The organism is Glutamicibacter sp. ZJUTW (genome assembly GCF_008370855.1).
In the GTDB taxonomy this organism is placed as follows: domain Bacteria; phylum Actinomycetota; class Actinomycetes; order Actinomycetales; family Micrococcaceae; genus Glutamicibacter; species Glutamicibacter nicotianae.
Genome location: NZ_CP043624.1, coordinates 1,889,410 through 2,118,443, shown reverse-complemented (window position 1 = coordinate 2,118,443; position 229,034 = coordinate 1,889,410). Strand labels below are relative to the sequence as shown.

Genomic DNA, 229,034 nt, shown 5'->3' with positions numbered 1-229,034 from the left:
AGGGGCGCTCGGTCCCGGCTTGGCGCAGTACATGGAATTCCTCGGGAGAGAGGATCTGCTGCCACTGCACATCGCTGCGCGCGGCCACCTCATCTGGTGATGTTGCTGATTGGTTTACCGATTCATCGCTCATGCAATATAAAACGCTTGAGCAGGCTGGATGATTCCCGGGCCTGCTCATGGAAAGATGAAAACATGGCTCGGAACATCGTAGATACCTTGCAACCCCGCAGCGCAGTGCCTGCAACCCTGATTGGGGTGGGACTGGGACTGGGCGCCGGTTCCTTGGTCGCCGCCAGCGTCTCAGCGCTCGCCGGATACTTCGCCCGACGCGTAGTGACCCCGGAAGAACGCCGCACCGGCAACAGCATCATTCGTGAAGTCGTTACCGATGCCGAGGGCAAGCTCTGGCTGCATTTCACCAAGGATTCCGATACCACCGAACCCGGGCCCTGCAGTTTCCTGACAGAATTCGATTCCTGCGCCCTGCGGCTTTCCGCGCCGGAACCGGTCCCGGGCAAACCTCGGCTGGTGGCGCGCAAGATCGAGAAGGTCTACCACGGCACCCTCCAAGGGGTGCGCCGCGGCAACCTGTCCGGTGCCATCTACGAGCATCCCTCCGACCTGGGCTTCGATGCCGAAGATGTCGTGGTGCCGTTGGAAGGGGGAGACGGGCCGGCCTGGCTGGTGCGCGGCTCCGCCAACGAGGACATCTGGGTAATTGGCGTGCACGGCCGTGGGGCCCGGCGCAATGAGACCATCCGTGCGCTGCCTGCCTTGGGCGAACTCGGGGTCACCACGTTGCTGATGAGCTACCGCAATGACGGCTTGGCTCCCGGCGCGCCAGATGGACGCTATGGTCTGGGTGATACCGAATGGCATGACGTGGAAGCGGGCATCCAATTCGCACTGGATAACGGAGCGAAGCGGATCATCCTGATGGGCTGGTCCATGGGCGGCGCCATCAGCCTGCAAACCGCCGATCGAAGCGAGCTCGCCCGCCATATCGATTCACTCATTCTGGTTGGCCCGGTCATCAATTGGGTCGATGTGCTTTCGCATCAGGCTCGGGCCAACAAGATCCCGCAATCCGTGGGCCTGTTCGGCCAGTGGCTGCTGTCCAACAAGGCGGGACGCTGGGTGACCGGACAAGCGGCGCCAGTCAATTTGCGCCGGCTGAATTGGGTGGAGCGTGCGGATGAATTGAAGCTGCCAACGCTGATCATGCACAGCCGTGATGACGAATTCGTGCCCAACGGCCCGAGCCTGAAGCTGGCGGCGCTGCGACCGGACCTGGTCACGCTCAAGACATTTTCCAAAGCCGGGCACACCCGGGAACCGAATGTGGATCCGCAGGGTTTCGCGCAGGCGATTACCGGTTTCCTGGGCAAGCGCATGGCATTGCTCGAAACCATTTAGCCGCAGATAGCCAAGGGCCCTGTCCGCGAGATGCGGACGATCAACGGATCGCCGGCTCGCAGGCAGGGCCCTTGGCTTGGCTAGCAAAACATCAGCTGGTGGCGATCGGCGCCCAAATGGCACCGGTCGCCTTCGCTGCATCCTGCGGAGCGATCTCCAGGCTGAAACCGCGACGACCTCCGGAAATGAAGATCGTCTCGAACTGCTGGGCGCTGGAATCAATGACGGTATCGGTTTTCTGGCGCTGCCCGAACGGGGAAATCCCGCCCAGGACATAGCCGCTGCGCCGCTGCGCGGCAGCCTTGTCGGCCATCTGGGCTTTCTTCGTGCCCAACGCGATGCCGATCGCCTTCAGATCCAGCTTCGAATCCACGGGAATCACCGCCACGGCCAGGTCCTGGGTGGCGTTGGCTCCGGTGGAAACCATCAGGGTCTTGAAGACCCGGTCGCCGCTGGCTCCCAATTGCTCGGCCGCTTCGGCGCCGTAGCTCTCGGCCGAGTCGCTATGCGTGTAGCTGTGCGCCACATAGCTGATACTTGCGGCGTCCAGCGCGGCGGTCGCCGGGGTGGACGCGGCCTGCTTCTTCTTGCCCACGTGCCTGGGGATCCTTCTCTGTTGATATTTGGTGCTGCGCGGCGCTTGGGATTCGCCCCTAGGCAGCCAGCTGCTCTGAAATCTGGCGCTTGATGCGGCCGAGCATGGCCGTCATGCCGCGCATGCGCAACGGCGACAGCGCACGGGTCAGACCCAGCTGCTGGGGCATGTCATCCGGGACTGCGAGAATCTCTGCTGCTTTGGCGCCATCCAGGCCCGCAGCCAGCACCGAAGCGAAGCCGCGGGTGGTGGGAGCTTCCGGGGGAGCGGAGAAGAACAGGCCTACCGGGTTATCGGCTTCGGCCGAGACCTCCACGACGAGGAACAGCGGGGACTGGCACTCGACGACCTGCTCGAAAAGCTCGGGATGATCAGCAAGGCGTGCCGGCAGCTCGGGCAGCTCGCGCGAATACTCCAGCAGCAGCTCCAAGCGGTCCGCCTCGGGAACCTCGGAGAATTCCTCGACGATCTCGTTCAATGGCTCGGGCAGCTGGCTCATGCGCGGGCTCCACGCTGTGCAGGCACTTCGCCGGCAGCTTCGCCGCGGACGATTGGCACACCCACCGCGTTGCCCCACTCCGTCCAGGAGCCGTCGTAGTTGCGCACGGTTTCGAAGCCGAGCAGGTGCTTGAGCACGAACCAGGTGTGGCTGGAGCGTTCGCCGATGCGGCAGTAGGCCACAACGTCATCGCCCGGCTTCAGGCCGGCGCCATCAAGGTAGATGGCTTCCAGTTCCTCGCGCGAGCGGAAGGTGCCGTCCTCGGCCGCCGCCTTGGCCCAGGGCACCGATGCGGCGGTGGGGATATGCCCGCCGCGCAGGGCGCCCTCTTCCGGGTAATTCGGCATGTGGGTGCGTTCGCCGGTGTATTCCTCGGGCGAACGCACGTCGATCAGCGGGTTGCCCAGGTGGTTCAGGACCTCCGGGAGGAACGCACGGATTTCCGAGTCGACACGCTCGATCACCGGGTATTCGGTGGCGGTGACGGCGGGCTTCTCGGTGCTCAGCTCGCGGCCTTCAGCGATCCACTTGTCGCGGCCGCCATCCATCAGGCGCACGTCTTCGTGGCCGAACAGGGTGAAGACCCACAGCGCGTAGGCTGCCCACCAGTTCGACTTGTCGCCGTAGATGACCACGGTCGAATCGCGGGTGATGCCCTTGGCGGCCATCAACTTCGCGAATCCCTCGCCGTCGACGTAGTCGCGGGTGACCTCGTCGTTCAGCTCGGTGTGCCAGTCGATCTTCAGCGCACCTGGCACGTGGCCGGTGGAATACAGCAAGATGTCTTCATCCGATTCCAGTACTACGAGATTCTCGGCTCCGAGGTTGTCAGCCACCCATTGGGTGGAAACCAGGCGTTCAGGGTGAGCGTACGCTGCATACTTCTCGTTGGACTCGACGGGCAACGACATTCCTAATCACGATCCTTGCGGGTGTCAGTTTTTGCCACGCTGGACACAGCGGGCAACGGGCGTTGCTTCTAGCCTAGTCCCCATCTATGGCGAACACAGTGTGGGCTACGACATTTTCGGCAATGTATCGCCGCGTTCAAGGTAAACTGGCCGATGGGCAAGCCACGGCTTCCCGACCATTTCCTGAGCAATCAACTGAAGGACTCCCACAGCCAATGGCGACGATCACCCACCTGAGCGAGACCAAGCCGAATCTTTCAATCGAAGAACTGCTGGCCGGTTTCCACCCGTCCTACCGCTTTGGTGAAGTATCCTTCAATACCTATCGCCCGGATCCCAACCAGCCGTCGCAGGCCGAAGCGGTCACCAAGCTGAAGGCCTTCGCCGAGTCCGTGGGCAAGAACAACTCCGGTTCGTTCCTCTCCAAGCTGTTCGGGAAGAAGAAGGAAACCAAGAACGGCATCTACCTCGATGGCGGCTTCGGCGTGGGCAAGACCCACCTGCTCGCTTCGCTGTGGCATGCGGCTCCCGGCCGCAAGGCCTTCGGCACCTTCGTCGAGTACACCAACCTGGTCGGTGCGCTGTCCTTCCGCCAGACCGTTGAAGTGCTGAGCCAATACTCGCTGGTCTGCATCGATGAGTTCGAGCTGGACGATCCCGGGGACACCGTGCTGATGTCCCGCCTCATGCGCGAGCTGTCCGACGCCGGCGTGAAGCTCGCTGCCACCTCCAACACCCTGCCCGGCGCACTGGGCGAGGGCCGCTTCGCGGCAGTGGACTTCCAGCGCGAGATCAAGACCCTGTCCGAGCAGTTCGACGTGCACCGCGTCGAAGGCGAGGACTTCCGCCACCGAGGCCTGCCCGATGCCCCCGAGCCGCTGGAAGATGCGGAGATCGAAGCCTTCGCCCAGGACCGCTACCCGGACAAGACCCTGGCCGTTGACAACTTCGATGATCTGGTGGCCCACCTCTCGAAGGTGCACCCGTCGCGCTACCGCCAGCTGGTGGCCGAAACCGATGTGCTGGTTCTGCACAACGTGGACACCATCACCGACCAGGCCATCGCCCTGCGCTTCGTGGTTCTTGCCGACCGCCTGTACGACAAGGACGTGCCGATCGTGGCCTCGGGCAAGCCGTTCAGCGAGCTGTTCACCCCGGAAATGATGTCCGGCGGCTACCAGAAGAAGTACTTCCGTGCCGTTTCCCGCCTGACTGCCTTGGCCCGCGAGGGCCAGGTCGGGGAACCAGCCATCTAGGCTGGAAAAGCTGCTTTTGCCACTTCATCGTCGAGCGTTGCGCTCGACGATGAAGTGCGTTAAAAGCCCTGCGACCAAGGCCCAGAAAGCTCCGCCGATCCCGAAGAGCGTGAGATTTCCGGCGGCGACCAGCACCGTGGCCAGTGCACTCAGCCGCCACGCGCTATCGGCCATCGCCCCGAGCAGGGCATTGGCGAGCGTGGCCAGCAAAGCCAAGCCGGCCGCCGCCTGGAACAGTCCCTCGGGCGAGGCGCTGGCCACAGAGACGATCAGTGCGCTCAAGGCCCCGAAGACCAGGTAGAACACGCCTGAACTCGCCGCGGCCCGCCAACGCAGCCGGGGATCTGCCCCGGCTTGCTCCCCGGCAGCCAGAGCCGCGGTGATGGCCGCCAGGTTAATTGCATGTCCGCCGAAGAGCGCCCCGCCTGCCGAGCCCACGCCGGTCACCAGCATGGTGGATCGCCAAGGGGCCGTATACCCGAAGGAGCTGAGCACAGCCACTCCCGGGATGTTCTGCGACGCCATGGTCACCACGAACAGCGGAACGCTGATGCTGGCAATCGCCTGCCAGGAGAATTCGGGGCTGACCCACTGCAGCTGCGGCAACACCTCGATCGAATCCCACGCCTCGGTGCGGCCAATGTGCCAAAGGCCGAAACCCACTGCGGCCAGCATGCTCAGCGCGACGGCAAATTTTGGAAGAATCCGAAGCCCGATGAAGAACACCAGCAAAATTCCCAGCGCGGGAAACGGGATGCTGGCCACTGCAGTAAAGGGCTTCAGGCATAGCGGGATCAGGACTCCTGCAAGCATGCCTTGGGCAATCGGCACCGAAATCCGGGTGAGCAGCCGGTGCAAAGACGGCACCAACCCGGCCGACATGATGAGTATTCCGCCAACGATGAATGCCCCCACCGCCTGGTTGAACCCGAACTCCCCGGGCGCCAGCGCGGCGAGCATGGCCGCCCCGGGAGTGGACCAGGCAATGCTGATCGGCAGGCGATGGCGCCAGGACAGAGCAATGGTGCTCAATCCTACGGTGAGGGATAGGACGAGCAAGCCCGAGGCAGCTTGTTCGCGCGAGGCGCCGACCTGGAACAAACCGGCCAGAACGACTGCGAAGGATGCGACGAACCCCACCATCGTGGTAATCAATCCTGCAAGGACCGATTGGGAAAGGGCATTTCCAGTCGTGGGAGTTTGACGAGCCATACTCTTTTTCTACAGGGTGGCACCGGCCGGTCGAAAACCAGAGTGCGTTAATTCCACGATATGACACTAAAGCGAAGGTTAAAGCAAAGAAGGTACCGACCTCAGTCGGTACCTTCCATGGATGCTCGGGCAAGCCGAGGGGAGTACTGCGAGGGGATTAGCCCTCGTTGTTCTCGCCTTCGCCTCCACCAAGGCCGTTCAGGTAGTCGTTAGCGCCGTCCTGGACGCCGTCTACCTGCTCTGCGAACTTGCCTCCGGTCTTATCATCGATAAAATCGCCAGCCTGCTCGATACCCTGGGATACCTGCTCTGGGTTCTCTTTAGCGAATTCCTCTGCCTTGCCACGCAGATCATCAAATCCTGCCATGCTGCACCTCCATTCGTCTGTGGGAACCCCTTCAGCTCCACAACTACTAACCACCCTAGATGCTCTTGCCAATGCGTGGAAGCATAAAACGAAAATTTCCCCAGCTATCTAGATGTCTTGCTGGTGTCTGTCAGGCAGTGCACAGGTTGTCCGCTCACGCGGCATGCTGATGGTGGTGGCTGGAAAGGATGGTTAAAGCAAAGATGGGAATCACGAAAAGTGATTCCCATCTTTATCTTGAGCGGTCAACGAGGTTCGAACTCGCGACCTCAACCTTGGCAAGGTTGCGCTCTACCAGCTGAGCTATGACCGCATGTATTCAATTATTTGGAGCGGTCAACGAGGTTCGAACTCGCGACCTCAACCTTGGCAAGGTTGCGCTCTACCAGCTGAGCTATGACCGCATATATTCAATTATTTAGATCCATGGTCTGGTGAACCATGAGTCCGTGCGCGATACTGGGATCGAACCAGTGACCTCTTCCGTGTCAGGGAAGCGCGCTACCGCTGCGCCAATCGCGCCGAAGATCCACAAGGAATCTCGACAGAATCCAAATTCAGAATTTGAATTCACAGAGCGGTCAACGAGGTTCGAACTCGCGACCTCAACCTTGGCAAGGTTGCGCTCTACCAGCTGAGCTATGACCGCATATATTCAATTATTAGATCCATGGTCTGGTGAACCATGAGTCCGTGCGCGATACTGGGATCGAACCAGTGACCTCTTCCGTGTCAGGGAAGCGCGCTACCGCTGCGCCAATCGCGCTAAAAAGATCAAGCAATCTTCATTGCGAGGTGGGGACGGGATTCGAACCCGCGTATACGGCTTTGCAGGCCGCTGCCTCGCCTCTCGGCCACCCCACCATACTGACCGGAGTCAGAATGACTAGTTTTACCTAGTCGGTGAATCTTTTTGCGAGCGGACAACGAGGTTCGAACTCGCGACCTCAACCTTGGCAAGGTTGCGCTCTACCAGCTGAGCTATGTCCGCAAAATGTGTTGTTTACTGAACGTTTCCGTTCGCTCCAACGAGTAAAAACTCTATACGAGTTTTCGCATCCCCACAAATCGAAACGCTGAGATCTGGTTCACACGCCCGAAAATCCGCGGAACTACGCGGAAAATTCATTTTTCCGGTACGACTAGGAGCGAAGCAGGCCGAGCGCGTGCCATGATCGTGTGCATGACGTCACCAAAACTGGCTATTCAAACAGACCTGGGCCGCATGTACTGCCGACAAGTCGGAGGCGAAGCGATTGTCCCATCCATCACCACAGTCATCTCCATGGACAAGCTGGACCTGTCAGGTTGGGCCGGGTACATGGCGGCCAAGGCACTCTCGGACGATCATCGACTGGTGCACGCAGTGGGTGACCGTGGCCAGTTGCGTACCCTGATACGCGATGCCGCCGGTGCTGCCGAGGCCTATCGGGACTCCGCCGCGGCCCGCGGTGATCGAGTGCATAACTACGCTGAGCAGCGAGCACTGCGGGCGCTGGATCTGGAACATGATTTGGAAGCAGCCCAAGCCGCGCTCGAAGCGAACAACGAGTTGGGGTTCGCGCGCCACTTTGACCAATGGTGGGATGACTACAATGTCCAGCCCATTGCCGCAGAGGTGACGGTATGGAATCACAGTGTCGGCTACGCGGGCACCATTGACCTGGTCGCAAAGATCGGCGGCCGAACCTGCCTCGTGGACTACAAGACCAAAAACACCGATCGGGACGGCTTCGTCAAGCGCCCCGATGACAAAGTCATCATGCAGCTGGCGGCCGCTTGCAAGGCAGAAGAGCAAGTCGTGGATGCTGAGCGCGGCGCATGGAAAGAGTGGGGATACGGCACCGACACGATGCTGCTCGCTGTGGCCCTTGGCGAGACCGGTTCGCGGACCTTCATGGCACCGCCGCCGGCATTGCCCGACTACTGGTCGAAGTTCTATGCTTTGCGGCGGAACTGGGAAGCTGCATTCAAGATTGCCCAGTCGCGTGCTTCACTGGTCGAAATCACGCCGCCAGCTCAGTAAAGCCCTCCCTTCACCGCGTAGACTGGAACGGTTAGCTTTCGGCATTGCGAAAGCTAATACCAATATCCACGGCAGGGAAGGTACCAGCGGATTATGGCGATTTTGGGAATTCGGATCATCGGAGACCCCGTTCTACGCACCCCAGCGCAGGAGGTGACCGACTTTGGCCCGGAGCTCCAGAAGCTCGTCGAAGACATGGACCAGACGATGGAAAACGTCACAGGTGCAGGCCTCGCCGCGCCTCAAGTTGGCGTGTCCCTGCGCGTCTTCACCTACCAAATTGGCGAAGAACGCGGACATATCGTGAACCCGGTGCTGGAGCTCAGCGACGATTACCAGGACGACCAGGTAGAAGGCTGCCTGTCCATCCCGGGCATTGCAGCGCCAGTTCGACGCCGGCGCCACGTCAAGGCGACCGGCTTCGACAAGTTCGGCAATCCGGTGGAAATCGAAGGTTCCGACATGCTCGCCCGCTGCTTCCAGCACGAAACTGATCACCTGGACGGCATTCTGTTCCTGGACCGGCTGGAACCAGAAGAAAAGAAAGCGGCGTGGCGCACCTTGCGGGCCAACAACTACTCGCAGACCGCCAACGCCACGGTGAAAAAACGATCAGGGGCCCTCGGCTCCAGCTTTGGCGCAGGATTGGGGTTCTAGCTCATGCGTATTTTGTTCGCCGGCACGCCACAGGTCGCTGTCACCTCCCTGGACTACCTGCACGAAGCCGGCTTTGAAATTGCCGCAGTGCTCACCCGTCCCGATGCTCCGTTGGGTCGAAAACGCGTATTGACCCCCTCGCCGGTCGCTGCCCGAGCCGAAGAACTTGGCCTGCCGATCATCAAGGCCGCCAAGATCACCGAAGAAACTACGGCTGAACTTGGGGCGTTGGACCTTGAAGCCGCGGCCATCGTCGCCTACGGGGGACTAGTGCCAGAAGCGGCCTTGGCCGTCCCAACCCATGGTTGGATCAACCTGCACTTCTCGCTGTTGCCGCACTGGCGGGGCGCAGCTCCGGTTCAGCATTCCATTATCAACGGCGACGACATCACCGGCGCAGTCACCTTCCAGCTGGAAACCGGCCTTGATACCGGACCAGTCTTCGGGCAAGTCACCGAGAGCATCGGTGAGCTGGACACCGCAGGCATCATGCTCGAACGGCTCAGCCGTTCCGGGTCGACGCTGCTGGTGCAGACCCTGCAGGCATTGGCTTCAGGCCAGGCCGTTGCCGTTCCGCAGTCCGGATCGCACACCTACGCACCGAAGATTACCGACGTGGATGCGGAACTGGACTTCACCCGGACCGCCACCGAAATCCGCCGGCGCGCCCACGGAACCACTCCTGCCCCTGGTGCCTGGGTCAAGGTCGAGGACAAGCGTTTCAAGTTCGGCCCGCTGCGTGAGCACCGTGAGATCACCGACCTTGCACCTGGCGAAGTGCGCATCGAACCGGGAAAGCAGCCGAAGGTTTACATCGGCACCGCCACCTGGGCCTTGCAACCCACCGAAATCCAGCCTCCGGGCAAGAAAATGATGAACGCCAGCGACTGGGCACGAGGAGTGCTCACCCAGGGAACGGAAGTGAGCTTCGCATGAGCGGGCAGGAACCTCGCGGTGGACACCGCGATAACGTACGCCGCAACGAGCAGGGACGTACCCGCAACCGCGGCCAGTCCGGCCCGCGCAAGTATTCAGCAGCCGCACCCGGGCAGCGCAAGCGCGCGGCCGATCCGGCACGCCTGGTAGCTTTCAAGACCCTGCGCGAAGTATCCAGTGCGGATGCCTACGCCAACCTGGTGCTGCCGAAGATGATCCGCGAATACCAGCTCGACCGCCGCGACGCGGGCTTCGCCACCGAACTGGCCTACGGGGCCCTGCGTGGCCAGGGCTTCTACGACGCGATCCTGGCCACCTTGGTCGACCGCCCGCTGGCCGAGCTGGATCCGGCGATCCTCGATGCGCTGCGCCTGGGCGCCCACCAGCTGCTGGCTATGCGCGTGCCCAAGCACGCAGCGTTGGATGAAACCGTGTCGCTGGCCCGTGCGCAAATTGGCGCCGGCCCATCCGGCCTGATCAACGCGGTGCTGCGCCGCGTGTCCGCCCAGGAAGCCGCTGCATGGACGGAACAGCTGGGCAACGCCGCCGCATCGGATTCCGAGCGCCTGGCCATCGAGCACTCGCACCCGGACTGGATTGTCCGCGCCCTGCGTGGCGCACTGATCGCCCATGGCCGCGACGCGAGTGAACTTGAAGCCCTGCTGGAAGCGGACAACCTGGCCCCGGTGGTGAACCTCGTAGCCTTGCCCGGCCTGGGCGATCTGTCCGGAGCGCTGGAATCCGGCGCAGAGCGAGGCACCCTGCTCGCGGATTCTGCCACCTACAAGCACGGCGACGTCTCACGTGTACCTGGTGTCAAGGAAGGCACCGTGCGCGTCCAAGACGCCGGCAGCCAGGTCATGGCCCGCGCCCTGGCGGCTGTCGAATTGCCCGAAGCCGGCGAAGACCGCTACTGGCTGGATATGTGCGCAGGTCCAGGCGGCAAGGCTGCACTGCTCGCGGCGATCGCCGTGCAGCGCGACGCCCGCCTGACCGCCAATGAGCCGGCCCCGCACCGTGCCCGGCTGGTCGAGAACTCCTTGGATGCTGTGCCGCATGACTACTGGATGGTCACCGGCGACGACGGACGCATCTTTGGCGGCCAGGATTATGCGGGGGACTACGACCGCATCATGGTCGACGCGCCATGCTCTGGCCTGGGTGCACTGCGCCGCCGCCCGGAATCACGCTGGCGAAAGGCACCACGGGACATCCCTGAGCTGACCAAATTGCAAGGCGAGCTGCTCGACGCCGCCTTCAACGCGGTACGCGTCGGAGGAGTCATCGGCTTCGTCACCTGTTCGCCGCATCAGGCGGAAACCCGCCTGGTTGTGGAAGACTTCTTGAAGCGCCACGAAAATGCTGCCCTGCTGGATACCAGCGCCGCCGTTTCCGCGGTGATGCATCAGGACGCCCCGCCGGCAGGACATGCGCTGGCCGAGGGGAGCACCGTGCAATTGTGGCCCCATGTGCACGGCACCGATGCCATGTTCATGGCTATCCTGACCAAAAAAGCCTAGCCAAGCCCGAGTAATCCAAGGAGCATCCATGCCTAACGCGCGGATCAACCCGTCGATCCTGTCCGCAGATTTCGCGAACCTTGCCAGCGAGCTGGAACGCATCCACACCGCCGACGCGGTTCACGTGGATGTCATGGACAACCATTTCGTGCCCAACCTGACCCTCGGATTGCCGGTGGTTGATGCGCTGCACAAGGTCAGCAAGCTGCCCATCGACGTGCACCTGATGATCGAGAACGCGGATCGCTGGGCCCCGGAATACGCACAGCTCGGCGTGGACTCGGTAACTTTCCATGCCGAGGCGTCGGCAGCCCCGATCCGCTTGGCCCGCGAACTGAGGTCGGCCGGCGCCAAGGCTTCCATGGCCCTGCGCCCGGCAACGCCGATCGAACCCTACCTGGATATGCTCGGCGAGCTGGACATGGTTCTGCTGATGACCGTGGAACCAGGTTTCGGCGGACAGAAGTTCCTGGATCTGGTCCTTCCGAAGATCAAGCGCGCCCGCGCAGCCATTGACGGCAGCGGCAAGCCCATTGCCCTGCAGGTCGACGGCGGCATTTCGCGCGACACGATCTTACGTGCCGCCGAAGCCGGAGCGGATGTCTTCGTTGCCGGTTCCGCGGTGTACTCGGCAGAAGAGCCATCGGTGGAAATCGACGTATTACGCAATCTTGCGCTGGGTGGTCACTAGGACCACGCAAAGTGTGCCAGAATGTTTTCAGTAAACACGAATACGTGCTCCGGGGTCGGTGAAAGTCCGAACCGGCGGTCATAGTCCGCGACCCGCAACCAAAGCCACAAGCTGAGGAAACGGTTGAACTGGTGGAATTCCAGTACCGACAGTTAAAGTCTGGATGGGAGAAGCACGAATTTGATATGCCTTTTGGTACTGCCGGTAGCCCCCACAGGGGCTATCTTCTAAAGCAGAGCCACAGGCCCATCAAATGCACACCCCCGGAGCCGCCGCTTCGAGAAGGGTGGAATGATGGATTTCCTGCGGTGGCTCATTGAAGCTTTCAACTCACAAATTGCGATCGGCTCGTCGGCACTGCTGGTGCGCGAAGTCGTAGGCAATATCTTCGGCCTGGCCAGCGCCGTGGGCGGCATGCGCCGCAAAGTCTGGGCCTGGCCCATTGGCATAGTCGGCAACCTCCTGCTGCTGACGGTCTTCTTGGGCAGCATTTTCGATACCGGCTACACAGCCAATCTCTGGGGCCAAGCAGGCCGCCAAATCATGTTCATTGCCGTATCGGTCTTCGGCTGGTACCGCTGGAAGCAGGCCAAGGACGGCACCGGCAGCGCGGTGACCCCGCAATGGGCGTCCGGCAAGACCCGACTGGGCCTGATTGCCGTGCTGATCCTCGGCACCGTCGCACTGACCCCGATCTTCCGCATGCTCGGATCCTATGAGCCGGTCTGGGCGGATGCCTGGACCTTCGTAGGCTCGTTGCTCGCAACCTACGGCATGGCCAAGGGCTGGGTGGAATTCTGGCTGATCTGGGTTGCCGTCGACGCAGTGGGCGTGCCCCTGCTGTTCTCCGCCGGATACTACGCCAGCGCCTTCATGTACCTGTTCTACGGCGCATTCACTCTGGTCGGCTTCTTCGTCTGGGCCAATTCCAAGCGCGGTGCCAAACCCCAGATCGAAACCGAAATGCTCGATCCGACTATTTCGCGCAAACGCTGAAAGGAATAGCACCATGATCACGACCCAGCAGCTCGACGCGGCATTGCGCACTGCGCTGGAAACCGCCGGTCGGGGCCACCGCGGAGCGAACCCGCTGGTCGGCGCCTGCGTTTTGGATGCAGAGGGAAATATCATTGCCACCGGTTTCCATATCGGTGCCGGGCACCCGCACGCCGAGATCGACGCACTGCGCCGACTGGGCAAGATGCCTGCGGCCAAGGCCCGCGAGCTGACGATGGTAGTAACCCTCGAACCATGCAACCACACCGGCCGAACCGGTCCCTGCGCCCAGGCCATTGTGGAAGCCGGCATTGGCCACGTGTACTACGCTGTCCCCGACAACACCGCCGCCAGCGGAGGCGCCGACTACCTGCGCAGCCACGGAACCCAGGCCACCCAGCTGGCTGATTCCTCCGCCGCGAAGCAGCTGAACCACCGCTGGTTCATCGCCAAGGAAGAGGGCCGGCCGTTCATCACCGTCAAGATCGCGCAGTCGCTCGACGGCCGGATCAACGCACCGGACGGGACGAGCCAGTGGATCACGTCCACGGCGTCGCGCAGTCACGCGCACGCCCTGCGCTCGCGAGTCGATGGCATTCTCGTCGGCACCAGCACCGCGATCATCGACAACCCGCGGTTGACCGCCCGAACCCCCGATGGCCAGTTGCATGAGCACCAGCCCTTCCGGCTGGTCATGGGCGAGCGGGATCTGCCGGCTGATCTGGCGCTCGCCCAAGGTGATGACTGGGCGCAGGTCCGCAGCCACGACGTGCACGAGGTTATCGCCCGGGCCAATGAGCTGGGCCTGGCCCATTTGCTGGTTGAAGGCGGCGCCACAGTCGCCTCGGCCTTCATCGCAGCCGATCTGGCCGACGAGATCTATTGCTACCAGGCGCCGCTGCTGATCGGCGCAGGCAGCTCATCGGTCAACATGCCGAACACCACCACGCTTGCCGATGCGCGGCGCTTCCGGCTGGATTCGGCCAGCAACGAGTCTTTGACCAGGCTGGGCGACGACATTGCCCTGCACCTGGAACCGCTGCCCCGTGACTGATCGCCGGCAACCCCAAAATTTTCAAGGAGTAAACATGTTCACCGGAATTGTCACCGGCCAAGGCGTCATCGAAGGCATCGAGACCTTCACCGGCAAGGACCTGGCAGTACTGACCCTGCGCGCCCCGGGCCACACCGACAACCTGGGCCTGGGCGGCTCACTGGCCGTCAACGGGGTCTGCCTGACCGCCACCGAGCTGGAAGGCGAGAAGCTCAGCGTCGACGTCATGGGCGAAACCCTGCGCCGCACCACCATCGGCGCCCTGAAAACCGGCGACCAGGTCAACCTGGAACGCTGCACCCCAGCCGGCGGCCGGCTCGACGGACACGTGGTGCAGGGCCACGTGGACACCGTCGGCACGGTGCTGGCCCGCGAAGACCACGGCCAGTGGACCACCTTCCGCATCGGCATCGACGACGCGTACGCGCCGCTGACCGCCGAAAAGGGCTCCATTGCGCTGGACGGCATTTCGCTGACCATCACCGCGGTCTCCCCGGCAGCGGATGCCGGCAACCACTGGGTCGAGGTCGGCATCATCCCGATCACCCTGGCCGAAACCACCATGGGCACCCGCCAGGCGGGCGACAAGATCAATATCGAGGTCGACGTGCTCGCCAAGTATGTGGCACGCCTGAATGAATTCGGAGGCCAGCAGTAATGGCTACGTCAACGCTTGATTCCATCCCAACCGCGCTGGCGGCCCTTGCCGCGGGTCGTGCAGTTGTCGTTGTCGACGACGAAGACCGCGAGAACGAAGGCGACATCATCTTCGCCGCCCAGCACGCCACGGCCGAACTGATGGCCTTCACCATCCGCTACACCTCGGGGGTGATCTGCGTGCCGCTCGGCGCCCAACGTGCCGACGCGCTGCGCCTGGCTCCGATGGTCGGCATCAACCAGGACGCCAAGGGAACCGCCTTCACCGTCACCTGCGATGCCGCCGAAGGCATCACCACCGGCATTTCAGCCGCCGATCGTGCGCTGACCAGCCGCCTGCTGGCCGACCCGGACACCCAGCCGTCCCAGCTCTCCCGACCGGGCCACATCTTCCCGCTGCGCGCCGCAGCCGGGGGAGTGCTCGAACGCCGGGGCCACACCGAAGCAGCAGTGGACCTGTGCCAGGCCGCCGGGCTGGAACCGGTGGGCGTGATCGGCGAGATCACCAAGGACGACGGCGAAATGATGCGCCTGGATGACCTGCGGGTCTTCGCCGCCGAACACGACCTGCCACTGATCTCCATTGACGACCTGGCCCGCTGGCGCCGGGTCAATGACGAGATCGAGCTGACCGACCCGATCAAGCTGCCTACCGCCTTCGGGGACTTCACCGCCAGAGCAGCCACCGCAGAGAACCACGAGCACATCGTGCTCAGCCATGAAGGTCCCAATGGCGGCGCGCCGGGTAACCTGGTGCGCATCCATTCGGAATGCCTCACCGGGGACATCTTCGGCTCGTACCGTTGCGACTGCGGCGAACAGCTTCATGCATCGTTGGAAGCCATCGCCCGCGAAGGCGGCCACATCATCTACATCCGCGGGCATGAAGGCCGCGGCATCGGGCTGGCCAACAAGCTGCGCGCCTACGCGTTGCAGGAAGACGGCATGGACACCCTGGACGCCAACTTGCATCTGGGATTCCCGGCCGACGCCCGCGAATACTTCGCCGTCGCCGCAATTCTCAAGGCAATGGGCCTGGACGAGATCCGCTTGCTGAGCAACAATCCGGACAAGCAGCAACAACTGAACGACGCGGGAATCAAGGTGGCCGAGCTGGTCGGCCTGCAGATCGCGCCGCGCGAGCAGAACTCCGCCTACCTGCGGACCAAGCAGATTCGCTTCGGCCACCATCTGGACCTGCCCGATACCGACGATGACCAGCAATCCGACGCCTACCACGGCGCCTGAACACGACGAATCCAGAAGAACCAAGGAGCATCAAGATGAGCAAGCACGGCGCACCAACCGATGTCAGCGAACAGCTGAAGGCCCTGGCCAGTGACGAGAAGTTCTCCCAGCTGAAGGTGGCCATCGTGGCCGCCAGCTGGCACGAAGTGATCATGAACGGACTGATCGACGGCGCCCAGCGTGCCGCCAAGGACGCCGGCCTGGAATCCAGCACCACCCTGATTCGGGTACCGGGCACTTTCGAGTTGCCGGTCGCGGCTTCCACCCTCGCAGGGGACTACGACGCGGTCATCGCGCTGGGTGTGGTCATCCGCGGCGGAACCCCGCACTTCGACTATGTCTGCATGGCAGCGACCAATGGCTTAACCAATGTGAGTGTGGACACCAAAACCCCTATTGGTTTCGGCGTGCTCACCTGCGATAACGAAGAGCAGGCCCTGGACCGCGCTGGCTTGGAAAACTCCAGTGAGGACAAGGGCTATGAAGCCTACTCGGCTGCCGTCATGACAGTAGCCGCACTGCCTTAGCCGCGGGGCGGCCCTGTCACAAAGGGCCACCAGAATACGGCACCGGAAAAGAAAACAGCTAGGATAAGTTCCGTGAAAACTTTTGACGAGCTCTTCAGCGAACTATCGCTCAAGGCACAATCCCGCCCGGAAGGCTCACGTACCGTCACCGAACTCGACTCTGGTGTCCACGGCATCGGCAAGAAGATCGTCGAGGAAGCCGCCGAAGTTTGGATGGCTGCGGAGTACGAAACCGATGAGGCCGCGGCGGAGGAAATCTCCCAGTTGCTGTACCACCTGCAGGTTCTCATGATCGCCAAGGGCATGACCTTGGCCGACGTTTACAAGCATCTATAGCCGTCGCGCGACTGCGGCCTGATCCATTGCCGATCAGGCCGCAGTCAACGCACGGCGGCAGAAACAACGGCCAACGAATTAATCCTTGGCGCTTGTTTATGGCTAATCGCCGCAGCGCCATTCATGACGAAACGAGTCAAAAATGCTCCGCGTAGCCCTACCCAACAAGGGTGCCTTGTCCGAAATCGCTTCCACCATGTTCAAGGAAGCTGGCTACCTCCAGCGCCGCGATTCCCGCGAACTGGTCCTGGTCGACGAGGACAACCAAGTCGAATTCTTCTATCTGCGTCCCCGCGATATCGCTGTCTATGTCGGCCGCGGAATCCTGGACGTAGGCATCACCGGCCGCGACCTGTACCTCGATGCAGATGTCGACGACGCTGTCGAAGAGCAGCTCTCGCTGGGCATCGGTAAGTCGACCTTCCGCTTCGCTGCCCCGGTTGGCGCATTCAACGATGCCCAGCAGCTCAATGGCAAGCGCATTGCCACCAGCTACGACGTGCTGCTGCGCCACTACCTCGAGAAGTCCGGCATCGAAGCTTCAATCGTTCGCCTTGATGGCGCCATCGAGTCCTCGGTCCGCCTCGGCGTAGCCGATGCCATTGCCGACGTCGTTGAAACTGGCAACACCATCAAGGCCGCAGGCATGGAGATCTTCGGCGATCCGCTGCTGAACTCCGAAGCGGTCATGATTGGCCGTGTAGGGCACAAGCCATCTGGCCTGGATGTGCTGATCCGCCGCCTCAATGGCGTGCTCGTTGCTCGCCAGTACGTCATGCTCGACTACGACGTACGCCGCGAGTTGGCCGACAAGGCCTGCGCACTGACCCCAGGCCTGGAATCGCCAACCGTGTCGGACCTTGCCAACTCCGAGTGGGTCGCCGTGCGCGCCATGGTCAAGAAATCGCAGACGAACAACATCATGGACGAACTCTATGACGTTGGCGCACGTGCCATCTTGGTCAGCCAGATCCACGCCTGCCGCATCTAAGTAGACAAGGAAATTCCGCTGATGAGCGTTGCAATTCGTGTTATTCCTTGCCTCGACGTCGATGCCGGACGAGTCGTCAAGGGCGTCAACTTCGCGGGCCTTCGCGATGCTGGCGACCCAGTTGAGCTTGCCCGCCGCTACAATGACGCAGGTGCCGACGAGCTGACCTTCCTCGATGTCACCGCATCAAGTTCGGACCGTGAAACCACCTACGAAGTGGTCCGTCACACCGCAGAAGAAGTCTTCATCCCGCTGACCGTGGGCGGTGGCGTCCGCACTGCTGAAGACGTCGATCGGCTGCTACGCAACGGTGCCGACAAAGCCTCGATCAATACCGCGGCGGTGAACCGTCCCGAGGTCATCAACGAGATCACCCAGCGCTTCGGCTCCCAGGTGCTCGTGCTGTCCCTGGACGCGCGCCGCACCGATGATCCGTCGATCGCATCGGGCTACGAGGTCACTACCCATGGCGGTCGTACGGGCACCGGCATGTGCGCCGTAGCCTGGGCGAAGGAAGCTGCCGAACGAGGCGTGGGGGAGATCCTGCTGAACTCGATCGATGCTGATGGCACGAAGGATGGTTTCGATCTGGAAATGATCCGTGCGGTTCGCGCTGAGGTCTCGGTTCCGCTGATCGCTTCTGGCGGCGCGGGAAAGCCTGAGGACTTCCCTCCAGCGATCGAAGCGGGTGCCGACGCAGTATTGGCAGCCTCGATTTTCCACTTCGGACCGAAGGACATGATCGCCACGGTTAAGCAAGCGATCCGCGAAGCTGGTTACCCAGTTCGCTAGGATCCAAGCATGAGGCCCAGCACCACAAGGTGCTGGGCCTCATGCTGTACTTGGCTAATCGTTGGCAATGAGCTCCTTCTCAGTGCGCCAAACGTCGATTTCAATCGGTGTGCTTGCGACGGCTGCTTGACCGGGGATAGCTTGCCACGGACCGCCATCGAGGCTGAATTCTCCCCGGTAGAGAGTAATGGCTCCTACCTTGAACTTGCCAGTCTCACCATAAGAATGACTTGTGGGGGTCTCATCTCTCAATGTATGGTTCGGCGCTGGTTCACCAGGGAAATTTAGATTCCGAGTGGTACCGTCGCCATAGTTCCAATTCCATTGAATTGGTATCGCCTTTATACGTGCCAAACTCTGCCCTATCTCCAAGTCGAAATATTGAACTTGGCTTGTTGCCCAGATATGAGTATGACCATTTCGCAAGGAAAAGTTTGCAGGAGAACTACTGATATCCGAAGCAACAATTGGAAATGATCGGAATTGTTCGAGCGTTACCGTGACGGATTCCTTGTTAATTTCCTCTGTTCTTTGATCCTTCGGATCTTCTGGGCAAACTCGGAAAGAATCCACTATGTTGCCTTTGTTATCTCCTTCCACCACTAAAATTTGACGAATTATAGGGTAGGAACCGTCGTCGCAGACTCTTAGATCTGGGTTTGAACGGCATTCCATAAAGGAATCATTTGTAGGGCTGCATGAATCAAAATCACGGTAATCGTATTTAGGCCCCTGACGCTTTTCCTTGATCGGTTGTTTATCTCGATGGTATCCGCTGTCTTTGTCCTTCTTGGGGCAAAGTGACCATTTCACTCTTACATCCGTCTGACCGAGTGATTCTTTCTTTTGGCAAGGTATGAGATTCAACTGTTGCTCTGTTACCTGTACGGAATTAATTGAGGTAAAGAGTAAAAGTGAGGCTATGGTCAGTCGAAAATAAAACATGAAAATTATTCTTCTTCTACAAGCAAATCTTCAACTGACCAGGACGAGTCAAATGACAACTGAAAAGTCGACAGAGTTGTTTTTACTTCTGAGTACTCCGCGACTACAGAATCAGGCTCTAAATACGTTTTGAAGGGTTCTGCAGAGAATCTAGCGGTGACGATGGCCTTTCCCGGCGCAGAAATATAAGAGTCGATCACTGATGCTTTGTATTCGCCGCCAACTTGCCATTCGCCGACGGAGGCACTCTCGTCAGCCGAGTCGATAATCGCTTCGGCGCATAATTTGCAACCGCGGGAAGTCACGTTCTTAATCGGATCGGTTTTAGTTGTTTCGACCGTGTAATTGATGAGGTCGAAGTAATAATTGGTGAATGCTGCTGCGCCTTCTTCTGAGTTTATTTTGGCGGCGGACGGTAGCTTTGGAATCGGAACGTTTTCCGCTGGCCCCTTCGCTGTGGCGGGTCTGTATTTATCAGACTCGCTCGGAGGAGGGGTAGTTGTCGGTGGACTCGATGCTGAAGGTGATGTGGAATTTTTAGCCGTTGATTCGGATGCTCCTTCGGTGTTCCCTGTGCTGCAGCCTGACAGTGCGAGTGCAACTGCAGCAACCGACGCGATAACTGCAACTTTCCGAGATTCCATCCGAACTCTCCATGATCATCGGGAATGCGAGGTTGTGCGCAATCCTATGCCCGTGTTTCAAGAAAGTGGAGAGTTTTCGATGAATCTGTGGAAAACCTGCCACAGCCTATTTCAGATCCTCTGTGAACTTCCGCCACTATTGATACGGCTCATACGTGCAGAGAGCAACCTCCTGGCCATCGGCTGCCGGCATGGCGTCAGCGTAGAACTTAGCAGTGTAACTGGTTCGAATGAATCCAGGCTCAAGTGTCGCGCCGTGTTGCTGAACGTGGATTATCAAGCGAGACGTCAGAGACTTTCCACCCGGTGTCGGTATATTCAAGTCCTACGGTGATCTCACCCAGATTTTGTTCTTCGAAGAATATGACTTCCTGATCTGGTCGTAGCAGGGAGCGTGGGGACAAGGTGAGCTCTCCCATCAGGTAGGCCTGGTTTCCGTCGAACTGGACGATGTAGTCCGTGCGGAGATAGTGGTAGCCACCGATCTGGCTGTCTTCTGGCCCTTTTCTCAGTTCGTCTTGATCTTGGAACGTTTTCCAGCATTGCTCCAATTCGCATTTGCCAGTAACTATCGGCGCGAAATCGGCGGGGGAGCGATAAAGGATTTCGTAATCGAGAAATCGGAAGAAGCGCCGTGCAGCTTCGAGCGCCCCGTAATCCGATTTTTCATACAGAAGGCTTGCCGAATTTGGAGGATCCGGTTCGCTGGGTGGCGTCGCTTCTGCGGTGTAAGATCCCGTCGGCGATGAAGCCGAAGATTCGGCCTCGGCCGGTGCTACGGACATGATCAGCGCTGATGCCAGGGCAACCAGGACGAAAGCGGGGACTGCAGAGATAGCAGCACTAGAGTAACGGCGAACAATTTTCTGGGTCTTCATGTTCAAGCTCCGAAGCCGTTGGGTATCGATTGCTCGAAATCCTAGGCTGGTGCGAAGCGAACATGGACGGCCCACCCACGAATGTGGATAAACGGGAGGGAGTACTACAGCCCCGGCTTGAATCCCTTGACGATTTCCAATGCGGTTTCGCCGCCCTCGAACAAGACCAAGCTCTGATCGATGCGGCCGAACGAATACATCATCAGCTCGGTGACCGGTCCGGTAATGGACACAGCGTTCGGCGCCTTCTTGGCAACATGGCGCTGGCCATCGGGACGCGTGAGAATAATGCCGATGGGCGCGTGGCGGAACAGCAGCCGGGACATGCGGGTCAGCGACTGCCAAAGCAGTTCTGTGTACTCCTTGTCCAGCACCCGCGGAGCCCATTGGCCGCGGGCCCGGCGAACATCCTCAGTATGGATGAAGAACTCCGAGAGGTTCGCCGACTGGTTGACCTTGTCGATGGCGAACGGCGAGAAGGCGGGCGGACCCGAGCGGAAGCTGCGGACCAATTTCGCGTAGCCTTCCGGGGTCTGCGCCGCGACCACCATCTGGTTCAGTTTCGCTTCAAGCTTCTTGGAAAGCGGCTTGAAGAACGTGCCGGCGGAAAGCAGCGAGCTTTCGCGCAACACGAGGTGCGCGGCGAGATGGCGGGTTTGCCAACCGTCGCAAAGGGTGTCGGCGGTAGGTCCTGCCGCAAGCAGGGTCTCGGCCAACGCAAGTCTGGAAGCCTGAACTAAGTGCATCACTTCTGAAACTAGCACGCTCCAACTGACTAATTGTGCAAGGCGAGAGAGGTGTCGCCCAGTCGGCATGGCGCGTCGACGAGCGGTACGTCACAGGTCTCAGGATTCCGCGGAAAACCAGTATGCTAATGGGGATGCCTACTTCTAACGACGGCTCGATTCCGAGCCCTGAATCCCACAGCCTCGACCCGGAGATCGCCTCTCGCCTCAAGCGCGATGCCAATGGCCTGTTTGCCGCCATCGCGCAGCAGTACGATTCCGGTAAGGTCTTGATGCTCGGCTGGATGGACGATGAAGCGCTGCACCGCACGCTGACCACCGGCCGGGTCACCTTCTATTCGCGTTCCCGCCAGGAATACTGGCGCAAGGGCGACACCTCCGGCCACTACCAGTTCGTGAAGTCCGTGGCCCTGGACTGCGACGGCGACGCGCTGCTCGTCCAGATCGACCAGGTGGGCGCCGCTTGCCACACCGGCACCGAATCCTGCTTCACCGATCGCGAATTGCCGGCCGTGGTGGGTCACCGTCCCGAGTAGGACTGCCGACGCACCGGCACCAGCAGCAGGCGGGCGCCGCGAATTCCGCACCCAGCTGCGCGTTGCAGCACCGGCTCGAAGAACACGTAGAAGAAGAACATTGATGAAAACCCTTGGCAAGATTTCCCCGTCCCGCGAGTCCTTCCGCGCCATGGCCGCGAACCGCCGCGTCATCCCGGTCACCATCACCGTGCTGGCCGACTCGCTCACGCCGATCGGCCTGTATCGCACGCTGGCACAGGGGCGGCCCGGAACCTTCCTGATGGAGTCGGCGGCCCCGGGCGGCGTCTGGAGCCGCTACTCGTTCATCGGGGTGAACTCTCCAGCCACGCTGAGCACCCGCGGGGGAGAAGCCTACTGGCAGGGGCACGCTCCTGACGGCCTGCCCACCGGCGGGGCCGGCGTGGAGGTCCTGCGCGACACCGTGCGTGCGCTGAAAACCGAACCGGTTCCCGGCATGCCTCCGCTGACAGGCGGCATGGTCGGCTTCATCGGCTGGGAATGCGTGCGCCATTGGGAGAAGCTGCCCAACCCTCCGGCGGACGACCTGAACCTGCCCGAGCTGAGCATGAACCTGGTCGCCGACATGGCGGCCCATGATGCGGCCGAAGGCACGGTCACGCTGATCGCCAACGCCATCAACTTCGATGGCAGCGACGAGAACGTCGATGCGGCCTACGACGGCGCCGTCGCCCGCCTGCAGGCGATGCTCGACCAGCTCGCGGTGCCGGTGGATTCGGCCGCGGCGGTGCTCACCGGCACCGATGTGCCGCGCGAAACCCTGATGGACGCCGTCACCCATTCCTGGGATGAGAACGAATACCTGGCGGCGCTGGCCAAGTCCAAGACCGCGATCGTGGACGGAGAGGTCTTCCAGATCGTTGTTTCGCGCCGCTTCGAGCTGGAAACCCAGGCCGACGCGCTGGATGTCTACCGGGTGCTGCGCGCAACCAATCCGAGCCCGTACATGTACCTGTTCAACTTCGTCAACGAGGACGGCGAACGCTTCGAGATCGTCGGCTCCTCGCCAGAAGCGCTGGTCACGGTGAACGACTCGCACGTGGTCACGCACCCGATCGCTGGCTCCCGGCCGCGCGGGGCCAACTACGAGGACGACCAGCTGCATGAGAAGTCGCTGGTCAACGACGAGAAGGAACGCGCCGAGCACCTGATGCTCGTGGACCTCTCGCGCAACGACCTCTCGCGGGTGTGCAAGGCCGGCACCGTGGAAGTCACCCAGTTCATGGAGGTCGAGCGCTTCAGCCACATCATGCACCTGGTCTCCAACGTGGTCGGCAAGACCCGCGACGACGTGGACGCCTACGACGTGCTCGCCGCGACCTTCCCGGCCGGCACGCTCTCCGGGGCGCCGAAGCCCCGCGCCCTGCAGCTGCTCGACGAGTACGAGCCGTACCGCCGCGGCATCTATGGCGGCGTGGTCGGCTACCTGGACTTCGCCGGCGACATGGACATGGCCATCGCCATCCGCTCCGCCCTGCTCAAGGGGGATCGCGCCTACGTGCAGGCCGGCGGCGGCATCGTGAACGATTCGAAGTTCGCCGACGAGGCACTGGAAACCGTGAACAAGGCGGCCGCCCCGCTGCGCGCCGTCTGGGCCGCGCAGTCCATGCGTGCCGCCCACACCATCAACACCGAATCAGGTGAAGCGAAGTGAAGAAATTGACCAGCGCCCGCAGCCTTGCACTTTTCGGCCTGGCCGGCGCACTGATCGGCCTCTGGTCGGCCACCCGGACCTGGATCACCGTTGATGTGGCCTCCAGCTCCGTGCAGATCCCGCAGATTGTCGTTGACGGGGCGACCGCGGCCGCCTCGGTCACCGCGGTCTGCGTGGTGGTGCTGGCCGGTTCGCTGGCGCTGCTGATCGCCGGGAAGGTCGCCCGCTACATCATCGCGGCGATCTGCCTGCTCGCCGGCGCCACGGTGATCACCGCCGGCATTGGCGCGCTGCGCGACCCGCAGGCCGTGGCCTCCACCGCCGTGGCCGAAGCCACCGGCCTGGCCCAGAACGCCGGCGAGTACACGCTCACCGCGTGGCCGGCGGTAGCGGTGATTGCCGGCGTGCTGATCGTGCTGCAGGCGGTGCTGGTGCTGGTCTTTGCCGGACGCTGGCCCGCGAAGGCCAGCAAGTACGACCGGCAAGCGGCCAAGGCCAGCGTGGAGCCCAAGGACCAGTCCTCGCGCAATATCGCCAGCTGGGAGCAGCTCTCGCAGGGCGAAGACCCGACCGCTGGCGGGAAATAGCCCAGGGTCGAGCGTGATTCGCACCACCGGCGCGCAACGAAGGCCCCTGGAATAGGAGGTTCTCGCGCGCAGGTGGCAGAATGGAACCTGAAGACCAACGTCCTTCGGCAGCAACGCACTGCCGGGGCGCAGCATCACAACATGAGGAGACATCGAACATGTCGCAGAACACCGAGATCGATCCGGTTTACACCGAAGAGATTGGCCACGGCAACTCCATCGCAGCGTGGGCCTGCGTGCTGACCATGATTGTCGGTGCAATCGTGGCAGGCATCGCCTTCGCCTTCCTCGCCTGGTCCATCGTCTGGGTCGGTTGCGGCATCGTCGTAGTCGGCCTGTTGCTGGGCTGGATTCTGAAGGCAGCCGGTTTCGGCGTCGGTGGCGCTCGCAGTGGAGCATCGCACTAAATTGACTGTTCTTGATGACATCATCGCGGGCGTCCGGGAAGACCTGGGCGCCCGTCGCGCAATCACCAGCCTGGAAGCGATCAAGCAGGCAGCGGCGGCAGCCGCCCCTGCACGTGATGCGTTCGCCGCGCTGGGCGGCCACACCGATCAGGCCGCCCGCGACACCACGCTGCGTGTAATCTCCGAGGTAAAGCGCAAGTCCCCGTCCAAGGGCGCGTTGGCCGATATCCCGGAGCCCGCCGTCCTGGCCGCCGAGTACGAAGCCGGTGGCGCCTCGGTGATTTCCGTGCTGACCGAAGCGCGCCGCTTCGGCGGTTCGCTCCAGGATCTCGATGCGGTGCGCGCCGCCGTGCAGATCCCGGTGCTGCGCAAGGATTTCACGGTCGACGAGTACCAGATCTATGAAGCCCGCGCGCATGGTGCTGACCTCGTGTTGCTCATTGTTGCGGCGCTGAATGATGAATTGCTGGCATCTTTCCTAGAATTGACTCACCAGCTGGGAATGAACGCCCTGGTGGAAACCCACACCGAGGAAGAGATCGCCCGCGCCATCAAGGCCGGGGCGAAGATCATCGGCGTGAATGTGCGCAACCTGAAGACGCTGGACGTCGATCCGGCCACCTTCGGCAAGCTCGCACCGCTGCTGCCGTCCGAGGCGGTGATCGTCGCCGAATCCGGTGTGGAATCCACCGAGCAGGTTGCCCAGTACGGTGCGGCCGGCGCCGACGCGATCCTCGTGGGCGAGGCGCTGGTGAAGCACGCCGATCCGCGCGCTTCGGTCGCCGCGTTCATCCAGGCCGGCACCGACGCCAAGCCGCAGCGCTAGCCGCGCACGGCAGCGTCGGACCCAGAATTGCATTTCGTGCCCCGCAGGAGCTTCCGGCGGGGCACGAGACTTACCACGAATCAAGCTTCGTACGAGAAAAGAGGGAATCGATGAGCACTCCGGAGAACTCCGAGCACGGCCAGTCGATCGATGCACAGTCGCTGAGGCACGCAAGCGGCCCGTACTTCGGAGCGTATGGCGGACGATGGATGCCCGAGTCCCTCATGGCCGCCATGGATGAGCTGAACGAGACCTTCGAGGCGGCCAAGAACGACCCCGAGTTCATCGCGCAGGTCAAGGACCTGAACAAGAACTACTCCGGACGCCCCTCGCTGCTTACCGAAGCCAAGCGCTTCTCCGAGCAGTACTGCGGAGGGGTGCGGATCTTCCTCAAGCGCGAGGACCTGAACCACACCGGCAGCCACAAGATCAACAACGTGCTCGGCCAGGCGCTGCTGGCCAAGCGCATGGGCAAGACCCGCATCATCGCGGAGACCGGCGCCGGCCAGCACGGCGTCGCCTCGGCCACCGCCGCGGCCCTGATGGGCCTGGAGTGCGTGGTCTACATGGGCGCCGAGGACACCCGCCGCCAGGCGCTGAACGTGGCGCGCATGCGCCTGCTCGGCGCCACCGTGATCCCGGTGACCGTCGGCTCCCAGACGCTGAAGGACGCGATCAACGAGGCGCTGCGCGACTGGGTCGCCAACGTCGAGACCACCCACTACCTGCTGGGCACCGCCGCCGGCGGCGCGCCGTTCCCGGCGATGGTCCGCTACTTCCACGAGGTCATCGGCGACGAGGCGCGCGAGCAGATCCTGGCCCAGGCCGGGCGCCTGCCCGACGCCGTGACCGCATGCATCGGCGGCGGCTCCAATGCGATCGGCATCTTCCACGGGTTCCTCGACGACCCGTCGGTCGAGATCTACGGATTCGAGGCTGGCGGCGACGGCGTGGACACCGACCGCCACGCCGCGACCATCACCTTGGGCCGCCCGGGCGTGCTGCACGGCGCGAAGAGCTACCTGATGCAGGACGAGGACGGGCAGACCGTCGAGTCGCACTCGATCTCCGCCGGCCTGGATTACCCGGGTGTCGGCCCCGAGCACGCCTACCTGGCCGACATCGGCCGCGTCACCTACGAGCCGGTCACCGACACCGAGGCGATGGACGCGTTCAAGGCGCTGTGCCGCACCGAGGGCATCCTGCCGGCGATCGAGTCCGCGCACGCGCTGGCCGGCACCATCCGGTTGGCCGCCCGCAAGATCGCCGAGGGCGCTGTGCCGCAGGAGACGATCATCATCGCGAACCTCTCCGGTCGCGGGGACAAGGACGTGGGCACCGCCGCCGCCTGGTTCAACATGATCGACGAAAAGGACGCCGAGGCCGAAATCAGCGCGGCCAACGCGCAGAACTCCGGCTCGCAGAACTCCGAGGAGAAGTAGATGACCCGCGTCACCAGCGCCCAGAAGATCGCCGCAGCCCGCGCCGAGGGCCGTCCGGCCCTCATCGGCTACCTGCCTGCCGGCTACCCGGACGTCGCCACCAGCATCGAGGCCGCCGTGGCGCTGGCCGAGAACGGCGTGGATGTCATCGAGATCGGCATCCCGTACTCCGACCCGGTCATGGACGGCCAGGTCATCCAGGAAGCCACCGTGCAGGCGCTGGCGAACGGCTTCACGGTCCCGCAGATCTTCGAGATCGTGCGCGGGATCACCGAACGCACCGACGCGGCCGTGATGGTCATGACCTACTGGAACCCGGTGCTGCGCCTGGGCGTGGACGAATTCGCCCGGCGCTTCGCCGAGGCCGGCGGAGCCGGGCTGATCACCCCCGACCTGGTGCCCGATGAGGCCGCCGAGTGGATGGAAGCCAGCGAGAAGCACGGCCTGGAGCGCGTGTTCCTCATCGCGCCGTCCTCGACCGAAGCCCGCGTGCAGCGCACGGTCGACGCCTCTTCCGGGTTTGTCTACTGCGTGTCGCTGATGGGCGTCACCGGCGCCCGTTCCGAGGTGTCCTCCGCCGCGCAGGCAGTGGTCGACGCCGCCCACAACGCCGGCGCCGAGAACGCCTGCGTGGGCCTGGGCGTCTCGCGCCGAGAGCATGTGGAAGAAATCGGCGCCTACGCGGACGGCGTGATCGTCGGCACCGCGCTGGTCGCCGCTTTGCGCGACGGGGGAGTGCCGGCAGTCGGCGCCCTGGCCGCCGAGCTGAGCGGACGCGCCTGATGGCTTTCGCCACGCAGCTGGCCTTGGCCCTGCCGGCTTCGATCCCGTCTCCGCCGCCGGAGTTCTCGAAGATCTCGCTGGGCCCGCTGACCATCCACGCCTACGCGCTGTGCATCCTCGCGGGTATCCTGATCGCGCTGTGGCTGACCAACAAGCGGCTTTCCGCCCGCGGCGGGAACTCCGACATGCTCTGGGACATCGCGATCTGGACGATCCCCTTCGGCATCGTCGGCGGACGCCTCTACCATGTGCTGATCACCGACCCGATGTACTACTTCGGGCTCGGCGGGCAGAGTGCGCATCTGGCTGAGATCCCGCAGATCTGGCTCGGCGGGCTGGGCATCATGGGCGCGGTGTCGCTCGGCGCGCTCGGTGCCTGGATCGGCTGCCGGAGGGCCGGCATCCGGCTTTCTGCATTCGTCGACGCCGCCGTGCCCGGCCTGCTGCTGGCGCAGGCGGCCGGACGCTGGGGCAACTGGTTCAACCAGGAGCTCTTCGGTGCGCCGACCGACCTGCCGTGGGGCCTGGAGATCGACCCGGACAGCTACAACTTCCCGGCCGGGCTGCCCGCGGACACGCTTTTCCACCCGACCTTCCTGTACGAGTCGCTGTGGAACGTGCTCGGCGCCTTCGTGCTGATCGCGCTGGATCGGAAGTTCAAGCTGCGCCGTGGTGCGCTGTTCTGCTGCTACATGATCTGGTACGGGATCGGCCGCACCTTCACCGAATCGCTGCGCCTGGATGCGGCCGAGGTCATCGCCATCGGGCCGCTGGCCCTGCGCGTGCACCAGTGGCTGGCGATCGGCATGGTCATCGCCGGCATCCTCGCGCTGATCCTGGTCCTCGGCAAGCTGCGCGGCCAGCAGGCCGATCCGTTCTACCTGCCAGGAACGGCGCCCGCGCCGGCCCCAGCAGAAGGCGGCAAGCCAGCTGAAGGCACCGGTGCCCAGGACAGGTCCGAATCGGGAACCATGTCCGAATCGGAAACTGCGTCCGAAAAGGGAACCGGCGCTGATCCGCAGAACGAGAAGTAGCGGCAGCGAATCCATAGCCCCATTGCGGTGGCCGGCAAGCATTCATGCTTGCCGGCCACCGCTGGTTTAACCCGTCCCGCGGCCTCCGGGATCGGCTTCCATGACGAGCCAGGGACCCAATATGGCGAAGAAGCGCGAAAAATTTGGCGGGATGCCGACGCGTGTGCGCAACATGCTTGAAACATTGGGCGGCTTTCAAAATCGGCTGGCGAAAACGGTTTTCGGGCGTTTTCCACCAAAAAACCTGCTTTTTCCGCGGGAACTGGGACAAAAGTTTTTAACATTGCGGAAACAGAAGCACGCGCATGGGAGAAACAAAACCTGCGTAACGTGAGATCCACGCACCGAACTGGTTGATCGACCCCTGGAACGGCCTGCCGGTGCAGCACCACAACGAGGTGGGAAATGTTCGTCCCCGAAACCTCGATGCGCAAGCAGACCCCGCTTAGCACTGTCGAAAAGTTTCAGCTAGATGAAACATCGAGGCGGCCGGAAGCCCTTGCGAAGAATTAGCTCTTTACCGGGGGCTGCCGCGCGCCTATCCTGCATGAACCACAGAAAGGCACGCTCATGAGCATGACCGGAGTCCAGATGAACGCCTCGCCAGGTTTTGGCGAGGAAGTCCCCTCGCCCTACACCCGTTTCTCCGCGCTGCCCGGCGCGCAGGGGCTGTACGATCCGGCGGCCGAGAAGGACGCCTGCGGCCTGGCGATGATTGCGTCCCTGAAGAACGAAGCCAGCCACGGCATTGTCGCCCATGCGCTGACCGCCCTGCGCCGTCTGGAGCACCGAGGCGCTATCGGCGCCGACGAGGGCACCGGCGACGGCGCCGGCATCCTGCTGCACCTGCCCGATGCATTCCTGCGCAGCGTCACCGCATTCGATCTTCCCGCCGCCGGCTCCTACGCCGTGGGCATGGGCTTCCTCCCGGCCGACTCCGGCGAACGTGCCTTCGCCCAAGAAGAGCTGGAAACCATGGCCGCCGAGGAGAACCTCGCGGTGCTCGGCTGGCGCGAGGTACCGGTCAACGCCGACGTGCTCGGCGCCTCTGCCCGCAAGGTGATGCCCTGCATCACCCAATTCTTCATCGCCGCCCCTGCCGGCGCCCCGGCCGCCACCAGCCGCGAGCTGGACGCCGCCGCCTGGCGCATCCGCCGCCGCGCGCACAACAAGATGGGCGTGTACTTCGCCTCGTTCTCCTCGCAGTCCATCGTCTACAAGGGCATGGTCTCCACCGCGCAGCTTGAGCCCTTCTACCCGGACCTGTCCGATAGCCGCTTCGCCAGCCGCTGCGCGATCGTGCACTCGCGTTTCTCCACCAACACCTTCCCGTCCTGGCCGCTGGCCCAGCCGTTCCGCACCATCGCGCACAACGGCGAGATCAACACGGTCAAGGGCAACCGCAACTGGATGCGCGCCCGCCAGTCCACCCTCGCCTCGCCGCTGCTCGGCGAGGTGCCCGAGGAACTGTTCCCGATCTGCACCGCCGGCGCCTCCGACTCGGCCTCCTTCGACGAGGTCGCCGAAATGCTCATGCTCTCGGGGCGCAACGTCGCCGAGACGATCATGATGATGATCCCGCAGCCGTGGGAAAACGACGACCAGATGGACGCGGATTTGCGCGCCTTCTACCAGTACCAGTCCATGCTCATCGAGCCGTGGGACGGCCCGGCAGCTGTCTGCTTCACCGACGGCCAGATGGCCGGCGCCGTGCTTGACCGCAACGGCCTGCGCCCGGCCCGCTGGTGGGTCACCGACGACGGCCTGGTGGTGCTTGCCAGCGAGGTCGGCGTGATCGACACCGACGAAGAGCACATCGTGGCCAAGGGCCGTGTCGCCCCGGGCAAGATGTTCGCGGTGGATCTGGCCGGCCAGCGCATCGTCGAAGATGCCGAAATCAAGGCTGAAGTGGCCGCCTCCAAGCCATGGCGCGACTGGGTGGCGCAGAACCTGAAGACCCTGGACGACTTCCCGGATCTGGAGCATGTTCGCCACAATTCGGCTTCCGTGGCCCTGCGCCAGCTGACCTTCGGCTACACCACCGAGGAGCTGCGCGTGCTGCTGGCCCCGATGGCCGCCGCCGGCGCCGAGCCGCTGGCCGCCATGGGCACTGACACCCCGATCGCCGCCCTCTCGCAGCGCCCGCGGCTGCTGTTCGACTACTTCACCCAGTCCTTCGCCCAGGTCACCAACCCGCCGCTGGATGCGATCCGCGAAGAGCTGGTCACCTCTATGGGCACCGCGATCGGCCCGGACGGGAACCTGCTGTCCCTGGACCGCGTCGAGCAGACCCAGATCGCGCTGGACTACCCGGTGCTGACCAACGACCAGCTGGCCAAGATCGCGAACCTGCGCGACGAATCCGGCGCCAAGTACACGCTGAAGGTGCGCGGGCTGTACCGCCCGGCCGGCGGCGAATCCGAGCTGCGCGCCCGGCTGCAGGAAATCTGCGAGAAGGTCTCCGCGGCGGTGAACCGCGGGGTGCGCTACATCGTGCTCTCGGACCGCGACTCCTCGGCCGCCTGGGCGCCGATCCCGTCCCTGCTGCTGACTTCCGCGGTGCACCACCATCTGCTCAAGAGCTCGAACCGCACCCGCGTCTCGCTGATCATCGAGTCCGGCGACGCCCGCGAAGTGCACCACATCGCGCTGCTCATCGGCTACGGCGCCAGCGCGATCAACCCCTACCTCGCCCTGGAATCGGTCGAGCAGATGGCCGAGAACGGCGAGCTGCCCGGCGTCGACGGAAGCCAGGCCAGCGCCAACCTGATCAAGGCGCTGGGCAAGGGCGTGCTGAAGATCATGTCCAAGATGGGCATCTCCACGGTCTCCAGCTACTGCGGCGCGCAGACCTTCGAAGCCGTCGGCCTGTCCCAGCGCGTGGTCGACCAGTACTTCACCGGCACCGCCACGAAGCTCTCGGGCATCGAGCTGGACGTGGTGGCCGCCGAAGCCGCCGCCCGCCATGCGCGCGCCTACCCGGAGATCGACGGCGGCGCCCAGCCGCTGGAATTGGAGACCGGGGGAGAGTACCAGTGGCGCCGCGAAGGCCCGCCGCACCTGTTCAACCCGGAAACCGTCTTCCGCCTGCAGCATTCCACCCGCACCCGCCGCTACGACGTGTTCAAGGAGTACACGAAGGCGGTGGACGACCAGGCCGCGCAGCTGAAGACCCTGCGCGGGCTGCTGAAGTTCAAGACCGAGGGCATCACCCCGATCAGCATCGACGAGGTGGAACCGGTCTCCTCGATCGTCAAGCGGTTCTCCACCGGCGCGATGAGCTACGGCTCGATCTCCGCCGAGGCGCATGAGACCCTGGCCATCGCGATGAACCGGCTGGGCGCCAAGTCCAACACCGGCGAGGGCGGCGAGGACCCCGAGCGCCTGCTCGACCCCGAGCGGCGCAGCGCCATCAAGCAGATCGCTTCGGGGCGCTTCGGCGTGACCAGCCTGTACCTGACCAATGCGGATGACATCCAGATCAAGATGGCGCAGGGCGCCAAGCCCGGCGAGGGCGGCCAGCTGATGAGCGAGAAGCTCTACCCGTGGATCGCCAAGACCCGGCACTCCACCCCGGGCGTCGGGCTGATCTCCCCGCCGCCGCACCACGACATCTACTCGATCGAGGACCTGGCCCAGCTGATCCACGACGCGAAGTGCGCCAACCCGTCGGCCCGCGTGCACGTGAAGCTGGTCTCCGAGTCCGGCATCGGCACCGTCGCGGCCGGCGTGGCCAAGGCCAAGGCGGACGTGGTGCTGGTCTCCGGGCACGATGGCGGCACCGGCGCCTCGCCGATGAACTCGCTGAAGCATGCCGGCACCCCGTGGGAGATCGGCCTGGCCGAAGCGCAGCAGACGCTGATCCTCAACGGGCTGCGCGACCGCGTCACCGTGCAGGTCGACGGCCAGCTGAAGACCGGCCGCGACGTGCTGATCGGTGCGCTGCTCGGGGCCGAGGAGTTCGGTTTCGCCACCGCCCCGCTGGTGGTTTCCGGCTGCATCATGATGCGCGTTTGCCATCTGGACACCTGCCCGGTGGGGGTGGCCACGCAGAACCCCACGCTGCGCGAACGCTTCACCGGAAAGGCCGAATTCGTGGTGAACTTCTTCGAGTTCATCGCCCAGGAGGTGCGCGAACTGCTCGCCGCGCTGGGGGCCCGCACCCTGGACGAGGTGATCGGCAAGGTCGAGCTGCTGGACACCGATGCCGACCAGATCACCGCCCACGACAAGGTGGCAGGGCTGGCCCTGGATGCGATCACCCATGTCCCCGACGTCGAGCTGGCCGCGCGCCGCCGGCGCATCGGCCAGGACCACGGGCTGGACACGCACCTGGACCAGCAGCTGCTCGCCGCCGCCGCGCCGGCGCTGGCAGACCGCCTGCCGGTGAGCATCGACGCGAAGATCGTGAATACCGACCGCTCCACCGGCACGCTGCTGGGCCACCACGTGACCAAGACCTTCGGGGTGCAGACCCTGGAGCAGGACACCATCAAGGTGAACCTTTCCGGCCGCGCCGGCCAGTCCTTGGGCGCGTTCCTTCCCGAAGGGATCACGCTGAAGCTCTCCGGCGACGCGAACGATTACGTGGGCAAGGGCCTGTCCGGCGGCCGGATCGCGATCCACCCGCCGCACACCACCCTGTCCAAGCCCGAAGAGCAGGTCATCGCCGGCAACGTGGTCGGCTACGGCGCCACCAGCGGCCAGCTGTTCATCAACGGCATGGTCGGCGAACGCTTCGCGGTGCGCAACTCCGGGGCGAGCATCGTCACCGAGGGCATCGGCGAGCACGGCTGCGAGTACATGACCGGGGGACAGGTGCTGATCCTGGGCGCCACCGGCCGGAACTTCGGCGCCGGATTCTCCGGCGGCACCGCCTGGGTGCTGGACTTCGATCCGGCCAAGCTGAACCCGCTGGCCGCCGAGCATGGCGACCTGCTGGTCGCCCCGGTCAGCGACGCGGAAGCCGAACGCATCCGCGAGCTGCTCACCGAGCACATCGCGTTGACCGCGTCCCCGCTGGCCTCCCGCCTGCTGCTGGACTGGGAGAACACCCGCGGCCGGCTGACCAGCATCACCCCGCGCGACTTCGCCGCCGTGCAGCAGCTGCGCAGCGATGCGGTGGCCAGCGGGCAGAACCCGGACTCGCCGCAGGTATGGAACAAGATTTTGGAGGTGACCCGTGGCTGATCCACGCGGATTCCTGAAGGTGGCCGAACGCGTCACCCAGCCCAAGCGCCCGGTCCCGGTGCGCCTGATGGACTACAAGGAGGTGCTGGAGCGCCAAAAAGCCGGCACCCTGAAGGAGCAGGCCGGCCGTTGCATGGACTGCGGCGTGCCGTTCTGCCACAACGGCTGCCCGCTGGGCAACCTGATCCCGGAGTTCAACGACCTGACCTACAAGGGCCGGATGGACGACGCGGCAGCCCGGCTGCTTTCCACCAACAACTTCCCGGAGCTGACCGGCAAGCTGTGCCCGGCCCCCTGCGAGGCCTCCTGCGTGCTGGGGATCAACCAGCCCGCGGTGACCATCAAGCAGGTCGAGGCGGAGCTCGCCGGGCACCTGATGGATGCCGGCGGCTTCGAGCCGCAGCCGCCAGCCAGGCACACCGAGCACCGCGTGGCGATCGTCGGCTCGGGGCCGGCCGGCCTGGCCGCCGCCCAGCAGCTGACCCGCGCAGGGCACACCGTGGCGGTGTACGAGCGCGACGAGGCCATCGGCGGCCTGCTGCGCTTCGGCATCCCGGATTTCAAGCTGGAAAAGCAGGTCATCGACCGCCGCCTGGAGCAGATGGAAGCGGAAGGCACGATCTTCCGCACCGGCATCGAGATCGGCAAGGATATCAGTTGGAAGCAGCTGCGCCGCGACTACGACGCGGTCATCGTGGCCACCGGCGCGACCGTGCCGCGCGAGCTGCCAGTGCCGGGCAACCACCTCGACGGCGTGCACCACGCCATGGAGTTCCTCACCGATAACAACCGCGTGGTGGCGGGGCTGAAGTCCGAGCGCTCGATCGACGCCAAGGGCAAGCACGTGATCGTCCTCGGTGGCGGCGACACCGGTTCGGACTGCATCGGCACCGCGCTGCGCCAAGGCGCCGCCAGCGTCACCACGCTGGCCATCGGCAAGCAGCCGGGCACCGAACGCCGCGAGGACCAGCCGTGGCCGATGATGCCGGTGCTGTTCGAGGTGCAGACCTCCCATGAGGAAGGAGGCGAGCGGACCTACCTGGCCTCGACCGTCAACTTCATCTCCGGCGAGGGAACTGAGCAAAACAAGGTGATCGGTGTTACAGTTGCAGAGACAGAATTTGTTGCTGGCAAGCGACTCCCGAAGCCTGGAACCGAACGCGTAATCAAAGCGGATCTGGTCCTGCTTGCCCTCGGGTTCACCGGTCCGGAAGTTTCCGGGTTGGACGAACAGGTCAGTATCGAATTCGACAACCGGGGCAACGTCGCCCGAGATGGCTACTACATGACGAACACCGAGTCGGTATTCGTCGCCGGAGACGCCGGTCGGGGACAGTCGCTGATCGTGTGGGCTATCGCCGAAGGACGCGCTTGCGCGGCCGCGGTCGACAAGTTCCTCACGGGTTCGACTACTCTCCCTGCACCGGTTGCTCCAACTGATAGGGCCATCAGCATCATTTGAGTGACATAGGCTTGAATGCGGCGCACCCGGAAACCGGGTGGGCCGCATTTTGCCTATGTGAACATGAAAGGCATTTGGCTGACGGAATGAGACGCGCAAAGATTGTGGCAACCTGGGGCCCGGCCCTGGCAAGTTATGAAAACACTGTAGCGGTATTGAAGGCGGGCGTGGACGTCGCCCGCTTGAACATGAGCCATGGAGACCACTCCATGCACGCGCAATCCCTTGCGAATGTGCGCAATGCGGCCGCAGAGGTAGGCCGTGCTGTCGGCATCTTCGCCGACCTGCAGGGTCCGAAGATCCGCCTCGGCCGCTTCAAGGACAACGCCAAGTACATCCTCGAGGCCGGTGAGGAATTCACCATCACCACCGAGGACATCGAAGGCACCCGGAACCTGTGCTCGACCACCTTCAAGGGACTTCCTACCGACGTGCAGCCAGGGGACTTCCTGCTGATCAACGACGGCAAGGTCAAGCTCAAGGCCATTGCGGTCGACGAGAAGACCGTGCGCTCCGAGGTCGTCGTGGGCGGCGAAGTGTCCAACAACAAGGGCATCAACCTGCCTGGCGTGGCCGTGAACGTGCCTGCGCTGAGCGAAAAGGATGAGGACGACCTGCGCTGGGCCATCCGTGCCGGCATCGACATGGTCGCCCTGTCCTTCGTGCGCAACGCCGAAGACATCCAGCGTGTCCACGAGATCATGGATGAAGAAGGCCGCCGTGTGCCGGTCATCGCCAAGATCGAGAAGCCGCAGGCCGTGGCGGCACTGGAAGAAATCGTCAACGCCTTCGACGCGATCATGGTCGCCCGAGGCGACTTGGGCGTCGAGTTGCCATTGGAAGAAGTTCCACTGGTGCAGAAGCGTGCGGTCGAGCTGGCTCGCCGCTGGGCGAAGCCGGTCATCGTCGCCACCCAGGTGCTTGAATCGATGATCGAATCGCCAACCCCGACCCGTGCCGAGGCTTCGGACTGCGCCAACGCGGTGCTCGACGGTGCCGACGCGGTCATGCTCTCGGGAGAGACCTCCGTAGGCGAGTACGCGGTGGAAACGGTGGAGACCATGTCGCGGATCATCTCTTCGACCGAAGAGCACGGACTGGATCGCATTCCACGCCTGGGCTCCAAGCCGAAGACCCGCGGCGGTGCGATCACCCGCGCCGCAGTGGAAATCGCCGATCAGCTCGATGCGAAGTACATCGTGGCCTTCACCCAGTCCGGCGACTCGGCGCGGCGCCTGTCGCGGCTGCGCCCGAAGAAGCCGGTGCTGGCCTTCACCCCGCTGCAGCAGACCTACAACATCATGACCCTGATGTGGGGTGTGCAGGCACGCTTGGTGGCCTACGCCGATCACACCGACAAGATGACTGCCCAGGTGGACGAAGCTTTGCTCTCCGAGGGACTGGCTGACCTCAACGACCTGGTCTGCATCGCAGCCGGTTCCCCTCCAGGGCAGGCCGGCTCGACCAACTCGCTGCGCGTGCACAAGATCGGCGACCTGGCAGATGCCGGCCAGCTGGTCGATGGCAAGCCGATGCCTGCACGCGAGAAGGTTGGTCCGTGGGATCCGGAGAACGTCTCGGCTCCGAAGAACCTGTAGTCGCCGCTACCCTCTAGCCCAAGCGTATCGATCCGTCCTGTCCCAGAAGCTGGGGCAGGGCGGATTCTGCTTGGGCCGGCAAATGCGGGTTGTGAACTCGAGCACAGCCAATCGACAACCCATCGGCCGGGGGCGCGAAAAAGGCCGTTGGACCGGAAATATTTCCGGCCCAACGGCCTTGAAGCTGGTGCCCAAGGTGGGACTCGAACCCACACATCTTTCGATACCGCATTTTGAGTGCGGCGCGTCTACCGATTCCGCCACTTGGGCTGGCACTTTGACTACTTTACTAGAGGTTTTCCAGATTTCCTAATCAGGATCCTCGCGTCTTCGCCTGAACAAGAGTACATGCCAGTAGGCTTAGAAGTGAAACCGAGGCAACGTGGCTTCGCTGAACCTAAACCACCTAGATGCCGCCCGCGCAGCGGGCAGGAACTCTGACCATGGAGGAAGGCGCCAATGAGCGAACTACCTGAAATCACCCGCATCCCATCCGAGGTGCAAACCACTCCGCGTCGCGTGGTCGTTGCCGAGGACGAAACCCTGATCCGCCTGGACATCGTCGAAATCCTCCGCTCCGAGGGCTACGACGTCGTCGCCGAAGCCGACAACGGCCAGACGGCTCTGGAAAAGGCGCGCGAGCTGAAGCCCGACCTGGTGCTCATGGACGTGAAGATGCCGGTCATGGACGGCATTACCGCCGCCGAAGCCATCGTCAAGGAACGCATCGCCCCGGTGGTCCTGCTGACCGCCTTCAGCCAGAAGGAACTGGTGGAGCGCGCCCGCGAAGCCGGGGCCATGGCCTACGTGGTCAAGCCGTTCACCCCTGCAGACCTCACCCCGGCAATCGAAATCGCGATTTCCCGCAATGACGAACTGCGCGCGCTGGAAGAAGAAGTCAGCAACCTGGCCGAGCAGTTCGAAACCCGCAAGCTGGTGGACCGCGCCAAGTCGCTGCTCATCACCAAGATGGGCCTGACCGAGCCGGAAGCGTTCCGCTGGATCCAGAAAACCTCCATGGATCGCCGCTTGAGCATGCGCCAGGTCGCCGAGACGGTCGTCGACCAGGTCAAGTAGGCACCGCCAGCCACAAGAGTGTGCGCCAAACCACGTATGGTTTGGCGCACATTTTTTATGCCCTCGACCGACTGGAACGGCGTTCGACTGGGCGTTCACCGTTCCGTAACCTTTTGTTCACCCTTTTTTCCGCTGAATGGGGTTGCAATCCTGGATTGACGTACTGCGTGGTAGGCCTAAGATGGAAATTGCGCCGAGAACGAAGACCCGCACGCCATTACCCTCCGCAGGACCCTTCTTCATGGCCCGTTCACTTTTCCTTGCCGTTCGACCCCTCAGGCTGGTATTCAATGGATTTGACGCTTATCGTCGTCCTGGTCATTGCCTTGGCGTTGTTTTTCGACTTCACCAATGGTTTCCATGACACGGCCAATGCGATGGCCACTCCAATCGCAACCGGAGCAATTTCCCCTAAGAAGGCTGTTGCCCTCGCCGCAATTCTGAACCTCGTCGGCGCTTTCCTCTCCACCGAGGTAGCGAAGACCATTTCAGGTGGCATCATCAACGAAGACCCGACCACGGGCGTAGCGATCGGCCCGGCGATGATCTTCGCGGGCCTGATGGGTGCCGTGATCTGGAACCTGTTCACCTGGCTGCTGGGCCTGCCATCGAGCTCTTCCCACGCACTGTTCGGCGGCCTCGTTGGCGCCGCGATCGTCGGTGCGGGGTTCGCATCGGTGAACTACAGCGTGCTGCTATCCAAAGTGCTGCTCCCGGCCATCTGCGCGCCGCTGATCGCGGGCATCTCCGCGTACCTGTGCACCAAGCTGGCGTACGCCATCACCAAGCGTGAAAACGGCGCCTCGCCGAAGCGTGGCGGTTTCCGCTACGGCCAGATCTTCTCCTCCTCGCTCGTTGCACTCTCGCACGGCACCAACGATGCGCAGAAGACCATGGGCATCATCACCCTGACCCTGGTGGCTTCGGGCCTGCAGGATTCCGACTCCGGAGTGCAGTTCTGGGTGGTCGCCACTTGCGCCTTCGCCATCGCACTGGGCACCTACACCGGCGGCTGGCGCATCATCGCCACCATGGGATCGGGCCTGACCGACGTGAAGCCTGCGCAGGGCTTCGCCGCCGAGATGTCCACCGCTTCGGCTATCCTGACCTCCTCGCACCTGGGCTTCGCGCTGTCGACCACCCAGGTGGCTTCCGGCTCGGTGATCGGTTCGGGCATGGGCCGCAAGGGCGGCGAAGTCCGCTGGGGCACCGCCGGCCGAATCGCCCTGGGCTGGCTGTTCACCCTGCCGGCTGCCGGCATCGTCGGCGGCATCGCCGCCGCCATCACCCACCTGGGCAACATCGGCATCGTGATCGTCGCTGTCGCTGGTACCGGTGCGATGCTGGCCATCTGGTTCATCTCGCGCAAGCAGCCACATGACCACGAGTCGAACATCTCCGACATCGACAACTCCGGTGCAGCCGTGAACATCCTGTCCAAGAAGGAACGCCGTGCCAAGGCCAAGGCGGAAGCCAAGCAGGCCAAGGCCGCCGCCGCGCAGAAGGAAGCTGATAATTCATGATCGACTGGACAGCATTCCTGGTCGTTGCCGTCGTCACGTGGGTTGCCGCGTTGGCGATTGTGGCAGCCTACTCCTTCGGAGTCCGCCTGCTTGCCGTTGCCAAGGATGGCGGCCGCAGCCAGGGCGTGAGCAAGGCCGGCGCCTACGCCTGCTTCGTGGTGTGCGGACTGATCGTCGCCTTGGGCGTCGTGCTGATCGTGCCGCAGCTGAGCGAGGCCATCCTGGGCATCTCCTCAAGCCACTAGAGCCGCGCTCGGCATCCGGCGGATCCGACACGAATCCGGGCTCCCCGGCCAACTTGATATCGCCTTCGATGGAGGCACCCCTAGACTGGAGCCATGACTAGCTTCAAGTACTACGTGGGTGCCTCCATCGATGGTTTTATCGCCGATCGCAACGGCAGCGTGCAATGGTTCACGCCCTATGCCTCGCAGCCGGGAGTGAAAAAGCATTTCGACGAGTTCTTCGAGACCGTCGGCGCCGTAGTGATTGGCGGCAAGACCTATGAGAACATCGTCCGCGACGCCACAGAGGGATCCGTGCCGTGGGTGTTCGGCGACAAGCCGGTATGGGTCTTCACCCACCATGAACTGCCGACACTACCCGGAGCGGACCTGACCTTCATCCGCGGCGAGGTGGGCTTCTGGAGCCAGGACATCGCCCAAAGCGCAGGGGCTGGCGACGTGTGGGTGGTCGGCGGAGCCGACCTGGCCGGTGCCTTCGTCGAGGCCGATGCGCTCGATGAGCTGCTGCTGGTCACCGTTCCGGAAGTGCTCGGCGGCGGGGCGAATCTCTTCGGCCGCGCGATCAGCACGCAGCTCTCCTCCCTGGAGGTCACCGACCTGGGAGCGGACATCGTCCTCTCGCGCTACGCGATCGGCTAGGCGGCGCCGGAGCCCGGCCGAAAACGCGGCGGCACTCCAGGAACGCACGGCTTGCCCGGAGCGCCGCTTGCACGGATTGCTAGTCGACGGGCAGCAGCATGTTGGTGATGCGGGCGGTGGCTACCCGCTGGCCCTGCTCATCGCTGATCACGATCTCATGGCAGGTGCTGCTGCGGCCCAGATGCACCGGGGTGCATACCCCGGTGACAACCCCCGAACGGCCGGCCTTGTGGTGGGTGATGTTCAAATCAACGCCGACCGGGTTGGCGCGGCCGGCGCCATGCAACGCGGCAGCCATCGAACCTAGGGTTTCGGCCAGCGCTGCGGACGCCCCGCCATGCAGGATCCCATAGACCTGGGTATTGCCCGCCACCGGCATCGTGGCCGCCACGCGCTGGGTTTCGAACTCGGTGAAGACGATGTCCATTTTCTCCACCAGCTCGCCCACGCCATTTTGCCGCAGATGGGGCCACATGCTTTCGGGGATGCCATGGCGCGATAGCTGCGCGGCAAACGGATGTGCCGAAGATTGCGTGGTTTGAGAAGTGAAATTGTCGCTCATGGCAACTAGGCTTTCAGGTGTGAGCGAAACAACCAAACCGACTGCTTCGTCGGACAAGAGACTGCTGATCATCGACGGACACTCCATGGCATTCCGCGCGTTCTATGCGCTGCCTGCAGAGAACTTCGCAACAAGCACCGGCCAGCACACCAATGCAGTGCACGGGTTCGTGTCGATGCTGCTGACGATGATCCGCCAGCAAAAGCCCAGCCACGTTGCGGTGGCCTTCGACTTGGACACCCCGACGTTCCGCTCGCTGGAGTACACCGAGTACAAGGGCGGACGCAATAAGACCCCCGAAGAGTTCTACGGGCAGATCGACCTGATCAAAGAGGTCATGAAGGCGATGAACATCCCTTCGATCACCTTGGAAAGCTTCGAGGCCGACGACATCCTGGCCACGCTGGCCACCCAGGGCGAAGAAGCCGGGTTCAACGTGCTGGTGGTTTCCGGCGACCGCGACGCCTTCCAGCTGATCACCGACAAGACCCTGGTGCTGTACCCGAAAAAGGGCATCAGCGATATCCCGCCGATGGATGCCGCCGCGGTGGAAGCCAAGTACTTCGTGCGCCCTGAGCGCTACTCGGATTTGGCCGCGCTAGTGGGCGAAACCGCCGACAACCTGCCAGGCGTGCCGGGCGTGGGACCGAAGACCGCCGCGAAATGGATCAACCTCTACGGGGACCTCGCCGGGATCCTGGAGAACATCGAGAACATCAAGGGCAAGGTCGGCGACTCCCTGCGCGAGCATGTGGACAATGTGACCCGCAACCGCCGGTTGAACCAGCTCAAGCACGACCTGGAACTGCCGGTCACGCTCGATGAGATGGAACTCGAAGCCCCGAACCGCGAAGAGATCGAGAACCTGTTCGACGCGCTGGAATTCAACACCCTGCGCAAGCGGCTGTTCGACCTGTTCGCGGCCCAGGAAGAGGAAGCGGCGCCAGAGGTTGCCGAATTCTCCCGGGTGCTCGACGCCGATGCCGACGCGCTGCGCGGATTCATCGAGGCCGGGAAGGGCGCGGCCATCGCGATCCAGCCCGCCGTGGCTGGCGGCGAAGCCGTGGGCCTGGCCCTGTTCCGCGGCGCCGAAGCCCTCTGGCTGGAACTGGCACACCTCGATCAGGCCACCGAGGCCGTGCTGGCGCAGTTCCTCGCCGATGAGAACGCCCCGAAGCTCTTCCACGACGCCAAGGCCGCCATGCACCTGCTCATCGAGCGCGGGCTGGAGATCGCCGGCATCAGGGACGACACCCTGATCAGCGCCTACCTGATCCAGCCCGATCGCCGCAGCCACGACCTGGTCGACGTGGTGCAGTACCACCTGAAGTACACGGTGCCGGTACACCAGGCCAAGAAGGGTGAACTGGATCTGGGACTGGCCTCCGAGCTGGCCGAACCGGCCCTGGCCCAGGCGCAGGCCATCCACGACCTCTCCGCCTACCTGGCCTCCAAGCTGGCGGAGAAGCACGCAGACAAGCTGGCCGCCGAGATGGAGCTGCCGCTGATTCCGGTGCTCTTCGAGATGGAACGCGCCGGCGTCGCGGTGGACGTGGACAGGCTCAACGAGCTGCGCGCCCACTTCACCGAACAGGTGGACCAGGCGACCAATGACGCGTTTGCCGCGATCGGCCACGAGGTCAACCTCTCCAGCCCGAAGCAGCTGCAGGTGGTCCTGTTCGAGGAACTGGATTTGCCGCGCACCAAGAAAATCAAGACCGGTTTCACCACCGATGCCGAGTCGCTGCAGGATCTGCTGGTCAGGACCGGGCACCCGTTCCTGGTCGCGCTGATGGCCTACCGCGATGCGATCAAGCTGCGCCAGACCGTCGACGGCTTGCTCAAGGCCACCCACGACGATGGCCGGATCCACACCACCTATGCGCAGACCGTGGCCGCGACCGGGCGCCTGTCCAGCCTGAACCCGAACCTGCAGAACATTCCCGTGCGTTCGGAAGAAGGCCGGCGCATCCGCGACGTGTTCATGGTCGGCGGGGGCTACCAGAGCCTGCTGACCGTGGACTACTCGCAGATCGAAATGCGCATCATGGCCCACCTCTCCGAGGATGCAGGGCTGATCGAGGCCTACCAGAACGGCGAAGATCTGCACCGCTACGTCGGTTCGCGCGTGTTCAACGTCGAGCCGGAAGACGTCACCAGCGAGATGCGCTCCAAGGTGAAGGCGATGAGCTACGGCCTGGCCTACGGGCTGAGCAGCTTCGGGCTCTCAAAGCAGCTGAAGATCGGCGTGGACGAGGCCCGCAAGCTCATGAAGGACTACTTCGACCGCTTTGGCGCCGTGCGCACCTACCTGCGCTCGGTGGTCGACCAGGCCCGCAAGGACGGCTACACCGAAACCATCTTCGGCCGCCGGCGCTACCTGCCGGAGCTGAACAGCTCCGATCGCCGGCTGCGCGATATTGCCGAGCGTGCCGCGCTGAACGCCCCGATCCAGGGATCGGCCGCCGACCTGGTCAAGGTGGCCATGCTGCGCATCGCCGAAGGCCTGGAAGACGGCGGGTACAAGTCCCGGATGCTTTTGCAGGTGCATGACGAACTCATCCTGGAGATCGCCGAGGGCGAGCTGGAACCGGTGCAGGAGCTGGTGACCCGCGAAATGGGACAGGCAGCAGACCTGCTGGTGCCGCTGGATGTCCAGCCGGGCATCGGCCGGACCTGGCACGACGCCGCGCACTAGCGCGCTGCAACCAGCAGGGCAGGGGCACCGCGTCGTGCTCCTGCCCTTTGGCATGACCCAAAGGCTTGATGAAAGAGGCGGACGTGGAGCAGTACTCGCGGCGTTGGGCGCTGAAAACCGGCAGCCTGGGGCTCGGCGCGTTGGCCGCCGGGCTGATCTCCGGTTGCAGCGCAGTTGCCCCCGAACAGCGGTCCACGGCCCCGGCAGCCTCGGCAACCCCACCGCCTTCCGCCGCGGCTTCGTCCCAGCCAGCGTCCGCCTTTCCTGCGGCATACCCGAGCCGGAACCAGGTGATCGAAAAGTTCAAGGAGGTTCCGGCCGGGCAGTTCGGGCTGGATATCCCGGGCATCGAGCTGGGCTTGCCTAAGGGCAGCGAATTCGCGGCGTTGACCTTCGATGCCTGCGGGGGACCAAACGGCTCCGGCGCGGACGAAACCCTGCTGGATGCCTTGCGCGAGTTGCAGGTGCCGGCAACCCTGTTCGTGAACCAGCGCTGGGCTCGGGCCAATGCGCGGCTGCTGGCCGAACTGGCCAGCGACGAGCTGTTCGAGATCGCCAACCACGGTACCAGCCATGCCCCGCTGGCCACCGGGGGCCAGAGCGCCTACGGCATCATGGGTACTGGATCGATCGCCCAGGCCTACGACGAAGTGATGGGCAACCAGCTGTACCTGGCAGAGCGGTTCGGCATCACCGCGCAGTTCTTCCGCTCCGGCACCGCCCACATGGACGAAGCCGGCGCGGCGCTCTGCCGCGAACTGGGCGTGCTGCCGATGAACTTCACAGTCAACCTGGACGCCGGGGCGAGCTTCGACGCGACGACCGTCGCCGCGCAGGTTAGCCAGCTGCGCGCCGGGGATGTCGGCATCGGGCACTTCAACCAGCCAGCTTCGGGCACGGCGAAGGGCCTGGCACTTGGGCTGGTCCAGGCGCTGGATTCAGGCCTGCGATTCGCCAAGCTCTCCGATGCCTGGTGAGGCCTTCCCCTTGCAACAGGCCAGCAGGGGCATAGACTGTGACCAGCCGACTTCCACGCCAAGGAGCATGATGAGACCAGAGCCCCAGCCGCAGCTGGAAACCCGGACCTTCCAGGCCGATGCGCGAAGCGGGGAACTCGACGAAGCGATCAAGCTGTTCCATCGGGCCACCGGGATCGGGTTCTACGAGCAGCTGCCGGACGCGCCCAACTGGAAGAACTACCTGGACCTGACCTACGCGCAGAAAATGCGCTTCTGCCTCGTGTTCGACCCGCACGCTGAACCGCACTCGCGCCATGCAACCGAACCGGTGCACACCTACGGGGCATTTCCCGGGCTGCTCAATGCCGGAGGCAGCGAACCGGTACCGGCGCACAAGATCACTTCGGTCACCGTGGCCCCGAGCTATCGGCGGCGCGGCGTGCTGGGCAGGCAGATTACTGCCGATCTGGCCTATGCCCAGCAGGAAGGATTCCCGCTGTCCGCGTTGACCGCATCGGAAGCGACGATCTATGGGCGGTACGGTTTCGAACCGGCCACCTTCCAATGCCGTTTCACGCTCAAATGCGCCGGCGGGTTGAAGCTGCGAGTCCAGCTGCCGGGCAAGGTGGTGGACGCCGATCCTGCCCGCCTCGAAGCTGACTACTCCGCGCTGGCCGTCCGCGCGTTCGAGCGGACCTTCGGCTCCGTGGACAGCACCGAGTACGACAATGGCTACGCCCTGGGCCGCTGGGACAACTGGGAGACCTTGGACAAGCCGAAGAACCTGCGCTTTGCCGCCTACTACGACGATGCCGGCCAGCTCGGCGGGTTCGCCACCTACAAGTTCGGCGGCTGGGACGAACCAAAGGCGAAGCTCGTGGTGCACAAGCTGATCGCCACCAGCGATGCCGCCCGGATCAAGCTCTTCGAATACCTGGGCAACCATGATCTGGTGGAGGAAGTGCATGGCCAAGGTCCGGTGGCCGATCCGCTGCGCCAGGTGCTGGACAACGTGCGGGACTACCACGTGCGTTCCATCGACGATTCGCTATGGCTGCGCGTGCTAGATGTTGCCGCCGCTTTCCAGGTTCGCGGTTACCAGCATGATGCCCGGTTGCTGTTGCGCGTGAACGACCGGATGGATTTGATTTCCGGGACCTACCTCTTCGACGTGGCCGATGCCCGCGCCACGGTGACCCGAATCGACGAAGGACAGTCCGATCCCGACCTGCCGCTGGTCGCGCTCTCTGAAAGGGAGGTGGCTGGCCTCTATCTCGGGACAGTGCAACTTGATCAATTGCTGGATTCCGGCCGTGCAGAACTGGTCGGCGGGGCAGGCGCAGGGAACTGGCGGCGCGCGTTCAGCGTGGCGCGCGAGGGATTCACGCCACACGGTTTTTAGCGGGATGGGGGCGAAAACGGGATATTATGACGAAGTTCACAAAATGCTGGCGTGGATGTTAGCGGGTTACGCTTTGACCCGCGGTGTGGTAGGCGCGTAGACTTGAACAGCGTGCCATGGCTTTGCCGTGTCCGCAATCAAGTTTTACCCCCTTCGAAATTCCGGGACTTCCGGGGTTTCGACTGATCAAATCTATCCACATCGGAGTCCCTACTACATGACCATCACCTCGAACGAGAACAACAGCGCACCAGTCGTCGCAATCAACGACATTGGATCTGCTGAGGACTTCTTGGCCGCAGTCGACGCCACCATCAAGTACTTCAACGATGGTGACCTCGTCGAAGGCACCGTCGTCAAGGTTGACCACGACGAAGTTCTGCTCGATATCGGTTACAAGACCGAAGGTGTCATCCCTTCCCGCGAGCTTTCCATCAAGCACGACGTCGACCCAGGTGAAGTTGTCACCGTTGGCGACAGCGTCGAAGCCTTGGTCCTGACCAAGGAAGACAAGGAAGGCCGCCTGATCCTGTCCAAGAAGCGTGCACAGTACGAGCGCGCTTGGGGCGACATCGAAAAGATCAAGGAAGAGGACGGCGTCGTTACCGGTACCGTCATCGAGGTTGTCAAGGGTGGCCTCATCCTGGACATCGGCCTGCGTGGCTTCCTGCCAGCATCGCTCGTCGAGATGCGCCGTGTGCGCGACCTGGCTCCATACATCGGCCAGGAAATCGAAGCCAAGATCATCGAGCTGGACAAGAACCGCAACAACGTTGTGCTCTCCCGCCGTGCATGGCTCGAGCAGACCCAGTCCGAGGTCCGCTCGACCTTCCTCAACAAGCTGGAAAAGGGCCAGGTTCGTCCGGGCGTTGTTTCCTCCATCGTCAACTTCGGTGCCTTCGTGGACCTGGGCGGCGTAGACGGCCTGGTACACGTTTCCGAGCTGTCCTGGAAGCACATCGACCACCCATCCGAGGTTGTCGAGGTTGGCCAGGAAGTCACCGTCGAGGTTCTGGAAGTCGATCTGGACCGCGAGCGCGTTTCCCTGTCGCTGAAGGCTACCCAGGAAGATCCATGGCAGACCTTCGCCCGCACCCACGCACTGGGTCAGGTTGTACCGGGCAAGGTTACCAAGCTGGTTCCATTCGGTGCGTTCGTACGCGTCGAAGACGGCATCGAAGGCCTGGTTCACATCTCCGAGCTGGCAGTTCGCCACGTTGAACTGGCCGAGCAGGTTGTCTCCGTGGGCGACGAGCTGTTCGTCAAGGTCATCGACATCGACCTTGAGCGCCGCCGCATCTCGCTGTCGCTCAAGCAGGCTAACGAAGGTGTTGACCCAGAGGGCACCGAGTTCGACCCAGCACTCTACGGCATGGCTGCAGAGTACGACGAGGCCGGCAACTACAAGTACCCAGAGGGCTTCGACCCAGAGTCGAACGAATGGCTCGAGGGCTTCGACGCTCAGCGCGCTGCATGGGAAGCACAGTACGCTGCTGCCCAGGAGCGTTGGGAAGCACACAAGAAGCAGGTTGCTGCCGCAATCGCCGCCGATGCAGAAGCAGAGCCTGCTGCTGCCGGTGGTTCCGAGCCAGCTCCAGCTTCCTACTCCTCGGAGGCACCAGCCACCGACGCAGGCACCCTGGCTTCGGACGAAGCACTGGCTGCACTGCGCGAGAAGCTGACCGGCAACTAATTCCGGCTTCTGCCACGTGCAGAAATCGTGATTAGCTTTAGCTGATCTACGAAGGTCCAACCCTGCAAGGGTTGGACCTTCGTTCGTTAACCCGTGGATATGTCCGGTTTATCGCTGCGGCCAGTCTTCTTCGTAATTATTTATGCTGACGGTGGCCGGCCAGAAATAGCTCCCGAGGAGCACTGAAATTAATACCTGCTGACACTAGACTAAAAGTGTACCGATCAAGTAGATTCGCAAACGACAGGTATAAGCACATGGCAACGGCAAGGAATTCGCAGGCAGGCTACGCGGCAGGTACCGTTGCCGGGCGTCAGATCCCGATGCGCCAGGTCAGCCCCGAAGAATGGGCGTCCGTTCCACGCACCATTCCCAATTTCTGGGTGGCGGCAGCCACCTGGCTTCCACTGGTTGCTTTAGTGATCCTCGTCCGTCAAGATCTTCTGCATTCGCCGTACCTCGACCAGGGTTTCTGGCATATCGCGTCCTTTTCGATGATCGCTACCGTCCTCGCCATGATCTTCGGCGGCGGCCGGCAAGCACCGTGGATGGGATTGGGTGTAGCAGCTGGAGTTTATTTGCTGCTGGCCCCTGCCGGGGATCTGCAACGGATGCTGATGCTGTCGATGGCCTATTTCCTTCTGCTCTCCCTGACCGTAGGCATCCTCGATGCCCGGCTCAGACGCCAGCTGAAATCCTGGAAACGTGAAGCAACAGGCGGCATCGAACTGGCCGCGGGTCAGGAACGCGATTTCGGAATCACCAAGCAAATGCCGCCCACGGTCTGGAAACTGGCGTTGGGCGCCCTGGCTTATCCGATTCTCCGGCTGGGCTGGGAACTGATCAGCACAGAAGTGCATTCGTTGCATGACTTGGATGAAGGATACCGGCTTGACGTGTTGGCCGCGGTAATCCTGTTGGGCATCAGCTTGCTGATCAGCGTATTGCGCTGGATGCACCTGCAAGCAATGGGCCTTTTCGCACTTGAAGTGCCAGCGGATCACCGGATCGGCCCAACCTCTTTACGGGCCTGCGGAAACGCGATCCTCATCGACACGGATGAAACCGCGAATTGCCTGTGCCGGAACGACGACAAGAACGGATCCAAGACGGAATTCGAAGATCCGCGATTCATTTTCTGTTCCGAGGTTTGCCCCGAGCACGGGGTGCATGCGGTCAATCAGCTCTCCCACGAGGAGTTCCTGGGCATTGCGGCCCAGCCCTGGGTCTACGGGGAGAACCTGAATGGGAAACTGCTTGAAGGAACCGGCCAGCGTTTGGTCATCGCGGGATTAAGCGGATGGGGCTCGCGCCCGATTGCCGTGCGGGCATCCTGGCTCTATGGGGGAGGGAAACAGGCGAGCGCCTACTACTCTCCGGAATCCGCACGCGAACCGCTGAACCGCAGCAAACGACGCCTGGCGGTTAAGACGCCGAATGGCGACTCAGTTCTTGGCGATGACTTCGACAATAACAAGCGGACCGAGATCGACCGGATCGACCTGCATCCCATAGGTATCAACGCCCATGCAGTGCGCGTGCACGGTGGGCGCCCATTCTTGATCTAACCTGGTATGGATGCCGTAGGACCGCGAGCTAGGCGGCCGCTGCCATGTGGTAGTTGTTGCGTACCGGTTGCTGGGCAGGATCGATGAAGCTGGGCAGGATGACCTTGGGCACCCCGCCATCGGGAATGACCTTGATCAGTCCGGCATGCACGTCATGATGATGCGTGTCGCAGAGCATCGCGCTCCAATAGACCGCGGTGACACCGCCCTCGGACCAGAACCAGATGTGGTGGATGTTGCAGCGCTCGGGATCCATGGTGCACCCGGGCACAATGCAGCCGCGATCGCGCACGGCGATACCCAGCCGCATGTATCCCGGATGCTTGCGTTGGCTGCGGCCGATATCCAGCAGCTCGCCCTTGCCGCCGAGCACCATCGGGATGATGCGTGCCCTGGCGAGGGTCTGGCGCAGGTCGGTAGCGTTGAGCTTGAATCCATGCTGGGTGATGCCGTGGGTTCGTGCCCGGCCTTCCAGCTCATCCAAGGTCAGCATTACCACGATCTTCGGCGTGATGGCGGGGACCTTGACGGAGCCGTCAGCAAGATCTTCGGTGCCCTGTCCGGATTCTCTGTTCTGCACTGCGTGGAGCAGCTCCTGCAAGCGTTTCGAATTGATCTCCAGCAAATTCATCAGGCCGTTGAGACGGCGTGCCGCGGGAGAAAGTGGCTCAGGGCCAGGTTCTTCGCTGGCCGCGGCTTCTTCATCGGTGACGAAGTCCGGATGGGTTCCACTGCCTGGCTGGTAGAAAGTGCCGTCTCCAGTGTCTTGCCCTGGATCGTCTTGCAGCGGATCGGTGAAAGCTTGGCGCGCGGCCTGGCCCGGTGCAGAGCGTGGATTGTCGATCTGCGAGATGCCCGACTCGAAGAGCTCCGCACGGGTGGGGCGCAGGGCGAGATCGTAATGAACCAGCCCGTCGCGTTCACCTCGCCGGAACACCCCTTCCAGCGCTTCGGGCCGCTTCTTGCCGAGTCGTTCCTTCTGGGTCTTGAGGAAGTTGCCGACCAAGCGGCGGCGGGTGCCCGGATCAGGCTCATCCAAGTGCTCATCGACGACGGATTCAAGCAGCTCGCCGTCTTCGCTGAGCGCCGAGGCAGTGGCCGGTGCGGCGAATTCGTCCAGCGTGGGTTCCAGCGCGGCCAGGCGCCGGGCCGCGCTGAGCACTTCGGCTGGCGGCTGGTGCGGGTCATTGAAGCGCTCGGCCAGCAGCGGGAACTGTGCAGGGTACCTCTGGTGCTGGTAGTCGTATTGCGCGTAGACGTGGTGGGCGGCTTGGACGCGGCGTTTCGCTTCGAAATGCTCGGTACGCAGCCAGGAGGCCAACAGCGTCGCGGGCCCGGGGGAGCCGGGCCGTGCTCCGGTGCGCGTGGCGGGAATGCTGAAATCGCTCCGGTTCTCGCGGGCCGCGGCCAGCTCTTCCGGGGTGAGGGTGTGGGCGGCGGTGTCCTCGATGAGGTGGACCGCGTAGATCTGCAGGCGCTGTCCCTGGTGGGTTGTTGCCTCGGCGGCGGTGGCCAAGGCCAGCGCATAGCGCGGGTCGTGCAGGTAGTGCGGCACGGGGCCTGCGGACGGAACATCGGAGGGCTGGGTGGACGAAGTGTCCGGGAGCAGGGTCTGCTGCAGGCGGGGGAGGAACGCGGCCAAGGCCAGTGCGTCGTCGACGTTGAGGGCCGGCGTGTCCTCGATTGCTTGTGCCAGCCCGGCGAGGGCTTGGCTGATTGTTCCGTTCATGGACCCAGCATGCGGCTGGTCGCGCGCGGCGTGCCGGGGCGGGACGCGGGCTGTGGAAAAGCTAGTGCGCGCGGGTGGATGCGGTGACGGTGAAGGTCTTGTCGCGGGCCAGCTGCCTGGTGGGGCCGACCCGGCGAACCAGTTCGCTGCGGTAGCGCAGGTGCGAGTTGAACACGCACAGCAAGGTGCCGCCGGGGGCGAGCACGCGGGCGGCGTCGTCGATCAGCTTGAACGCGATGTCGGCAGTGACGGTGTTGCCGATGTGGAAGGGCGGGTTCAGCGTGATGAGTGTGGCGCTGGCATCGGGCAGGCGGCTCAGGGCATCATCCTGCACGGCGGTGATGCGGCCGGCCAGCTGGTTGCGCTGCGCGGCGGCCAGCGTGGAGGCGACGGCGGAAGCCGAATGGTCCGAGGCGTCCACGCGCAGCTGCGGATTGCGCAGGGCGGCGAAGATGCCGATCGAGCCGTTGCCGCAGGCCAAATCGACGAGCGTGCTGTGTTCGGACAGATCCGGCAGGTTTTCCAACAGCAGCCGGGTGCCCGGGTCCAGCCGAGCGTTGCCGAAGGTCCCGGCACCGGCATGCAGGGTGAAGCTGGTGCCGCGCACCTGGTGGGTGGCGGTGGCCGGGAAGCTACTGGCGGGCTGCTCGGCGCGCGGGCTGCTGGCGGTGAGCACCCGGGACTTCTGCCGGGCGTGCGAGACGTCCACGCGCTCGAAATGCGCCGCGAGCACCTCGTTCATGGAACGGCTCATGTGCTTGATCCGGCCGCCGGCGAACAGCCGTGCACCGGGGGCGGCCGCGGCGGCCACCGCGGCGGCCTGCTCGCCAAGCACGTCCAATCCGCGGGGCAGGGCCAGCAGGACGACGCTGGCCTGTGCAGCGACCTGCTGGAGCGGGAAGAAGTCGAGGCGCTCGGCCGCTTCGGGCATCAGCCGGGCCAGGTTGGCCTCGATGGCGCGGCGGGCGGTGAGCGAATCGGTGTGCACGCGCACGCTCGTGCTGCCAAGCGCCAGCGAGCCCAGTGCCAGCGCGCCATAGTGGTCGCCGATCACCGCGATGGATGCCGGCCAGGAGCCGGTTCCGGACGCGGCGGCGCAGGAGTCAAGGATGAGCCGGTCCGAGGCATCGGCGGCGAAGAGGTTCGGCGCTTCGACATCCGGCCAGCGGCGCAGCGCGGGAAGCAGGGTCTGCAGCGCGCTGGCGCCCTCGTCGGCGTCGTGGGAATCAGCGGCAGTGTTCAAATCAGGTCAACCCATTGCGTGTTGGCGGCGGCCAGTTCTCCGGCGCCGGAAGTGAGCGTGGCGATATGGGTGCGCAGCTGGTCGGCGGCTTCCGGGGTGTCCGGGACGCCGACCTGCACGATCGCGGCATCGGCCTGCCAGGCGGTCGGCTCGATTTGGTAGCCGGCGGCGCGCAGTTCGTTCTCGTAGCGGGCCGCGTCGGCGTGGGAGGCGGCGAAGGTGTGGATCCGCATGCGCTGGCGCAGGTGCAGCTGTGCCTGGTCCAGTGCGGAGGACACCGCCTCGGAGTAGGCGCGGACCAGCCCGCCGGCGCCGAGCTTGATCCCGCCGAAGTAGCGGACCACCACGGCCAGCACGTCCGAGAGCACGCTGCCGTCGGCGATTTCGCGCTTGGCCAGGGCATCGAGCATCGGAATGCCGGCGGTGCCCGAGGGCTCGCCGTCGTCGTTGGAGCGCTGCGCCATCCGATCGGGGCCCAGGATGAACGCGCTGCAGTGGTGGCGGGCATCGAAGTGGCTCTTGCGCAGTGCGGCAATATGCTCGCGGGCGGCCGCCTCGGTCTCGACCCGGTAGAGGTAGGTGATGAAGCGCGAACGCTTGATTTCCAGCTCGTGCACGCAATCGCTGGTCAAAGTCGTGTACCGGGTCGCGGCCGAGTCGTTGGTGTTCATCCCCCTTAGTTTATAGGGTGGAAGCATGAAGCATGTGGGACTGACCGGGGGAGTGGCCTCCGGAAAATCGGCGGTCGCGGCCAAACTGGCATCATTGGGCGCCGTCGTCATCGATGCCGACGCATTAGCCCGCCAGGTCGTGGAACCCGGCACGCCCGGGCTGGCTGCGATCAAGGACACCTTCGGCGAGGGGATTCTGCTGCCCGACGGGTCGTTGGACCGGCCCGCCTTAGGCGCGATCGTATTCTCCGATGCGGCGCAGCGGGCCAAGCTCAACGAGATCGTGCACCCGCTGGTGCGCGAGCAGGCAGAGGCCCTGCGCGAGGCCGCGGCACCCGGTGCGCTGGTGGTGGAGGACATCCCGCTGCTGGTCGAGTCCGGGCAGGCGGACCGCTTCGATGCCGTGATCGTCGTCCAGGCCCCGCATGATGAACGCATCCGCCGCATGGTCCAGGACCGCGGCTGGAGCCGCGACGACGCCGAAGCCCGGATGGCCGCTCAGGCCACGGACGAGCAGCGGGCGGCAGTAGCCGACTACCTGCTGGATAATTCCGGCAGCCTGGAAGAACTCGAGGCCCAGGTCGCCTCCCTCTACCGCCAATTGGCCCCAGCACAGGAGTAGCAATGTACAAGATCTGCAAGTGGACCACCCTGCTCGCCTTTGCCGCAGCACTGGTGCTGTGGCTGGGATTCGGCGGCCGCGAGGAATTCGTCGCCAGCGAATCCGGGCCGTATTCGCCGGTGGTCTACATTTCCGGCTGGCTGGGCCTGATCGGCCTGGCCGCCGCGACCGTCATGACCGTCGGCTTCTTCGGCAGCAGCATCCAGCGCACCGTCAAGCGCAATGCGATCCGTTACGGGATGCGCAAGTAGCACCCGGGCATTAAGCTGAAAGCTGGCTCGGGCGAGCGGCCATCGGCCGGTGCAAGTGGATATGCTGGAAGCATGAGTCTTGCACAGCCCATCAAGCGCGTGGTCGCCCCTTTCGAAGTCATCAGCGAGTACGAGCCTGCCGGCGACCAGCCGCAGGCCATCAAGGAGCTGACCGAGCGGATCAACGCCGGCGAGAAGGACATCGTGCTGCTCGGCGCGACCGGCACCGGCAAGTCCGCGACCACCGCCTGGCTGGTCGAGCAGGTGCAGCGCCCCACCCTGGTGCTGGTGCAGAACAAGACCCTGGCCGCCCAGTTGGCCAACGAATTCCGCGAGCTGCTGCCGAACAATGCGGTGGAGTACTTCGTCTCCTACTACGACTACTACCAGCCCGAGGCCTACGTCCCGCAAACCGATACCTTCATCGAGAAGGACTCCTCGATCAACGAGGAGGTCGAACGGCTGCGCCACTCGGCCACCAACTCGCTGCTCACCCGCCGCGACACGATCGTCGTCGCCACCGTCTCCTGCATCTATGGCCTGGGCACCCCCGAGGAATACGTGGCCGGAATGGTCACCGTTCGCCAGGGCGAGGAACTGGACCGCGACGCGATGCTGCGCCAATTCGTCGCCATGCAGTACACCCGCAACGACATGGACTTCCACCGCGGCACCTTCCGGGTGCGCGGCGACACCGTGGAGATCATCCCGATGTACGAGGAGCAGGCGGTGCGCATCGAGTTCTTCGGCGACGAGGTGGAGGCCATCTACACGCTGCACCCGGTCACCGGCGAGGTGATCCGCGAGGAAACCGAGATGTACATCTTCCCGGCCAGCCACTATGTGGCCGGCGCCGAGCGGATGGGCAAGGCCATCAAGTCCATCGAGGACGAGCTGGCGGTGCGGCTGAAGGAGCTGGAGTCGCAGAACAAGCTGGTCGAGGCCCAGCGGCTGCGCATGCGCACCACCTATGACCTGGAAATGATGGAGCAGATGGGATTCTGCAACGGCATCGAGAACTACTCGCGGCATATTGACGGCCGAGAGGCAGGTTCCGCACCGCACTGCCTGCTGGACTACTTCCCGGACGACTTCCTGCTGGTCATCGACGAGTCGCATGTGACCGTGCCGCAGATCGGCGCCATGTACGAGGGCGACATGTCGCGCAAACGCACCCTGGTGGAGCACGGCTTCCGCCTGCCATCGGCGATGGACAACCGCCCGCTGAAGTGGGACGAGTTCCTGGAGCGCATTGGGCAGACGGTGTACCTCTCGGCCACCCCGGGCAAGTACGAGCTGGGCAAGTCCGACGGCTTTGTCGAGCAGATCATCCGCCCGACCGGCCTGGTCGACCCGGAGATCATCGTCAAGCCGACCAAGGGGCAGATCGACGACCTGCTCGACGAGATCCGCACCCGGGTGGACCGCGACGAGCGCGTGCTGGTCACCACACTGACCAAGCGCATGGCCGAGGACCTGACCGATTACCTGACCGAGCACCAGGTCCGGGTGCAGTACCTGCACTCGGACGTGGACACCATCCGCCGCGTGGAGCTGCTGCGCGAGCTGCGCATGGGCTCCTTCGACGTGCTGGTCGGCATCAACCTGCTGCGCGAGGGCCTGGATTTGCCCGAGGTGTCGCTGGTGGCGATCCTGGATGCCGACAAGCAGGGCTTCCTGCGCTCGGCCACCTCGCTGATCCAGACCATCGGCCGTGCCGCGCGCAACGTGTCCGGCCAGGTCATCATGTATGCGGACAAGATCACCGATGCGATGGACCAGGCAATCGAGGAGACCAACCGCCGCCGGGCGATCCAGGAAGCGCACAACAAGGAGCACGGGATCGACCCGATGCCGCTGCGCAAGAAGATCGCCGACATCACCGACCAGCTGGCGCGCGAAGATGCCGATACCCAGGAGCTGCTGAACAACAACCGCTTGGCGAAGAATGCCAAGCGCAGCAAGGCCTCCCCGGCGGTGCGCAAGGATGGCCTGGCCGCGGCTCCGGCCGAGGACCTGCTGGGCCAGATCGAGGAAATGACCGAGCAGATGCACGCAGCGGCCGCCGAACTGCAGTTCGAGCTCGCTGCCCGCATTCGCGACGAAGTGTCCGAGCTGAAGAAGGAACTGCGCCAGATGCAGGCCGCCGGCCACGCGTAACCAGGGTGCTGTTCAGCGCAGTGTGGCGACATCCACTGACCCTGTGCGGTTCCTGTGCGCTACACTTGATCACTGGACGTAGGGGAGTATCCCAATGCTGTGAACGTCAACACGCGGACCAATGATGTTCCGCCGGGCGCAGCAGCCGACCAGCACTACGGGTGCCACGAGATTTCGGGCACCGTGCAGGCGGCGGAGAGACTTGCGGCGATTTTGACATACCCTCCAACGAAAGGTCGCTCGTCCGTGGGCACTTCTGGAATTAGCCTTCAATTCGAGATCATCGCACTGGTAGTCCTGTGCGTGATCTTGGCCGCTGACTTACTGTACGTAACGAAGCGTCCGCACATTCCTTCCATGAAGGAAGCTGGCATCTTCGTCAGCATCTACATCGGCTTGGCTATCGCCTTCGGCGGCTTGATCTGGTGGCAGGCCGGCCCGCAGCTCGGCCAGGAATTCTACGCCGGCTGGATCACCGAATACGCGTTGTCGGTGGACAACCTGTTCGTCTTCATCATCATCATGGCCCGCTTCTCGGTACCGCGAAAGTACCAGCAGGAAGTGCTGATGTTCGGCATCATCATCGCGCTGATCCTGCGCGCGATCTTCATCGTGCTCGGTGCCGCAATCATCGAGCAGTGGTCGTGGGTCTTCTACATCTTCGGCGCCTTCCTGCTGTGGACCGCATGGAACCAGCTCAAGGACGAGGACGAGGACGAGGAAAGCGGCCTGGTCAGCAAGCTGACCAGCAAGCTGCCGATCTCCAAGGACTTCGATGGCGCCAAGCTGCGCACCGTGGTCGACGGCAAGAAGCTGTTCACCCCGATGGTGCTGGTCTTCGTGACCATCGGCATGACCGACCTGCTGTTCGCCTTCGACTCGATTCCGGCGATCTTCGGCCTGACCAAGTCCGCGTTCATCGTCTTCACCGCGAACATCTTCGCGCTGATGGGCCTGCGCCAGCTGTACTTCCTGCTCGGCGGGCTGATGAACCGCCTGGTCTTCCTGAAGCACGCACTGAGCTTCATCCTGGCCTTCATCGGCGTGAAGCTGGTCTTCCACGCCCTGCACGAGAACCAGGTGCCGTTCATCAACGGCGGCGAACCGCTTCACTACGCGTGGCTGGACATCTCCGTTGGCCTCTCGCTGCTGGTGATCCTCGGCGCGATCGTCATCGCCACCGTGCTCTCGCTGTGGAGCCCGTGGGGCAAGCGCGCAGCCGCGAACGCCGAAGCCACCGCAGTGGCCGACGCCGCTGAGCTCGCGAAGCACGACTAACCCCGGGTAGCGCGAATAACAGCCCGCCGGGACCGGTTCATTTGAACTGGTCCTGGCGGGTTTTGCGTACCCGGATAGTGTGCCTATGCAGTTCTGCTAAGGTGATTCCCATGAGCGATCCATCAACAGAAGCCAGCGATATTGCCACCGGCGTGGCACTCGCCTCGGGCACCATGTCGCGGCTGCTTGGACGCGCGGCAGGGCAGGGCCGATCGGTCACCGCGTGGCGGGTGCTTTCCACCTTGGACCGCTTGGGTCCGCAGCGCGTGGGAGACCTTGCTGTTGAGCAACGTGTAGCGCAGCCGACCATGACCGGCCTGGTCATCCGCATGGAGAATGACGGGTTGGTGCAGCGCCAGCCGGACCCGAAGGACGGCCGAGCCAGCTTGGTCAGCCTGACTGGCGAGGGCAAGGAAGCGATCGAAGCCTACCGGCAGCGCGCGATCGCTTCGCTGGCAGGCGGCATCGATTCCTTCAGCGCCGAGGAGCGGCAGGTTATGGCGCAGGCGGTGCCGCTGCTGCAACGGCTCAATGGCCAGGTCGCCGCGCAGCTGGACACCCACGGACAGCAGGCTTAATCGGCAACGCGCTTGAATCCTCGGCGGGATTCAAGCGCGTTGCCTGTTTGCCATCTCAGCTGAGGGATCGGCTCCCTTGTCTAGTCGTCGTTGGACGCGGCCTGGGGTTCCTCGCCATTGGCCATGGCCAGCAGGCGGCGGAAGATCGCCGGGCCGTCATCGCCGATGCCGTCATGGTGGTAGTCCTCGGTCACCCACACCTGCAATCCTGCCACCTGCGAGGCCGTGCGCAGCGAAAGCTCGCGGTCCACATAGACATCGTCGTGGTAAACCGCCGCGGCCACCGGCACCTTGTTCTTGGCCAGCACGTCCAGGTCGTACAACGGGCCGAAGCCCTCGTGCTCGGCCAGGATGCGGGCCACATCCTCCAAGGGGCGCAAGGCCGGATCCTCGGAGAAATGCCAGCCGTAGACCATCTCGCCGGTCAGCAACGGGGTCGCCGCGTGGTGTGTGAAATCCGGGAACTCCGGCAAGACCTGTTCCGCGGCGAAATTGGTCGCCTCGCCTTGCGCGTAAATGGTTTCGTGCATCAGCGCATAGAGCGGGTTCGATGCGAACGAGGACTGCGCGTTCAGCGCTTCGAGGAAGGCGTCCGAGAGGCGTTCGCCGCCCGGGGTATCGCTGAAGGCCTCCTCGAAGATGTGGTGCAGCAGGTGCACCCGGGTGTTGCCGCCCAGGTACATGCCCAGCATCTGCACCAGCGGGACGGTGACGCGCTGGCCGTTGGGCAGGCGCTCATCGTCATTGGTGCGCACATGCTCGTAGATCCTGTGCAGCGTCTCATAGTCCTCGGGATACCAGGAGAAGTACTCGCGGTTGCGTTCGGCCATGCGCTGGTAGGTGGCACGGTAGACGGTCTTCGCATCGGCATCCAGCGAGGCCAGCCCACCGGTGACCAGGCAGCGGGTGAGCGACTGCGGGAAGAGCGAGAGGTAGGTCAGGGTGCAGAACCCGCCGTAGCTTTGGCCCAGGGTGCTCCATTGCGCGATGCCCAGGTGCTCGCGCAGCGCCTCGGCATCGCGCACGATCGAATCGGCCCGGAAATGCGTGAGGTAGCGTGCCTGGGCCGCCGAGTCCCCGCGCAACGGAAGGGTCTTGCGGTTGGCCGGGGTGGACAGCCCGGTGCCGCGCTGGTCCAGCAGCAGCACGCGGAAGTGCTTGGTGGCTTCGGCCAGCCACCCGGAGAGAGACCCCGGGCGTGGGGACTTGCCTCCTGGCCCGCCCTGCAGGAACAGCAGCCAGGGCTTTGATGAGTCGGTGCTGATCTCGCGGGCGAAGATCGAGATCTTCTCGCCCTGCGGGTCTGCATGGTCCAGCGGGACCTCGATGCGATGGTCGGTGACGTCCATGCCGCGGTAATGCCGCATTAGTTTGCTCCTCAAGTGCCAAGTGCGTGCAGTGCTTCGCCGTCCAGGCGGCGTGTGGTCCAGCCGTCCATGGAACCAGCGCCGATCGCGTCGTAGAACTTGATCGCCGGTTCATTCCAATCCAGCACCGACCATTCCAGGCGCTTGTAGCCGCGCTGGACGCAGATCTGCGCCAGGGTGCGCAGCAACGCGGTTCCGGTGCCCGAACCGCGTCGCGCTTCGCGCACGTAGAGGTCTTCCAGGTGGATGCCGTGCCGGCCTTCCCAGGTGGAGTAGGTCAGGAACCACAGGGCCATGCCCTTCAGCTCGCCGGATTCATCCTCGGCCACGTGGGCGAAAACCTGGGGATTGGGGCCGAAGAGATGCTCTTGCAGATCAGCTACGGTGTTGTGCACCGCATCTGGTTCCTTCTCGTAGTCGGCCAATTCCTGGATCATCTCCAAGATCTGCGGGCAGTCGCCCGGAACAGCTTCACGCACAATACTCATGTGTTCCAGCTTACCTCCGTCGCACCGCTAAAACGTCGGTGACCAGACCTAAGGTTGAATGCATGATGGGTGGACACCACGCGGTGAGCGGCGCAGCCGCATGGTTGGCAATAACGACTCCGGTCACCGTGGGATCGGTGAACCTGGGGCTGGGCACGTTCCAAATGGACCGCTGGGAAACCCTGGCCGGCGCGATCGTGTGCGCAGGTGCCGCCCTGCTGCCCGACGCCGATCATCATTCGGCCACGATCGCCCGTTCACTGCCGCCAATTTCCAGCATCTTCACCCGGATCATCGGTTCGGCTTCCGGCGGGCACCGCAATGGCACCCATTCGCTGATCGGCATCGCCTTCTTCATCTTCCTGGCCTGGCTGGCCAACGGCTGGGATGTGCAAACCGCGGCCCTGGGGACGGTTTATCCGGCGGCGGCGCTGTTCGCGATCCTGCTGATCTCCTTCGCGGTGAAGACCATGAAGTTCATGCCGCCGCTCTTGTGCTGGATTATCGCCCTGGCCGCCGGCACCTTCGTGGGGATGAACACTCCGGCGGAGAACCAGTGGTTCCTGCTGGCGGTGGCCATCGGCGTGATCGCGCACGTGGTGGGGGACATGCTGACCATCGGAGGCTGCAATCTGCTGTGGCCGATCAAGATCGGCTCCCCGCGCTGGTTCCGCCGGGTGCCGGTCATCGGCGGCTGCTGGAAGTCCAACGGCCGGTTGGCGCTGCCGATTCTGGGCGAAACCGGCTCCACCTCCGAATGGCTGCTGGCCACGGGACTGACCACCTATGTGGGCATCGCGCTAATCGTCGCCTAGCTGCCCGCAGGCACGCCAGAACATTTTTGGGAGATGGCCTAAGGCCATGGCATGATCCAAACCATGGTGATCCACTACACCCAGCGCATCAGCTGGCCAGATCTTCCTGCCGAACTGCGCGAACTGATTGAATCGCACCTGGGATCGCAAGTCATCACGGCGCATAGCCAATACGGCGGGTTCTCTGCGGGCAGCGCCGACCGGCTGCTCACCGCCGCAGGGCAGAAGGTGTTCGCCAAAGCTGTCAGCCACGGGCTGAATGGCCCGGGCGCCGCCCTGCATGCGCGAGAGGCGGAGATCGCAGCGATGCTCCCGGCTTCGATGCCGGTTCCGAAATTCCTGGGACGGATTCGCTGGGATGACTGGGAGGCGATGATTTTCGACCAAGCGCCAGGGGTTAACCCGCAGCTTCCCTGGGGTGCCGACGAGCTTATCCGGGTGCTGGACACGCTCGCGCAGCTGGCGGATCAGCAGCCAGCTGGAATCACCAGCTTGCTTCCTGCCCTCGAAGTAGATCTGCGCGAGGACGCCAGCGGTTTTGCTCGGATCATGGCTGATGAATGGATTCCTGCTGACCCTTGGTTGGCGCAAAACCTGGAAGCACTCCATGAACTGGCCATCGAAGGAATTGGGGCGCTGGCCGGAAACCAGCTGGTGCACACCGATCTGCGCTCGGACAACATCTTGCTGGGCGAAGATGGGGGCGTGCTTCTGGTCGACTGGCCGTGGGCTTCGCGTGGAGCCGCGTGGTATGACGCGTTGACGGTGCTGGTTGAGGCCAGGATTTTCGATCCGGCACTGGATGCGGACGCCATTGCATCATCCCACCGGATTTTCGCCTCGGCGAGCTCCGATGCTATGACTGGAGTGCTGGCTGGTTTGGCTGCCTACTATGTTGATGCCGCGCGCAGGCCAGAAGTTCCGGGGCTGCCCACCCTGCGCAGCTATCACGCCAAGCAGGCAACGGCCTGCGTAGCCTGGCTCAAAGCCCGATTGGGGTAATGCTAAGACCTGTTGCTAGCCGGACCCGGGCATCTCGGCGTTCTCCCCGCGGTAGATCAGGGCAAGGCCGAGGAATATCAGGCCGAGTTGGAGAACGGTCGCGACCCATGCTCCGGAAGCAAAGAGTTCCGACCATCCGCTGAGCAGCCCTATCATGACCAGCAGCAATATGCCTGCTCCAAGCAGGCGCAGCTTGAATCCATTCATGGCCACACCCTACGACAATGCCCGCAACATTGCTACCGGTTTCCGGCAGGATGTTGCGGGCATTGTGTGCGACTAGTCCAGACGTTGGGGCTGGGGCGTTTCCGTGCCGAATCCCATGGAAAGGATCGGCGGCAGGTCGGAATCCAGCCTGGAAAGTACCAGATCTTCCTGTTCAACGAGGTTATCCGGAAGGGCATCCAGCGGGAACCAACGCAGCTGCGCGGCTCGATCCGGCTCCATAAGTCTCGGTACACCATCCCACTGGCTGGTGCGGAAGAAGAAATCCACGTAGCTGCCAGCTTGCTGGTTACGATGCACCGTGCACAACGGCTGAAGCTGTGCCGGATCGATGTGGATTCCCAGCTCTTCGCCGGCTTCACGCACGGCGGCGGCCTGGGCAGCTTCGCCGGGCTCAACATGCCCGGCGGCCGCAGTGCTCCAGTGCCCGTCCATGTAGCCGGTTCCTTGGCGCAGCTGCAGCAAAACCTCATCGCGGTGTTGCAAGATGACGTAGCTGATCGCCCGCATCAGTTGTCCAGACGGCCCACGGAGGTCACGGTAACCACTGGTTCGCCTACCTCGTCCGAGTCATCCAGCGAGATGGTCGCGGAAATACCCCAGTCGTGGTGCTCGGAAGGATCAGCGAAGACCTGGCGTACTTCCCAGATGCGGTTAGGCAGTTCCTTGACGATGAACAGCTTGGAGCTGCGTCCAACCGGACCGTCATCGATGTCATCGTGCTCATCGAAGTAGCCATCCATCGCATCGGCCCAGGCATCCGCGTCGAATCCGTTGTGCTCATCGAGTTCGCCCAGCGCCTTGTCTTGCTCGTCAGCGAAGAGCTTCACGCGGCGGAACATCTCATTGCGGACCATCACCCGGAAGGCCCGGACATTGCTGGTCAGCTTTTCCGGTGCCGGAGGCGGTGCGGTTTCGGTTTCCTCGTGCAGCTCGCCCCGGGAGAGCTCTTCCCACTCGTCGAGCAGCGAGGAGTCGATCTGGCGGATCATCTCGCCGAGCCACTCGATGAGGTCTTCGAGATCCTCGCGCAGCGCATCCTGCGGTACGGTCTGGCGCAAGGCCTTGTACGCGTCGGTGAGGTAGCGCAGCAGCACGCCCTCGGAGCGGGCCAACTGGTAGTACTGGACGAAATCGGAGAAGCCCATGGCGCGTTCGTACATGTCGCGGACGACCGACTTGGGCGCCAGCTCGAAATCGGCCAGCCACGGCGCACCGGAGCGGTACTGCTCGAACGCGCTCTCCAGCTTCTCGGCCAGCGGCATCGGGTAGGTGACCTCATCCAGCGCGTTCATGCGGTCGTTGTAGTCCATTCCTTCGGCCTTCATCGCGGCAATGGCCTCGCCGCGGGCCTTCTTCTCCTGGCCGGAGAGCACCTGGCGCGGCTTTTCCAAGGTAGCCTCGATCACCGAAACCACATCCAGCGCATAGCTGGCCGAATCCGGGTCCAGCAGGTCCAAGGCGGCCAGCGCGAAGGGCGAGAGCGGCTGGTTCAGCGCGAAGTTCTGCTGCAGGTGCACGGTCAGCTCATACCAGTTGCCGTATTCGTCGGGCTGCTCCCGGCGCACCACCACCTCGGTGGCGATCAGCTCGCGCAGGATGCCGATGGCGCGCTTCTTGAGCTTGCGCTGCGCGGCCGGGGTCTCGTGGTTTTCGCTGAGCAGGCGCACAGCGGCCTCGAACGCGTTGTCTTCGCGTTCGAGCAGGTTCAGCAGCATCGAGTGCGAGACCTGGAAGGAGGACTTCAGCGTTTCGGGGGCGGCCTCGACGATCTTCTCGAAAGTCTTCTCGCCCCAGGTCACGAAGTTCTGCGGCGGCTTCTTCTTTGGGATCTGCTTGAGCTTGGACGAGCCCTCGCCATGCTTCTTCAGGGCCTTTTCCATGGCCTTGTGGTTCTCGATCGCATGCTCCGGGGCCTGCACCAGCACGGTGCCTGCAGTATCGAACCCGGCGCGTCCGGCGCGGCCGGCAATCTGGTGGAATTCGCGGGCATTGACGATGCGGGTGCGGGTGCCGTCGAATTTGGACAGGGCGGTGATCACCACGGTGCGGATCGGCACGTTGATGCCCACGCCCAGGGTGTCGGTGCCGCAGATGACCTTGAGCAGGCCTGCCTGGGCCAGTTGTTCGACCAGACGGCGGTACTTGGGCAGCATGCCGGCGTGGTGGATGCCAATGCCGTGGCGGACCAGGCGGTTCAGCGTCTTGCCGAATCCTGCGGCGAAGCGGAAGCCGCCGATCATTTCGGAGATCTTTTCCTTCTCCTCGCGCGTGGCCACATTCACGCTCATCAGCCCGGTCGCGCGGTCGATGGCATCGAGCTGGGAGAAGTGCACGATGTAGATCGGGACCTGCTTGGTCTTGATCAGTTCCTCCACGGCTTCCTGCACCGGGTCCATGGAGTAGTAGAAGTGCAATGGGATCGGACGCTCGGTGTGCGCGACCGTGACCGTGGTCTTGCCGGTGCGTTCTTCGAGTTCCTTCTCGAAACGGGTGACGTCGCCCAGGGTTGCGCTCATCAGCAGGAACTGCGCCTGCGGCAGCTCGATCAGCGGAACCTGCCAGGCCCAGCCACGCTGCGGATCGGCGTAGAAGTGGAATTCGTCCATGATCACGCAGCCCACGTCGGCCTTGGAGCCTTCGCGCAGGGCGATGTTCGCCAGGATCTCTGCGGTGCAGCAGATGATCGGGGCGTCGGCGTTCACCGAGGAGTCGCCGGTGACCATGCCGACGTTCTCCGCGCCGAAGATCTTGCACAAGTCGAAGAACTTCTCGGAGACCAGGGCCTTGATCGGCGCAGTGTAGAAGCTGATCTGGTCTCGGGCCATGGCATAGAAGTGCGCAGCGATGGCAACCATGGACTTCCCCGACCCGGTGGGGGTGGCCAGGATGACATTGTTGCCGCCGGCCAGCGCCATCGACGCTTCGTCCTGTGCGGGGTAGAGGCTGATGCCGCGCGTCGCCACCCACTGGCCGAAAGCCTCGTAGATTTCGTCGTCGGATACGTTCTTGGTGTCTGCTGGCAGATAATCGGTGAGCAACATGATGTTCCTAGCCTATCGGTTGAGAACTACGACTGGGGGCTGGATGTTGCCTGCGCCTCGGGTTTAGGCTCAGGAACATGAAATGGGATCCGACGAAATACACTGAATTCTCCGACTACCGCGGCCGCCCATACAAGGATTTGCTGGGACAGCTGGCAGGGGTCGAGGCGTCGAAGATCATCGATCTCGGCTGCGGCCCGGGAAATATGACCCGGCTGCTGGCCCGGCGCTGGCCGCAGGCGAAGGTCACCGGACTGGATTCCTCGCCAGAGATGATCGCGCGGGCTTCGCAGAGCGAGCACGAGGAGAATCTGGGCTTCGCACTGGCCGACGCCACGCAGTGGATCCCTGACGCCGATACGGACCTGCTGTTCTCCAACGCCATGCTGCAGTGGCTTCCTGGGCATCGCGAGTTGCTGGCAGGATGGCTGGTCAACCTGAGGCCCGGTGCGAACGTGGCTATCCAGGTCCCGGGCAATTTCGGTTCACCCTCGCATGCGGTAATGCGCGCAGTGGCCGACAGCCCGAAGTGGTCCGGAAAGCTGGCAGGGGTGCTGCGCCATGACGACGTGGTCGGCGAGCCGGATGAATACCAGCGGATCTTCCTGGACGCGGGGTTCCAGGCTAATGTCTGGGAGACCACGTACCACCAGCTGCTCGCAGGTGAGGACCCGATCCTGAACTGGGTTCGCGGGACGGCGTTGCTGCCCGTTCGGCACGCGCTGGGACAAGAAGACTATCTGGAGTTCGAGAACGACTACCGTGCCGAAGTCTCCACGCACTACCCGTCATTTGCTTCGCAGGACGGTACCGTCCTGACGAACTTCCCGTTCCGCAGAATTTTCATGATCGGGCACAAGCTCGGCTGATTTGCTCCAGGCTCGGCATCGTCAGAGCGCTTCGAGGGTTAGCTGGCTCAGCGATTGCTTCCCGCCAGGCACCTTTGCACGATGCCGGGCAGCACGCGGACGCAGACCAGGACAACCAGGATGCCCAACGCCACCCCGGAGAAGACATCGTGGACGAAGTGGGCGCCTACGCCCACGCGGGACAGGGCAATGAGCAAGACGGCCGGTATCGCGTACTTGGCCAGCTTCGGAAGGGCCAGCGTGCAGGCTGCGGCGACGCCGGCGGCGACGACCGAATGGTTGGAGGGCCAGGACCAGTCGCCTGCTTCCGGGCATACCACTGCGGTGAGAGCATCCAGGGCGCGGCAGGGGCGTTCCTCGGCGACCAGGATCTTGGCCAGCTCGCTCAGGCCATAGGCCGCTACCGCACCAATCGCGCCTGAATCCAGGCGCCAAAACGCAACTCGATTACGGAACTAGCACAGGACGGCGAGCGTGCAGGCCCCGGCCATCAGCATCAAGAGCAAGATCTCGGAAAAGAACACAGCCGCTGCGGAGAGCAGCGCCGACTGGGCAACAGTTCCTGAAATCCCCGGGTACAAGGTATCACGCAACGGATAGGAGGCCATCGCCAGCACGGCGAGAACCGCGACGATGATGGCTGTCCGCGAAGGGACGACGGAAATTGGTGCGGAGGACCGTGAATTCACAAGTGGTGATTATACGGATCTGATCCGGCTGCAAGCATCAGCTGGAAGGGGTCCCGCACCATTAAACGCTGCTGCCAGCGGCACGGATGCGCTGGCAATGCAGTCAAAGGGCTACCACCCGCGTTCGCGCCACTGTTCCAAATTCGGGCGTTCTGTCCCCAGTGTCGTCGAATCTCCGTGTCCCGGCAGAACCTTGGTTTCGTCCGGGAAGCGGTCGAAGATGCGTTCGGTGACGTCGGTGAGCAAAGAGAGGAACCGCTGCGGGTCCTTCCATGTGTTGCCCACGCCTCCGGGGAACAAGCTGTCGCCGCTGAGCACTACCGGCTGGCCGGAGGAATCAACCAGCGCATAGCCGAGCGAACCCGGTGTATGCCCTCGCAGGTGGATCGCCTCGATGATCACTTCGCCCAGCTTCATCTGGTCGCCGTGGTTCAGCGCATGGTCGATCTTGACCCCGCATTCTCCAGCGATGCCGGCGACATCGTCTGCACCGGCGTAGGTTGGCACCGGGTACTTCTCCACGGCTTCGGCCAACGCGCGCACGTGGTCCCAGTGCTGATGCGTCGTGGCGATGCCGATAAGGCGCGGATCGCTCGCGTCTTCACTGGCCGCCTGGATGAGCCGCTCGATGGCCGGCATGTCATCCGCCGCATCCACCAGCAGCTGTTCGCCGGTCTTCCGATTAGTTACCAGGTACACGTTGTTTGCCATGTCGGATACTGAGACCCAACGGACGGTCACATCGTTCAGCAATAGTTCGTTCATGCAACCAGACTACGGTGCAGATCCCGGCTGACGCGATAGGCTCGGATAAATGCCAAACACAGTCCAAAGGATGGAGTGCAGGATGACCGAACTGGAATTCATCAAGATCCAGCCGAACTCGGGCGTGGCGCCGTATCAGCAGGTCCGCGAGCAGATCCTCTCAGCAATTGCCAAGGGCAAACTAGCTCCGGGCACCAAATTGCCGTCGGTTCGTGCGCTCTCGGGCACCTTGAACCTCGCGGTGAATACCGTCGCCAAGGTCTACAAGGAACTTGAGCTGCAGGGTGCAGTGGTCACCCGCGGCCGCCATGGAACCGTGGTCCAAGCCGCGGAGAATCGTGCAGAGCAGGAAGTCAGCGATGCGGCCGCCGATCTGGCCCGCATCGCCCAACTGTGGTCGGTCGACGAAGCAACCGCGGTAAAGTACCTGCGCGCGGCGTTCAGCTCCCTGCCAAGGTAGACCCGACGCGGTCCTGGAGTCGGTCCCGAATCCCGGCGGGGGATGGAGGCTGGTGAATGCGAAATGGCACAGAGGTATGTTTGGCTGTTGGCAGCTCCAATATTTCCCGGGGTTGATTAGCTGCCAGCAAGGTAACGGGCGACTAGTAATAGTTGTGCCGAAGCTGCGTAAAATCCGAATGAAACAGGAAGGGCAGGCATGTCGGTTAGACATGAATCGGCTTCGGGGTTGATTTGGAACAACAAAGTGGAAAAAGTCCGGATGTCCCAGGATTCCTATGCACGGCTTCGTTTCGCCAACATCCGCCAACTACCCGAAACTGGATTGTTCGCGGACGAGGTCGGTGCCATAGCGCCGGATGTCCAAGCTGTTTCAATCGACTTGGATGATGGTGGCAACCTTGACTTGACGGGGATTGAGAACCTGCCGTTGCTCTCATCGCTAATCATTCATCAATGCGACGGCATACTGCCCTATGGCGGTTCGGGAAATGGGGTCATGGCCTTGACCCGATTGCTCATGCCGTACGCGCAAGGGGCCACCGAGCAACTCATTGCTTCCCCTCACCTGCAAGATATGGAGATCGAAGGCGGAACTCTCGATCTGCTCACGCACATGGCGGAAACAGTGCGCAATGTCCTATTGCAACGCGTGAAGCGTGCCGCAGATCCTAGGGCCTGGGACAGGCTGACCCAGCTGGACCAGATCGAAATCAATCAATCGGGGAGCATAGAGGTCGTTGCACCTGCTGGCGCTTGGCCCGAGGTCGTGAGTTTTACCATTATTGGGTCTCTCAAGGGGATAGTGCTGGCGTCAAAGGTCCGCCCCTTTCAATACCTGTATTTAGAAGGGGTTCGCCGGTTTGACCCGGGCTCGTCGTTCTGGGATCTGCAAGCTAAAAGGGTCACTGTTGGATACTCGACCAATCCGCCAAAATGGCTGGTCGAGGCGTGGCCCCACAGGCCGGATGATTGGGACGAGAGTTTCAGCATTGCCTCGCATCCGCTGCTTCCCGGATCAGAGGAGCCCTACTTCGACGAACTCTGATCTCCCGCTCTCGGTGACGTCGTGACAGCGAATACCCGCTATCGATCTCGAATTCACAGGCTGTCTGCACAACAGCTCAGTGTTCGTTAAGTCGAACCCTCTGTGGGAACGTTGCTAGTCCTCAGGTGACCCGGCCAGCTGGTCGTCGAAGCCAGACTGTAGCCAGCCCCTCCGCCATTTTTTCTTCGAAATCGAATCTGAAGCCACGCCGTTCATAGAATGCCTGGGCCGACGGGTTGCCTTTCACGAACTCGATCCTCAGATCTTGAGTGCGGCCGAAGGCATCAAGTGCTGTGTTCATTAGTTCGGTGCCGATGCCGTGGCCATGGGATTCCGGCAACACATAAATTTTCCATATGACAGGTTCGCCCTCAAACTGCCCGACCGTTAGAGTTCCAACGGCTTCGCCATTCTGCAGAGCAACGTACGTTGTATCATCGGTGATTGAAGCACTGACAGAGTCGTGTGACCACCAGGTATTGAGATTATCCATGACGAAATCCGGGCTCGTGAAACTAAGGTATGTTGCTGGCCATGTAAGAATCCCGATAGACCGGATAGCCTGAACATCATCAAGGGTGGCTTTGCGAATCGAAAGGTTATTCATGCCACAAACCTATCGGAGCTTCGGATGTTGATGGAGAATATCTTCAAGAATAAGCGCTTCTATTTGTCCTCTCGGCCCTGGGGCATGCCGAGATCGCGCACTCTGAACCGACCGTTCCGGGACCTCCTCCGGGAACGGATGCGATCGTTCCTGTATTGCTCAGACACTTGAACGCATTTCAAACGAGAGAGATATAGTGTTCGATCCATGAGAGATGACCCAAAGGTTCTGAATTACCTCGCCCTGCTGAGGGCTCGGGTTGAGGAGGTCATCATGACCTTACCGGAGGATATCAGTGGTCGAGCCTACGATCGTAAACACTCTATCCAATTAGATCTTCAGGGCCCTAGACTCGGCGTCTTCACTCTGGTGTTGGGAAGCGAGTCACCGGAACTCGTCTACGATGAGCGATATATCGGATACCAAACGATTCCTGAAGGGTTGGACGAGGTCATTGAATTCGCGGAAGAAACGATTGACGATGTAGCGTCTTTTGTCCTCAGCTCGGAACCGCTGGTGGTTCGTGAAAGCTCCATTTTTCGACGGTCTTATCTCTGCATGCCGAGTAATCACGGACGGCAGTGGAAGCTCAAGAGGTTCAGCTAGCGTATCGACGGCTGGTGTGAGTGTTCAAAGCTGACAACGCCTCTGTCTTTGCTCCTTAGTGCTGTGCCGCCCGTAAACGGAACCTTGAACGGGACAGAGTGTGATGTCAGGCGCTGAATGGAAGCTCAGGTCGCAAGTGGTGCCCGTCTTTGACGTGTGAGTAGTCTCGCGCTGTTGTTACTAAGCCTGAATCGTCGAATGAAAGCACAGTGCATCCCGAGACGGTCATTGGCTGGTCCTTGATGAACATCACGACCCAGTACTCGACGGAAGCTGAACTTCCGTTGACGATTGGTTCGCTGAACCATGTTTCTGCCGGTTGGGTTTCCTCCGCGAAGCATTCCTCTAGATAAGTGCGCAGACCGTCAGGCCCACGCAATGGTCTGAACATCGAGGCCCAGTGGTCGCCGTCATCAGCTTGCAACTGGACAATTGCATTCACGTCCTTGAGTGGCCAAGCGTTGGCCCATGTTGTCGCCCAGCGTTGCGCGGCTTCGGTAGTTTGCATGTTGATTTCCTGTTGACGTAGATGATTGGTGACTGCAGGTTGTTCGGGCTGTGCGAGTAACCCTGCATCCATAAGTATTACAACGCTACTATCGGTCGAGCAGATTCACGTTGTAGGTTCGTTCAGTGTTGCTTAGTGCTCACTTTTCTCAAAGTGTCCCGAAAGCGGGTCACAAATAGGATCGCGCCACGTGCTGACTCGCATCGCAGAAGTTTCATGGATTTACAGGAACACCGGCCGTTCCGTATGCCCTGTCCGTGTAGTGACCGGTGAGGGGGCGCGAAACGGAACGGTGTGGCGCTGCCTCATGATGTCGAATGCTTGCACAGAAAACAATTGCTGTCGGATGGCATGCACCGCGGACGATGCCATTGCGCGGAACATTTGGCCAGGTTCGCTATGTAGTTGCATTGCGGATCAGCGGTTGCGGTGCCCCTGGTTGGCGGCGTGAACCGAACGTCGAATTTTATCCGTTTTCCCGCTCGTGCAACACAGAGCATGCGCTCGCCGCTCATTGGCATCTACGAGATAGCTGCGAACTTGGGGAGGGGACGCACACGTGACAGGCACAAGCGGGAATCCAAGGGCCCGGTACCTCGAATGGGACGTCGTGGTCCGATCTGGATTCATGGGGACGCCGGCTCACCGGTCGACATTCCGGATGGATGGACGAGCACGCATTGCGCTCGCCGTGCGCAGGATCAGGGGTTTGGAGAATTAACTGTGAGTTGCATCCATTCGTACATGTATTCGAAGCAGTTTTCGATTAGTATTGCTTCGTGGCTATTACTGCAGAGAGCAAGAGAACAGATCTGACTCGCCTGGTCGTCAAGGGGGCCCGCGAGCACAACCTGAAGAACGTGGACATTGATCTGCCGCGTGACGCGATGATCGTCTTCACCGGCCTGTCCGGTTCGGGCAAGTCCTCCTTGGCCTTCGACACCATCTTCGCCGAAGGCCAGCGCCGCTACGTCGAATCGCTCTCCGCCTACGCCCGCATGTTCCTCGGCCAGGTGGACAAGCCGGATGTGGATTTCATCGAGGGCCTGTCGCCAGCGGTGTCCATCGACCAGAAGTCGACCAGCCGCAACCCGCGCTCCACCGTGGGCACGATTACCGAAGTGTACGACTACATGCGCCTGCTCTGGGCGCGTGTGGGCCGTCCGCATTGCCCGATCTGCCACGAACCGATCTCCAAGCAGACTCCGCAGCAGATCGTCGACCAGCTGATGGAGCTACCGGAGAAAACCCGTTTCCAGATCCTCGCACCGGTCGTGCGCTCGCGCAAGGGCGAATTCGTCGACCTGTTCGCCGAGCTTTCCTCCAAGGGCTTCGCCCGTGCCCGGGTGGACGGTGAAACCATCCAGCTGAACGATCCGCCAAAGCTGGCCAAGCAGGTCAAGCACACCATCGAGGTGGTGGTGGACCGCCTGGCCATCAAGGAAGACGCCCGCCAGCGCCTGACCGACTCCATCGAAACCGCCCTGGGCATTGCCGAAGGCCGCGTGCTGGCCGACTTCGTCGATCTGGACGCGGATGACCCGAAGCGCGTGCGCGCGTTCTCCGAGAACCTGGCCTGCCCTAATGAGCACCCGCTGGCCATCGACGAGATCGAACCGCGCACCTTCTCCTTCAACAACCCGTTCGGTGCCTGCTCGGCCTGCTCCGGCATCGGCACCAAGCTGGAAGTCGACGAGCACCTGATCGTCCCGGACACCGAGGTCACCCTGGCCGAGGGCGCGATCGCCCCATGGTCGCTGGGCAAGGCCACCACCGAATACTGGAACCGGCTGATCGAGGGCCTGGGCAATGAGCTCGGCTTCACCATGGACACCCGCTGGCAGGACCTGCCGGCGGCCGCCCGCGAAGCGATCCTCAACGGCAAGGACCACAAGGTGGTCGTGCAGTACAAGAACCGCTTCGGCCGCGAACGCAAGTACTCCACCGGCTTCGAGGGCGTCATCTCCTATGTGCACCGCAAGCACCAGGAGACCGAATCCGACCACGCCCGCGACCGCTACGAGCAGTACATGCGCCAGATCCCGTGCCCTACCTGCGGCGGCGCGCGCCTGAACCCGGCATCGCTCTCGGTCTTGGTGGGCGGACGTTCCATTGCCGAGGTCTCCGCCATGGACCTGCGCAGCGCCGCGGAATTCCTCTCGTCGATCGAGCTCAGTGCACGCGAGGCGCAGATCGCCGCGCAGGTGCTCAAGGAAATCGACGCGCGAATGAAGTTCCTGCTGGACGTCGGGCTGGAATACCTGACCCTGGAACGCGCCGCCGGTACCCTGTCAGGCGGCGAAGCGCAGCGCATCCGCCTGGCCACCCAGATCGGCTCCGGCCTGGTGGGCGTGCTCTACGTCCTGGACGAGCCGTCCATCGGCCTGCACCAGCGCGACAACCGCCGGCTCATCGATACCCTGCTGCACCTGCGTTCGCTGGGCAACACCCTGATCGTGGTGGAGCACGACGAGGACACCATCGCCGAAGCCGACTGGATCGTGGACATTGGCCCGGGCGCCGGCGAGCACGGTGGCGAAGTGGTGCATTCCGGTTCCCTGGAAGACCTGAAGCAGAACACCAAGTCGCTGACCGGCGACTACCTTTCGGGCCGCAAGCAGATCGACATCCCAGCCAAGCGCCGCAAGGTCGACAAGGACCGCAAGCTCAAGGTGGTCGGAGCCAGCGAGAACAACCTGCAGAACCTCTCGGTGGAGTTCCCGCTGGGTGTGCTGACCGCGGTGACCGGCGTGTCCGGCTCGGGCAAGTCCACCCTGGTCAACGACATCCTCTACAAGGTGCTGGCCAATAAGCTCAATGGCGCCAAGCAGGTGCCGGGCCGGCACACCCGCGTGCAGGGCCTGGAGCACCTGGACAAGGTGGTCCACGTGGACCAGTCGCCGATCGGTCGCACCCCGCGATCGAACCCTGCCACCTACACGGGCGTTTTCGACCACATCCGCAAGCTGTTCGCAGAGACCAATGAGGCGAAGCTGCGCGGATACCAGCCGGGCCGCTTCTCCTTCAACGTCAAGGGCGGGCGCTGCGAGGCCTGCTCGGGCGATGGCACGCTGAAGATCGAGATGAACTTCCTTCCCGACGTGTATGTGCCTTGCGAGGTCTGCCATGGTGCCCGCTACAACCGCGAGACCCTGCAGGTGCTGTACAAGGGCAAGAACATTGCCGACGTGCTGGACATGCCGATTGCCGAAGGCGCCGAATTCTTCAGCGCGTTCACCCCGATCGCCCGCCACCTGCGCACGCTCGTGGACGTGGGCCTGGGCTATGTGCGCCTGGGGCAGCCGGCCACCACGCTCTCGGGCGGCGAAGCCCAGCGCGTGAAGCTCGCTGCCGAGCTGCAGAAGCGGTCCAATGGCCGCTCGATCTACGTCCTGGATGAGCCGACCACCGGCCTTCACTTCGAAGATATCCGCAAGCTGCTCAAGGTGCTGCAGGGGCTGGTCGACAAGGGCAATACCGTGCTGACCATCGAGCACAACCTGGATGTGATCAAGTCGGCCGACTGGGTCATCGACCTCGGTCCGGAAGGTGGATCCGGCGGCGGCACGATTTTGGCCACCGGCACCCCGGAAAAGGTGGCAAAGGTCGACGAATCGCACACCGGAAAGTTCCTCGCCGAGATCCTGTAATGCCTCGCGGAGAATGTTCGACATATGCAATTTCAGTTATGGATTGCTAACCCACGTCCGCTTCATGGGAAGATGGCTAGGTGAATATGTCGGTAACAAGCGTGCTCTTCGACCTGGACGGGACCCTCGTGGACCCCGCCGGTGCCATCACTTCGGGTATCCGCCACGCGGTGACCTCCCACGGTTTGGCCGATCCGGGCGAAGCCCGGGTGGAAGCGCTGGTGGGCCCGCCCCTGCAAATCGGCCTGCGCACGCTAGACGGCGTCACCGATGAGAACATCGGTTCCATCATTGCCGCCTACCGCGCCCGGTATGCGGAAGCCGGCATGGCTGAATCCATGGTCTACCCGGGCATCGTGGCGCTGCTGGATGCATTGAGATCGGCCGGGATCTATGTTGCGGTGACCACTGCCAAGCCGATCAACATCGCGCGCCAGCTCATTGCACGCAAAGGCCTGGATGCGCATCTCGACGCGATTCACGGCAATGCGGATGAACACGGGAGCATGGGATCGAGCAAGACGCACATCGTAGCCGAGGCCCTGGAGCACGGCCAGCTGGACCCGGAGCGCAGCGTCGTGGTGGGGGACCGGCACTACGATTGGGATGCCGCCCGCGAGAATTCGGTGGCATCCATCGGTGTCGCCTGGGGCTTTGCCCAAGGCGACGAACTGCAGCAGGCGGACGCCATAGCCGTGACCGCCCGGGATCTGGCCGTGTTGCTGCTCGGCGCCGAACGGGCAAACACCATTAACTTCGACGAAGACTTCATGCAGGAAGGTGCAAAGTAGATGAGCATCTACACCATGACCCGTTCGTCGATTCGGGGCATCATCCACGGCGTCTGCCGTGCGGAAGTGACCGGGCTGGAGAACGTCCCGAAGGAAGGCGGCTTCATTGTCGCCTCCAACCACCTGTCTTTTTTCGACTCCCTGATCATCCAGGCGCTGACCCCGCGCGACGTGGCGTTCTTCGCGAAGGCTGAATACTTCACCACTCCTGGCCTGAAAGGCAAGATGATGAAGACCTTCTTCGAATCCGTGGGATCCATCCCGGTGCAGCGTGGCGAGCAGGCGGCCTCCGTGGCGGCGCTCGACTCGCTGGTGGAAATCATCGAGGGCGGCTCCGGCATCGGAATCTACCCGGAAGGCACCCGTTCGCGCGACGGCAAGCTGTACCGGGGACGCACCGGCGTGGGCTGGCTGGCGCTGACCACCGGTGTGCCAGTGGTCCCGGTCGGGCTGATCGGCACGGAGAAGCTGCAGCCTGCTGGCTCCAAGGGCTTCAAGCCCGCCAAATTCCAGATCCACTATGGCGAGCCGCTGTACTTCGACCAGTTGGGACGCAAGCACCCGTTGCCGCAGCGCCGCCAGGCCACAGACCGGATCGTGGATGCGATTGCCGAACTGTCCGGCCAGGAACGCGTCGATTCCTACAACCAGCTGCCGCCGGACGCGAAATAGGCCATGGCTGATCCGGCAAGCTACCGTCCGAAGACCTCGGACATCCCCACGAAACCTGGCGTGTACCGTTTCCGCGACGAACACGGCCGGGTCATCTACGTCGGCAAAGCCAAGGTCCTGCGCAACCGCTTGACCTCCTACTTCGCCAACCCAGATCGGCTCACGCCGAAAACCCGGGCGATGGTCTTCACTGCCGGGTCTGTGGAATGGACCGTGGTGGGGTCCGAGCTGGAAGCGCTGCAGCTGGAGTATTCCTGGATCAAGGAATACAACCCCCGGTTCAATATCGTTTTCCGCGACGACAAGACCTACCCGTACCTGGCAGTCACGCTCAATGAGAAGTACCCGCGCGCCCTGGTGATGCGCGGTGACAAGCGCAAGGGCGTGAAGTATTTCGGCCCGTTCTATCCGGCTAAGGCCATCCGCGAAACCCTCGATACGCTGCTGCGGGTCTTTCCCGTGCGCAGCTGCGCACCCGGCGTGTTCAAGCGTGCCGAAGCCTCGGGCCGTCCGTGCCTCTTGGGCTACATCGACAAGTGCTCAGCTCCCTGCGTCGGACGGATCAGCGAGGAAGACCATCGCCAACTGGCCGATGACCTCTGCACCTTCATGGGCGGCGAGGCGACCAAGTTCACCAAGGCGCTGACCGTGAAGATGCAGGAAGCCGTCGCGGAGCTCGAATACGAGAAGGCCGCCCGCTATCGCGATGACATCGCTGCCTTGAACCGGGTCTTCGAACGCAACGCAGTGGTCCTTGACGACCGGACCGAAGCCGACATCTTCGGCATCCATGGCGATGAGCTGGAGGCCGCCGTGCAGGTCTTCCATGTCCGCGACGGCCGCATCCGCTCGCAGCGCGGCTGGGTCGTTGAAAAGGTCGCAGATACCACCGACGCAGAATTCGTCGAGCAGCTGCTCACCCAGATTTACGCCGATCACGCAGACCGGATTCCCAAGGAAATCCTGGTTCCGGCGCTGCCCGAAGACATCGAGGATGTCACCACCTGGCTTACCGAGCTGCGCGGATCCAAGGTCTCCCTGCGCGTCGCCCAGCGGGGCGACAAGGCGGCTTTGGCAGCCACCGTTGTGGAGAACGCGGAACAAGCGCTGCGTCTGCACAAATCGAAGCGCGCAGGCGATATCACCACGCGATCGCTGGCCATGCAGGAACTGCAGGATGCCCTGGGAGCGGAGCAGGCGCTGCTGCGCATCGAATGCTATGACGCGTCGCATACCCAGGGAACCAACGTGGTCGCTTCCATGGTGGTCTTCGAAGACGGGTTGCCCAAGAAGAGCGAATACCGCAAGTTCTCCATCACCGGCGAGGCCGCACGCGACGATACCGCCAGCATGTACGACGTGATCTACCGCCGCTTCAGCCGCTACCTGAAGGAGAAGGTCGACCCGACGAGCTTCGCCACCGGGGAAGTGGATGAAGCCACCGGCGAGCAGGAAAAGAAGAAATTCTCCTACCCGCCTTCCCTGGTGATCGTCGATGGCGGCCCGCCGCAGGTGGCCGCCGCGCAAAAGGCCATGGACGATCTGGGAATCGATGATATTCCCGTCGTCGGCTTGGCCAAGCGCCTGGAGGAACTGTGGCTGCCGGATGATCCGTTCCCGGTGATCCTGCCGCGAGCTTCCGCCTCGCTGTATCTGGTCCAGCGGCTTCGTGACGAGGCACACCGTTTCGCGATCACCTTCCATCGGGCCAAGCGGGCCAAATCGATGATCGCTTCCGATCTGGATGCGATCCCGGGCCTGGGCAAGGCCAAGCAGGCCGCCCTGCGCAAGCACTTCGGATCGATGAAAAAGATCCGGGCCGCAAGCGTCGCCGAACTGATGGAAGTGCCCGGCGTCGGTGAAAAACTTGCTACTTCCATCAAAGAGTCCCTAGAAGACGCTTCATTAACCGGTGTGAATATGACTACCGGCGAAATTGTCGACTAGCCTTGTGATATGACCGCTGAGTATGAAGCTGTAAAACCCCCTGAGTCCGAACTCGTGATCGTGACAGGCATGTCAGGTGCCGGTCGCACCACCGTCGCGCATGCTCTGGAAGACCAGGGCTGGTACGTGGTGGAGAACCTTCCACCGGCCATGCTCGGACCCCTGACCGAGATGATGAGCCGCTCGCAGGGTTCTATCCCGAAGATGGCTGTCGTGATGGACGTGCGCTCCAAGGAAATGTTCCCGGAGATCCGCGACGCGTTGGCGAACCTGACGGCCAGCGGAGTGAAATTCCGGCTGGTCTACCTGGATGCAAGCGACGAGGTGCTGATTCGCCGCTTCGAGCAGGGACGCCGGCCGCACCCGCTGCAGGACGACGGCCGCATCGTCGACGGCATCAAGCGCGAACGCGGAATCACCGACCAATTGCGCGAAGCCGCCGAAATCATCCTGGACTCCACGACCATGTCGGTGCACGACCTGGCGCGTGCAGTCAATGAGCTGTTCAGCGAATCCGGGCCGATCATCCTGCGCATCAACGTCATGAGCTTCGGCTTCAAGTACGGCTTGCCGGCAGACGCCAACTACGTGGCAGACGTCCGCTTCATTCCCAACCCCCACTGGGTTCCTGAACTGCGCCCGCAGACGGGCAAGGACAAGGAAGTCTCGGACTATGTCCTCAGCCAAGAAGGCACCAGCGAGTTCATCACGAACTACCTGAAGGCGCTTGAACCAGTCTTCGAGGGCTACCGCCGCGAGAATAAGCATTACGCGACCATCGCCGTGGGCTGCACCGGCGGCAAGCACCGCTCGGTGGCAACCACCATCGAGCTGGGCCGGCGGCTGGCACAGTTCCCGAACGTACGGGTGAACATCAGCCACCGAGATCTGGGGCGTGAGTAGGAGCAATGGCCTTTGCCACAGGTCCGATCCCGATCCAGGGACTGACGCGAAGCGATGATTACCGCAACCCATCGGTGGTTGCCTTGGGCGGGGGACATGGCTTGTCCTCCTCGCTTTCTGCCCTGCGTCGCCTGACTACCGACCTCACCGCCATCGTTACGGTGGCCGATGACGGCGGCAGCTCCGGGCGCCTTCGGGGCTCGTTCGACGTGCTGCCCCCGGGCGACTTGCGCATGGCCTTGGCCGCGCTGTGCGATGACAACGACTGGGGTCGGACCTGGCGCGATGTCATGCAGTACCGCTTCGAATCGACCGAAAACATCGAAGAGCCCTTGAACGGCCATGCCGTTGGCAACCTGCTGATCCTTGCCCTCTGGGAGTTGCTCGACAACCCGGTAGCTGGGCTGCGCTGGGCCGGAGCGCTGCTCGGTGCCCGCGGCCAGGTCCTGCCGATGAGCACCGTTCCGCTGTCCATCCATGGCGAGGTACTCGAATCGGACCCGGTGAACGACACCTTGGTGCGCCGCCGCATCGATGGGCAGGCCAAGCTGGCCCGCGCCGGTTCTGGCGGTCTGGTCACCAATGTCTATCTGGAGCCATCCGATGCGCCGGCCTGCTCCGAAGCGCTGGAATCCATCGATCTGGCGGACTGGGTGATTCTTGGTCCCGGATCCTGGTACACCTCGGTGCTGCCGCATCTGCTGCTGCCAGATATGCGCCAGGCTCTGGCATCGACAACAGCCAAGAAGCTGCTGACCATGAATCTGGCCTTCGACACCGCCGAGACCGCCGGGATGGATGCCGCCGCGCACTTGGAGGTGCTGGTCCGCTACGCACCCGAGATCAAGTTCGATGCGATTATTGCCGACGAATCCAAGATTCGTAACAAAGAGCGATTTGAGCTGGCAGCGCAAAAACTCGGCGCGCGGGTCTTTTTTAGTACAGTAGGAGTATCTGACGGTCGTGCCGTGCACGACCCGTTGCGACTAGCGGCGGCCTATCATGAGGTGTTTACCGCGATCGGATCTTAGGAAGATCCAAGTAAGGGAGTTTGATTCATGGCATTGACGGCTTCCGTCAAAGACGAGCTGTCGCGGGTAGAGATTCGCAAGCCGTCGGTCCGCAAGGCCGAGGTTTCGACCATGCTGCGCTTCAGCGGCGGACTGCATATTGTCTCCGGGCGAATTGTCATCGAAGCAGAAGTGGATCTGGCAGCGACCGCCCGGCGGTTGAAGATCGCTATTGGCGAGCTTTACGGGCACGATGCCGAGATCGTAATGGTTTCCGGTTCTGGCATCCGCAAGGGGAGCCGCTACATCGTGCGCGTGTCCAAGGATGGAGAAGTACTGGCCCGCCAGACTGGCCTGCTTGATCAGCGCGGCCGGCCGGTACGCGGCCTGCCCTCGGTCATCGTCAACGGTTCCACCGCCGACGCTGAAGCGGTATGGCGAGGCGCATTCCTGTCCCATGGTTCGCTGACCGAACCAGGACGCAGTTCCGCATTGGAAATTACCTGCCCTGGACCGGAAGCAGCATTGGCCCTGGTCGGTGCGGCTCGCCGCCTGGGTCTAACGGTCAAGGCCCGCGAGGTGCGCGGCGTTGACCGCGTAGTGATCCGTGATGGCGATGCCATCGCCCAGCTGCTCACCCGCATGGGCGCCCACGATGCGCTGATGGTCTGGGAAGAACGCCGCATGCGCAAGGAAGTGCGCGCCACCGCCAACCGCCTGGCGAACTTCGACGACGCCAACCTGCGGCGCAGTGCCCAGGCGGCGGTCGCTGCCGGGGCGCGCGTCGAGCGTGCGCTGGGAATCTTGGGCGACGAGGTTCCAGAGCACCTGCGCTATGCGGGGCTGCTGCGCCTAGAGCACAAGCAAGCCTCCTTGGATGAGCTCGGCCGGATGGCCGAACCGCCAATGACCAAGGACGCCATCGCTGGCCGAATTCGCCGCCTCTTGGCTATGGCGGATAAAAAGGCGAGCGATCTGGGAATACCCGGTACGGAGTCCAGCGTTCCAGGAGAAGAACTGGAACACTAAAAATGTCCCCGCGGGAGCCCTCCCGTGGAGATTCAACCAATTGAGAAGATTGAGGAGAATCATGGCTGTTTATTCACTGCCAGAACTGCAGTACGACTACGCCGCACTGGAGCCGAACATCTCGGCTCGCATCATGGAACTGCACCACTCCAAGCACCACGCAACCTACGTTGCAGGCGCAAACTCGGCACTGGAGCAGTTGGCTGAAGCTCGCGAAAAGGGCGAATTCGGCAACATCCCGAAGCTGTCCAAGGACTTGGCTTTCCACCTGGGCGGCCACACCAACCACTCGATCTTCTGGAACAACCTGTCCCCAGAAGGCGGCGACAAGCCTGAGGGCGAGCTGGCAGCTGCCATTGATGACTTCTTCGGTTCGTTCGACGCATTCCGCGGCCACTTCACTGCTGCTGCCATGAGCCTCCAGGGCTCGGGCTGGGCAGTCCTGGCCTACGACGCACTGGGCGGGCAGCTGGTCATCGAGCAGCTGTACGATCAGCAGGGCAACATCCCAGTGGCAACCACCCCGCTGCTGATGCTGGACATGTGGGAGCACGCCTTCTACCTGGACTACGTCAACGTCAAGGCAGACTACGTCAAGGCCTTCTGGAACATCGTGAACTGGGCAGATGTCCAGGCGCGTTTCGAAGCCGCACGCAACGGTGCAGCATCGCTGATCGTTCCAGGCAAGTAATACTTACCTGGTAAGTTAGCTCACATTCTCCGCTGATATAGCGTAGTATGTTTCTAGTGTGTTGCGGATCCCAGCTCCGGCTGGGATCCGCAAGCACGGCACAACGGAGTGTCCTCTTAAAGAAGGCCACCTCCGCTAGTGCGCGGTCGTGGCATCATCATCCCATTTAGAGGAGATAGTCACGTGACAACTCGTGTTGGAATCAATGGTTTCGGTCGCATCGGACGCAACTTCCTGCGTGCAGTACTGGCCCATAAGGCAGATATTGAAATCGTCGCCGTCAATGACCTTGGTTCAATCGATTCGCTTGCTCACCTGGTGAAGTTCGATTCCGTGCTCGGCCCAGTGGGCGAGCCGGTATCCGTAGACGGCGATACTATCGTCGTGGGAGAACGCCGCATCAAGGTTCTGTCCGAGCGCGAGCCGGCCAACCTGCCCTGGGGCGAATTGAAGGTTGATGTCGTAATTGAGTCGACCGGATTCTTCACCAACGCAGAAGACGCCAAGAAGCACGTAGCTGCTGGCGCGAAGAAGGTCATCATCTCGGCTCCAGCCAAGAATGAAGACATCACCATTGTGATGGGCGTCAACCAGGACAAGTACGATCCTGCAAACCACGCCATCATCTCGAACGCATCCTGCACCACCAACTGCCTGGCTCCAGTGGCCAAGGTGCTGAACGACGAATTCGGCATTGTTGACGGCCTGATGACCACCATCCACGCCTACACCGCCGATCAGCGCCTGCAGGACGCGCCGCACAGCGATCCGCGCCGTGCCCGCGCCGCAGCGCTGAACGTCATCCCTACCTCCACCGGTGCCGCCAAGGCCATCGGCGTGGTGCTCCCAGAACTGAAGGGCAAGCTGCACGGTTACGCTATGCGCGTACCAGTTCCCACCGGCTCGGCCACCGACCTGACCGTGAACCTGGCCCGCACCGCAACTGTGGAAGAAATCAACGCGGCCTTCGAGAAGGCTGCCGCCGAAGGCGCATTGAGCGAATACCTTGAGTACTCAACCGATCCGCTGGTTTCCTCGGACATCGTGACCAATTCCCACTCGGCAATTTTCGACTCCGGCCTGACCACCGTAATGGGCAACAGTGTCAAGGTCGTCGCGTGGTACGACAACGAGTGGGGTTACTCATCTCGGCTCGTCGATCTCGTTGAATTCGTGGGATCCAGCCTCTAGTCGATAACCTAGAGACATGTCTTCTCACACCATTGACGAATTGATCGCTGACAACGGCGTCCGCGGACGGTACGTTCTGGTCCGCAGTGACCTGAACGTGCCGCTCGACGGTGCAACTGTGACCGATGATGGCCGCGTCCGCGCGTCGCTGCCAGTCATCAGCAAGCTGGCCGAGGCCGGTGCAAAGGTCATCGTGATGGCCCACCTGGGACGCCCCAAGGGCCAGGTCGATGCCAAGTACTCCATCGCTCCAGCAGCGAACCGCCTGAACGAACTGGCTGACTTCGACGTAATTGTCGCCGAAGACGTGGTGGGCGACTCTGCCCGCCAGGCTGCGGCAAACCTCGAAGAAGGCTCCGTTCTGGTTCTGGAGAACGTCCGCTTCGATGCCCGTGAAACGTCCAAGGACGATGCGCAGCGCGCAGAGTTCGCCAAGGAGCTGGCTGCGCTGACCGGCGAGAACGGCGCCTACGTGAACGACGCTTTCGGCGCCGTGCATCGCAAGCACGCTTCGGTCTACGACATTGCCAGCCTGCTGCCGAGCTACCAGGGCGACCTGGTGGCTACCGAGGTCAAGGTCCTCAAGACCCTGACCGAGGCGCCGAAGCGCCCCTACGTGGTGGTGCTTGGCGGGTCGAAGGTCTCGGACAAGCTCGCTGTCATCGACAACCTGCTGGGCAAGGCTGATCAGCTGCTGATCGGCGGCGGCATGGCGTTCACCTTCCTCAAGGCGCAGGGCCATGCCATTGGCGGCTCGCTGCTTGAAGAAGACCAGATCGCCACCTGCCAGGAGTACCTGAAGCGGGCCGAGAAGCTCGGCTGCGACATCATCGTGCCTAGCGATGTCGTTGTGGCAAGCAAGTTCGGTGCCGATGCTGAGCATGAGGTGCTGGCGGCAGACAAGATCGAGGAAGCCAGCTTCGGCTCCAACGGCCTTGGGCTGGACATCGGTCCGAAGTCCGCTGAACTGTTCGCAAGCTACATCACCAGCGCCAACACCGTGTTCTGGAACGGCCCAATGGGCGTCTTCGAGATTCCTGCTTTCGCTGAAGGTACCCGTACCGTCGCGCAGGCTCTGGCGGACTCGGAAGCGTTCAGCGTAGTAGGCGGTGGCGATTCGGCCGCGGCTGTCCGCGCGCTGGGTTTCTCGGAGGATGACTTCGGCCATATCTCCACCGGTGGCGGTGCTTCGCTGGAGTACCTCGAAGGCAAGACCCTGCCGGGTGTTGCCGCATTGGAAGGCTAAGAATGACCATTTCGCAGAACGGCGCTTTTGTGCGCCAGCCGCTGATTGCCGGCAACTGGAAGATGAACATGGACCACGTCCAGGGGATCACCCTGGTGCAGAAGCTGGCGTGGACCCTGAAGGACCACGAACACGATTACGATCGTGCCGAGGTCGCTGTGTTCCCTCCGTTCACCGACATCCGCGGCGTGCAGACACTGACCTTGGGCGACAAGCTGGACATCGTCTACGGTGCCCAGGATCTGTCGGCGCAGGATTCAGGCGCGTACACCGGTGAAATCTCGGGCCAGTTCCTCAAGAAGCTCGGTTGCACCTACGTTTTGGTAGGCCACTCCGAGCGTCGCGAGTACCACAACGAGACCAACCAGGTGATCGCCGCCAAGCTGGCAGCCGCGTACCGCCACGAGCTGACCCCGATGCTCTGCGTCGGCGAAGGCCTGGAAGTGCGCAAGGCCGGCGAGCACGTGGCTTTCACCTTGGAACAGTTGGCGCAGTCGCTGGAAGGCGTTACCGCTGAGCAGGCGGCAAACCTGGTCATCGCCTACGAGCCGGTGTGGGCCATCGGTACCGGTGAAGTTGCGGGACCGGCCGACGCGCAGGAAATGTGCGCCGCGATTCGCGGTGCGCTGGCCGAGCGCTTCGGAGCGGAGATTGCCGAGAAGACGCAACTGCTCTATGGCGGTAGTGTTAAGGCAGCAAATGCCGCATCGATCATGCGCGAACGCGATGTCGATGGCGTGTTGGTTGGCGGTGCCAGCCTGGATGCCGAGGAATTTGCTAATATTGTCAGGTTCGAGCATCATCTCGTCACCGACTGAATCTAACTAAGGAACCGTCGACTTGGATATTATCAAGATCATTCTGCAGGTATTGCTGGGCATCACTAGCGTCCTGCTCACCCTTTTGATCCTTTTGCACAAGGGACGTGGTGGCGGTATGTCCGACATGTTCGGCGGCGGCATGACCAGCTCCATGGGATCTTCAGGTGTTGCCGAGCGCAACCTGAACCGGATCACCATCGTTCTCGGTCTGATCTGGGGTGCCGTGATCATCGGCCTTGCCCTGGTGCTTCGATTCAGCGTCGAAGCCTAGGCAGCACCCTTCCGCAGCAGCCAAGAGGCGCCTTCCACATCACGTGGAGGGCGCCTCTTGCGCGTCATCAGGCCAGTTGCCCGAATTTCTCCGTATCGGCAATCGAGCCGAGCACGAGAATCTTGTCTCCGGTGCTAAGGACGGTGTTGCCGTCGGTGTTCTGCCATTCGCCGGCAGCATTGGTCGTGGCCGCGATGGTCACCCGGTACTTGTTGCGCACCGCCGCATCGCTGAGCTTCACCCCATGCAACGTGGATGGCGCGCTCATTTTGACCATGGCATAGCCTGGATCGACCTCCAGGTAGTCCATCATGGATCCGCGCACCAGGTGGGCAACACGCTTGCCCATGTCTTTCTCCGGGTAGACGATGTGATGGACCCCCAGCTGCTCCAGGATCAGTCCATGCCGATCATCTTGCGCCTTGGCCCAGATCTGCGGGATCCCCATGCTGACCAAGAGCGAGCAGCACAGGATGGATGACTGCAGGTGGCTGCCCACGGCCACCACCACACGGTCGAATTCGTGGATCGATAGCTGTTCCAGGACTTCGCGGCTTGATGCGTCGGCACGGACCACCTGGGTCAATTCGCCATTCAGCGACTGGACGTTGTTCTCGTGCACGTCGATGCCCAGAACTTGGGTGCCTGACTTCATCAGTTCCAGGGCAAGGGATTCTCCGAAGCGCCCGAGCCCGATCACCGCCACGGAGTGAGCTTTGGGCAGTCCCTTGGCATCATTGCGAAAATTCAGTAGCTTAGCCAATTGAAGGCCTTTCCTTGGGGAGTTCATAGAGCGCTTTTCGATCGCGCAGGGCAAGCGCGGAACCCAGCGAGAGGACACCGACGCGGCCGAGGTACATCAACGCGATGAGAATGCCTTTGGCGGGATCCGGCAAGTCCGGGGTAATGCCCGTGGACAGCCCGACGGTGCCGAAGGCCGAGGTGGCTTCGAAGAGACAGCGGTCCAGGGAATAGTTGGTGAGCAGCAGCAGGCCCATCGTGCCGGCGAACACCGCCGCGACGCCCAGCAGCGCCACCGTGATGGCTTGGCGGTGCACCGAGCGGGAGAGCCGCCTGCCCAGGACGTTGACTGCGGTCTCGCCGCGCAGCTCGGTCATGATGATGAACAGCAGGATCGCGGCCGTGGTGATCTTGATGCCGCCGGCGGTGCCGGCCGGTCCGCCGCCGATGAACATCAGCACATCCATGCCCAGCCAGGAGGCTGGATGCATCGCGCCGATGTCGATGGAGTTGAAGCCCGCGGTGCGCGTCTGCACAGATTGGAAGAATCCGGCCAGGATCCGCTGCGCAGGTTCGAGCTCGCCGAGCGTCTTCGGATTGGACCATTCCATAGCGGTGATGAAGATGGTGCCGCCAACGAGCAGCAATGCGGTCATCAGAAGAACCAGACGGGTGTTCATGCTCCATTTCAGCGTGTTCCGCCAGTGCTGCCTCAGCTGGACCAGGACCGGGAAGCCCAGGCCGCCAAGGATGATGGCGAGGCTGATAGGGATGCAGAGCCACGGGTCAGCGACGAAGTCCATCAGGTTATTCGAATACAGGGCGAAGCCCGCGTTATTAAAGGCCGAGACTGCATGGAATGCGCCATGCCAGATCGCACCGGCTGGATCGTCGCCGTAGGCCAGCCCGAAGCGGATGGCTAAGATGGCCGCCACGACGGATTCGATGGCCAGCGACAGCTTGATGATCATCAATGCGGCGGTGCGCACATCTTCGCCTGATACCGCGGAGCTTTCGCGTTGGGTGGATAGCCGGGTGAGGTAGCCAATGCGGCCGATGACCAGCATGCTCAGCAGCGAGGCAATCAGCATCAGGCCCAGGCCGCCGGCTTGGATCAGGATGAGGATGACGAGCTTGCCGAAGAGGGTGTAGTGGGTTGCGGTGTCCAAGACAGTCAGGCCGGTCACGCACACCGCTGACGTGGCAGTGAAGATCCCGTCGACCAAGGATGTGAAGACGCCTTGGGTATTGGCTGCCGGGGAGGACAGGAGCAATCCGCCAACGAGAATCGCACCGGCGAAGGCAAATGCTACTGCGCGTGCCGGTTTGGCCAGCACGCTGTGCTGCGCGGCCGGCCGGGGCGCGGGAAAATTCATGGAGATCGCAATCGTAGGAATAACGTCTCGCGAAACCGTGGGACGAGGAGTACGAGGGAAATACTACGCCCGGAAAAACGGGTGTCAATGGTGATTCCCGTCACCGATGGCGGTGCCGGCCAGGCCGCCGCGGGAGAGCTTGAACCGGCGGCCGCGCAGTATCTGCGCGGCTGCCGGCAAGCCGAGGGCATCGCTAGCTGCCGAGCAGTTCCACGACGCGCTGCGCGGTGCCCCAGGACAGGGTCACGCCGGCGCCTCCATGGCCGTAGGCGGCAATGACGGGCACCGCATGCCCCTCGATGCGCTCCAGGCGGATCGTCTCGCGGGCCGGACGCAACCCGACCTTGTGCTCCAGGATTTCGCAGCCGGCCAGCTCGGGGACCAGGCCGGTGGCGCGGTCGAGCATGTCGGCGGCGGTCTGCGGGTCGGCTTCGAGGTTGAAGTCGTGGTCCACGTCGGTGCCGCCAACGATGATGTCATCGCGGCGCGGAATGATGTAGCTGACGCCTTGCGGATGCTCGTCGTAGCAGAGCCAGTCGGACAGTCCTGCGGTGTTGGCCAGGCGGATCACCTGGCCGCGGATGGGGTAGACGCTCTGGTCGTCGCCGGTGAGCTCGCCGCCTCGCAGGCCGGCTGCCAGCACGACGGTGTCGGCATCGTCCTGCAGCTCGTCGAAGGATTCGACCGTGCGCCAGATGAACTGCACGCCCAAGGCCGCGGCCTGGTCCTGCAGCCAGGACAGGTAGGTGGGCATGGTGATCACCGGAACCGTGGCATGCATTCCGGCGGCCGCAATCGGCGGGATCGCTTCTGCCGGTGCTTCGGCGGCGTTGGTGACGATCTTCGCCCAGGAGCGGTCCTCGTCCGCCGAGCCCTCCAGGTTCAGTCCGTAGCGCAGATCGATGCCGGTTTCCGCGATGCCCGACAGCTGCTCGAAGCGTGCCAAGGAACGGGCGAGCAGCAGGTCGGCAGCTTCGGAGTTCTCCGAGTGGTAGGGGAACCAGATGGCGGCGGCCACCGCGGAGACCGTCTGCTGCGGCTGCTGGTCGGCGATCACGGTGACCTCGTGGCCGGCGGCGGCCAGCTCGTGGGCGGTGGACAGGCCGATGACCCCGGCACCGATCACGGTGACCTTGCGGGGCTGCGCTGCTTCGGGCAACGGTGCGGAAAGCATGGAATCCTCTCGGGCAGGTGGTGCTGGAAAAGCGAAGGCCGGTGCCGCGAGCCCGCCATCGGCAGGATCGCGGCACCGGCGATGAGGTGTTGGCTAGAGCAAGGTGGCCGCGGCGCGGTCGATGATCCAGCGGGTAGCTTCGGTGCCGTGCACGGCCGAAGCCGGGACGGCAACCTCGTTTACCTCGTGCTGCGCGGCGGCCAGTGCCGGGGCCTTCTCGGCGCCGGCCACGAGCAGCCACACCTCTTTGGCGGTGTTGATCGTGCCCATGGTGAGCGTAACGCGGTCCGCCGGCGGCTTGGGGGAGTCGTGGACTGCGATGACTCCTGGCTCATCCGACCGGGTGTGGTTGGGGAAGAGCGAGGCGACATGCGAGTCCGGGCCCATGCCGAGCATCAGCACATCGAAGGCCGGATTCAGCGCGCCTTCTTCGGCTTCCTCGGCCAGCTCCCGGGCGTAGGCTGCGGCGGCCTGCTCTGCTGTCCCGTACTGGTCGCTGGCGCCCATGGCGTGCACGGTGGCCCGGTCCAGCCCCAGGGTGTCCAGCGCCTCGAACAGGGCGGCCGCCTGGCGCACATTGCGGTCAGCCGAATCGGAGGCGACGAAGCGCTCGTCGCCCCACCAGAAGTGCACCTGCGACCAATTGACCGAGGTCTTGGCGGGGTTGGCCGCGACGGCTTCCAAAGCGGCGATGCCCAGCGAACCGCCGGTGACCACCACATGGGCGACACCGCGGGCCGCCAGCGCATCGGCGATCGTGGTGATCAGCCGGGCGGCGATGGCGTGGGCGGTAGCCTGTGCATCCTCGTGGATGAGAATCTGCCTAGCGATCACTGGATCTGATGCTCCTCAGGTTGGTCAGGGCCAGGCCCTTCGTGATGACCTCGCCGAAGACGTCGTCGGCGTCCAGGCGGCGCATCTCCTCGGCCAGGCATTCTGCCACCGAACGCCGCGGCAGCGAGATGCGCTGCGGCGCGCTGCCGGGCAGATACAGGTGGGCAACCGCGCCGGAGGGGCGCGAGAGCTCCACGTCGCCGTCTTCGCGGGCGAGCCGGACGCTGGAGAGCCCGCCGTTGGACTTGTCCGCGGCGATGGTCACCGGGACGTCCAGGCACAGGGTCAGCCAGGCCGCCAGCAGGGTGGTGGACGGCGAATTGTCCGAGCCCTTCACGGTGATGGCGGTCAGCCCGTCGGTGCCGATCAAGTCGATGATGCTCGCCAGCTGGGCACGCCACAGGGTCAGCCGGGTCCAAGCCAGGTCGGTGTCTCCGGCCCGATAGGTGGCAATGCGGCTGAATAGCGCGGCGGTCGGGTCCTCGGTCTCCGCCGAATCCGTGATGCGGCGGTGCGCCAGCCTGCCCAGCGCGGTGCCGGCCGGATCCTGCGGCACCCCATGCGGCCACCAGGCCACGATCGGTGCATCGGGCAGCAGCAGCGCGGAGATCAGCGCCTCGTCGGCCACGACATCCGGGCCGTAGGTGCGCATCACGATCACTTCGGAGGCGCCGGCGTCCCCGCCCACGCGGATCTGCACGTCCAGGCGGTTGGCCTCGGACTTGTTGCCGCGCACCACCACGATGATCCGGCAGGGGTGCTCGCGGCTGGCCAGGTTGGCCGCCTCGATCGCGTTCTCGGCGAAGCCCTCGCGGGTGATGACCACCAGGGTCAGCACGCGGGACAGCGCCACCACGCCGTGGGTGCGGCGCGAGGAGATCAGCTTCTTGGCCACCTTGGAGGTGGTGGTGTTGGGAAGATCGATCATCATGGTCGTCGCCACGTCCTTCCATCCTTGGCCATCAGCTCGTCGCTGCTTTCAGGTCCCCAGGAGCCCGGAGCGTAGGGATCCGGCTGGGTGGGCAGGGCGGCCCAGTACTCCTCGAAAGGATCCAGGATGCGCCAGGACTGCTCGACTTCCTCGTGGCGCGGGAACAACGGAGGTTCGCCGAGCAGCACGTCGAGGATCAGCCGTTCATAGGCTTCGGGGGAGGACTCGGTGAAGGCGTTGCCGTAGCCGAAGTCCATGGTCACGTCGCGGATCTCCATTTGGGTGCCGGGCACCTTGGAGGAGAAGCGGATGGTCGCGCCCTCATCGGGCTGCACGCGGATCACGAAGGCGTTCTGGCCGAACTCGTCGTCCTCATGGTCGGTGAACAGCAGGTTCGGGGCCTTCTTGAACACCACCGCGATCTCGGTGACGCGCCGGCCCAGGCGCTTGCCGGCACGCAGGTAGAACGGTACGCCGGACCAGCGGCGGGTGTTGATCTCCAGCTTGACCGCGGCATAGGTCTCGGTCTTGGACTTCGGGTTGAAGCCCTCCTCGTCGAGGAAGCCGACGACCTCTTCGGCGCCCTGCCAGCCGGAGGTGTACTGGCCGCGGGCGCTGGCCGCCCCCAGGTCCTCGGGCAGCTTCACCGCGGTGAGCACCTTTTCCTTCTCGCTGCGCAGGTGGTCGGCGTCGAAGGAGATGGGCTCCTCCATTGCAGTCAGCGCCAGCAGCTGGAGCAGGTGGTTCTGGATGACGTCGCGGGCGGCGCCCACACCGTCGTAGTAGCTGGCCCGGCCGCCGATGCCGATGTCCTCGGCCATGGTGATCTGCACGTGGTCCACGTACTTGTTGTTCCACAGCGGCTCGAACATCTGGTTGCCGAAGCGCAGCGCCAGCAGGTTCTGCACCGTTTCCTTGCCCAGGTAGTGGTCGATGCGGAACACCGCATCCGGCGGGAACACCGACTCGACGATGGAGTTCAGCTCGCGCGCGCTGGCCAGGTCGTGGCCGAAGGGCTTCTCGATGACCACGCGTTCCCAGCCGGGGTTCTTGTCCTGGGCCAGCTTGTGCTCCGAGAGCTTCTGGCAGACGACCTCGAACCAGCTTGGCGGGATCGAGAGGTAGAAGGCGTGGTTGCGGCCGGTGGAGCGCGATTCGGCCAGCTCGTCCAGGGTGGCGGCAAGCTGCTCGTAGGCGCCGTCATCGTCGAAGGCGCCGGAGATGAATCGCATGCCGGCCGCCAGCTGGGCGAAGACTGTTTCGTTGAAGGGGGTGCGGGCGCTGGCCAGGATCCATTCGCGGGCCTGGTCGGCGAAGTCCTGCGCCGTCCAGTCGCGGCGGCCGAAGCCGACGATCGCGAAGTTCGGGGGCAGCAGGCCGCGGTTGGCCAGGTCGTAGACCGCTGGCATGAGCTTCTTGCGGGCAAGGTCGCCGGTGATTCCGAAGAACACCAGCGCGCCCGGACCGGCAATGCGGTTAAGCCGCCGGTCGCGGGCGTCGCGTAGTGGATTGCTCATTCGTGCCTTACTTCGCTGCCTCTAGCAGGGCGGCGATTCCCGCCGCGCGGTCCGTGAGGTTCACGCGCAGCACCGGACGGTTGTGCTCGGCGTCGGCCAGCACCGCGCCGTCGCCGATCGCCTGGGCGGTGATCAGCCCGCCGAAGGTGTACGGACGGCCAGGAATCTCAAGGTCTTCCTGGTGATCCGCGGTGACCTGCAGGAACACGCCCTGTGCCGGGCCGCCCTTGTGGTACTGGCCGGTGGAGTGCAAGAAGCGCGGGCCCCAGCCGAAGGTGACCGGACGGCCGGTCTTCTCAGCCAGAGCATCGCGCAGCGCTTCGAGCTGCTGGTCGGCGGTGCGATCCAGGTAGGCCTGGATGGCGAGGTAGCCATCGTCCGGCAGCTGCGCGGTGAGCGCATCCAGGGCTGCTTCCAGGTTCGCGGCCTCGGTGCCGTAGAGCTCGACCGGGCCGTCCACGGCATCCGGTGCGCTCTGCGCCGGCGCTTCGAGCATGGAACGCGCGGCCACCTTCGCGGCCTCGACATCCGGCTGGTCGAACGGGCTGATGCCCAGCAGGTAGCCGGCCACGGCGGTGGCGTACTCGAAGATCATGAACGCGGTGCCCAGCGGCGCGCTGAAGTGCACGGCGGTGGAGTCCTCGTCGATTTCCTCCGGCAGCTGCTCGTAGATGAACAGCGGCAGCACATCCTGCGCAGGGTTCTGCAGCTCGGGCGCATCCACATGGGCGGCAACCGGCAGCACGCCCTTGCCGTCCTTGCCGGTGGATTCGGCGATCAGCTGCTCGGCCCAGTCGCCGAAGCCCGGCAGGGCATCGCCCACGCAGGCGATGAGCAGCTTGTCGCGGCCGGCGGTGGCCATGGCCGCCCCCAGGTGCAGCGCGAGGTTGTCCTCGTCGTCCATTGCCAGCACGTCGTTGATCAGTCCGGATTCTTCCACCAGCGCTTCGATGTCGGCGCCGGCCAGGCCCGAGGGAACCAGGCCGAAGGCGGTCAGCGCCGAGTAGCGGCCGCCCACATTCGGGTCGGCGTTGAAGACCGCGCGCACTCCATCCGGGTTGTCCATCGGCGAACCCGGGTCGGTCACCAGCACCAGGCGGGTGGCCGGGTCGATGCCGGCCGCCTCGAAGGCTGCGGTGAACGCACGGCGCTGCGAATCGGTCTCCACCGTGGAGCCGGACTTGGAGGCGACCACCACGACGGTGTGCTCCAGATCGGTTTCCACGATGCCCTTGACCATCGACGGATCGGTGGTGTCGCAGATGACCAGGTCCACCTCGTCGTGCGCGGTGATGACCTCAGGGGCCAGCGAGGATCCGCCCATGCCGCACAGCACGATGCGGGTCAGTCCCTCCTCCTGCAGCTCGTCGCGCAGATCCAGGATCTGCGGGATCAGCTTGCCGGCCGCCTCGAAGGGGTTGACCCAACCCAGGCGGATGGAGGATTCGGCCTCGGCCGCCGGACCCCAGATGGTGGGATCCTGCGCGGCAATGCGGCTGCCGATTTTCGCGTCGATCAGCTGCGGCAGCAGCGCATCGACGGAGGCCAGAGCCTGTCCGGAAGTTACCAGGCCAAGTTCCATCTATTTGGCTCCCTTCAGGGCCTCGGCCATGTCCTGGAGCAGCTCGTTCCAGGCGACGTCGAACTTCTGCACGCCCTCGACCTCAAGCAGGTTCACGACCTCGTTGTAGTCGATGCCCAGGGCGGCGAGCTTGTCCAGCACGCGGTTGGCGGCATCGTAGCCGCCGGCGATTGCGTTGCCGCGGATCTCGGCTTCGGCCGCGGTGGCGTCCAGGGTCTTCTCCGGCATGGTGTTCACCGTCTGCGGGGCGACCAGTTCGGTCACGTACAGGGTCGATGGGTAGGCGGGGTCCTTCACGCCGGTCGAAGCCCACAGCGGACGCTGGACGTTGGCGCCGGCGGCGCTAAGCACCTCGTAGCGGGCCGAAGCGAAGGACTCCTCGAAGACCTGGTAGGCCAGGCGGGCGTTGGCCACGCCGGCCTGCCCGCGCACGGCGGCCGCGGCTTCTGTGCCGATGGCATCCAGGCGCTTGTCGATCTCGGTGTCCACGCGGGAGACGAAGAAGGACGCGACCGAGTGGATCTTGGACAGGTCCAGGCCGGCGGCATGGGCCTTCTCCAGACCCAGCAGGTAGGCGTTGATGACCTCGCGGTAGCGTTCCAGCGAGAAGATCAGGGTCACGTTCACCGAAATGCCGGCGGCAATGGTTTCGGTGATGGCTTCCAGGCCTTCGATGGTGGCAGGGATCTTGATCAGCACGTTTTCACGGTTCACGCGCTCGTACAAGGCCTTCGCCTGGGCGATGGTCGGTGCGGTCTCGTGCGCCAGGCGGGGGTCCACCTCGATGGACACGCGGCCGTCGAAGCCGTTGGAGGACTCGTAGATGCCCTTGAACAGGTCGCAAGCCGCTGCCACGTCGTCGCTGGTGATTTCCGTGATCGCGTCCTCGACGGAGCGGTGCTTCTGCTCGGCGATCGCCTCGCCGTACACCTCTGCCTTGGACAGCGACGCGGCGAAGATTGCCGGGTTGGTGGTGACGCCGACGACGTTCTTCTCTTCGATCAGCTTGGCCAGGGAGCCGCTGGTCAGGCGCTCGCGCGAAAGGTCGTCCAGCCAGATGGAGACGCCGGCGTCGGACAGGGCCTGAGTATTCGGGTTGCTCATGATATGTACTTCAGTTCCTTAATTGGCAGCGTTGTTGATGGAGGTTTCGGCGGCAGCGATCACTGCCTCGGTGGTGATGCCGAATTCCGAGTACAGCTTCTTGTAGTCGGCGGACGCGCCGAAGTGGTCCAGCGAGATGATTTCGCCGTGGGCGCCAACCAGTTCGCGCCAGCCCTGGGCCACGCCGGCCTCCACCGAAACGCGGGCGGTGATCGCTGCCGGAAGGACCTCTTCGCGGTAGGCGGCATCCTGCTTGGCGAACCATTCCAGCGACGGCAGCGAGACGACGCGCGCCGCGATGTCCTTGGCCGCCAGCGCTTCGCGGGCCTCGACGGCGAGCTCGACCTCGGAGCCGGTGGCCAGCAGGATGACATCCGGCGTGGTCTCGGCGCCGTCGCGCACGGCCTCGGCCAGGATGTAGCCGCCCTTCAGCGTGCCTTCGGCGCCGCGGAAGCCGGTGGCCGAACGGTCGTAGATCGGCAGGTTCTGGCGCGAGAGCACGATGCCCGATGGGGTGGTGGACAGTTCCAGCATTCCGCGCCAGGCGTAGGCGACCTCGTTGGCATCCGCCGGGCGGACAACGTCGAAGTTCGGGATGATGCGCAGCGAGGCAAGCTGCTCCACCGGCTGGTGGGTCGGGCCGTCTTCGCCCAGGCCGATGGAGTCGTGGGTCCAGACGAAGATCGACGGGACGCCCATCAGCGCGGCCAGGCGGATGGCCGGACGCTGGTAGTCGGAGAAGATCAGGAAGGTGCCGGAGAACGCGCGGGTCGGGCTGGAGAGCACGATGCCGTTGACGATCGACGCGGCGGCGTGCTCGCGGATGCCGAAGTGCAGCACACGGCCGTACGGGCTGGCCGACCAGGAATCGGTGGAGCGGCGCTCGGGAGCGAAGGACTTCGCGGTCTCGATGGTGGTGTTGTTCGAACCGGCCAGGTCGGCGGAGCCGCCCCAGAGTTCTGGCAGCTCATCGGCGATCGCGTTGATGACCTTGCCCGACGCGGCGCGGGTGGCCATGGTGGAACCAGGCTCGAAGGTAGGAAGCTTCTCGGTCCAGCCTTCTGGCAGCTCGCCAGCCTGCAGGCGTTCCAGCAGGGCGGCCTCTTCCGGGTTTGCAGATTTCCAGGCGTTGAAGGTCTCGTTCCACGAGGCGTGCAGCTGCGCTCCGCGGGTTGCGACTTCGCGGGCGTGGGCCAGCACGTCATCCTCGATCTGGAAGTTCTTCTCCGGGTCGAAGCCCAGCACCTTCTTCAGGCCGGCAACTTCCTCGGCACCCAGCTTCGAGCCGTGGATGCCGCCGGTGTTCTGCTTGGTTGGCGATGGCCAGCCGATGATGGTGCGCAGCGAGATGATCGACGGGCGCGAGGTCTCGGCCTTGGCGGCGCGGATGGCGGCGTCCAGTGCGGCCATGTCCTCGACGTATTCGCCGGTGGCGGTCCAGTCAACGCGCTGGGTGTGCCAGCCGTAGGACTCGTAGCGGCCCAGCACGTCCTCGGTGAAGGCGATGTCGGTGTCGTTCTCGATGGAGATCTTGTTGTCATCGTAGATCACCACGAGGTTGCCCAGTTCCTGGTGGCCGGCCAGCGAGGAAGCTTCGGAGGTGACGCCTTCCTGCAGGTCGCCATCGGAAGCGATGACGTAGACAGTGTGGTCGAAGGGGCTGGTTCCGGCTTCGGAGGCTGGATCCAGCAGGCCGCGCATGCGGCGCTGGGCGTAGGCGAAGCCAACGGCGGAGGCCAGGCCCTGGCCCAGTGGGCCGGTGGTGATCTCGACGCCGGCGGTGTGGCCGTACTCAGGGTGGCCAGGGGTCTTCGCGCCCCAGGTGCGCAGCGCTTCGATGTCTTGCATTTCCAAGCCGTAGCCGGAGAGGAACAGCTGCAGGTACAGGGTCAGCGAGGTGTGGCCTGGGGAAAGCACGAAACGGTCGCGGCCGATCCAGTTCGGATCCTTCGGGTCGTGGCGCAGGTGCTTCTGGAAAATCAAGTAGGCGGCAGGAGCCAAGCTCATTGCGGTACCGGGGTGGCCATTGCCAACCCTTTCGACGGCGTCGGCTGCCAGGACACGGGTGGTGTCGATGGCCTTACGGTCCAACTCGGTCAGTGAGAATTCTTCAACTAAGGATTCAGTCGCCACAGCGGCGTTCCTTCCATTCAGGCTTGGACGGGAGATGCCTCCCGCTGACACGCAATACGCCGTCGCCTCCCCATGCCTCCGATATTGCTTAAGTTAGAGGAATGCAGGTCGCGACGGCGCAATCTGAGTCAACTCTATCGCGAAACGGCGCCTTCGGGCGCTGGATTTAGCAAGATGACACATAATTATTCGGTTTGCGCAGGGGTGCGACCCGATGTGACCTTTCATGCCTTGGCCTGAGCCAAGCGCTCAGTCATTCTGCGCAATGGTGCCCAGGTCGTTGCAGGTGTGTCCCGGATGGCTGTGTACCCGGAGTTGCTGACGCGTTGCCCTGGGGAGGTATACAAAAAATGAATCTTGTTTCCAGGTTGCTTACCGCTTGTGGAATTTGTCCTGGTGCTGCGGGTGCCAAGAATATCTGACGTCTATTAAAGGCCGAGGTCCTGTGGCCGCTGCCTCGGAGGCTGCCGCCTGTGCAAGTGGCCGGTGCGTGAACGGGCGGGGCTCTTGGCCCCCGCCTGCTGAACTGGAGGTAATCGCAGTTTTGAGTGAAGGACCGGCCCGGATAGCCGATTCGAACGCCGGAGATCGATCTGAGCACCCATCGGGTGCGGCGCTTGGTATGTAGCCGGTTTGGGCATTGCAACTATTTAAATTGAGCCAAATCACCCTTTTTGAATGTGATCCTCTCCGTGGGGAGTTTCAATCAATTTCTATCCAGCGTAGAATGAATGTGTCTGTCTTGTACCCGTGAAGAACTGAGTGCGTTTAATTGAAGACTCAAAGTGTCGCCGCAGCATCAGTGCCACGCGCATCGCGTCAGCCTGATGAAACTGCCGGCGACTTTCTGAAGCGCAAGGCCAATGCGTATGTGGCGTTGACGAAGCCTCGCGTTATCGAGTTGCTGCTAGTGAGCACCCTTCCGACCATGATCTTTGCCGAGCGGGGCTTTCCTTCCGTCTGGCTGATGATTTCCACCCTCGTTGGTGGAGCTATGGCCGCAGGCGCATCCGGAGCATTCAACTGCTATATCGATCGCGATATGGACAAGTTGATGAAGCGTACCAAGGGGCGCCCTTTGGTGACTGGTGACCTGACCCCGAAGGAAGCCTTGGTCTTCTCTTGGGCCCTGGCAATCGCATCCTTGGTGATTCTCTGGGTTGGCACGAATCCGCTGACGACCGCGTTGGGCCTGGCGGCCATTCTGCTCTACGTGGTGTTCTACACTTTGATCCTCAAGCGCCGGACGGCTCAGAATATTGTGTGGGGTGGCATCGCCGGCTGCATGCCAGTACTGATCGCTTGGGCTGCGGTGACCAACACAATTGAGTGGCCAGCGATCATCCTGTTCCTGGTGATCTTCCTCTGGACACCGCCGCATTACTGGCCGCTGTCCATGAAGTACGCGGATGACTACAACGCGGCTTCGGTGCCAATGCTTGGCGCGATCGCCAACGCCCGCCGCGTTTCGGTGCAGGTCGTGCTTTATGCCTGGGCCACCGTCGTTTGCTCGATGCTGTTGGTTCCACTGGGTGGCGCCGGCATCGTGTATACCGCAATCGCGGGCGGCGCAGGTTTGTGGTTCGTCTACGAGTCTCACGTGCTTTACCGCGAGGCGCAGAACGACCACAAGCCGGCTGAGATCAACCGCAAGGCCATGAAGGTCTTCCACATCTCCATCACCTACTTGTCGATCGTGTTCTTGGCATTGGCCATTGATCCGTTCGTGGGCAGCCCGCTGTTCGGCTGAGTTCAACTCCGCAACGAAGCTTCACAAGCGCCTTGCTTGGAACCCAAATTCGTTTGGATTCCAAGCAAGGCGCTTTTCTTTAGCTTATGCACGCCGGTCTCTAGAGCATTGGATGCATCTGGGCCATTCATTCAACCGGAGCAGAAACTGGGTCCTTTGATAATTCTGGCTTAGGCAACGCAACTCCCGGTTGTGCCTGTCCAGCACCAAAGAAGTCATTACCCGCCATTCACTGGCGGGCTGCCGATCTCTATGCGCTCGGTTCCAAAACGGACAGTGATGAATGCGGCACGGAACTTGCTGCAACCTTTGATCTCCTGGAGGGTAACTCCGTTGCGGGAGCTCGTATTCTCTGTTTGCGGCGATGATCAACAGCGGATTGCTGGATACCCGTCGCTCGATGAACTCACCGCCAGAGGCACGTGATTTCTCTGAAGTCCATCAAGCTATCAGGCGAGAAATGTGGCAACGTCATGGTAGCGGTATAGGTTATCGAAGACGGCGAGGCTTTGGCAGCAGAGCGCTGTGAAAAAGAAGGACGGGAGCGGCAAGTCGAGGATGGCGTGCCGTTGCCGGTTTGATGAAGCGAGAATGCAGTTGCAAGCTGATTCGAATTGCCAGGGGCACCAGCTTGCTTTCGATGGCGGAGATCTTGGGTGCGGGTCGTTTGCTGAGCGGAGCTGCCTACCTATAGGACTCACTGGATTGATGGGGTCGTAGACCTCGGAACAACAAGAAGATAGTTAAAGCGATTCGGGGGTTGCCGTGCACTTTGAGTGCAGGGCAACCCCCGAAACGTTTAAGCAGAATGCTATGAAGCGATGACCCTGTATCCCGGAAGGATAGCGGCCCGGTCCCAGACGTTTGCAGAAGCTGAGAGCAACAAGCTGGCGCCGAGCATGTGAGAGAGAACCAGGGCAACCGGCAGGCCATTGAAGTGCTGGATGTATCCGATCGCTGCCTGAATCGCGATAGCGGCCACGAGCCACCAAATGGCGTTGCGAAGCTGGCTGTTTCCGCCCTGCTTGTAGGCCAGGATGAGAACAACAACGGTGGCGGCGACCAGCAAGTACACCGGAGCCGTGTGCAGCCGGGTCACGAATAGTGGATCGAACAGGTGACGAGGAGCATCGGCATCACCAGCGTGCGGTCCGGTGCCTGTTACGACAGTTCCGAACGCGACAGCGAGCAGCGAGAAGATCCATGCGGCAAATGAAATCTGGCCGATGGACTTGGTGCTCCGCGGAATCTCCCGGCTTTTCAGTTCCTTGGCCGTACGGTTGACCTGGAACGTGGCCATGATGACCAGAGCCCCGGAAATCAGGAAATGCACCGACACAACCCAGGCATTCAGGCCAGTCCATACGGTGATGGCGCCGACAAGGGCCTGAAGTGCGATGCCGGCGAGCAAGCCGACGGCCAGTTTGTACAAGGTACGGTGCGTCGGGCGCATCTTCCAGATGGAGACCAGGAAGGCAACGGCGATAACCAGCAGGACGAAGGTCAGCAGCCGGTTGCCGAACTCGATGATGCCGTGGATACCCATTTCCGGAACAGGAGTCATCGAGCCGGGGACGCAGTTGGGCCAATGTGAGCAACCGAGTCCCGACTCGGTAAGCCTTACGGCCCCTCCGGTGACGATAATGCCAATCTGCGAGATCAAGGATGCGATCGCCAGACCATGCACGAGGCGGTTTACCTTCGTGGGCAACTTATCGGCCCAGCTCTGTTTGGCTTGGACTGAAGTCAAGGAAATCTCCCTCTTGGAATTGAGTGGTGGTTAGCTCCATTTGAACAGCTTGATGGCTGCAAAGGAGCCGGCTGCTGTCCAGAGGATCAAGAAGATCAGTCCAGCGATGCTGAACTGGCCATGGATGAGGGCATCGCGCATGGCATCGCCCAGCGCTGCCGAAGGCAGTGCATTCAGCGTCGGCTGTGCCCAATCTGGGGCCATGCTCAAGGGATACAGGACACCGCCGGCTCCGGCCAGCAGGATCCAGGCAAGGTTGGTGATGGCCAACGTCGCTTCAGGGCGAACGGTGCCAGCAATGAGCAGGCCCAGCGCGGTAAACGCCGCTGCACCCAAGAGCAGGAAGAGGATACCCGGGAGGATTCCCCAGGGGTTCGGATGCCAATCCAGGAACAGCAGCGCGACTGAGCAGATCAAGACGACCTGGATCAACAAGACGGACAGCACTGCAATGACTTTGCCGAAAATCAGTCCGGTTTTCCCCAATGGGGTCGTTGAGAACATGGTCAGCACGCTGTAGCGGCGGTCAAAACCTGTCCCGATTCCCTGTCCGGTGAAAGCCGTTGAAATGACGCACAGGGCGAGCACGCCGGGTACAGCTGCATCAATGCTTCGGTCGGCCACGTCATTGACGAGATCGGTGAGGGTAAGCACGAACAGCGCAATGAGCGGCATGACAACAGCGAGAATGAGTTGCTCGCCATTGCTGAGCATCTGGATGGATTCGTATCTGCCTTGGTTCAGGATTCTGCGCAGTGGCGAGGCAGCATTGGAGCGCGTGAGTGCTTGGCTCATGCTTTTTCCTCCTTGATCGCGATTTCGAGGAAAACGTCTTCGAGGCTTCGAGACTGGAGATTAAGCTCGATTGGCAAGATGCTTTCCTTCAGCCACCACTGCGTGAGCCAGTTCAAGTGTTCGGGGGAGTTGACCCCGTCGAGGCGGTACTGGCCGGAGGCGGTTTCTTCCAGACGCAATCCTGCCGGCGGTTCAGGCAGACGCAGGCCAGCTGGGGCCGAGAAAGAGACCGGGCGGGTGTCCGGGTCTTCGGCAGCGCGGGCAGTCAGCTCTGCAACGGTGCCCTGCGCCACGGTGCAGCCCTTGTCGATGATGTAGACATAGTCGCTGAGGCGTTGTGCGTCGTCCATGAGATGGGTCGTCAAGATGATGGCCTTGCCAGCATCGCGAAGTTCGGCAATGAGGTCGAAAACCACCTGGCGCGACTGCGGGTCCAATCCGGCGCTTGGCTCATCGAGGAAAAGCACTTCCGGATCTCCGGCCAACGCGACTGCCAATGCGACGCGCTGTTTTTGGCCGCCGGATAGACGCCGGATCGTGCGGGTGCCGAATGACTCGAGATCAAGGCGTGTGATTAACGCATCAATGTCAATGGGCTTCTGATAGAGGGAAGCGACATGCCGCAAGAGCGGAATCGGGCGCATTGACGGAGGCAAACCGCCATCCTGGAGCATGACTCCGACGCGGGAGCGCAATTCGGGGTTGTCGCCGAAGGGATTCTGGCCCAGGAGTTCGACTGTGCCGCCTTCGGGCTGAAGCAGCCCCTGGGCACAGGCCAGAGTCGTGGACTTGCCGGCTCCGTTAGCTCCTAAAAGCGTGGTGACCTGACCGGGAAAAGCTTTTAGGGACACCGACTCCAGGACTCGCAGCATGCGATTGTCCAAGGCGGGGACTGGACCTAAATCTTTGGCCAGCTCGTTGATGACGAGGCTGGGGGATACAGAAGACACTAGAACATTCTACGACATGTCGAACTGGCTGAGTTGAGTGGTTGGTCACCAAGCCTCGAGTTCCGCTTAAGGGGGCGAGACAATGGAAGTGCAAGAGGTTTGAGGCAGGCAACGCCGTAGTCGGGCTAGCTTGCCCTTAGTAAGTCCTTCCTTACTAGACCTAGAGTAAAAATTTACGCATGATTGTGTTGTGTATTCATCAAATTCAGAATCAGCTAGTGGCTCCGCTGCCGCGACGGTTGGCGCAGTTGGGGATACCGAGGAGCGCACGCGTGACCGCGTCCTATACGCAGTATTAGAGGACGGACCGGTCAGTGCCGCCGAGCTTGGAAACAAGCTGGGCTTCACGCCTGCTGCGGTCCGCCGCCACCTGGACGCGCTCTCGAAATCGGGACTCGTCGAGGTAAAACTGGTAGCCAACCAGAAGACCGGTGCTGGACGCCCGTCTCGCCGCTACGTGCTTTCGCACCGCGGTCAGACGAAGCTGGGCAACGACTACTTGGAGATCGCTTCCGATGCATTGAAGATGCTCGGGGATGCGGCTGGCGAGGACGCGATTCGCAAGTTTGCGCGTAATCGATTCGCATCCATGGAGGAGCGGTACGCCAAAGCACTGGTCGGCGTTGAAGGTTTGGAAGCACGAGCCGAAGTGTTGGGCAACCTGCTCAGTGCCGATGGATTCGTCGGATACACCCGAAAAGTGGATACCAAAGTGGCATCTGCTCTGATGCATAGCGTGCAGCTATGCCAGGGGCACTGCCCGATACAAGACTTGGCACGAGAGTTTCCGGTGTTTTGCGACATGGAAACTGAAATGTTCGCCCGCTTGCTGGGCGTCGACGTTCGACGACTGTCGACACTGGCCGGCGGAGGACACGTGTGCACGACCCACATCCCTGTGGGGCGTGAAAAGGCGCCAATGCGCGCCGAGAAGAGAACTCGAATTCAGTTCACGAAGCAGGAGAGGCCGCGATGACGGATCAGATTGCACAGGAGTCTGCCGACCCGGGTGTAATTTCCGAGATTCTGGAGAAGAACCCCGAACTCCACGGAATCGGCAATTACGAGTACGGCTGGTCAGATAAGAACGACGCGGGTGCAAATGCGCGCCGTGGAGTTGACAAGGACGTAGTGGCGAATATTTCTGCCCTGAAGTCCGAGCCAGAATGGATGCTGGAGCGTCGCCAGAAGGCGCTGAAGTACTTCGATCGCAAGCCAATGCCTACCTGGGGTCCAGACCTCTCGGGTATTGATTTCGACAACATCAAGTACTTCGTGCGTTCCACCGAGAAGCAGGCAACGTCGTGGGAAGATCTTCCAGAAGACATCAAGAACACCTACGACAAACTGGGCATCCCCGAGGCTGAAAAGCAGCGCCTGGTTTCCGGTGTTGCCGCCCAGTACGAGTCCGAGGTCGTCTACCACCAGCTGCGTGAGGACCTTGAAGCACAGGGCGTCATCTTCCTTGACACCGATACCGGTCTGAAGGAACACCCGGAGATCTTCCAGGAGTACTTCGGCTCGGTCATTCCAGCAGGCGACAACAAGTTCGCTTCGCTGAACACCGCCGTATGGTCCGGCGGCTCGTTCGTGTACGTCCCGAAGGGCGTCCACGTGGAAATCCCGCTGCAGGCTTACTTCCGTATCAACACGGAAAACATGGGCCAGTTCGAACGTACCCTGATCATCGCCGATGAGGGCTCGTACGTGCACTACATCGAGGGTTGCACCGCGCCGATCTACCAGTCGGACTCGCTGCACTCGGCTGTTGTGGAAATCATCGTGAAGAAGAACGCCCGCGTTCGCTACACGACGATCCAGAACTGGTCCAACAACGTGTACAACCTGGTGACCAAGCGTGCTATCTGTGAAGAAGGCGCCACCATGGAATGGGTCGATGGCAACATCGGCTCAAAGGTCACCATGAAGTACCCGGCTGTCTACCTGGTGGGCGAGCACGCCAAGGGCGAGACCCTGTCCATCGCCTTCGCCGGCGAAGGCCAGCACCAGGACACCGGATCCAAGATGGTCCACATTGCACCGAACACCTCCTCGGCAATTGTTGCCAAGTCGGTAGCCCGCAATGGCGGCCGTTCTGCCTACCGCGGCCTGGTACAGGTCCAGGAAGGCGCCAAGGGCACCAAGAACTCGGTGGTCTGCGACGCATTGCTGGTTGACCAGATCTCGCGTTCGGATACCTATCCATACATCGACGTCCGCGAGGACGACGTGACCATGGGCCACGAGGCAACGGTTTCCCGCGTGTCCGAGGAACAGCTGTTCTACCTGCAGTCCCGCGGCCTGGCCGAGGACGAGGCCATGGCAATGATCGTGCGCGGCTTCGTCGAGCCAATTGCACGCGAGCTGCCGATGGAGTACGCGCTGGAACTGAACCGCCTTATTGAACTTCAGATGGAAGGATCGGTCGGCTAAGAATGTCGGAGACCACCACCCATATCCCAGAAGAGAAGGCGCGCATCGGCGCACCATCGATTCCTGGTTTCACCGAAGAGGGCGAAGACCTTTCGCCGATCAACGACAACGGCGGCTCGCCGCTGGCTGGCGCCTCCACCAAGGCGCACAGCCATGGCGGCGGCGTTGGCGTTCCGGATTCGTCGCGTGCTGGTCGACTGACCAGCACCAACGTTGATGATTTCGCCAAGCTGACCGGCCGTGAAGAGGACTGGCGCTTCACCCCGCTCAAGCGCCTCAAGGGCCTGCATACCGATGAGCTCACCGGCGCAGCTCCGAAGATCGAGCTGACCGGCAACGACATCGCCAAGCTGTCGGTTGTTGCGGCTGACGATGCCCTGAACGGCGTTGCGCACACCCCGGATGACCGCGTGTCGGCAAACGCCTGGAAGTACGCTTCCGAGACCCACGTGGTTACCATCCCGAAGAATGCCGAGGGTGCCAAGGCAACTCTGCGCATCACCGGCGAGTCGCTGGCAGCGGCAGCCCAGCACGTGATCGTTGTCGCCGAGGAGAACTCCGAAGCTACCGTCGTGCTGGATCACGTAGGTTCGGCAGTGCTGGCCCAGAACGTCGAGTTCGACGTCCAGGCCAACGCACGCCTGACCGTGATCTCGCTGCAGGCTTGGGAAGATGACGCAGTCCACGCGTCCTCGCAGCAGGCACTGGTTGCAGCTGGCGCTTCCTTCAAGCACATCGCCGTGTCCTTCGGTGGCGACCTGGTTCGTGTGAACCCATCGGCCCGCTTCACTGGCGAACGCGCTGAGATCGAGCTCTACGGCCTGTACTTCGCTGATGCCGGCCAGCACCTGGAGCACCGCCTGTTCGTTGACCACGCTGTGGCCAACTGCAAGTCGAACGTGCTGTACAAGGGTGCATTGCAGGGCAAGGACGCGCACACCGTCTGGGTTGGCGATGTGCTGATCCAGAAGGCTGCTGTGGGCACCGACTCCTACGAAGCCAACCGCAACCTGGTTCTGACCGATGGCGCCCGCGCCGATTCGGTTCCAAACCTGGAAATCGAAACCGGCTTGATCGATGGTGCTGGCCACGCATCGACCACCGGCCGCTTCGACGACGAGCACCTCTTCTACTTGATGGCTCGCGGTATCGATGAAAAGACCGCTCGCCGCCTGGTAGTGCGCGGATTCCTGAACGAAATTGTTCAGCAGATTGGCGATGAGGCTCTGCAGGAGCGTCTGACCGAAACCATCGAAGAAGAATTGGCTGCAACTAGCAACTAGCTAGTGCCTGCTTCACCAGCTTTTTAGCCTTAGCGCTTTTTAGAAAGAAACGGAACGACGTATGTCTACTCTGGAAATCAAGGACCTGCACGTCTCGATTGACACCGAGCAGGGCGAGAAGGAAATTCTCAAGGGTGTAACCCTGACCATCAAGACCGGCGAAACCCACGCAATCATGGGCCCCAACGGCTCGGGCAAGTCGACCCTGGCATCGACCATCGCTGGCCACCCGCGCTACAACGTCACCTCCGGCTCCATCACCCTCGACGGTGAAGATGTCCTGGAGATGAGCGTTGACGAGCGTGCAAAGGCTGGACTGTTCCTGGCTATGCAGTACCCGGTAGAGGTGCCAGGCGTAACCATGACCAACTTCCTGCGTACCGCAAAAACCGCAATCGACGGCGAAGCTCCTAAGCTGCGTACCTGGACCAAGGACGTCAAGGAAGCGATGACCAAGCTGAAGATCGATGCCGACTTCGCGCAGCGCAACGTGAACGAAGGCTTCTCCGGTGGTGAGAAGAAGCGTGTCGAAATCCTGCAGCTGGAACTGTTCAAGCCTAAGTTCGCAGTGCTGGACGAGACCGACTCAGGCCTGGATGTCGACGCTCTGAAGGTTGTCTCCGAGGGCGTCAACCGCGCGCAGGCCGAGAACGAGATGGGCACCCTGCTGATCACCCACTACACCCGCATTCTGCGCTACATCAAGCCAGAGTTCGTGCACGTGTTCGTTGACGGCAAGGTAGCCGAAGAGGGCGGCCCAGAGCTGGCTGACCGTCTGGAAGAAGAAGGCTACGACCGTTACCTGAACGTCAAGGCCTAAGGGTACAGTCATGAGCGAATCGACCGAACAGAGCACGGGAGCCGCTACGACTCCTCTGGAAGACGTTGAGGAAGCGCTCAAGGACGTCATTGACCCGGAATTGGGTGTCAACATTGTCGACCTGGGCTTGCTATATGGCCTGAAGTACGCTGATGACGGTGTGCTTTTGCTGGACCTCACGTTGACCACTGCCGCCTGCCCGCTCACCGATATCATCGAAGAGCAGGTTGCCAAGGCGCTGGAGAGCGTTGTAGACGACCACCGTCTGAACTGGGTCTGGATGCCGCCTTGGGGTCCAGAACGAATCACCGATGACGGTCGCGATCAGATGCGAGCCCTGGGCTTCAACATCTAATCACGCCTGAAGAGAACAGAACCGCGTATCACCGAAAGGGTACGCGGTTTTGTTCGTTAATGCTGAGCCTCTGCTGTATTCGCCCTGAGCATCCTGCTGAAAGGGTCGAAAAATCAGAAAAACGTGCGTAAAGTTGCGTTTAATTAAATTAGGCATACCTCTAGGAGGATTGAGATGTCCAGCATGACTGGAACAGCACCAGATGCGAGTGCCCACGCAGCACGTCCGCTAGGAGAAATCGAAGAGGCGCTCAAGGACGTAATTGACCCCGAGCTGGGAGTCAATATCGTTGATTTGGGCCTGCTCTACGGGTTGCGTTTTAGCGACGACTCCGTTCTGGACATTGACCTGACATTGACAACTCCTGCGTGCCCGCTGACCGAGATTCTTGAAGCGCAGATCGATGAAGCACTGAAAGATCTCGTCGATAATCACATTATTACCTGGGTTTGGACGCCGCCGTGGGGTCCGGAGCGCATCACCGATGATGGTCGGGATCAAATGAGAGCGCTAGGGTTCAATATCTAACTTAACAGTCATTCAAATCCAGATGAAGGGTTGACTCGAATGCAAGGGCGCTTCCGGTACCACCGGCAGCAGCCATGAGGGCTATGGCTTGCTGGCCATCCACTTGGGCCTGCTGCGACTGCCAAAACAAGCGTGTAGTCAGAATTGCACCGCTGGCACCGTATGGATGGCCCAATGCCAAGGCCCCGCCATTGAGATTCACGTTTTGCTCTGGAATTCCCAATTCATCGAGGCATGCGAGCGCCTGAACGGCAAAGGCTTCATTGAATTCAATGAGGGGAGTGCCGGATGCGGTGGCAGACGGCAAGAGGCTGATCAGCTTTCGGTAAGCCGGCACTGCCGCCATTCCGAGAACCTGGGGATCGCAAGCACCGTGCGCTGAGGCCAGATATCGCAGTGCAAAGTTCGCGTTCAGTGCCCGGCGCATTTGTCCGCTGACCAAGATCACCGCGGCCGCCCCGTCATTGATCGGGCAGGAGTTTCCCGCCGTGACCGTGCCACCGGGTACGAAGGCGGGCTTGAGTGCTGCGAGCTTTCGGAGTGTCAGCCCGGACCTGGGGCAGGTGTCAGACGCGATTCGTCCGCTACTCGTGCCGACGGAAACGAGCTCATCCGCGAAGAGTCCGGCAGATTGAGCGCGCAGGGCACGTCGATGGCTGCGCAAAGCGAACTCGTCTTGACGTTCCTGGGTAATCGCCTTGGACTGGGCGATGGCTTCCGCGGCAACGCCCATGTCGGGATCTGGATCGGAAGCCGGGGTGAATCGCGCACGCGAGTATAGCCTTGGCGGATCGACAACGGATGATTGCTTTTCGACGCGCCACGGAGCCGTACTCACGGACTCCACTCCGCCTGCCACAACAACATGGGCTTCACCGCAGCGGATCATTCGGGCACCGGCTGCAATGGCGTCCAATCCACTAGCGCATTGGGCATCAATGCTCGTCGCGCCGACAGTGTTCGGCAGTACCGATGCCAACGCAGACACGCGGGCAATATTTCCTCCCGGACCAGCCGCGTTTCCGGCAAACACATGGTCGACTTGAGCAGGAGAAATTCCGGTTCGTTCCAATAGCGTATTGATCACCTGCGCAAGCAGATGATCAGCACCAACCCGGGAGAATTCTTTGCCTGCCCTGACGATCGGAGTACGTGCCGCGTCAATGATGTATGCCTTGTTCATCTGAGCCAGTCGCTCCGTTCGATGTCTAAGTCCTGGTCATTCAACGCCGCGGTATTCAATTTGCCGCTGAAGGTTTCCGGCCACGATCTCAGGTACGTAATCCGGTGAGGGATCTTGTATCGCGACAAATGTTGCCCGAGGCTGGAGAGAAGCGTGGACCGACTGCGTGGTGGCGAAACGGTGTACGCCACCATTTGGGGTTCAGGACCCGATTCATCTAGTCGTACGATGGCGTTGGGCAGTCCGACGGATTCCAGTGCTGTGCTGACTTCACCGGGGTGGATATTGTTGCCGTTGAGATTCATCATCTCGTCGTTGCGGCGAGCGAGCACGACGCGGGCTGAACCCGACGCCAGCATCGCACGATCTCCGATGCCGATCGACTTGCCGCATCGGGAAACGGACGCTTCCGAGCTGGCATCGTAGCCTTTGGCATTGAAAGGGCTATCGATATAGAGCAGGCCGAAACCGGTAGCAGAATCTTTGCCATGGATGTGTGCCCGTACTCCTGGAAACAACTGGCCTTCGAAATATGGTGATGCGGGCTGGTCGGGTTTGCGTTCGCGATAGGCGATGAGGCTGTGTTCGCTGCTTCCGAAGTATTCAACGCAACGTGCCATAGGGGCGATCTCATGAAGCAATTGCACTGTTTCCTGGTGCAGCGCCTCGCCGCCACTGACAACTACTAGCAGGTTGGACAGAAAAGTCGGCTCGGCCAGCTCAAGCACCCTCCTGAGAATTGTCGGGACACTGACGATGCGGGTGCAACTGGACTGAGAGAGCAACGACCTCACGCCGTTCAGATCCCATTTTCCGGTAGCCAAGAATGTGCCGCCAGAATGAACGGATTCGACCATCGCGTACAGTCCCAGGCCATGGGATATTGGACTCGGGCAGAGCGTGGCCTGATCGAGCGAAGCGCCCAGGATTCGGGAACCTGCACTCAAGGATTCTTCCCAGGAGCCAACCGTCCGGACTACCGGTTTGGGCCGCGATGAGCTTCCCGAAGTGCATATGACTAGCAAGTCGCGGGAACCGGATAAGTTTGCCGCGGACGCGACGTAGTCGTCGTCCGCCGGCGATTCTGGAAATGCCATGAGCCTTGATACCCCGGGCAATGTCGTCAAATTGGGAGATTCAATCATGTACTTGCAGTGAAGGCTCGCTGCCATCGTGCTTGCCAAATTCTCGGGCCAAGCGGGGTCAATGACAACCAACGTTTTGCCACTGGCCGCAATGGCGTAGAAGGCGATGGCCATTTCTATTGGGTCGCTGGTACGCGCACCAATGCGAGTGCTCTGCAATGAATCCAGCTGCCGGGCGATAGCGCTGCTTCTCCTCTTTAGCTGCCCGTAGGTCAGCTGTCTTCCAGGAGTCAGCACGGCAAGGCGATCCGGTTGTTGGTCGGCCCACCTCGCCAGCGACTGCCACAGTTCCACGGAACTAGCCCATCAACCCGCGGTAGCTGCGATGCACGGTCAATGCCACCAATGTCGTCACGACAGCCTTGAAGACGTCCCCTGGCAGGAAGCCGAGCGAGCCCAGCAGCGAAGTTCCCAGACCAAGCCCGGTAGTAGCCGCGGTCCACGGAACTCCGAACAAGTAGATGACAACGACGCCCCCGAGGAGCACCGAGATCAGTCCGGACACGAATCGGACACCCTTATTTTCATTGCGCAGGACCCAGAATTTGAAGAGTGCTCCGATAACGAGGGAGCCGAAAATCCAGCCAACGAGGTAACCTCCGGTCGGCCCGAAGAGGACGCCAAGCCCTCCGCGTCCACCAGATAACAGGGGCAATCCTGCCAATGACAGGACAACCACCACAAGTGAGGCCAATGCTCCGCGCCACGGCCCAAGCAACGCACCGGCCAGCATGACACCGAGAGTTTGCAGGGTAATCGGCACAGGGATGATTCCCAGCGTTATGGGCGGGAGGAGCCCCATAGCGGCGATCATTGCGGCAAAGACCGCTACATAGACAGTGTTGCGCGTCTGCGATGTTGAGTCGGTTTTCGTTGGCATAAGAATTCCTTGTCAGTGCGAGTGAGGTTGAAGGACAAATGGACTAGCGTCGGTATGGAGCTGAATCGTAGCCGCGGGCGTCGAGCGCCTCAGCTGTTTCGTCTGCGATTTTTAGTGACCTGATCACTAGCGGAACGCTCACGGCCAACGGGTTGTTGCCCAGGCCACGAGCATGCTGTGCCTCGCGAACTTCCAGATATACCTTTTTCAATTCCGGAATGAAGCGAATAGTCATGGATAAACCCAAGGCGATTTGCGCAGGATTCGCCCCGATGAAACGTAGGGGAGATGCAACCTGCTGGAACAGTTCCAGCATGGCGTCGAAGCTTGTGGTCAGGCTGACAGAATACGCAAACAAGCACATGGTCAGGAGCCGCAGAACCGAAACTACGGCATTGCCCCAATCTGTTTGCAATCCCAGGAGAACAAACACCACGCTGAGGATCATGGCCAACGACATCAATGGCATGCGCAGTTGCTTGAACCCAACCTTGGCCGACAACAGCAGGACAATGTTCAGTATGAATGACAGCAACAAGAGTTGCCACGAGTCAATCAAATAAAGGCTGATGCTCAGTACCAATAGGGCTCCGAATTTCCATCCGGGTTTTATGCGAGCTAGGTACGAAGAATTTTTGGAAGCGATCATGCGTGGCTCCATTGGCGGTAATTCGCGATCGCTTCATCAGGTCGACCATCGAATGCGATTCGGCCATCGGTGACAACGAGGACTCTGTCGAAATCCTCGAGGATTTCCAAATCGTGCGTCACCACTATCGCGCGTTGCTCCAATTTCGCGATCTCACGTTGGAAGGCAAGGCGGTTGCGCAGATCCAGCATCGTGGTGGGTTCATCGAACACAATGGTTCGAGGCTGCATGGCCAAGACGGAAGCGAGCGCAACCATTTGCTGCTCACCGCCCGAAAGCGTGTGGCTTTCACGGTCCGCAAGATGATCGATGTTCAGCTCTGCCAGAGTCTCGTGTACACGCTTCTGCCTTTCGGCTTTTGGAAGCTGCAGATTCTTCAGGCCGAATGCGATGTCCTCTGAAACCAGAGGCATGATGATTTGATTTGCCGGATTCTGAAAGACGAAACCCACATCGCGACGTATTTGCTTTGCATGCTTTTGCGTATCCCGGTCGCCAACATACACGGCTCCTTGCGTGGGCAGTACAAGTCCATTGATGAGCCGCGACAGCGTACTCTTTCCAGCGCCGTTTGCCCCGATAATTCCGATGCGTTGCTCGTTGAGCGTAAGGCTGACATCTTTGAGCACGTCGCGCTCTTCAAAGCTGACCGTGACGTTTTCGAATCGTATTGGCGGTAGTTCCACGAATGCTCCAGCGCGAGGATCATAGCTTGAACATCTGATTCGTTGAATGGGCAGTAGTTCATGCTTGCGTTATCGATGACCGGAGTGCCATCGATAACGAGCATACTTGATCACCGTTCAATTGTCTTGATCAGTGTTCAATATATTTCCTATGCGACGAAGAATTGCTCGTAGATCAGGCCTGCGGAAAGGAGGATCATGATGATTCCGGAACACAGTGTTACCACGCGGGCCGCCATCGGCCGTGAGTGGAGCAGTGCGCTCGCGGCCAATGCGACGAGGAAGTAGACGGGGATTGAAACCGAGAAATGCGTCAGTCCAAGCAGGCCTGTTTGCAAGGACAGCGGAAGCGGCTGGGACGAATCCAAGTACTGGGGTATGAGGGCCACATACAGCAATAGGGCCTTGGGATTGGTGCCACTGGTGAGCAGGCCTTTAATGAATTGGCTGCGAGGTGACCGTTGTTCAACTTTATCGAGCAGGGCCACAGACCCCTTGGACGGTTGAGGCAAGGATTGAGAAGAATTTCCGGTCAGCGCTTCAGGTTCTGGGAGTGAAGCCGCATCAGGATTAAAGAATCTCGCGGTCTTGCAGGAACGCAGCGTCGCGACTCCCAGCCACAGCAAATAGAGCGATCCGGCCGCGGTCAGCCACAAGAGAATGGATGGGGAACTCGCTACCAAGGCAGCAATTCCACACACCAAGAGGGCTGTATGAACCAAGTAACCTGCGAGTAATCCCCATACGGCTGGGCGAAAGCCCGCTTTACCAAGTGCCGAGGAAATGATGTATGCCCAGTCTGCGCCGGGCGTGCAGGCCAAGGTAACTGATACCAGGAGGAATCCGGCGAACTGTGCGAGGTCCAATGCTTCTCCAAAAATCCATACTTCAGTGATGTGGCAACCTTAGGCAAAAATTTGTGAAATGTGCTTGCTGAATTTCTGGGGATATCCGTCCGGAAAGCAAGAAAAATAGTACCTGAATGAGTTCTGCGCAAATTATTTGTGCAGTAATCTGAATTCATGGATGATTTAGATCGAGCGATTTTGGCCGAACTGCAGAACGACGGGCGCATGAGCGCGACTGCCGTAGCGGCGAAAGTCGGACTATCTGTGGCTCCCTGCCATCGACGGATCAGAGAACTTGAACGCAACGGGGTGATCAGCGGATACCAGGCGGTAATTGACCCCGAGCTCATAGGTCTGGGGTTCGAAGCTCTGGTTTTCGTCACCTTGAAGGACCGAGCGCAGCTGAAGCACTTTGAATCAGCCGTAGAGCGTGAGGAGCTAATAGTTGATGCTCAACGCCTTTTCGGCGAACCAGATTTCTTGCTACGTGTCTTCGCCACTGACCTGCCGCATTACCAGCGGGTATACGACGAGGTGCTTGTGGAGTTGCCTGGAGTGGAAAAGCTGACAAGCACCATCGTCATGCGGAATATCAAGGAGCGAGCCATGCTGCCGGTTTAGGAGTTCTTGTCCGCCGGCTTGCCAATGCGAGTTACCGCAGGCGTCAACAGCAGAGAAGTAATGAGCACAATCGCGCAGATCCATAGTGCCTGAGGCAGCTTCAGCGTATCGACGACGAAGCCGATAAAAGGCGGCCCACCTAGCATCGCGCCATAGCCAAAGGCGCTCACGATGCTCACAGCCTTGGGTCCAAGCCGTTCACCGCGGGAAGCGGCAATGCTCATTCCAAGGGGGAATCCCAGTGAACTGCCCAAGCCCCACATCATTGAGCCGAGGCCCACGAGGTACGGGTTTGTTCCGGTGATGAACAGGGCAACACCGAGCAGGCCGATAAGTCCCATGATCAGGAGAGTGTTCTTCGTACCGAGCCGGTCCACTAGTCGACCACCGACAAAGCGTCCCAGCGTCATTGCGGCGACGAATAGGGTGAACATGAGCGCACCGATTCCATGTTCGAAGCCGTGTCCGTCAACTGAAGTTACGGCGATCCAATCATTGGCCGCACCTTCTGTGAAGCTCAGTCCGGCAACCATTACACCCAGTAATAGCAATAGCCAGTTCTTCCTGGTGGCCTGCGCCGGACCTTGGCGGGCATCTTGGTTGCTAGGAACGAAGTTCTCGTTTTCCCAGCAGGTGACGCCCCTATGGGCAATGTAGGCGAGAATGGCAATGAGTACTGAAACTAGGGAAAAGTGCCAGACGCTAGGAATGTGCATCGAGATGGTTGCAGTTGCCAGACCGGCACCTAGTAGTGTTCCCAAGCTGAAGAAGCCGTGAAGGGAAGGCATGATGCTACGCCCCACTCGTCGCTCTACCTGCGCTCCGCTGACATTCATCATGATGTCCAGGCAGCCAAAGGTGATCCCGTATAAGAAGAGTGCAATGTAGGCAAGCGCGGCATTCGCCGTTATGGAGATAGCTATGCCGAGCATGACTAGGCATGCTGCGAGTCCAATGGGTAGGCAGCACAATAATCGTCGCGTCGGTACAAATTTGCTGATAGTTGGAATGAGAGAGATGCCGAGCAGCGTGCCGACGGTGCTGCAGATCAAGAACGCCCCAAGGCTTAGGCCAGAGAAGTCGAAAACGGTATCGATGATCGATAGGCGGCCCGCCCAAGTCGCAAAAGATAATCCTGCCAGAAGGAATATTAGGTTGATGCTGGTACGTTCCGTGATTCGCTGTCGCGCGAGGTGGGCGACCAGTTGGACCATCAGAGACTATCCCTTTCGATTTCTACAATTCCTAGAGTTTATCTCAAAATAGCGGGATAAGTTACTGTTCAGTCCGGATTCCGTTTGATTATGCGCCGTTGCACCGCTGGTGGTCATGAGATTCACAGAATCGAGGGCCAGCACAAGGCAAAGGAATTGGTTCTCGGGAAGCAATCTGCGCCAGTCAGGTGCATGGGGACGGAGCGTATAGCCATGGTGACTTTGCTCACCAGCAAGTAGGCTCTAGGTAAATAATCGTTCACTACATACCATCCGAGGTGGCAATAATCCGATGGGGTCAGAATTTGGCAGTGTACTGATAATCGGTGCGGGGCTGGCTGGATTGGTGGTTGCAGCCGAAGCACTTGATGCCGGTCTAAAAGTCCGGATCCTAGATCAGGAAAACTCGGCGAATCTTGGCGGCCAGGCCTACTGGTCTTTCGGTGGATTGTTTTTGGTTGACACCCCGGAACAACGTCGTTTAGGTGTCCGCGATTCATTTGATCTTGCGTGGTCGGATTGGCAACATAGCGCTCAATTCGACCGCCTGGGAAATGAGGATGTGTGGGCGCATCGGTGGGCGAAAGCTTATGTCGAGTTCGCGGCCACTGAAAAGCGATCTTGGATCAAGCGAAAAGGTATTGATCTGACACCAGTAGTGGGCTGGGCTGAGCGCGGCGACGGTCGTGCCGAGGGCCATGGGAATTCGGTACCGCGATTTCACATCGCGTGGGGAACCGGGACTGGCGTATCAGAACCATTCGCCGACAGGATCCGCGAAGGACTGCGCATGGGGCAAGTTCAATTGCTCAATCGCCATCGAGTCACCGAGCTGGTGACTACTGGCCGCTCGGTCACCGGTGTTCGTGGCGAGGTCCTGTCGCCAGATGACGCTCCGCGGGGACAGGGTTCCACCAGAACCGTCCTGGGCCAATTCGAATTTTCGGCTGAGGCAGTGGTCGTTGCGACTGGTGGAATTGGTGGGAACCACGACCTGGTGCGAAAATTCTGGCCGTCTAGGCTTGGCGATGCACCAGAACACATGATCACCGGGGTTCCGGAATACGTTGATGGAAGCGGTATCGAGCTAGCGCAGGCATCTGGTGCACGTTGGGCCAATCAGGATCGAATGTGGCATTACACCGAGGGAATTCAGAATTGGAACTCGATTTGGCCGTCACACGGAATACGAATCCTGCCTGGTCCCAGTTCCATGTGGTTCGACGCAGAGGGAAACCGGCTCAAAGCGCCATGTCTTCCGGGGCATGACACCCTGGGCACGCTGAAGTATCTTCGAACGGATCCAATTGCGCGAAAGTACGACTACTCATGGTTCGTGCTGAACCAGCGAATAGTTGAGAAAGAATTCGCTCTGTCCGGCTCGGAACAGAATCCGGACCTGACTAATCGGGACAAGGCCGGGGTTGTGAAAGACCGGATCTTCGGCAAAGGGGCGCCGGCGCCGGTTCGAGACTTCTTGGACAAAGGCGCTGACTTCGTTTCGGCTACTACCGTGGAAGAACTTGCTACGAAGATGAATTCCATAGCGCCAGAAGCATTTGTTGAGCCGGAGCGTCTCCGCCAGCATTTGCTTGTTCGGGATTCACAAATTGAGAACCCATTCAGCAAGGATCAGCAAATTCAGTCGATCCGCAATGCGCGCAAGTACATTGGCGACCGTCTCACCCGGGCGGTAGCTCCTCACAGGATTCTTGATCCTACTGCCGGGCCGTTAATTGCAGTGAAGTTGCATATTCTGACGCGAAAATCCCTAGGGGGATTGCAGACGGACCTTTCCGGAAGGGTTCTCAAGGAAGATGGAAGCATTTTTGACGGACTCTATGCAGCCGGTGAAGCCTCTGGGTTCGGTGGGGGTGGGATGCATGGATATAACGCGCTCGAGGGCACTTTTTTGGGAGGGTGTTTGTTCAGTGGACGTCAAGTAGGTCGAGCCCTGGTAGGAGCGCTGCAATAAGGAATGGAAACTGTGGTCAAACTATGGTCAAAAACCTGTTTCCGAGTAAACAAAAAGAAACCGCAGTTCACTTGTTTGACCAAGTGAACGGCGGTTTCTTGTCCGTGCCCCCGGCGCGACTCGAACGCGCGACCTAGAGATTAGAAGGCTCTTGCTCTATCCAGCTGAGCTACGGAGGCATAACCGAAAATAGTTTAGCTCATTGTTCCCCAAAAATACGACTTGAGGCCGTTAGGCTGGTGAGATGTACGCGCATCATCATCTGATCTGGGGTAGTTAAGTTGCCGAAATTGAGAATCGGTGGCATTTTGAGCATAGTTTGCTTCTGTGTACTCAGCATGGCGCTGGCCTGGGCGGTTGCACTTCCACTTTGGCGAGGAGATGGCATTAACGATGCCAGGTTGCCGGGCATCGCCACGGCCATGATGTTTACCCCGACAGTAGCTGCTCTAATGATCGCAATTGCAGAGCGACGGGTGAAGAGCTTCCCCGCGGATGTCGGGCTGTGGCCTATCAAGCGACCTGGAAAGTTCCTAATTGCTCTGGTGCTGTCTTACATGATTCCGCTAGCTCTCATTCTCCAGGCGCCGCTCGTCGGAACGTGGCTCGGCGTATTCCCCGGGGATCTGGAGAGCTTTACAGTTCTGCACTTCGTTTCCGGCGAGGCCGGACCAGCCAAGTACCTCCTAGGGCAAGCCGGGGTGATAGTTATCGCCAGTCTCTTCAACACGCTGTTCGCCTTAGGCGAGGAGGTCGGGTGGCGTGGTTGGCTTTGGGTTCGGTTGCAATCGTACGGACAGCTCCCTGCCATCTTGATATCCGGCGCTATCTGGGGCGCTTGGCATGCGCCGCTGGTTCTGTTGGGGTACAACTATCCGATGGCGAAGGGGCCATGGGGTGTCCTGGCCATGTGCGGCATGTGCATCGTATTTGGTGCGTTCCTTGGTTGGTTGCGAACTTACAGCGATTCCGTGTGGCCAACGGCCTTAGCACACGGCGCATTCAATGCGAGCGCCGGACTCGTCTCGCTATTCATGGTGCTGGGAGTACCACTGGATGCAACAAAGGGATCTATTTTAGGGTGGTCCGGCTGGATACTCCCAGGTCTGGTCATAGCAGTAATGATTTCGTTCGGGGCTTTCAAGCAGCAAAGAACAAAGAACTTATCCCCACTCCGCTGATTCCAATACCATCGTCACTTTTAGTGGGCCACCATCAGATTCAATGGCAGAAAAAGTTTCTGGCATTCGGGTCAAGAAGGAGACAGGTTCATGAGTGACCTTGTGACAATCCGAGGCATTGTTGGAACGGAGCCTCAACTCAGCATTACGCCGAAGGGCGTTTCAATCCTGAAATTCCGCGTAGCTACACATGAGCGTAAACGCGACCTTGAAACCGGGCAGTGGGCTGATGGGCCGACCAATTGGTATGCCGTCTCGGCCTTCCGCACGCTGGGGGAGAACTCCATGGAATCGTTGGCGCAAGGCGACCACGTTATGATTTTTGGAAAACTGCAGATCCGGGACTTTGAACGCGCCGATGGAACTCGCGGAATCAGCGCAGACATCGAAGCGTATTCAATTGGTCACGATCTTCGTTTCGGGACCAGTTCATTCAGCCGAGTGCGGGCAGACACTGGCGAAATCGATCGAGTTCAGCATCCATCACGCTCGGCGGACACCGAAGGAAGCTGGCAAAACGATGATGGGGAAGCGGCCTAAACAAGCACGCTTTGGTGGTGTTCGATGGTTTCGTGTGAATCCGGGCACCACCAACTCAAAATAGTGGTGTGTGGATTCGGAAATGACCACGGTAACCGACTAGCCTTAAAGGTATGGCGGAATTCATTTACACGATGACCAAGGCCCGCAAGGCCGTTGGTGACAAAGTCATCCTTGACAATGTCAGCATGTCGTTCTTCCCCGGTGCCAAAATTGGTGTCGTGGGCCCAAACGGCGCTGGTAAGTCAACGATCCTGAAGATCATGGCGGGACTCGATACCCCGTCGAACGGTGAAGCACGTCTTTCACCCGGCTACTCGGTAGGCATCCTCCTGCAGGAACCACCACTAAATGAAGAAAAGACCGTTCTGGGCAACGTCCAGGAAGGCGTCGGAGAAATCTACGAAAAGATCACCCGATTCAACGAGATCTCTGAAGAGATGGCTCAGGAAGGCGCCGATTTCGACGCGCTGCTGGAAGAGATGGGGAAGCTGCAGGAAGCGATCGACGCAGCCGACGCATGGGACATCGACAACCAGCTAGAGCAGGCAATGGACGCCCTGCGCTGCCCACCGGGCGACGAGAAAGTCACCCATCTCTCCGGTGGTGAACGTCGACGCGTAGCATTGTGCAAGCTTCTGCTGCAGAAGCCGGATCTGCTGCTGCTCGATGAGCCCACTAACCACTTGGATGCCGAGTCCGTCCTGTGGCTGGAACAGCACCTGGCATCGTACCCAGGTGCCGTATTGGCCGTAACCCACGACCGCTACTTCCTGGACCATGTCGCCGAATGGATCTGTGAAGTTGATCGTGGTCGCCTGCACCCATACGAGGGCAACTACTCCACTTACCTGGAGAAGAAGCGCGAACGCATGGAAGTACAGGGCAAGAAGGACCAGAAGCTTGCTAAGCGCCTGGCAGAAGAGCTTGAATGGGTTCGTTCGAATGCCAAGGGCCGTCAGACCAAGTCCAAGGCCCGTTTGGCACGATACGAAGAAATGGCAGCGGAGGCCGAGCGCACCCGCAAGCTGGACTTCGAGGAAATTCAGATCCCACCAGGCCCGCGTCTTGGCCAGGTAGTCATCGAGGCCGAGAACTTGAAGAAGGGCTTCGGCGATCGTGTGCTGATCGATGGCCTGTCGTTCTCTCTTCCTCGTAACGGCATCGTTGGTGTCATCGGTCCTAACGGTGTTGGCAAGTCGACTCTCTTCAAGACCATTGTTGGACTTGAAGAGCTTGACGGCGGAACGCTCAAGATCGGCGACACCGTCAAGATCTCCTACGTCGACCAGAACCGCGAGAATATTGACCCTGAGAAGTCGTTGTGGGAAGTAGTCTCGGATGGTCTTGACTACATCAACGTCGGACAGGTTGAGATGCCGTCGCGTGCCTACGTTTCGGCCTTCGGCTTTAAGGGTCCAGACCAGCAGAAGAAGGCAGGTGTGCTCTCCGGCGGTGAGCGCAACCGACTCAACCTGGCCTTGACCCTTAAGCAGGGCGGCAATCTGTTGCTGCTCGATGAGCCTACTAACGACTTGGATGTCGAAACTCTTTCGTCGTTGGAAAACGCATTGCTCGAGTTCCCGGGCTGCGCTGTCGTGGTCTCGCACGATCGTTGGTTCCTGGACCGAGTCGCGACCCACATCCTGGCCTACGAGGGCACTGAGGAAGATCCGGCGAACTGGTACTGGTTCGAGGGCAACTTTGACTCCTACGAGAGCAACAAGGTTGAACGACTGGGCGCCGATGCGGCCAAGCCGCACCGCGTCACCCATCGCCGCCTGACCCGTGATTAATAGCAGGGCATAAAATTAGCCGCCACGAATGTGGCGGCTAATTTTATGCCCTGTGTGGCCCGCATCTGTTAATTCGATGCGGAAGCAGCACGCAATTCGGAGAGCTTCAGATACTCTCGATCCTGGTAGACCAAGTGTTGCTGCAGCCGTTGACCGTGGAGGACTTCGTGGACTTCAGCCGCGATCAGTCGGGAACCTCCAATGCTGATCGAAGAATGAATGCTGGCCCGAAAGGCAACCGGTGCTTCAATAAAGTGCGGTTCACCGGTCGGGAGGATCCGGAAGTTTTGATCACGCGTGAATCGCGGGGCACCGGGCTGGGCAAAGTTGCCAGCCAACTCTTGCTGGTCTTCTCCAAGTAAGTGGATGACGAAGCTTTGTGCAGCAAGTACGGCGCCGGCGGCTCCTGATTCTTTGGCCAGCGAAAACGAAACGGCAACTGGATCGATTGACAGCGACGCCAGAGAAGAGATCGTTAAGCCGTAATATGCCTGGTCGATGGTTGCTGTTATTAGTGCTACTCCAGCCGGGTGGTGACGGAAGGCTGTGCGGAAGTCACTTGATAATTCGCTCACTGAGTACCTCCTTTGCCTGAAGTTAGAGTGCCAACCCCAGTAACTGATGCAAAAGCCCGAGCCTTTGCCAACAACTTTGAATACCTCTACCCTAAGACCTCAAGTAAACTTGAGGTCAAGAAAGGGGCAGGTGATGCTTCACACAGCGGAACATGGCGATTGTGCAAATGAATATCCCGGGCAAGAGCTGCTCAGTATCGGTCAAGTCAGTGACCGCACTGGCGTGGCCAGGTCCGCTCTGCACTACTACGAAGAAATTGGCCTGATCGCGGCTACACGAACGGCTGGAAATCAGCGACGCTTTCCCCGCCACCTGTTGCGGCGGATCTCTTTGATCACTGTGGGCAGCAAATTAGGTATTCCACTCAGCGACATCAAACGTGCCTTGGCGCCAGTGCCTATGGGGAAAATCCCTACAGAAAACGATTGGTTGCGGGCAACTGAAGAGTGGAAGAAAGTTCTCGAAGCGCGGCGACGTGCTATTGAGGAACTAGAAGATCGGCTTATGGGGTGCATCGGATGCGGCTGCCTATCGATGCAGGCCTGCAGCCTGCTGAATCCGGAAGACCAATTAGCGCATGAGGGCGCGGGAGCGCGGCGATTGGAAACTCCTGGAGCTGTTGCCAACGAATCGGAATAGCAGCAGGCCAGGCCTTGAAGCTGGCTCGAAATTTCCATGAATGCGGGGTTGACTTCGATGCGACCCGTTCCGAATTCTCGCAATGAACCCAGATCTAGCTAGAATGCCACCATGAGGATTGCTCAAATATTCCGTTTCCCTATTAAGGGGTTGCCGGGCGAAAAAATTGACTCGGCGGCCGTGAGAAAAGGAAGCGGTCTGGAAGGCGACCGTCGTGTTGCCTTTGGCAATGGCACCATCATGCATCGCGAAGACCAGTGGGAGAGCTGCCTTAGCTTCACGATCCTAAAGAACAACAAGAGCTTGCAAAAGTGGCGGGTCCATTCTCGGCCTCCGCTGATCACCATGACAGCCCCTGCTTCGACCGGCGCGGCGCCTCTCAGCTTTGACGTGAATAACCAAGCTGACATGGATGCCGCTCGTGCGTACCTGTCGAAATACTTGCCACCGCAGGGACCTATTCCGCGGAAATTAGTGTCGGCCCCGCAAGGAATGTTCGATTCCCGTCTGTCTGGCATTTCGATCATTAACCCGAATACGGTTGCGGAACTATCGAGAGTATCAGGTGTGCACATGGATCCGCGCCGGTACCGGGGGAACCTGTTGATTGAGGGGGTGCCGGCCTATGCCGAGTACGGGCTAATTGGAAAAGTGCTGCGCATAGGTGATGTCCGTATTGCTATCACCAAGTCGCTCGCTCGTTGCTCAGCGACATCTGTAAATCCGGTGTCGACCGAAGTGGATACGAATGGACCACGTTTGCTGGCGACTTACTTTGGCCATATCCACTGTGGCATTTACGGAACTGTCTTGGAACCAGGCGTCTTGGAGACTGGCGCTGAGATTCAAATAGAAGACGATCCATCCGGAGCTGAAGAACTCGTGCCATCCAAGGTTTCGCCACGGTTCATGACCGTATTGCGGAATCAGGAGTTGGGTGCCGGAGTGGTCGAACTTCTGCTTGAGGATCCCTTCGGATGGATTGACGGGCACTATGAAGCCGGGATGCACTTGAGGGTTCACCTGCCGGACCCTCTGTGGAGAAATTACACCATTACATCCGTGGCTGGCTCGAGGATTGGTATCGATGTACGTGTCCAGGGCGAAGCCTCAAGCAAAATCGCACAATTGGATGAGGGCGAGCAAGTTCTTGTTTCGGGGCCCTACGGGGTCTTGACCTCGACCAAGGTCCTGGGAGCCTGCACCGCGATTGTCAGCGGAGGCATTGGCATTACCCCTGCCTTGGGGTTGCTCGGCGATGCGGCCGCGGCCAATGACAGCCGCAAGTTGCGGATCATTCATGTTGAACGTGGAAGAGCCAGCGCTCTGTACTCCCGTTTGGAGCAGATGGCTTCTGAACTGAAATCGTCAATCTGCCTGAACCGAATCGACACAACTGAGGGCAGGCCCGGGCCTGCTGTGATGGCGCAGTATCTACAGGGTTGTGACAGCGTAGTGGTGTGCGGACCGGAAAAATTCACCAGTATGGTTTTTGAGGCATGCGAACGAGCGGGAATTCCGGCTTCGCAGATTCACCGTGAAGTCTTCGCCTCGCCCACTACTGATCTGGACAGGTTATTCGAGGACTATCCATCCGCGGAGGTCACTTGTCGTGACAGCCGAAGGTCATTTACTTGGAGTGCCAAAGACGGCGTATTGCTCGAAGCACTCGAAGATCAAGGCGTTGAACCTGCAAGCCTTTGCCGTTCGGGTTCGTGCGGCGAGTGCGCTGTGAAGCTTCTGAGGGGCATAGTCTCGTACCCGTTAGAGCCAAGCGCCCGCGTGGAACAAGACCAGATCCTCACCTGCATGGCTGTGCCAGCGGGCGACATTGAATTAGGAGCATGAACTGCACGGGCGCTGCGCTTCAGATAAGTAACTAGTGTCCGTCCGAGAACTCGGGCAGGCGAATCATGCCTTCTTGGGCGACGGTAGCGACCAGCTCGCCGGCTTTGTTGTAGAACTTTCCAGTTCCAAGCCCACGGGCTGAAGACGCCGATGGAGAATGAAGTACGTAGAGCAGCCATTCATCAACACGGAAATCTCGATGCCACCACATCGCGTGGTCGAGGCTGGCGATGCTCAACCCGCGATGAACCCACGGCACACCATGGGCTCTCAGGGCGGGTTCAAGCAACATGTAGTCGCTGGCATACGCCAAAGCTGCGCGGTGAAGCGACAAGTCATCTGGCATTGCCGACGTAGTGCGGAGCCAGACCGCGCTATCGGCGATCTTGCTCGAATTGCCGGGTAGATAAATCGGTTCGGAAACATGACGTACGTCGAAGGGCCGTTCGAATGCCCATTCCTTGGCTACCGGGTGGTCAAAGTGGCCCACGAGATCCGCTGTCGTCGGAAGCGACTCCGGCTCTGGGACATCGATGGGCATCGGATCATGATGCTCCAAGCCGATGGCAGGCTCTTGGAACGAGGTGATCATCGACAAGATCGGTTCGCCGTTTTGGTAAGCGTGCACTCTGCGAGCGGAGAATGAGCGGCCATCGCGCAAGCGCTGTACGCCGAAGGTAATGGTCTGGTTCGGGTCTCCCGGGCGCAAGAAGTATCCGTGCAGGGAATGGATGGCACGGGTCGGCTCGATGGTGCGCGTGGCAGCGATTATGGACTGGGCTAGAACCTGTCCTCCGAAAACGCGGGGTCGATTCTGAGCAGGGGTATGACCGATGAAGATATCCTCATCTGTGCGCGCCTGGTCTTCTCCATCCAGGTTCAATAGATCCAGCAGGATCTGGGTGGTGCCTAAGTCTTCGGTCACTGTGCGGGCTCCTCGTCATGCGCTAATGGAACTGAACCAGGGTCAATGTTACTTGAAAGTAACAATTTCTCATGGAAATTCGGTCTCATAGGAAAACTATACGTATCCTCGGTCGATATCACGCCATGAGCAAACTCGCCGCACATCGCTGTGGCTACGTGAGATTATGAATGTATGGCGAGTGATGCAGTGAACTTCGACGACAGCAATTCAGTAAGCGACTTAGCGAACTTTATTAGCCGCGCGAAAACGATTGAGGATGGCGCGGCCCAATTCGTCGCCCGAAAGACGGCTTTAGCAGTCTATGTACCGATTCTTGTCCCTGCTGATCTAGGGCAGGGTGGTTACACCATTCTCGGGATGCGCGTGCATCGCCTGGCCCAGCCTGCGGAAGTCAATGCCAGTTACTCTCTGGCTTCCATTCAAGATCGCCTTGCCCGCATGGGGGAGACGTCCGTTGAATTCTCCCTCCCGCCGGTTGAAGAGAATCCAAAATGGGCCGGGATCTCAGTTCCCGTTTCCGGTTGGGAAGACGCTGGGGCCGTAGCGAACGACACATTGTCGTCCTCAGCTCAAAGCGGCATCGACGCCGTGGCCCAGGCGTTGCCCGAAAACCCTGGATTGCCGGTGCTAGTGCAGGTGCGCCAGCGAATCTGGTCGACACAGGTGCCAGACGTGGGAATGGAAATTCCGATGGGCGCTGCATTTGCCATGCATGCGCTGGGATTCTTGATTCCTGGCGGACAGTGCCGAGTACTTCGCAACGGCAGCTGGACTCGACTGAGCAACGAACGAGGGCACGTCCTGGTGCGCAAGGCTTCACTGCTCGTCTAAGCCGAATTAGAGAAATGGGCTAGAATTCGCCGTTTGGCGGTTCTAGTCCATATTTTCTAGAGCAGGCTCTGGTGTCCGTCCGGAGTGTTCAGCAGCGAGTGGGCTGCGCGCTCAAAATAATCGCGCAAAGTATCTGCTTGCAGCATCGGCAGCTCGAGTTGGTCGATAGCCTTATTCATGTGGCCCAGCCACACGTCACGATAGTGGCTGTTCACTGGGTAGTTGGCATGGCGCATGCGCAGTCGCGGGTGACCACGATGCTCGGAGAAAGTCGTTGGACCGCCCCAGTATTGTTCCAGGAACAGCTGGAGTCGAACCTGTGCAGCATGAAGTTCCTTTTCCGGATACATCCGCCGGAAGTCTGCATCTTCGGCAACTGAACTATAAAAATTCTTCGTTAACTGCGCGAATACCTCACGGCCGCCGACTTCTGCATAAAAGGTTCCCGGGAAGTCGGCAACATCAATCGGTGCCTCTGCGGCATCCAAGAACTCTTGGCTGGAGCGGCCTAGAACCAACGGATTGCTGAAGGGATCCTTCTTGCGGTCGGAGGCCGTGGGCTGGTTTTCAGTCATTCGTAAATTTCCTCAGGAGGCGCTAGGGGCAACCGGCTCGTGGAGAACCGGGAAGTTGACAGACCGGGCGATGAAGCAAACCTTGTTTGCTTGGGCGTGGAGCGAATCGGCAAGCTCGCGCTGGGATTCATCGGCAAGATGGACTGTGGGCCGCAGCATGACCTGGGTGAACTCACCGCTGTTATCTCGGTTAAGGCGCAAAGTTCCATAGGCATCATCCGTGTAAGCGGTCACATTCACGCCATGGGTGACTGCTACATGGAGGTACGAGAGCATGTGGCATTGGCTCAGGGCAGCTAGCAAAAGCTGTTCTGGATTCCAGCGATCGCGATCCCCGTGGAAGGTTGGATCCGCGGTGCCTGGCAATTCTGGCAACCCCGATGCACGCAATACATGGTCGCGACCGTAGCTTCGGTAGCTTTCGGTTCCGGTTCCACGATTGCCGGTCCATTCGAGGCCCACCCGGTATTCATGTTGCGAGAGGTCCATGAATCCATTCTCCCACTTTTAACCACAAGGTGGTGGCTACTTCCGCATTGAGCGGAAGAAGCCACCACCTGAACGACCCTAGATTCCTGGAACCAACGCATCGGCCTTGCGTGCGGCTAGCGCGCGGACGACGTCGGCACGCGACTCCACCAGCAATCGGCGCATCGCGGCGTGCTTGGAGCCCAAGGACTCCAGGAATTCATCCGTCTGCTTCAAGGTTTCCTCCGAAACGTTGGAGCTAGGGTAGAAGCCCAGCAGGATCTGCTTGGCCATCTCGTGGGAGTAGGATTCCCAGGCATTGACGAGCAACCCGAAGTACTCCTCTGCGTAGCCGGCGATCAGCGTGTTGTCGTGCACGTTGTTGAAACCGGTAATAACTGCGCTTTGCTGATCGTTGGACAGGGTGGCTGCGGTTGCAGCCGCGAATGCCTCTGCTTTCGATTCAGCAGTGGGTCGGGAAGCCCGCGCTGTGTACCACGACGCCTTGCCCTTGGCGGTATCGTCGTTGGCCAGAACGGCGTCGAGATCGGCATCGCTCATGTAGCCGCCAGCACTCAGCGCAATGGCCAAGGACCAACGCAAATCGGTGTCCACTACGAGGCCTGCCAAACTTGCCGAGCCGTCGAACAGGCCTTTGACCTGGTCCAGCTGCGCGGTGGTGCGCGAGCGGTGGGCAAAGGCCTTTACGAACTGCAGCTGTGCGTCCGAACCGGATTCAGCCTCGGAGGCAAGTTGCCACAGACGGTCTGCAGCCTGAACCGAAAGCTCTTCGCTGTGTTCGGGCGCGACGTAGAGGTCCAGTGATGTGTTCAGCTGGCGCAGCAGCACCATGATCACGGTGGAATCTACTTCGTGGCCAATGTTGTTCAGCAGCAATTGGACGTAGGTGCTCGCAGGCGCTTCGGCATCGCGCACAGAATCCCAGGCCGCAGACCAGACCAAGGTCCGGGGCAGCGACTCTTCGAAGTCCTTCAGATGCTCGGTGGCAGTAGCCAAGGAAACTTCATCCAAGCGAATCTTGGCATACGTCAGGTCATCGTCGTTGAGCAGGACCAAATCTGGACGTTGCCGGCCTACAAGCGCTGGAACTTCGGTGAGTTCGCCATCGATATCAAGTTCCTCGCGGTGCACTCGCTGCAGCACGCCAGCCTCGTCCAGCGAGTAGAAGCCTACGGCTAGGCGATGCTGGCGCAGGGTCGGATACTCCGCCACTGCGGACTGGCGGATGGCGAAGGAAGAGATGGCGCCGTCTTCATCGATAGCCATCTCCGCCTTGAGCGTGTTCACTCCAGCAGTTTCCAGCCATTGAGCGCCCCAACCGCTCAGATCGCGGCCGCTGGCTGCTTCCAATTCCCTGAGCAGATCTGGCAGCTCGGTGTTTGACCAGGCGTGCTTGGAGAAGTACTCGCGCACGCCTGACATGAATTCTTCCTGGCCCACGAAAGCTACCAGCTGTCGCAGAACGCTAGCGCCCTTGGCGTAGGTGATGCCGTCGAAATTGACCTCGACGTCTTCCAGATCATTGATCGGGGCGACGATTGGGTGGGTGGATGGCAGCTGGTCCTGGCGGTAGGCCCAGTTCTTCTCCAAGGTGTTGAAGGTGGTCCAGGCACTGGTGAACTCGGTGTTCTGCGCTGCGGCCAGCGTGGACATGAACTCGGCGAATGATTCGTTCAGCCACAGATCGTTCCACCACTTCATGGTGACCAGGTCCCCGAACCACATGTGGGCCAGTTCGTGCAGGATGGTGATTGCGCGGCGTTCCACCATGGCGCCGGTGGGCCGGGACCGGAAGACGTATTCTTCGAGGAAGGTCACCGCTCCCGCGTTCTCCATGGCTCCGGCGTTGAACTCCGGCACGAAAAGCTGGTCGTACTTCTCAAACGGGTACGGAGTGCCGAAGTTCTTCTCATAGAACTCGAAGCCCTGTCGGGTGATGGTCACGATGTTCTCTACGTCCAGGTATTGCATCATTGATGCGCGGGCGAAGACGCCGAGCTCAATGGTGCGTCCGCTGGAGGAAACCAGGGAATCGCGGGCCACTTGGTAGGGGCCAGCAATCAGGGCGGTGATGTAGCAGGAGATGCGCTGGGTCGGCGCAAAGTCCCAGGTAGCGGAATCGCCGTTTTCGATTGGCTCGGGAGTAGGTGCGTTGGAGACTACGTTCCAGTATTTTGGTGCGGTTACCGAGAACTGGAAAGTGGCTTTCAAATCGGGTTGTTCGAAGATGGCGAACATGCGCCGGCAGTCCGCAACCTCGAACTGGGTATACAGGTATACTTCCTGGTCCACTGGGTCAACGAATCGATGCAGGCCCTCGCCGGTGTTCATGTACAGCGCGTCGGCGTCAATCACCAGCAGGTTTTCTGCAGCGAGGTTCGGCAATTGAATGCGGATGCCATCGGAATGCTCGGCAGGGTCCAGCTCTACTCCGTTGAGATTGATCGAGCGTACCGAATCGGTGACTGCATCAATGAAGGTCGACGCGCCGGCAGTGGCGGTGAAGCGAACAATAGTTTTTGAAGAAAAGACGCGCTCACCCTGAGTGAGATCCAGGCTTACCTCGTAGCTGTCAACGTTGAGCAGATTCGCGCGTTCGCTGGCCTCCGCGCGAGTGAGGTTCATTCCTGGCATGGGTTCTCCAATTCTTGGTGATGGTTATCCATCAGCGGAAGTTGTGAAACGAATATTGAATATCTGTCCATTGTGTCACCTGCGACGGGGCATTGCGCAAGTCATTGGGCCGAACAATTTACTCAATTTTCCAATAACTCCCATAAATTGCGTGCTTTGGGACGAGCGCAAGACTTATTGGGTTAATACTCCAGGGTGTGAGGCTGCGAAGTAGCGAGAGTGTGTGCTGCGGTCGCTATCCTAGATAGGACAGTAAAAGACCCCTCCCAAGTAAATGAGGCAATAGATTATGCGCGTGCATATCGCCACTGACCATGCAGGACTCGAGCTCAGCGATTACCTGGTGAAGCACCTGACGGCCAAGGGCTACGAAATGGTCAACCATGGGCCGAAGTCTTACGACCCAGAGGATGACTACCCGGCGTTCTGCATCAACGCTGCCTTAGCGGTCGTCGAAGATCAGCGTGCCGGCGTGGACGCGCTGGGCATCGTTTTGGGTGGATCGGGAAATGGCGAACAGATTGCGGCTAACAAGGTCGAGGGTATCCGTGCTGCACTGGCATGGAACTTGGACACCGCCAAGCTCGCCCGTGAACACAACAATGCAAATGTCATCGCTGTAGGCGGGCGCCAGCACTCGGTGGAAGAAGCAGCAGAACTTATCGAGGCCTTCCTTGCGGAGCCATTCAGCGAAGCTGAACGCCATGTACGCCGCATCAGCAAGATCGCAGCATACGAGACTACCGGCGAGGTCATCGAGTAGTCGTGCCGGAAGGACATTCCCTTCACCGCCTTGCCCGCCAATTCGACGATGTCTTTGGCGGGCAAACGGTTCTCGTCTCGTCCCCGCAAGGCCGTTTCAGTTCTGATGCGGAACGAATCGATGGCCACCAGCTAGAGCACGCCTTTGCCAAAGGCAAGCAACTGTTCTGCCGTTTTTCCAACGATTTGTATCTTCGCGTGCATTTAGGACTCTATGGTGCCTTCAGTTTCGGCGGCGATCAGCACTTTACTGGTGCCTCGTCGATCGGTGCGCCACGGAAGATTGGCGAAAGCGAAACAGGCACCACTTCCGACGCTGAATCGTACAACGGGCCGCCTGAGCCGGTTGGCGCAGTTCGGGTACGAATCGTTTCCGAGCATGGTTGGGCGGATTTGCGTGGGCCGACGGCGTGCGAGGTGTTGGATCATGACCGGGTTCAAGCGCACCTGAATAAGCTGGGGCCGGATCCATTGATTGGTTCTGCGGTTCGGTTTAGAGCTGCCAAGGGCCAAGCGGACATCGCGGACTCCGAAACATTGCTTGAAGCAGGGCACAAAGAATTTCGTGCCAATCTGTTGAAGACGAAGACTCCCATCGGCGTCGCGCTAATGAATCAGTCCGTCATCTCCGGCGTTGGGAACATTTACCGTGCCGAAGCATTATTCCGGAATCGTATTTCTCCGGCGCTGCCAGCGAATGAGCTAAGTGCTCAGAAAACCAAGAAACTTTGGTGGGACATCGTCTCCGTCATGGAAGACGGTGTTCGCGATGGCAAGATCATTACGACCTTGCCCGAGGACCGGGACCCTCAGGGCGTGATTTGGCCGGACAACGCGTATTACGTTTACCAACGGCAAGGCATGCAGTGCCGTAAATGCTCGGCCCGGATTTCCCTGGCTGAAGTCGCGGCTCGGAAGTTGTATTGGTGCCCACGCTGTCAGAAGAGGCCTCGTCAACGACACTCGACTTAGTCGGTAAGTGCCACGATGAGACGGATGGAATTCTTTTCGTTCCGACTTATCGGCGTGTTTTGCCGGCCAGTCCTTCGTACGGGTGCTAGGGGAGAGGACCCAAGTGAGACGTGGAATCCTCGATTTGCAAAGCAAGAGTTTTATGGTCTAGACTGAATCTTGTTCGAAGCGCAGGTGCTTCGAAATGGGGATGTAGCTTAATGGTAAAGCCTTAGTCTTCCAAACTAATGACGCGGGTTCGATTCCCGTCATCCCCTCCGTTTGAAAAGGTTCCGCTGTGCGGGACCTTTTCGCATACCCGGCAGAAAATCAGTTCTTCCAAACTTTTTATTCTGAGGTGCCGGTTGTTTTAAACGGACTGCCCTTATCCGATCGACGTCTCCAAATGATCGGCCCTGGATGTTGCTTCGCGGCTTTTCTGGCGAGGTTATCCATCGACTGCTTGAAATACGCTTTCGATTGCTTGAGCATTTTGCCGGTTTGCCAGATTGCGAACTGGGAATCACCAGCGTGCCTCGGTGCACGGCAGTTGCCCATGGTTACTGCCGGCTTTTTTGAAGGCGCAGCGTACGTGCACAAATCTCTGGAATATCGATTTGGCTATGCCTATGGCTCTGGCAGTGGGTTTCCTTGAGGGATCTCGGCGTCCGTTGGCCCGGGAACGAGGATTCCGGAGGTTGAGAATACACTTGTAATTCAACTCACGAATATGCGATTTCTGGAACGAATCCGGCAGGTGAAACGGGGAAAACCGCGGAATTACGCGGATGTCATTGTGCTACTTGCAAAATCCTCGATTTTGCTTTTGGTTCGAACCCGTGTAACTTAGTTTCTTGTGATCAGCACGGGAAACAAAAAATTCCCGAGCCGATTACAAAGCGGTTTGTCCAGATGAAACAAGCTTTCTTCTGAACTTCACCGGGGTGTAGCTCAGCTTGGCTAGAGCGCGCGCTTTGGGAGCGTGAGGTCGCAGGTTCGAATCCTGTCACCCCGACTTTATGACTGGAGGAATCTGGTCATGGAATTGAGATTTGAGAAATCAAGTCTCGTGAGTAATGGCGATTGAGAAATCTTCACTATTCAAGCAACACGGTTAGTTGGAAGCAGTCATCCTAGGATGCAGCTTCCTGGCTAATCGGGGTGTAGCTCAGCTTGGCTAGAGCGCGCGCTTTGGGAGCGTGAGGTCGCAGGTTCGAATCCTGTCACCCCGACTTTGCGAGTGGATATCTTCGGATGGAGCCCGTGAAAATTGAGAGCTAAATATAATTTAGATCTTGTGATCACTAAGAACCGTAAAAGGTAACTAGTAAGCATCACAAACGATTAGTGGATACAGGATGACTCGGGTTAGACTGTTCACTGCTAATCGGGGTGTAGCTCAGCTTGGCTAGAGCGCGCGCTTTGGGAGCGTGAGGTCGCAGGTTCGAATCCTGTCACCCCGACTCTGTCGAACAACCCCGCAACGCCACCATGTTGCGGGGTTTTTGCAGATTAGACCTAATATTAGACAACTCAGGAGTACAACGCTGTGAAGAGCGCCGTCGAAAACGTCAACCCGACCCGGGTTAAGCTGACCGTTGAAGTTCCTTACGAGGAACTGAAGCCCCGCGTCGATGAGGCGTACAAGACCATCGCTCAGCAGATCCAGATCCCCGGCTTCCGCAAGGGTAAAGTTCCTGCAAAGCTGATCGACCAGCGCGTCGGCCGTGGCCACGTCATCGAGACCGCTGTTAACGAAGGTCTGAACGAGTACTACCAGAAGGCAATGGTTGAGAACGAACTCACCCCATTGTCCCGCCCAGAGGTAGACATCACCGAACTGCCATCCCTCGAAAAGGAAGGCGAAGGCCAGCTGGTCTTCACCCTTGAGGTAGACGTACGTCCGAAGGTTGAACTTCCGGACTACAAGGGCATCGAGGTTTCTGTTGAAGCCAAGGAAGTTGCTGACGAGGACATCGAGAAGGCTCTCGACGACCTGCGCGGCCGTTTCGGCACCCTGAAGGAAGTTGAAGCTCCAGCAGCTGCAGACTCCTTCGTAACCATCGACCTGACTGCTTCCGTTGAAGGCGAAGAAGTCGACTCCGCACAGGGCCTGTCCTACCAGATCGGTTCCGGCAATATGCTTGAGGGCATGGACGAAGCCGTTACCGGCCTGTCCGCTGGCGAAGACGCAACCTTCGAAACCACCCTGGCTGGCGGCGAGCACGCTGGCAAGTCCGCAACCGTCAAGGTCGTAGTCAACGCTGTGAAGCAGCGTGAACTGCCAGAAGCTAACGACGACTTCGCTCAGCTGGCTTCGGAATTCGACACCATCGCCGAACTGCGCGAGAACCTGGCAAAGGACGCCGCAGAGGGCAAGGTCGTCGAGCAGGGCGTAGAGGCTCGTGAGCTGGTTCTGGACAAGCTGGTTGAGCTGGTTGAGGTCCCTGTTCCTGCTTCGGTTATCGACGAGCAGATCGAGCAGCACTTCAACGCTCCGAACTCCGAAGAGGGCCACGACACCGAGGAGCACCGTGCAGAGGTTCGCGAGAACACCGAGCGTGCCTTCAAGAACGAAATCATCCTGGACGCAGTTGCAGATGCTGAAGAAGTTGGCGTCGAGCAGTCCGAGCTGATCGACTACATCGTCCAGACCGCAGGCCAGTACGGCATGGAGCCAAACCAGTTCGCACAGATGCTGGACGGCGCAGGCCAGGTTCCGATGCTCATGGGCGAAGTTCGCCGCCGCAAGGCACTGGCAAAGGTTCTCGAGTTCGCTACGGTCACTGATTCCAACGGTGCCGCAGTTGACCTGACCTCCTTCGTCAAGCCAGCCGGTGAAGAAGAGGCAGCTGAGGTTGAAACCGAAGAAGCCAAGTAGTCTTCACTAAACTCTGATGGCCGTCGGCCGCTTGTTCAACGCAAGCCGCCGATGGCCATTTTTGTTCGCTTCAGGCGTGCATCATGCGCCGTGAGCGAAACAGGGGCATGAAACGGCCCAAGATCGCCTTGAAGTAAGTAATCTCAAAGTAACCAGTTGCAGCTATGGGATTAGAAACAGAGATTCCAGAAACTGATCTACACGTTTGGAAGAGGTAGAGAACATGTCAAATGATTCGCGCACTCCCACTATGGCAGCCGCAGAGCCGGCCGGCCGTGATGACTACATCTACAACCGCCTGCTCAAGGAGCGCATCATCTGGCTGGGCTCCGACGTCCGCGACGACAATGCGAATGCCATTTGCTCGCAGTTGCTGCTGGTCTCGGCAGAGGATCCTGAGAAGGACATCTACCTGTACATCAACTCGCCAGGCGGCTCGATCACCGCTGGCATGGCCATCTACGACACCATGAACTTCATCCCGAATGACGTGGTGACCGTAGCTACCGGCCTGGCAGCATCGATGGGCCAGTTCCTGCTGTCCTCGGGCACCCCAGGCAAGCGTTTCGCCACTCCGAACGCGCGCATTCTGATGCACCAGCCATCGGGCGGCATCGGCGGTACCGCCTCGGACATCAAGATCCAGGCTGAACTGATCATGCACATGAAGAAGGTCATGAGCGAGCTGACTGCAGAACAGACCGGTCAGACCGTGGAGCAGATCCTCATCGACAACCAGCGTGATAAGTGGTTCACCGCAGAAGAAGGCCTGAAGTATGGCTTCTTCGATCAGATCGCAACCCACGCAGGCTCGGTCACCGGTGTTGTAGGCGACGACGACAAGTAGTCGTACCGCACCGCTTGATACCCAAAGATTTGTCCAAGGAGAAAACCATGAACTTCAATCCGGAAGCCGTTAGCGGTCAGATGCCGTCGGCCCGCTACATCCTGCCACAGTTCGAAGAGCGCACCCCATACGGTTTCAAGCGCCAGGACCCTTACGCAAAGCTGTTCGAGGATCGCATCATTTTCCTCGGCGCCCAGGTCGATGACGCATCGGCTGATGATGTCATGGCCCAGCTGCTGGTCCTGGAATCCATGGACCCAGAGCGCGACGTCACCCTTTACATCAACTCGCCAGGTGGTTCCTTCACCGCGATGACTGCAATCTATGACACGATTCAGTTCATCCGCCCAGAGGTGCAGACCGTCTGCCTCGGCCAGGCTGCATCAGCAGCAGCAGTACTGCTCGCAGCTGGCACCCCGGGCAAGCGTTTAGCACTGCCTAACGCCCGCGTGCTGATCCACCAGCCAGCAATGGGTGGCGGCGAACGCGGTACCGCGACCGACCTGCAGATCCAGGCCGAGGAAGTCATGCGCATGCGCAGCTGGCTGGAAGAGACCATTGCGTCCCACTCCGGCCAGAAAGTTGAGAAGGTCCGCGATGATGTGGAGCGCGACCTGTTCATGACGGCGAGCGAAGCGAAGGCCTACGGCATCGTCGATGAGGTATTGACTCCTCGCAAGCTGAACCGCGCCCAGCTGGGAAGCTAGCGAATACGTGGAATAATCCAGGATGAATGGCGGTTTACCTAGTTGCCGGTCTGTCCAAAGGCAGATAGGGCGCAACACAGGTAAACCGCCATATTCATCTAATTTGGGGGACAACTAGCCTAGAATTGAGTAAGTCCACAGCTACTCAAGTAAACGGGAGAATGGTGCGATGGGACGCATGGGTGAAGGCTCGGATCTGTTGAAATGCTCTTTCTGCGGAAAGAGCCAGAAGCAGGTTAAGAAGCTAATAGCAGGCCATGGTGTCTACATTTGTACTGAATGCATCGAACTCTGCAATGAAATCATCGCCGAAGAGTTTGCTGAAGAGCAGGTGCATGAGGAGTTCTCCTTGGCCAAGCCACGCGAGATCTTTGATTCGCTGCAGGAATACGTCATCGGCCAAGAGAACGCCAAGCGGGCGCTCTCGGTTGCTGTCTACAACCATTACAAACGCATCCACGGCAACCAGGACCACGGTCCCGTTGCTGCGCTGACTAACGAAGACCCACTGGATGATGTGGAAGTCTCGAAGTCCAACATCATGCTTATCGGTCCTACTGGATGCGGCAAAACCTATCTGGCTCAGTCGTTGGCGAAGAAGCTGAATGTTCCATTCGCAGTCGCCGACGCAACGAGCCTTACCGAAGCTGGCTACGTGGGAGAAGACGTGGAGAACATTCTCCTCAAGCTCCTCCAGGCCGCCGATTATGACGTCAAGAAGGCTGAAACCGGTATCATCTACATTGACGAGATCGACAAGATTTCCCGTAAGAGCGAGAACCCCTCGATCACGCGAGATGTCTCGGGCGAAGGTGTCCAGCAGGCACTGCTGAAGATTCTTGAAGGTACAGTTGCAGCCGTGCCACCTCAGGGTGGCCGCAAGCATCCGCATCAGGATTTCATTCAGCTCGACACCACCAACATTCTTTTCATTGTTGCCGGCGCCTTTGCAGGCTTGGAAGAGATCATTTCTTCTCGCGCAGGACAGAAAGGCATTGGCTTTGGGGCCCCGCTGACCGCGCTGAAGTCCGAAACTGCTTCCTATTCGGATGTTCGGCCTGAGGACCTGCTCAAGTTCGGACTGATTCCAGAATTCATTGGACGCCTCCCGGTGATCACTACGGTGGAGCACCTGGACAAGGATGCGTTGGTTCGAGTGCTGACCGAGCCGAAGAATGCACTGCTCAAGCAGTACCAGAAGATGTTCCAGATGGACGGCGTAGCATTGAGTTTCGACCAATCCGCTCTCGACGCCATCGCGGAACTGGCTATTGCACGTGAGACGGGCGCACGTGGCCTGCGTTCAATTCTTGAAGAAACTCTTGGCGGAGTGATGTTCGATTTGCCAAGCCGCGACGATGTAGCTGAAGTGGTAATCACTCGCGCCACCGTAATCGACCGCGAAGAGCCCACGCTGCTCTCGCACGCGATGGTCGCCAAGCGCGACAAGAAGTCTGCATAGACCACGTCCATAAAATTTTTTTCGGAAGAAAGTTGGTAGTTCATGGCTGAACGTCAGCAAGTTGATTTCTGGTTCGACCCAATCTGCCCATTCGCATGGGCGACGAGCCGCTGGATCAAGGAAGTAGAAAAGGTCCGCAACATCGATGTGACCTGGAATGTCATGAGCCTTTCAATGCTTAACGAAGGACGGGATCTTCCCGCTGACTACCGTGCGATGATGGACAACTCATGGGGACCGGTACGTGTGATCACCCGTGCCGCCCAGGAGCACGGAGATGACGTTAAAGACAGCCTGTACACGGCAATGGGCGAGCTGTTCCATTACGAAAAGATCGAAGACCGTGGGGAAGTGATTTCCAAGGCTCTGGCGAAGGTCGGACTCCCAGCAGAACTCGCTGAGGCGGCGGATACTGACGCCAATGACGCGGCCTTGCGTGCCAGCCACGAGGTTGGAATTGGCAAGGTGGGCCAGGATGTAGGAACTCCAATCGTCGCCGTTGATGGTGTTGCCTTCTTCGGGCCGGTTATCACTCGCATTCCAACCGGAGAAGATGCAGGAAGGATGTTTGATGCCGCGGCGCAACTCGCATCGTTCCCATACTTCTTTGAAATGAAGCGTACCCGCACCGAAAGCCCAATTTTCGACTAAGCGAAAATTCATTTCCCGAAGGACGTTGTCTCATGGAGAGACAACGTCCTTTGTGCTTAGCAGGGAACTCAGCGGCAGCGTCAGCGTGGATCTACCGACCTTCCGCGCTTCGATTGATGCAGTTATCCATCCGATGTGCTCCTTGTGCGGCGGAGAATTGGCCACACTGCCCTGAGGGGTTGCGTCGATCATTTCACCGGATCTTTGTGGAGCGCGGAAACTGGCTCACACATTGCCGGCGAAAATGATTCCAGGCAGCCATTCTCATTGGCCGGCGCTCGCTAACGGATGCTTCAGGTAATCGGCGCGCGAGGTTCGACGGAATCCTTGGGTCGATTTCGCCGAAAAGAACGGACGGCCGATGACTTAGGCCATGCGCACATCGTCTTGGTGGTGAGCCCGAGATGCCCCTACAGGGAACTGCGAACGCAGAACGCGGTGTCGCAGGAAGGCCACTGGTGATCCAGGCGTTGGTTCCGTGTTGTGCTCAGACGCGTGAATAAGTCCATTTTCGACATCTAATTAACTCATATTTTTCCTTCTGCCCAGCCATCGTACTGCCGAAAAGTACCTGTTACCGAAGTTTCCGTTTCATATATTCGCGGTTGCTGGCCCGCCGTTGAAAGATGAATTCTGGAGATCCAATAGTGATTTGATTCACAAGTAATTTTGGGGTCGAGCCGAAACCGGCTGATCTGGCTGGGCCATCAGCGGGGGAGCGGGCAACGTGCGCGGACGAATTAAAGTATCTGTTCCAGGGTAATTTCGCTTCACAAATTGAGTGCCGCAGGCGAATCACGACACGGTCGACGGAGGGAAAGATTCCTGTAGAAAATGCTTGAAGTGTGTGTTTGACTATTTCCCACGAGTGCAACCGCACCCCCATCGATAGTGGCAAAGAAGCCACTGGACAAGGAGTTAAATCGTGCAGATTCGTTCTCTAATTACGGATTCATCCAAGGGCAGAGGGCGCCGCAAGCTGGCAGGCGCCGCAGTCCTTGCGAGCGCACTGATGCTTAGCGCGGCCCCAATGGCCTCGGCAACGCCGACGACAACGGGCGGAGAGATCGAGTCGATCACGATCTCTCAGCAGAAGGCTGAAGCTGCGGTGGACTACTGGACCGCAGACCGGATGAAGGCCGCAAAGAACGCAGATTCACTCGTTGCTGGAAAGTCGGGCTCGGCCGCCAAGGTCGAAATCGGCCAGCCTGCCAAGGTGGCTGGCCATGGAGCTGACGTTGCCGCGGGCAAGCAGACGCAGAAGAAGGGTGGCAAGACCCGCGCAACCCAGGAAACTCCGGTCTCGCACATCGGCAAGGTCTTCTTCACCCTTGGTGGATCAGACTATGTCTGCTCCGGCAATGCTGTGGTCTCCGCCAATGAGTCGACCGTCTCCACTGCAGGGCACTGCTTGAACGAAGGACCGGGCGCATTCGCCACCCGTTGGGTATTCGTCCCGGCCTATGAGAATGGCAACGCACCGTACGGCTCCTTCGCAGCGACCGAGCTGGTGGCGCCAACCGAATGGTCCAACGGCGGTGACATCTCCTATGACACCGGCTTCGCAGTCGTCAGCACGAGCGGTGGTTCGACCCTGACAGATGCCGTCGGCGCATCCGGCGTTGCATTCAACCAGGCACGCGGCGAGCAGTACACCGCGTACGGCTACCCAGCTGCCTCGCCATTCAACGGCGAGACCCTGCAGTCATGCACCGGCTACGCGAGCGACGATCCCTTTGGCCAGTCGCAGTCCCAGGGCATTCCATGCAACATGACCGGCGGCTCCTCGGGCGGACCATGGTTCCTGGGCAGCGGTTCGGACGGCTACCAGAACTCGGTGAACAGCTTCGGATACAGCTCCGTGCGCGACACCATGTTCGGGCCATACTGGGGTTCGGTGATCCAGCAGGCTTACCAGAACGCGCAGAACTAAACGCTCACTCGCCGGCGGCTGGACATTGATGGGGATCCAGCCGTTGGCATGGAGCAGAAGGGAAAGATGATGGCCAATGGAGATTCGCCAGCTGACCGGTCCAAGACTCCGGTCCAGAGGCATCGTCTTGAGAACAGCGCCGAAGACCAGCTGAAATACTTCACCGACCAACGTCGACGCGCAGCTCGTCCCATAGAAAAAACCCTTGAATCTCCACTGCAGAAGGATCGTCCAGATCCGGGGGAGAAAGAGGAATAGAAACGGAAAAACCGGTTGCCATCCCGTTGAGGGGATGGCAACCGGTCCTGTTTATTGGCGCTTATGCCTCTTCGGCCGGAGCCAATTCGACGTTGGCGACAGTCAGTTCGCCTTCGGCTTCAACCAAGGACAACTCGCGGGCATTGGCTGCGGACTTCAAGTCCTCGAAGCCTGCCTTGAGCTGGGCAACCTGGGCTGCAGGCGCGTGGATCTCGCCCGAGAGCACCTCGGTGCGCTGCTTGACCTTTGCATCGGACTTGGCCTTGCGGATTCCCGAAAGGGCTACGCCAACCAGCGGCAGTACTGCAGGGTCGGCGCCCTCGACTGCTGCCGACAGGTGCTCGGTGCTTGGCCACTGGGTCAGGTGCACCGACCCGTTGCGCCACCAGCCCCAGACCTCTTCGGTGGCGAACGGCAGGAACGGAGCGAACAAACGCAGCACCGAATCCAAGGTGGTGGCCAAGGCACCCAGAACCGAAGCCTGCTCGGCTTCTCCATGGCCACCGTATGCGCGGTCCTTGACCAGTTCCACGTAGTCGTCGGTGAACGACCAGAAGAACGACTCGGTGATATCCAGAGCTCGAGCATAGTCGTAGTTGTCGAAAGCGCGCTTGGCATCTTCGATAACGGTCGACAGGCGGGCGAGCAACGAGCGGTCAAGGCCGTTGGTGACTACCGAAGCATCATCGGTCAGCACATTGGCCTCGGTGGCACCCAAGTTCAGCACGAACTTCGAAGCGTTCAGGATCTTGATGGCCAAGCGTCGGCCGATCTTCATCTGGTTCACTTCATAGGCGGTGTCGGCACCGAGCTTGGCACTAGCGGCCCAGTAGCGGACGGCGTCCGCACCGAACTTGTCCAGAACTTCGTTCGGAACCACCACGTTGCCCTTTGACTTGGACATCTTCTTGCGGTCCGGGTCCAGGATCCAGCCCGAAATGGCGGCGTGCTTCCACGGAGCGTTGCCATGCAGGGAATCTGCACGCACCGCGGTGGAGAACAACCAGGTGCGGATGATGTCGTGGCCCTGGGGGCGCAGGTCGAACGGGTAGACCTTCGCGAAGAACTCGTCGTCGCGGCCCCAACGGCCCACGATCTGCGGGGTCAGCGAGCTGGTTGCCCAGGTGTCCAGCACGTCGGCATCGCCAATGAAGCCGTTGGCTGCCCCACGCTGGTCCTCGGTGTAGCCGGTAGGCGCGTCGGCCGCCGGATCAACCGGAAGCTGGTCGATGGTCGGCAGCAGCGGTGCATCGTAGTTCGGTTCGCCGTGCTCATCGACTTGGTACCACACCGGTACCGGTACGCCGAAGAACCGCTGGCGGGATACCAGCCAGTCCCCATTCAGGCCCGACACCCAATTCTCGTAGCGCGAACGCATGAACGACGGGTGGAAATCAATTTCCTGGCCGCGGGCGATCATCTGGTTGCGGCGCTCTTCGTCGCGGCCGCCGTTGCGGATGTACCACTGGCGCGAGGTCACGATCTCCAGCGGCTTGTCGCCCTTTTCGAAGAAGTTCACCGGACGGGAGATCTTCTTCGGCTCGCCATCGAGCAGGCCGGCTTCGGAAAGCATCTCAACGACGGTTTCCTTGGCGGAGAACACGGTCTTTGCCGAAATCTGGGCGTAGGCTTCCTTGCCGGCCTCGGTGGTGATCCACTCCGGAGTCTCGGCCAGGATGCGGCCGTCGCGTCCGATGATCGGACGGGTTGGCAGCTGCAGTTCGCGCCACCAGGTCACGTCGGTCAGGTCGCCGAAGGTGCAGACCATGGCAATGCCCGAACCCTTGTCGGCCTGGGCCAACGGGTGCGGGTGCACGGTGACTGGAACGCCGAAGATCGGCGAGGTCACGGTCTTGCCGAACAGGTGCTGGTAGCGTTCGTCATCCGGGTGCGCCACCAGGGCGGCGCATGCTGCCAGCAGTTCCGGGCGGGTCGTCTCGATGAAGACCTGCTCGCCGTTGTCCGCAGAGAATGCGTAGCGGTAGTAGGCGCCCGGCATTTCACGGTCTTCGAGTTCGGCCTGGGCCACGGCGGTACGGAAGGTCACGTCCCACAGGGTTGGGGCCTCGGCCATGTAGGCGTCGCCCTTGGCCAGATTCTCCAGGAATGCACGCTGCGAGGCCGCACGCGAGTTGTCGTCGATGGTGCGGTAGGTCATGCGCCAGTCAACCGAAAGGCCCAGGGTGGTGAACAGCTGCTCGAAGACCTTCTCGTCCTCGACCGCGAGCTCTTCGCAGATCTCGATGAAGTTCTTGCGGCTGATGACGTCCCAGTCGCGCTGGTTCTTCGCCGGCTTTTCTGGTGGACGGTAGCCCTCGATGTAAGGCTTGGTCGGGTCGCAACGGACACCGAAGTAGTTCTGCACGCGGCGCTCGGTCGGCAGCCCGTTATCATCCCAACCCAGTGGGTAGAAAACGTTCTTGCCGTTCATGCGCTGGTAGCGGGCCAGTACGTCGGTCTGCGTGTAGGAGAACATGTGTCCTACGTGCAGCGAACCCGAAGCAGTTGGCGGGGGAGTGTCGATGGAGTACACGGCTTCGCGAGTCGTATCCTCATTGAAGTGATAGGTGCCCTCGGTGCGCCACCGGGACGAAAGACGTTCCTCCAAGCCTTCCAATGCTGGCTTGTCAGGAACGGAAACCGTTGCGGGCGTGTCTGTGCCCAAGTTTTCTTCTGCCATGCCTCTATTCTTTCATGTTTTGCCCGGTGCCAAGACATTGTTGCCCATGGCTTGCACCACGCGGCGCCCGTGGCGAGTACCATCTTGTGCATGGAGCGACGAAGAGCACCTCGAATGCCGCCACCGGCCATTGCAGCAGCCGCGATGGCTGCACAACGGCTGCTGGTTCCCGAGGTGCGTTCATCAACCTGGTTAAAACTCATGGCCGGGCTCTTGGCCATTGGCGGTGCTGGCCTTGCCCTAGGCGCAGGACTCTCTTTCCATGCCGCCAAGACCACCGCGAACCCGCGGCGTCCGGAGAACAGCACCGCTTTGGTCACGACGGGACTCTTTGCCCGCACCCGCAATCCGATGTACCTGGGAATGGTTGCCGTATCCACTAGTTATGCCATGTGGCGGGGCTCGCTACTGGGGCTTGTTCCCAGCGTCGCGCTCGCCTGCTGGCTCGACCAGTTCCAGATACCCGCTGAAGAAGATGCCCTGGCGCAGAAATACGGACAGGCGTATTGGCAGTACCAGCGGGCGGTGCCGCGCTGGATTCCTTCCACTGAGCGCGGCAAAACCCATGCCAGATGAAACGTAAGAGAAATTCATGCCTTACCAACTGGTAATCATCTAGTTCTACAGTTGTTGCATGACTACTACTAATAGCACTTCATCCCGTTCGGCCGTCGTGACCGGAGCTTCCAGCGGAATCGGGCAGGCAACCGTACGCGCTCTGCGCGCTCAAGGGTGGACCGTCTTCGCGGTGGCCCGTCGTGCAGAACGCTTGGAAAGCCTCGCTGCCGAATGCGGCGCGATCGCCGTTCCAGCAGATGTCAGCGTGCAGGCTGATGTCGACTCGTTGGCGGAAACCGTGCTCGCCCAGGGCGGCGTCGACACGCTGGTCAACTGCGCTGGCGGTGCCCGGGGAACGGAGACCTGGGCGGATGCGATTGACGAGAACTGGGAATTCATGTGGCAGGCCAATGTCATGGGAACCATGCGCCTGACCCGTGCCCTGCTGCCGCAGCTGCGCGAGGTGCGCGGCACCGTCCTGAACGTCACGTCCACGGCGGCACTGGCCAGCTACGAAGGCGGCAGCGGCTACAACGCAGCGAAAGCTGCAGAACGGGCCATGACCCAGGCTCTGCGCCTGGAAGAAGTCGAGAACGGCTTGCGCGTTATCGAGATCCTGCCTGGCCTCGTGCAGACAGAAGAGTTCTCCCTGCGCCGGTTGGGCAGCCAGAGCGCTGCCGATAACGTCTATGCTGGCGTGGATCATCCGCTGTCCGCCGAAGACGTTGCCGAGGTGATCCGCTATGCGGTGAGCGCCCCGGCCCATGTGAATCTCGATGAGATTGTCATCCGCCCGCAGGCGCAAGCCGCAAACCACAAGCTAATCCGCAATGCCAAATAGGCGCCCAACTTCATCCATGAGGACCAAATCATGAGTCAAAAGACCCAGCAGACGATCCATATCGTGGCCACATCCCATGGCACGGACAACCCCCGCGGGCAGCAGCTGATCCACGACCTGCGTGGCGATCTTGAACGCATGAGCGCACAGCAATTTCCGGGGCAGCTTCTCTGGCACGAAGCCTATGTGGATGTCCAGGAACCCCGGCTCGAATCGGTCATCGCGGCACTGCCCGAAGGCGAGCCGGCAGTGGTCCTGCCATTGCTGGTCTCAGACGGGGTGCATACGACCGACGATATTGCGCAGGCTGTCGCTTCACGTCCGGGCACCTTAGCCGCACCGCCATTGGGCCCGCTGCCAGAACTGGCCCAAGTTCTGGCGCAGCGTGCCGCCGGGCACCTGGAGAAAGACACGCTGGTCATCGTGGCCGCCGCGGGCACACGATTGGAAGTCGGCCAAAACCAGGTCGAGAACCTGGCCGAGCAGGTCGCGGGCCTGCTGGAGCGCGAAGTGCTGGTGGGATATTGCGCGGGCGCGCAACCGCGGATCGTTGAGCTCGTGGGCGGCGCGGCCGGTCGTCCGGTGCTGGTGCTCAGCGCGTTGCTCGCCGACGGATACTTCCAGCAGAAGCTCTCTAGCACAGGCGCCGACGTGGTGACAAGCCCACTGCTGCCTGACGTCATGATCACTCAATGTTTCCTTGTGCGACTGCAAAAGGCCCTTCAAGAAGGGCTTTTCATGTCTCCAGATGACGAACTCCTAACCCGTTAGTCAACGCGTAGCCATGTGACATCAGCAGGTTGCTGACCCCCTGGGGGCAGTTCCTAGGCTGATGGGCATGACGCAGACAACCACACCAGTTCGCCCCAAAAGAGCGGCCAAGCCCAACGGCCAATGGAAGGTCGATGGCACTACGCCGCTGAACGCCAACGAGGAAATGAAGGCCGCCGACAACGGCCTGAACGTGCGCCAGCGGATCGAAGAGATCTACTCCGTGCAGGGCTTCGACTCCATCGACCCGGATGACCTGCACGGGCGTTTTCGCTGGTGGGGCCTGTACACCCAGCGTGCCCAGGGCATTCCCGGCGGCAAGACCGCCACGCTGAGCCCTGAAGAGCTCGAGGACCGCTACTTCATGCTTCGCGTGCGCATCGACGGCGGGGCGCTGACCACCGAGCAGCTGCGCGTCATCGGCCAGATCTCCAAGGACTTCGCCCGCGGCACGGCAGACCTCACCGACCGCCAGAACGTGCAGCTGCACTGGGTGGACGTCGTCGATGTTCCAGAAATCTGGCGCCGCCTCGAAAGCGTGGGGCTGCACACCACCGAAGCCTGCGGCGATGTCCCGCGCGTCATCCTCGGTTCCCCGGTAGCTGGGATCGCCAAGGACGAGATCATCGATCCCACCCCGGTGATTGCCGAGATTTCCCGCCGCTACATTGGCAATCCGGAGTTCTCCAATCTTCCGCGCAAGTACAAGACCGCGATCACCGGCCACCCCAGCCAGGACGTAGTCCACGAGATCAACGACTTCGCCCTGATCGCGGCCATCCACCCGGAACTCGGCCCCGGCTACGACCTGTGGGTCGGCGGGGGACTGTCGGCCAACCCGCGGCTCGGCGAGCGCCTTGGCGCCTTCGTCTCCCAGGAACAGGCCGCCGACGTATGGGAGGGCGTCACCTCGATCTTCCGCGATTACGGGTACCGCCGGCTGCGCAACCGCGCCCGCCTGAAGTTCCTGCTGGCCGACTGGGGCACCGAGAAGTTCCGCCAGGTGCTGCAGGACGAGTACCTGGGCTACGCGCTGCCTGATTGCGAACTGCCGGCCCAGCCCACCTCGGCAGGTGACCACAGCGGCGTGCACGAGCAGAAAGACGGCCGTTTCTACGTCGGCCTGACCGCCCCGGCAGGACGCGTCTCGGGCAGCACGCTCGTGGCCCTGGCCGACCTGGTCGAGGCGCACGGCTCCACCAGGCTGCGGACCACGCCGCACCAGAAGATCCTTGCGCTGGATATCGCCGAGGACCAGGTCAAGGAATTTGTCGGCGCAGCGCGCGCCCTCGGACTGGAAGCTTACCCCGGACTGCTCAAGCGGTCGGCTATTGCCTGCACCGGCATCGAATTCTGCAAGCTGGCCATCGTGGATACCAAGGACACCATGATCGACGCGGTAGCGAAGATCGAGGAACGCCTGGCCGATCACCAGGGCAAGCTGCCCCGGGCGTTGGCGCTGCACGTCAACGGCTGCCCGAACTCCTGCGCCCGCATCCAGACCGCAGACCTCGGGTTCAAGGGCCAGCTGATCACCAATGAGGCCGGCGAGCAGGTGCCAGGTTTCCAGGTTCACCTGGGCGGCACCCTGGCCGGCCGGGAAAACGGCGAAGCGACCATGGGCCGTACCGTGCGCGGCTTGAAGGTGGCTGCCGATGAATTGCCCGACTACGTTGAGCGGGTTGTGAAGAACTATTCGGCCTCCGCGGACGACGGTGAATCCTTCGCGGCCTGGGCCCACCGAGCTGAAGAGGACGAACTGAAATGAGCGAGCAGAACCCCGTGCGAACCCGCAGCGAAGCCGAACTGCGGCGGATCGCCAAGCTCGGCGCCGATGAGCTGGGCTGGGAGGCCACGGCAGAGCAGGTCGTCGCCTTCGCCGCCGAGCACCTGGGCGCCGATGAGGTGGCGGTGGCCTGCTCGATGGCCGACGCAGTGCTGCCGCACCTGGTCGCCGCGCAGCTGCCGAAGGTCGACGTGCTGTTCCTGGAGACCGGATACCACTTTGCCGAAACCCATGTCACGCGCGACGAGGTAGCCCGCACCCTGGACGTGAACGTCGTGGATGTGCTGCCTGAGCTGAGCGTTGCCGAACAGGATGAGAAGTTCGGCAAGGACCTGTTTTCCCGGGATCCGGCCGCCTGCTGCCAGCTGCGCAAGATGGACCCGCTGGCTCGTTCGCTGTCCGGATACAGCGCATGGTTCACCGGGGTGCGCCGCGACGAGGCGCCGACCCGCAGCAACACCCCGCTGGTCGTTTTCGATGAGAAGCACGGACTGGTCAAGTTCAATCCGGTCGCCCCCTGGAATTTCGAGCAGCTGATCGGCTACGCCACCGAGCACCAGGTGCCGGTGAACCTGCTGCTGTCCAACGGCTACCCATCCATCGGCTGCCAGCCGTGCACCCGCCCGGTGGCCGAGGGCGAAGACCCCCGGGCCGGCCGCTGGGCCGGCTTGAGCAAGACCGAATGCGGAATCCACGTCTAAAGGAGCGAATCATGACCATTACCGCTAACGCCCCCACCGGCACCCAGCGCAGCGTCCTGGACGCCCTGGAAGCCGAATCCATCCACATCATCCGCGAAGTGCTCGCAGAGTTCGACAAGCCCGGGCTGCTGTTCTCCGGCGGCAAGGACTCCGTCGTAGTGCTGCACCTGCTGGCCAAGGCCGTGTACCCCAGCCGCGTCCCCATCCCCGTGGTGCACATCGACACCGGCCACAACTTCGCCGAAGTCCTGAACTTCCGGGACGCAGTGGTGGAAAAGTACGGCCTGAACCTGGTGGTCGGCTCCGTGCAGGACTACATCGACCGCGGGGAGCTTGCCGAGCTGCCCGACGGCACCCGCAACCGGCTGCAGACCCGGGTGCTGCTGGACACCATTGAGGCCAACGGCTTCGACGCGGTGTTCGGCGGGGCCCGCCGCGATGAGGACAAGGCCCGCGCCAAGGAGCGCATCCTGTCGCTGCGCGACGAGTTCGGCGTCTGGGATCCGCGCAATCAGCGCCCGGAAATCTGGAACCTGTACAACGGGCGCCACGAGCCGGGATGGCACGTGCGCGCCTTCCCGATCTCCAACTGGACCGAACGGGACATCTGGGCCTACATCCAGCGCGAGAACATCGAGCTGCCGCCGATCTACTTCGCGCACTGCCGCCAGGTGTTCGAGCGCGACGGCATGTGGCGGGCGCTGACCCCCGTCAGCCAGCCCACCGCAGAGGAGCCGGTGGTGATCAAGCAGGTGCGCTACCGCACCGTGGGCGATGCCAGCTGCACCGGCGCGGTGCTCTCCGCCGCCGACACCGTGGCGAAGGTGCTGGACGAGCTGGCCGTCGCCACCATCACCGAACGCGGCGCCACCCGTGCCGATGACCGAATTTCCGCCGCGGGCATGGAAGACCGCAAAACCGAAGGGTACTTCTAAGATGACCACCACACTTTTGCGCATCGCCACCGCCGGCTCGGTGGATGACGGGAAATCCACCCTTGTCGGCCGCCTGCTCCACGACGCCAAGGCCATCCTCGCCGACTCGCTGGACGACCTGGCGCGCACCAGCGCCGAACGCGGCTTCGGCGGGGCGGCCGGAAGCCTGGACCTGGCGCTGGTCACCGACGGGCTGCGCGCCGAACGCGAGCAGGGCATCACCATCGATGTGGCCTACCGCTACTTCTCCACCGGCAAGCGTTCCTTCATCCTGGCCGATTGCCCCGGGCACGTGCAGTACACCCGCAACACTGTCACCGGCGCCTCCACCGCCGATGCGGCCATCGTGCTGGTCGACGCGCGGCACGGGGTGCTGGAGCAGACCCGCCGCCACCTGGGCGTGCTCGCGCTGCTGCGGGTGCCCCAGCTGGTCATTGCGGTGAACAAGATGGACCTGATCGACTGGGACGAGGAGGCCTTCAGCAAGATCGAGGCAGAAGTGCTGGCGCTCGCCGAGCAGCTGGGTGTGCAAGCCACCACCGTCATCCCGGTCTCCGCCCTGCAGGGGGACAATGTCGTCGAGCCTTCGGCCAGCGCCGACTGGTACGCCGGCCCGACCTTGCTCGGACTGCTCGAAGACCTGGAGCCGGCGTTGCCGAAGGGCACCGCCCGCCTGGATGTGCAGTACGTGCTGCGCCCGCAAGGGGCGCTGGCACCTGGGCTGGACCCGGAAGCGTTCCGCGACTACCGCGGCTACGCCGGAACCCTGGTGGATGGGCCCCTGAGCGTGGGAGACCAGGTGCAGGTGCTGTCCAACGGTCAACCGCTGGGTACCCGCATCAAGGCCATCAGCACGCCGGCCGGCAGCACCGCCCAGGCGCGGCCCGGCGACGCGATTGCCGTGGAACTGGAGGACGAGTTGGACATTGCGCGCGGCGACACGCTGGTCGCCGGAGAGCTGCCCGAAGCCCAACGGGAGTTCCAGGCAAATATCTGCGTGCTGGATCCAGTGCAGCTGGGCAAGGGCCAGCGGGTGCTGGTCAAGCACGGCACCAAGATCGCCGCCGCGAAGCTCGCCGACATCAACTACGTCATTGATATTGCCGACTACTCGCAGCTGCCAGCCGACAGCCTCGGGCTCAACGATCTGGGACGGATCACCTTGCGCAGCTCGGCCGCGGTAGCCATCGAGCAGTACAGCACCTCGCGCACCGGCGGCAGCTTCCTGCTGATCGACCCCGCCACCGGCCGCACGTTGGCGGCCGGGATCATCGAGGCCGAGCATGCAGCGGCCTGATCCTGGCACCCGGATCAGCCACGGGGCACGAATCCGCCTGGCAGCAGCCAGTCCGGCGACCGGGTTCCGCGGGAGGATCGCCGGTCTGGCCGGGGTTGCTGCACTTGCCGCGCTGGCGGTGCTCACCACCGTGGTGCCCGGACCAGGCCAGGCCCCGGCGCATGCGGCGGACCTCGGCCCGGCGGCAGAGCTCAAGCTGGGCTATTTCGCCAACCTGACCCACGCCCCGGCCCTGATTTCCACCAGCCAGGACTTGCTTGCAGACCAGCTTGAGGCTGATGGCACCAGCCTGGAAACCCAGTTGTTCAATGCCGGTCCGGCAGCGATCGAGGCCCTGAACTCCGGTGCCATCGATGCGGCCTACCTGGGCCCCAGCCCGGCGCTGAACAGCTACCTGGCCAGCGGGGGAACGTCCCTGAAAATCGTCGCCGGCGCCTCATCCGGCGGTGCAAGCCTGGTCGTGTCCCCGGATATTTCCGAGCCCGGCGAATTGGCTGGCACCGAGCTGGCCACCCCGCAATTCGGCGGAACCCAAGACGTGGCGCTGCGCCATTATCTGGCCGAGCACGGGCTGGATCAGCAAGCCACGGTGACGCCCAGCTCCAATGCCACCCTCACCCAGCTGTTCGGGCGGGGCGCCATTGACGGGGCGTGGGTTCCCGAGCCCTACGCCTCCTTGCTGGTGGAGAACTACGGGGGTCATCGATTAGTGGACGAATCCACGTTGTGGGAGAACGGGAAATTCCCTACGACCGTTCTGGTCGTCTCCCAGGACTACCTCACCGAGCATCCGCGAACCGTGGAAAAGCTCGTGGCCGCGAACTCCGAAGCCATTGGATGGCTGAACTCGGCAGATCAGCAGCACAAGGCCGCGGCAGTCCAGGAGGCCCTGGCCGCAGCGAACGGCAGCTCCTTCGATGAGACGGTCATTGCCGCTGCACTGGAAGAAGTTTCCTTCGACGAGGACCCGCTGGCCGATACCTACCAGACGCTGATCGACCATGCGGCGCAGGTTGGCATCGGGCAGACCGGTTCGGTTGACGGCTTGGTGGACACCCGTTTCCTTGCAACGCAGGAGCACTGATGGGCGTATTGATCAATGAAGTCTCGCTGAGCTATCCGGGCACCGGGCTGGTGATCGACCGGCTGAGTACTGAGATCGACGACGGCGAATTCATCGCGGTGCTGGGTGCCTCGGGATGCGGGAAGTCATCGTTGCTGAACATGATCGCCGGGCTGCTGGCCCCAAGCTCCGGCTGGTTGGAAGTCCCGCACGACGGGGCGGCATTCATGTTCCAGGATTCCAATCTGCTTCCGTGGCTGACCGCCGGGCAGAACGTGGATTTGGCGCTCAAGCTCGCCGGCTATCCGGCGGCCCAGCGGACCGCGCGCACCACCGAACTGCTGCAGCTGGTTCAGCTGGGGCACGCCATCGGGAAGAAGCCTCATGAGCTCTCCGGCGGCATGCGGCAGCGAGTCGCCTTGGCCAGGGCTCTGGCGCAGGACCGCCAAGTCTTGCTGATGGATGAGCCTTTTGCCGCGTTGGACGCGATCACCCGGGACATGCTCCATGAGCAGCTGCGCGCCCTGTGGGAGCAAACCGGCAAGACGATCATCTTCGTCACCCACAACGTCCGCGAGGCGATCCGGCTTGCCGGCAGGATCCTGGTGCTTTCCTCGCACCCCGGCAGGATCCTGGAAACCCGTCAGATCACCGATCACCTGCGCAACGATCCGGCGCAATCAGCCGCACTGGCCAACGAACTGACCGCGATACTGCGAAAGGAGCAGCGAAAGCATGAGCTCACTGACCCAAGCGCCGGCTAAGGCCGCAACGCCGGCACAGGCGAAGAAGCGCACCCGCAGCAAGCTTGATGCCGTCGTCGCTCCGATTCTTACCGTCCTGGTGCTGCTCAGCCTGTGGCAAATTGCCTCGTGGGCCAGCCCCTTGCGCGAAGACCTGTTCCCCGGACCGGTCGCCGTGGCCGGCAGGCTGCCTCAGCTGCTGGCCGACGGTTCACTGGTCCAGGCCGTAGGCACCTCGCTGTTCCGCGCCGTGAGCGGATTCGCGATCGCGGTGCTGATTGCGACTCCGCTGGCGCTCTTGCTGGCCCACCAGCCGCTCTTGCGCCAAGGGGTCGGACCACTGGTTTCCGCCATGCAGGTCCTGCCGTCCATTGCCTGGGTGCCAGCGGCGATCATCCTCTTCGGGCTCTCCGACGCGACGATTTATACCGTTCTGCTCCTGGGCGCGATCCCGTCGATCATCAACGGCCTGCTCTCGGGAATCGACATGATCCCGACACAGTACAAGGCGCTGTCCAAGGTGCTCGGCGCCTCCCGGCGCGAGCACATCCTGTACATCGAACTGCCCGCGGCTTTGCCCGGTTACGTGGCCGGCCTGCGCCAAGGCTGGGCTTTCGCCTGGCGCTCCTTGATGGCGGCCGAACTGATTGCTGTCGGCGGCTCGCTGGCCTTGGGCGTAGGCTCGCTGCTCCAGCGAGGCCGGGACCTCGCCGATCTGCCGCTGGTGATGTTGGTCATATTGACCATCTTGCTGGTTGGCGTACTTATCGAACTTCTATTCTTCGCCCCGATCGAACGCAAGCTGATGGCCGATCGAGGAATGACCCGGACTGGAGAGAACAATGGCTGATGGCCGCATCACACTGATTGGCGGTGGGCCGGGGGATCCCGAGCTGATCACCGTCGCCGGATACAAGGCCTTGATGGCCGCAGACGTCGTCCTGGCCGACAAGCTGGGCCCCACCGCGCTGCTGGCCGAGCTGCCTGAGGACGTGCTGGTTATCGATGTGGGCAAGTCGCCTGGATGCCACGTCAAAACCCAGGATGAAACCAATGAATTACTGGTCAAATACGCTTTGGAAGGCAAGCGGGTGGCCCGCCTGAAGGGCGGCGATCCGTTCGTGCTGGGCCGCGGCGGCGAGGAAATGCTCTACGCCGCGGAATATGGCATTCCTGTACGCGTGATTCCAGGCATTACCAGTGCCGTCTCGGTGCCCATGGCTGCCGGCATTCCCGTCACCCATCGGGGCATTGCTGCCGGGTTCACCGTGGTCAGCGGGCACGGGGAACTTGCTGATGTGCCGATCCGGTCCGATCACACCTTGGCGGTGCTGATGGGAGTATCGAATTTGCCGCAAATTGTTGAGACATTGCTTACCCGTGGTTTACCGTCAAGTACCCCAATTGCGATAGTTGAGCGAGGTTACTCACAGACGCAGCGCACAACTATCGGTACGCTAGAAGGGATTGTAAAGCGCGCCCGCAAGGCCGCAGTGGCGAATCCGGCCGTTATCGTTATAGGTGACGTCGTTCGGCTAGCCCCGGAAGCCTCCGACCAACTGGTAGACCTCCTGCCGCTAGCGAATGCCGAAGCCACCGCGCCGGCCTCATTCGTTGACTAAGAAAGAGAAGTTGTTTGATGAGTGAAATTACCGTCCCTGAGCACCTCACTTCCCGGGCGCTGCGTGTTGCCATCGTTGGTGCCGGTCCAGCTGGCATCTACGCCGCCGACCTGCTGAACAAGAGCCAGCCAGTCGCCTCCGGCGAACTTAAGCTGCACGTTGACCTCTTCGACGAGCTGCCGACTCCCTTCGGATTGATCCGCTACGGCGTTTCGCCTGACCACCCACGCATCAAGGGCATCATCAATGCCCTGCACAAGGTGCTCGACAACGACTGGATCGACTTCTACGGCAACGTCGGCCTGGGTCGGGACATCTCGCTGGAGGACCTGCGCACCCGCTACGATGCAGTGATCATCTCGACCGGCGCCCAGAAGGACGCCGACCTGAATATTCCGGGGATCGATCTTGACGGCTCCTTCGGCGGCGCCGACTTCGTTTCCTGGTACGACGCGCACCCGGATGCCGACAAGAACTGGGACCTCTCGGCCAAGGAAGTTGCCGTCATCGGCAACGGCAACGTCGCCTTGGACGTCGCCCGCATTCTCTCAAAGCACGCTGACCAGCTGCTGGAAACCGAAATCCCGGAGCACATCTACGAGCAGCTGAACGACTCGGCCGTCACCGACGTGCACGTCTTCGGCCGCCGCGGTCCGGCACAGGTCAAGTTCACCCCGCTGGAACTGCGCGAACTCTCGCACTCCAAGGACGTGGACATCGTGCTGTACCCGGAGGACTTCGAATTCGACAAGGCCTCGGACGAAGCCATGAAGACCAATAACCAGACCAAGACCATGGTCTCCACGCTGACCAACTGGCTGATCGAGCAGGAAGAACGCGAAGAAGCTCCAAGCGCCTCGCGTCGCCTGCACCTGCACTTCCTGCAGTCCCCGGTCGAGGTTCTGGGTGAGGATGGCAAGGTTTCCGGTCTGAAGGTCGAGCGCAACGAGCTTGACGGCAATGGTGGCGCACGCGGTACCGGTGAATTCATCGAGTACCCGCTGCAGGCCATCTACCGTGCAGTCGGCTACTTCGGCTCAGCGGTCAATGACATTGAATACGACGGTGCCAAGGGCGTGCTGCCAAACGCCGAAGGCCGTGTGCTGGATGCTTCGGGCAATCACGTTCCTGGCCTGTACGCCACCGGCTGGATCAAGCGCGGCCCTATCGGCCTGATTGGCCACACCAAGGGCGACGCCTTGGAGACGATCACCCACCTGCTTGAAGATCTCACCAAGCTGGCACAGCCGGATTCTTCCCAGAAGATCGCCGAGCTGCTGGAAAGCCGCGGCGTGAACTTCTCCAACTGGGAGGGCTGGAAGAACCTGGATGCCCACGAGAAGGAGCTGGGTGCTGCGGCCGGCACCGTTTCGACCCGTTTCGGCGAGATCACCCGCGACCGCATCAAGGTTGTTGAGCGCGAAGCGATGATGGAATTCTCTTCGGCAAAAAAATTGGTTGAGAGCCTGTAAGTTTCACCCCGGGCTCTAGCACGCAATGGGCAGGGTCCCTCGGCAAATCTGCTGAGGGACCCTGCCCATTGGTGTTTTCAGCCCGCAACTTCTTCGGCTTGCTACCGGCCGAATAAGTATCAGCTGCCATGAGCAACGCTGCTGCCAGGGCTACGGCGCGATGCTCAGGCCCGCCCAGCCAGCCAGTTCACCGGCCAGCCGGGAACGGCAAATCGACGACGGGCCGATTGCCTAGCCCTCGACTGCCCGCTTCCGTGGGGCCTTCTGTTGATCACCGGCGCCGACACTGCGGCGGAGCATGATGAACAGCAGGATCATGCCTGCAGTGATCGACATGTGTCCAAGGCCCGCGATGCCGGAGACCATCTTGGAGGACTCGATGCCCAGCACGGTCATGATGCCGTGGGTGAGCTGCATGCCCGCAGTGAGGAGCACACCCGCGTTGTAGGTTCCCATGAACCATGCGAAGAGCTTGCGATGCTGGCTCAGGACGAAGGCCTTCTCCAGCAGGAGCACCAGCAGCAGGATGATGAAGCCGAGGACGAGCAGATGGGTATGGACTACCGATAGCTGGGTCCACGCTCCCTCCGGGAAACCGTTCATCTTGGTGAATTCCCGGTAGAAGAGACCAGAGGCGACTCCGAGGATCATGTAGGTGAAGGAGAAATTGACGAGCTTACGCATTGATGTTGCTTTCTTTCTGAGTGGTTGGTTCTGCAGATGCTTCCGCAGGGGAGGAAACGTGGCCGAAGACCGGGCGCTTGGCCGAACCCAGGACCGCGAACAGCGCGGGCAGCAGCAAGGTCCGAACAACGAATGTGTCCAGCAGGACGCCGAGTCCGACGATCAGGCCGAGCTGGCCCAGGACGGTCAGAGGCAAGGTCGCCAGGGCGGCGAATACTCCGGCGAGCACGAGCCCGGCACTGGTGATGACTGATCCGGTGCGGCTTGCTGCCAGGGCAACTGCTTCATGCAGTTCCAGCGCCTGTGCATCCTGGCGCACGCGCTGGGTCAGGAAGATCGTGTAGTCCACGCCGAGCGCTACCAGGAAGACGAAGGCCAACAGCGGCACTCGGACATCCAGCGCGTCAGCCTCGAAGACGACTGAGGAAACCAGCGAACCCAATCCGACAGCAGCTGCAGCACTGAGCAGGTTCACCACTCCCAGAGCCAGGGCAGTGCGCCATGAACGGGTGAGCCAGCCGAGCATCACGAAGCAGATCATCATGATCAGCGGCGCAATCACGTAGAGGTCTCGCAGGTGCATTTGATGTGAATCCAGTTGTTCTGCGCTCTGTCCGCCAATCAGCACCTGGCCGTCGCCTCCACGGGCTGCGACATCACGCAGCTGCTGCACAAGATCCTGGGCCTTCGCCGAGTTGGGATCAACGTCGGGAATCACCGAGAACTCCTGCCACGCGGTAGTGCCAAGCTGGCTTGCCTCGCCGACGCGTTTCACGTTCTCAAGGCGAGCGAATTCATCTCGCAATGGGCAAGTCCCTGAACCCTGCGCCAAGACGGTGACCGGTTGGGTTTCCCCGGCGGGGAAATGCTCTGCCAGCAGGTCCATGGCGCTGGAGGATTCGGTTGCGGTTCGGAATTGCTGGGTTTGATCCAGGCCAATACGCGTACCGGTGAGTGCTCCGGCAAGCACCAGAAGCAATAGTGCCATCGCGGTGAGGTTCAGTCCCGGACGGTTCATCACGGAGCGAGCTGCACGGCCGAAGAAATTCTCCGTCTTGGCTTCCTGTCCTGGATGGGGAATCAATGGCCAGAAGGCGTTGCGGCCGCACATGGCCAGGAGCGGGGGTAAGAGGAACAGCGCGAAGATCGCCGCGATCAGCAAGCCAACGGCGCAAACGATACCCAATCCGCGCGTATCGTCCATGACTGCCAGGCCCAGGGTGAGCAGAGCCAGGACCACGGTCAGGTTTGAAGTGAGAATGGCCTCGAAGCTGGATGCCCAGGCTTTGGCCAGCGCCTGGCGGTGATCAGCATGCTTATGCAACTCATCGCGGTACCTGGAGATCAGCAGCAGGGCGTAGTTGGTGCCTGCGCCGAAGACCAGGACGCTGAGCACGCCGGAATCGAAGTGCAGGTCGAAGGCATTGCCCAGCAGGTTGGCCACCAGAGAGGCGCTGCGGTCGGCGATGGCAACGACCGCCAACGGGATCAGCCAGAGCACCGGCGATCGGTAGGTCAAGATCAGCAAGACAGCCACGATTGCCACCGTGACTGCCAAGAGGGTGAAGTCGGCACCGGCAAATGCATTGGTGACATCAACTGCAAAGGCGGTAGGCCCGGTGACCTGAAGCTGCAAATCTGCTGATGGATGATCCTGGATCCAGCTTCGAATCGACTTGAGCGTTTCCCGGTCGGCCGCATCGGACACGGTATTCCAGGAGAGCGGAACCATGGCTGCCTGCTGATCCTCGCTGGCCATGGTGCGGCCAGCGGTGACGTTCGCTGCGTGACCCAAGGCCTCTGCCTGGCGATCAATCATTGCGCGGTCGTTGTCGCTGAGCGTGTTGCCGTCGCCACGGCTGGCCACCAGCAGGGCCGTGGTTTCGGACTCGTTGGAGTTCGCATCGATGAGCTGGGCGACCTTGGTTGAATCCGAATCGCCAACCAGCGAGCTCGCAGACCGGGCCGGAGCCTGGACGCTGCTCAGCGCGCCAAAGAGGACGAGAATTGCTGCGACGATGCCGACGGCCCACAGGCGAGCGCCGCGCCGGCTGGTCAGCGAATCGCCGACCCGGGAAATAACTGGAACTTTCATAGTTCCAGTTAATGATTTTTTGCAGGTCAATCCATCGTGGAAAAGGGCGAATAAAAGTTCAACCGAAAGGTTGAGGCGGTTACCGGCGGGTCTTCCGAATGCCGGAAGAACTTAGAGCAAACCGTGCTCTGTCGCCTTGTTGATGGCATCTGTGCGGCTGGATGCTTGAAGCTTGTCGAAGATATGCACCAGATGGGTCTTCACCGTTGCCTCAGACACGAACAATGCCTTGGCGATCTGCTTGTTTCCGGCACCGGTAGCCAGTTGGACCAGCACGTCGTTCTCGCGTGCCGTCAGCTCGATCTTCGGCCGCCGCATGCCCTCGACAACCCGCTGGGCCATCTCCGGGGCCAGCACCATGTGGCCGGCTGCGGCTTGGCGAATGGAATCCACGATGGTTTGCGCACTGACGTCCTTGAGCAGATAGCCGGCGGCTCCGGCTTCGATGCAGGCCAAGATTTCCGAGTCCTTGTCGAACGTGGTCAGGATCAACACGTGGGGAGGCTTGGATAGCTTGCGGATGGCTACCGTGGTCTGCGCGCCGTTCATCCCGGCACCGAGGCGCAGATCGCACAGCACGACATCAACCGGGTTGTCCTTGACGAACGCTAGCGCTTCCTCGCCGCTGGAGGCCTCGCCGATCACTGCGATGTCTCCGAAGTTCTCAAAAAGCGCCCGCAACCCGGTGCGAACGATGGGATGGTCATCGACTAAGAGGATGCGGATCACGATTTGTCCTTTGCGACGTTGATCGGAAGATGCGCGCACAGTGCTGTGCCTTCGCCTGGGGAGCTTTCGATGTCCAGTCCGCCGCCGAGCTCCCGCAGCCGCTGGTTCATGGCTTTCAGGCCGAACCCGCCAGCCTCGGTGCTGGTTTGCGCGGGACCGGAATTCGGCGTGAACCCAACACCGTCATCCACGATATCCAGGCGGACTTCGTCGCCACTGCTGCTCAAGCTGATAGCAACGATTGAAGCGTGGGCATGGCGAAGGACGTTAGAGAGCGCCGACTGCGCGGTGCGCAGCAAGGCAATCTGCACGCTGGGCTCCAGGGCGGGCAAACCCGGCTCGATGTCCAGCCGGGTGCCGACGTTCGAATCAGCTTCGAAATTCTCCAGTATCCGGTTCAATGCGCCGGCCAGTGCCTGCGAATCCAGTTCAGCGGGTGCGAGCGCGGCGATAATGCGGCGCAAATCGGTCAGCGCCTGTCCGGAAAGCTCATCAATGCGAACCAGTGCTTTCTCGGCTGCGTCCGGTTCCTTGGAGGCCTCTGCCGCCTTGGCATGCAGGCCGATGGAGGACAGCTGCTGTGCGACAGTGTCATGGATTTCGCGGGCCAGGCGCGTGCGTTCCGTGGCGATGCCCGCCTCGTGCTGCGACCTCGCAAGTTCCTCTTGGAGGTCGGCCATTTCATGCTGGGCGCGGACCAGGGAATTCACGAGCGAAGTGCGCACTTGGGCATCGCGTTCCATCTGCAGGTAACCGCGGGAAATGCCCCAAGCGAACAAGCCGCCGACTAATGGACCGGCTATGGCCGCAATGCTCAGTCGCCCATGGTGCAGATACGGAGCAAGCAGCGTAAAGGCGTAGACGACCACCGACCACAAGATTGAGGGTAGGAACGGCAGCTGGTGGCCCAAGAGCAGCCACAGACTGAAGGCGAGCCACATGAATTCGGCCGAAACGAAAAGGCTTGCTACCCAGATCCCGAGCAGGAGCGCCAGCCACCATGCGCGCACCGCGAAGGCGCCAGCCTTGGAATGGGCAATGAAGCCTGCGCTGTACCAGCCAGCGAAAAGCACTGAGACGAGGATGGCAGGCAACGCGGCATCCTGAGTTGCTAGCTGTCGCAGCAGCGCAATGGCAAGGAGAATCGCCGTGACCAGATGCTGGCCCCAACGCAGCACGCTTGGTGAGGCGAAGGCGTGCTGTTGATTCCGGGTTTCCAACCGTTGCGGTTCGGCAGTGCTCATGGAAGCCAGCCTACTAAAGGCTGCCCGATGGTCATTGCTCGGCCAATATGACCAATTGAGCTGTCGCTCGGGTCATGGCCACGTACCGGCGTACTGCGCCGCGCCGGGTCTGGCCGAAGTTCTCAGGTTGGCAGACGAGCACCAGATCGAATTCCAGTCCCTTGGCGTGTTCAGGAGTCAGCACGCTGACTCGTTCGGAGGCGGGGAAACCCGGAAGCCCAATCACCGCAGCGGTGCCTTCATTATTTTCGGCCAGCCATTGGTCGAGAATCTTCTTGAGGTGTGAAGGATGGGCGTAGCGTACCGGTGCACCGTTTGCTCGCAGCGATTGCGGTACGTTGGCCTCAGGCATCTCCGGCAGGATCTGCGCTGCTGCGGCTTCCATGATCTGTGCGGTGCTGCGGTAGTTGACCCGCAACCGGGAGATGGAGATGTCGTGAATGCCAATGCTTGCTAGCCGCTGTTCCCATGACGTGCTGAAACCGTCAACGGCCTGGGCCCTGTCGCCGACAATCGTCAGGCTGCCCGACGGGCAACGGCGTTGGATCATTGCCCATTGGGCATCGGTCAGGTCCTGGGCTTCATCGACGACGACATGCGAGAAGGGCCCGTCGAAACTTTCCTTCGCCAACGGGGTCTCCAAGCTATGGCTGAGCAGACGCTCCTGGAGATCGTGGTGCATGAGCTGAGATGCCAGGTCTTCCTTGTCATCAGCCGAGGCCATCAGATCGTCTATGACGTTCGTCCATCGGTTTCGCTCTGCATGGATTCGAGACTGCTCGTCACGATGGCTGGTCTCGCTGTCCTGGTCTCCGATCAGATAGCGGGAATAATCGATCAACGGAATATCTGATGTCGTACATGCGACTGGACGTGGGGCGGACAGCAACTTCTCGATCTGGTCGTCAGTGAGTTCCGAGCCGCTGTACCGAAGCAATGCGGGCGTCGAATACAAAGCCTTCAGGAGATTCAGCGGATCCAGGATGGGCCAGTATTCATTGAGCAGCGCTCCGAGTGCAGAACTTCGTGCCGCATCGGCGCGAAGTTGCGGTTCAGCGGCATTGCTGCCTGCTAGCTGGGGGAGCAGCAGGTCAACCAGAGCTTCGCGCAATTGGATGCGCGCTTCGTTGTGCGGGGTCTCGGAGTCGATCATGCCCACCGCGTCGCGCCATAGTTGCGCAGTGGCCGTGGCTTGGAATTCACCGATATCGAGCACCACCTCGGTGGCGGGCGGCTCTTCAAAGACCTCGACTGCTTTCTTCAGCGCACTCAGCATGGCGGCACTGGATTTAATGCGCTGGACTTCGGGATCTTGTTCGGCAGGGAGATCTTGCCCTATCGAAACTATGTTCGAAAGAGTGGAAATGAGAACATCATCCTCTCCCAAATTCGGCAGGATATCAGAGACATAGGAGGAGTAGGCTTCATGCGGACTCACGACCAGCACCTTGCCTCCTTGGCTGCGCAGGCGCTGATCCGCGTAGAGCAAGTACGCGGCGCGGTGCAGGGCGACGACCGTCTTGCCGGTGCCTGGCCCGCCGTCAACCACCAGTGCGCCGCGCGAGCTGCTGCGGATGATCGCGTCCTGATCGGACTGGATCGTCGAGAGCACGTCCCGCATTTTCGGTGTGCGCTTGCTGCCAAGTGACGCGAGAAAAGATGAGTGGTCATCCAGGCGGGTATGGGATTGCAGCTGGGAGGAATCGAATACTTCGTCCCAGTAGTCGGAAATGCGCTGCCGGCGCCAGCGGTAGCGGCGACGCATCGACAGCCCGTAGCTCTCTTCATGCGTGGCAGCGAAGAATGGTTCGGCCGCCGGGGTGCGCCAGTCCACCATCAGCTGCTTGCCTTGGGCATCGCTCAAGCCGGCTCGTCCGATGTAGAGGCGCTCGCCGGTCTGGGCGAATTGCATGTACCCCAGGCAGGCGTATGGTCCCATGAGGTCCAGCTGGCGCAGGCGCTTAGCCAGTTCGTTGAGCTCGACATCGCGCTGCAGGGATTGCTGGAGGGTGCCGGCCCGGTCCTTGCCGCGTGCAGCGATGCGCTCAACCGCTTCGGAGCGGAGCTGCTTGATGCGCGCGGCGATCTAGTCCAGCCGTTGCTGGTCCTGCGCGATGTCTTTCGCGAGTTCGGGTGTGGCATGTTCGTGGATGGAATCGAAGTAGCTGGTGTTTGAAGTTGCAGCAGGCACGCAGGCTCCCTGGTCTGGATGGTTCTCGTGGGGAAGGTATCGATTATGGGCCATGGGTGGGGCCTTGCGGCAAGGCCCCCTCAACGCGCTAGCCTGAAAATGCAGGCAACGGAGATTCCCCTGCATCAGCCCCTTTCCTCGGTGCTTGGGCCACAAGGCTGTGAGCCTGAACTCATTGCCATCTTGGGTGATCTGGGAATTTTCACCACGCGCATCACGCGGTACGATATAAGGACTGCGACTTCGATCCGGCTATCACCGGTGAGTCTTCGGAAGAACCGCGAACCTCGGGTTTGCCAAGTAGAACCGAACGGGACCAGCCCGTCACAGCTGATGATAAGTGGTTCTCCGCGATTTAGGTGGGGGATAAGCGGGGTGGTACCGCGGCATTATCGCCGTCCTCGTAGGCAAGGATTTATCGACCCTACGCTTGAAGGACGGCCCATTCGATGAGCTTCTACCCGAAGGTCACTACAGACCCAACCGGTTCGACCCCGGCTTCACCGCGATTCCCAGAACTTGAGAAGCGCGTCCTCGAATACTGGAAGAACGACAACACGTTCCAGGCCTCCATCGACCAGCGCGAAGGCGAAGAGTTCGTCTTCTACGATGGCCCTCCCTTCGCCAACGGCCTGCCGCACTACGGCCACCTGCTCACCGGCTATGTCAAGGACCTCGTCGCTCGCTACCAGACCCAGCGCGGCAAGCGCGTCGAGCGCCGCTTCGGCTGGGACACCCACGGCCTGCCAGCCGAGCTGGAAGCCATGAAGCAGCTGGGCATGACCGACAAGAAGCAGATCGAAGCCATGGGCATCGACAAGTTCAACGACGCCTGCCGCACCTCGGTGATGAAGTACGCCGATGAGTGGAAAGAGTACGTGAACCGCCAGGCTCGCTGGGTCGACTTCGAAAACGACTACAAGACCCTGAACGTCGAGTTCATGGAATCGGTCATCTGGGCCTTCAAGCAGCTGTCCGACAAGGGGCTGACCTACCAGGGCTTCCGTGTGCTCCCGTATTGCTGGAAGGACGAGACGCCGCTGTCCAACCACGAGCTGCGCATGGACGACGACGTCTACAAGAACCGCCAGGACCAGACCGTTACCGTCGGCTTCACCATCCTTGCCGGCGAAACCGAGGCCTCCAAGGCCCTGGCCGGCGTGCAGGCCCTGGCCTGGACCACCACCCCGTGGACCCTGCCGACCAACGAGGCGCTGGCCGTGCACCCGGACATCGAGTACGTCGTTCTCCCAGCCGGCGAAGCTGGCGTGAAGGCCTCTGCCGCCGCCGGCCCATTCCTGCTGGCCCGCGACCTGCTCGGCTCCTATGCCAAGGACCTGGGCTACAAGGACGCCAAGGAAGCCGCCGCCGCGGTCACCGCCAGCTACACCGGCGCCGACCTGGCCGGCGTGCGCTACGCCCCGCTGTGGGACACCTACACCGACACCGAGAAGTACGGCACCGAAAACGCCTGGCAGATTCTCACCGCCGACTATGTCACCGTGGCCGACGGCACCGGCATCGTGCACCAGGCTCCGGCCTACGGCGAGGATGACCAGAAGGTCTGCGAAGAGCACGGCATCCCGGTGATCCTCTCGGTGGACGAGGGCGCCAAGTTCCTGCCGGTCTTCGCCGGCGGGCCGCTGGCCGACATCGTCGGCGTGCAGGTCTTCGATGCGAACAAGACCATCACCAATGTGCTCAAGGACGAGGCCAAGCTGGTCAAGCAGGCTTCCTACGAGCACTCCTACCCGCATTGCTGGCGCTGCCGCACCCCGCTGATCTACCGCGCGATCTCCTCGTGGTACGTCGAGGTTTCCAAGTTCAAGGACCGCATGGTCGAGCTGAACGAGCAGATCAACTGGATCCCGGGCAACGTGAAGCACGGCCAGTTCGGCAAGTGGCTGGAAAACGCCCGCGACTGGTCGATCTCGCGCAACCGCTACTGGGGTTCGCCGATCCCGGTCTGGGAATGCTCGGGCGCCGAGTGCACCCACCGCGAGGTCTTCGGGTCGCTGGCCGAGCTGAAGGACTTCTTCGGCCGCCTGCCGGTGAACCACGAAGGCCAGCCGGATCTGCATCGCCCGTTCATCGACGAGCTGACCCGCGCCCACGAAGGCTGTGCCGAAGGCGGCACGCTGACCCGCGTGGAAGACGTGCTCGACGTCTGGTTCGACTCCGGCTCGATGCCCTACGCCCAGGTGCACTACCCGTTCGACAACCAGGAATGGTTCGATTCCGGCCACCACCCGGCGGACTTCATCGTCGAGTACATCGGCCAGACCCGTGGCTGGTTCTACACCATGCACGTGCTGTCCACCGCGCTGTTCGACCGCCCGGCCTACACCAACGTGATCTCCCACGGCATCGTGCTCGGCTCGGACGGGCAGAAGATGTCCAAGTCTCTGCGCAACTACCCGGATGTCACCGAGGTCCTGGACCGCGACGGCTCGGATGCGATGCGCTGGTTCCTGATGGCTAGCCCGATCCTGCGCGGCGGCAATCTGGTGGTCACCGAGCAGGGCATCCGCGATGGCGTGCGCCAGGTGCTGCTGCCGCTGTGGAACGTCTGGCACTTCTTCAACCTGTACACCAACTCCGCCAACAACGGGGCCGGCTACGAGGCCAAGTTCACCACCGCTTCCACCGACCCGCTGGATGCGTACATGCTGGCCGCCACCGGACAGCTGGTGCGCGAGGTCACCGAGGCACTGGATTCCTACGAGGTTTCCGATGCCACCGAGGCGGTGCGCCACTACATGGACACGCTGACCAACTGGTACGTGCGCCGCTCGCGCCAGCGCTTCTTCGACGAGGACACCCAGGCCTTCGACACCCTCTACACCGCGCTGGAAACCCTGGTGAAGGTCACCGCTTCGCTGCTGCCGCTGGCCAGCGAAGAGATCTTCCGCGGGCTGACCGGGCAGCGCTCGGTGCACCTGGCCGACTGGCCGGATGCCGAGCAGTTCCCGACCGACGCCGCGTTGCTGGAAACCATGGAAACCACCCGCAAGATCTGCTCGGTGGGCTCCTCGCTGCGCAAGGCAAAGAACCTGCGCGTGCGCCTGCCACTGGCCGAGCTGAAGGTCGTGCTCACCGATGCCGCCCGCCTGGAGGGCACCTACGCATCGATCATCAAGGACGAGCTGAACCTGAAGGCAGTGACCCTGATCGACGCCGAGGGCGTGGACGCTGCCAGCTACGGCATCAGCCAGCAGCTGGTGGTCAACGCCCGTGCCGCCGGCCCGCGCCTGGGCAAGAACGTGCAGCAGGCGATCAAGGGCGCCAAGTCCGGTGACTGGTCCGTCGCCAACGGTGTTGTCACCGCCGGCGGCCTGGAACTGGCCGAGGGCGAATACACCCTGGACACCGTGGTGGATGCGGCCGGCGAGATCGCCGCGGCGGTCATCGATGGCGGCTTCCTGGTGCTGGATACCGAGGTCACCGAGGCGCTGGCCGCCGAGGGCACCGCCCGCGACATGATCCGCTCCATCCAGTCCGCCCGCAAGGACGCGGACCTGCAGGTTTCGGACCGCATCCGCACCGTGATCACCGCCAGCGCGGCCACCATCGCGGCGCTGGAAGCCAACCGCGAGCTGGTGGCCGGCGAAACCCTGAGCGCGCAGCTGGAGCTCGTCGCCGACGATTCGGCCCAGGGCGAGCAGGTTGCCGTGGCCAAGCTGGATTCCGGCAAAGTCGAGGCCAACTAGTGAGCGAACTGGACCGCGTCTACGCGCAATTGCTGTCCCGGGCCCCGGAGAACAAGATGGAGCCGCGCATGGCTCCGATGTTCCGGGCCATGGAGATCCTCGGCGAGCCCAACAAGGCCTGCCCGGTCATCCACATCACCGGCACCAACGGCAAGACCTCGACCGCACGCATGATCGAATCGCTGCTGATGGCGCACGATCTGCGCACCGGCCGCTACTCCTCGCCGCACCTGATTTCGGTCACCGAGCGCATCGCGATTGACGGTGCGCCGGTGGATGACGAGACCTTCGTGCGCGTATGGGATGAGATCAGCCCGTTCCTTGAGATCGTGGACGCCGAGCTCGTCGAGCGCGGGGAAAACAAGCTGACCTACTTCGAGGCTGTCACCATCCTCGCCTTCGCGGTCTTCGCCGAGGTCCCGGTGGATGTGGTGGTGCTCGAAGTGGGCCTGGGCGGCATCACCGATGCCACCAACGTGGCCGATGCCGATGTTTCGGTGATCACCCCGATCTCGCTGGACCACACCGACCTGCTCGGGGATACCCCGGGGGAGATCGCCGAGGAAAAGGTCGGCATCCTCAAGCCCGGAGGCTACCTGGTCTCCTCGGTGCAGCCGGTGGACGCGGCCGACGTGCTGCTGGCCCGTGCCCGGGAGCTCGACGTGCCGGCGGCCTTCGACACCCTGGACTTCAAGCTGCTGGATCGCCAGCATGGCGTGGGCGGGCAGCTGCTGTCCATCCAGGGCCAGGCTGCCCGCTACGACGAGATCTTCCTGCCGCTGTTCGGCGCCCACCAGGCGCAGAACGCCACCGTGGCCTTGGCCGCGGTGGAGGCATTCCTCGGCGGCGGACAGCGCGAGCTGAACGCCGACCTGGTCCGCGACGGCTTCGCCGCGGCGACGAGCCCGGGCCGGCTGGAACTGCTGCGTGCGGCCCCGAGCATCCTGGTGGATGCCGGGCACAACCCGGACGGCATCCGCGTCACCGCGGAAGCGATCAAGGAATCCTTCGGCTTCACGCGTCTGGTCCTGATGGTCGGCATCCTGCAGGAGAAGGACGCCGAGGCGATGCTCTACACCCTGCGCGAGGAATACGGGGACATGGTCGAGGACATCTGCATCACCCAGTCCTCCTCGCCGCGAGCAATTCCCGCCGGCGAGCTGTCCACCCTGGCCATCGATGCCGGCTGGCCGGAAGCTGACATCCACGTCACCGAAAACCTGGAAGACGCCATCGAGTGGTCCGTTGGCCGCGCGGAGGCAGGCAACGACCTGTCCGGCGGAGTGCTGGTCACCGGTTCGATTACACTGGTGGGCGAGATTTCACTATTGCTCAAGGGAGGCAAGCCCTAATGGCCAAACTCACCCGTGCCCAGCGCGAGTGGCGACCTGGGATGAAGAAGAAGCAGCGTTCCACGAAGATGATGTTCGCATCCACCGTGCTGGTCTGCGAGGCGCTGCTGGCGGTGTTCGTCACCCTCGCGGCCTTCGGGCTCAAGCGCGGCGAACCCGCAGTGGTGCTCAGCCTCGGCGCTGCCGTGGCGCTGCTGTGCATCTTCAACTGCGCCCTGCTGGGCAAGAAGATCGGCTACATCATCGGCTGGATCCTGCAGGTAGTGTTCTTCCTGAGCGGCTTCATCCTGGTGGACATGTTCTACCTGGCCGCGGCGTTCGCCCTGTGCTGGTGGTTTGCGCTGTCCAAGGGCGAGGAAATCGACGTGGAAAACAAGCGCCGTGCCGCCGCCCAGGAAGCCTGGGAAAAAGCCAACCCCGAGCAAGCCTAAGATTCCAAGAAGTACATCAACGATACGAAGAGGTAGTCACATGACTGAACGTACCCTGATCCTGGTCAAGCCAGATGGCGTCAAGCGCGGCCTGACCGGACAGATCCTTGCCCGCATTGAAGCCAAGGGCTACACCATTGCCAAGCTGCAGCAGCTGGAAGCTACTCGAGAGCTGCTCGCCGAGCACTATGCAGAGCACGAAGGCAAGCCGTTCTACGAGCCGCTGGTGGAGTTCATGCTCTCCGGTCCAGTGGTGGCGATCGTGGCTGAAGGCCAGAGCGTCATTGCAGGCTTCCGTTCGCTGGCCGGCACCACCGACCCGACCACCGCAGCCCCAGGCACCATTCGTGGCGACTTCGGCCGCGACTGGGGCCTGAAGGTCCAGCAGAACCTGGTCCACGGCTCGGACTCCGTTGAGTCCGCAGAGCGCGAGATCGGCATCTGGTTCGGCAAGTAAGCTGATACGCAAAAATCCCGGCAGCCATGGGCTGCCGGGATTTTTGATACCTGAAAGCGGAACCTAGAACCAGTCATCCAAACTGTCCTGGGCGAGCGCGGACGGTTGCTGTACCGAACTTCCGGACGCCTGCGCGGCCGAGTCCAGTGGCAGCTGCTCCGCGGCACCGATCCTGACCACCTGATGGCGGTCGGCGATTGGGCCGACGGTCAGCGAAAAATACTTATCTGCTCCGTCATTGCTGGATTCCAGCACGTGGATACCTCCCAGTCTTCAGTACGCGTTAGCGCATTGATTGCGGGCGAAGCATGGCGCGGGATTCTCCCTGTTGGGGAAAACGAAGACATGCTGCAAAACTTCTCAAGGTGCTTGCGCATCCCGCGTCGCTCCACTTCCATCACTTCAGTCACATTAAACACAGAAACAACACGCACGGCAACGCGGGATTAGCCATCCACGCTCTGCTCGCAGCGTGAAAACCCTGGAAATTCAGGGCTGGGAGGGCGCATGAACTCCTTGAGAATTATTTGGAAATAATTCGAACGACAGCATTAAGTGGCGTAAGAAAGGGGCGCCCCTGCAATGCAGGAGCGCTCCCACTGGCGACAATTACGCAGAATCCTGAGGGGATTCCATGTGCTGTTCCCTGTGCTTCTCCTTGGCTTCGAGCTTTTCGATAGCCGCGTCCTCTTCGCTGATTTCAACTTCGGACTTGATGTCTTCACTGGCTTCAGCCACCGCATCGGACTTGTCGCGCCCGGTCCACACCTTGATCACCGCCCACGCTGCCGCAACCAGTGGCACCGCCAGGACGGCGCCAACGATGCCAGCCAGGACGGTGCCAGCGGTCAGCGCCATCAAGACGACCAGCGCATGCAGGCTCAGGGCATTGGCCATGACGACCGGCTGGAGGAAGTTGCCCTCCAGCTGATTCACCAAGATCACCGCGGCAAGCACGATTAGCGCAATCACTGGACCGTTGGTCACCAAGGCGATCAGCGTGGCCAGGATTCCGGCAACCGTAGCACCGACCATCGGGACGAAGGATCCGAGGAAGACGATGACACCCAGCGGGATGGCCAAAGGCACCTGCACGATCAGCAATGTTGCGGTGATGCCCAAGGCATCTACCGCGGCCACGGTGGCAGTACCGCGGATGTAGCCGCCGAAGGTGCGCAGGGCCCGATCGCCGGAGAGAATCCACTTGTTGCGGTAGTGGCGTGGAGTCCACGACACGGCAAAGGCCCAGATCTTGTCTCCGTCCTTCAGGAAGAAGAACAGGATCACCAGAAGCAGGATCAAGCCAGTGACGAAGCTGCCGGCGGCGCTCAGCGTGTTCAATGCACCGGTGCCAAACTGGGAACTGGTCAAGAATCCGGTGATTGTTTCAACGACGCTATCGATCTGGCTCTGGTCGATGTTGAACGGCATCGTGCCGATGAAGCCCTGGACCATTTCATTGAGCTGGTTGAAACCCTCGACAGCTTGGTCAACGAGCTTTGGCCATTCCCTGATGACCGAGAAGACCAGGCCGGTGCCGATGCCTCCTAGGATCAAGAGCGAACCGAGGAATACGATCCATGCTGCCAGCATCGGTGAAACGATTTTGCGCAGTTTGACGACAAGTGGCCATAGCGCGCAGGAAATGATGACGGCCAGCAATGTCGGGATCACGATCATGGTCAAGCGGAGCATGCCGATGATGAGGAATGTTGCCAGAGCGCCAACGATCAATAGCTGCGCGCTGCGGATGCCCAGTCGGCCTAGCAAGTCGGTCCACAAGCTGGTGACAGTGAATTCTAGTTTGGCGTCCTTGGCCGGAACGCGGTGGTGCTCGGCAGGTGTCGGCTTGTCATCTTGAGACTGGTTCTTCGACAACGCGGCGAGCCTGACCTTACGGAAAAAAGCCATAGTCGCTCCTTGTAGCTGGTTCTGATAGCTCTAACAATAGGCTAACGACTTGACAAGGTTCCGGGGCAACACCGCAAGACTGATTATTTAGTGTTGGCTAGGCCAATAGAACCTGCTTCTGCACCATTAAGCCGAAGATTCCTGCAACTATTGGCTGATTTTACAAGCGCTCTGGAGGCAAGCTCATGCAAAGCAACGGGGCCGCGCGCTGCGCGGCCCCGTTGCTTTCAAATCTTGTTCGCTGCCTCTCCGGGCTATTTGGCGCTGAAGTATTCCTTGGCCAGCAGCCCCATGATGATCTTGTCGTGGAACGAGCCGTCGTGGAATCCGGCTTGGCGCACCCTGCCCTCTTCACGGAATCCTGCGCGGTTGAAGGTGCGTAGCGCGCGCTCGTTGTATGCCCAGACGTTCAGGCCGATGCGGTTCAACCCCATTTCGCGGAAGCCGTAATCGATGATCATCTTGATGGCCATTGTGCCGTAGCCCTGGCCAACATTGGATCCGCCGATCATGATCATCAGCTCGGCAGAACGCGCTGGAGCGTTGTATTCGTACAATGCTGTGTGACCAATCAGCGTATCGTCGGGAAGCGTGATCGACAGTCCAACGCCGTCGGTGGTGCCCCGGTTGATGCTCCGGGACTTGAAGAGTTCTGCGGCCTCGGTGACCGGGTGGGGAAGTACCAGGTTGCCTTGCAGGGCCATGAACTCCGGACTGTTCCACCATTGGGTGAGGAATGCAAGATCTTCCTCTTGCAGTTCACGCAGCCGTATGTGTTCGGAAATTAGCAGATTAATTCCGTAGTCTTGGGCATTTTCTGTGTTCCATATGTCACTTGCCATGCATCCAATCTACCGGGTCTAGCTGAGCGGTGCCCGGAAAATCGTTGTTGGCGAAGCCGTGCAGGCGCCGCCATGTGTCCAATAAGCGCTAGTCGCAGCGGGAATTGGGATTCCTTTGCGCATTGGCGCGCCGGGGGCAACGAGAAGTGGTACAAGGTCTGGACATGACCTATTTGGCCGGCGGGGTGGGGCGGAGTGCCGGGAACAGCACTGCGGGGCCGTCACCGAAGTGGCGGCCCCGCAGGTACGTGAGGAGATCTGGAGTTGTTCTAGCCGAAGAAGGCGTGCGGGAAACGCAGGACGACCGATGCGGCGAGGAGCACCCAGATGATAGCGGTGATGATCCAGCTCCACTCGCTGAAGAACTTCTTCACGCCGGGGCCTGCGGGAATCACGCCGGTGAGCACATTGCGTGCGGTAGTGAAGACGAACAATGGAATCGTCATGACCCAGACGACCATGCAGTATGGGCACAGTGCATTGATTTCGTAGAGGGCCTGGGACCAGAACCAGATCACCAACCCAATGGCCGCCGTCACGCCCAGCTGGAAGCTCAGCCAGAACCAGCGCTTCAGGTTGCTTGCGCCGGCAAGCAGGGCGAAGCCGATCGTGATTACCACTGCGAAACAGACAATCCCGAAAAAGGGGTTGGGGAAACCGAAAATGCCTGCTTGCTCGGATTTCATCACGGTGCCACAAGAGATCCAGGGATTAACATCGCAACTGGTGATGTAGTCGGGGTTCTTGTAGAGCTCCAAGCGTTCCAGAACCAGGATTCCGGCGGCGAGCCAAGAGACCAACCCGGTAACGATGATGAACAGACCGAAGCCGCGTTCCTTAGCCCACCAGGGCAACACGCCCGAGCCGCGGCTATTTTCTAGTGATGAAACCATGTTTTGACTATTCCATAAGTTCATAGGAAAGCGGGTAATTCCGCCGTGGGCTTTTTCATCCTAGGAAGCGTTTCTGTGCAACAGGTGAGAAGCAATGAACAAGGCGTGAACGAAATATGAGAGAATGTAAATGGTTGTTCGCGGATCCACAGTCTGCTTTCAACCCGACGACAGACTTTTGAAACGACAGATCGACAGGCGATGCATCGCTTCGGTTGAGTGCCCAATATGTGCGCCTCCCGAGGGAATACCGCGGATCGTAGGGCTGCAAAGGAAAGCAGCCGGTTTTCTTAGGCCACGTTGATCCGCAGGATTTGCGCATGGTTCAGAATTTTGGACCTGCGTTGAACCCGCGGAAAATAGCGAGCTTTTGTGTCCGGCCTACTGGAAGTCAGGTAGGCCAAGCGACACGTGATGATTGTAGTTTCAGCGACGGCGCCGTCTGTGGAGGATGCCGAAGCGGGACATAGTAGGAGTACGCGAATTTAAATGAGCGCAGCAAATCAACGAAAGGGTGGAGCGCAAGGTAATAAGCGGGGCAACCGTTCAACTCGAGCCCGCCGTACCAGTGTTTCAACCACGCCTGCGCGGCCACTGCGTCGCGCCATGACCTTGGCCGAACTCAATGCCGCTGCCGGTGTCGAGGAAAGCCCATACCGCTGGCGGGCCACCCGCCGCACCCAGGTTTCCACGCCTGATTCCACCAAGCGGGCCAGCCGCCAAGCAGAACGCCGTGCCCAGGCGGCACGCGATACCGCCAATGACGCGGCCGTCGAGCTTGCCGCAGCCAAGCATGAAGACGCACAGGCGCAGAACGCCGAAGCAGCTGAAGCCGCCGAGCAGGAAGCTGCCCCGGTGGAAGAGGCGAACGACGTTGACCAGACCGGCATGCTGCTGGCCGAACACGGCAGCAGCATGATCCTCAATCCGTTTGCCGTGCCGGAAACCGCCCAGGCTGTGCTGGCCGCAGCCGTCGCGAAGAAGCAGGAACCTGCCCGCCGTGCCGCTGCCTCGAATTCCGCTGAAGACGCCGATTCAGACGACGTGACCTCGCGTCGCCGTCGCCGCCGTCGCCGTGGCGACGTGGATCTGGAGCTCGAAGGCGGCTCGCAGGATGATCCGCCGAACACCGTCACCCGCGTACGTGCTCCGCGTGGAAGCATCGAGAGCCACAGCTCGGTCAACAACAAGGTCGCCTCGGTGCGCGGTTCCACCCGTCTGGAAGCCAAGCGCCAGCGCCGCCGCGAATCGCGCGAAACCGGACGCCGCCGCCAGGTGATTACCGAGGCCGAGTTCCTGGCCCGCCGCGAGTCCGTCGAGCGCAAGATGATCGTGCGCCAGCGCGAAGACCGCATCCAGATTGGCGTGCTCGAAGACGGCGTGCTCGCAGAGCACTTCGTCTCCAAGACCCAGCAGGATTCGCTGATCGGCAACGTGTACGTCGGCAAGGTGCAGAATGTGCTGCCCTCCATGGAAGCCGCTTTCGTGGATATCGGACGCGGCCGCAACGCCGTGCTGTACGCAGGCGAAGTCAACTGGGATGTGGCAGCGCTCGAAGGCGCGCCACGCCGCATCGAGAACGCATTGAAGGCCGGCGACTCGGTCCTTGTCCAGGTCACCAAGGACCCGGTAGGCCACAAGGGTGCCCGCCTGACCAGCCAGATCTCGCTGCCGGGCCGCTACCTGGTCTACGTGCCGGGCGGTTCGATGACCGGCATCTCGCGCAAGCTGCCCGATGTTGAGCGCCAGCGCCTGAAGAAGATCCTCAAGGACCACCTGCCGGAAAACGCTGGCGTCATCGTGCGCACCGCCGCCGAAGGCGCCTCCGAGGAGGAGCTGACCAACGATATCAACCGGCTGCGCGCGCAGTGGGAAGGCATCGAGGAACAGGCGAACTCCACCAAGACCCTGGCTCCGGAACTGCTGTACTCGGAACCGGACCTGACCATCAAGGTAGTCCGCGACGTCTTCAACGAGGACTTCACCAAGCTGATCGTCTCGGGCGAGCACGCCTGGGACACCATCGAGGCCTATGTCATGTACGTGGCCCCGGACCTGATGGGACGCCTGGAGAAGTGGGAAGCAGAAGAGGACATCTTCGCCAATTTCCGCGTGGACGAGCAGATCGCGAAGGCACTGGACCGCAAGGTCTTCCTGCCTTCGGGCGGCTCGCTGGTCATCGACCGCACCGAGGCGATGACTGTCATCGACGTCAACACCGGCAAGTTCACCGGTTCGGGCGGCAACCTCGAAGAGACCGTGACCAAGAACAACTTGGAAGCGGCCGAGGAAGTCGTGCGCCAGCTGCGCCTGCGCGACATCGGCGGCATTATCGTCATCGACTTCATCGACATGGTGCTTGAGTCGAACCGCGACTTGGTGCTGCGCCGCCTGGTCGAGTGCCTGGGCCGCGACCGGACCAAGCACCAGGTGGCCGAAGTGACCTCGCTGGGCCTGGTGCAGATGACCCGCAAGCGCATGGGCACCGGACTGCTCGAAGTCTTCGGCGAAGAGTGCGAGCACTGCGCTGGTGCTGGCGTCATCACCCACGACGAGCCGGTCGAATCGCGCAAGTCCTTCAACTCGCATGGCGAATCGCATGGCAAGAAGTTCAACGACAAGCCAAGCCGCAATTCCCGCCGCCGTCGCGGCGGCGAGAAGGACGAGCAGAAGCCGGTTGAGAAGCAGGACCAGGCAGCAGGGGAGAAAGACGAAGCCACGCGCAACGCCCTGGCCAGCATCGCCGCCGCCTCGCACCTTGACGGCCCTGCTGATAACGCAGTGAGCATCGAGGGCGAGCAGATTCCGGTGACGAAGTCCGTGGTCCCCGCACAGGCCACCGCGGCCCCTGCGCAGGCCGCCGAGGCTTCGGTGACCCTGGAGGCCCTGGAAGCCGCCTTGCCTGGCAAGGAAGAGTCCAGCGAAGAGCACGATGGCAGCCGCAAGCCGCGCCGCCGTTCGCGCTCCCGCGGACGCAACCGCAACCAGGCCGAGGAAAGCGCTTCGACCAACGAGGACGCACAGGCCAGCCAGGAACAGCAAGCTGCTCCTGAACCTGTTGCTGCCCCGAAGTCCGAAGAGCAGCCTCGCAAGCGTTCGCGCCGTGCATCGCGTCCGCAGGAGTCGGCGCAGCAGGACCAGCCGGTGCTTACCGGCCTGGCCATGCCAGCTGCCAGTGCTCCTGCCGCTGCAACTGCATCTGCTTCCGCTCCGGCTGCCGCCACGGCAACCCCGCAGATTTCCACGAAGCCAAAGCGCCGCAGTCGTCGGGCCACCTCGGTCCAGGGCGATGCGACGGCAGAGGTCCTCGTGGCAGAGGTATCCGCCGCTACCGGTTCGGTAGTCCAGATGGATGCCTCCGGTTCGAAGAAGGAAAAACCAGCTGAACCTGCCGGGAATCCGGTCATGCTCGGTGTGGGTGTTCCGGTACGCGAACTGAAATAGATGAACTTGATCACGCTTCCCACGCTGGGGCAGTTTGTATTTGCTCCAGCGGTGGGGACTAGCGTAATCTAGTTGATCGGTGCTAAACGCCAAGATCACGGACTTTTGGTCCGCTCGGCGTCAAGGCACAAGCGCATGAGATCCCCGGATCGCATCCACTATGTGGGTGTTCGGGTCGATATCTGCGCCGGTAAGACAATAAACGTCGAGTAGAAGTGAGTACCCACGTGGTGTACGCAATTGTCCGCGCAGGCGGCCACCAGGAGAAGGTTTCCGTAGGAGACCTCATCACCGTTGACCGTCTTCAGGCTGCCCCAGGCAGCTCCATCGAGCTTCCAGCTTTGCTGTTGGTAGATGGCGAGAAGGTAACTTCCGCAGCTGCCGATCTGGCTAATGTCAAGGTCACCGCTGAGGTTGTAGAAAACCTTCGCGGCGAGAAGATCGTTATCCAGAAGTACAAGAACAAGACCGGTTACAAGAAGCGCCAGGGCTTCCGTGCCGCTCTGACCAAGGTCAAGGTCACCTCGATCGCCTAATTCAGGCAATCGTAGAATCCATTTTTTGTAGCGAAAGAGGCTAAAAGGCATGGCACATAAGAAAGGTGCGAGTTCCACTCGCAACGGTCGCGATTCCAACGCACAGTACCTAGGCGTAAAGCGCTACGGTGGTCAGGAAGTCAAGGCAGGCGAAATCATCGTTCGCCAGCGTGGCACCCACTTCCACCCAGGCGCCGGCGTAGGCCGTGGCAAGGATGACACCCTGTTCGCATTGGCTGCTGGCGCAGTCGAGTTCGGCACCCGTCGTGGTCGCCGCGTGGTGAACATTGTGGCTGCTGCCTAATTCAGGTATCAGGCAAATTTTTTAGTACACAAGGGGTGGGCCGATTTCGGTCCGCCCCTTGCGTGCATAGTTAGACTTTTAAGCGAGTATCCCTCGCAACCCCGTACTAGGAGTAGATGGCCCCGTGGCTGCATTCGTTGATCGCGTAACCCTTCATGTCACCGCAGGTAATGGTGGCCACGGTTGTGTGTCCATCAAGCGTGAGAAGTTCAAGCCGCTTGGCGGTCCCGACGGCGGCAACGGAGGCAAGGGCGGAGACATCATCCTGCGCGTCGACCCCCAGGTCACCACGCTGCTGGACTTCCACCACCTGCCGCACCGCAAGGCCGGCAACGGAGAACCGGGCAAGGGCAGCCTGCACCCGGGCAAAAGCGGCGAGGATCTGGTCCTCGGCGTACCTGCCGGCACCGTCATCAAGACCAAGGACGGCGACATCCTCGGCGACCTGGTCAATCCGGGCGACGAATACATCGCAGCCATCGGCGGCATGGGCGGCCTGGGCAACGCAGCCATCGCCTCGGATAAGCGCAAGGCCCCGGGCTTCGCATTGCTGGGCATCCCTGGCACCAGCCAGGACATCGTCCTGGAACTGAAGTCCATGGCCGATATCGCCCTCGTGGGCTACCCCTCGGCCGGCAAGTCCTCGCTGATCGCCGCCCTGTCCGCGGCTCGCCCGAAGATCGCCGACTACCCCTTCACCACGCTGGTGCCCAACCTGGGAGTGGTCGAAGCTGGCGAAACCCGCTTCACCGTCGCCGACGTGCCTGGCCTGATCCCGGGCGCTTCCGAAGGCAAGGGGCTGGGCCACGAGTTCCTGCGCCACGTCGAGCGCTGCGCGGCGATTGTGCACGTGCTGGATTGCGCCTCGCTGGAATCGGACCGCGACCCGATCAGCGATCTGGAGATCATCGAGTCGGAGCTGGCCAATTACGAGGCCGATTCCACCTTCGCCGGCACCGATGGCACCATCGTGCCACTGATCGACCGCCCGAAACTGATCGCGCTGAACAAGGTCGACATGCCGGACGGCGCGGACATGGCCGAATTCGTTCGCCCGGAATTGGAGAAGCGCGGCTACCGCGTCTTCGAGATCTCCGCGCTCTCGCGTAATGGATTACGCGATCTGTCATTCGCTATGGCTGAATTGGTAGAGCAGGCCCGTGCCGAACAGGTGGTTGAAGCCCCTGTCGTCGAGGTGCCTGTGATCCGTCCGCGCGCAGCCAAGCGCGTCGAATTCACCATCCGCCGCGAGGAGCAGAACCTTGAGCCGATGTGGCGGGTGATTGGCGAGAAGCCGGAACGCTGGATCATGCAGACCGACTTCCGCAACGATGAAGCCGTAGGCTACCTGGCCGACCGCCTGGCCAAGCTGGGCGTCGAGACCCAGCTGTTCAAGTCCGGCGCCAAGCCGGGGGACGCGGTGATCATCGGCGCGGAGGACGACGCAGTGGTCTTCGACTGGGAGCCGACTATGGCTGCCGGTGCCGAACTGCTCGGCGGCAGCCGGCGCGGCGAGGATATCCGCCTCGAGGAGCGCGGCGATCGCAAGACCCGCGAGGAGAAGCGCGCCGAGCACGAGGAGCGCAAGGCCGCCAAGGCGGCCGCCCGCGCCGAGCTGGAAGCCGAGCGCAAGGCCGGCATCTGGACCGAATCCGTGGACGCCAAGTACGGACGCAAAACTGCTGAACCAAAGGCAAACCAGGAGGAAAATTAAAGTATGAGTGAAAGCGCCACTAAGACAATTTCAGCCATTACCTCGCCCCACCAGCTGCCGCAAGCCAAGCGGCTGGTCATCAAAGTGGGATCCAGCTCGTTGACCACGGTCAGCGGCGGGATATCGCACGAGCGGCTGAAGTTCCTGGTGGACACGCTCGCTGAAACCTTGCGCAACGGAACCGAGGTCATCCTCGTTTCCTCCGGCGCGATCGCCGCCGGCCTGGCCCCGCTCGGGTTGGCCAAGCGTCCCAAGGACCTGGCCACCCAGCAGGCCGCCGCCGCCGTCGGCCAGGGCCTGCTGCTGGCGCAGTACACCCAGCTGTTCGACGAGTACGACCAGCGAGTGGGCCAGGTGCTGCTGACCGCCGATGACCTGATGCGCCGCTCGTCCTACACCAACGCGCTGCGTTCCCTGGTCCGCCTGCTGAACCTGGGCGTGCTGCCCATCGTGAACGAAAATGACGCGGTAGCCACCCGCGAAATCCGCTTCGGCGACAACGACCGGCTCGCCTCGCTGGTAGCCCACCTGGTCAAGGCCGACGCACTGCTGCTCTTCTCCGACGTGGACTCCGTCTACGACGCGCACCCGGACGACGGCGGCAGCCGCATCACCACCATCGAGCACCCCGACGAGCTCGAAGCCGTGGACCTGGGCACCCCGGGTGCGGCCGGGGTGGGCACCGGCGGCATGATCACCAAGGTCGACGCCGCGACCCTCAGCTCCTCGGCAGGCATCCCGACGCTGGTGACCAGCACCGACAATGCGGCCAAGGCGCTGCGCGGAGAGGACGTGGGCACCTGGTTCGCCGCCCGCAACTCCCGGCGCTCGGCCCGCGACGTCTGGCTCGCCTACCTGGCCAACATCGAAGGGAAGCTGATCCTGGATGCCGGCGCGGTCAAGGCCATCGCCAGCGGCACCAACTCGCTGCTGGCCGCCGGCATCACCGCGGTGCGCGGGGAATTCGAAGCCGGCGACGCCGTCGAAATCTGCGATGCCAAGGGGACTCCTTTCGCCCGCGGGCTGGTGAATTTCGACTCCCACGAACTGCCCGACATGCTGGGTCACAGCACCACAGAGCTGGTGGAAGAACTCGGCGCAGGTTACGACAGGTCGGTAGTGCATGTCGATGATCTGGCTTTGATCGAACCCATTTTCTAGAATGAGGAGCATGAGTATGGACGCCGTAAACACCGAAGCAACGACCACCGACGTCACCACCTCGGTCCATCAGCTGGCCGATCGCGCACGCCGCGCCTCGCGGATCCTCAAGCGCGCCAACCGCGACTGGAAAGACCGCGCCCTGGCCGCCATGGCCGCGCGCATCGACGAGAACCGCTCGATGATCCTGCGCGCCAACGAGCAGGACTTGGCCTCGGGCCGCGCCAATGGCACCTCCGAAGCACTGCTTGACCGGCTGAAGCTCGATGGCCCGCGCATCGACGGCCTGATCGCCGCGCTGCATGAGCTCGCCGGGCTGCCCGACCCGGTAGGCCGCGTGGTGCGCGGCGAAACCCTGCCCAACGGCCTGCGCATGCGCCAGGTCAACGTGCCGCTGGGCGTCATCGGCACCATCTACGAAGCACGCCCCAACGTCACCGTGGACATTGCCGGACTGGCGCTGAAAAGCGGCAACGCCGTGCTGCTGCGTGGCGGTTCGGCCGCGCTGAACTCCAACCAGGCGCTGGTCGCGGTGATCCGCGACGCGCTGGAGTCCGTCTCCCTGCCGCGCGACATCGTGATCTCGGTCGACGAGTTCGGCCGTGCCGGCGCCGACGCCATGATGGGCGCGCGCGGAAAGATCGACGTGCTCATCCCGCGCGGCGGCCGCGAGCTGATCCAGCGCGTGGTCACCACCGCCAAGGTCCCGGTCATCGAAACCGGCGAGGGCAATGTGCATATCTTCCTCGACGCGAGCGCCGACGAGGAAATGGCGGTGGACATCCTGCTCAACGCGAAGACCCACCGTCCCAGCGTCTGCAACACCGTGGAAACCCTGCTGGTCCACAAGGATGCCGCCGCCGCCCCGGCAGTGCTGCAGGCCCTGTCCGCTGCCGGCGTGAGATTGCACACGGACGATCGTGCCGCCGCACTGGTTCCGCAGCTGCAGACCATCGCCGCGGGGGAGGAGGACTGGGGCAACGAGTACCTGGACCTGGACATCGCGGTGAAGGTCGTCGACGGCATGGATCAGGCCCTGGAGCACATCCGCGCCTACTCCACCGGCCACACCGAGGCAATTGTCACCTCTTCGCTGGCCGCCTCCGAGCAGTTCGTCGCGGAGATCGACTCGGCCGCCGTGATCGTCAACGCCTCCACCCGGTTCACCGACGGCGGGCAACTGGGCCTGGGCGCCGAAGTGGGCATCTCGACCCAGAAGATGCACGCCCGCGGCCCGATGGGCCTGGCCGAACTGACCACGACCAAGTGGATCGTCCAAGGCGACGGACATATCCGGAAATAGTTTCTGACCGCCCTTTTCGGTACGATGTAGAAGAAACGTACCGTTACTTTTCGAGCCGCTGCTCCATCCGCCCAGGCTGGTGGCACAGCGGGCTCGTGAAAACGACTGGAGAATTATCTTGAACGCGCTGATTTTGGCTTCCGAAGCCGCTTCCACCGGCATGGACCCTCACACTTTCGCTGTGATCATCGGTGGTGGCATCTTCGCAGCACTGATGATCCTGCTGTTGATCACCGTGTCCTACACCAACGTAGGCAACCGCCACGACGCCAAGCCTGAGCCAGAGGACACCCACCGCCAGTTCAAGACTCACGTACCGCATAGCCACTAGTCTTGGCAGAGCAAAAGCCTCAAGACCGCCCATTGCGCCTCGGCGTGATGGGCGGTACTTTTGACCCCATCCACAATGGCCACTTGGTCGCCGCCAGCGAGGTAGCTGCCGAATACGACCTGGATGAGGTTGTTTTCGTACCCACCGGCCAACCATGGCAGAAGGCCGATCGCCAAGTCACCAGCGCCGAGCACCGCTACCTGATGACGGTGATCGCCACCGCGTCGAACCCGCGCTTCACCGTAAGCCGCGTCGACATCGACCGCGAAGGCGCCACCTACACGCGGGACACCTTGCTCGATCTGCGTGCCCTGCGTCCGGACGCGGAGCTGTTCTTCATTACCGGTGCCGACGCGATGAGCCAGATCATGAGCTGGCGCGACATCGACCAGGTCTTCGATCTCGCCCACTTCGTTGGCGTGAGCCGTCCTGGTTACGTCATCGCGGATCTGGGCCGCGACAACGTCTCGCAATTGGAGATTCCCGCTCTGGCAATTTCCTCCACCGATTGCCGGGAACGTGTCGCCGCAGATAAGCCGGTTTGGTATCTGGTGCCGGACGGTGTGGTGCAGTACATTGCAAAATATGGGCTGTATACCGAGTCGTAACCTCACATAGGGTGGGGTAACACGGCATAATCTCTAGGTAAGGGTGACGGTATTTGTCTATGCGGTCGGGAGAAGTATCAGGATGAGCGATAACTCGCAGCCGGTTTCAAGCAGGCGAGCTCTGCGCGAAAAACGACGTGCTGAGATGGAAGCATTGCTGGCCAGCAGCAAGGCCGAACAGGAAGCCAAGGAACTCGCGTCAAAGGACGAGGACAAGGCCGAGGATTCGGCGAAGCCAGCGAAAAGCGACGCGGCCCCGCAAGCCAAGCCGGCACCCAAGGCAGAGCCTGCAAAATCGGCGCCGGCCAAGGAGCAGGCACCCAAGCCTGCCGCCAAGGAGTCCGGCGCCAAGCCGGAAGCGGCCAAGTCTGCCCCGCAGGCACCTGCCGCCAACGCCGTTCAGGCCAAGCCGCAAGCGGCGAAGCCTGCTCCGGCCAAGGCTCCCAGCGCCAAGCCCGCAGCCAAGCCGGCTGGTGCACCGCAGGCCGAAGAACCTCTGGGTGAGCGCGCATCGCTGCGCCGTGCCCGCGACCGTGAGGCATTGCGCGAGCGTCGCCGTCTTGAAGAAGAAGTCGGCGCGCTGACCACCAACATTCCAACCGTTGCCCCGGCCGAGGAGCCGAAGCCGCTGACCCGCCGCCAGCTGCGCCTGCAGGCGTTGGCTGATCAGGGCAAGGCCGAGCAGGAACCCGCCGCCGCGAAGAAGCCTGCGCCAAAGGACGACGCCCCGGAGACTACCGTCATGAGCGTCGAGCAGGCGTTGGCCGCACGCCGCGCCCACGCGCCCAAGGCTCCAGTTGATCCGAACCTGCTGGGGGAGGACGACTCCGAGATCGATCTCGAGGTTCTCGCCCACCAGCGTGAAATGGCCGCTCGCGCAGCCATCATTTCCCGCCGTGCCGCGGAGCGCGAACGACTGCGCGTGCAGAACGCCAACCAGGGCAAGGACGACCAGGCTTCCGACCCGTTCACCGGCGCTATGGGCAACATCCGCGAGGTCGAGGACCGTATCGCAAAGACCGGCGTGCAGGGCCCGAAGACGCAGAGCGTCTCACTGGACTTCACCGCAGGATCCAAGAAGGACGAAGCGGCACCAGCGGCCAAGAAGCCGATGGCCAAGCCGGCGGCGAAGGCTCCAGCGAAGCCTGCGGCCAAGGCCCCGGCTAAGCCGGCTCCCAAGCCAGCGCCCAAGGCCCCAGCCAAGCCCGTTGCAAAACCGGCAGCCAAGCCAGCGGCAGAGGCGCCGGCCAAGCCCAAGCCGAAGGCCGAGCAACCAGCTGCTGACGTCGACATGCCACGCATCGACGCGGTCAACGCGCAGGGTCTGCAGCCGCTTGACGTGCAGGCCCACGGTCTTCGCCGGGCCAACAACATGCTGATCGCGATGATCGTCGCCCTCAGTGTGGGCGGTGCCGCGTTGGTCGCTGGCCTGATCATGTTGCTTGGCAACTAGTTTTCGTAGGACAATTAGGTTCTCGATCTACACCTCTATAAGGAGACACTCCACTCAATGGGAGCACACGCAGAATCAATCGCCCTCGTGAAGGTCGCCGCGCATGCGGCTTCCGAAAAGCTGGCAGAAAACATGGTCGCGCTGGATGTTGCCGACCGCCTGGGCGTCACCGACGCTTTCTTGATTGTTTCTGGTGGGTCAGAACCTCAGGTGAACGCGATCGTCGACGAAATCGTTGCCGAGGTGCTCGACAAGTACAGCATGCGCCCGATCCGCCGCGAAGGCTTCGGCCTGGGTCGCTGGGTACTGCTGGACTACGGCGACGTCGTCGTCCACGTCCAGCACCAGGAAGACCGCATCTTCTACGCGCTTGAACGCCTTTGGGCCGACTGCCCAGTCATCGAGCTGCCTGCCGAAAACCCTGAAAACCAGAAGTAGCCCTCAATTTGCATCCTGATCAGGTAGTCATCTATGATTATGGAGTTGCCTGATCAGGGCAGCAATCCTTTTGGGGGTATGGCGCAGTTGGTAGCGCGTCTGCATGGCATGCAGAAGGTCAGGGGTTCGAATCCCCTTACCTCCACCAAATTAGTAGTATTCCAACAATCGACCGAGTAAACATCAGATAATGATGTTGCTCGGTCAATTGTCATTTCAGACCCGTTTTCGTCGCCAAGGTTCCCCCAAGTATGGCGGTGAGGGATTGCCCTTGCCTACGGGCGTTCCAGGCGACTTTGGGGGCTATGGGCAATAAATGGTGTCTGGCCCGGGTGTGTCACCCGGGCCAAACCCCGTTCTAGGACCAATTTCTAGCGAGTTCTTCCAGCCCAACCAGCCCTGGAATACAGTCCTTCCTCAGCCGTTGCGGTGGTCCCGTAGAGCTCCGGACCAACAGGGTCTTCCGCAGCTTTCTGCTTTACCTCTGCCTGTTCTTGTTCGTAGGCCTTGTTGGCCTTGATCAGCGCCGGCAAGGTCGGCCGTGAGCTCTTGTCCGCGTGCGTCCAGCAGAACCATTCGCACGCCCGTCTTCGGTGCTCAATCGGCATCCCGCGATGGTTGCGGATCATCTCCCGGATCCCGGAGTTGATCGCTCCTTCGATCATGTTCGTCGTCGCATTGATCCCTAATCCTTCCAAATCGTGGTCGAGGTAGGTGAACAGGTGGCCACGCCGCAGCGCCCGGTTCATGCTTTCATAGGCCTTGCGCAACTTGTCGTGCGTGTACCACCAGGTCCGGGTCTTGGGCAGCCCTTTAGGCCGTGGACCGGCCCAGTCGCGAGCGTAGGTGCGTTCAGCGAGCAGGTCCTGGTGCTCGGTGTGCCATGCAGCGAACGCGGCCATCCATGCCGTGGCTTCTTCTTGGGTGCGGATACGCGTCAGTTGCAGGCTCAACTGGCGCAACGCCTTGCCTGCGGCCAGGCGTGGGTTCAGGGTCAGGTGCGTGCGCACGTTGCGCTGGATATGTACCAGGCACCGCTGGACCTTCACCTCGGGCCAGAGGTTCTTCAAAGCTTTCATCAGTCCTGAGCCGCCGTCGGTGACGATGACTTTCGGTTCCGGAAGATGCTGCAGCAGCGCGGTCCATGCTGCTGCTTTCTCGTGGTTGCACTATTGCCAGGAGATGACTTTGCCGTTGGCGATGGCGATCAAAAGGCACCAGCCGCGGCGCAGGTAGATTCCGTCGACTTGGATCTCGTCGAAGACTTCTCCGGTGTGGTTCAGATAGGGGTGGGTGTTCCAGCACCATTGGGTTTGGTGGTGGAAGGTTCGTCCGGTGCCGCCGGCGTGTTCGGCTTGGGTGAGCTTGCCCATCAGCCAGGTGATGAAGCTTGCCAGCTGGTTCCGTGCGGTGAGGTCAGGGCGGTTGTGTGTGGTGGAGGCGTTGCAGTTGGTGCATCGCCAGCGTTGCTTGCCGTTGCGTTGCCCGTTCTTCTTTTGAGGGCTTTGGCAGATACTACATAGGTGGGTGTTTTTTCTATTAAGGGTCACGCCTATGGGAACAACATCCATAGTCGACTTGATTCTGCCCCGGGATTCCGGGGCAGGATCAGGTCGCGCGACACCACTTATTGCCTATAGGCCCTATGCGCTCTTGTTCAGGTGGCTTGAGTGAATGAATTCTGATTAGATCGAAGACCCGAAGGAGATCGACTTCGCAAGTTTTTGTACTGACTGCGATCGCTCTGTTTCTGCGTCGATGTCTTTACGAAATTGAGTTTCGGTCATGTCTTGGTGGTGCTGGAACTTCTCGCTTTGTTGGGCAAGCGCGCAGGCAATTGCAAAGGCTAACCCGTCACGGAGCTCTTCGAGAGAGGTATTTGATATCTCTAACCGTCGGTTAGCGATACTGAGTTTGATGTCAGCGTAGCCAGATGACGCAAGTTGTTCCTGAACCTCGGAACTTAGGATATTTCGAATCTCTTCTGGTTCAGGGCGGCGATTAAACACTGCTGCAACCATATATTTTTCGGGTGCATGCGCAGTAAAGAGGGTTCCAGGAAGCGAATCCACCAGTACGTCACCCACAGTTAGAGGCTCGTGATTTGTTGGGAAACGTTGTGATTGATGTTCCATAGGTCATCATCTCTCGTATTGGGAATAGGAAGCTCCAAGATCAGTTGCATTGACTGGGTACGGAGCTGAAGGTTGTGGGAGGACTAGTTCGGATTTGACTCGGGACCCAGATGAGGTTCTTGAGCGCTGTAGGCTACGCGATGCCAGCCACAGAAATTGCAAGTCCACATCACTTCTCGCATCGTCACTTCTACGTCTTGATGCATTCCTTCGTCATGGCCTCCGTCGTTGTCCCAGCGACGTAGTTGATTTTCATCGTCTTGGTAGCGACGGGTTTCCGTTTCCACCAGTGATTTCCTGAGGCATCGTGGGCATCGCTCGGGCTTTTGCATGACGTTGACACTGGTCCTTCCGAGCTAATTGCTGCGTGTTCACGAAGCAACCGGATGTATAAATTTCGGGTGGTCTCATACCATGCAGCTTCGACGAATCATCCTTTTCGCTAGGTCCAGACGCGGATCGTTGCGGATAAGACGGAGCAGTCTGAACATACCAGGCCACAAATTCGTGGCAGGTGGTTGAACGAGCTCGATGGATCTCTTCTTGGAAGACTGCTATAGACGTGGAATGAAGCGTGCATCGCACTATTTTTGAGAGCCCAGTAGAAAATTTGCTCTCTGGTTGGGGTGCAACCGGTTCAACACTGTTGCTTTAACCTGAACGTCGTCTGTCAGAAGGAGACGGCACAAGAGTCATACGCCGGTGAAGAACCCCGGAAACGGCATATATCGGTAAGGGAGTGCTTCAATACCAGTGTACGCCTGAATAGCTGACAAAGTCATGGTTTATTTAAGTTGGTTAGATGGTGATCAGATATTGCCCATGCTTGACCACGCCGATGTGAACTAGAAGAGTACACGATTTTGTAGCCTGTAGTCTACGGAGACTTCAAGCCCATGACTATTAGGAAAATTCCGACAGCTAGGCAAATGAATGCTGCTATAGATCCCAGCATGGTACTACTTCCAACTGCATAGAACAGTATCCACAAGCTGATTAACGACATGAGGATCCCAGCTATGCATAGACCAATGATTGCTGCACCCTTAGAATCCATTGTCGTTTCCAGACACTCTCGAACATTCGATACTTTGCCGCGGATTTCGGTGAGAGCGGTAGTTTAGAAGGTCCTATAGGAAGGAATAACGCGCTTGTGCTCTCGGACTAGTGATTTTGTAGACAGGTCGCCATAGGCCAGAGTTAGACCTCGAAAATGACATCCTCGATAAAACACCAGACGCCAAAAACTTCGCCAATGTCATCTTTGGCGAGGACATAGATCAGCCCGTGTGTTTTTACGACGGCTTCTGCTTCGACGTGCAGGGAACTAATAAGGACGGGCAGCTTAACAGAAACTGGCTTATGTGGGCTAAATGTGGTTGCCGCAGCGTTGAAGTCTGGGCTAAAACGCATGAGATCGTATTCCACTCCGTGGTGTGTGAACTTTCGGGCTGGGAATTTTGAGCTAGGAGGGGGTCTGCGAGTGTTATTCATGGTGCAACTGTAGTCCTATTGTTAGGCCTAGGACCGGCACCGGTCTGAAATGCTTTCGAACCTTGTCCCATTGAAACCTTGTTGATTCACCGACTGTAGATGTACCGGTGTCATTGTTCTTACTGGGTTGGACATGATGTTTAGTTACCGAAAATCATTCACTATTGAATTGAGTATAATTTTTCCTGCTTCTAATAGTCGCAGGCATTTAGATTTTCTGGTTGTTATCACGTGTCAGAAAATCAACGCTCTATCTGTCTTCGTGACTTCTTTGCGAAGCCACGAAGGCTAGTTCCAATAGGCTGAACTATGCTCAACTTGCCAGAGCGATGCTCAAAGATGCAATGAAGGAGGCGATGAAAGCGCAAAAGAAGTTACATGGAGCGAGTGGAGAATCCGTTTCGGAGGAGTAGATTCCGTACTGCACTAGCTGAGACGCCGATGCGTTGACCAACCTTGGCGAGTGACATATCGTTTTGATACAAGTGGATTGCAAGTCATTGGTTCTCGATAGAGATCCGACTATTTTGAATGCGTACAGCGTTCTTGCGTAACAATTCAATGACGCTGGTTTTTGAGATACCGAACTCGATTCCCAATGCGGCGGAGGATTTACCTTGTTTGTAGCCGGTGATGAGGGACTGAATTTGTTCAGCGTTTATCCTGCGATCCACTCGTTGTGGTTGATGCTTTGGCTTTCTGCTGACTCGCTGCTTCGCGCCAGATATCTGATGCTTATGCATGATTTCCACTAACCGCAGGAGACGATTTTGGTAGTGGCGGCCCCTGTTGGAGTACTCCTGAACAGCCTCCACAAATTAAAATCCTGCGAGTCGGCTCGGGCCGAATCGCAGGATTTTTACTTTTCCACAGTCTGGCCGGGCCCGCCTTTGTGCACTCTGGATTCGGTGCAAGCAGTATCCATGACCACCGACACCGCCAAAGCACTTCAACAGCTCGCTGAAGCCTCTGAGCTCATCTGCGCGGCCACCGCTGTGCTTGGTGCGGGCAATATTTCCGCCGGCCATGCTGCCTGCTACGCCAAATTAACCGAGGGTATCGCCCAGCAGACTTCCCGAGCCCAGGTTCACGCAGCGCACGCGCTGCGCCGCACCGGTGCCCACAAGCTCGACCAGTTTTCCTTCCAGGCTATCGAAGTAGCCACCAAACACCCGACGCTGCCGAACATCGACGATGCAGCCGGCCGCGCCATTACCGGCCGGGCCCACTTCAGGAACACGCGTGGAATGATGCGCGACTGGCTGGATATCCCGCTGGGCACCGCCAGTGAACGGCTCATCCTTGCTGACTGCTTGCTTGGCGGCATCGATGAGGCAGCACTGCCGACGCCCCCGTGGCTGCCCCAGCTTGCGACCGAGTTCAATGATCCTGCGTCAGACGCACGTCTGGTCTTTGCAGCCAGCAAGAAACTGCATTCGGCACGCAAGGACTTGGGCGAGGGGGAGGCCGCTCATTCGAAGAAGGAGCAGCTTGAACGAGAATCCTTGACTTTCATGCATGCGGAGCCCAAATCGGCCCGGAAGCATATCAGCGACATGGTGGCGCAGGTGAAGGCAGGCAAACGACCGATCAAGGCACTGCTGGAGAGCATCGGAATTCTCAAGAAGGGGCTTCGCCAGGGCCTGATCGAATACGTGGTGAATGCGCTGCCTTCCCAGGCTGCCTATATCGAGGCGTTCTTCGCCTCGTTGGACAACCCGGCGCCGGTGGCAGGCAACCGCGATGGCCTGAAGGATGCCGAAGCGCAATTCACCGGAGAATAAGCCAGCGATTGGGACGACGGGCAATCCCTGCCCGATTGGGCTCAAGATCATGCCGAAGGCACCGAATCCGATGACGACGATGCACAAGCGGACACCGAGGTACCCGAAGCCACGGACGCAGACGATGCAACAGATGCCGAAACCGCGAATGAGCATGAAACTACGGAACACCAGCAGGAACCAGGCACCGAATCGGCCCCTTGGAAAGATCTGAAACCTGAACGCCTGCGGCTTATCGGGTTCATGGCACTGCTGATGAGCGATCGAACGGCAAGCCCGCCGGACAAGCAACCGGGACTAGCCACTCCGCAGGTGAGCATCATCCTGAATTACGAGCGGATGCTGGCACAGGCATCTGATTTCGCGGTCACTTCTTCGGGAATCCAGCTATCTCCGGGCGAAGCCAGGGCAGCGTTGTGCCAAGCAGGGATCTATCCTGTGGTGCTGAACGGCAAGAGTCTGCCTCTCGACTTGGGCCGGACGCAACGGTTGTATTCCAAGGCTCAACGCCGGGCGACACGGGCAGCTTACCGGGGCTGTTCCTATCCTGGGTGCAGCATGCCTGCCGAACGGTGCGAAATCGATCATCTGGACGCATGGGAAAAGGGCGGGCGCACGGATATCAGGAATGCGGCCTTGAGTTGCGTGATCCATCACACGGCCCGTCATTGCGGACTGTTTCATGCGGTGATGATCCCGCAAAGCAGACCCATGGTGCTGCTGTCACCCGAATTGGATCCCGAGCAGAAATTGCGAATCAATACCTATTTCATGACACCGGCAGAGGCGATGGAAGCTGAAGCGTTGGCCGATGAGACTACGGAACTGTGGCGCGCCGGAAAGCTGGATGCAGAAATCGTCGCCCCCTAGGCTTCGGCCGCCAAGAATCGGCCGGCGAAAAGCCGGAGAACTGAGCAACGCCGAAATGCGTTCGGGACTTGCCATACTTGAATGAACGAAGATCATTCAGGAGCAAAATGTCACGAGTTCAACGCCGGGCAGCGAACGCCAGAGCAGCCTATGGAACCCATCAGTCATCACATGCCTCGATGGCAGTGCGTTATATTGACGACGGCACCGTGGAATCCGCACCGGAAGGCACCAGCGCAGCCGATGCGTTGGCCTTCGGCAAGTCCGGACCGCAGCGGATCGCGTTGTCACTCTATCCCACCCCGGATGAAGCTGACATCCAAGAACTCACCGAGGCGTGGGACCTGCACCCGGTGCTCGTTGAAGACCTCGTCCACGCCCGCCAGCGCCCGAAGCTCGAACGCTACGGCGAGGTGCTGCTGCTAGTTGTGCGTTCGGCACTGTACCTGGACGAAACCGAAGAGGTGGAGTTGTCCGAGTTCCACATCCTGGTCCGCAAAGGCGCTGTAGCTGTCCTCTGCCAGGACCACCGATGGATCGATGGCACCGACGGCGAAGGGTTTGTCGAGTCAATCAGGAATGGGCGCCTGCGCAAGGACCAGTTGCTGCTCAAGGACCCGGAACTGCTCCGTCTGGGCGCTGAGGCAGTCCTGTACCGGATCCTGGATGAGATCGTCGATGGATACGTCCCGGTGCTCCACGGGCTGGGCATCGACAAGGAACAGATCGAACGCCAAGTCTTCAGCGGGGACGCTGCGGTCACCGAACGCATCTACCGATTGAGCCAAGAAGTCATCGACATGCAGCACGCGACCGCGTCGTTGCTGGAAGTGGTGCAATCGCTCGATGACGGGTTCAAGAAGTACCCAGTGCCGGACGAACTGGAAACCTACCTCCAGGATGTCACCGACCACCTCACCCGCGCGCATTCCCAAGCCGTGGAATACAGGGATGCGCTCTCGCAGATCTTGAACGTGAACTCCACCCTTGTAGCACAGCGCCAAAACGAGGACATGAAGAAGATCTCGGGTTGGGCTGCCATCCTGTTCGCGCCGACGCTGATCGCAGCCATCTACGGGATGAACTTCGATAACATGCCAGAACTTCACTGGTCATTCGGCTACCCGGTGGCAGTCTGCCTCATGCTCGGCTTTGCCGCAGCCCTGTATGGTGTATTCAAATGGCGTAGATGGTTCTAGACGGAAGGCTTCAGGCGAGACTTGCCGGAGAAAATTGACTTCAAGAAATCGCTGGACGGATACCGGTCGAAAGCCGGGGAAATCCGTGTCCTGCAGGTGCCAGCAGCACAATACCTGATGATCGACGGAACCGGAGATCCCAACACCAGCGATGCGTACCAGCAAGCCTTGCAAACTCTGTATCCCGTCGCCTACAAGCTCAAATTCGCGAGCAAGGCTCAGGGCCGCGACTATGTCGTCCCGCCATTGGAAGGCCTCTGGTGGGCCGAGAACATGGCAGTGTTCACCGAGCGGCGGGATAAGTCGAAATGGAGCTGGACGATGATGCTCATGGCTCCTGCATGGATCACCGAGGAAGACTTCGCGTCAGCCGTGGAAGCGGCACAGGAGAAGAAGCAGCTGCCATGCCCCGAACGCATCCGCTTCGAGACGCTCCTTGAAGGCCAATGCGTGCAGACACTGCACATCGGCCCCTACGATGACGAAGCCGGAATTCTGGCCACGATGCACCACGAATTCATTCCGGCGCAGGGTTTGCGCATGACCGGCAAGCACCACGAAATCTACCTCGGCGACCCGCGCAAGGTGGCACCGGAAAAGCTTCGCACTATCCTGCGCCAGCCCGTTGAACCGCTTCAGCAGAAGGATGGCACATGGAACTGACACCGCAGAGCACCGTTGCCGACGTGCAGCAGGCCTTGGACGAACTTGAAGACCCCAAGCACCGGGCAGTCAATGAGAAGCATGGCGACGATTTTGGCGTGAACCTGGGCAAGCTCAGGGCACTGGCCAAGGCGTTGAAAAGCAACCAGGAACTTGCCAACGAGCTCTGGGCGACGGGGGACACCGCAACCCGGCTGGTCGCGCTGCTGATCGCCAAGCCACGCAGTTTTTCACTCGACCAGCTGCAGGCCTGGAGCAAGGACGCCACCACTCCCAAGGTCCAAGCCTGGTTCCTGAGCTACATCGTCAAGAAATCCAAGCTGCTCGAAGAACTCCGCGTGCTGCTCATGGACGAGTCCGACCCGGTGCAACAGGCTGCCGCGTGGGAATTGACCGCGCACCAGGTCGTGAAGGCTCCGGAACAGCTGAATCTGGAGCAACTGCTGGACACGATCGAATCCGAGATGCGTACCGCACCGGACCGCTTGCAATGGGCGATGAATACGACGCTGGCACAGATCGGCATCGAGCATGAGCGGCTGCGCCCGCGCGCGCTGGCGATCGGCGAGTCGCTGCAGGTGCTGGCGGACTATCCGACCTCTGCCGGGTGCATTTCCCCCTTCGCGCCAATTTGGATCACCGAAATGGCAAAGAGAAAAGCCTAGGCCCAGCAATTGCTGGACCTAGGCTTCACGGAGATTTTCAGGCGTCCACCGAATCCCCGCTCTCATCGCGCAACGCGATCTTGGAGATCACCCATATCGCGGCGGTCAGCCCGCCAGTGAGCAGCAGCTGGGTGCGTGCGGCTGGATCGGTCATCGCAATGGCGACAATCGCTGCCAAGAGGACGATCGTCGCGATCGACAAGCCGGGGAAACCCCACAGGCGCAACGGCAGGTGCGCACCGTCGCGGTCCGCACGACGACGCAGGATCAGCTGCGTGACGGCAATGAACGCCCAGATGACGATGATGGTCGAACCGACCACGTTCAGCAGGATCGGCATGACCGCATCCGGCCAGATCCAGTTCAGGCCGACGGCCAGGAACGAGAACGAAACCGAGCTGATGACGGACTTCGCCGGCACGCCCTTGCCGGTCACGTGGGTGACGGCGCGCGGGGCGAGCTTGCGCTTGCCCAGGGAGTACAGCATGCGCGAGGAACCATAGATGTTCGCGTTCATCGCCGAAAGCAGCGCGACCACGACCACGGCGTTCATCATGAAGCCCACGCCCGGAATGTGCATGACATCCAACGCGGCGGCAAATGGCCCTTCGGCGACGGCCGGGTCATTCCATGGCACCAGGGCGACAATCACCAGGATCGAACCGAGGTAGAAGAACAGGATGCGCAGCATCACCGACTTGACCACGCGCTTGATATTGCCAGCCGGGTCCTTGGACTCGGCGGCCGCGATCGAGACGACTTCGGTGCCGCCGAAGGAGAAGATGACGATCAGCACGGCCGCGGCAATCCCTGCCATGCCGCCGGGGGCGAAGCCTCCGTGGGCGGCCAGGTTGGCAAAGCCCACCGGTTCAGGGGTGGGAAGCACGCCCGCCAGTACCAGTGCGCCGAAGGCCAGGAAGGCGATGATCGCCGCCACCTTGATCACGGCGAACCAGTATTCGAAACGGCCGTAGTTGCGCACGCCGAGCAGATTCGCCCCGGTGAGGATCACCACGAAGCTGAGCACCCAAGCCCACTGCGGGAATGCGGGCACCCACCCGGCGGTAATGGCGGCGGCCCCGGTGGCTTCGGCGGCGATCACCACGACCAGCTGGACCCAGTACAGCCAGCCCAGCGTGGAGCCGGCGCTGCGGCCCATGGCCTGGCCGGCGAAGGTCGAGAACGCACCCGAGGAGGGGTTCGCGGCAACCATTTCGGCAAGCATCGCCATGATCACGATGATCACGGTGCCGGCGATCAGGTAGGAGACCAGCACCGCCGGTCCGGCAATGGAGATCGCCTGGCCGGACCCGACGAACAGGCCAGCGCCGATCGCGCCACCCAGGCCCATCATGGAGATCTGGCGCTGGGTTAGTCCGGCATGCAGCTGCTCGGGGGCTTTGACTGCGCTCACGCGGTGGCCTCCTGCACGGCTGGCAGGGCGGCGAGTACGCGGTCGACATCTTCCGCGGTGCCCGAAGAGATCCGCAACCCGTCACCGGGGAAGGCACGAACCACCACGCCGCCGGCTGCCAGCTTGGCTTCAAGCTCAACGGTCGCCTCGCCGGCGTCCACCCAGACGAAATTCGCCTGCGACTTCACGACCGGGTATCCGGCAGCGGCCAGGCCCTCGTGCATGCGTTCGCGCTGGGCGACGACTTCCTCGATGCGCACCGACAATTCGTCGATGGCGGCCAGCGAGGCCACCGCCGCGCGCTGGGCCAGGTCGGTGACACCGAATGGCACGGCGACCTTGCGCAGGTTCTCTGCGACTACCAGCGGGCTGATCGCGTATCCCACGCGCAATCCGGCCAGCCCGTAGGCCTTGGAGAAGGTGTGCAGCACTGCCACATGCGGGTATTTGCGGAACAGTTCGATGCCATCGGCTCGCACGGCCGAACGGTCGAAATGCACGTAGGCTTCGTCGACGACGACCAGCACATTGCGCGGCACGGCGTTGATGAAGGCGTCCAGGGCCTCGGCCTGCACCACGGTGCCGGTCGGGTTGTTCGGATTGCAGATGAAGATCAGCCGGGTCTTCTCGGTGATGGCGTCCAGCATGGCTGGAAGATCGTGTCGGCATTCGGCATCCAGCGGCACCTCGACGGGGGTGGCCCCGGCGATGCGCACCAGCGAGGGGTAGGCCTCGAAGGAGCGCCACGCGTACATGACCTCGTCGCCTTCGGCGGCCACTGCATGGATGATCTGGGCCGCGACCTCGACCGATCCGGCACCCAGGGTGATGTGCTCGGCCGGGATGCCGAACTGCGCGCTGAGCGCGCCGGTCAGTTCGGGTGCCGCAATGCTCGGGTAGCGGTGGATGGTGGCCAGGCCGTCCTGGATGCTGTCCAGCACCGATGGCAACGGCGCATGCGGCGACTCGTTGGATGAAAGTTTCGAGGCTCCAGCGGCTGCGGGCTTGCCTTGCTTGTAAGCGGGCACATCCTGCAAGGAGGGGCGCTGGTGAAGGGTCATGAGGTTCCTCTCTGACTGCCAGAGCTGCACGAGGCCGGCAATCGTTCGTATGGCAAAGCCCGTGGTGCGTGGTCAGCGGTGGCCCTGCTCATATCCTCGCGTGTCGCGATTCACAAGCATCGACTGTAGGTTGATTGAATCTGCCGGCGCAATCGCGACCCCTGTTCCTATGCAGGCTGCATAGCGTTCTCCGCCAAGTAACCCATTTTACTGGTCAATCTGCCCACCCTTTTCCACATCGGCCTCGCTCCTAGCGCACGCTGCGACCAGTGGCAGGGTTCTCCCCTGGAAATGCTCGTGCAGGGCGAAAGACGATGAGGTCCTTGCCACACCTGGCACCTTGTTGATCCGGTTGAAGATTTCCTGCAGGTCCTCGGGGGTCCGGGCCACCACGCGCAACTGCAAATCCGAGCTGCCGGTCACGGTGTACATGTCGACGATCTCCGGGATGGATTCCTCCAGCGCGGTCGCCACCGGGTCATGCCCATAGCGCTGGATGATCTCCACCTGGCAGAACGCGACCAGCGTGTAGCCGAACCCGGCAGGCTTGATCCGCGGGATGATGCCCTGGATGACGCCGGCCTCGTGGAGCCGGGCCAGCCGGCTGCTGATGGTGCCGCGGGCAACACCCAGGCGCCGGGCGCACTCCATCACCGGCAGCATCGGCGATTCGGTGAGCAGTTCGATCAAATCCGCGTCCAAGCGGTCAATGCGCACGGTCGTCCTTTCGACAAGTCGGTCCAATGCTCCAAGGCTAGCGGTGAATGCTGGGCGCACTCGATGAAAATAGCCCAATTGTTAGCCGCGACACAGGCTAGGCTGATGCCATACGGATCCTGAAGGAGTACAGATATGGGCAAGACGCCTCTTGAATCGGTAGCCGGTTTGCATGTCCTGATCACCGGGGCGGCGCAGGGGATGGGCTTGCTCTTCGCCAAGCAGGCCTGCCGCGAAGGCGCGGCGCGCGTGGTCATCTGGGATATCGACACGGCAAGGCTCGACGCGGCCGCCGAAGAATTGCGCCGGCTCGGCGGCACCGTCGAGGCGTACGTGGTGGACCTTGCCGACCCGGCCCAGATCCACCACTACGCAGCCGAAGCGGTTGAGAGCGGGGGAATCGACGTGCTGGTCAACAACGCCGGGGTGGTAACCGGCACGTCCTTCGCGAAACACCGCACCGCGCAGATCACCGCGACCATGCAGGTCAACGCACTGGCCCCGATGTACTTGACCCACGCCCTGCTTCCGCAGCTGGGGCGGCGAGGCAAGGGCCGGGTGTTGACCATGGCGTCGGCGGCCGCATTGGTGTCCAACCCGAACATGAGCGTCTACGCCGCTTCCAAGGCCGCGGCTCTGTCCTTCAGCGATTCGCTGCGCCTCGAACTGGAGGACAACGACCAGATCGCGGTGAGCACGATTTGCCCGACCTATATCAGCACCGGCATGTTCGCCGGCGCCAAGTCGATGCTGCTGACCCCGATCCTGGAACCGGAAGCGGTGGTGGACCGCGCGTGGCGGGCGATGCTTGCGGGCACCCCGCTGGTGCTGATGCCGTGGACCAGCAAGCTGGGCCAGCTGCTGCGCGGCGTGCTGCCCCGAGCGGCGTGGGATTTCGTGGCCGGCAAGGTCATCGGCGTGTACCACTCGATGGACGAGTTCACCGGGAGAACACCGCGGGACGCGCAGGTGAATCGGGGCTGAAAATTCACTGTTCCACCTGTTGCTAGCGGGCCTGAAAGGGTAGTTTGGGAGCATCGCCCAGCTAGGAGGTTCGTCATGCAAAATCTCGTTGTCAATCTATGGATGCAAGGCAATGGCGAGGAGGCGGGGGAGTTCTACGCCCGTGCCTTGCCCGAGGCAACTACCGAAGTTGAATCGCGCTACCCGAGCGAGGGACTGCTGGAATTCCAGCAGCCCCTTGCCGGCAAGCCGCTGACAGTGTCCCTGTGGGTGCGCGGAACGAAAATCACGCTGATCAACGCGGGCCAGGAATTCAAGCCCAATCCCTCCATCTCGATCATCCTGGTCTTCAGCACCGGCCAGCGCGAGTCGCTCGACGCCACCTGGTCCGCGCTGATGGAAGGCGGCACCGCGCTGATGCCGCTGGATGCCTACCCGTTCAGCACACGCTACGGCTGGGTGAACGACAAATACGGCGTTTCCTGGCAGCTGATGGAAACCAGCGAACCGGTCGAGCCCCGTGCGTCGGTGATTCCCTCGCTGATGTTCGGCGGTGCCGCCCAAAACCGGGCGGCCGAGGCCATTGAGTTCTACGGGCAGGTGCTCGGCGCGAAGCTGGACAGCGCCTACCCGTACGGGGAGCCGACAGAATCCGCCACCGCCGAGGCGCTGATGTACGCCCAATTCACCTTGGGCGAGGATTGCGTGGCGGCCATGGACTCGGGGGTGCCTCAGGATTTCACCTTCACCCCCGGCGTCTCGCTGGAATGGCACTGCGACGGGCAGGCCGAAATCGACCGCGTCTGGGATGCGATGTCGGCGGTGTCCGAAGCCGAGGCCTGCGGCTGGCTCACCGACAAATTCGGGGTGAGCTGGCAGATCGTCCCGTCGAACATGGGCGAGTTGATGGAGCGGCCCGGCGCTTTCGAGAATATGCTGAAGATGAAGAAACTGGTGATCAACGACTTCTAGCGGGGAACAATGGGCGGCGCTGCACGGCGGGCGGTAGTGGCAGGAGCCAGCGGGTTCATCGGCGTGCGGCTGATAGCGCAGCTGCGCGAGGGCGGATACGAAGTGGCGGTGATCGGCCGCGGCGAGAAGTCCGATGCCCAGTGGGGCGATGGCCCGGGGCTGGAGGCACTGGTCGACGGCGCGGATCTGCTGGTGAACCTGGCCGGGAAGAATGTCGGCTGCCGCTATCACGATGCGGCCCGAAACGAGATCCTCGCTTCGCGGGTGGACACGACCCGTGCGCTGCACGAAGCGGTTAGCCGGGCCGCGAATCCGCCGCAGCTGTGGCTGAATGCGTCAACCGCGACCATCTACCGGCACAGCATGGATGCGCCGAACACCGAGGCCGACGGCCGGATCGGCGAAGGCTTCTCGGTGGATGTGGCGCGCAACTGGGAACGCGAGTTCTTCCGCGGCCAGCTGCCCACGCGCCGGGTGGCCCTGCGCATGGCGATCGTGCTCGGCGATGGCCCAGCCACGCGCAAGCTGCTGGCCATTGCGCGGCTGTGGCTTGGCGGGGCGCAGCACGATGGCTGGTGGCCTGCGCATCGGCGGTACCGCGGCATCGGGGAAGACCCGAGCGGATCCGAACGCAGCGGCTGGCATCGCACGCGCGGGAACCAGCGCTTCAGCTGGATCCACGTGGATGATGCGCTCGGCGCGATCAGGCATATCATCGAGCACCCCGAAATCTCCGGGCCGGTCAATCTCAGCTCGCCGTACCCGGTAGCCAATCGGGAACTGATGGCCTCGCTGCGCCTCGCCGCAGGCAGGAAATTCGGGTTGCCCGCGTATCGTTGGATGCTGGAACCGGCCATGTTCGTGCTGCGCGTGGAACCCGAAATGCTGCTGAAGTCCCGTTGGGTGCTGCCCGGGGTGCTGCAGGACAGCGGCTACGATTTCCGCTGGCCGCACCTAGACGTGGCACTGGAAGACGTCGCCGGGAATCTGGCCGGAAAACAACTTTAAGGACGCGCATTGGCACCGAGGATCCGCCGCTTCACCCTGCCCGAGCTGGCCCGCGGCTACCGCGGAGACCTGGGAGACGAATACATTGAACTGCTGCACTTCCGGGATTTCGATGCACCGCTGGCGGCCGATGACGCGCGGCTGGAAGAATGCCGGTTCAGTTACGTGCAGATCGAGTCCGTGCGCAACGCCCGGCTGATCCAGTGCGAGCTCGAGCAGGCCGGGGCACCGGCGCTGCAGGCTGCCGGGGTGTTCCTCAACGACGTGCGGGTCAACCACAGCCGCTTCGGCTCCGCGGATTTCGCTGAGGCACAGCTTGATGGCGTGGTGTTCGAGAACTGCAAATTCGGCTGGCTGAACCTGCGCGGCGCCACGGTGCGGGACGTGCTCTTCCGCAATTGCCAGTTCGAGGAGATCGATCTGGGCGGACGGATCCAGCGCCTGGGCTTCGCCGATTCGCGGGCAGGGCAGATCAACTGCCATGGTGCGCAACTGCGCGAGGTGGATTTGCAGGGGCTGGATTTTGCTGATGTGGAAGGCGTCGATGGGTTGCGCGGCGCGCAGATCAGCTCGCTGCAGCTGGGCCTGCTGGGCGAGGCGATGGCCAGCCACCTGGGGATCAAGCTAGGTAGCTGATTTGCCCGTGCCTGGCCGCCAGCTGCGCGGCCGTTTCGGACAGCAGGTGCTGCATGGCCGCGGCCGCGCGGGTCAATGAGACATCGCGCCGGTGCGCCAGTCCGATGGTGCGGGCCAGCGGTTCGCGCAGGGCAATGGAGCGCACGCCTGGGGCGTCCAGCGCCACCGTCGCCGGAACCACGGCGACGCCGAGCCCGCGCTGCACGAAGCGCAGCACCGCGTCCATTTCCCCGCCCTCCACGACGATATTCGGCACCAGGCCGGCCAACTTGTAGGCGGCGGCGGTGCTGGCGCGCAGGTCGTAGCTGTGCGCGAAGGCCAGCTGCGGCACTGGCGCCAACGCGCGCAGGTCGAGTTCGCTGCCGGCCAGATGCGGGTGCTCCAGCGAGTCGATGACCACCAATTGTTCTTCCAGCAGCGGCAGGTTCTCCAGATGGCTGCCGTTCACCGCGTGCTCCGAGGTCACGATGAGCGCCAGATCCAGCGCGCCGCCGTCGAGCTGCTCCAGCAGCTTGTGTGATCCTGCTTCGAACATTTGCAGCTGCACCCCGGGGTAGCGGGTGCGGAAGATCGACAGCGCTTCGGCCACCAGCGATACGCACAGTGACGGAGGCGCGCCCAGGCGAACCCGGCCGCGGCGCAGCCCTGCCAGATCAGCCATTTCGGTGCGGATGGATTCCTCGTCGGCCAGCATCCGGCGTGCACGGGGCAGCAAGGCCTGTCCGGCGGCGGTGAGCGTGATGTTGCCGCGGGCGCGGTGGAACAGCTCGGAGCCCAGCTCCTGCTCCAGCGTGGCGATCTGCCGGCTCAGTGAGGGCTGGGTCAGATGCAGCTGCTCAGCGGCACGGGTGAAGTGCCCCACATCGGCGATGGCAGTGAAGCCGCGCAATTGCTCTAGGTTCATGATGCATAGCCTACTGCTATGGACATCATGCCAATAATTCATTGGACGTATTCTTGGGGTGGGTCGATGCTGGAAAACATGAGAAATGAACAGCAGATATCCACTTCCGTACTGGTTATCGGCACCGGCGGTTCCGGCTTGCGCGCGGCCATCGAGCTGGCCGAGGCGGGCACCGATGTGCTGGCCGTGGGCAAGCGCCCGCGCCACGATGCGCACACCGCGCTGGCCGCCGGGGGCATCAACGCGGCGCTGGGCACGATGGACGCCGAGGACAGCTGGCAGCAACATGCGGCGGACACCATCAAGGAGAGCTACTTCCTGGCCGATCCGCGCACCGTGCAGGTGGTCGCCGAGGGCGCGGCCCGCGGCATCGAGGACCTGGAACGCTACGGCATGAACTTCGCCCGCGAAACCGACGGCCGCATCTCGCAGCGCTTCTTCGGCGCCCACAAGTTCCGCCGCACCGCCTTCGCCGGGGACTACACCGGGCTGGAAATCCAGCGCACCCTCATCAAACGGGCTGAGCAGCTACAGGTCCCGATCCTCGACACCGTCTACATCACCGAACTGCTCACCGCCGAAGGCCGGATTTTCGGCGCCTACGGCTTCGACGTCAACGATGGCACCGGCTACCTCATCCACGCCGACGCGGTCATCCTGGCCGCCGGCGGGCACAACCGCATCTGGCGCCGCAGCAGCTCGCGCCGCGACGAGAACACCGGCGACTCGTTCCGCCTGGCCGTCCAGGCCGGCGCCCGATTGCGTGACCCGGAACTGGTGCAGTTCCACCCCTCGGGCATCATCGAACCGGAAAGCGACGCCGGAACCCTGGTCTCCGAGGCCGCGCGCGGCGAAGGTGGCATCCTCACCAATGCGCTGGGCGAACGTTTCATGGCCCGCTATGATGCGAAGCGCATGGAGCTGTCCACCCGCGACCGCGTCGCACTGGCCGCCTACACCGAAATCCGCGAGGGCCGCGGCACCGAAAACGGCGGAGTCTGGCTGGACGTGTCGCACCTGGACCGCGAGGTCATCATGAAGCGGCTGCCGCGGGTCTATCAGACCATGATGGAACTGCAGATGCTGGACATCACCGAACAGAAGATGGAGATTGCCCCGACCGCGCACTACTCCATGGGCGGGGTGTGGGTGGATCCGCTGACGCATGCCACCGAGGTTCCCGGGCTCTACGCCATCGGCGAGGCTTCCTCCGGGCTGCACGGGGCCAACCGGCTGGGCGGCAACTCGCTGATCGAACTGCTGGTCTTCGGGCGCATCGTGGGGCAGCACGCGGCGCAGTACTCCGCGTCGCTGGCGGCCCAGCCGCGCTCGGCCCAGGCCGTCACCGCGGCTCGCACCCGCATCGCCGAGCTGCTCGGATCCCGGGGCCAGGAAAACGTGCGCAGCCTGCAGCGCGCCATTCGGGACCTGATGACTGAGCATGCCGGGGTGGTGCGTGATGAAGCGGGATTGCTGGCAGGCCTGGCGAAGCTGGAGAGAATCGAGCAGCGCATGGAGAACGTGGGAATCCACCCGGACATCGCCGGCTACCAGGACCTGGCGCACGCCTTCGACCTGAAGTCCTCGGCGTTGGCCGCCCGCGCCACGCTGGAAGCAGCGCTCGAACGCCGCGAAACCCGCGGCTGCCACAACCGCAGCGACTACCCGGCCATGGACCCGGCCCTGCAGGTGAACCTGGTCTGGTCGCCGAGCACCGGGATCACCCGCGAAGCGATTCCCGAGGTCCCGGAGCAGATCGCGGAACTGATCACCGAAGTCTCCCAGGAGGGCAAGCTGGTCGAGTAACGATTTTACCCGAATTTGCCAGCCGGGCATCGGTACCTGAAACTGTCGTTAGCGGCAGGACACGGGTCCGGTTCCCGGATCCGCATCCGGGGGTGAGCCGCGCGAGTGGAGGAATCAATGGCCCACGTCGGGCTGGTCTTCGTAGGCCTGATCTTGTTCATCAACGGGCTGGTGTCCCTGGGCCGAATTCCGGCCCATTCGGCCGCAGTGCTCAACCTCATGGTGGGCGGCGTGCAAATCCTGCTGCCTACGCTGATCATGGTCCAGGCCGGCAGCGACACCCTGATGGTCAATGGCGCCTGGCCGAGCTACCTGTTCGGAATGACCTATCTTCTGGTGGGCCTGAATACGCTCTGCGGCTTCGATACCGGCGCCTTCGGCTGGTTCAGCGCCTTCGTGGCGGTGATCGCCGTGTACAAGGCGGTGATTTCCCTGAGCACGGATCCCATCTTCGCGGTGATTTGGCTGTCGTGGGCGCTGATGTGGCTGTGCCTGTTCCTGCAGCATGCGCTGGGGGTGCAACGGCTAGGTGGCATCGAGCTGCAGCGCTTCGCCGGCTGGCTGCTGGTCAGCGCCGGAATCCCGTCCAGCACGGTGCCGGCGCTGTTCGCCCAGAACGGGATCTGGACGACCGCCCCGGCTGCCGGCCTTGCGGCGTTGGCGGCTCTGGCGGTGTCACTGGGCTTCAGCGCCTGGCAGGGGCTTCGCTCGGCCAGATCGCTGGAGGCGCGCCAGAACCTCGCGGCCTAGCGGTCGCGCTGCACCCGGGCCTCGTCCCAGACCGGCGTGTCGGACTCGTAGACCACCCCGTCGGAGCCGAAGACCAGGAAGCGGTCGAAGCCACGGGCGAACCAGCGGTCGTGGGTGACTGCCAGGACGGTGCCCTCGAACGCGTCGATGGCGCGTTCCAGCGCCTCGCCCGAATGCAGGTCCAGGTTGTCGGTGGGCTCATCGAGCAGCAGCAGCGTCGCCCCGGAGAGCTGCAGCAGCAGGATCTGGAAACGTGCCTGCTGGCCGCCGGAGAGCGAGTCGAATTTCTGCTCCGACTGGCCGGCCAGGCCGTAGCCATCCAGCGCGCCGGCGGCCGCCTCGCGCGGCAGGCCCGAGCGGTGCTCGTCGCCGCGGTGCAGGATTTCCAGCAGCGTGCGGCCGAACAGGTCCGGGCGCGAATGGGTCTGCGCGAAGTAGCCGGGGCGGATGCGCGCCCCGAGCTTCACCGTGCCGGCGTGTTCCACCGGCTCGATGACCACGTCGGAGACCGGCAGGTGCTCGCGCTCCGGGTCGGTGCCGCCGGAGGCCAGCAGGCGCAGGAAGTGCGATTTGCCCGAGCCGTTGGATCCCAGGATGCCGACGCGGTCGCCGAACCAGATCTCGGTATTGAAGGGCTTCATGAGGTTGGTTAGCTCAAGCTTCTCGGCGACGATCGCGCGCTTGGCGGTGCGACCGCCCTTCAGCCGCATCTGCACGTTCTGCTCCAGCGGGATGGCCTGCGGTGGGCCGGCTTCCAGGAACTTCTCCAGCCGGGTGGTGGCCGCCTGGTAGCGGTTGGCCATGTCGGAGCGGAACGCGGCCTTGGTCTTGTACATGTTCACCAGCTCCTTGAGCTTGGCATGCTCCTCGTCCCAGCGCTTGCGCAGCTCCTCGAAGCGCTCGTTGCGCTCCTTGCGGGCGTCCACATAGGAACCGAACGCCCCGCCGTGCACCCAGGCGGTCGCCCCGCCATGGCCCGGCTCCAGGGTGACGATGCGGGTAGCGGCGTTGTTCAGCAGCTCGCGATCGTGGCTGATGAACAGCACGGTCTTGTTGGAGCGGGACATCGTCTCCTCCAGCCAGCGCTTGCCCGGCACGTCCAGGTAGTTGTCCGGCTCGTCCAGCAGCAGCAGCTCGTCGTTGCCCTCGAACAGCGCTTCGAGCACCAGGCGCTTTTGCTCGCCGCCGGACAGGGTGCGCGCCAGCCGGTCCCCGGCCTTGTCGAAGCCGACACCCAAGGCGGCCATGCAGACCTTGTCCCAGGTGGTTTCCAGCTCGTAGCCGCCGGCGTCGCCCCATTCGATGATCGCCTCGGCGTAGCGCATGTGGACTTTCTCGTCCTCGCTGGTGAGCATCTTCGCCTCGTACTCGGCGACCTTGGCGGCGGCCTGGGCCAGCGCCGGGGCGGCGGTGGACAGCAGCAGGTCCTTCACCGTCGACTCGTCGCGCACCTGCCCGACGAACTGGCGCATGATGCCCAGGGTGCCGGTGCGGTTGATGGAGCCTTCGTCGGCCTTCAGATCTCCTGCGATGATCTTGAACAGGGTGGTCTTGCCGGTGCCGTTGGGTCCGATCAGCGCGGTCTTTGAACCGGCGGTGACTTTGAACGCCACCCCGCCCAGCAACTGGGTGCCGTCGGAAAGGAAATACTGGATGTCTGTTACGTCGATATGGGCCACTTGGCAATCCTATCGGGCTTTGGCCGGTTCGTTCCCGCCGCGGCAACCCGCGCTAGGCTAGCGTAGTGCCATGCAGATCGAATTGGACATCTCCGGCGCGCTTCATGCCTGCTGCCATCCGGGCTTCGCAGTGGGCGAGAAGGTGCTCTGGGAGATCGCGCGGCTGCGCTACCCGGATGGCACCGTGGCCTGCGAGCTGAATGACCACGACACGTTCAGCGAATCCGGGATGCCGGTGAGTCCGGTGCACGGCATAGTGGCGGACATCCACTACATCGACCACCACTACGAGCCAGCCATCGGCGATCCCGGAGTGCTGCTGCCCTCCGGGGAGCCGGCCAGGATCACCCCGACCACCAGCGTCCCTGCGGGCACGGACTTCAATCACGATCTCATCCACGTCACCCTGGAACTTCTCGACCCAAACCAGCTGCCTCAGATCTGCGACTGGGATCCGCAACTGGGCTGCCCGTCGGATCCCTCAGCGCGCGAAGACGCTGCTCGCGCGCAGTTCGAGCTCAGCAGCGCAAGCGTTCACTTGCGTGAACTCGCTGAGGAACTGGCGAAGCGCTACGGCCACTTGGCCCAGGTGCGCTCCGATGGCCTAGGCCAGATCTCGATGCTGCCGCGGGCCGCCGGCGCCGCCGAAGTGCACTGGCGGCTGGATTTCAGCGATGTCCCCACGCAGCTGGTGCTCACCGTGGCCGGCGCGGAGTGGACCTGGCCAGCTGATGCGGCATCGATCGGGCGGCTGGCGCAGATCGTGGAAGCGGTCACCGCCGGGCGCCTTGAAGAACAGCGGCAGGCAACCGGCGCCAGCATGGTCCTTGCGATGAGCATCGAGCTGGCCGATGGCACCACACTGATCCAGCGCGACACGGTCCACGGATTCGGTGGGCAGGATGCTTTTGCGGTTATCGGTCCCTTGGGCGACCGGTTGGCCCGAACTGGCGAGTTCACTCCCTGGGCCTAGCGGCCGCCTGCCTGCTGGATCAGTTACGTCGAAAGCGACGTCCAGCGGACACCCTGGCGTCACCTGGTGTTCGCCTGCCGGCCTCAAAGGCTTGCGAATCTTGGGAGGTCATCTCAAGCAAACGCCAAGCAATTTTCGGGGGACTACCGACGTGAATCGAACCGCACAGAGGTCAGCGGGCATCCTTGCCGCGCTGGCATTGGGGGCCGGGGGCCTCGCACCGCTGGCACTGGCCGCAGGGGCCAACGCGGAGAGCGGAAGCTATTTCGAGCGCACCGCCACCTACCCGGTGCACCAGAACCATCCCGAGGGCGCCGCGGCGCAGACCGCCGCGGAAATCTCCACCGTCTCGGCCGATGGGCAGACGCTGATCTACACCGATGCGCTCTCGCGCCAGATCGGCTTCGTCGACATTTCCGACGCCGCGAAGCCGGTGGGCCTGGGTACCTTGCCGCTGCACCAGCTGGGCAGCGCCCAGGACGAGCCGACCAGCGTCGCCGCCTTCGGCGAGTACGTGATGGTGGTCGTCAACACCTCCACCAGCTACAGCGATCCCTCGGGCCGCGTGGACGTGGTGCGCATTGCCGACCATACGCTGGTGCACAGCATCGCGTTGCCGGGCCAGCCCGATTCCATTGCGCTGTCCGCCGACGGCGCCTATGCGGCGATCGCCATCGAGAACGAACGCGACGAGGATGCCGGCGACGGAGGGCTGCCGCAGGCCCCTGCCGGTTCGGTGGCGATCCTCGACACGATCGGCGAGTCCCCGGCGGACTGGTCTCTGCGCGAGGTGCCGCTGGCCGGCGGAACGCGCGAGAACCCCGAAGCGCTGGATGAGCTGGCGCAGGCAGGGCTGGACACCCCGCAGGATCCGGAACCCGAATACGTGAGCATCAACTCGCGCAACCAGGCGGCGGTCTCCCTCCAGGAAAACAACGGCATCGTGCTGATCGACCTGCCGAGCGGCACCATCACCAAGGCCTTCAGCGCCGGCACCGTGGACCTGGACGGAATCGATACCGACGAGGACGGAAAACTCGACCCCGCAGGCTCGCTGCTGGGGGTGCCACGCGAACCGGATGCCATTGGCTGGATCCAGGACCGCTACCTGGCCACCGCGAACGAGGGCGACTGGAAGGGCGGCAGCCGCGGCTTCACCGTCTTCGATTCGAGCACCGGCGAACCGGTGTGGGATGCGGGAAACAGCTTCGAGCATCTCGCGCTGTCCCAGGGGCTGTTCCCCGAAAGCCGGGCAGGGAAGAAGGGCACCGAGCCGGAGGGCCTGGCCATCGGCGAATACCAGGGCACCGACTACGCCTTCGTCGCCTCTGAACGCGGGAACTTCGTCGCGGTCTACGACATGACCGATCCGCGCGCGCCGAAGTACGTGCAGACACTGCCCACCACCAACGGGCCGGAAGGCATCCTGCCGATCCCGGGCCGCGAGCTGCTCGCCGTCTCCTCGGAAACCGACGAGGCCGAGAACGGGGTGCGTTCGGCGCTGAATCTGTTCAGCTTCGGTGCCGCCGCACCGCAATTCCCGCAGCTGTCCTCGGACCCGGCCGATCCGGTGCCGTTCGGCGCGCTCAGCGGGCTGTCGGCCAACCCGGCCGATGCCTCGCAGCTCTTCGCGGTCAGCGACAACGCGTACCAGCCGCGCATCTACACCCTGGAAGCCGGAACCCCGGCCACCGTCGAATCCTCGATGGAGGTCACCGAGGCCAGTGTCGAACTGGACCTGGAAGGCCTTGCCGCCCGCGCCGACGGCGGATTCTGGGCAGCCCATGAAGGGGAAAGCGGGGCGGAGAACCTGCTGGTGCGCATCGACGCGGAAGGCGTGGTGCAGGAGGAGATTGCGCTGCCTGAATTGGCGGAGCTGGGCAAGCACGGGCTGGAAGGCATCGCCGCCACCGGCTCAGGCGAAAAGGAAGAAGTGGTGTTCGCGGTGCAGCGCGAGCTGCCCGGAGAGGATTACGTCCGCCTGGGCAAGTACCTGCCGGCCACCGGCGAATTCAGCTGGTACGGCTACCAGCTGGAAGCGGCCGCGGACGGCGCCTGGAACGGCTTGTCGGAAATCACCGCCCTGCCCGATGGCTCCTACGCGGTGATCGAGCGCGATAACCAGGCGGGGCCTGACGCCGCGCACAAGAAGATCTACCAGGTCCGGCTTCCGGACGCTGCGGCCGGGGAGATGCCGCTGGTGGAGAAGACGCTGGCGGCCGATGTGCTGCCGGCGCTGCAGGAAACCAGCGGATGGACCCAGGAGAAGCTCGAGGGCCTGGCCGTTGCCGATGGCGAGGTCTACGTGGTGACAGACAACGATGCGGTGGAGGACGCCACCGGCGAGACCGTGTTCGCGCACCTGGGTGCGGCCGATGAGGTGTTCGACCTGGCCGGCCCGGAACCGAGCACGGAACCGAGCGACGAGCCAAGCCAGCAGCCGGGCGAGCAGCCAAGCGAGGAACAGAGCGAAGCTCCGGTTGCGGAACCAACGGCGAGCCCTTCGCAGTCCCCGCAGCGGGAATCCGGACAGCCCCAGGCGCCTACGGATGCGCCGCAGCAGTCGCGGCCAGCCGAGCCTGAAGCCGGAGAAAACCTCGCTGACACCGGCGCCAACAGCTTCTGGCTGATCCCGGTGGGCGCGGTGATGGCGCTGCTCGGCGCGGCGGCGGCGATCAAGAGCTCACGGGCCCGCGCCAAGTAGCCGGAGGGTCCCCGGGCACAGCGAAGGCGTGGCACCTGCACGGGTGCCACGCCTTCGCGGATTAAAGCTAGTTCTTCTTCTGCGAGATCACGACCGCTGCCACGGCGGCGATGACCAGCGAGATGAGCAGGAACTTGCCGCCCTTGCCGGACTTCTTCTCCGGAGCGGAGAGGCTCTTCTGGGCCGCATGCACGGCGTTCTCCACGGAGGCGCGAGCCCGCTTGGCGGCCTTGGAGTTCCCGCCGACATTCTCGATCAGGTTTGCGCCGGCCTTGCTGATGGCATCGGTGTTGACGCCGGCGACGGCCTCGTTCCAGCTGCCGCGGATTTCCTTGGGCAGCTCTTCCTTGGCGGTCTTGGCGAGTTTCGCCAGCGACTTCTCAACTTGCTTCAAGCTCTTGGCAGTTTTCGACATGTTGTTCCTCTCTGGTGGACCTGGAGTCGGGTAGACCTTGAGGTCTCGGTTCCAGCCTAGCCAGCCGGAGGTTGGCGCTCAAGGACGCGCCGTTGCGCTCACTGCGAACTGGGAACTTACTGGGAGGGCCGGCGCAGCGCGCGGATCCGGGTGCGCAGTGCGCTGAACAGGCACAGCAGCATCAGGATCGCGGCGACCGAGAGCACCGTCGCGAACCCTGGCGAGGTGGACTGCCCGGTATAGCGGTCGGCGATGATCCAGCCGATCACCCACAGCGCACCGGCGTTCAGGTAGATCCCCATCGGGTTCTTGAAGCTGACCGCGCTGAGGAACAGCGCCAGCAGCAGCACCGCGAGGGCGCAGGCGCCCTTGAACATCAGCGAGCCGGCGTCCGCGCCGGAGTGCGCGGTGACGGCGACGGTTTCGGCCAGCACGATCACCGAGAGCCACCCGGCGAACAAACCGAAGCTGGCGCGGGTGATCCACCGGTCCACCTGCCGCAGCGCCGCGGTCCTGCCGACCATTACCACAATGCGGATCAGCAGAGCCAGCAGGAGCAGGCCGAAGGCCAGCGAGACGCCGATGCGGTCGCGCTCCAGGAATGCCACCCACAGCGCATTGCACAGCACCGCGCCGAGCACCCAGGGCCGCAACCGGTGGTGCAGCCCGGTGCGTTCTTGCGGCAGGCACTGCCAGATCGCGTAGAACGCCACCGCGGCCATCAGTCCGAACCAGGGCAGCTGCCCGATGCGCGGAACGGAGGCGACGGTGGCATCCTGGCCCAGCCAGCCGCCGGCGAGATCTTCCAGCCCGGCGGCCGAAAGCACCGCCCATGCCGCCCAGCCCAAGCCGAGCAGGATGGCGGCCGCATAGCCCACGGTAACCAGCCTTGTCTTCACGATTCCGAACGTACCACGGCCCGGGGACCAAAACGGTTCGCCACGGCTAGAGTGGAAGCATGACTGAGCCTTGGGTACGACGTGCCATTTCCCTGCTCGACGCTGACGCGAACCGCAGCGCCGACACCCACCTGCATCGCTTCGAGCTCCCCGGCCACTGGGGGATCGAGCTCTACCTGAAGGACGAGTCGGTGCACCCCACCGGCTCGCTCAAGCACCGGCTGGCCCGCTCGCTGATCCTCTACGGGCTGGTCAACGGGAAGATCTCCGAAGGCACCACGCTGGTGGAAGCCTCCAGCGGGTCCACCGCGGTCTCCGAAGCCTACTTCGCGCGGATGCTGGGGCTGGAGTTCATTGCGGTGGTGCCCAGGTCCACCAGCGCGGAGAAGATCGAGCTCATCGAGTTCTACGGCGGCCGCTGCCACCTGGTGGATGCGGCCGGAGAGGTCGACGCGGCGGCCCGCGAGCTGGCCGCCGGCACCGGGGGTTACTACCTGGACCAGTTCACCTATGCCGAGCGGGCCACCGACTGGCGCGGGAACAACAACATCGCCGAGTCGGTGTACGCGCAGATGGCTGCCGAAGCGCATCCGATTCCCAGCTGGATCGTCGTCGGCGCCGGGACCGGCGGCACCAGCGCCACGTTCGGGCGCTATGCGCGCTACAAGCGGCATGAGACGCGGATCTGCGTGGGCGACCCGGAAGGCTCGTCATTCTATGAGGGCTGGCGCACCGGGGACCTGGGCTACGCCACGGGCCGCGGATCGCGCATCGAGGGGATCGGCCGGCCTAGCGTGGAGCCGAGCTTTGTCCCCGGGGTGATCGACCGCATGGTGCAGGTGCCCGACGCCGCCTCGCTGGCCGCCATGCACTTCCTGCGCGCCAAGACCCGCTATTTCGCCGGCGGTTCCACCGGAACCAACCTCTATGCGGCCTTTACGATCATCGCGCAGATGCTGCAGCGCGGCGAGCAGGGCTCGGTGGTGACGCTGATCTGCGACTCCGGCGAGCGCTACGCGAAGACCTACTACAACCCCGACTGGGTGGCCGGGCAGGGCCTGGACCTGGCGCCCTATCAAGCGCAGCTCGAGCGCTTCCTCGAAACGGGAGCCTGGGACTAGCTGCGCAGGCTGGGCATCAGCCCGGCATTGTGCTTGCGCTGGTGCACCGAGAAGTAGCCCAAGCCGGCGTCGCCTGCCGCGAACTGCCGCTGGGAGCGGGCGGGCAAGTAGATGATGTCGCCGATGGCCAGCTCGATGGATCCGCTGGCCGTGCGCAGCACCCCGGAACCTGCAAAGACGTGCAGCAGCACGTCGAGCTCCGGGCCCTGGTGCTGCCCGATCTCCTCGCCCGGGGCCAGGGAGATGACGTTGGCGTCCAGGTCGCGCTGCTCGGGTTCCAGCTTCCAGATCGCTCCGTTGGATTTTCCGGCGGCCAGTTCGGTGGTGTTGGCCATGCGGCGCGGTTCGGGCATTGTCTCTCCTTGAAGTGCTGTGCTGCTGCTTCCAGCCTAGCCAATCCCGCAGGGCGCCGGAGCGGCGGCAGGTGCGGATGCAGGCGATTTGTGCCTAGGATGACAGCCAAGGAGGGACGATGACTGAAAGTCCAGCGGCGCGGCACGCGAGCACCCAAGCGGATTTCGCAGCGAACCTGGCTTCCATCCGCGCGCGGATTGCCGCGGCGGAGGCCAAGGCCGGTCGGGCGGCGGGCAGCGTGCGGCTGCTGCCGGTGACCAAGACCGTCCCGGTCGAACGGCTGCGTCTGGCGATCGCGGCCGGGGTCCACTGGCTGGGGGAGAACAAGGTGCAGGAAGCGTGGGCGAAATCCCAGGCGCTGGCGGATCTGCCGCAGCTGAAGTACTCGGTGATCGGGCACCTGCAAACCAACAAGGCCAAGTACGTGGCCCGGTTCGCCGACGAGTTCCAGGCCCTGGATAATCTGCGCCAGGCACAGGCGTTGGAGCGCCGGCTGGAGATCGAGGACCGCACCCTTGAAGTGTTCATCCAGGTGAACACGTCGTCAGAAGAATCCAAGTTCGGGCTGGAACCTGGCCAGGCTCCGGAATTCCTCAGGCAGTTGCAGGGCTTCGAGCGGCTGCAGGTTAAGGGATTGATGACCTTGGCGGTGTTCTCGCCACAGCAGGAACTGGTCCGCGCCTGCTTCCGGAAGCTGGTTGCCGTGCGCGAAGAGCTTCGCCAATTGAATCTGGGCAGCGTGGAAGAGCTGTCCATGGGGATGAGCGGGGACTTCGAGCTGGCCATTGCCGAAGGAGCCACGGTGGTGCGCGTGGGCCAGGGCCTATTCGGTGCACGGGCCTTGCCTGATTCGCACTATTGGCCAGGGTTCGCGGGCTAGTTTCCGGCGGCGTGGGAGGCCGGTCTGCGCTTGTTCGTCCTGTCACAGGCCGGTGTGCTGGGAAGAACTTGAAGTTGCGGCGTATGCCCATGACAGCAGCCGGTCGGCGCAGTAGGCTGAAGAGCAGACCCACTGGAACATTGTGTGCAGGAGGAATGTTTTGCCTACCGTAGCCGACCACCTGATTGAACAGCTCGATACCCAGGGAGTGCGCCGCATCTACGGCATCCCGGGCGATTCCCTGAACGGCTTGACCGATTCCCTGCGGGAGAACGGGCGGATCGAATGGGTCCACCACCGCCATGAGGAAGCCGCCGCCTTCGCGGCAGCGGCGGAGGCGGAAATCACCGGCGAGCTGACCGTCTGCGTCGGCTCGTGCGGACCGGGCAACCTGCACTTGATCAACGGGCTGTACGACGCGAACCGCTCGCGCGTCCCGGTACTGGCGATCGCCGCGCACATCCCTACCGGGGAGATCGGCTCCAACTATTTCCAGGAGACCCACCCGGTCGAAGTCTTCCGCGAATGCTCCGTCTATGCCGAACAGGTTTCCGATCCGAAGCAGATGCCCCGGATGCTGCGCATTGCGATGCGCGAGGCTATCGAGAAGCGCGGTGTGGCGGTGCTGGTGATTTCCGGCGATGTGGCGCTGGCGGAGATGGAACGCACGCCCACGCAGAAAATCATCAAGACCAATCCGCGGGTGCTGCCCAATGAAGAGGAGCTGGAACGCGCCGCAGAGGTCCTCGAAAGCTCGCGCAAGGTCACCATTCTCGCCGGCGCAGGTGTGGCCGGCGCCCATGGAGAAGTGATCGAGCTGGCAGGAAAGCTCGCTGCGCCGATCGTGCATGCCATGCGCGGCAAGGAGCATATCGAATACGACAACCCGTACGATGTGGGCATGACCGGCCTGCTGGGCTTCGCTTCGGGTGCCAAGGCGATCGCCGAATGCGATGTGCTGCTGATGCTGGGCACCGATTTCCCCTACCAGCAGTTCTACCCGCAGGATGCGACCATTATCCAGGTGGATATCCGCGGCGAGCAGATCGGCAAGCGCACCCGGGTGGATATCCCGCTGGTCGGCACGGTGAAGGACACGGCCGCGGCACTGGCCGCCGTGCTTCCGGTGCAGACCCACCGCAAGCACCTGGAGGCCGCGGTGGAGCACTACCGCAAGACCCGTACGAAGCTCGACGAGCTGGCTACGCCCTCCAAGGCCGGCGCCGCAATCCACCCGCAGTATTTGGCCCGGCTGATCGACCAGCACGCAGATGAAGATGCGATCTTCACCGCCGACGTGGGTTCCCCGGTGATCTGGGCGGCCCGCTACCTGTCGATGACCGGCAAGCGCCGGGTGCTCGGCTCCTTCAACCACGGTTCCATGGCCAACGCGCTGTGCCACGCACTGGGTGCCCAGGCAATAGACCGGCAGCGCCAGGTGATCGCCTTCGCCGGAGATGGCGGATTGGCCATGATGCTCGGCGAACTGCTCACTGCCACGCAGAACAAGCTGCCGGTCAAGATCGTGGTGTTCAACAACTCCTCGCTGAATTTCGTGGAACTGGAAATGAAGGCCGCCGGGTTCGTCACCTACGCCACCGATCTGCACAATCCGGACTTCGGGGCCGTGGCCACCGCCTCCGGCCTCAAGGGCTACCGGGTGGATGATTCGGCGCGGCTCGAAGCCACGGTGGAAGAATTCCTGGCTCATGACGGTCCGGCGCTGCTGGATGTGGCGACCGACCGCCAGGAGATGTCGATGCCGCCGGAAATCAAGCTGGAGCAGGCCAAGGGCTTTGCCTTGTATGCCCTGAGGACCGTGCTCTCCGGACGCGGCGACGAGCTGCTGGATCTGGCGAAAACCAACTGGCGCCAACTGTTCTAGCGGATTTGTGCCTATGCTTGTTGCTGGTGCCCTTGGCACCAGCAACACGTTTGTGACATCAGAAAGTTGGCGCTTTGGCTTCGCAACCTGCCGCTCTGCATGCGGCCACCATCGAGGATTTCACCCGCAACCTGGCAACTGTCAACCAGAAGATCGCCGCGGCGGCAACGGCTGCGGGCCGGGACGCCGGCTCGGTCCGGCTGCTTCCGGTGACCAAGACCATCGATACCGACCGCTTGGCCTTGGCGATCGCCGCCGGTGTGGACACGCTGGGGGAGAACAAGGTCCAAGAGGCGCAGGGCAAGTACGAGCATTTCTGCGAGAAGTTCCCGCACCTGCGCTATGCGATCATTGGTCCGCTGCAGACGAACAAGGCGAAGTTCGTGACGAAGTTCGCTGATGAATTCCATGCGCTGGACTCGCTGAAACTCGCCGAGACCTTGCAACGCCGACTGGAGCTCGAAGATCGGACGCTGGAGGTCTTCATCCAGGTCAATACCTCCGGGGAGGAAAGCAAATCCGGTATCCAGGCTGATGAGGCAGCCGGGTTGCTTGCCGGTTTGGCGCCGCTGGACCGATTGAAGCCGGTGGGCCTGATGACCATGGCGGCGAATACCACCGATGAAGCATCCATCCGCGGCAGCTTCTCCTTGCTGCGCGAGACCCGTGACCAATTGCAGCAGGTTGCTCCTGACAGCTTCCAGCACCTGTCCATGGGCATGAGCGGCGACTACGAGCTGGCCATCGCCGAAGGAGCCACTGTTGTGCGCGTGGGCCAGGGAATCTTCGGTGCCCGCACCTACCCGGCCTAGAAGACTTCTGCATCGTTTCCGAGCTTCGCTTCCAGGGGCAGCTGATATTTCTTAGCTGCCCCTGTTTGGCGTTCTCCACAATCGGTCGTGCGGCTCCCAAACTGTCGGTTCAGAGGCTGACACTACATGTAGGGGTGCACGATGTGCACCCGGAACTGGATAGGGGAAGCGAAACACGCCGACGAACATCTCACAGAAGAATTTTTAACCCACAATGGAGTTCTGCCAACCTGTGGACAAAGGAGCCGGGTCCGCTAGAAATCGCGGTTTAAACGGGGGTTAATATCCACAGATCCTGTGGACGTCATCGTGGATGAATGACATACTTGTAATACATCATGTTGTGGCCGCTTGACCGGCCAAACACAAGATGTAGTATTGAACCCGTTGGTGCGGCTCGCACCAGAAGCACCTCGAAACAGTGGTTTCGAGGCATCCGAGAGGATGGCTAGGTACTTTCCGAGAATCCGGGAACCTAGCCGAAAATAGACTTTCCAAAGGGGATCAGGGACATGGCCATCACGGTTTACACGAAGCCTTCCTGCGTTCAGTGCAACGCTACTTACCGCGCGCTGGATAAGAAGGGTGTCGAGTACAACAAGGTAGACATCTCTCAGGATGCGGCAGCCTTGGAGCACGTTCGTGGCTTGGGCTACATGCAGGCACCTGTCGTAATCACCGATGACGATCACTGGTCGGGTTTCCGCCCAGACAAGATCGAGTTGCTGGCACCAGCCAACTAATTCAGAATTCCATCCGCTATCTTCTAGTGGAGGCGAAAAAATAATGGCACCTGCAGCACTTGCCGACAGGCAAAATGCTGAGGCCCAGGAACCGCTGGAATTCACCGATTCGAACCTGATTTACTTCTCATCGGTTTCGGAGAACACGAAGCGTTTCGTGGAGAAGCTCGAGATGGATGCCGCGAGGATTCCGGTCTACGCGACCGAACCGCAGCTCATCTCGACAGCCCCGTACGTGCTGCTCATACCCACTTATGGCGGAGAGCAAGGCAAGCGTTCAATCATGCCGCAGATCATGAAGTTCCTGCGGCATGATGTGAACCGGGCGAATCTTCGCGGCGTGATCGGTGCGGGGAATACAAACTTCGGCGAGTACTACTGCATTGCGGCCAAGCGCATTGCCGAGAAATGCAACGTACCCGTGCTTTATACATTCGAAATTATGGGAACCTCAGAAGACGTTCTCAACGTCAAAGAAGGGCTTGAAACCTTTTGGACACCAGCGTCGCAGAACCGGCAGCAACGATGAAGAGCTCAAAGGAGCTCCCAGCCCAGTTCCAGGGCTTGAGCTACAACGACTTGAACGCCATGCTGAACCTCTACGGTCCAGATGGAAAGATCCAGTTCGAGGTAGACCGCTATGCGGCTCGCCAGTATTTCTTGGATCACGTGAACAACAACACCGTGTTCTTCCATGATCTGGACGAGAAGCTTGAATACCTCGTCAAGCACGAGTACTACGAACGCGAAACCCTCGACCAGTACTCGATGAACTTCATCCGGGATCTGTTCAAGCACGCCTTCGGCAAGAAGTTCCGCTTCGAAACCTTCTTGGGCGCCTTCAAGTTCTACACTTCGTACACTTTGAAGACCTTCGACGGAAAGCGCTACCTGGAACGCTATGAAGACCGCGTCTGCATGGTGGCCCTGCACCTGGCACGCGGCGACGAGAAGCTGGCCCGGCATCTGGTCGACGAGATCATCGAAGGCCGCTTCCAGCCTGCTACCCCAACCTTCCTGAATGCCGGCAAGGCGCAGCGCGGCGAACTGGTCTCCTGCTTCCTGCTTCGCATCGAAGACAACATGGAGTCCATCGCCCGCGCGGTGAACTCGTCGCTGCAGCTTTCCAAGCGCGGCGGTGGTGTTGCCCTGTCGCTGACCAACCTGCGTGAGCATGGTGCCCCGATCAAGCAGATCGAGAACCAGTCTTCCGGTGTCATCCCGGTCATGAAGCTTCTTGAAGATTCCTTCTCCTACGCGAACCAGCTCGGTGCACGCCAGGGCGCCGGTGCCGTCTACTTGAACGCGCACCACCCGGATATCTACCGCTTCTTGGATACCAAGCGCGAAAACGCTGATGAGAAGATCCGCATCAAGACCCTGTCCCTGGGTGTTGTCATTCCGGATGTCACCTTCGAACTGGCGCGCAAGAACGAAGACATGTACCTGTTCAGCCCGTATGACGTCGAGCGCGTCTACGGCCAGCCGTTCAGCGAAATCTCCGTCACCGAGAAGTACTACGACATGGTCGACGATGCGCGCATCAAGAAGACCAAGATCAACGCCCGCGAGTTCTTCCAGACTCTGGCCGAGATCCAGTTCGAGTCCGGTTACCCGTACATCATGTTCGAGGACACCGTGAACAAGGCAAATCCAATTGCCGGCCGCATCACCATGTCCAACCTGTGCTCGGAAATCCTCCAGGTTTCTTCCGCTTCGGAATTTGCTGACGACCTGAGCTACAAGACCGTCGGCAAGGACATCTCCTGCAACCTCGGTTCGATGAATATCGCCAAGGCCATGGACGGCAAGGATCTGGCTACCTCGGTAGAGATCGCCATTCGTGCGCTGAGCGCCGTTTCGGACATGTCGGACATCGCTTCAGTTCCTTCGATTGCCGATGGCAACCGCAAGTCGCACGCCATTGGCCTGGGCCAGATGAACCTGCATGGCTTCCTTGCTCGCGAGCACATCTACTATGGCTCCGAAGAAGGCATCGACTTCACCAATATCTACTTCTACACGATCCTGTTTCACGCGCTGACTGCTTCGAACAAGATCGCGATGGAACGCGGCGAGACCTTCGACAACTTCGAGAACTCGAAGTACGCCTCCGGCGAGTTCTTCGACAAGTACACCGAGCAGGAATGGGCACCAGCTACCGAGCGCGTCCGCGAACTGTTCGAAGGCATGCACATTCCTACCCAGGAAGACTGGAAGGCGCTGAAGGCTTCGGTCATGGAGCACGGCATCTACAACCAGAACCTCCAGGCAGTTCCTCCAACCGGTTCGATCTCGTACATCAACAACTCGACCTCCTCGATCCACCCGGTCGCAGCGAAGATCGAAATCCGCAAGGAAGGTAAGATCGGCCGCGTTTACTACCCGGCTCCTTACATGAACAACGAGAACATCGACTTCTACGAAGACGCTTACGAAATCGGCTACGAGAAGATCATTGACACCTACGCCGCTGCAACCCAGCACGTCGACCAGGGCTTGTCGCTGACCTTGTTCTTCAAGGACACCGTCACTACTCGTGACATCAACAAGGCCCAGATCTACGCATGGCGCAAGGGTATCAAGAGCCTGTACTACATCCGCCTGCGCCAGCTCGCGCTGGAAGGCACCGAGGTTGAAGGTTGCGTCTCCTGCGCACTGTAAAACCTTGAGCCATTGACCGGTTAGCCGGTCCATGGCATCACGCAACAGCTGCCGCAGGGCTCCGCCCAGCGGCAGCTGTTGCACATCAAAACCACTTCAGATCGTGTCAACGATCCGACATGAACTCGGGACCTTGCTGCACCGGCACCGTTCGAAAGAACGGTAGAGTTGTAGGCAAAGTTCTTAACACGATTTAGCTTTTCGATGAGGGGCAATGACCGAGAAGATTCAGCTCACCAACAAGGTTGAAGCAATCAACTGGAACCGTATCCAGGACGATAAGGACGTGGAGGTCTGGAACCGACTCGTCAATAACTTCTGGCTTCCGGAGAAGGTGCCGCTGTCCAACGACATCCAGTCCTGGGCCACCCTGACCGAAGACGAAAAGCTGCTGACCATGCGTGTCTTCACCGGCCTGACCCTGCTGGACACCTTGCAGGGCACCGTAGGCGCCGTCTCGCTGATTCCGGATGCACTGACCCCGCACGAAGAAGCCGTGTACACCAACATTGCCTTCATGGAGTCGGTGCACGCCAAGAGCTACTCCTCGATCTTCTCGACCCTGGCCTCCACCAAGGAAATCGATGAAGCCTTCCGCTGGTCCACCGAGAACGTGAACCTGCAGAAGAAGGCCCAGATCATCGAGAGCTACTACCACGGCGAAGATCCGCTCAAGCGCAAGATCGCTTCGACCCTGCTCGAATCGTTCCTGTTCTACTCGGGCTTCTACCTGCCAATGCACTGGTCCTCGCATGCCAAGCTGACCAACACTGCTGACTTGATTCGCCTGATCATCCGTGACGAAGCGGTCCACGGCTACTACATCGGCTACAAGTTCCAGAAGGGTCTGGAAGACGCCAGCGAGGAACGCAAGCAGGAGCTGAAGGACTACACCTTCGAGCTGATGTACGAACTGTACGAAAATGAAGTCCAGTACACCCATGACCTCTACGATCCGGTTGGCCTTTCCGAGGACGTTAAGAAGTTCTTGCACTACAACGCCAACAAGGCTCTGATGAACCTGGGCTACGAGGCCATGTTCCCATCCACCGTGACCGACGTATCCCCAGCGATCTTGGCCGCGTTGAGCCCGAACGCTGATGAGAACCATGACTTCTTCTCCGGTTCCGGTTCCTCCTATGTCATCGGCAAGGCAGTAAATACCGAAGACGAGGACTGGGACTTCTAGTACCTAGCTTTTCCGACACTGGCCCCACCAATTTGGTGGGGCCTTTGTCATGAGCGGCGCTATACGCAACGCACAGCGGCAATTGGTAGATACTTGGAAAGTACGAGTTGCTATCAATGCGCGGGAGTCAATGTGCAGATCGAATCCACTTCGGATGAACAAAGTTCATTGGACGACCAGCAAATTCAGCGGATTCGACGCAAATCCATTTCTGTCCTCGCCGCAGGACAGATTCTTGGTGGCTTGGGCAGTGGCGCAACCCTGACCTTGGGGTCGCTGCTGATTGTGAATGTTTCCGGGCTCGATGAACTGGCCGGCATGGCGGCAACCATGAATACACTGGGTGCCGCCGTCATGGCACTGCCGCTGGCGATGCTCGCTCAGAAATTCGGCCGGCGTGTTTCGCTATCAACAGGTGCCTTGCTGGCGGCCAGCGGCGTCACCATCATCATTGCCTCAGCATTCCTGAGATATTGGCCGCTGCTGCTGCTCGGCATGCTGGTTCTAGGAACCGGCTCGGCAATGAATCTCCAATCCCGATTCGCTGCCACGGATTTGTCCAGCAAATCCACTCGCGGCCGTGATCTCTCCGTCGTCGTATGGTCGACAACCATCGGCGCAGTAATTGGTCCCAACTTGTTCGAGCCTGGCGAAGAACTCGCTCGGTTCATAAGTCTCCCATCGTTTACCGGAGGCTTTCTCATCGCCATGTGCGCGCAACTGATCGGCGTGCTGGTTTACTGGGTTGGCTTGCGTCCCGACCCTTTGCAGATTGCACAGCAACGAGCTGCTGTCCACACGCAAAAAGCTCAGCTTCGCCGCAGTGGCTGGAACATCCTGAAAAACATTCCCGCAGCTCGACGCGCGGTGCTCACCGTGGCTTTGACCCACCTCTACATGGTGTCCATGATGTCAATGACTCCAATCCACATGCAGCATCAAGGGGCAAATCTGACGCTCATCGGCATCACGATTTCAATTCATGTTGCCGGGATGTACGCATTGTCGCCGGTATTCGGCTGGCTCACGGACAAGGCAGGAGCGCGGACGATCATCTTCGCAGGGCAAGCATTGCTGATCACGGCAAGCATACTCGTGTGGATCGATTCAGAGAGCCACACCGTGACAACCTTTGCTTTGCTGAGCCTGGGACTCGGCTGGTCTGCGGCCACAGTTGCCGGGGCAACAATGATTTCCGGGGCGGTTGGTATTTCAGAACGTCCACAACTGCAGGGCACCTCGGATCTCTGCATGAATCTTGCCGGTGTGCTTGGAGGGCTTAGCGCTGGCCCGGTCCTGGGAGCCGTCGGGTTCCAAGGGCTGGCCGTGGTGCTGTTGATCTTCGCGATGCTCATGATTGCTGTGAATTTGAAGCCAAACAGCTCGGATGCTGTCTACGATTAGCGGATAGTGCCAAGCTGGAAGCCGGTTACTTCACACGGAAGGTACGGGCTCATGGCAGAAGATACACGGTGCGTCATTGTTGGGGGGAGGGCCGGCCGGAATGGTGGCCGGTTTGCTGCTTGCCCGCAGCGGTGTGCCAGTAACGGTTCTTGAGAAGCACGCAGATTTCCTCAGGGATTTTCGTGGCGACACCATCCACCCCTCAACGCTGCAGTTGCTTGATGAAATCGGGCTGATAAGCGAGTTCGAAAAGATCAATTTCAGCAAGGTTGCTCAAGCGAGCATCCCCGCCAGGGATGGCTCGCCAGCTACAGTTCTCGACCTGTCGCGGTTGGAGCATCCATTTCCGTTCATCGCCATGGCGCCGCAGTGGGATTTCCTCAACTTGTTGGCTCGTGCAGGTGAAGCCGAACCGAATTTCGAGCTGAGGATGAGTACCTCGGTAACTGACGTTGTCACCGAAGGAGGCCGCATAATTGGCGTCAAATATGAAGACTCGGCCGGCGGCGGTGAAATGCGTGCATTGCTCACTATTGCGGCAGACGGCAGGTGGTCCCGTGTCAGAGAAGCAGCCGCACTGCCGATGAGGGAATTCTCCGTACCGATTGATGTGTGGTGGTTCAAGATTCCAAGCAACGTGGATCGAAAGAACGAACTGACTCCAGCATTTGCCAAGGATCGATCTTTTGTCCTGATTCCGCGCGAGGGATATGTGCAGGCAGCCATGCTTTTGCCGAAGGGGCACGATGCCCGGCTACGCGCAGAAGGCGTCCAGTCATGGAGGAAGTCAATCATCCAGGCCGCTCCCGAGCTGGCAGACGGCGTACAAAGTTTGGCCCTTGATGATGCGAAGCTTCTGGACGTCAAGCTAAATCGCGCGAAACAGTGGTGGCGGAGAGGCCTGCTGTGCATTGGGGATTCTGCCCATGCCATGAGTCCAGTTGGGGGAATCGGCATCAACTTGGCTGTGCAGGATGCTGTAGCAGCGGCACGGATCTTGGCGCGGCCTCTTCGGGAAGGGACGATTTCTGATCATGATGTGGCAGCAGTACAACGCCGCCGAACCGTCCCGACAGTTGCTACACAGATGGTTCAACGAGTTATGCATCGCGGGCTAACCCGCGTCATGCAGGCCAGCGGCGAATTCCGGGTGCCGATGCCGGTAGCTTCCGCTTTTCGCTTGTTCCCGAAGCTCACGACATTGCCAGCTCGTCTGCTTGGTGTAGGGGTTCTTCGCGAACGACCTCCGGTCGAAGCCTGCCGGTAGAAAACGGTTAAAAGCAGCAAAGGTGCAGTTCCATCCTTGCGGGGAACTGCACCTTTGAAGAAAGTCTCTTAGCGAGCCTGGATGTTGGTAGCCTGTGGGCCCTTTGGACCAGCTTCCAGGGTGTACTCAACGGTCTGGCCCTCTTCGAGGCTACGGAAACCGAAGCTCTGGATTGCGCTGTAGTGTGCGAAGACGTCAGCCGATCCATCCGAAGGAGCGATGAAGCCGAAGCCCTTTTCAGCGTTGAACCATTTTACGGTGCCAGTGGCCATAGTGTTATTTCCTTATTTATTGATGGCCACGATGTGGCCTGGTTGCCGATCCGAAGTTTCGAATCGGAAAATTTAGGGGTTACCTCGCGCAGAGCTGCCGAGAACGATTCGCCTGCCGTCGATACGGAGCATCGAATACTGATTTTGCCGGTATCGGCCAAAACGGGGGTCGCTGCACGTGCTTAGACATCATCGGTTTCCAGGCTGCTAACGGGTAATGACCCCACGCTAACGGAGTAGAACAAGGAAGCCACAGAAAAGTGACGCACGGAGACGTCGAGATGTTTTATCTGCAGTGAAGAAGAGAAGATGAAGAATTCGTTTCGATAGGAGTTCATTCAATCTGAAGATCGATGAACCGATTTGCAAAGCACAGACGATTTGTTGGCTGTGCTACAAATCCTACTGCTAACAATTGCTGGGGGGGACTCACACCTGCAACCGTTGAGGTAACGAATAAAGCCTACCATTGATCGCCGGCCGGTGGGGCGTGACGTGTGATACGTGGGTAATCTGCCGAGGAAAATCACACCATCGAAGTTCACGACTTGTCGATTGACTAGTACGTTAGCAAGATGTAATTCTCTGCAGAATTGATGAGCATTATTCTCGCGCCCATCGGGTGGCCGCAGCACGGCCCCCTGGAAATTAGTGCGCTAGGGGGGCAGGGGCAGCAGCTACGGTTTCGCTGGCGCTGGGGCCTTAGCCAACCGACTGCCCAGCAGATCAGCATTGATGGCAGCTCCTGCGACCGTTCCAGATGCTGCCGCGGCCATGACCATCGCGCCCAGGTTACTGGCGTTTCCCGCGGCGTATACTCCGGGCAGAGCGGTAGCGCCCATTTCATTGACTTGGATGAAGGTGCCAAGCGGATTTTCGGCAAGCTGCCCGCCGAGCGACAGGTAAAGCGAGGCTTGCGCGTTCATCTGGCTTGCCACTACCAGTGCCTGCGCGTTGACCTTTCGGCCGTCTGCAAGGGTCACTGAATCCAGATTCCCCTGAGCATCGAAATCGATCGCTTGCACTGCTTGCTCGATGACCGGTATTTCCAAGGCGGCAAGTGTTGCGCGATTCTCGTCGTTCAATGCGGCCGGGGTGTGGTTGATGAAGGTGACGTTAGGGCTTAGCTGGCTGAACATCATCGCTTGATGGGTGCTCATAGGTCCGATACCGAGAACCAGGATTTCCTGGTCGCGGACTTCCCAGCCATGGCAGTAAGCGCAGTGGACCGCGGTATCGCCCCATGCGCGGGCCAAGCCTGGAATCGCAGGCAAGTCATCGACCAGACCCGTCGCCAGCACGATGCGGTCTCCGCTGAATGCTTGGCCGGACATCGTGACGCGGAACCCGGTTTCCATCGATCCGCTGAGGCCGTCGACTGCACCTTGGATAATTTGCACTCCGTAGTTCATGGCCTCATGCCGTCCGCGGGACAAGAAGTCAAGGGGATTGATGCCTTCGTTTCCCAGGATGTTATGCGCATGCTGCGCTGCAGCGTTTCGCGGCTTTCCTTCATCGATAACCAGCACAGTGCGCCGCGAACGGCCTAGCGCGATGGCGGCCGCGAGTCCCGCACTGCCGCCGCCGATGACGATTGCTTCGTAATGTTCCATGTCCCTCTCCTTGCTGCGTTCGGTGTACTGTCCACGGTATCGACGACTTGCGCGAAAGGGTGTACCGTTTTGCGCATGACGCAAGAAATCGATGTGGATCAGATTATCCGGCAACGTATCAGGACGCTTCGGCAGAATCTCGGATGGTCATTGGAATCATTGGCGAGCAAGGCATCCCTCAGCGTTTCCACGCTCAGCAGGATCGAAACAGGAAGCCGTCGTATTGCCCTTGACCAGCTGATACCCATAGCCAAGGCGCTGAACACCAGTTTGGACGAGCTCGCGTCAACCTCTGAGGCCGAGATCATTATCCGCCCGGAGCCGATTTCGATGCCGGGGGTCACCATGTGGAAGCTGTCCACCGATGACGCGGTGAACGGTGTGAATGTTTCGAAAATGCGCTTCGATCCTTCGCAGGCGCCCGCTCCCACCGAGCTGCGCATCCATCCGGGCAAGGAATGGTTCACAGTGCTCCTCGGCGAGATCCAGCTGAAGCTGGGGGATCGAACCTACCATGTGAAGGCAGGTCAATCCGCCCAGTTCGACACCATGACTCCTCATGCGATGTGGGCGGTCAATGGTGTTGCCGAGGTGCTCGGAATCATGGATCATGCCGGCCAGCGAGCCCATGAGCACGACACAGCCGGCTAGTTTAGTGAATTCAATTACTCTTGGATAGCCTGAGGGCAGAGTATTGAACACCGCGATGCCAGGAGGGCAACGATGACGCACCAGCTCAACGAAGAGCTAGAACAGACCCTAGCTGATGGCGATTTCTATTTTGAAGCTCTTGGCGATGGGCGCTATCGCTCGTCATGGCATTCCCAGGGTGCGTGGAATCCGCATGAGCAGCATATGGCTCCCGCCTCGGGAATCTTGGCTTATGCCTTGGAAAATTTCCAGCCACGCGCAGACATGCGCATCGCACGGATCAGCTACGAAATCCACGGTCTGATCCATGCCGGGGAATTCGAGATCTCAACGCGAATGGTCCGTCCCGGCCGGACGATCGAATTGATTGAGGCCGAGATGACTGCCAAGGGCCGCACCAGCATCGTTGCGCGCGCCTGGCGAGTCATCCAGAGCGACACCAGTGCGGTAGCAGGGATCGAAGACAAGGAAATCCCGGGTCCAGATGCCTGCTCGGTCCGGGACATCAGCGAGAAATGGCCTGGTGGCTACATCAAATCCATCGAGATGCGTGCCAATGATGAACTGCGCCCAGGTCGGGGCTTCGCATGGCTGCGTACTCCTTATGCGCTGGTCGACACGGGAGACGCTACTGCGTTATCCAGCCTGGTGGGAATGATCGACACGGCAAACGGCGTGGTGCCACGTGTGGATCCGGGTGAAGGGACCTGGATCTACCCGAACGTGGATCTCCAGATCCACATGTATCGCATGCCGGTAGGCGAGTGGCTGGGGCTGGATGTCCAGCAGAGCTTCGGCACCGACGGCATCGGACTGACCTCAACGGTTTTGCACGATGAAACTGGCCCTTTCGGCCGGGCCGAGCAGATCCTGACGGTCCGTTCGCGCTAGTTCGATGCGCCGGCTGAAAGCTTGGCGAGCAGCTTCTTGAGCTCTGGCTTGGACTTCAGCGTGAACTGCCGCTGGCGGTACTTTTCCCGGTCTGCGCTGTGGGCCTGGAAAAGTGCATAGCCGCGCTTGGCCAGGAATAAGATCGGCTTCCGGCGCTGTGCCACGTCGCGAACGAATCTCCGAAGAGCGGTGACCAAGGCCGGTTCGTCGACATAGTACGCCTGGACATTGATGCCCTTGGCACGCAGCGGCTCAAGGATTTCGTAGAGGAAGATGCCTTCGGCGACGATCGGTCCTCCGGCGCACGTGATTTCGCGATGCCCGTTGTAGCTCGAGGTTGCGATTGAGTAGTTGGGGACCATGGTGGTACCGCGCTGGAGCAAATCATCGATTGCCTGCAGCGCGGCTTCCTGATTCCAGGTAGCCGAATCGTCCCAGTCGATTTCGCCGTAGCCGGTGCGGGGGAACTCAACAGGATTCCCGTCTTCACTGATCTGGCGGTAGAACTCGTCCAGCGGCAGATGAGGCTGGCCGAATTTCGACGCGAGATAGGACTTGCCGGATCCGGACGGCCCGGCAATCAGGATGACAGGGGTTGAAGAATTTGGCACGCCTTTTATTATGGCCCAGAAATGCCGGCCTTCGGCAACCAGCTGCTGTGACATCTACTCCACCTGAATCGATTTGCTGAATTAGACTCAGTTCCATGAGTTTGTGGAATGCCCAGTCAGATGCGCCGTTATCCGTGGAAATCGAAGTTCCAAGCGGAGACCCGGCAACTGACCTAGAACGCGGAGTGCAGTTGCTGCGCGATGTCCAGTCGGGCGAGAGGGGTTCTTTGCTACGGCTCTATCGTCCGGACCCGACTCTGGCCTTTGGCCAGCGTGATGTGCGTCTGGACGGCTATGAGGAGGCGCGGGAGGTGGCGCAGCAGCTCGGCTTTGCGCCATTGGTGCGCAAAGCCGGTGGCCGAGCCGCGGCATATCACCGGGGCACATTAATCGTTGACCACATTGAGCCCGAAGCTGAGGCAGTGATGCGCCAGCAAAGCCGCTTCGAGGTATTTGCCCGCGTCTATGCCAACGCCTTCCAGCGCCTTGGCGTAAATGCGCAGGTCGGGCCAATCCCGGGGGAGTACTGCCCCGGCGATCATTCGGTACATGGTCTCCCTGACGGGAACTCGCCGCGCAACTATCCAGTGAAGCTGGTAGGAACGGCTCAGCGTGTGGTTTCCGGCGCATGGCTGTTCTCTTCAGTCTTTGTTGTCGAGGATTCTTCGTCCTTGCGCCAGGTCCTTGATGGGGTCTACCAGGCAATGGGTGTTCCGATGGATCCGACAACGGTAGGCGCAGCGAACGATTTGCTCGCCGGTGTCACCACTGAAGCATTTGTTTCCGCGTTGCTCGAGGAATACCGCGAGCACGCAACGCTGCACGGTGCATAGCGCAGCTTAAAAAAGCATCGGCACCTGCTAGGGGGTGCCGATGCCTGGTCTTGCGAGTGGAACTATGCGCCGACGCGCTCAACAACCTCGTCGATGCGCGGGTTGGTGGCTGCGGTTCCATCCGGGAAAATCAGAGTTGGAACGGTCTGGTTGCCGTTGTTGAACGACTCGACGATCTCCGCGGTGCCTTCAACTTCTTCGATATTCACCTCGGTGTAGGCGACACCCTTCTGGTCCATCAGGCGCTTGAGGTTGCGGCAGTAGCCGCACCAGCTGGTGGTGAACATGGTGACTCCGCCGGCAGCGGGAACGTACTGGTCAAGGTTCAATTCATTGCTCATAGTTGGTGTAACGGCACGCATGTTGACTTTGTTCCCGGCTGGCCGGAAAAAGTTCGCTGAATTCTCGGACGCTGCTCGCTAGACTGGGGAGCAGATTTTCCTTGAGGCCGGACTAGGGGGCAAGCGATGTGCGGACGATATGTGATGGCCAAAGCTATCGGCGATCTGGTGGCGGAGGCCGAGGCCGAAGCTGACGACAACCTGGAATTGCGCCAGTCATGGAACGTTGCGCCAACCACCGATGTGCCGATTGTGCTCGAGCGGCTGATCGGCGATGATCTGCACCGCCAGGTCCATGTCGCCCGGTGGGGGCTGGTGCCAGGCTGGGCGAAGGAGCTTTCGGTCGGGGTGCGTGCCTTCAACGCGCGCAGCGAGACGGCCAGCACCAAGCCGACCTTCCGCTCAGCAGTGAAGAAGCGCCGAGCCGTCGTCCCGGTGGAAGGCTACTACGAGTGGAAGAAGGAGGGCAGCAAGAAACGCCCCTTCTACGTGCACCGCGAGGATGGAAAGCTGATCTTCTTCGCCGGCCTCTATGAATGGTGGAAGGACGAGGACGGATCCTGGATTCTTTCCACCTCGATCATGACCATGGACTCGCCTTCGGCTGAAGAACCAGGGGTGCTTGGCGAACTTGCCGGCCTGCACGACCGCTTGCCCATTCCGCTGGGCAAGGAGATGATGGGCCGTTGGATGAACCCTGCCGAGGAAGATGGCGAAGGGCTGATCGAGCAGATTCGTGCAGAAGCGTTCGATGTGGCCTCAGAATGGACCATGCATGAGGTCGACACCGCTGTCGGCAATGTGCGCAACAACTCTCCGGAGCTGATCGAGGCGCACAGCAACTCGCTGTTCTAGCGCTGGTGCCGGGCGGCGTGCTGCACCATCCAGGCGCCGTTGGCCATGGCGAATACTGCCAGCCCCAGTCCCATCAGCCGCCGCGCGGCAACGCCCGCCGGGGACGTGGCCAGCGAGGACAGCTGTGCGTGCGTCAGCGGCTCGTAGGCGAACCAGCCCAAAGGCACCGGTTGCAGCGTATCCCAGATCTTCAACCCGGCCCCTGCCAGGAACAAGGCCAAGGCGAGCGCGGCCAGGATCCAGGGCACGGCTCTGAGGGGGCGCACCGCCAGGATGCGGCGCATCAGGAGGATCCCGGCAGCCAAGCAGAGGGTGACGACGCCGAAGAACACCAGCGCTCCTGCGGCAAGGAGCACTGGGCTCGGCGACTGCGAGATCGCTCCGGCGGCCGAGGAGAAGCTATCTGCGGCGGTGGCCACCGGTTGGCGGCCGTCGTGCCAGATCAAGACGAGGCCGCAGAGCAGGGCGGCAAGGCCGCCATAGCCTGCCGTTCTCTGGATCCGCAAATGCGTTTCAGGCATGGATTCATTATTCCATCGATGGTGCGGGAAACAAGGATGGCGGCGGCAGCCGGCCCGCAGGCCGGCTGCCGCCGCCATTTGGTGGAATCGCTGTCGCGGGTCAGTGCCCGCGCTTGATCCATTCATCCAGGTTCGGCGCTTCGGCACCGATGGAAGTGGCATCACCGTGACCGGTATTGACCACCGTTTCGGCTGGCAGCACCAGCAGCTTGGTGCGGATCGATTCAATGATCGTCTCGAAGCTGGAGTAGCTGCGCCCGGTAGCACCCGGTCCGCCGTTGAACAGGGTGTCGCCGCTGAACAGCACGCCGAGGTCTTCCGCATAGAAGCAGGTTGAACCTGGCGAGTGCCCCGGGGTGTGCAGCGCGGTCAGCGAGGTGCCGGCGATGGTGAATGAATCGCCTTCGCTGATTTCCGCGTCCACGTCGCGCTCCGGGTAGACAGCTTCCCAGAGCATGCGGTCTTCCGGGTTCAAGAACAACGGTGCATCAACGGCGTCGGCGAATTCGCCGGCGGCGCGGATGTGGTCGTCGTGCCCGTGGGTCAGCAGCACGGCCATGACTTCGCGCTCGCCCACGGCTTCGCGGATCTTGGCAACATCGTGTGCCGGGTCGATCACCATGACCTCGGAATCATCGCCGATGATCCAGACGTTGTTATCGACATCCCAGGTGCCGCCATCCAGCGAGAAAGTGCCGGAGGTGACGACGTTCTCGATGCGGGCAGCCATTAGAGCTCCACCACCGAACGCAGCACGGTGCCTTCATGCATCTTCTTGAACGCCTCTTCGATTTCATCGATCTTGATGCGTTCCGTGACGAAGGAGTCCAGATCCAGCCGGCCGAGCTTGTACTGCTCGACAAGCATCGGGAAGTCGTGGCTTGGCAGGCAGTCGCCGTACCACGAGCTCTTCAGCGAGCCGCCTCGGCCGAAGACGTCCAGCAGCGGCAGCTCGAGCTTCATCTCCGGGGTCGGGACGCCCACCAGCACCACGCGGCCTGCAAGATCGCGGGCGTAGAAGGCCTGCTTGTAGGTTTCCGGACGGCCTACAGCATCGATCACCACATCGGCGCCGAAGCCGCCGGTCAGTTCCTGGATGGCTTCCACGGCGTCGACCTTGGCGGAATCCACGGTGTGGGTGGCGCCGAAGGTCTTCGCGGTTTCCAGCTTGTCAGGGTTGACGTCCACCGCGATGATGGTGGTCGCGCCGGCCAGCTGCGCGCCGGCGATGGCGGCGGCGCCGACGCCACCGCAACCGATCACGGCAACCGACTCGCCGCGCTTGATTTCACCGGTGTTGATTGCCGCGCCGATGCCGGCCATGATGCCGCAGCCGAGCAGGCCGACGGCTGCCGGATCCGCTTCTTCATCCACGATGGTGCACTGGCCGGAGTGGACCAGGGTCTTCTCGGCGAAGGAGCCGATGCCCAGGGCAGCCGACAGCTCGGTGCCGTCCTCGAGGGTCATCTTCTGGGTGGCATTGAACGTGTTGAAGCAGTACTTCGGCTCGCCCTTGGCACAAGCGCGGCACTGGCCGCAGACTGCACGCCAGTTCAGGATCACGCGGTCGCCGACCTTCACGTTGGTGACGTTCTCGCCGATCTGGCTGACGACTGCGGTGGACTCGTGGCCCAGCAGGTAGGGGTACTCGTCGCCGATGCCGCCGAGCTTGTAGTGCAAGTCGGTGTGGCAGACACCGGTGGTGAGCACGTCGACGACTACTTCTCCGGGACCCGGGTCCGGAACGATGATGTCGACGACCTCTACCGGCGCATCCTTGGCGCGGGAAACAACGGCTTTGACCTTATGAGGCATGGGATTTAGCTCCTGGAACGATTGACTGTTGCTGTCTCGATGCTATCGGTGTCCTCGGCGCTTATGGAACATTCGTGACACAATGACGCAGGCTGTTTCGCCCAGAGCCAATTTGCGCAGGTGCACCACGAGTTTCCCGGAACGTATGTGACGGCGCAAGGGCTGCGCCTCGGGCTCAGGCTCCGCTGAGCAGGAGGACGGCACCGAGGGCGGAAACCAGTGCCCGCGCCGAATTGGCCTTGATCCACTGTGGTGCATAGAGCTCCCAAGCCAGCGACCTGCTGCTCCAGCCGCCGATTGAGCGGAACGTTGGCTCCGAGGGTGAGCGGGGCACCGTTCCCATCGGGCTACATCGCCAAACTGCGCCTGGCCTTGGCCCATGATGCGCTGCTTGCCTGCGATGTCGGATGTTCCTCGCCCTTTCGTTTATCGCGGCCTTTCGCAGGGCCTATTCAGCCAGCTCATCGACGCTGCGAGCCGCTGCGCTCGGCTAACCCAAACTGTCGGTCGCGCTGACTAGTGTAACTGTCATTCGAACACGTGTTCGAATAGAATGGTTCTACTAGGTAAGGAGTGCGCACGTGGGGATGTTCACCGAGTCGATCGAGGTGGCTCGCGCAGCGAATGGGATGCCGTTGCGCGTGACCTGGCAGGGGCAGGACTACCGCTTGGTGGCTGAACCGCAGCGCTGGTTCGAGCGCCGCAAATGGTGGGATGAGAACCTGCGGATTCCCCGCGGAGCCGGTGCGGGGATTGCCGACTACGAGATGTGGCGCCTGCAGCTGGTCGCCGTGCGTGGATCCCGCCAAGTGCACAGCGTCGATGTGAGTTTTGATGCGCAAACTGAACGGTGGCGCCTGGTGCGCGTGCATGACTCGCTGGCCCGCAGCGCCTGATGTGCCGGCAGGGGAACATATTTTCGAAGGACATCCATGAGCTTCACCCATCTGAACGTCAGTTCTTCATACAGCGCCCATTATGGCGTCTCGCACCCAAAGCAGCTGGCCCAGGCGGCCAAGGCGCAGGGGGCGCAGATGCTCGCGCTGACTGACCGGGATGGGCTGTATGGGACGGTCAAGCATGTGGCAGCCTGCATGGCAGAAGGGCTGCACCCGATTCTCGGGGTGAACCTTGCGGTGCTCGATAGCCACGGGGAAACCCAGGGGCGGATTGTCCTGCTGGCCCGCGGGCGCTGCAACGGTGCGGGATATGCAGCGCTGTGCCGGGCCATCACCCTCGCGCATGGCACTGCGCACGGCGTTCCGGGGCTGGAAGCCGGGCAGTTGGCGCATCTGGGCGCCGGCGGAAATCTGATGATCCTGCTCGGCGGGGAGTCGGACGTGTCTCGCGCAATCCTCAAGGGAAACTACGCTCACGCCCGGGCACTGCTTTCCAACTGGAAGAAGCGGCTGGGAAAGATGCTGCGCGTGGAGATCACCACGCACCTTTCCAGTCCCGGATCGCGCTACAGCCTCGGCGAAGCAGGCCGCATGCTGCGCT

At 61.6% G+C, this 229,034-nt stretch carries 213 protein-coding genes, 14 tRNA genes, 1 pseudogene and 1 riboswitch (2 of these 229 only partly in view); of the genes and pseudogenes, 142 read left to right on the top strand and 86 right to left on the bottom strand.

Annotation, left to right across the window (positions count from 1 at the left end; all coding sequences use genetic code 11):
• On the bottom strand, nt 1-133 hold the 5' portion of the coding sequence (gene msrB, locus F0M17_RS10020; RefSeq protein WP_073706060.1) for a peptide-methionine (R)-S-oxide reductase MsrB. 311 nt of this gene lie to the left of the window's left edge; the window shows 133 of its 444 coding nt (coding positions 1-133); the start codon lies at nt 131-133; its stop codon lies beyond the left edge, outside the window.
• 62 nt (nt 134-195) lie between these two features.
• On the opposite strand from msrB, the gene F0M17_RS10015 reads away from it, so the two are divergent.
• Nucleotides 196-1,419 (top strand): S9 family peptidase, encoded by a 1,224-nt coding sequence (locus tag F0M17_RS10015; RefSeq protein ID WP_149597054.1) that lies wholly within the window; start codon nt 196-198, stop codon nt 1,417-1,419.
• Between the two features lie 91 nt (nt 1,420-1,510).
• Here the strand turns inward: F0M17_RS10015 and ybaK are convergent, their stop codons facing one another.
• Genes ybaK through F0M17_RS10000 form a run of 3 tightly spaced genes read right to left on the bottom strand, consistent with a single transcriptional unit; the run spans nt 1,511 to nt 3,424 of the window.
• The gene (gene ybaK / locus F0M17_RS10010) at nt 1,511-2,014 is read right to left on the bottom strand and encodes a Cys-tRNA(Pro) deacylase (RefSeq protein WP_073706061.1); all 504 of its coding nucleotides are present in this window, start codon (nt 2,012-2,014) and stop codon (nt 1,511-1,513) included.
• Nucleotides 2,015-2,072: 58 nt separating this feature from the next.
• A complete protein-coding gene (locus tag F0M17_RS10005) occupies nt 2,073-2,513 on the bottom strand; it encodes a SufE family protein (RefSeq protein ID WP_038991829.1) in 441 nt (146 codons plus the stop codon).
• Nucleotides 2,510-3,424: a sulfurtransferase gene (locus F0M17_RS10000; RefSeq protein WP_038991828.1), complete on the bottom strand. Its 915-nt coding sequence runs from the start codon at nt 3,422-3,424 to the stop codon at nt 2,510-2,512. Before F0M17_RS10000 ends, F0M17_RS10005 begins: the two co-directional genes overlap by 4 nt.
• A 215-nt stretch (nt 3,425-3,639) precedes the next feature.
• Here F0M17_RS10000 and zapE point away from each other — a divergent pair, with 215 nt between their 5' ends.
• Complete coding sequence (gene zapE / locus F0M17_RS09995) at nt 3,640-4,680, top strand: cell division protein ZapE (RefSeq protein WP_038991827.1); 1,041 nt, start codon at nt 3,640-3,642, stop codon at nt 4,678-4,680.
• 24 nt (nt 4,681-4,704) lie between these two features.
• Here the strand turns inward: zapE and F0M17_RS09990 are convergent, their stop codons facing one another.
• The 9 genes from F0M17_RS09990 to F0M17_RS09950 all read right to left on the bottom strand — a co-directional run bounded on the left by F0M17_RS09990 (nt 4,705) and on the right by F0M17_RS09950 (nt 7,250).
• Nucleotides 4,705-5,892 carry a benzoate/H(+) symporter BenE family transporter gene (locus tag F0M17_RS09990; RefSeq protein ID WP_149597053.1) on the bottom strand — a complete coding sequence of 396 codons (1,188 nt, stop codon included), beginning with the start codon at nt 5,890-5,892 and terminating at the stop codon, nt 4,705-4,707.
• A 157-nt stretch (nt 5,893-6,049) separates the two neighbouring features.
• On the bottom strand, nt 6,050-6,259 hold the full coding sequence (locus tag F0M17_RS09985; protein ID WP_038991825.1) for an antitoxin: 210 nt from the start codon (nt 6,257-6,259) through the stop codon (nt 6,050-6,052).
• Nucleotides 6,260-6,499: 240 nt separating this feature from the next.
• Nucleotides 6,500-6,572 (bottom strand) — tRNA-Gly (locus F0M17_RS09980).
• Nucleotides 6,573-6,587: 15 nt separating this feature from the next.
• Nucleotides 6,588-6,663, bottom strand: a tRNA-Gly gene (locus tag F0M17_RS09975).
• A gap of 46 nt (nt 6,664-6,709) precedes the next feature.
• Nucleotides 6,710-6,781: transfer RNA gene (locus F0M17_RS09970), tRNA-Val, on the bottom strand.
• Nucleotides 6,782-6,835: 54 nt separating this feature from the next.
• A tRNA-Gly gene (locus tag F0M17_RS09965) sits at nt 6,836-6,908 on the bottom strand.
• A gap of 45 nt (nt 6,909-6,953) precedes the next feature.
• A tRNA-Val gene (locus F0M17_RS09960) sits at nt 6,954-7,025 on the bottom strand.
• 27 nt (nt 7,026-7,052) lie between these two features.
• Nucleotides 7,053-7,123: transfer RNA gene (locus F0M17_RS09955), tRNA-Cys, on the bottom strand.
• Nucleotides 7,124-7,177: 54 nt separating this feature from the next.
• Nucleotides 7,178-7,250, bottom strand: a tRNA-Gly gene (locus F0M17_RS09950).
• A 192-nt stretch (nt 7,251-7,442) separates the two neighbouring features.
• Between F0M17_RS09950 and F0M17_RS09945 the strand changes: the two genes are divergently transcribed.
• From F0M17_RS09945 to hisF, 13 genes are all read left to right on the top strand, one after another.
• A complete protein-coding gene (locus tag F0M17_RS09945) occupies nt 7,443-8,285 on the top strand; it encodes a cytochrome (RefSeq protein ID WP_246857049.1) in 843 nt (280 codons plus the stop codon).
• Between the two features lie 93 nt (nt 8,286-8,378).
• Nucleotides 8,379-8,942 carry a peptide deformylase gene (gene def, locus F0M17_RS09940; RefSeq protein ID WP_066138885.1) on the top strand — a complete coding sequence of 188 codons (564 nt, stop codon included), beginning with the start codon at nt 8,379-8,381 and terminating at the stop codon, nt 8,940-8,942.
• 3 nt (nt 8,943-8,945) lie between these two features.
• Entirely contained in the window at nt 8,946-9,878 is a 933-nt protein-coding gene (gene fmt / locus F0M17_RS09935; protein ID WP_073706065.1) for a methionyl-tRNA formyltransferase, read from the top strand.
• Nucleotides 9,875-11,398 (top strand): RsmB/NOP family class I SAM-dependent RNA methyltransferase, encoded by a 1,524-nt coding sequence (locus tag F0M17_RS09930; RefSeq protein ID WP_149597052.1) that lies wholly within the window; start codon nt 9,875-9,877, stop codon nt 11,396-11,398. The genes fmt and F0M17_RS09930 overlap by 4 nt, the downstream gene beginning before the upstream one ends.
• A 28-nt stretch (nt 11,399-11,426) precedes the next feature.
• Nucleotides 11,427-12,089 carry a ribulose-phosphate 3-epimerase gene (gene rpe / locus F0M17_RS09925; protein WP_121866976.1) on the top strand — a complete coding sequence of 221 codons (663 nt, stop codon included), beginning with the start codon at nt 11,427-11,429 and terminating at the stop codon, nt 12,087-12,089.
• 41 nt (nt 12,090-12,130) lie between these two features.
• Nucleotides 12,131-12,268: riboswitch (FMN riboswitch) on the top strand.
• 115 nt (nt 12,269-12,383) lie between these two features.
• Nucleotides 12,384-13,085 carry a nicotinamide riboside transporter PnuC gene (gene pnuC / locus F0M17_RS09920; RefSeq protein ID WP_038991902.1) on the top strand — a complete coding sequence of 234 codons (702 nt, stop codon included), beginning with the start codon at nt 12,384-12,386 and terminating at the stop codon, nt 13,083-13,085.
• Nucleotides 13,086-13,098: 13 nt separating this feature from the next.
• The gene (ribD, locus tag F0M17_RS09915) at nt 13,099-14,139 is read left to right on the top strand and encodes a bifunctional diaminohydroxyphosphoribosylaminopyrimidine deaminase/5-amino-6-(5-phosphoribosylamino)uracil reductase RibD (RefSeq protein ID WP_149597051.1); all 1,041 of its coding nucleotides are present in this window, start codon (nt 13,099-13,101) and stop codon (nt 14,137-14,139) included.
• Between the two features lie 34 nt (nt 14,140-14,173).
• Nucleotides 14,174-14,797, top strand: a complete 624-nt coding sequence (locus F0M17_RS09910; protein WP_149597050.1) for a riboflavin synthase — start codon at nt 14,174-14,176, stop codon at nt 14,795-14,797.
• Entirely contained in the window at nt 14,797-16,044 is a 1,248-nt protein-coding gene (locus tag F0M17_RS09905; protein WP_066138870.1) for a bifunctional 3,4-dihydroxy-2-butanone-4-phosphate synthase/GTP cyclohydrolase II, read from the top strand. Before F0M17_RS09910 ends, F0M17_RS09905 begins: the two co-directional genes overlap by 1 nt.
• Before the next feature lie 35 nt (nt 16,045-16,079).
• Nucleotides 16,080-16,571 (top strand): 6,7-dimethyl-8-ribityllumazine synthase, encoded by a 492-nt coding sequence (ribH, locus tag F0M17_RS09900; RefSeq protein ID WP_246857048.1) that lies wholly within the window; start codon nt 16,080-16,082, stop codon nt 16,569-16,571.
• Nucleotides 16,572-16,643: 72 nt separating this feature from the next.
• Complete coding sequence (locus tag F0M17_RS09895) at nt 16,644-16,907, top strand: phosphoribosyl-ATP diphosphatase (RefSeq protein ID WP_038991810.1); 264 nt, start codon at nt 16,644-16,646, stop codon at nt 16,905-16,907.
• Between the two features lie 142 nt (nt 16,908-17,049).
• Nucleotides 17,050-17,898 (top strand): ATP phosphoribosyltransferase, encoded by an 849-nt coding sequence (gene hisG, locus F0M17_RS09890; protein ID WP_038991809.1) that lies wholly within the window; start codon nt 17,050-17,052, stop codon nt 17,896-17,898.
• A 21-nt stretch (nt 17,899-17,919) separates the two neighbouring features.
• Nucleotides 17,920-18,690 carry an imidazole glycerol phosphate synthase subunit HisF gene (gene hisF / locus F0M17_RS09885; protein ID WP_073706068.1) on the top strand — a complete coding sequence of 257 codons (771 nt, stop codon included), beginning with the start codon at nt 17,920-17,922 and terminating at the stop codon, nt 18,688-18,690.
• A 54-nt stretch (nt 18,691-18,744) separates the two neighbouring features.
• Here the strand turns inward: hisF and F0M17_RS09880 are convergent, their stop codons facing one another.
• The 4 genes from F0M17_RS09880 to F0M17_RS09865 form a co-directional block, all read right to left on the bottom strand.
• The gene (locus F0M17_RS09880) at nt 18,745-19,635 is read right to left on the bottom strand and encodes a hypothetical protein (RefSeq protein WP_149597049.1); all 891 of its coding nucleotides are present in this window, start codon (nt 19,633-19,635) and stop codon (nt 18,745-18,747) included.
• 5 nt (nt 19,636-19,640) lie between these two features.
• Complete coding sequence (locus tag F0M17_RS09875; RefSeq protein WP_143180999.1) at nt 19,641-20,279, bottom strand: DUF6318 family protein; 639 nt, start codon at nt 20,277-20,279, stop codon at nt 19,641-19,643.
• Nucleotides 20,280-20,521: 242 nt separating this feature from the next.
• Nucleotides 20,522-21,157: a hypothetical protein gene (locus tag F0M17_RS09870; RefSeq protein WP_149597048.1), complete on the bottom strand. Its 636-nt coding sequence runs from the start codon at nt 21,155-21,157 to the stop codon at nt 20,522-20,524.
• A 104-nt stretch (nt 21,158-21,261) separates the two neighbouring features.
• A complete protein-coding gene (locus F0M17_RS09865) occupies nt 21,262-21,903 on the bottom strand; it encodes a TIGR03085 family metal-binding protein (RefSeq protein ID WP_038991805.1) in 642 nt (213 codons plus the stop codon).
• A gap of 134 nt (nt 21,904-22,037) precedes the next feature.
• On the opposite strand from F0M17_RS09865, the gene hisI reads away from it, so the two are divergent.
• From hisI to pyk, 12 genes are all read left to right on the top strand, one after another.
• Entirely contained in the window at nt 22,038-22,439 is a 402-nt protein-coding gene (gene hisI / locus F0M17_RS09860) for a phosphoribosyl-AMP cyclohydrolase (RefSeq protein ID WP_149597047.1), read from the top strand.
• A 103-nt stretch (nt 22,440-22,542) separates the two neighbouring features.
• Nucleotides 22,543-24,114 (top strand): anthranilate synthase component I, encoded by a 1,572-nt coding sequence (locus F0M17_RS09855; RefSeq protein WP_121866970.1) that lies wholly within the window; start codon nt 22,543-22,545, stop codon nt 24,112-24,114.
• Nucleotides 24,111-24,701 carry a Trp biosynthesis-associated membrane protein gene (locus tag F0M17_RS09850; protein WP_149597046.1) on the top strand — a complete coding sequence of 197 codons (591 nt, stop codon included), beginning with the start codon at nt 24,111-24,113 and terminating at the stop codon, nt 24,699-24,701. Before F0M17_RS09855 ends, F0M17_RS09850 begins: the two co-directional genes overlap by 4 nt.
• Nucleotides 24,702-24,859: 158 nt before the next feature.
• Nucleotides 24,860-25,108, top strand: coding sequence for an HGxxPAAW family protein (locus tag F0M17_RS09845; RefSeq protein ID WP_038991801.1), 249 nt, complete (start codon nt 24,860-24,862; stop codon nt 25,106-25,108).
• Nucleotide 25,109: 1 nt separating this feature from the next.
• The gene (gene trpC, locus F0M17_RS09840; RefSeq protein ID WP_066138847.1) at nt 25,110-25,934 is read left to right on the top strand and encodes an indole-3-glycerol phosphate synthase TrpC; all 825 of its coding nucleotides are present in this window, start codon (nt 25,110-25,112) and stop codon (nt 25,932-25,934) included.
• A 110-nt stretch (nt 25,935-26,044) separates the two neighbouring features.
• A complete protein-coding gene (trpB, locus tag F0M17_RS09835; protein WP_149597045.1) occupies nt 26,045-27,376 on the top strand; it encodes a tryptophan synthase subunit beta in 1,332 nt (443 codons plus the stop codon).
• Nucleotides 27,377-28,159, top strand: a complete 783-nt coding sequence (gene trpA / locus F0M17_RS09830; protein ID WP_149597044.1) for a tryptophan synthase subunit alpha — start codon at nt 27,377-27,379, stop codon at nt 28,157-28,159.
• Nucleotides 28,159-29,193, top strand: coding sequence for a prolipoprotein diacylglyceryl transferase (gene lgt, locus F0M17_RS09825; RefSeq protein ID WP_246857047.1), 1,035 nt, complete (start codon nt 28,159-28,161; stop codon nt 29,191-29,193). The genes trpA and lgt overlap by 1 nt, the downstream gene beginning before the upstream one ends.
• Nucleotides 29,194-29,314: 121 nt before the next feature.
• Nucleotides 29,315-29,527: a hypothetical protein gene (locus tag F0M17_RS09820; protein WP_149597043.1), complete on the top strand. Its 213-nt coding sequence runs from the start codon at nt 29,315-29,317 to the stop codon at nt 29,525-29,527.
• Nucleotides 29,528-29,763: 236 nt separating this feature from the next.
• Nucleotides 29,764-34,383 carry a glutamate synthase large subunit gene (gltB, locus tag F0M17_RS09815; RefSeq protein WP_369826758.1) on the top strand — a complete coding sequence of 1,540 codons (4,620 nt, stop codon included), beginning with the start codon at nt 29,764-29,766 and terminating at the stop codon, nt 34,381-34,383.
• A complete protein-coding gene (locus tag F0M17_RS09810) occupies nt 34,376-35,845 on the top strand; it encodes a glutamate synthase subunit beta (RefSeq protein ID WP_073706074.1) in 1,470 nt (489 codons plus the stop codon). The genes gltB and F0M17_RS09810 overlap by 8 nt, the downstream gene beginning before the upstream one ends.
• Nucleotides 35,846-35,931: 86 nt before the next feature.
• Nucleotides 35,932-37,443 (top strand): pyruvate kinase, encoded by a 1,512-nt coding sequence (gene pyk / locus F0M17_RS09805; protein ID WP_149597042.1) that lies wholly within the window; start codon nt 35,932-35,934, stop codon nt 37,441-37,443.
• A gap of 185 nt (nt 37,444-37,628) precedes the next feature.
• Here the strand turns inward: pyk and F0M17_RS09800 are convergent.
• Nucleotides 37,629-37,713, bottom strand: a tRNA-Leu gene (locus tag F0M17_RS09800).
• A gap of 189 nt (nt 37,714-37,902) precedes the next feature.
• Here F0M17_RS09800 and F0M17_RS09795 point away from each other — a divergent pair.
• The 4 genes from F0M17_RS09795 to F0M17_RS09780 all read left to right on the top strand — a co-directional run bounded on the left by F0M17_RS09795 (nt 37,903) and on the right by F0M17_RS09780 (nt 40,927).
• A complete protein-coding gene (locus F0M17_RS09795) occupies nt 37,903-38,520 on the top strand; it encodes an ANTAR domain-containing response regulator (RefSeq protein ID WP_052253823.1) in 618 nt (205 codons plus the stop codon).
• A gap of 290 nt (nt 38,521-38,810) precedes the next feature.
• Nucleotides 38,811-40,043, top strand: coding sequence for an inorganic phosphate transporter (locus F0M17_RS09790; protein ID WP_038991795.1), 1,233 nt, complete (start codon nt 38,811-38,813; stop codon nt 40,041-40,043).
• Nucleotides 40,040-40,288, top strand: a complete 249-nt coding sequence (locus tag F0M17_RS09785) for a hypothetical protein (RefSeq protein WP_073706076.1) — start codon at nt 40,040-40,042, stop codon at nt 40,286-40,288. The genes F0M17_RS09790 and F0M17_RS09785 overlap by 4 nt, the downstream gene beginning before the upstream one ends.
• Nucleotides 40,289-40,381: 93 nt before the next feature.
• The gene (locus F0M17_RS09780) at nt 40,382-40,927 is read left to right on the top strand and encodes a dihydrofolate reductase family protein (protein WP_038991793.1); all 546 of its coding nucleotides are present in this window, start codon (nt 40,382-40,384) and stop codon (nt 40,925-40,927) included.
• A 79-nt stretch (nt 40,928-41,006) separates the two neighbouring features.
• Here the strand turns inward: F0M17_RS09780 and F0M17_RS09775 are convergent, their stop codons facing one another.
• Nucleotides 41,007-41,489 carry a hotdog fold thioesterase gene (locus tag F0M17_RS09775; RefSeq protein ID WP_149597041.1) on the bottom strand — a complete coding sequence of 161 codons (483 nt, stop codon included), beginning with the start codon at nt 41,487-41,489 and terminating at the stop codon, nt 41,007-41,009.
• 85 nt (nt 41,490-41,574) lie between these two features.
• Between F0M17_RS09775 and polA the strand changes: the two genes are divergently transcribed.
• From polA to F0M17_RS09750, 5 genes are all read left to right on the top strand, one after another.
• Nucleotides 41,575-44,187 carry a DNA polymerase I gene (gene polA, locus F0M17_RS09770; RefSeq protein WP_246857185.1) on the top strand — a complete coding sequence of 871 codons (2,613 nt, stop codon included), beginning with the start codon at nt 41,575-41,577 and terminating at the stop codon, nt 44,185-44,187.
• A gap of 68 nt (nt 44,188-44,255) precedes the next feature.
• Complete coding sequence (locus tag F0M17_RS09765) at nt 44,256-45,164, top strand: polysaccharide deacetylase family protein (RefSeq protein WP_244213627.1); 909 nt, start codon at nt 44,256-44,258, stop codon at nt 45,162-45,164.
• Nucleotides 45,165-45,231: 67 nt separating this feature from the next.
• Nucleotides 45,232-46,548 carry a GNAT family N-acetyltransferase gene (locus F0M17_RS09760; RefSeq protein ID WP_210416630.1) on the top strand — a complete coding sequence of 439 codons (1,317 nt, stop codon included), beginning with the start codon at nt 45,232-45,234 and terminating at the stop codon, nt 46,546-46,548.
• Nucleotides 46,549-46,765: 217 nt separating this feature from the next.
• On the top strand, nt 46,766-48,241 hold the full coding sequence (gene rpsA, locus F0M17_RS09755; RefSeq protein ID WP_038990737.1) for a 30S ribosomal protein S1: 1,476 nt from the start codon (nt 46,766-46,768) through the stop codon (nt 48,239-48,241).
• 257 nt (nt 48,242-48,498) lie between these two features.
• Nucleotides 48,499-49,809 carry a hypothetical protein gene (locus F0M17_RS09750; RefSeq protein WP_149597038.1) on the top strand — a complete coding sequence of 437 codons (1,311 nt, stop codon included), beginning with the start codon at nt 48,499-48,501 and terminating at the stop codon, nt 49,807-49,809.
• Between the two features lie 28 nt (nt 49,810-49,837).
• On the opposite strand, the gene F0M17_RS09745 is transcribed toward F0M17_RS09750, so the two are convergent.
• The 3 genes from F0M17_RS09745 to F0M17_RS09735 form a co-directional block, all read right to left on the bottom strand.
• A complete protein-coding gene (locus F0M17_RS09745) occupies nt 49,838-51,538 on the bottom strand; it encodes an HNH endonuclease signature motif containing protein (protein WP_149597037.1) in 1,701 nt (566 codons plus the stop codon).
• A gap of 61 nt (nt 51,539-51,599) precedes the next feature.
• Complete coding sequence (locus F0M17_RS09740) at nt 51,600-52,781, bottom strand: class I SAM-dependent methyltransferase (RefSeq protein WP_246857046.1); 1,182 nt, start codon at nt 52,779-52,781, stop codon at nt 51,600-51,602.
• Nucleotides 52,778-53,452 (bottom strand): YigZ family protein, encoded by a 675-nt coding sequence (locus F0M17_RS09735; RefSeq protein ID WP_149597036.1) that lies wholly within the window; start codon nt 53,450-53,452, stop codon nt 52,778-52,780. Before F0M17_RS09735 ends, F0M17_RS09740 begins: the two co-directional genes overlap by 4 nt.
• Nucleotides 53,453-53,477: 25 nt before the next feature.
• Between F0M17_RS09735 and coaE the strand changes: the two genes are divergently transcribed.
• From coaE to F0M17_RS09710, 5 genes are all read left to right on the top strand, one after another.
• Complete coding sequence (coaE, locus tag F0M17_RS09730) at nt 53,478-54,074, top strand: dephospho-CoA kinase (RefSeq protein ID WP_083515455.1); 597 nt, start codon at nt 53,478-53,480, stop codon at nt 54,072-54,074.
• Nucleotides 54,075-54,076: 2 nt separating this feature from the next.
• Complete coding sequence (locus F0M17_RS09725) at nt 54,077-54,325, top strand: hypothetical protein (RefSeq protein WP_066138801.1); 249 nt, start codon at nt 54,077-54,079, stop codon at nt 54,323-54,325.
• A gap of 72 nt (nt 54,326-54,397) precedes the next feature.
• Nucleotides 54,398-56,485 carry an excinuclease ABC subunit UvrB gene (gene uvrB / locus F0M17_RS09720; RefSeq protein ID WP_038990744.1) on the top strand — a complete coding sequence of 696 codons (2,088 nt, stop codon included), beginning with the start codon at nt 54,398-54,400 and terminating at the stop codon, nt 56,483-56,485.
• A gap of 246 nt (nt 56,486-56,731) precedes the next feature.
• The gene (locus F0M17_RS09715) at nt 56,732-57,763 is read left to right on the top strand and encodes a TerC/Alx family metal homeostasis membrane protein (RefSeq protein WP_246857045.1); all 1,032 of its coding nucleotides are present in this window, start codon (nt 56,732-56,734) and stop codon (nt 57,761-57,763) included.
• A gap of 110 nt (nt 57,764-57,873) precedes the next feature.
• Nucleotides 57,874-58,341, top strand: a complete 468-nt coding sequence (locus tag F0M17_RS09710; RefSeq protein WP_121866959.1) for a MarR family winged helix-turn-helix transcriptional regulator — start codon at nt 57,874-57,876, stop codon at nt 58,339-58,341.
• Between the two features lie 80 nt (nt 58,342-58,421).
• On the opposite strand, the gene F0M17_RS09705 is transcribed toward F0M17_RS09710, so the two are convergent.
• Both F0M17_RS09705 and F0M17_RS09700 read right to left on the bottom strand, forming a co-directional pair.
• The gene (locus F0M17_RS09705) at nt 58,422-59,708 is read right to left on the bottom strand and encodes an alpha/beta fold hydrolase (RefSeq protein WP_149597035.1); all 1,287 of its coding nucleotides are present in this window, start codon (nt 59,706-59,708) and stop codon (nt 58,422-58,424) included.
• A gap of 11 nt (nt 59,709-59,719) precedes the next feature.
• Nucleotides 59,720-60,196, bottom strand: a complete 477-nt coding sequence (locus F0M17_RS09700) for a GNAT family N-acetyltransferase (RefSeq protein ID WP_149597034.1) — start codon at nt 60,194-60,196, stop codon at nt 59,720-59,722.
• 62 nt (nt 60,197-60,258) lie between these two features.
• Between F0M17_RS09700 and F0M17_RS09695 the strand changes: the two genes are divergently transcribed.
• On the top strand, nt 60,259-61,011 hold the full coding sequence (locus F0M17_RS09695) for a metal-dependent hydrolase (RefSeq protein ID WP_149597033.1): 753 nt from the start codon (nt 60,259-60,261) through the stop codon (nt 61,009-61,011).
• 51 nt (nt 61,012-61,062) lie between these two features.
• Nucleotides 61,063-62,013 carry a phosphotransferase gene (locus F0M17_RS09690; protein ID WP_149597032.1) on the top strand — a complete coding sequence of 317 codons (951 nt, stop codon included), beginning with the start codon at nt 61,063-61,065 and terminating at the stop codon, nt 62,011-62,013.
• Nucleotides 62,014-62,028: 15 nt separating this feature from the next.
• Here F0M17_RS09690 and F0M17_RS09685 read toward each other — a convergent pair whose 3' ends face one another.
• From F0M17_RS09685 to F0M17_RS09675, 3 genes are all read right to left on the bottom strand, one after another.
• Nucleotides 62,029-62,220, bottom strand: coding sequence for a hypothetical protein (locus F0M17_RS09685; RefSeq protein ID WP_149597031.1), 192 nt, complete (start codon nt 62,218-62,220; stop codon nt 62,029-62,031).
• Between the two features lie 72 nt (nt 62,221-62,292).
• A complete protein-coding gene (locus F0M17_RS09680) occupies nt 62,293-62,748 on the bottom strand; it encodes an NUDIX domain-containing protein (protein WP_149597030.1) in 456 nt (151 codons plus the stop codon).
• Nucleotides 62,748-65,282: an RNA helicase gene (locus tag F0M17_RS09675; protein WP_149597029.1), complete on the bottom strand. Its 2,535-nt coding sequence runs from the start codon at nt 65,280-65,282 to the stop codon at nt 62,748-62,750. Before F0M17_RS09675 ends, F0M17_RS09680 begins: the two co-directional genes overlap by 1 nt.
• 77 nt (nt 65,283-65,359) lie before the next feature.
• Here F0M17_RS09675 and F0M17_RS09670 point away from each other — a divergent pair, with 77 nt between their 5' ends.
• Nucleotides 65,360-66,151 (top strand): methyltransferase domain-containing protein, encoded by a 792-nt coding sequence (locus F0M17_RS09670; RefSeq protein WP_149597028.1) that lies wholly within the window; start codon nt 65,360-65,362, stop codon nt 66,149-66,151.
• Nucleotides 66,152-66,198: 47 nt separating this feature from the next.
• Here F0M17_RS09670 and F0M17_RS09665 read toward each other — a convergent pair whose 3' ends face one another.
• From F0M17_RS09665 to F0M17_RS09655, 3 genes are all read right to left on the bottom strand, one after another.
• Nucleotides 66,199-66,564: a phosphatase PAP2 family protein gene (locus tag F0M17_RS09665; protein WP_256370213.1), complete on the bottom strand. Its 366-nt coding sequence runs from the start codon at nt 66,562-66,564 to the stop codon at nt 66,199-66,201.
• Between the two features lie 42 nt (nt 66,565-66,606).
• Nucleotides 66,607-66,840: a hypothetical protein gene (locus F0M17_RS09660; RefSeq protein ID WP_149597026.1), complete on the bottom strand. Its 234-nt coding sequence runs from the start codon at nt 66,838-66,840 to the stop codon at nt 66,607-66,609.
• Between the two features lie 111 nt (nt 66,841-66,951).
• On the bottom strand, nt 66,952-67,605 hold the full coding sequence (locus F0M17_RS09655; protein ID WP_149597025.1) for an MBL fold metallo-hydrolase: 654 nt from the start codon (nt 67,603-67,605) through the stop codon (nt 66,952-66,954).
• An 82-nt stretch (nt 67,606-67,687) separates the two neighbouring features.
• Here F0M17_RS09655 and F0M17_RS09650 point away from each other — a divergent pair, with 82 nt between their 5' ends.
• Together F0M17_RS09650 and F0M17_RS09645 are read left to right on the top strand one after the other, a co-directional pair.
• The gene (locus tag F0M17_RS09650; RefSeq protein WP_149597024.1) at nt 67,688-68,065 is read left to right on the top strand and encodes a GntR family transcriptional regulator; all 378 of its coding nucleotides are present in this window, start codon (nt 67,688-67,690) and stop codon (nt 68,063-68,065) included.
• Nucleotides 68,066-68,263: 198 nt separating this feature from the next.
• Nucleotides 68,264-69,112 carry a hypothetical protein gene (locus F0M17_RS09645; RefSeq protein WP_149597023.1) on the top strand — a complete coding sequence of 283 codons (849 nt, stop codon included), beginning with the start codon at nt 68,264-68,266 and terminating at the stop codon, nt 69,110-69,112.
• 121 nt (nt 69,113-69,233) lie between these two features.
• Here the strand turns inward: F0M17_RS09645 and F0M17_RS09640 are convergent, their stop codons facing one another.
• Nucleotides 69,234-69,719 (bottom strand): GNAT family N-acetyltransferase, encoded by a 486-nt coding sequence (locus F0M17_RS09640; protein ID WP_149597022.1) that lies wholly within the window; start codon nt 69,717-69,719, stop codon nt 69,234-69,236.
• Between the two features lie 273 nt (nt 69,720-69,992).
• Between F0M17_RS09640 and F0M17_RS09635 the strand changes: the two genes are divergently transcribed.
• Nucleotides 69,993-70,325, top strand: coding sequence for a hypothetical protein (locus tag F0M17_RS09635; protein ID WP_149597021.1), 333 nt, complete (start codon nt 69,993-69,995; stop codon nt 70,323-70,325).
• Between the two features lie 106 nt (nt 70,326-70,431).
• Here F0M17_RS09635 and F0M17_RS09630 read toward each other — a convergent pair whose 3' ends face one another.
• Complete coding sequence (locus tag F0M17_RS09630; protein WP_168201994.1) at nt 70,432-70,833, bottom strand: nuclear transport factor 2 family protein; 402 nt, start codon at nt 70,831-70,833, stop codon at nt 70,432-70,434.
• 779 nt (nt 70,834-71,612) lie between these two features.
• On the opposite strand from F0M17_RS09630, the gene uvrA reads away from it, so the two are divergent.
• The 12 genes from uvrA (at nt 71,613) to secG (ending at nt 85,055) form a co-directional block, all read left to right on the top strand.
• Complete coding sequence (uvrA, locus tag F0M17_RS09625; protein ID WP_149597019.1) at nt 71,613-74,483, top strand: excinuclease ABC subunit UvrA; 2,871 nt, start codon at nt 71,613-71,615, stop codon at nt 74,481-74,483.
• Between the two features lie 86 nt (nt 74,484-74,569).
• Nucleotides 74,570-75,274 (top strand): HAD hydrolase-like protein, encoded by a 705-nt coding sequence (locus tag F0M17_RS09620; RefSeq protein ID WP_246857044.1) that lies wholly within the window; start codon nt 74,570-74,572, stop codon nt 75,272-75,274.
• Nucleotides 75,275-75,946 (top strand): 1-acyl-sn-glycerol-3-phosphate acyltransferase, encoded by a 672-nt coding sequence (locus tag F0M17_RS09615; protein WP_038990762.1) that lies wholly within the window; start codon nt 75,275-75,277, stop codon nt 75,944-75,946.
• Nucleotides 75,947-75,949: 3 nt separating this feature from the next.
• Nucleotides 75,950-77,893: an excinuclease ABC subunit UvrC gene (gene uvrC, locus F0M17_RS09610; protein WP_066138759.1), complete on the top strand. Its 1,944-nt coding sequence runs from the start codon at nt 75,950-75,952 to the stop codon at nt 77,891-77,893.
• A 9-nt stretch (nt 77,894-77,902) separates the two neighbouring features.
• Nucleotides 77,903-78,796: an RNase adapter RapZ gene (rapZ, locus tag F0M17_RS09605; RefSeq protein ID WP_038990765.1), complete on the top strand. Its 894-nt coding sequence runs from the start codon at nt 77,903-77,905 to the stop codon at nt 78,794-78,796.
• A gap of 5 nt (nt 78,797-78,801) precedes the next feature.
• Entirely contained in the window at nt 78,802-79,827 is a 1,026-nt protein-coding gene (yvcK, locus tag F0M17_RS09600; RefSeq protein WP_073706096.1) for a uridine diphosphate-N-acetylglucosamine-binding protein YvcK, read from the top strand.
• 27 nt (nt 79,828-79,854) lie between these two features.
• Nucleotides 79,855-80,835, top strand: coding sequence for a DNA-binding protein WhiA (gene whiA / locus F0M17_RS09595; protein WP_038990767.1), 981 nt, complete (start codon nt 79,855-79,857; stop codon nt 80,833-80,835).
• A 61-nt stretch (nt 80,836-80,896) separates the two neighbouring features.
• Nucleotides 80,897-81,526 (top strand): superoxide dismutase, encoded by a 630-nt coding sequence (locus F0M17_RS09590; RefSeq protein WP_038990769.1) that lies wholly within the window; start codon nt 80,897-80,899, stop codon nt 81,524-81,526.
• A gap of 183 nt (nt 81,527-81,709) precedes the next feature.
• Entirely contained in the window at nt 81,710-82,717 is a 1,008-nt protein-coding gene (gene gap, locus F0M17_RS09585; protein ID WP_038990771.1) for a type I glyceraldehyde-3-phosphate dehydrogenase, read from the top strand.
• A 16-nt stretch (nt 82,718-82,733) separates the two neighbouring features.
• Nucleotides 82,734-83,963: a phosphoglycerate kinase gene (gene pgk / locus F0M17_RS09580; RefSeq protein WP_066138753.1), complete on the top strand. Its 1,230-nt coding sequence runs from the start codon at nt 82,734-82,736 to the stop codon at nt 83,961-83,963.
• A 2-nt stretch (nt 83,964-83,965) separates the two neighbouring features.
• On the top strand, nt 83,966-84,781 hold the full coding sequence (tpiA, locus tag F0M17_RS09575; RefSeq protein WP_066138750.1) for a triose-phosphate isomerase: 816 nt from the start codon (nt 83,966-83,968) through the stop codon (nt 84,779-84,781).
• Between the two features lie 22 nt (nt 84,782-84,803).
• The gene (gene secG / locus F0M17_RS09570) at nt 84,804-85,055 is read left to right on the top strand and encodes a preprotein translocase subunit SecG (protein ID WP_038990774.1); all 252 of its coding nucleotides are present in this window, start codon (nt 84,804-84,806) and stop codon (nt 85,053-85,055) included.
• Nucleotides 85,056-85,122: 67 nt separating this feature from the next.
• On the opposite strand, the gene F0M17_RS09565 is transcribed toward secG, so the two are convergent.
• The 9 genes from F0M17_RS09565 to tkt form a co-directional block, all read right to left on the bottom strand.
• Nucleotides 85,123-85,818, bottom strand: coding sequence for a TrkA family potassium uptake protein (locus F0M17_RS09565; protein ID WP_210416629.1), 696 nt, complete (start codon nt 85,816-85,818; stop codon nt 85,123-85,125).
• Nucleotides 85,811-87,172 (bottom strand): TrkH family potassium uptake protein, encoded by a 1,362-nt coding sequence (locus F0M17_RS09560; protein ID WP_149597018.1) that lies wholly within the window; start codon nt 87,170-87,172, stop codon nt 85,811-85,813. The genes F0M17_RS09565 and F0M17_RS09560 overlap by 8 nt, the downstream gene beginning before the upstream one ends.
• Before the next feature lie 193 nt (nt 87,173-87,365).
• On the bottom strand, nt 87,366-88,346 hold the full coding sequence (locus F0M17_RS09555) for an FAD-binding oxidoreductase (RefSeq protein ID WP_149597017.1): 981 nt from the start codon (nt 88,344-88,346) through the stop codon (nt 87,366-87,368).
• A gap of 93 nt (nt 88,347-88,439) precedes the next feature.
• A complete protein-coding gene (gene pgl / locus F0M17_RS09550; RefSeq protein WP_038990777.1) occupies nt 88,440-89,180 on the bottom strand; it encodes a 6-phosphogluconolactonase in 741 nt (246 codons plus the stop codon).
• The gene (locus tag F0M17_RS09545) at nt 89,170-90,111 is read right to left on the bottom strand and encodes a glucose-6-phosphate dehydrogenase assembly protein OpcA (protein ID WP_073706102.1); all 942 of its coding nucleotides are present in this window, start codon (nt 90,109-90,111) and stop codon (nt 89,170-89,172) included. Before F0M17_RS09545 ends, pgl begins: the two co-directional genes overlap by 11 nt.
• Nucleotides 90,108-91,628, bottom strand: a complete 1,521-nt coding sequence (gene zwf, locus F0M17_RS09540) for a glucose-6-phosphate dehydrogenase (RefSeq protein ID WP_121866943.1) — start codon at nt 91,626-91,628, stop codon at nt 90,108-90,110. The genes F0M17_RS09545 and zwf overlap by 4 nt, the downstream gene beginning before the upstream one ends.
• A 7-nt stretch (nt 91,629-91,635) precedes the next feature.
• A complete protein-coding gene (locus tag F0M17_RS09535; protein ID WP_121866942.1) occupies nt 91,636-93,210 on the bottom strand; it encodes a glucose-6-phosphate isomerase in 1,575 nt (524 codons plus the stop codon).
• The gene (tal, locus tag F0M17_RS09530) at nt 93,211-94,314 is read right to left on the bottom strand and encodes a transaldolase (RefSeq protein ID WP_149597016.1); all 1,104 of its coding nucleotides are present in this window, start codon (nt 94,312-94,314) and stop codon (nt 93,211-93,213) included.
• An 18-nt stretch (nt 94,315-94,332) separates the two neighbouring features.
• Nucleotides 94,333-96,447 carry a transketolase gene (gene tkt, locus F0M17_RS09525; RefSeq protein WP_149597015.1) on the bottom strand — a complete coding sequence of 705 codons (2,115 nt, stop codon included), beginning with the start codon at nt 96,445-96,447 and terminating at the stop codon, nt 94,333-94,335.
• 802 nt (nt 96,448-97,249) lie between these two features.
• On the opposite strand from tkt, the gene F0M17_RS09520 reads away from it, so the two are divergent.
• On the top strand, nt 97,250-98,197 hold the full coding sequence (locus F0M17_RS09520) for a heme o synthase (RefSeq protein ID WP_052253674.1): 948 nt from the start codon (nt 97,250-97,252) through the stop codon (nt 98,195-98,197).
• An 811-nt stretch (nt 98,198-99,008) separates the two neighbouring features.
• On the opposite strand, the gene F0M17_RS09515 is transcribed toward F0M17_RS09520, so the two are convergent.
• The 3 genes from F0M17_RS09515 to F0M17_RS09505 are packed head-to-tail and all read right to left on the bottom strand — an operon-like array spanning nt 99,009 to nt 101,692.
• Nucleotides 99,009-99,947 (bottom strand): heme A synthase, encoded by a 939-nt coding sequence (locus tag F0M17_RS09515; protein ID WP_073706106.1) that lies wholly within the window; start codon nt 99,945-99,947, stop codon nt 99,009-99,011.
• A 30-nt stretch (nt 99,948-99,977) separates the two neighbouring features.
• A complete protein-coding gene (locus tag F0M17_RS09510; protein ID WP_149597014.1) occupies nt 99,978-100,742 on the bottom strand; it encodes an ABC transporter permease in 765 nt (254 codons plus the stop codon).
• On the bottom strand, nt 100,739-101,692 hold the full coding sequence (locus F0M17_RS09505; RefSeq protein WP_149597013.1) for an ABC transporter ATP-binding protein: 954 nt from the start codon (nt 101,690-101,692) through the stop codon (nt 100,739-100,741). Before F0M17_RS09505 ends, F0M17_RS09510 begins: the two co-directional genes overlap by 4 nt.
• Before the next feature lie 190 nt (nt 101,693-101,882).
• On the opposite strand from F0M17_RS09505, the gene F0M17_RS09500 reads away from it, so the two are divergent.
• The 6 genes from F0M17_RS09500 to F0M17_RS09475 all read left to right on the top strand — a co-directional run bounded on the left by F0M17_RS09500 (nt 101,883) and on the right by F0M17_RS09475 (nt 107,111).
• The gene (locus F0M17_RS09500; RefSeq protein WP_038990786.1) at nt 101,883-102,668 is read left to right on the top strand and encodes a metalloregulator ArsR/SmtB family transcription factor; all 786 of its coding nucleotides are present in this window, start codon (nt 101,883-101,885) and stop codon (nt 102,666-102,668) included.
• Nucleotides 102,665-104,125 carry a Fe-S cluster assembly protein SufB gene (sufB, locus tag F0M17_RS09495; RefSeq protein WP_038990787.1) on the top strand — a complete coding sequence of 487 codons (1,461 nt, stop codon included), beginning with the start codon at nt 102,665-102,667 and terminating at the stop codon, nt 104,123-104,125. Before F0M17_RS09500 ends, sufB begins: the two co-directional genes overlap by 4 nt.
• 2 nt (nt 104,126-104,127) lie before the next feature.
• Entirely contained in the window at nt 104,128-105,408 is a 1,281-nt protein-coding gene (gene sufD / locus F0M17_RS09490; protein ID WP_083515452.1) for a Fe-S cluster assembly protein SufD, read from the top strand.
• A gap of 61 nt (nt 105,409-105,469) precedes the next feature.
• Nucleotides 105,470-106,228, top strand: a complete 759-nt coding sequence (gene sufC, locus F0M17_RS09485) for a Fe-S cluster assembly ATPase SufC (RefSeq protein ID WP_038990788.1) — start codon at nt 105,470-105,472, stop codon at nt 106,226-106,228.
• 10 nt (nt 106,229-106,238) lie between these two features.
• The gene (locus F0M17_RS09480; protein ID WP_038990789.1) at nt 106,239-106,583 is read left to right on the top strand and encodes a metal-sulfur cluster assembly factor; all 345 of its coding nucleotides are present in this window, start codon (nt 106,239-106,241) and stop codon (nt 106,581-106,583) included.
• Between the two features lie 183 nt (nt 106,584-106,766).
• Entirely contained in the window at nt 106,767-107,111 is a 345-nt protein-coding gene (locus tag F0M17_RS09475; RefSeq protein ID WP_038990859.1) for a metal-sulfur cluster assembly factor, read from the top strand.
• Nucleotide 107,112: 1 nt separating this feature from the next.
• Here the strand turns inward: F0M17_RS09475 and F0M17_RS09470 are convergent, their stop codons facing one another.
• The 6 genes from F0M17_RS09470 to F0M17_RS09445 form a co-directional block, all read right to left on the bottom strand.
• Nucleotides 107,113-108,294 (bottom strand): thiolase family protein, encoded by a 1,182-nt coding sequence (locus F0M17_RS09470; protein WP_121866936.1) that lies wholly within the window; start codon nt 108,292-108,294, stop codon nt 107,113-107,115.
• Nucleotides 108,291-109,733 (bottom strand): class I adenylate-forming enzyme family protein, encoded by a 1,443-nt coding sequence (locus tag F0M17_RS09465; RefSeq protein WP_149597012.1) that lies wholly within the window; start codon nt 109,731-109,733, stop codon nt 108,291-108,293. The genes F0M17_RS09470 and F0M17_RS09465 overlap by 4 nt, the downstream gene beginning before the upstream one ends.
• A gap of 4 nt (nt 109,734-109,737) precedes the next feature.
• Nucleotides 109,738-110,319: a biotin transporter BioY gene (locus tag F0M17_RS09460; protein ID WP_149597011.1), complete on the bottom strand. Its 582-nt coding sequence runs from the start codon at nt 110,317-110,319 to the stop codon at nt 109,738-109,740.
• Between the two features lie 43 nt (nt 110,320-110,362).
• The gene (locus F0M17_RS09455; protein WP_168201993.1) at nt 110,363-110,968 is read right to left on the bottom strand and encodes an energy-coupling factor transporter transmembrane protein EcfT; all 606 of its coding nucleotides are present in this window, start codon (nt 110,966-110,968) and stop codon (nt 110,363-110,365) included.
• Nucleotides 110,965-111,654, bottom strand: a complete 690-nt coding sequence (locus F0M17_RS09450) for an energy-coupling factor ABC transporter ATP-binding protein (protein ID WP_149597009.1) — start codon at nt 111,652-111,654, stop codon at nt 110,965-110,967. The genes F0M17_RS09455 and F0M17_RS09450 overlap by 4 nt, the downstream gene beginning before the upstream one ends.
• Nucleotides 111,655-111,803: 149 nt before the next feature.
• On the bottom strand, nt 111,804-112,520 hold the full coding sequence (locus F0M17_RS09445) for a LysE family translocator (RefSeq protein ID WP_149597008.1): 717 nt from the start codon (nt 112,518-112,520) through the stop codon (nt 111,804-111,806).
• Nucleotides 112,521-112,676: 156 nt separating this feature from the next.
• On the opposite strand from F0M17_RS09445, the gene F0M17_RS09440 reads away from it, so the two are divergent.
• The gene (locus F0M17_RS09440) at nt 112,677-113,123 is read left to right on the top strand and encodes an Lrp/AsnC family transcriptional regulator (RefSeq protein ID WP_149597007.1); all 447 of its coding nucleotides are present in this window, start codon (nt 112,677-112,679) and stop codon (nt 113,121-113,123) included.
• Here the strand turns inward: F0M17_RS09440 and F0M17_RS09435 are convergent.
• Nucleotides 113,120-114,337 carry an MFS transporter gene (locus F0M17_RS09435; protein ID WP_149597006.1) on the bottom strand — a complete coding sequence of 406 codons (1,218 nt, stop codon included), beginning with the start codon at nt 114,335-114,337 and terminating at the stop codon, nt 113,120-113,122. The two genes, F0M17_RS09440 and F0M17_RS09435, sit on opposite strands and share 4 nt — an antisense overlap.
• Before the next feature lie 292 nt (nt 114,338-114,629).
• Here F0M17_RS09435 and F0M17_RS09430 point away from each other — a divergent pair, with 292 nt between their 5' ends.
• Nucleotides 114,630-116,312, top strand: a complete 1,683-nt coding sequence (locus tag F0M17_RS09430) for an FAD-binding dehydrogenase (RefSeq protein WP_149597005.1) — start codon at nt 114,630-114,632, stop codon at nt 116,310-116,312.
• Between the two features lie 105 nt (nt 116,313-116,417).
• On the opposite strand, the gene F0M17_RS09425 is transcribed toward F0M17_RS09430, so the two are convergent.
• Nucleotides 116,418-116,491, bottom strand: a tRNA-Arg gene (locus F0M17_RS09425).
• Nucleotides 116,492-116,650: 159 nt separating this feature from the next.
• Between F0M17_RS09425 and F0M17_RS09420 the strand changes: the two genes are divergently transcribed.
• From F0M17_RS09420 to ettA, 3 genes are all read left to right on the top strand, one after another.
• Nucleotides 116,651-117,493 (top strand): CPBP family intramembrane glutamic endopeptidase, encoded by an 843-nt coding sequence (locus tag F0M17_RS09420; protein ID WP_083586598.1) that lies wholly within the window; start codon nt 116,651-116,653, stop codon nt 117,491-117,493.
• A gap of 90 nt (nt 117,494-117,583) precedes the next feature.
• Complete coding sequence (locus tag F0M17_RS09415; RefSeq protein ID WP_066138692.1) at nt 117,584-118,033, top strand: single-stranded DNA-binding protein; 450 nt, start codon at nt 117,584-117,586, stop codon at nt 118,031-118,033.
• A 113-nt stretch (nt 118,034-118,146) separates the two neighbouring features.
• Nucleotides 118,147-119,829 carry an energy-dependent translational throttle protein EttA gene (gene ettA / locus F0M17_RS09410; protein WP_038990800.1) on the top strand — a complete coding sequence of 561 codons (1,683 nt, stop codon included), beginning with the start codon at nt 118,147-118,149 and terminating at the stop codon, nt 119,827-119,829.
• A 68-nt stretch (nt 119,830-119,897) separates the two neighbouring features.
• Here ettA and F0M17_RS09405 read toward each other — a convergent pair whose 3' ends face one another.
• Nucleotides 119,898-120,404, bottom strand: a complete 507-nt coding sequence (locus F0M17_RS09405) for a flavin reductase family protein (RefSeq protein WP_073706114.1) — start codon at nt 120,402-120,404, stop codon at nt 119,898-119,900.
• Between the two features lie 133 nt (nt 120,405-120,537).
• On the opposite strand from F0M17_RS09405, the gene soxR reads away from it, so the two are divergent.
• Together soxR and F0M17_RS09395 are read left to right on the top strand one after the other, a co-directional pair.
• Nucleotides 120,538-121,044, top strand: a complete 507-nt coding sequence (soxR, locus tag F0M17_RS09400; protein ID WP_121866922.1) for a redox-sensitive transcriptional activator SoxR — start codon at nt 120,538-120,540, stop codon at nt 121,042-121,044.
• A 111-nt stretch (nt 121,045-121,155) separates the two neighbouring features.
• Complete coding sequence (locus F0M17_RS09395; protein ID WP_149597003.1) at nt 121,156-122,892, top strand: MOSC domain-containing protein; 1,737 nt, start codon at nt 121,156-121,158, stop codon at nt 122,890-122,892.
• 31 nt (nt 122,893-122,923) lie between these two features.
• Here F0M17_RS09395 and F0M17_RS09390 read toward each other — a convergent pair whose 3' ends face one another.
• Nucleotides 122,924-123,817: an acyl-CoA thioesterase II gene (locus F0M17_RS09390; RefSeq protein WP_038990804.1), complete on the bottom strand. Its 894-nt coding sequence runs from the start codon at nt 123,815-123,817 to the stop codon at nt 122,924-122,926.
• Nucleotides 123,818-124,006: 189 nt separating this feature from the next.
• On the opposite strand from F0M17_RS09390, the gene F0M17_RS09385 reads away from it, so the two are divergent.
• Complete coding sequence (locus F0M17_RS09385) at nt 124,007-124,651, top strand: hypothetical protein (RefSeq protein WP_038990861.1); 645 nt, start codon at nt 124,007-124,009, stop codon at nt 124,649-124,651.
• Nucleotides 124,652-124,707: 56 nt separating this feature from the next.
• Here the strand turns inward: F0M17_RS09385 and F0M17_RS09380 are convergent, their stop codons facing one another.
• The 3 genes from F0M17_RS09380 to pepN form a co-directional block, all read right to left on the bottom strand.
• The gene (locus F0M17_RS09380) at nt 124,708-125,226 is read right to left on the bottom strand and encodes a globin (protein ID WP_052253678.1); all 519 of its coding nucleotides are present in this window, start codon (nt 125,224-125,226) and stop codon (nt 124,708-124,710) included.
• Between the two features lie 12 nt (nt 125,227-125,238).
• Nucleotides 125,239-125,715, bottom strand: coding sequence for an OsmC family protein (locus F0M17_RS09375; protein ID WP_038990805.1), 477 nt, complete (start codon nt 125,713-125,715; stop codon nt 125,239-125,241).
• Nucleotides 125,716-125,793: 78 nt separating this feature from the next.
• Nucleotides 125,794-128,349 (bottom strand): aminopeptidase N, encoded by a 2,556-nt coding sequence (gene pepN / locus F0M17_RS09370; RefSeq protein WP_149597002.1) that lies wholly within the window; start codon nt 128,347-128,349, stop codon nt 125,794-125,796.
• Nucleotides 128,350-128,638: 289 nt separating this feature from the next.
• Between pepN and F0M17_RS09365 the strand changes: the two genes are divergently transcribed.
• The 12 genes from F0M17_RS09365 to F0M17_RS09310 all read left to right on the top strand — a co-directional run bounded on the left by F0M17_RS09365 (nt 128,639) and on the right by F0M17_RS09310 (nt 138,543).
• Entirely contained in the window at nt 128,639-129,112 is a 474-nt protein-coding gene (locus F0M17_RS09365) for a ribose-5-phosphate isomerase (protein WP_038990807.1), read from the top strand.
• A 2-nt stretch (nt 129,113-129,114) separates the two neighbouring features.
• Nucleotides 129,115-130,083: an Fpg/Nei family DNA glycosylase gene (locus F0M17_RS09360; RefSeq protein WP_149597001.1), complete on the top strand. Its 969-nt coding sequence runs from the start codon at nt 129,115-129,117 to the stop codon at nt 130,081-130,083.
• Nucleotides 130,084-130,269: 186 nt separating this feature from the next.
• Nucleotides 130,270-130,340 (top strand) — tRNA-Gly (locus F0M17_RS09355).
• A 662-nt stretch (nt 130,341-131,002) separates the two neighbouring features.
• A tRNA-Pro gene (locus F0M17_RS09350) sits at nt 131,003-131,077 on the top strand.
• 142 nt (nt 131,078-131,219) lie between these two features.
• Nucleotides 131,220-131,294 (top strand) — tRNA-Pro (locus F0M17_RS09345).
• Nucleotides 131,295-131,450: 156 nt separating this feature from the next.
• Nucleotides 131,451-131,525 (top strand) — tRNA-Pro (locus tag F0M17_RS09340).
• A gap of 86 nt (nt 131,526-131,611) precedes the next feature.
• Complete coding sequence (gene tig, locus F0M17_RS09335) at nt 131,612-132,943, top strand: trigger factor (protein WP_038990810.1); 1,332 nt, start codon at nt 131,612-131,614, stop codon at nt 132,941-132,943.
• A gap of 223 nt (nt 132,944-133,166) precedes the next feature.
• Nucleotides 133,167-133,790: an ATP-dependent Clp protease proteolytic subunit gene (locus F0M17_RS09330; protein WP_256370176.1), complete on the top strand. Its 624-nt coding sequence runs from the start codon at nt 133,167-133,169 to the stop codon at nt 133,788-133,790.
• 47 nt (nt 133,791-133,837) lie between these two features.
• Complete coding sequence (locus F0M17_RS09325) at nt 133,838-134,497, top strand: ATP-dependent Clp protease proteolytic subunit (RefSeq protein ID WP_038990812.1); 660 nt, start codon at nt 133,838-133,840, stop codon at nt 134,495-134,497.
• A gap of 169 nt (nt 134,498-134,666) precedes the next feature.
• On the top strand, nt 134,667-135,959 hold the full coding sequence (clpX, locus tag F0M17_RS09320; RefSeq protein ID WP_073706121.1) for an ATP-dependent Clp protease ATP-binding subunit ClpX: 1,293 nt from the start codon (nt 134,667-134,669) through the stop codon (nt 135,957-135,959).
• 42 nt (nt 135,960-136,001) lie between these two features.
• Nucleotides 136,002-136,610, top strand: a complete 609-nt coding sequence (locus F0M17_RS09315) for a DsbA family protein (RefSeq protein ID WP_038990814.1) — start codon at nt 136,002-136,004, stop codon at nt 136,608-136,610.
• Between the two features lie 925 nt (nt 136,611-137,535).
• Nucleotides 137,536-138,543 carry a serine protease gene (locus F0M17_RS09310; RefSeq protein WP_149597000.1) on the top strand — a complete coding sequence of 336 codons (1,008 nt, stop codon included), beginning with the start codon at nt 137,536-137,538 and terminating at the stop codon, nt 138,541-138,543.
• Between the two features lie 319 nt (nt 138,544-138,862).
• Here F0M17_RS09310 and valS read toward each other — a convergent pair whose 3' ends face one another.
• Entirely contained in the window at nt 138,863-141,481 is a 2,619-nt protein-coding gene (gene valS, locus F0M17_RS09300) for a valine--tRNA ligase (RefSeq protein WP_149596999.1), read from the bottom strand.
• Between the two features lie 114 nt (nt 141,482-141,595).
• Here valS and F0M17_RS09295 point away from each other — a divergent pair, with 114 nt between their 5' ends.
• The 12 genes from F0M17_RS09295 (at nt 141,596) to F0M17_RS09240 (ending at nt 153,270) form a co-directional block, all read left to right on the top strand.
• Entirely contained in the window at nt 141,596-142,057 is a 462-nt protein-coding gene (locus F0M17_RS09295) for an isoprenylcysteine carboxylmethyltransferase family protein (protein ID WP_190263636.1), read from the top strand.
• Between the two features lie 58 nt (nt 142,058-142,115).
• Nucleotides 142,116-142,880, top strand: a complete 765-nt coding sequence (locus F0M17_RS09290; protein ID WP_149596997.1) for an SDR family oxidoreductase — start codon at nt 142,116-142,118, stop codon at nt 142,878-142,880.
• Nucleotides 142,881-142,910: 30 nt separating this feature from the next.
• A complete protein-coding gene (locus F0M17_RS09285) occupies nt 142,911-143,651 on the top strand; it encodes a sirohydrochlorin chelatase (protein ID WP_149596996.1) in 741 nt (246 codons plus the stop codon).
• Between the two features lie 67 nt (nt 143,652-143,718).
• Nucleotides 143,719-145,419, top strand: coding sequence for a nitrite/sulfite reductase (locus tag F0M17_RS09280; RefSeq protein WP_149596995.1), 1,701 nt, complete (start codon nt 143,719-143,721; stop codon nt 145,417-145,419).
• On the top strand, nt 145,416-146,138 hold the full coding sequence (locus F0M17_RS09275) for a phosphoadenylyl-sulfate reductase (RefSeq protein ID WP_149596994.1): 723 nt from the start codon (nt 145,416-145,418) through the stop codon (nt 146,136-146,138). The genes F0M17_RS09280 and F0M17_RS09275 overlap by 4 nt, the downstream gene beginning before the upstream one ends.
• Nucleotides 146,139-146,149: 11 nt before the next feature.
• Entirely contained in the window at nt 146,150-147,073 is a 924-nt protein-coding gene (gene cysD, locus F0M17_RS09270) for a sulfate adenylyltransferase subunit CysD (protein WP_149596993.1), read from the top strand.
• Nucleotide 147,074: 1 nt separating this feature from the next.
• Nucleotides 147,075-148,370, top strand: coding sequence for a sulfate adenylyltransferase subunit 1 (locus tag F0M17_RS09265; RefSeq protein ID WP_149596992.1), 1,296 nt, complete (start codon nt 147,075-147,077; stop codon nt 148,368-148,370).
• Nucleotides 148,357-149,454 (top strand): ABC transporter substrate-binding protein, encoded by a 1,098-nt coding sequence (locus F0M17_RS09260; RefSeq protein ID WP_149596991.1) that lies wholly within the window; start codon nt 148,357-148,359, stop codon nt 149,452-149,454. Before F0M17_RS09265 ends, F0M17_RS09260 begins: the two co-directional genes overlap by 14 nt.
• On the top strand, nt 149,454-150,197 hold the full coding sequence (locus F0M17_RS09255) for an ABC transporter ATP-binding protein (protein ID WP_038990827.1): 744 nt from the start codon (nt 149,454-149,456) through the stop codon (nt 150,195-150,197). Before F0M17_RS09260 ends, F0M17_RS09255 begins: the two co-directional genes overlap by 1 nt.
• Entirely contained in the window at nt 150,169-151,026 is an 858-nt protein-coding gene (locus F0M17_RS09250; RefSeq protein WP_149596990.1) for an ABC transporter permease, read from the top strand. Before F0M17_RS09255 ends, F0M17_RS09250 begins: the two co-directional genes overlap by 29 nt.
• Nucleotides 151,019-151,798, top strand: a complete 780-nt coding sequence (gene cobA, locus F0M17_RS09245; protein WP_149596989.1) for a uroporphyrinogen-III C-methyltransferase — start codon at nt 151,019-151,021, stop codon at nt 151,796-151,798. The genes F0M17_RS09250 and cobA overlap by 8 nt, the downstream gene beginning before the upstream one ends.
• 17 nt (nt 151,799-151,815) lie before the next feature.
• Nucleotides 151,816-153,270, top strand: coding sequence for an FAD-dependent oxidoreductase (locus F0M17_RS09240; protein WP_073706128.1), 1,455 nt, complete (start codon nt 151,816-151,818; stop codon nt 153,268-153,270).
• Between the two features lie 231 nt (nt 153,271-153,501).
• Here the strand turns inward: F0M17_RS09240 and F0M17_RS09235 are convergent, their stop codons facing one another.
• From F0M17_RS09235 to helR, 5 genes are all read right to left on the bottom strand, one after another.
• A complete protein-coding gene (locus tag F0M17_RS09235) occupies nt 153,502-153,954 on the bottom strand; it encodes a DUF2871 domain-containing protein (RefSeq protein WP_038990831.1) in 453 nt (150 codons plus the stop codon).
• Nucleotides 153,947-156,049, bottom strand: a complete 2,103-nt coding sequence (locus tag F0M17_RS09230; RefSeq protein WP_149596988.1) for an MMPL family transporter — start codon at nt 156,047-156,049, stop codon at nt 153,947-153,949. The genes F0M17_RS09235 and F0M17_RS09230 overlap by 8 nt, the downstream gene beginning before the upstream one ends.
• A 111-nt stretch (nt 156,050-156,160) precedes the next feature.
• The gene (locus F0M17_RS09225) at nt 156,161-156,781 is read right to left on the bottom strand and encodes a response regulator transcription factor (RefSeq protein WP_210416721.1); all 621 of its coding nucleotides are present in this window, start codon (nt 156,779-156,781) and stop codon (nt 156,161-156,163) included.
• A complete protein-coding gene (locus F0M17_RS09220) occupies nt 156,775-158,022 on the bottom strand; it encodes a sensor histidine kinase (protein ID WP_073706131.1) in 1,248 nt (415 codons plus the stop codon). Before F0M17_RS09220 ends, F0M17_RS09225 begins: the two co-directional genes overlap by 7 nt.
• A gap of 31 nt (nt 158,023-158,053) precedes the next feature.
• Nucleotides 158,054-160,063: an RNA polymerase recycling motor ATPase HelR gene (gene helR / locus F0M17_RS09215; RefSeq protein WP_305794205.1), complete on the bottom strand. Its 2,010-nt coding sequence runs from the start codon at nt 160,061-160,063 to the stop codon at nt 158,054-158,056.
• Between the two features lie 599 nt (nt 160,064-160,662).
• On the opposite strand from helR, the gene ileS reads away from it, so the two are divergent.
• Genes ileS through ndk form a run of 4 tightly spaced genes read left to right on the top strand, consistent with a single transcriptional unit; the run spans nt 160,663 to nt 166,163 of the window.
• A complete protein-coding gene (gene ileS, locus F0M17_RS09205; protein ID WP_073706133.1) occupies nt 160,663-163,923 on the top strand; it encodes an isoleucine--tRNA ligase in 3,261 nt (1,086 codons plus the stop codon).
• Nucleotides 163,924-163,979: 56 nt separating this feature from the next.
• Nucleotides 163,980-165,275: a folylpolyglutamate synthase/dihydrofolate synthase family protein gene (locus tag F0M17_RS09200; RefSeq protein WP_371737268.1), complete on the top strand. Its 1,296-nt coding sequence runs from the start codon at nt 163,980-163,982 to the stop codon at nt 165,273-165,275.
• Nucleotides 165,275-165,706 (top strand): DUF4233 domain-containing protein, encoded by a 432-nt coding sequence (locus F0M17_RS09195; protein WP_038990837.1) that lies wholly within the window; start codon nt 165,275-165,277, stop codon nt 165,704-165,706. Before F0M17_RS09200 ends, F0M17_RS09195 begins: the two co-directional genes overlap by 1 nt.
• 40 nt (nt 165,707-165,746) lie before the next feature.
• Nucleotides 165,747-166,163, top strand: coding sequence for a nucleoside-diphosphate kinase (gene ndk / locus F0M17_RS09190; RefSeq protein WP_038990838.1), 417 nt, complete (start codon nt 165,747-165,749; stop codon nt 166,161-166,163).
• A gap of 63 nt (nt 166,164-166,226) precedes the next feature.
• Here ndk and F0M17_RS09185 read toward each other — a convergent pair whose 3' ends face one another.
• From F0M17_RS09185 to F0M17_RS09170, 4 genes are all read right to left on the bottom strand, one after another.
• Nucleotides 166,227-166,418, bottom strand: a complete 192-nt coding sequence (locus tag F0M17_RS09185; protein WP_038990840.1) for a hypothetical protein — start codon at nt 166,416-166,418, stop codon at nt 166,227-166,229.
• Nucleotides 166,419-166,772: 354 nt separating this feature from the next.
• Nucleotides 166,773-168,074, bottom strand: coding sequence for an AI-2E family transporter (locus tag F0M17_RS09180; protein WP_121866906.1), 1,302 nt, complete (start codon nt 168,072-168,074; stop codon nt 166,773-166,775).
• A 254-nt stretch (nt 168,075-168,328) separates the two neighbouring features.
• Nucleotides 168,329-168,916, bottom strand: a complete 588-nt coding sequence (locus F0M17_RS09175; RefSeq protein WP_073706135.1) for a GNAT family N-acetyltransferase — start codon at nt 168,914-168,916, stop codon at nt 168,329-168,331.
• A 269-nt stretch (nt 168,917-169,185) separates the two neighbouring features.
• Nucleotides 169,186-169,809, bottom strand: coding sequence for a vitamin K epoxide reductase family protein (locus tag F0M17_RS09170; protein WP_149596983.1), 624 nt, complete (start codon nt 169,807-169,809; stop codon nt 169,186-169,188).
• 606 nt (nt 169,810-170,415) lie between these two features.
• Between F0M17_RS09170 and F0M17_RS09165 the strand changes: the two genes are divergently transcribed.
• The 11 genes from F0M17_RS09165 (at nt 170,416) to F0M17_RS09115 (ending at nt 181,249) form a co-directional block, all read left to right on the top strand.
• Entirely contained in the window at nt 170,416-173,253 is a 2,838-nt protein-coding gene (locus tag F0M17_RS09165) for an Rne/Rng family ribonuclease (protein WP_149596982.1), read from the top strand.
• Nucleotides 173,254-173,480: 227 nt separating this feature from the next.
• On the top strand, nt 173,481-173,789 hold the full coding sequence (gene rplU, locus F0M17_RS09160) for a 50S ribosomal protein L21 (protein ID WP_073706138.1): 309 nt from the start codon (nt 173,481-173,483) through the stop codon (nt 173,787-173,789).
• Between the two features lie 49 nt (nt 173,790-173,838).
• Complete coding sequence (gene rpmA / locus F0M17_RS09155) at nt 173,839-174,093, top strand: 50S ribosomal protein L27 (RefSeq protein WP_013349162.1); 255 nt, start codon at nt 173,839-173,841, stop codon at nt 174,091-174,093.
• A gap of 124 nt (nt 174,094-174,217) precedes the next feature.
• Complete coding sequence (obgE, locus tag F0M17_RS09150) at nt 174,218-175,807, top strand: GTPase ObgE (protein ID WP_073706139.1); 1,590 nt, start codon at nt 174,218-174,220, stop codon at nt 175,805-175,807.
• Between the two features lie 3 nt (nt 175,808-175,810).
• Nucleotides 175,811-176,968, top strand: coding sequence for a glutamate 5-kinase (gene proB / locus F0M17_RS09145; protein ID WP_038990846.1), 1,158 nt, complete (start codon nt 175,811-175,813; stop codon nt 176,966-176,968).
• A 16-nt stretch (nt 176,969-176,984) separates the two neighbouring features.
• Nucleotides 176,985-178,271: a glutamate-5-semialdehyde dehydrogenase gene (locus F0M17_RS09140; protein ID WP_038990847.1), complete on the top strand. Its 1,287-nt coding sequence runs from the start codon at nt 176,985-176,987 to the stop codon at nt 178,269-178,271.
• 118 nt (nt 178,272-178,389) lie between these two features.
• Nucleotides 178,390-178,602 (top strand): hypothetical protein, encoded by a 213-nt coding sequence (locus F0M17_RS09135; protein WP_038990848.1) that lies wholly within the window; start codon nt 178,390-178,392, stop codon nt 178,600-178,602.
• A gap of 2 nt (nt 178,603-178,604) precedes the next feature.
• The gene (nadD, locus tag F0M17_RS09130; protein ID WP_073706141.1) at nt 178,605-179,210 is read left to right on the top strand and encodes a nicotinate-nucleotide adenylyltransferase; all 606 of its coding nucleotides are present in this window, start codon (nt 178,605-178,607) and stop codon (nt 179,208-179,210) included.
• 82 nt (nt 179,211-179,292) lie between these two features.
• Nucleotides 179,293-180,663 (top strand): hypothetical protein, encoded by a 1,371-nt coding sequence (locus F0M17_RS09125; RefSeq protein ID WP_149596981.1) that lies wholly within the window; start codon nt 179,293-179,295, stop codon nt 180,661-180,663.
• A gap of 57 nt (nt 180,664-180,720) precedes the next feature.
• Entirely contained in the window at nt 180,721-181,101 is a 381-nt protein-coding gene (gene rsfS, locus F0M17_RS09120; protein WP_121866901.1) for a ribosome silencing factor, read from the top strand.
• Between the two features lie 72 nt (nt 181,102-181,173).
• Nucleotides 181,174-181,249: transfer RNA gene (locus tag F0M17_RS09115), tRNA-Ala, on the top strand.
• A gap of 223 nt (nt 181,250-181,472) precedes the next feature.
• On the opposite strand, the pseudogene F0M17_RS09110 reads toward F0M17_RS09115, so the two are convergent.
• The 4 genes and pseudogenes from F0M17_RS09110 to F0M17_RS09095 form a co-directional block, all read right to left on the bottom strand.
• Nucleotides 181,473-182,672 (bottom strand): annotated as a pseudogene (locus F0M17_RS09110) (IS1249 family transposase).
• A 114-nt stretch (nt 182,673-182,786) separates the two neighbouring features.
• A complete protein-coding gene (locus F0M17_RS09105; RefSeq protein WP_038991273.1) occupies nt 182,787-183,236 on the bottom strand; it encodes a hypothetical protein in 450 nt (149 codons plus the stop codon).
• A 1,200-nt stretch (nt 183,237-184,436) separates the two neighbouring features.
• Nucleotides 184,437-184,649, bottom strand: coding sequence for a hypothetical protein (locus F0M17_RS09100; protein ID WP_210416628.1), 213 nt, complete (start codon nt 184,647-184,649; stop codon nt 184,437-184,439).
• 578 nt (nt 184,650-185,227) lie between these two features.
• Nucleotides 185,228-185,473: a hypothetical protein gene (locus F0M17_RS09095; protein WP_149596979.1), complete on the bottom strand. Its 246-nt coding sequence runs from the start codon at nt 185,471-185,473 to the stop codon at nt 185,228-185,230.
• A gap of 180 nt (nt 185,474-185,653) precedes the next feature.
• Here F0M17_RS09095 and F0M17_RS17675 point away from each other — a divergent pair, with 180 nt between their 5' ends.
• The 5 genes from F0M17_RS17675 (at nt 185,654) to F0M17_RS09075 (ending at nt 189,911) form a co-directional block, all read left to right on the top strand.
• Complete coding sequence (locus tag F0M17_RS17675) at nt 185,654-186,514, top strand: hypothetical protein (RefSeq protein ID WP_246857043.1); 861 nt, start codon at nt 185,654-185,656, stop codon at nt 186,512-186,514.
• 255 nt (nt 186,515-186,769) lie between these two features.
• On the top strand, nt 186,770-187,384 hold the full coding sequence (locus tag F0M17_RS17670) for an HNH endonuclease signature motif containing protein (RefSeq protein WP_246857042.1): 615 nt from the start codon (nt 186,770-186,772) through the stop codon (nt 187,382-187,384).
• 179 nt (nt 187,385-187,563) lie between these two features.
• Nucleotides 187,564-188,583 (top strand): magnesium and cobalt transport protein CorA, encoded by a 1,020-nt coding sequence (locus F0M17_RS09085; RefSeq protein ID WP_246857183.1) that lies wholly within the window; start codon nt 187,564-187,566, stop codon nt 188,581-188,583.
• 21 nt (nt 188,584-188,604) lie between these two features.
• Nucleotides 188,605-189,246 (top strand): GyrI-like domain-containing protein, encoded by a 642-nt coding sequence (locus tag F0M17_RS09080; RefSeq protein ID WP_149596977.1) that lies wholly within the window; start codon nt 188,605-188,607, stop codon nt 189,244-189,246.
• Nucleotides 189,237-189,911, top strand: coding sequence for a DNA alkylation repair protein (locus F0M17_RS09075; RefSeq protein WP_149596976.1), 675 nt, complete (start codon nt 189,237-189,239; stop codon nt 189,909-189,911). Before F0M17_RS09080 ends, F0M17_RS09075 begins: the two co-directional genes overlap by 10 nt.
• 37 nt (nt 189,912-189,948) lie before the next feature.
• Here F0M17_RS09075 and F0M17_RS09070 read toward each other — a convergent pair whose 3' ends face one another.
• The 3 genes from F0M17_RS09070 to F0M17_RS09060 form a co-directional block, all read right to left on the bottom strand.
• Nucleotides 189,949-191,325 (bottom strand): amino acid permease, encoded by a 1,377-nt coding sequence (locus F0M17_RS09070; protein WP_149596975.1) that lies wholly within the window; start codon nt 191,323-191,325, stop codon nt 189,949-189,951.
• Nucleotides 191,322-192,386, bottom strand: coding sequence for a histidinol-phosphate transaminase (gene hisC / locus F0M17_RS09065; RefSeq protein ID WP_149596974.1), 1,065 nt, complete (start codon nt 192,384-192,386; stop codon nt 191,322-191,324). Before hisC ends, F0M17_RS09070 begins: the two co-directional genes overlap by 4 nt.
• 207 nt (nt 192,387-192,593) lie before the next feature.
• Nucleotides 192,594-193,103 (bottom strand): Lrp/AsnC family transcriptional regulator, encoded by a 510-nt coding sequence (locus tag F0M17_RS09060; RefSeq protein WP_073706152.1) that lies wholly within the window; start codon nt 193,101-193,103, stop codon nt 192,594-192,596.
• Nucleotides 193,104-193,238: 135 nt separating this feature from the next.
• On the opposite strand from F0M17_RS09060, the gene F0M17_RS09055 reads away from it, so the two are divergent.
• The 4 genes from F0M17_RS09055 (at nt 193,239) to F0M17_RS09040 (ending at nt 196,682) form a co-directional block, all read left to right on the top strand.
• The gene (locus F0M17_RS09055) at nt 193,239-194,087 is read left to right on the top strand and encodes an SDR family oxidoreductase (RefSeq protein ID WP_149596973.1); all 849 of its coding nucleotides are present in this window, start codon (nt 193,239-193,241) and stop codon (nt 194,085-194,087) included.
• A 75-nt stretch (nt 194,088-194,162) separates the two neighbouring features.
• A complete protein-coding gene (locus F0M17_RS09050; protein WP_149596972.1) occupies nt 194,163-195,038 on the top strand; it encodes a VOC family protein in 876 nt (291 codons plus the stop codon).
• A gap of 9 nt (nt 195,039-195,047) precedes the next feature.
• The gene (locus tag F0M17_RS09045) at nt 195,048-196,046 is read left to right on the top strand and encodes an epimerase (protein WP_149596971.1); all 999 of its coding nucleotides are present in this window, start codon (nt 195,048-195,050) and stop codon (nt 196,044-196,046) included.
• A gap of 9 nt (nt 196,047-196,055) precedes the next feature.
• The gene (locus F0M17_RS09040) at nt 196,056-196,682 is read left to right on the top strand and encodes a pentapeptide repeat-containing protein (protein ID WP_149596970.1); all 627 of its coding nucleotides are present in this window, start codon (nt 196,056-196,058) and stop codon (nt 196,680-196,682) included.
• On the opposite strand, the gene F0M17_RS09035 is transcribed toward F0M17_RS09040, so the two are convergent.
• Complete coding sequence (locus F0M17_RS09035; RefSeq protein WP_073706157.1) at nt 196,666-197,586, bottom strand: LysR family transcriptional regulator; 921 nt, start codon at nt 197,584-197,586, stop codon at nt 196,666-196,668. The genes F0M17_RS09040 and F0M17_RS09035 overlap by 17 nt on opposite strands.
• A gap of 78 nt (nt 197,587-197,664) precedes the next feature.
• Between F0M17_RS09035 and F0M17_RS09030 the strand changes: the two genes are divergently transcribed.
• Both F0M17_RS09030 and F0M17_RS09025 read left to right on the top strand, forming a co-directional pair.
• Nucleotides 197,665-199,392: an L-aspartate oxidase gene (locus F0M17_RS09030; RefSeq protein ID WP_149596969.1), complete on the top strand. Its 1,728-nt coding sequence runs from the start codon at nt 197,665-197,667 to the stop codon at nt 199,390-199,392.
• A gap of 117 nt (nt 199,393-199,509) precedes the next feature.
• Nucleotides 199,510-200,142 (top strand): AmiS/UreI family transporter, encoded by a 633-nt coding sequence (locus F0M17_RS09025; RefSeq protein WP_149596968.1) that lies wholly within the window; start codon nt 199,510-199,512, stop codon nt 200,140-200,142.
• On the opposite strand, the gene F0M17_RS09020 is transcribed toward F0M17_RS09025, so the two are convergent.
• Entirely contained in the window at nt 200,139-201,821 is a 1,683-nt protein-coding gene (locus F0M17_RS09020; protein WP_149596967.1) for an ABC-F family ATP-binding cassette domain-containing protein, read from the bottom strand. The genes F0M17_RS09025 and F0M17_RS09020 overlap by 4 nt on opposite strands.
• A gap of 70 nt (nt 201,822-201,891) precedes the next feature.
• Between F0M17_RS09020 and F0M17_RS09015 the strand changes: the two genes are divergently transcribed.
• Together F0M17_RS09015 and F0M17_RS09010 are read left to right on the top strand one after the other, a co-directional pair.
• Nucleotides 201,892-202,794 (top strand): hypothetical protein, encoded by a 903-nt coding sequence (locus tag F0M17_RS09015; protein ID WP_149596966.1) that lies wholly within the window; start codon nt 201,892-201,894, stop codon nt 202,792-202,794.
• Between the two features lie 151 nt (nt 202,795-202,945).
• Nucleotides 202,946-205,498, top strand: coding sequence for an esterase-like activity of phytase family protein (locus F0M17_RS09010; RefSeq protein WP_149596965.1), 2,553 nt, complete (start codon nt 202,946-202,948; stop codon nt 205,496-205,498).
• Nucleotides 205,499-205,565: 67 nt separating this feature from the next.
• Here F0M17_RS09010 and F0M17_RS09005 read toward each other — a convergent pair whose 3' ends face one another.
• Both F0M17_RS09005 and F0M17_RS09000 read right to left on the bottom strand, forming a co-directional pair.
• Nucleotides 205,566-205,913, bottom strand: a complete 348-nt coding sequence (locus F0M17_RS09005) for a hypothetical protein (protein WP_149596964.1) — start codon at nt 205,911-205,913, stop codon at nt 205,566-205,568.
• A gap of 116 nt (nt 205,914-206,029) precedes the next feature.
• On the bottom strand, nt 206,030-206,812 hold the full coding sequence (locus F0M17_RS09000) for a hypothetical protein (protein ID WP_143181009.1): 783 nt from the start codon (nt 206,810-206,812) through the stop codon (nt 206,030-206,032).
• 59 nt (nt 206,813-206,871) lie between these two features.
• Between F0M17_RS09000 and F0M17_RS08995 the strand changes: the two genes are divergently transcribed.
• Complete coding sequence (locus F0M17_RS08995) at nt 206,872-207,933, top strand: PLP-dependent cysteine synthase family protein (RefSeq protein WP_121866884.1); 1,062 nt, start codon at nt 206,872-206,874, stop codon at nt 207,931-207,933.
• On the opposite strand, the gene F0M17_RS08990 is transcribed toward F0M17_RS08995, so the two are convergent.
• Complete coding sequence (locus F0M17_RS08990) at nt 207,930-208,286, bottom strand: cupin domain-containing protein (RefSeq protein ID WP_149596963.1); 357 nt, start codon at nt 208,284-208,286, stop codon at nt 207,930-207,932. The genes F0M17_RS08995 and F0M17_RS08990 overlap by 4 nt on opposite strands.
• 119 nt (nt 208,287-208,405) lie before the next feature.
• Here F0M17_RS08990 and F0M17_RS08985 point away from each other — a divergent pair, with 119 nt between their 5' ends.
• The 9 genes from F0M17_RS08985 (at nt 208,406) to F0M17_RS08945 (ending at nt 219,131) form a co-directional block, all read left to right on the top strand.
• Nucleotides 208,406-209,167 (top strand): YggS family pyridoxal phosphate-dependent enzyme, encoded by a 762-nt coding sequence (locus F0M17_RS08985; RefSeq protein ID WP_149596962.1) that lies wholly within the window; start codon nt 208,406-208,408, stop codon nt 209,165-209,167.
• Between the two features lie 160 nt (nt 209,168-209,327).
• The gene (gene poxB / locus F0M17_RS08980) at nt 209,328-211,052 is read left to right on the top strand and encodes a ubiquinone-dependent pyruvate dehydrogenase (RefSeq protein ID WP_149596961.1); all 1,725 of its coding nucleotides are present in this window, start codon (nt 209,328-209,330) and stop codon (nt 211,050-211,052) included.
• Between the two features lie 74 nt (nt 211,053-211,126).
• Nucleotides 211,127-211,864, top strand: a complete 738-nt coding sequence (locus F0M17_RS08975) for a YggS family pyridoxal phosphate-dependent enzyme (RefSeq protein WP_149596960.1) — start codon at nt 211,127-211,129, stop codon at nt 211,862-211,864.
• 512 nt (nt 211,865-212,376) lie between these two features.
• Nucleotides 212,377-212,607, top strand: a complete 231-nt coding sequence (gene nrdH / locus F0M17_RS08970; protein WP_013349130.1) for a glutaredoxin-like protein NrdH — start codon at nt 212,377-212,379, stop codon at nt 212,605-212,607.
• A gap of 43 nt (nt 212,608-212,650) precedes the next feature.
• On the top strand, nt 212,651-213,136 hold the full coding sequence (nrdI, locus tag F0M17_RS08965; protein WP_073706167.1) for a class Ib ribonucleoside-diphosphate reductase assembly flavoprotein NrdI: 486 nt from the start codon (nt 212,651-212,653) through the stop codon (nt 213,134-213,136).
• Nucleotides 213,133-215,271 carry a class 1b ribonucleoside-diphosphate reductase subunit alpha gene (gene nrdE / locus F0M17_RS08960; RefSeq protein WP_038991232.1) on the top strand — a complete coding sequence of 713 codons (2,139 nt, stop codon included), beginning with the start codon at nt 213,133-213,135 and terminating at the stop codon, nt 215,269-215,271. Before nrdI ends, nrdE begins: the two co-directional genes overlap by 4 nt.
• Before the next feature lie 214 nt (nt 215,272-215,485).
• Entirely contained in the window at nt 215,486-216,460 is a 975-nt protein-coding gene (gene nrdF / locus F0M17_RS08955; RefSeq protein ID WP_073706168.1) for a class 1b ribonucleoside-diphosphate reductase subunit beta, read from the top strand.
• A 132-nt stretch (nt 216,461-216,592) separates the two neighbouring features.
• Nucleotides 216,593-217,864, top strand: coding sequence for an MFS transporter (locus F0M17_RS08950; RefSeq protein ID WP_149596959.1), 1,272 nt, complete (start codon nt 216,593-216,595; stop codon nt 217,862-217,864).
• 100 nt (nt 217,865-217,964) lie between these two features.
• A complete protein-coding gene (locus F0M17_RS08945) occupies nt 217,965-219,131 on the top strand; it encodes an FAD-dependent oxidoreductase (RefSeq protein ID WP_149596958.1) in 1,167 nt (388 codons plus the stop codon).
• Nucleotides 219,132-219,199: 68 nt separating this feature from the next.
• On the opposite strand, the gene F0M17_RS08940 is transcribed toward F0M17_RS08945, so the two are convergent.
• Nucleotides 219,200-219,403, bottom strand: a complete 204-nt coding sequence (locus F0M17_RS08940; protein ID WP_013349123.1) for a cold-shock protein — start codon at nt 219,401-219,403, stop codon at nt 219,200-219,202.
• Nucleotides 219,404-220,080: 677 nt separating this feature from the next.
• A complete protein-coding gene (locus F0M17_RS08935; RefSeq protein WP_149596957.1) occupies nt 220,081-221,016 on the bottom strand; it encodes an NAD(P)/FAD-dependent oxidoreductase in 936 nt (311 codons plus the stop codon).
• A 93-nt stretch (nt 221,017-221,109) separates the two neighbouring features.
• Between F0M17_RS08935 and F0M17_RS08930 the strand changes: the two genes are divergently transcribed.
• Both F0M17_RS08930 and F0M17_RS08925 read left to right on the top strand, forming a co-directional pair.
• A complete protein-coding gene (locus tag F0M17_RS08930; RefSeq protein ID WP_367651317.1) occupies nt 221,110-221,667 on the top strand; it encodes a helix-turn-helix domain-containing protein in 558 nt (185 codons plus the stop codon).
• 72 nt (nt 221,668-221,739) lie between these two features.
• A complete protein-coding gene (locus tag F0M17_RS08925) occupies nt 221,740-222,558 on the top strand; it encodes a thioesterase family protein (RefSeq protein WP_038991223.1) in 819 nt (272 codons plus the stop codon).
• Here F0M17_RS08925 and F0M17_RS08920 read toward each other — a convergent pair.
• Nucleotides 222,555-223,223, bottom strand: coding sequence for a uridine kinase (locus tag F0M17_RS08920; RefSeq protein ID WP_073706173.1), 669 nt, complete (start codon nt 223,221-223,223; stop codon nt 222,555-222,557). The genes F0M17_RS08925 and F0M17_RS08920 overlap by 4 nt on opposite strands.
• A 41-nt stretch (nt 223,224-223,264) precedes the next feature.
• Between F0M17_RS08920 and F0M17_RS08915 the strand changes: the two genes are divergently transcribed.
• Entirely contained in the window at nt 223,265-224,002 is a 738-nt protein-coding gene (locus tag F0M17_RS08915) for a lipoate--protein ligase (protein WP_073706174.1), read from the top strand.
• 62 nt (nt 224,003-224,064) lie between these two features.
• Here the strand turns inward: F0M17_RS08915 and F0M17_RS08910 are convergent, their stop codons facing one another.
• A complete protein-coding gene (locus F0M17_RS08910; RefSeq protein ID WP_038991221.1) occupies nt 224,065-224,343 on the bottom strand; it encodes a mycoredoxin in 279 nt (92 codons plus the stop codon).
• A gap of 126 nt (nt 224,344-224,469) precedes the next feature.
• Between F0M17_RS08910 and F0M17_RS08905 the strand changes: the two genes are divergently transcribed.
• On the top strand, nt 224,470-225,198 hold the full coding sequence (locus F0M17_RS08905) for an SOS response-associated peptidase (RefSeq protein ID WP_073706176.1): 729 nt from the start codon (nt 224,470-224,472) through the stop codon (nt 225,196-225,198).
• On the opposite strand, the gene F0M17_RS08900 is transcribed toward F0M17_RS08905, so the two are convergent.
• The 3 genes from F0M17_RS08900 to F0M17_RS08890 form a co-directional block, all read right to left on the bottom strand.
• Nucleotides 225,195-225,719: a hypothetical protein gene (locus F0M17_RS08900; RefSeq protein ID WP_073706177.1), complete on the bottom strand. Its 525-nt coding sequence runs from the start codon at nt 225,717-225,719 to the stop codon at nt 225,195-225,197. The genes F0M17_RS08905 and F0M17_RS08900 overlap by 4 nt on opposite strands.
• A 100-nt stretch (nt 225,720-225,819) precedes the next feature.
• A complete protein-coding gene (locus tag F0M17_RS08895) occupies nt 225,820-226,449 on the bottom strand; it encodes an MBL fold metallo-hydrolase (protein WP_038991218.1) in 630 nt (209 codons plus the stop codon).
• On the bottom strand, nt 226,449-227,534 hold the full coding sequence (locus F0M17_RS08890; protein WP_038991217.1) for an S-(hydroxymethyl)mycothiol dehydrogenase: 1,086 nt from the start codon (nt 227,532-227,534) through the stop codon (nt 226,449-226,451). The genes F0M17_RS08895 and F0M17_RS08890 overlap by 1 nt, the downstream gene beginning before the upstream one ends.
• A 587-nt stretch (nt 227,535-228,121) precedes the next feature.
• Here F0M17_RS08890 and F0M17_RS08885 point away from each other — a divergent pair.
• On the top strand, nt 228,122-228,430 hold the full coding sequence (locus F0M17_RS08885; RefSeq protein ID WP_233125289.1) for a DUF6504 family protein: 309 nt from the start codon (nt 228,122-228,124) through the stop codon (nt 228,428-228,430).
• Nucleotides 228,431-228,466: 36 nt separating this feature from the next.
• Nucleotides 228,467-229,034: the start of a DNA polymerase III subunit alpha gene (locus F0M17_RS08880; RefSeq protein ID WP_149596956.1), read on the top strand. The gene runs 2,888 nt beyond the window's last position; 568 of the gene's 3,456 nt are visible here — the first part of the coding sequence; the start codon lies at nt 228,467-228,469; the stop codon falls past the right edge of the window.

Excerpts from the sequence above, each read along its gene's own strand:
- F0M17_RS10015 (WP_149597054.1), top strand. The coding sequence starts at position 196 with ATGGCTCGGAACATCGTAGATACCTTGCAACCCCGCAGCGCAGTGCCT.
- F0M17_RS10005 (WP_038991829.1), bottom strand. The coding sequence starts at position 2,513 with ATGAGCCAGCTGCCCGAGCCATTGAACGAGATCGTCGAGGAATTCTCC.
- F0M17_RS10000 (WP_038991828.1), bottom strand. The coding sequence starts at position 3,424 with ATGTCGTTGCCCGTCGAGTCCAACGAGAAGTATGCAGCGTACGCTCAC.
- zapE (WP_038991827.1), top strand. The coding sequence starts at position 3,640 with ATGGCGACGATCACCCACCTGAGCGAGACCAAGCCGAATCTTTCAATC.
- F0M17_RS09990 (WP_149597053.1), bottom strand. The coding sequence starts at position 5,892 with ATGGCTCGTCAAACTCCCACGACTGGAAATGCCCTTTCCCAATCGGTC.
- F0M17_RS09985 (WP_038991825.1), bottom strand. The coding sequence starts at position 6,259 with ATGGCAGGATTTGATGATCTGCGTGGCAAGGCAGAGGAATTCGCTAAA.
- F0M17_RS09945 (WP_246857049.1), top strand. The coding sequence starts at position 7,443 with ATGACGTCACCAAAACTGGCTATTCAAACAGACCTGGGCCGCATGTAC.
- def (WP_066138885.1), top strand. The coding sequence starts at position 8,379 with ATGGCGATTTTGGGAATTCGGATCATCGGAGACCCCGTTCTACGCACC.
- fmt (WP_073706065.1), top strand. The coding sequence starts at position 8,946 with ATGCGTATTTTGTTCGCCGGCACGCCACAGGTCGCTGTCACCTCCCTG.
- F0M17_RS09930 (WP_149597052.1), top strand. The coding sequence starts at position 9,875 with ATGAGCGGGCAGGAACCTCGCGGTGGACACCGCGATAACGTACGCCGC.
- rpe (WP_121866976.1), top strand. The coding sequence starts at position 11,427 with ATGCCTAACGCGCGGATCAACCCGTCGATCCTGTCCGCAGATTTCGCG.
- pnuC (WP_038991902.1), top strand. The coding sequence starts at position 12,384 with ATGGATTTCCTGCGGTGGCTCATTGAAGCTTTCAACTCACAAATTGCG.
- ribD (WP_149597051.1), top strand. The coding sequence starts at position 13,099 with ATGATCACGACCCAGCAGCTCGACGCGGCATTGCGCACTGCGCTGGAA.
- F0M17_RS09910 (WP_149597050.1), top strand. The coding sequence starts at position 14,174 with ATGTTCACCGGAATTGTCACCGGCCAAGGCGTCATCGAAGGCATCGAG.
- F0M17_RS09905 (WP_066138870.1), top strand. The coding sequence starts at position 14,797 with ATGGCTACGTCAACGCTTGATTCCATCCCAACCGCGCTGGCGGCCCTT.
- ribH (WP_246857048.1), top strand. The coding sequence starts at position 16,080 with ATGAGCAAGCACGGCGCACCAACCGATGTCAGCGAACAGCTGAAGGCC.
- hisG (WP_038991809.1), top strand. The coding sequence starts at position 17,050 with ATGCTCCGCGTAGCCCTACCCAACAAGGGTGCCTTGTCCGAAATCGCT.
- hisF (WP_073706068.1), top strand. The coding sequence starts at position 17,920 with ATGAGCGTTGCAATTCGTGTTATTCCTTGCCTCGACGTCGATGCCGGA.
- F0M17_RS09880 (WP_149597049.1), bottom strand. The coding sequence starts at position 19,635 with ATGTTTTATTTTCGACTGACCATAGCCTCACTTTTACTCTTTACCTCA.
- F0M17_RS09875 (WP_143180999.1), bottom strand. The coding sequence starts at position 20,279 with ATGGAATCTCGGAAAGTTGCAGTTATCGCGTCGGTTGCTGCAGTTGCA.
- F0M17_RS09870 (WP_149597048.1), bottom strand. The coding sequence starts at position 21,157 with ATGAAGACCCAGAAAATTGTTCGCCGTTACTCTAGTGCTGCTATCTCT.
- F0M17_RS09865 (WP_038991805.1), bottom strand. The coding sequence starts at position 21,903 with ATGCACTTAGTTCAGGCTTCCAGACTTGCGTTGGCCGAGACCCTGCTT.
- hisI (WP_149597047.1), top strand. The coding sequence starts at position 22,038 with ATGCCTACTTCTAACGACGGCTCGATTCCGAGCCCTGAATCCCACAGC.
- F0M17_RS09855 (WP_121866970.1), top strand. The coding sequence starts at position 22,543 with ATGAAAACCCTTGGCAAGATTTCCCCGTCCCGCGAGTCCTTCCGCGCC.
- F0M17_RS09845 (WP_038991801.1), top strand. The coding sequence starts at position 24,860 with ATGTCGCAGAACACCGAGATCGATCCGGTTTACACCGAAGAGATTGGC.
- trpB (WP_149597045.1), top strand. The coding sequence starts at position 26,045 with ATGAGCACTCCGGAGAACTCCGAGCACGGCCAGTCGATCGATGCACAG.
- trpA (WP_149597044.1), top strand. The coding sequence starts at position 27,377 with ATGACCCGCGTCACCAGCGCCCAGAAGATCGCCGCAGCCCGCGCCGAG.
- lgt (WP_246857047.1), top strand. The coding sequence starts at position 28,159 with ATGGCTTTCGCCACGCAGCTGGCCTTGGCCCTGCCGGCTTCGATCCCG.
- F0M17_RS09820 (WP_149597043.1), top strand. The coding sequence starts at position 29,315 with ATGGCGAAGAAGCGCGAAAAATTTGGCGGGATGCCGACGCGTGTGCGC.
- gltB (WP_369826758.1), top strand. The coding sequence starts at position 29,764 with ATGAGCATGACCGGAGTCCAGATGAACGCCTCGCCAGGTTTTGGCGAG.
- pyk (WP_149597042.1), top strand. The coding sequence starts at position 35,932 with ATGAGACGCGCAAAGATTGTGGCAACCTGGGGCCCGGCCCTGGCAAGT.
- F0M17_RS09795 (WP_052253823.1), top strand. The coding sequence starts at position 37,903 with ATGAGCGAACTACCTGAAATCACCCGCATCCCATCCGAGGTGCAAACC.
- F0M17_RS09790 (WP_038991795.1), top strand. The coding sequence starts at position 38,811 with ATGGATTTGACGCTTATCGTCGTCCTGGTCATTGCCTTGGCGTTGTTT.
- F0M17_RS09785 (WP_073706076.1), top strand. The coding sequence starts at position 40,040 with ATGATCGACTGGACAGCATTCCTGGTCGTTGCCGTCGTCACGTGGGTT.
- F0M17_RS09780 (WP_038991793.1), top strand. The coding sequence starts at position 40,382 with ATGACTAGCTTCAAGTACTACGTGGGTGCCTCCATCGATGGTTTTATC.
- F0M17_RS09775 (WP_149597041.1), bottom strand. The coding sequence starts at position 41,489 with ATGAGCGACAATTTCACTTCTCAAACCACGCAATCTTCGGCACATCCG.
- polA (WP_246857185.1), top strand. The coding sequence starts at position 41,575 with ATGGCATTCCGCGCGTTCTATGCGCTGCCTGCAGAGAACTTCGCAACA.
- F0M17_RS09765 (WP_244213627.1), top strand. The coding sequence starts at position 44,256 with ATGAAAGAGGCGGACGTGGAGCAGTACTCGCGGCGTTGGGCGCTGAAA.
- F0M17_RS09760 (WP_210416630.1), top strand. The coding sequence starts at position 45,232 with ATGATGAGACCAGAGCCCCAGCCGCAGCTGGAAACCCGGACCTTCCAG.
- rpsA (WP_038990737.1), top strand. The coding sequence starts at position 46,766 with ATGACCATCACCTCGAACGAGAACAACAGCGCACCAGTCGTCGCAATC.
- F0M17_RS09750 (WP_149597038.1), top strand. The coding sequence starts at position 48,499 with ATGGCAACGGCAAGGAATTCGCAGGCAGGCTACGCGGCAGGTACCGTT.
- F0M17_RS09745 (WP_149597037.1), bottom strand. The coding sequence starts at position 51,538 with ATGAACGGAACAATCAGCCAAGCCCTCGCCGGGCTGGCACAAGCAATC.
- F0M17_RS09735 (WP_149597036.1), bottom strand. The coding sequence starts at position 53,452 with ATGAACACCAACGACTCGGCCGCGACCCGGTACACGACTTTGACCAGC.
- coaE (WP_083515455.1), top strand. The coding sequence starts at position 53,478 with ATGAAGCATGTGGGACTGACCGGGGGAGTGGCCTCCGGAAAATCGGCG.
- F0M17_RS09725 (WP_066138801.1), top strand. The coding sequence starts at position 54,077 with ATGTACAAGATCTGCAAGTGGACCACCCTGCTCGCCTTTGCCGCAGCA.
- uvrB (WP_038990744.1), top strand. The coding sequence starts at position 54,398 with ATGAGTCTTGCACAGCCCATCAAGCGCGTGGTCGCCCCTTTCGAAGTC.
- F0M17_RS09710 (WP_121866959.1), top strand. The coding sequence starts at position 57,874 with ATGAGCGATCCATCAACAGAAGCCAGCGATATTGCCACCGGCGTGGCA.
- F0M17_RS09705 (WP_149597035.1), bottom strand. The coding sequence starts at position 59,708 with ATGCGGCATTACCGCGGCATGGACGTCACCGACCATCGCATCGAGGTC.
- F0M17_RS09700 (WP_149597034.1), bottom strand. The coding sequence starts at position 60,196 with ATGAGTATTGTGCGTGAAGCTGTTCCGGGCGACTGCCCGCAGATCTTG.
- F0M17_RS09695 (WP_149597033.1), top strand. The coding sequence starts at position 60,259 with ATGATGGGTGGACACCACGCGGTGAGCGGCGCAGCCGCATGGTTGGCA.
- F0M17_RS09690 (WP_149597032.1), top strand. The coding sequence starts at position 61,063 with ATGATCCAAACCATGGTGATCCACTACACCCAGCGCATCAGCTGGCCA.
- F0M17_RS09685 (WP_149597031.1), bottom strand. The coding sequence starts at position 62,220 with ATGAATGGATTCAAGCTGCGCCTGCTTGGAGCAGGCATATTGCTGCTG.
- F0M17_RS09680 (WP_149597030.1), bottom strand. The coding sequence starts at position 62,748 with ATGCGGGCGATCAGCTACGTCATCTTGCAACACCGCGATGAGGTTTTG.
- F0M17_RS09675 (WP_149597029.1), bottom strand. The coding sequence starts at position 65,282 with ATGTTGCTCACCGATTATCTGCCAGCAGACACCAAGAACGTATCCGAC.
- F0M17_RS09670 (WP_149597028.1), top strand. The coding sequence starts at position 65,360 with ATGAAATGGGATCCGACGAAATACACTGAATTCTCCGACTACCGCGGC.
- F0M17_RS09655 (WP_149597025.1), bottom strand. The coding sequence starts at position 67,605 with ATGAACGAACTATTGCTGAACGATGTGACCGTCCGTTGGGTCTCAGTA.
- F0M17_RS09650 (WP_149597024.1), top strand. The coding sequence starts at position 67,688 with ATGACCGAACTGGAATTCATCAAGATCCAGCCGAACTCGGGCGTGGCG.
- F0M17_RS09645 (WP_149597023.1), top strand. The coding sequence starts at position 68,264 with ATGTCGGTTAGACATGAATCGGCTTCGGGGTTGATTTGGAACAACAAA.
- F0M17_RS09640 (WP_149597022.1), bottom strand. The coding sequence starts at position 69,719 with ATGAATAACCTTTCGATTCGCAAAGCCACCCTTGATGATGTTCAGGCT.
- F0M17_RS09635 (WP_149597021.1), top strand. The coding sequence starts at position 69,993 with ATGACCTTACCGGAGGATATCAGTGGTCGAGCCTACGATCGTAAACAC.
- F0M17_RS09630 (WP_168201994.1), bottom strand. The coding sequence starts at position 70,833 with ATGCAAACTACCGAAGCCGCGCAACGCTGGGCGACAACATGGGCCAAC.
- F0M17_RS09620 (WP_246857044.1), top strand. The coding sequence starts at position 74,570 with ATGTCGGTAACAAGCGTGCTCTTCGACCTGGACGGGACCCTCGTGGAC.
- F0M17_RS09615 (WP_038990762.1), top strand. The coding sequence starts at position 75,275 with ATGAGCATCTACACCATGACCCGTTCGTCGATTCGGGGCATCATCCAC.
- uvrC (WP_066138759.1), top strand. The coding sequence starts at position 75,950 with ATGGCTGATCCGGCAAGCTACCGTCCGAAGACCTCGGACATCCCCACG.
- rapZ (WP_038990765.1), top strand. The coding sequence starts at position 77,903 with ATGACCGCTGAGTATGAAGCTGTAAAACCCCCTGAGTCCGAACTCGTG.
- yvcK (WP_073706096.1), top strand. The coding sequence starts at position 78,802 with ATGGCCTTTGCCACAGGTCCGATCCCGATCCAGGGACTGACGCGAAGC.
- whiA (WP_038990767.1), top strand. The coding sequence starts at position 79,855 with ATGGCATTGACGGCTTCCGTCAAAGACGAGCTGTCGCGGGTAGAGATT.
- F0M17_RS09590 (WP_038990769.1), top strand. The coding sequence starts at position 80,897 with ATGGCTGTTTATTCACTGCCAGAACTGCAGTACGACTACGCCGCACTG.
- pgk (WP_066138753.1), top strand. The coding sequence starts at position 82,734 with ATGTCTTCTCACACCATTGACGAATTGATCGCTGACAACGGCGTCCGC.
- tpiA (WP_066138750.1), top strand. The coding sequence starts at position 83,966 with ATGACCATTTCGCAGAACGGCGCTTTTGTGCGCCAGCCGCTGATTGCC.
- F0M17_RS09560 (WP_149597018.1), bottom strand. The coding sequence starts at position 87,172 with ATGAATTTTCCCGCGCCCCGGCCGGCCGCGCAGCACAGCGTGCTGGCC.
- F0M17_RS09555 (WP_149597017.1), bottom strand. The coding sequence starts at position 88,346 with ATGCTTTCCGCACCGTTGCCCGAAGCAGCGCAGCCCCGCAAGGTCACC.
- F0M17_RS09545 (WP_073706102.1), bottom strand. The coding sequence starts at position 90,111 with ATGATGATCGATCTTCCCAACACCACCACCTCCAAGGTGGCCAAGAAG.
- zwf (WP_121866943.1), bottom strand. The coding sequence starts at position 91,628 with ATGAGCAATCCACTACGCGACGCCCGCGACCGGCGGCTTAACCGCATT.
- F0M17_RS09535 (WP_121866942.1), bottom strand. The coding sequence starts at position 93,210 with ATGGAACTTGGCCTGGTAACTTCCGGACAGGCTCTGGCCTCCGTCGAT.
- tal (WP_149597016.1), bottom strand. The coding sequence starts at position 94,314 with ATGAGCAACCCGAATACTCAGGCCCTGTCCGACGCCGGCGTCTCCATC.
- F0M17_RS09510 (WP_149597014.1), bottom strand. The coding sequence starts at position 100,742 with ATGAGCCAAGCACTCACGCGCTCCAATGCTGCCTCGCCACTGCGCAGA.
- sufB (WP_038990787.1), top strand. The coding sequence starts at position 102,665 with ATGACGGATCAGATTGCACAGGAGTCTGCCGACCCGGGTGTAATTTCC.
- sufD (WP_083515452.1), top strand. The coding sequence starts at position 104,128 with ATGTCGGAGACCACCACCCATATCCCAGAAGAGAAGGCGCGCATCGGC.
- sufC (WP_038990788.1), top strand. The coding sequence starts at position 105,470 with ATGTCTACTCTGGAAATCAAGGACCTGCACGTCTCGATTGACACCGAG.
- F0M17_RS09480 (WP_038990789.1), top strand. The coding sequence starts at position 106,239 with ATGAGCGAATCGACCGAACAGAGCACGGGAGCCGCTACGACTCCTCTG.
- F0M17_RS09475 (WP_038990859.1), top strand. The coding sequence starts at position 106,767 with ATGACTGGAACAGCACCAGATGCGAGTGCCCACGCAGCACGTCCGCTA.
- F0M17_RS09470 (WP_121866936.1), bottom strand. The coding sequence starts at position 108,294 with ATGAACAAGGCATACATCATTGACGCGGCACGTACTCCGATCGTCAGG.
- F0M17_RS09460 (WP_149597011.1), bottom strand. The coding sequence starts at position 110,319 with ATGCCAACGAAAACCGACTCAACATCGCAGACGCGCAACACTGTCTAT.
- F0M17_RS09455 (WP_168201993.1), bottom strand. The coding sequence starts at position 110,968 with ATGATCGCTTCCAAAAATTCTTCGTACCTAGCTCGCATAAAACCCGGA.
- F0M17_RS09440 (WP_149597007.1), top strand. The coding sequence starts at position 112,677 with ATGGATGATTTAGATCGAGCGATTTTGGCCGAACTGCAGAACGACGGG.
- F0M17_RS09435 (WP_149597006.1), bottom strand. The coding sequence starts at position 114,337 with ATGGTCCAACTGGTCGCCCACCTCGCGCGACAGCGAATCACGGAACGT.
- F0M17_RS09430 (WP_149597005.1), top strand. The coding sequence starts at position 114,630 with ATGGGGTCAGAATTTGGCAGTGTACTGATAATCGGTGCGGGGCTGGCT.
- F0M17_RS09420 (WP_083586598.1), top strand. The coding sequence starts at position 116,651 with ATGGCGCTGGCCTGGGCGGTTGCACTTCCACTTTGGCGAGGAGATGGC.
- F0M17_RS09415 (WP_066138692.1), top strand. The coding sequence starts at position 117,584 with ATGAGTGACCTTGTGACAATCCGAGGCATTGTTGGAACGGAGCCTCAA.
- ettA (WP_038990800.1), top strand. The coding sequence starts at position 118,147 with ATGGCGGAATTCATTTACACGATGACCAAGGCCCGCAAGGCCGTTGGT.
- soxR (WP_121866922.1), top strand. The coding sequence starts at position 120,538 with ATGCTTCACACAGCGGAACATGGCGATTGTGCAAATGAATATCCCGGG.
- F0M17_RS09395 (WP_149597003.1), top strand. The coding sequence starts at position 121,156 with ATGAGGATTGCTCAAATATTCCGTTTCCCTATTAAGGGGTTGCCGGGC.
- F0M17_RS09380 (WP_052253678.1), bottom strand. The coding sequence starts at position 125,226 with ATGACTGAAAACCAGCCCACGGCCTCCGACCGCAAGAAGGATCCCTTC.
- F0M17_RS09375 (WP_038990805.1), bottom strand. The coding sequence starts at position 125,715 with ATGGACCTCTCGCAACATGAATACCGGGTGGGCCTCGAATGGACCGGC.
- pepN (WP_149597002.1), bottom strand. The coding sequence starts at position 128,349 with ATGCCAGGAATGAACCTCACTCGCGCGGAGGCCAGCGAACGCGCGAAT.
- F0M17_RS09365 (WP_038990807.1), top strand. The coding sequence starts at position 128,639 with ATGCGCGTGCATATCGCCACTGACCATGCAGGACTCGAGCTCAGCGAT.
- F0M17_RS09330 (WP_256370176.1), top strand. The coding sequence starts at position 133,167 with ATGTCAAATGATTCGCGCACTCCCACTATGGCAGCCGCAGAGCCGGCC.
- F0M17_RS09325 (WP_038990812.1), top strand. The coding sequence starts at position 133,838 with ATGAACTTCAATCCGGAAGCCGTTAGCGGTCAGATGCCGTCGGCCCGC.
- clpX (WP_073706121.1), top strand. The coding sequence starts at position 134,667 with ATGGGACGCATGGGTGAAGGCTCGGATCTGTTGAAATGCTCTTTCTGC.
- F0M17_RS09315 (WP_038990814.1), top strand. The coding sequence starts at position 136,002 with ATGGCTGAACGTCAGCAAGTTGATTTCTGGTTCGACCCAATCTGCCCA.
- valS (WP_149596999.1), bottom strand. The coding sequence starts at position 141,481 with ATGGCAGAAGAAAACTTGGGCACAGACACGCCCGCAACGGTTTCCGTT.
- F0M17_RS09295 (WP_190263636.1), top strand. The coding sequence starts at position 141,596 with ATGCCGCCACCGGCCATTGCAGCAGCCGCGATGGCTGCACAACGGCTG.
- F0M17_RS09290 (WP_149596997.1), top strand. The coding sequence starts at position 142,116 with ATGACTACTACTAATAGCACTTCATCCCGTTCGGCCGTCGTGACCGGA.
- F0M17_RS09285 (WP_149596996.1), top strand. The coding sequence starts at position 142,911 with ATGAGTCAAAAGACCCAGCAGACGATCCATATCGTGGCCACATCCCAT.
- F0M17_RS09280 (WP_149596995.1), top strand. The coding sequence starts at position 143,719 with ATGACGCAGACAACCACACCAGTTCGCCCCAAAAGAGCGGCCAAGCCC.
- F0M17_RS09275 (WP_149596994.1), top strand. The coding sequence starts at position 145,416 with ATGAGCGAGCAGAACCCCGTGCGAACCCGCAGCGAAGCCGAACTGCGG.
- cysD (WP_149596993.1), top strand. The coding sequence starts at position 146,150 with ATGACCATTACCGCTAACGCCCCCACCGGCACCCAGCGCAGCGTCCTG.
- F0M17_RS09265 (WP_149596992.1), top strand. The coding sequence starts at position 147,075 with ATGACCACCACACTTTTGCGCATCGCCACCGCCGGCTCGGTGGATGAC.
- F0M17_RS09260 (WP_149596991.1), top strand. The coding sequence starts at position 148,357 with ATGCAGCGGCCTGATCCTGGCACCCGGATCAGCCACGGGGCACGAATC.
- F0M17_RS09255 (WP_038990827.1), top strand. The coding sequence starts at position 149,454 with ATGGGCGTATTGATCAATGAAGTCTCGCTGAGCTATCCGGGCACCGGG.
- F0M17_RS09250 (WP_149596990.1), top strand. The coding sequence starts at position 150,169 with ATGAGCTCACTGACCCAAGCGCCGGCTAAGGCCGCAACGCCGGCACAG.
- cobA (WP_149596989.1), top strand. The coding sequence starts at position 151,019 with ATGGCTGATGGCCGCATCACACTGATTGGCGGTGGGCCGGGGGATCCC.
- F0M17_RS09240 (WP_073706128.1), top strand. The coding sequence starts at position 151,816 with ATGAGTGAAATTACCGTCCCTGAGCACCTCACTTCCCGGGCGCTGCGT.
- F0M17_RS09235 (WP_038990831.1), bottom strand. The coding sequence starts at position 153,954 with ATGCGTAAGCTCGTCAATTTCTCCTTCACCTACATGATCCTCGGAGTC.
- F0M17_RS09230 (WP_149596988.1), bottom strand. The coding sequence starts at position 156,049 with ATGAAAGTTCCAGTTATTTCCCGGGTCGGCGATTCGCTGACCAGCCGG.
- F0M17_RS09220 (WP_073706131.1), bottom strand. The coding sequence starts at position 158,022 with ATGAGCACTGCCGAACCGCAACGGTTGGAAACCCGGAATCAACAGCAC.
- ileS (WP_073706133.1), top strand. The coding sequence starts at position 160,663 with ATGAGCTTCTACCCGAAGGTCACTACAGACCCAACCGGTTCGACCCCG.
- F0M17_RS09200 (WP_371737268.1), top strand. The coding sequence starts at position 163,980 with ATGGAGCCGCGCATGGCTCCGATGTTCCGGGCCATGGAGATCCTCGGC.
- F0M17_RS09195 (WP_038990837.1), top strand. The coding sequence starts at position 165,275 with ATGGCCAAACTCACCCGTGCCCAGCGCGAGTGGCGACCTGGGATGAAG.
- ndk (WP_038990838.1), top strand. The coding sequence starts at position 165,747 with ATGACTGAACGTACCCTGATCCTGGTCAAGCCAGATGGCGTCAAGCGC.
- F0M17_RS09180 (WP_121866906.1), bottom strand. The coding sequence starts at position 168,074 with ATGGCTTTTTTCCGTAAGGTCAGGCTCGCCGCGTTGTCGAAGAACCAG.
- F0M17_RS09175 (WP_073706135.1), bottom strand. The coding sequence starts at position 168,916 with ATGGCAAGTGACATATGGAACACAGAAAATGCCCAAGACTACGGAATT.
- F0M17_RS09170 (WP_149596983.1), bottom strand. The coding sequence starts at position 169,809 with ATGGTTTCATCACTAGAAAATAGCCGCGGCTCGGGCGTGTTGCCCTGG.
- F0M17_RS09165 (WP_149596982.1), top strand. The coding sequence starts at position 170,416 with ATGACCTTGGCCGAACTCAATGCCGCTGCCGGTGTCGAGGAAAGCCCA.
- rpmA (WP_013349162.1), top strand. The coding sequence starts at position 173,839 with ATGGCACATAAGAAAGGTGCGAGTTCCACTCGCAACGGTCGCGATTCC.
- proB (WP_038990846.1), top strand. The coding sequence starts at position 175,811 with ATGAGTGAAAGCGCCACTAAGACAATTTCAGCCATTACCTCGCCCCAC.
- F0M17_RS09140 (WP_038990847.1), top strand. The coding sequence starts at position 176,985 with ATGGACGCCGTAAACACCGAAGCAACGACCACCGACGTCACCACCTCG.
- F0M17_RS09125 (WP_149596981.1), top strand. The coding sequence starts at position 179,293 with ATGAGCGATAACTCGCAGCCGGTTTCAAGCAGGCGAGCTCTGCGCGAA.
- rsfS (WP_121866901.1), top strand. The coding sequence starts at position 180,721 with ATGGGAGCACACGCAGAATCAATCGCCCTCGTGAAGGTCGCCGCGCAT.
- F0M17_RS09105 (WP_038991273.1), bottom strand. The coding sequence starts at position 183,236 with ATGGAACATCAATCACAACGTTTCCCAACAAATCACGAGCCTCTAACT.
- F0M17_RS09100 (WP_210416628.1), bottom strand. The coding sequence starts at position 184,649 with ATGCGTTTTAGCCCAGACTTCAACGCTGCGGCAACCACATTTAGCCCA.
- F0M17_RS09095 (WP_149596979.1), bottom strand. The coding sequence starts at position 185,473 with ATGCATAAGCATCAGATATCTGGCGCGAAGCAGCGAGTCAGCAGAAAG.
- F0M17_RS17675 (WP_246857043.1), top strand. The coding sequence starts at position 185,654 with ATGACCACCGACACCGCCAAAGCACTTCAACAGCTCGCTGAAGCCTCT.
- F0M17_RS17670 (WP_246857042.1), top strand. The coding sequence starts at position 186,770 with ATGAGCGATCGAACGGCAAGCCCGCCGGACAAGCAACCGGGACTAGCC.
- F0M17_RS09085 (WP_246857183.1), top strand. The coding sequence starts at position 187,564 with ATGGCAGTGCGTTATATTGACGACGGCACCGTGGAATCCGCACCGGAA.
- F0M17_RS09075 (WP_149596976.1), top strand. The coding sequence starts at position 189,237 with ATGGAACTGACACCGCAGAGCACCGTTGCCGACGTGCAGCAGGCCTTG.
- hisC (WP_149596974.1), bottom strand. The coding sequence starts at position 192,386 with ATGACCCTTCACCAGCGCCCCTCCTTGCAGGATGTGCCCGCTTACAAG.
- F0M17_RS09055 (WP_149596973.1), top strand. The coding sequence starts at position 193,239 with ATGGGCAAGACGCCTCTTGAATCGGTAGCCGGTTTGCATGTCCTGATC.
- F0M17_RS09050 (WP_149596972.1), top strand. The coding sequence starts at position 194,163 with ATGCAAAATCTCGTTGTCAATCTATGGATGCAAGGCAATGGCGAGGAG.
- F0M17_RS09045 (WP_149596971.1), top strand. The coding sequence starts at position 195,048 with ATGGGCGGCGCTGCACGGCGGGCGGTAGTGGCAGGAGCCAGCGGGTTC.
- F0M17_RS09035 (WP_073706157.1), bottom strand. The coding sequence starts at position 197,586 with ATGAACCTAGAGCAATTGCGCGGCTTCACTGCCATCGCCGATGTGGGG.
- F0M17_RS09030 (WP_149596969.1), top strand. The coding sequence starts at position 197,665 with ATGAGAAATGAACAGCAGATATCCACTTCCGTACTGGTTATCGGCACC.
- F0M17_RS09025 (WP_149596968.1), top strand. The coding sequence starts at position 199,510 with ATGGCCCACGTCGGGCTGGTCTTCGTAGGCCTGATCTTGTTCATCAAC.
- F0M17_RS09015 (WP_149596966.1), top strand. The coding sequence starts at position 201,892 with ATGCAGATCGAATTGGACATCTCCGGCGCGCTTCATGCCTGCTGCCAT.
- F0M17_RS09005 (WP_149596964.1), bottom strand. The coding sequence starts at position 205,913 with ATGTCGAAAACTGCCAAGAGCTTGAAGCAAGTTGAGAAGTCGCTGGCG.
- F0M17_RS08995 (WP_121866884.1), top strand. The coding sequence starts at position 206,872 with ATGACTGAGCCTTGGGTACGACGTGCCATTTCCCTGCTCGACGCTGAC.
- F0M17_RS08990 (WP_149596963.1), bottom strand. The coding sequence starts at position 208,286 with ATGCCCGAACCGCGCCGCATGGCCAACACCACCGAACTGGCCGCCGGA.
- F0M17_RS08985 (WP_149596962.1), top strand. The coding sequence starts at position 208,406 with ATGACTGAAAGTCCAGCGGCGCGGCACGCGAGCACCCAAGCGGATTTC.
- nrdH (WP_013349130.1), top strand. The coding sequence starts at position 212,377 with ATGGCCATCACGGTTTACACGAAGCCTTCCTGCGTTCAGTGCAACGCT.
- nrdI (WP_073706167.1), top strand. The coding sequence starts at position 212,651 with ATGGCACCTGCAGCACTTGCCGACAGGCAAAATGCTGAGGCCCAGGAA.
- nrdE (WP_038991232.1), top strand. The coding sequence starts at position 213,133 with ATGAAGAGCTCAAAGGAGCTCCCAGCCCAGTTCCAGGGCTTGAGCTAC.
- nrdF (WP_073706168.1), top strand. The coding sequence starts at position 215,486 with ATGACCGAGAAGATTCAGCTCACCAACAAGGTTGAAGCAATCAACTGG.
- F0M17_RS08945 (WP_149596958.1), top strand. The coding sequence starts at position 217,965 with ATGGTGGCCGGTTTGCTGCTTGCCCGCAGCGGTGTGCCAGTAACGGTT.
- F0M17_RS08940 (WP_013349123.1), bottom strand. The coding sequence starts at position 219,403 with ATGGCCACTGGCACCGTAAAATGGTTCAACGCTGAAAAGGGCTTCGGC.
- F0M17_RS08935 (WP_149596957.1), bottom strand. The coding sequence starts at position 221,016 with ATGGAACATTACGAAGCAATCGTCATCGGCGGCGGCAGTGCGGGACTC.
- F0M17_RS08925 (WP_038991223.1), top strand. The coding sequence starts at position 221,740 with ATGACGCACCAGCTCAACGAAGAGCTAGAACAGACCCTAGCTGATGGC.
- F0M17_RS08920 (WP_073706173.1), bottom strand. The coding sequence starts at position 223,223 with ATGTCACAGCAGCTGGTTGCCGAAGGCCGGCATTTCTGGGCCATAATA.
- F0M17_RS08915 (WP_073706174.1), top strand. The coding sequence starts at position 223,265 with ATGAGTTTGTGGAATGCCCAGTCAGATGCGCCGTTATCCGTGGAAATC.
- F0M17_RS08910 (WP_038991221.1), bottom strand. The coding sequence starts at position 224,343 with ATGAGCAATGAATTGAACCTTGACCAGTACGTTCCCGCTGCCGGCGGA.
- F0M17_RS08905 (WP_073706176.1), top strand. The coding sequence starts at position 224,470 with ATGTGCGGACGATATGTGATGGCCAAAGCTATCGGCGATCTGGTGGCG.
- F0M17_RS08900 (WP_073706177.1), bottom strand. The coding sequence starts at position 225,719 with ATGCCTGAAACGCATTTGCGGATCCAGAGAACGGCAGGCTATGGCGGC.
- F0M17_RS08895 (WP_038991218.1), bottom strand. The coding sequence starts at position 226,449 with ATGGCTGCCCGCATCGAGAACGTCGTCACCTCCGGCACTTTCTCGCTG.
- F0M17_RS08890 (WP_038991217.1), bottom strand. The coding sequence starts at position 227,534 with ATGCCTCATAAGGTCAAAGCCGTTGTTTCCCGCGCCAAGGATGCGCCG.
- F0M17_RS08885 (WP_233125289.1), top strand. The coding sequence starts at position 228,122 with ATGTTCACCGAGTCGATCGAGGTGGCTCGCGCAGCGAATGGGATGCCG.